236 protein-coding genes, 1 other RNA gene, 1 pseudogene and 4 riboswitches are annotated in these 209,485 nt (G+C 40.9%); of the genes and pseudogenes, 199 read left to right on the top strand and 39 right to left on the bottom strand.

Annotated features, from left to right (window positions below; translation table 11 throughout):
* Positions 1-401: 401 nt before the first annotated feature.
* Both ABEQ24_RS21450 and ABEQ24_RS21445 read left to right on the top strand, forming a co-directional pair.
* Entirely contained in the window at positions 402-1,664 is a 1,263-nt protein-coding gene (locus ABEQ24_RS21450; protein WP_430008678.1) for a DNA polymerase thumb domain-containing protein, read from the top strand.
* 17 nt (positions 1,665-1,681) lie between these two features.
* Positions 1,682-2,011 (top strand): YolD-like family protein, encoded by a 330-nt coding sequence (locus ABEQ24_RS21445; RefSeq protein ID WP_430008677.1) that lies wholly within the window; start codon positions 1,682-1,684, stop codon positions 2,009-2,011.
* Positions 2,012-2,068: 57 nt separating this feature from the next.
* On the opposite strand, the gene ABEQ24_RS21440 is transcribed toward ABEQ24_RS21445, so the two are convergent.
* Positions 2,069-2,266: a CDGSH iron-sulfur domain-containing protein gene (locus ABEQ24_RS21440; protein ID WP_430008676.1), complete on the bottom strand. Its 198-nt coding sequence runs from the start codon at positions 2,264-2,266 to the stop codon at positions 2,069-2,071.
* Between the two features lie 137 nt (positions 2,267-2,403).
* Here ABEQ24_RS21440 and ABEQ24_RS21435 point away from each other — a divergent pair, with 137 nt between their 5' ends.
* Both ABEQ24_RS21435 and ABEQ24_RS21430 read left to right on the top strand, forming a co-directional pair.
* On the top strand, positions 2,404-2,727 hold the full coding sequence (locus ABEQ24_RS21435; RefSeq protein WP_430008675.1) for an iron-sulfur cluster biosynthesis family protein: 324 nt from the start codon (positions 2,404-2,406) through the stop codon (positions 2,725-2,727).
* A gap of 13 nt (positions 2,728-2,740) precedes the next feature.
* Positions 2,741-2,983, top strand: a complete 243-nt coding sequence (locus tag ABEQ24_RS21430) for a DUF2552 family protein (protein WP_070876733.1) — start codon at positions 2,741-2,743, stop codon at positions 2,981-2,983.
* A gap of 38 nt (positions 2,984-3,021) precedes the next feature.
* Here ABEQ24_RS21430 and ABEQ24_RS21425 read toward each other — a convergent pair whose 3' ends face one another.
* Complete coding sequence (locus ABEQ24_RS21425; RefSeq protein ID WP_430008674.1) at positions 3,022-3,948, bottom strand: alpha/beta hydrolase; 927 nt, start codon at positions 3,946-3,948, stop codon at positions 3,022-3,024.
* 121 nt (positions 3,949-4,069) lie between these two features.
* A complete protein-coding gene (locus tag ABEQ24_RS21420; RefSeq protein WP_263596930.1) occupies positions 4,070-4,198 on the bottom strand; it encodes a hypothetical protein in 129 nt (42 codons plus the stop codon).
* 113 nt (positions 4,199-4,311) lie between these two features.
* Here ABEQ24_RS21420 and ABEQ24_RS21415 point away from each other — a divergent pair, with 113 nt between their 5' ends.
* A complete protein-coding gene (locus ABEQ24_RS21415; protein WP_430008673.1) occupies positions 4,312-4,605 on the top strand; it encodes a DUF5316 family protein in 294 nt (97 codons plus the stop codon).
* Between the two features lie 17 nt (positions 4,606-4,622).
* On the opposite strand, the gene ABEQ24_RS21410 is transcribed toward ABEQ24_RS21415, so the two are convergent.
* Positions 4,623-5,528, bottom strand: coding sequence for a hydroxymethylglutaryl-CoA lyase (locus tag ABEQ24_RS21410; RefSeq protein WP_430008685.1), 906 nt, complete (start codon positions 5,526-5,528; stop codon positions 4,623-4,625).
* Between the two features lie 553 nt (positions 5,529-6,081).
* Between ABEQ24_RS21410 and ABEQ24_RS21405 the strand changes: the two genes are divergently transcribed.
* The 18 genes from ABEQ24_RS21405 to ABEQ24_RS21320 all read left to right on the top strand — a co-directional run bounded on the left by ABEQ24_RS21405 (position 6,082) and on the right by ABEQ24_RS21320 (position 24,985).
* A complete protein-coding gene (locus tag ABEQ24_RS21405; RefSeq protein ID WP_430008672.1) occupies positions 6,082-7,281 on the top strand; it encodes an acetyl-CoA C-acetyltransferase in 1,200 nt (399 codons plus the stop codon).
* A gap of 5 nt (positions 7,282-7,286) precedes the next feature.
* The gene (locus ABEQ24_RS21400; protein WP_430008671.1) at positions 7,287-7,982 is read left to right on the top strand and encodes a CoA transferase subunit A; all 696 of its coding nucleotides are present in this window, start codon (positions 7,287-7,289) and stop codon (positions 7,980-7,982) included.
* Positions 7,983-7,996: 14 nt separating this feature from the next.
* The gene (locus ABEQ24_RS21395; protein WP_430008670.1) at positions 7,997-8,665 is read left to right on the top strand and encodes a CoA transferase subunit B; all 669 of its coding nucleotides are present in this window, start codon (positions 7,997-7,999) and stop codon (positions 8,663-8,665) included.
* A gap of 66 nt (positions 8,666-8,731) precedes the next feature.
* Positions 8,732-8,986, top strand: a complete 255-nt coding sequence (locus tag ABEQ24_RS21390) for a DUF3886 domain-containing protein (RefSeq protein ID WP_430008669.1) — start codon at positions 8,732-8,734, stop codon at positions 8,984-8,986.
* A 170-nt stretch (positions 8,987-9,156) separates the two neighbouring features.
* Positions 9,157-9,732 carry a LysE family translocator gene (locus tag ABEQ24_RS21385; protein ID WP_430008668.1) on the top strand — a complete coding sequence of 192 codons (576 nt, stop codon included), beginning with the start codon at positions 9,157-9,159 and terminating at the stop codon, positions 9,730-9,732.
* Between the two features lie 16 nt (positions 9,733-9,748).
* The gene (locus tag ABEQ24_RS21380; RefSeq protein WP_430008667.1) at positions 9,749-10,525 is read left to right on the top strand and encodes an AraC family ligand binding domain-containing protein; all 777 of its coding nucleotides are present in this window, start codon (positions 9,749-9,751) and stop codon (positions 10,523-10,525) included.
* Positions 10,526-10,559: 34 nt separating this feature from the next.
* Complete coding sequence (locus tag ABEQ24_RS21375) at positions 10,560-10,934, top strand: hotdog domain-containing protein (protein ID WP_430008666.1); 375 nt, start codon at positions 10,560-10,562, stop codon at positions 10,932-10,934.
* Between the two features lie 176 nt (positions 10,935-11,110).
* On the top strand, positions 11,111-11,740 hold the full coding sequence (locus ABEQ24_RS21370; protein ID WP_430008665.1) for a class I SAM-dependent methyltransferase: 630 nt from the start codon (positions 11,111-11,113) through the stop codon (positions 11,738-11,740).
* Positions 11,741-12,213: 473 nt separating this feature from the next.
* The gene (locus ABEQ24_RS21365) at positions 12,214-13,743 is read left to right on the top strand and encodes a spore germination protein (protein ID WP_430008664.1); all 1,530 of its coding nucleotides are present in this window, start codon (positions 12,214-12,216) and stop codon (positions 13,741-13,743) included.
* A 10-nt stretch (positions 13,744-13,753) separates the two neighbouring features.
* Positions 13,754-14,848, top strand: coding sequence for a GerAB/ArcD/ProY family transporter (locus tag ABEQ24_RS21360; RefSeq protein ID WP_430008663.1), 1,095 nt, complete (start codon positions 13,754-13,756; stop codon positions 14,846-14,848).
* Complete coding sequence (locus ABEQ24_RS21355; RefSeq protein WP_430008662.1) at positions 14,838-15,935, top strand: Ger(x)C family spore germination protein; 1,098 nt, start codon at positions 14,838-14,840, stop codon at positions 15,933-15,935. The genes ABEQ24_RS21360 and ABEQ24_RS21355 overlap by 11 nt, the downstream gene beginning before the upstream one ends.
* Positions 15,936-16,535: 600 nt before the next feature.
* Positions 16,536-17,522, top strand: a complete 987-nt coding sequence (locus ABEQ24_RS21350; RefSeq protein ID WP_430008661.1) for a LacI family DNA-binding transcriptional regulator — start codon at positions 16,536-16,538, stop codon at positions 17,520-17,522.
* A 116-nt stretch (positions 17,523-17,638) separates the two neighbouring features.
* Positions 17,639-18,916 (top strand): histidinol dehydrogenase, encoded by a 1,278-nt coding sequence (gene hisD / locus ABEQ24_RS21345; protein WP_430008660.1) that lies wholly within the window; start codon positions 17,639-17,641, stop codon positions 18,914-18,916.
* 26 nt (positions 18,917-18,942) lie between these two features.
* Positions 18,943-20,259 (top strand): GntP family permease, encoded by a 1,317-nt coding sequence (locus ABEQ24_RS21340; protein WP_430008659.1) that lies wholly within the window; start codon positions 18,943-18,945, stop codon positions 20,257-20,259.
* Positions 20,260-20,345: 86 nt separating this feature from the next.
* Positions 20,346-21,293: a 3-hydroxyacyl-CoA dehydrogenase family protein gene (locus ABEQ24_RS21335; RefSeq protein WP_430008658.1), complete on the top strand. Its 948-nt coding sequence runs from the start codon at positions 20,346-20,348 to the stop codon at positions 21,291-21,293.
* On the top strand, positions 21,290-22,054 hold the full coding sequence (locus tag ABEQ24_RS21330; RefSeq protein ID WP_430008657.1) for an SDR family NAD(P)-dependent oxidoreductase: 765 nt from the start codon (positions 21,290-21,292) through the stop codon (positions 22,052-22,054). Before ABEQ24_RS21335 ends, ABEQ24_RS21330 begins: the two co-directional genes overlap by 4 nt.
* A gap of 128 nt (positions 22,055-22,182) precedes the next feature.
* A complete protein-coding gene (locus ABEQ24_RS21325) occupies positions 22,183-23,571 on the top strand; it encodes a PLP-dependent aminotransferase family protein (protein ID WP_430008656.1) in 1,389 nt (462 codons plus the stop codon).
* Between the two features lie 115 nt (positions 23,572-23,686).
* On the top strand, positions 23,687-24,985 hold the full coding sequence (locus tag ABEQ24_RS21320; RefSeq protein WP_430008655.1) for an MFS transporter: 1,299 nt from the start codon (positions 23,687-23,689) through the stop codon (positions 24,983-24,985).
* A 222-nt stretch (positions 24,986-25,207) separates the two neighbouring features.
* On the opposite strand, the gene ABEQ24_RS21315 is transcribed toward ABEQ24_RS21320, so the two are convergent.
* Together ABEQ24_RS21315 and mciZ are read right to left on the bottom strand one after the other, a co-directional pair.
* On the bottom strand, positions 25,208-26,113 hold the full coding sequence (locus ABEQ24_RS21315; RefSeq protein WP_430008654.1) for an aldo/keto reductase: 906 nt from the start codon (positions 26,111-26,113) through the stop codon (positions 25,208-25,210).
* A 69-nt stretch (positions 26,114-26,182) separates the two neighbouring features.
* Positions 26,183-26,305, bottom strand: a complete 123-nt coding sequence (gene mciZ / locus ABEQ24_RS21310) for a Z-ring formation inhibitor MciZ (RefSeq protein WP_070877628.1) — start codon at positions 26,303-26,305, stop codon at positions 26,183-26,185.
* Between the two features lie 543 nt (positions 26,306-26,848).
* On the opposite strand from mciZ, the gene ABEQ24_RS21305 reads away from it, so the two are divergent.
* Positions 26,849-27,400, top strand: coding sequence for an NUDIX hydrolase (locus tag ABEQ24_RS21305; protein WP_430008653.1), 552 nt, complete (start codon positions 26,849-26,851; stop codon positions 27,398-27,400).
* Between the two features lies 1 nt (position 27,401).
* Positions 27,402-28,568, top strand: coding sequence for an endonuclease Q family protein (locus ABEQ24_RS21300; protein WP_430008652.1), 1,167 nt, complete (start codon positions 27,402-27,404; stop codon positions 28,566-28,568).
* A gap of 105 nt (positions 28,569-28,673) precedes the next feature.
* On the opposite strand, the gene ABEQ24_RS21295 is transcribed toward ABEQ24_RS21300, so the two are convergent.
* A complete protein-coding gene (locus ABEQ24_RS21295; RefSeq protein ID WP_430008651.1) occupies positions 28,674-29,237 on the bottom strand; it encodes a GNAT family N-acetyltransferase in 564 nt (187 codons plus the stop codon).
* Between the two features lie 123 nt (positions 29,238-29,360).
* Here ABEQ24_RS21295 and spoIIM point away from each other — a divergent pair, with 123 nt between their 5' ends.
* The 19 genes from spoIIM to lysA all read left to right on the top strand — a co-directional run bounded on the left by spoIIM (position 29,361) and on the right by lysA (position 45,077).
* Complete coding sequence (gene spoIIM / locus ABEQ24_RS21290; RefSeq protein ID WP_430008650.1) at positions 29,361-30,011, top strand: stage II sporulation protein M; 651 nt, start codon at positions 29,361-29,363, stop codon at positions 30,009-30,011.
* 114 nt (positions 30,012-30,125) lie between these two features.
* Positions 30,126-30,587: a Fur family transcriptional regulator gene (locus ABEQ24_RS21285; protein ID WP_070877622.1), complete on the top strand. Its 462-nt coding sequence runs from the start codon at positions 30,126-30,128 to the stop codon at positions 30,585-30,587.
* A 107-nt stretch (positions 30,588-30,694) separates the two neighbouring features.
* A complete protein-coding gene (locus ABEQ24_RS21280) occupies positions 30,695-30,919 on the top strand; it encodes a YqzK family protein (RefSeq protein ID WP_070877621.1) in 225 nt (74 codons plus the stop codon).
* Between the two features lie 6 nt (positions 30,920-30,925).
* The gene (xerD, locus tag ABEQ24_RS21275) at positions 30,926-31,819 is read left to right on the top strand and encodes a site-specific tyrosine recombinase XerD (protein WP_430008649.1); all 894 of its coding nucleotides are present in this window, start codon (positions 30,926-30,928) and stop codon (positions 31,817-31,819) included.
* A gap of 297 nt (positions 31,820-32,116) precedes the next feature.
* Entirely contained in the window at positions 32,117-33,304 is a 1,188-nt protein-coding gene (deoB, locus tag ABEQ24_RS21270) for a phosphopentomutase (RefSeq protein ID WP_430008648.1), read from the top strand.
* A 13-nt stretch (positions 33,305-33,317) separates the two neighbouring features.
* Positions 33,318-34,145, top strand: coding sequence for a purine-nucleoside phosphorylase (locus ABEQ24_RS21265; RefSeq protein ID WP_430008647.1), 828 nt, complete (start codon positions 33,318-33,320; stop codon positions 34,143-34,145).
* 17 nt (positions 34,146-34,162) lie between these two features.
* On the top strand, positions 34,163-35,467 hold the full coding sequence (locus ABEQ24_RS21260) for a pyrimidine-nucleoside phosphorylase (protein ID WP_430008646.1): 1,305 nt from the start codon (positions 34,163-34,165) through the stop codon (positions 35,465-35,467).
* A 118-nt stretch (positions 35,468-35,585) separates the two neighbouring features.
* Complete coding sequence (locus ABEQ24_RS21255; RefSeq protein WP_430008645.1) at positions 35,586-36,746, top strand: D-alanyl-D-alanine carboxypeptidase family protein; 1,161 nt, start codon at positions 35,586-35,588, stop codon at positions 36,744-36,746.
* 116 nt (positions 36,747-36,862) lie between these two features.
* Positions 36,863-37,216: an anti-sigma F factor antagonist gene (gene spoIIAA, locus ABEQ24_RS21250; protein ID WP_133310282.1), complete on the top strand. Its 354-nt coding sequence runs from the start codon at positions 36,863-36,865 to the stop codon at positions 37,214-37,216.
* On the top strand, positions 37,213-37,653 hold the full coding sequence (spoIIAB, locus tag ABEQ24_RS21245) for an anti-sigma F factor (protein WP_430008644.1): 441 nt from the start codon (positions 37,213-37,215) through the stop codon (positions 37,651-37,653). The genes spoIIAA and spoIIAB overlap by 4 nt, the downstream gene beginning before the upstream one ends.
* An 11-nt stretch (positions 37,654-37,664) precedes the next feature.
* A complete protein-coding gene (gene sigF / locus ABEQ24_RS21240) occupies positions 37,665-38,423 on the top strand; it encodes an RNA polymerase sporulation sigma factor SigF (RefSeq protein WP_070877612.1) in 759 nt (252 codons plus the stop codon).
* Positions 38,424-38,667: 244 nt separating this feature from the next.
* Positions 38,668-39,288 carry a stage V sporulation protein AA gene (locus tag ABEQ24_RS21235; protein WP_430008643.1) on the top strand — a complete coding sequence of 207 codons (621 nt, stop codon included), beginning with the start codon at positions 38,668-38,670 and terminating at the stop codon, positions 39,286-39,288.
* On the top strand, positions 39,278-39,700 hold the full coding sequence (locus ABEQ24_RS21230) for a stage V sporulation protein AB (RefSeq protein WP_430008642.1): 423 nt from the start codon (positions 39,278-39,280) through the stop codon (positions 39,698-39,700). The genes ABEQ24_RS21235 and ABEQ24_RS21230 overlap by 11 nt, the downstream gene beginning before the upstream one ends.
* Positions 39,701-39,719: 19 nt before the next feature.
* Entirely contained in the window at positions 39,720-40,175 is a 456-nt protein-coding gene (gene spoVAC / locus ABEQ24_RS21225; protein ID WP_430008641.1) for a stage V sporulation protein AC, read from the top strand.
* A gap of 18 nt (positions 40,176-40,193) precedes the next feature.
* The gene (gene spoVAD, locus ABEQ24_RS21220) at positions 40,194-41,216 is read left to right on the top strand and encodes a stage V sporulation protein AD (protein ID WP_430008640.1); all 1,023 of its coding nucleotides are present in this window, start codon (positions 40,194-40,196) and stop codon (positions 41,214-41,216) included.
* On the top strand, positions 41,216-41,566 hold the full coding sequence (spoVAE, locus tag ABEQ24_RS21215) for a stage V sporulation protein AE (RefSeq protein ID WP_430008639.1): 351 nt from the start codon (positions 41,216-41,218) through the stop codon (positions 41,564-41,566). Before spoVAD ends, spoVAE begins: the two co-directional genes overlap by 1 nt.
* Positions 41,567-41,575: 9 nt before the next feature.
* A complete protein-coding gene (locus tag ABEQ24_RS21210; protein WP_430008638.1) occupies positions 41,576-42,181 on the top strand; it encodes a stage V sporulation protein AE in 606 nt (201 codons plus the stop codon).
* Positions 42,141-43,616 (top strand): spore germination protein, encoded by a 1,476-nt coding sequence (locus ABEQ24_RS21205; RefSeq protein ID WP_430008637.1) that lies wholly within the window; start codon positions 42,141-42,143, stop codon positions 43,614-43,616. The genes ABEQ24_RS21210 and ABEQ24_RS21205 overlap by 41 nt, the downstream gene beginning before the upstream one ends.
* A 138-nt stretch (positions 43,617-43,754) precedes the next feature.
* Positions 43,755-45,077 (top strand): diaminopimelate decarboxylase, encoded by a 1,323-nt coding sequence (lysA, locus tag ABEQ24_RS21200; protein ID WP_430008636.1) that lies wholly within the window; start codon positions 43,755-43,757, stop codon positions 45,075-45,077.
* A gap of 42 nt (positions 45,078-45,119) precedes the next feature.
* On the opposite strand, the gene ABEQ24_RS21195 is transcribed toward lysA, so the two are convergent.
* Positions 45,120-46,001, bottom strand: coding sequence for a DUF1002 domain-containing protein (locus ABEQ24_RS21195; protein ID WP_430008635.1), 882 nt, complete (start codon positions 45,999-46,001; stop codon positions 45,120-45,122).
* Between the two features lie 193 nt (positions 46,002-46,194).
* On the opposite strand from ABEQ24_RS21195, the gene ABEQ24_RS21190 reads away from it, so the two are divergent.
* From ABEQ24_RS21190 to ABEQ24_RS21160, 7 genes are all read left to right on the top strand, one after another.
* The gene (locus ABEQ24_RS21190) at positions 46,195-46,629 is read left to right on the top strand and encodes a peptidylprolyl isomerase (RefSeq protein WP_430008634.1); all 435 of its coding nucleotides are present in this window, start codon (positions 46,195-46,197) and stop codon (positions 46,627-46,629) included.
* A 172-nt stretch (positions 46,630-46,801) separates the two neighbouring features.
* Positions 46,802-47,716, top strand: coding sequence for a nuclease-related domain-containing protein (locus ABEQ24_RS21185; RefSeq protein ID WP_430008633.1), 915 nt, complete (start codon positions 46,802-46,804; stop codon positions 47,714-47,716).
* Between the two features lie 386 nt (positions 47,717-48,102).
* Positions 48,103-48,248, top strand: a riboswitch (FMN riboswitch).
* A gap of 146 nt (positions 48,249-48,394) precedes the next feature.
* On the top strand, positions 48,395-49,483 hold the full coding sequence (ribD, locus tag ABEQ24_RS21180) for a bifunctional diaminohydroxyphosphoribosylaminopyrimidine deaminase/5-amino-6-(5-phosphoribosylamino)uracil reductase RibD (RefSeq protein WP_430008632.1): 1,089 nt from the start codon (positions 48,395-48,397) through the stop codon (positions 49,481-49,483).
* A 7-nt stretch (positions 49,484-49,490) separates the two neighbouring features.
* A complete protein-coding gene (ribE, locus tag ABEQ24_RS21175) occupies positions 49,491-50,135 on the top strand; it encodes a riboflavin synthase (RefSeq protein ID WP_430008631.1) in 645 nt (214 codons plus the stop codon).
* A gap of 14 nt (positions 50,136-50,149) precedes the next feature.
* Positions 50,150-51,346 carry a bifunctional 3,4-dihydroxy-2-butanone-4-phosphate synthase/GTP cyclohydrolase II gene (locus tag ABEQ24_RS21170; RefSeq protein ID WP_430008630.1) on the top strand — a complete coding sequence of 399 codons (1,197 nt, stop codon included), beginning with the start codon at positions 50,150-50,152 and terminating at the stop codon, positions 51,344-51,346.
* 15 nt (positions 51,347-51,361) lie between these two features.
* A complete protein-coding gene (ribH, locus tag ABEQ24_RS21165; protein WP_430008629.1) occupies positions 51,362-51,826 on the top strand; it encodes a 6,7-dimethyl-8-ribityllumazine synthase in 465 nt (154 codons plus the stop codon).
* Positions 51,827-52,016: 190 nt separating this feature from the next.
* A complete protein-coding gene (locus tag ABEQ24_RS21160; protein WP_430008628.1) occupies positions 52,017-52,367 on the top strand; it encodes a GNAT family N-acetyltransferase in 351 nt (116 codons plus the stop codon).
* 21 nt (positions 52,368-52,388) lie between these two features.
* Here ABEQ24_RS21160 and ABEQ24_RS21155 read toward each other — a convergent pair whose 3' ends face one another.
* Together ABEQ24_RS21155 and ABEQ24_RS21150 are read right to left on the bottom strand one after the other, a co-directional pair.
* Positions 52,389-52,913 (bottom strand): DUF309 domain-containing protein, encoded by a 525-nt coding sequence (locus ABEQ24_RS21155; protein ID WP_430008627.1) that lies wholly within the window; start codon positions 52,911-52,913, stop codon positions 52,389-52,391.
* Positions 52,914-53,094: 181 nt separating this feature from the next.
* A complete protein-coding gene (locus ABEQ24_RS21150; protein WP_070877596.1) occupies positions 53,095-53,184 on the bottom strand; it encodes a YjcZ family sporulation protein in 90 nt (29 codons plus the stop codon).
* 205 nt (positions 53,185-53,389) lie between these two features.
* On the opposite strand from ABEQ24_RS21150, the gene ABEQ24_RS21145 reads away from it, so the two are divergent.
* The 21 genes from ABEQ24_RS21145 to ABEQ24_RS21045 all read left to right on the top strand — a co-directional run bounded on the left by ABEQ24_RS21145 (position 53,390) and on the right by ABEQ24_RS21045 (position 72,718).
* Positions 53,390-54,139, top strand: coding sequence for a segregation/condensation protein A (locus tag ABEQ24_RS21145; RefSeq protein ID WP_430008626.1), 750 nt, complete (start codon positions 53,390-53,392; stop codon positions 54,137-54,139).
* A gap of 4 nt (positions 54,140-54,143) precedes the next feature.
* Positions 54,144-54,728, top strand: a complete 585-nt coding sequence (gene scpB / locus ABEQ24_RS21140) for an SMC-Scp complex subunit ScpB (protein WP_430008625.1) — start codon at positions 54,144-54,146, stop codon at positions 54,726-54,728.
* Between the two features lie 104 nt (positions 54,729-54,832).
* Complete coding sequence (locus ABEQ24_RS21135) at positions 54,833-55,243, top strand: hypothetical protein (RefSeq protein ID WP_430008624.1); 411 nt, start codon at positions 54,833-54,835, stop codon at positions 55,241-55,243.
* A 27-nt stretch (positions 55,244-55,270) separates the two neighbouring features.
* A complete protein-coding gene (locus tag ABEQ24_RS21130; RefSeq protein WP_430008623.1) occupies positions 55,271-55,759 on the top strand; it encodes a YpuI family protein in 489 nt (162 codons plus the stop codon).
* 157 nt (positions 55,760-55,916) lie between these two features.
* Complete coding sequence (locus ABEQ24_RS21125; RefSeq protein ID WP_430008622.1) at positions 55,917-57,077, top strand: serine hydrolase; 1,161 nt, start codon at positions 55,917-55,919, stop codon at positions 57,075-57,077.
* Positions 57,070-57,663: a nucleoside recognition domain-containing protein gene (locus ABEQ24_RS21120; protein ID WP_430008621.1), complete on the top strand. Its 594-nt coding sequence runs from the start codon at positions 57,070-57,072 to the stop codon at positions 57,661-57,663. The genes ABEQ24_RS21125 and ABEQ24_RS21120 overlap by 8 nt, the downstream gene beginning before the upstream one ends.
* A gap of 1 nt (position 57,664) precedes the next feature.
* Positions 57,665-58,192: a spore maturation protein gene (locus ABEQ24_RS21115; protein WP_430008620.1), complete on the top strand. Its 528-nt coding sequence runs from the start codon at positions 57,665-57,667 to the stop codon at positions 58,190-58,192.
* A gap of 306 nt (positions 58,193-58,498) precedes the next feature.
* The gene (gene rluB, locus ABEQ24_RS21110; protein ID WP_070877588.1) at positions 58,499-59,224 is read left to right on the top strand and encodes a 23S rRNA pseudouridine(2605) synthase RluB; all 726 of its coding nucleotides are present in this window, start codon (positions 58,499-58,501) and stop codon (positions 59,222-59,224) included.
* A 100-nt stretch (positions 59,225-59,324) separates the two neighbouring features.
* Entirely contained in the window at positions 59,325-59,846 is a 522-nt protein-coding gene (gene resA, locus ABEQ24_RS21105) for a thiol-disulfide oxidoreductase ResA (RefSeq protein WP_430008619.1), read from the top strand.
* 16 nt (positions 59,847-59,862) lie between these two features.
* The gene (locus ABEQ24_RS21100) at positions 59,863-61,503 is read left to right on the top strand and encodes a cytochrome c biogenesis protein ResB (protein WP_430008618.1); all 1,641 of its coding nucleotides are present in this window, start codon (positions 59,863-59,865) and stop codon (positions 61,501-61,503) included.
* Between the two features lie 25 nt (positions 61,504-61,528).
* Positions 61,529-62,704, top strand: a complete 1,176-nt coding sequence (gene ccsB / locus ABEQ24_RS21095) for a c-type cytochrome biogenesis protein CcsB (RefSeq protein ID WP_430008617.1) — start codon at positions 61,529-61,531, stop codon at positions 62,702-62,704.
* 99 nt (positions 62,705-62,803) lie between these two features.
* The gene (locus ABEQ24_RS21090; RefSeq protein ID WP_430008616.1) at positions 62,804-63,526 is read left to right on the top strand and encodes a response regulator transcription factor; all 723 of its coding nucleotides are present in this window, start codon (positions 62,804-62,806) and stop codon (positions 63,524-63,526) included.
* Complete coding sequence (locus tag ABEQ24_RS21085) at positions 63,523-65,334, top strand: ATP-binding protein (RefSeq protein ID WP_430008615.1); 1,812 nt, start codon at positions 63,523-63,525, stop codon at positions 65,332-65,334. Before ABEQ24_RS21090 ends, ABEQ24_RS21085 begins: the two co-directional genes overlap by 4 nt.
* A gap of 90 nt (positions 65,335-65,424) precedes the next feature.
* Positions 65,425-65,626, top strand: a riboswitch (cobalamin riboswitch).
* 246 nt (positions 65,627-65,872) lie between these two features.
* Positions 65,873-66,283, top strand: coding sequence for a DUF4430 domain-containing protein (locus tag ABEQ24_RS21080; RefSeq protein ID WP_430008614.1), 411 nt, complete (start codon positions 65,873-65,875; stop codon positions 66,281-66,283).
* A gap of 14 nt (positions 66,284-66,297) precedes the next feature.
* Positions 66,298-66,813 carry an ECF transporter S component gene (locus ABEQ24_RS21075; RefSeq protein ID WP_430008613.1) on the top strand — a complete coding sequence of 172 codons (516 nt, stop codon included), beginning with the start codon at positions 66,298-66,300 and terminating at the stop codon, positions 66,811-66,813.
* A gap of 71 nt (positions 66,814-66,884) precedes the next feature.
* A complete protein-coding gene (locus ABEQ24_RS21070; protein WP_430008612.1) occupies positions 66,885-67,463 on the top strand; it encodes a cob(I)yrinic acid a,c-diamide adenosyltransferase in 579 nt (192 codons plus the stop codon).
* Between the two features lie 118 nt (positions 67,464-67,581).
* Positions 67,582-68,118, top strand: coding sequence for an RNA polymerase sigma factor SigX (sigX, locus tag ABEQ24_RS21065; RefSeq protein ID WP_430008611.1), 537 nt, complete (start codon positions 67,582-67,584; stop codon positions 68,116-68,118).
* On the top strand, positions 68,115-69,263 hold the full coding sequence (locus ABEQ24_RS21060) for a GerMN domain-containing protein (protein WP_430008610.1): 1,149 nt from the start codon (positions 68,115-68,117) through the stop codon (positions 69,261-69,263). The genes sigX and ABEQ24_RS21060 overlap by 4 nt, the downstream gene beginning before the upstream one ends.
* Before the next feature lie 308 nt (positions 69,264-69,571).
* Positions 69,572-70,417 (top strand): peptidoglycan DD-metalloendopeptidase family protein, encoded by an 846-nt coding sequence (locus tag ABEQ24_RS21055; protein WP_430008609.1) that lies wholly within the window; start codon positions 69,572-69,574, stop codon positions 70,415-70,417.
* A 66-nt stretch (positions 70,418-70,483) separates the two neighbouring features.
* On the top strand, positions 70,484-71,296 hold the full coding sequence (locus tag ABEQ24_RS21050) for a histidinol-phosphatase (RefSeq protein ID WP_430008608.1): 813 nt from the start codon (positions 70,484-70,486) through the stop codon (positions 71,294-71,296).
* Positions 71,297-71,464: 168 nt separating this feature from the next.
* Positions 71,465-72,718, top strand: coding sequence for an ATP-binding protein (locus ABEQ24_RS21045; protein ID WP_430008607.1), 1,254 nt, complete (start codon positions 71,465-71,467; stop codon positions 72,716-72,718).
* A 330-nt stretch (positions 72,719-73,048) separates the two neighbouring features.
* On the opposite strand, the gene serA is transcribed toward ABEQ24_RS21045, so the two are convergent.
* Positions 73,049-74,623 (bottom strand): phosphoglycerate dehydrogenase, encoded by a 1,575-nt coding sequence (gene serA, locus ABEQ24_RS21040; protein ID WP_430008606.1) that lies wholly within the window; start codon positions 74,621-74,623, stop codon positions 73,049-73,051.
* A gap of 189 nt (positions 74,624-74,812) precedes the next feature.
* Positions 74,813-74,950: riboswitch (FMN riboswitch) on the top strand.
* 150 nt (positions 74,951-75,100) lie between these two features.
* Between serA and ABEQ24_RS21035 the strand changes: the two genes are divergently transcribed.
* Positions 75,101-75,682 (top strand): ECF transporter S component, encoded by a 582-nt coding sequence (locus tag ABEQ24_RS21035; protein ID WP_430008605.1) that lies wholly within the window; start codon positions 75,101-75,103, stop codon positions 75,680-75,682.
* Positions 75,683-75,714: 32 nt separating this feature from the next.
* Here the strand turns inward: ABEQ24_RS21035 and ABEQ24_RS21030 are convergent, their stop codons facing one another.
* On the bottom strand, positions 75,715-75,963 hold the full coding sequence (locus ABEQ24_RS21030; protein ID WP_029280187.1) for a ferredoxin: 249 nt from the start codon (positions 75,961-75,963) through the stop codon (positions 75,715-75,717).
* Between the two features lie 282 nt (positions 75,964-76,245).
* Here ABEQ24_RS21030 and ABEQ24_RS21025 point away from each other — a divergent pair, with 282 nt between their 5' ends.
* The 11 genes from ABEQ24_RS21025 to ABEQ24_RS20975 all read left to right on the top strand — a co-directional run bounded on the left by ABEQ24_RS21025 (position 76,246) and on the right by ABEQ24_RS20975 (position 86,204).
* Positions 76,246-77,295 (top strand): helix-turn-helix domain-containing protein, encoded by a 1,050-nt coding sequence (locus ABEQ24_RS21025; RefSeq protein ID WP_430008604.1) that lies wholly within the window; start codon positions 76,246-76,248, stop codon positions 77,293-77,295.
* A gap of 9 nt (positions 77,296-77,304) precedes the next feature.
* The gene (locus ABEQ24_RS21020; RefSeq protein WP_430008603.1) at positions 77,305-78,780 is read left to right on the top strand and encodes a RecQ family ATP-dependent DNA helicase; all 1,476 of its coding nucleotides are present in this window, start codon (positions 77,305-77,307) and stop codon (positions 78,778-78,780) included.
* Between the two features lie 4 nt (positions 78,781-78,784).
* Positions 78,785-79,381 (top strand): CPBP family intramembrane glutamic endopeptidase, encoded by a 597-nt coding sequence (locus tag ABEQ24_RS21015; RefSeq protein ID WP_430008602.1) that lies wholly within the window; start codon positions 78,785-78,787, stop codon positions 79,379-79,381.
* Complete coding sequence (locus ABEQ24_RS21010; protein ID WP_430008601.1) at positions 79,374-80,057, top strand: LysM peptidoglycan-binding domain-containing protein; 684 nt, start codon at positions 79,374-79,376, stop codon at positions 80,055-80,057. Before ABEQ24_RS21015 ends, ABEQ24_RS21010 begins: the two co-directional genes overlap by 8 nt.
* A 110-nt stretch (positions 80,058-80,167) precedes the next feature.
* Positions 80,168-80,626 (top strand): DUF2663 family protein, encoded by a 459-nt coding sequence (locus ABEQ24_RS21005; RefSeq protein WP_430008600.1) that lies wholly within the window; start codon positions 80,168-80,170, stop codon positions 80,624-80,626.
* 63 nt (positions 80,627-80,689) lie between these two features.
* On the top strand, positions 80,690-81,325 hold the full coding sequence (locus tag ABEQ24_RS21000; protein ID WP_430008599.1) for a CBS domain-containing protein: 636 nt from the start codon (positions 80,690-80,692) through the stop codon (positions 81,323-81,325).
* A 42-nt stretch (positions 81,326-81,367) separates the two neighbouring features.
* The gene (locus ABEQ24_RS20995) at positions 81,368-81,757 is read left to right on the top strand and encodes a hypothetical protein (protein WP_430008598.1); all 390 of its coding nucleotides are present in this window, start codon (positions 81,368-81,370) and stop codon (positions 81,755-81,757) included.
* 132 nt (positions 81,758-81,889) lie between these two features.
* Positions 81,890-82,807 carry a MerR family transcriptional regulator gene (locus tag ABEQ24_RS20990; RefSeq protein WP_430008597.1) on the top strand — a complete coding sequence of 306 codons (918 nt, stop codon included), beginning with the start codon at positions 81,890-81,892 and terminating at the stop codon, positions 82,805-82,807.
* Between the two features lie 131 nt (positions 82,808-82,938).
* Positions 82,939-83,535: a genetic competence negative regulator gene (locus tag ABEQ24_RS20985; protein ID WP_430008596.1), complete on the top strand. Its 597-nt coding sequence runs from the start codon at positions 82,939-82,941 to the stop codon at positions 83,533-83,535.
* A 322-nt stretch (positions 83,536-83,857) separates the two neighbouring features.
* On the top strand, positions 83,858-85,129 hold the full coding sequence (locus ABEQ24_RS20980; protein WP_309192777.1) for a Glu/Leu/Phe/Val family dehydrogenase: 1,272 nt from the start codon (positions 83,858-83,860) through the stop codon (positions 85,127-85,129).
* Between the two features lie 106 nt (positions 85,130-85,235).
* On the top strand, positions 85,236-86,204 hold the full coding sequence (locus ABEQ24_RS20975; RefSeq protein WP_430008595.1) for a YpdA family putative bacillithiol disulfide reductase: 969 nt from the start codon (positions 85,236-85,238) through the stop codon (positions 86,202-86,204).
* A gap of 425 nt (positions 86,205-86,629) precedes the next feature.
* On the opposite strand, the gene ABEQ24_RS20970 is transcribed toward ABEQ24_RS20975, so the two are convergent.
* The gene (locus tag ABEQ24_RS20970) at positions 86,630-87,598 is read right to left on the bottom strand and encodes an asparaginase (protein ID WP_430008594.1); all 969 of its coding nucleotides are present in this window, start codon (positions 87,596-87,598) and stop codon (positions 86,630-86,632) included.
* 119 nt (positions 87,599-87,717) lie between these two features.
* On the opposite strand from ABEQ24_RS20970, the gene prsW reads away from it, so the two are divergent.
* The 9 genes from prsW to fni all read left to right on the top strand — a co-directional run bounded on the left by prsW (position 87,718) and on the right by fni (position 95,526).
* Positions 87,718-88,371, top strand: a complete 654-nt coding sequence (prsW, locus tag ABEQ24_RS20965; RefSeq protein WP_430008593.1) for a glutamic-type intramembrane protease PrsW — start codon at positions 87,718-87,720, stop codon at positions 88,369-88,371.
* Positions 88,372-88,514: 143 nt separating this feature from the next.
* Complete coding sequence (sleB, locus tag ABEQ24_RS20960) at positions 88,515-89,450, top strand: spore cortex-lytic enzyme (RefSeq protein ID WP_430008684.1); 936 nt, start codon at positions 88,515-88,517, stop codon at positions 89,448-89,450.
* A 12-nt stretch (positions 89,451-89,462) separates the two neighbouring features.
* A complete protein-coding gene (ypeB, locus tag ABEQ24_RS20955; RefSeq protein WP_430008592.1) occupies positions 89,463-90,806 on the top strand; it encodes a germination protein YpeB in 1,344 nt (447 codons plus the stop codon).
* A gap of 119 nt (positions 90,807-90,925) precedes the next feature.
* Positions 90,926-91,582: a flagellar brake protein gene (locus ABEQ24_RS20950; RefSeq protein WP_430008591.1), complete on the top strand. Its 657-nt coding sequence runs from the start codon at positions 90,926-90,928 to the stop codon at positions 91,580-91,582.
* Between the two features lie 53 nt (positions 91,583-91,635).
* Complete coding sequence (locus tag ABEQ24_RS20945; RefSeq protein WP_070877556.1) at positions 91,636-91,830, top strand: YpfB family protein; 195 nt, start codon at positions 91,636-91,638, stop codon at positions 91,828-91,830.
* An 85-nt stretch (positions 91,831-91,915) separates the two neighbouring features.
* Entirely contained in the window at positions 91,916-92,587 is a 672-nt protein-coding gene (cmk, locus tag ABEQ24_RS20940) for a (d)CMP kinase (RefSeq protein WP_430008590.1), read from the top strand.
* Between the two features lie 5 nt (positions 92,588-92,592).
* Positions 92,593-93,177 (top strand): lysophospholipid acyltransferase family protein, encoded by a 585-nt coding sequence (locus ABEQ24_RS20935; protein WP_430008683.1) that lies wholly within the window; start codon positions 92,593-92,595, stop codon positions 93,175-93,177.
* A gap of 129 nt (positions 93,178-93,306) precedes the next feature.
* Complete coding sequence (gene rpsA / locus ABEQ24_RS20930) at positions 93,307-94,452, top strand: 30S ribosomal protein S1 (RefSeq protein ID WP_430008589.1); 1,146 nt, start codon at positions 93,307-93,309, stop codon at positions 94,450-94,452.
* Positions 94,453-94,464: 12 nt separating this feature from the next.
* A complete protein-coding gene (gene fni, locus ABEQ24_RS20925; RefSeq protein WP_430008588.1) occupies positions 94,465-95,526 on the top strand; it encodes a type 2 isopentenyl-diphosphate Delta-isomerase in 1,062 nt (353 codons plus the stop codon).
* Between the two features lie 211 nt (positions 95,527-95,737).
* Here the strand turns inward: fni and ABEQ24_RS20920 are convergent, their stop codons facing one another.
* Positions 95,738-95,869 carry a YpzI family protein gene (locus ABEQ24_RS20920; protein ID WP_070877552.1) on the bottom strand — a complete coding sequence of 44 codons (132 nt, stop codon included), beginning with the start codon at positions 95,867-95,869 and terminating at the stop codon, positions 95,738-95,740.
* A gap of 217 nt (positions 95,870-96,086) precedes the next feature.
* Between ABEQ24_RS20920 and ABEQ24_RS20915 the strand changes: the two genes are divergently transcribed.
* The 41 genes from ABEQ24_RS20915 to ypjB all read left to right on the top strand — a co-directional run bounded on the left by ABEQ24_RS20915 (position 96,087) and on the right by ypjB (position 137,286).
* Positions 96,087-96,680, top strand: coding sequence for a YphA family membrane protein (locus ABEQ24_RS20915; protein ID WP_430008587.1), 594 nt, complete (start codon positions 96,087-96,089; stop codon positions 96,678-96,680).
* 1 nt (position 96,681) lies between these two features.
* Complete coding sequence (locus ABEQ24_RS20910; protein ID WP_430008586.1) at positions 96,682-97,578, top strand: YIEGIA family protein; 897 nt, start codon at positions 96,682-96,684, stop codon at positions 97,576-97,578.
* On the top strand, positions 97,575-97,766 hold the full coding sequence (locus ABEQ24_RS20905; protein WP_070877549.1) for a capping complex subunit for YIEGIA: 192 nt from the start codon (positions 97,575-97,577) through the stop codon (positions 97,764-97,766). Before ABEQ24_RS20910 ends, ABEQ24_RS20905 begins: the two co-directional genes overlap by 4 nt.
* Positions 97,767-97,929: 163 nt before the next feature.
* Positions 97,930-99,240: a ribosome biogenesis GTPase Der gene (gene der, locus ABEQ24_RS20900; RefSeq protein ID WP_430008585.1), complete on the top strand. Its 1,311-nt coding sequence runs from the start codon at positions 97,930-97,932 to the stop codon at positions 99,238-99,240.
* Between the two features lie 15 nt (positions 99,241-99,255).
* Complete coding sequence (locus ABEQ24_RS20895; RefSeq protein ID WP_430008584.1) at positions 99,256-100,290, top strand: NAD(P)H-dependent glycerol-3-phosphate dehydrogenase; 1,035 nt, start codon at positions 99,256-99,258, stop codon at positions 100,288-100,290.
* A gap of 779 nt (positions 100,291-101,069) precedes the next feature.
* A complete protein-coding gene (locus tag ABEQ24_RS20890; RefSeq protein ID WP_070878173.1) occupies positions 101,070-101,270 on the top strand; it encodes a DUF2768 domain-containing protein in 201 nt (66 codons plus the stop codon).
* A gap of 27 nt (positions 101,271-101,297) precedes the next feature.
* Positions 101,298-102,017 (top strand): hypothetical protein, encoded by a 720-nt coding sequence (locus ABEQ24_RS20885; RefSeq protein WP_430008583.1) that lies wholly within the window; start codon positions 101,298-101,300, stop codon positions 102,015-102,017.
* 200 nt (positions 102,018-102,217) lie between these two features.
* The gene (spoIVA, locus tag ABEQ24_RS20880; protein WP_430008582.1) at positions 102,218-103,696 is read left to right on the top strand and encodes a stage IV sporulation protein A; all 1,479 of its coding nucleotides are present in this window, start codon (positions 102,218-102,220) and stop codon (positions 103,694-103,696) included.
* 525 nt (positions 103,697-104,221) lie between these two features.
* Positions 104,222-104,500, top strand: coding sequence for a non-specific DNA-binding protein Hbs (gene hbs / locus ABEQ24_RS20875; RefSeq protein WP_029280242.1), 279 nt, complete (start codon positions 104,222-104,224; stop codon positions 104,498-104,500).
* 203 nt (positions 104,501-104,703) lie between these two features.
* Positions 104,704-105,270, top strand: a complete 567-nt coding sequence (folE, locus tag ABEQ24_RS20870) for a GTP cyclohydrolase I FolE (protein ID WP_430008581.1) — start codon at positions 104,704-104,706, stop codon at positions 105,268-105,270.
* Between the two features lie 18 nt (positions 105,271-105,288).
* Positions 105,289-105,516 carry a trp RNA-binding attenuation protein MtrB gene (gene mtrB / locus ABEQ24_RS20865; RefSeq protein WP_133310347.1) on the top strand — a complete coding sequence of 76 codons (228 nt, stop codon included), beginning with the start codon at positions 105,289-105,291 and terminating at the stop codon, positions 105,514-105,516.
* Between the two features lie 116 nt (positions 105,517-105,632).
* Complete coding sequence (locus ABEQ24_RS20860; protein WP_430008682.1) at positions 105,633-106,439, top strand: heptaprenyl diphosphate synthase component 1; 807 nt, start codon at positions 105,633-105,635, stop codon at positions 106,437-106,439.
* Position 106,440: 1 nt separating this feature from the next.
* On the top strand, positions 106,441-107,136 hold the full coding sequence (locus tag ABEQ24_RS20855; RefSeq protein WP_430008580.1) for a demethylmenaquinone methyltransferase: 696 nt from the start codon (positions 106,441-106,443) through the stop codon (positions 107,134-107,136).
* Positions 107,137-107,284: 148 nt separating this feature from the next.
* Entirely contained in the window at positions 107,285-108,247 is a 963-nt protein-coding gene (gene hepT, locus ABEQ24_RS20850) for a heptaprenyl diphosphate synthase component II (protein WP_430008579.1), read from the top strand.
* A gap of 101 nt (positions 108,248-108,348) precedes the next feature.
* On the top strand, positions 108,349-108,795 hold the full coding sequence (gene ndk, locus ABEQ24_RS20845) for a nucleoside-diphosphate kinase (protein WP_430008578.1): 447 nt from the start codon (positions 108,349-108,351) through the stop codon (positions 108,793-108,795).
* Positions 108,796-108,973: 178 nt separating this feature from the next.
* Complete coding sequence (locus ABEQ24_RS20840) at positions 108,974-109,747, top strand: CheR family methyltransferase (RefSeq protein ID WP_430008577.1); 774 nt, start codon at positions 108,974-108,976, stop codon at positions 109,745-109,747.
* A 75-nt stretch (positions 109,748-109,822) separates the two neighbouring features.
* The gene (gene aroC, locus ABEQ24_RS20835; protein WP_430008576.1) at positions 109,823-110,995 is read left to right on the top strand and encodes a chorismate synthase; all 1,173 of its coding nucleotides are present in this window, start codon (positions 109,823-109,825) and stop codon (positions 110,993-110,995) included.
* On the top strand, positions 110,995-112,083 hold the full coding sequence (gene aroB, locus ABEQ24_RS20830; protein WP_430008575.1) for a 3-dehydroquinate synthase: 1,089 nt from the start codon (positions 110,995-110,997) through the stop codon (positions 112,081-112,083). The genes aroC and aroB overlap by 1 nt, the downstream gene beginning before the upstream one ends.
* The gene (aroH, locus tag ABEQ24_RS20825; protein WP_430008574.1) at positions 112,080-112,448 is read left to right on the top strand and encodes a chorismate mutase; all 369 of its coding nucleotides are present in this window, start codon (positions 112,080-112,082) and stop codon (positions 112,446-112,448) included. The genes aroB and aroH overlap by 4 nt, the downstream gene beginning before the upstream one ends.
* Before the next feature lie 368 nt (positions 112,449-112,816).
* Positions 112,817-114,361: an anthranilate synthase component I gene (gene trpE, locus ABEQ24_RS20820; protein ID WP_430008573.1), complete on the top strand. Its 1,545-nt coding sequence runs from the start codon at positions 112,817-112,819 to the stop codon at positions 114,359-114,361.
* Complete coding sequence (gene trpD / locus ABEQ24_RS20815) at positions 114,333-115,352, top strand: anthranilate phosphoribosyltransferase (protein ID WP_430008572.1); 1,020 nt, start codon at positions 114,333-114,335, stop codon at positions 115,350-115,352. Before trpE ends, trpD begins: the two co-directional genes overlap by 29 nt.
* Positions 115,342-116,103 (top strand): indole-3-glycerol phosphate synthase TrpC, encoded by a 762-nt coding sequence (gene trpC, locus ABEQ24_RS20810; protein ID WP_430008571.1) that lies wholly within the window; start codon positions 115,342-115,344, stop codon positions 116,101-116,103. The genes trpD and trpC overlap by 11 nt, the downstream gene beginning before the upstream one ends.
* Positions 116,096-116,752: a phosphoribosylanthranilate isomerase gene (locus tag ABEQ24_RS20805; RefSeq protein ID WP_430008570.1), complete on the top strand. Its 657-nt coding sequence runs from the start codon at positions 116,096-116,098 to the stop codon at positions 116,750-116,752. The genes trpC and ABEQ24_RS20805 overlap by 8 nt, the downstream gene beginning before the upstream one ends.
* Positions 116,733-117,962, top strand: a complete 1,230-nt coding sequence (trpB, locus tag ABEQ24_RS20800; RefSeq protein ID WP_430008569.1) for a tryptophan synthase subunit beta — start codon at positions 116,733-116,735, stop codon at positions 117,960-117,962. Before ABEQ24_RS20805 ends, trpB begins: the two co-directional genes overlap by 20 nt.
* The gene (gene trpA, locus ABEQ24_RS20795) at positions 117,925-118,743 is read left to right on the top strand and encodes a tryptophan synthase subunit alpha (protein ID WP_430008568.1); all 819 of its coding nucleotides are present in this window, start codon (positions 117,925-117,927) and stop codon (positions 118,741-118,743) included. Before trpB ends, trpA begins: the two co-directional genes overlap by 38 nt.
* A 54-nt stretch (positions 118,744-118,797) precedes the next feature.
* Complete coding sequence (gene hisC, locus ABEQ24_RS20790; RefSeq protein WP_430008567.1) at positions 118,798-119,880, top strand: histidinol-phosphate transaminase; 1,083 nt, start codon at positions 118,798-118,800, stop codon at positions 119,878-119,880.
* A gap of 57 nt (positions 119,881-119,937) precedes the next feature.
* On the top strand, positions 119,938-121,050 hold the full coding sequence (locus ABEQ24_RS20785; RefSeq protein ID WP_430008566.1) for a prephenate dehydrogenase: 1,113 nt from the start codon (positions 119,938-119,940) through the stop codon (positions 121,048-121,050).
* Between the two features lie 13 nt (positions 121,051-121,063).
* Positions 121,064-122,359 carry a 3-phosphoshikimate 1-carboxyvinyltransferase gene (gene aroA, locus ABEQ24_RS20780; protein ID WP_430008565.1) on the top strand — a complete coding sequence of 432 codons (1,296 nt, stop codon included), beginning with the start codon at positions 121,064-121,066 and terminating at the stop codon, positions 122,357-122,359.
* A 160-nt stretch (positions 122,360-122,519) separates the two neighbouring features.
* Positions 122,520-123,413, top strand: a complete 894-nt coding sequence (locus ABEQ24_RS20775; protein ID WP_430008564.1) for a hypothetical protein — start codon at positions 122,520-122,522, stop codon at positions 123,411-123,413.
* Entirely contained in the window at positions 123,400-124,707 is a 1,308-nt protein-coding gene (locus ABEQ24_RS20770) for a tetratricopeptide repeat protein (RefSeq protein ID WP_430008681.1), read from the top strand. The genes ABEQ24_RS20775 and ABEQ24_RS20770 overlap by 14 nt, the downstream gene beginning before the upstream one ends.
* An 81-nt stretch (positions 124,708-124,788) precedes the next feature.
* The gene (locus tag ABEQ24_RS20765; RefSeq protein WP_070878132.1) at positions 124,789-125,328 is read left to right on the top strand and encodes a ReoY family proteolytic degradation factor; all 540 of its coding nucleotides are present in this window, start codon (positions 124,789-124,791) and stop codon (positions 125,326-125,328) included.
* 204 nt (positions 125,329-125,532) lie between these two features.
* Entirely contained in the window at positions 125,533-129,225 is a 3,693-nt protein-coding gene (locus ABEQ24_RS20760) for an alpha-amylase family glycosyl hydrolase (protein WP_430008563.1), read from the top strand.
* 110 nt (positions 129,226-129,335) lie between these two features.
* Positions 129,336-130,766, top strand: coding sequence for a spore germination protein (locus ABEQ24_RS20755; RefSeq protein WP_430008562.1), 1,431 nt, complete (start codon positions 129,336-129,338; stop codon positions 130,764-130,766).
* Positions 130,767-130,781: 15 nt separating this feature from the next.
* A complete protein-coding gene (locus ABEQ24_RS20750; RefSeq protein ID WP_430008561.1) occupies positions 130,782-131,873 on the top strand; it encodes a GerAB/ArcD/ProY family transporter in 1,092 nt (363 codons plus the stop codon).
* Positions 131,870-132,982 (top strand): Ger(x)C family spore germination protein, encoded by a 1,113-nt coding sequence (locus tag ABEQ24_RS20745; protein WP_430008560.1) that lies wholly within the window; start codon positions 131,870-131,872, stop codon positions 132,980-132,982. Before ABEQ24_RS20750 ends, ABEQ24_RS20745 begins: the two co-directional genes overlap by 4 nt.
* Positions 132,983-133,082: 100 nt before the next feature.
* Positions 133,083-133,538 carry a YpiF family protein gene (locus tag ABEQ24_RS20740; protein ID WP_430008559.1) on the top strand — a complete coding sequence of 152 codons (456 nt, stop codon included), beginning with the start codon at positions 133,083-133,085 and terminating at the stop codon, positions 133,536-133,538.
* Positions 133,539-133,679: 141 nt separating this feature from the next.
* Positions 133,680-134,189: a ubiquinol-cytochrome c reductase iron-sulfur subunit gene (locus ABEQ24_RS20735; protein ID WP_430008558.1), complete on the top strand. Its 510-nt coding sequence runs from the start codon at positions 133,680-133,682 to the stop codon at positions 134,187-134,189.
* Between the two features lie 3 nt (positions 134,190-134,192).
* Positions 134,193-134,867, top strand: coding sequence for a menaquinol-cytochrome c reductase cytochrome b subunit (gene qcrB / locus ABEQ24_RS20730; protein ID WP_029280290.1), 675 nt, complete (start codon positions 134,193-134,195; stop codon positions 134,865-134,867).
* A gap of 73 nt (positions 134,868-134,940) precedes the next feature.
* Complete coding sequence (locus ABEQ24_RS20725) at positions 134,941-135,708, top strand: c-type cytochrome (protein WP_430008557.1); 768 nt, start codon at positions 134,941-134,943, stop codon at positions 135,706-135,708.
* A gap of 81 nt (positions 135,709-135,789) precedes the next feature.
* Positions 135,790-136,383, top strand: a complete 594-nt coding sequence (locus ABEQ24_RS20720) for a DUF1405 domain-containing protein (RefSeq protein WP_430008556.1) — start codon at positions 135,790-135,792, stop codon at positions 136,381-136,383.
* A gap of 93 nt (positions 136,384-136,476) precedes the next feature.
* Positions 136,477-137,286 (top strand): sporulation protein YpjB, encoded by an 810-nt coding sequence (gene ypjB, locus ABEQ24_RS20715; protein ID WP_430008555.1) that lies wholly within the window; start codon positions 136,477-136,479, stop codon positions 137,284-137,286.
* A 42-nt stretch (positions 137,287-137,328) separates the two neighbouring features.
* Here the strand turns inward: ypjB and ABEQ24_RS20710 are convergent, their stop codons facing one another.
* On the bottom strand, positions 137,329-138,201 hold the full coding sequence (locus ABEQ24_RS20710; protein WP_430008554.1) for a YitT family protein: 873 nt from the start codon (positions 138,199-138,201) through the stop codon (positions 137,329-137,331).
* Between the two features lie 151 nt (positions 138,202-138,352).
* On the opposite strand from ABEQ24_RS20710, the gene ABEQ24_RS20705 reads away from it, so the two are divergent.
* From ABEQ24_RS20705 to ABEQ24_RS20620, 18 genes are all read left to right on the top strand, one after another.
* Positions 138,353-138,682: a nucleotide pyrophosphohydrolase gene (locus ABEQ24_RS20705; RefSeq protein WP_430008553.1), complete on the top strand. Its 330-nt coding sequence runs from the start codon at positions 138,353-138,355 to the stop codon at positions 138,680-138,682.
* Between the two features lie 12 nt (positions 138,683-138,694).
* Positions 138,695-139,492, top strand: a complete 798-nt coding sequence (dapB, locus tag ABEQ24_RS20700; protein ID WP_430008552.1) for a 4-hydroxy-tetrahydrodipicolinate reductase — start codon at positions 138,695-138,697, stop codon at positions 139,490-139,492.
* A 13-nt stretch (positions 139,493-139,505) separates the two neighbouring features.
* Entirely contained in the window at positions 139,506-139,934 is a 429-nt protein-coding gene (gene mgsA / locus ABEQ24_RS20695; RefSeq protein ID WP_430008551.1) for a methylglyoxal synthase, read from the top strand.
* A complete protein-coding gene (bshB1, locus tag ABEQ24_RS20690) occupies positions 139,897-140,637 on the top strand; it encodes a bacillithiol biosynthesis deacetylase BshB1 (protein WP_430008550.1) in 741 nt (246 codons plus the stop codon). Before mgsA ends, bshB1 begins: the two co-directional genes overlap by 38 nt.
* Positions 140,634-141,779, top strand: coding sequence for an N-acetyl-alpha-D-glucosaminyl L-malate synthase BshA (bshA, locus tag ABEQ24_RS20685; protein ID WP_430008549.1), 1,146 nt, complete (start codon positions 140,634-140,636; stop codon positions 141,777-141,779). The genes bshB1 and bshA overlap by 4 nt, the downstream gene beginning before the upstream one ends.
* Complete coding sequence (locus ABEQ24_RS20680) at positions 141,772-142,971, top strand: CCA tRNA nucleotidyltransferase (RefSeq protein ID WP_430008548.1); 1,200 nt, start codon at positions 141,772-141,774, stop codon at positions 142,969-142,971. Before bshA ends, ABEQ24_RS20680 begins: the two co-directional genes overlap by 8 nt.
* Positions 142,956-143,939, top strand: a complete 984-nt coding sequence (locus tag ABEQ24_RS20675) for a biotin--[acetyl-CoA-carboxylase] ligase (RefSeq protein WP_430008547.1) — start codon at positions 142,956-142,958, stop codon at positions 143,937-143,939. The genes ABEQ24_RS20680 and ABEQ24_RS20675 overlap by 16 nt, the downstream gene beginning before the upstream one ends.
* A gap of 272 nt (positions 143,940-144,211) precedes the next feature.
* On the top strand, positions 144,212-145,051 hold the full coding sequence (gene panB / locus ABEQ24_RS20670) for a 3-methyl-2-oxobutanoate hydroxymethyltransferase (protein ID WP_430008546.1): 840 nt from the start codon (positions 144,212-144,214) through the stop codon (positions 145,049-145,051).
* Positions 145,051-145,899, top strand: coding sequence for a pantoate--beta-alanine ligase (gene panC, locus ABEQ24_RS20665; RefSeq protein ID WP_430008545.1), 849 nt, complete (start codon positions 145,051-145,053; stop codon positions 145,897-145,899). The genes panB and panC overlap by 1 nt, the downstream gene beginning before the upstream one ends.
* A 45-nt stretch (positions 145,900-145,944) precedes the next feature.
* Positions 145,945-146,328 (top strand): aspartate 1-decarboxylase, encoded by a 384-nt coding sequence (gene panD / locus ABEQ24_RS20660; RefSeq protein ID WP_430008544.1) that lies wholly within the window; start codon positions 145,945-145,947, stop codon positions 146,326-146,328.
* A 93-nt stretch (positions 146,329-146,421) separates the two neighbouring features.
* Positions 146,422-149,238, top strand: coding sequence for an ATP-dependent DNA helicase DinG (dinG, locus tag ABEQ24_RS20655; protein ID WP_430008543.1), 2,817 nt, complete (start codon positions 146,422-146,424; stop codon positions 149,236-149,238).
* A gap of 233 nt (positions 149,239-149,471) precedes the next feature.
* On the top strand, positions 149,472-149,642 hold the full coding sequence (locus tag ABEQ24_RS20650) for a YpmA family protein (RefSeq protein WP_070878095.1): 171 nt from the start codon (positions 149,472-149,474) through the stop codon (positions 149,640-149,642).
* 11 nt (positions 149,643-149,653) lie between these two features.
* On the top strand, positions 149,654-150,145 hold the full coding sequence (locus tag ABEQ24_RS20645) for a DUF5590 domain-containing protein (RefSeq protein WP_430008542.1): 492 nt from the start codon (positions 149,654-149,656) through the stop codon (positions 150,143-150,145).
* Positions 150,146-150,157: 12 nt separating this feature from the next.
* Positions 150,158-151,345: a pyridoxal phosphate-dependent aminotransferase gene (locus ABEQ24_RS20640; RefSeq protein WP_430008541.1), complete on the top strand. Its 1,188-nt coding sequence runs from the start codon at positions 150,158-150,160 to the stop codon at positions 151,343-151,345.
* A 221-nt stretch (positions 151,346-151,566) separates the two neighbouring features.
* Positions 151,567-152,859 (top strand): asparagine--tRNA ligase, encoded by a 1,293-nt coding sequence (gene asnS, locus ABEQ24_RS20635; RefSeq protein ID WP_430008540.1) that lies wholly within the window; start codon positions 151,567-151,569, stop codon positions 152,857-152,859.
* Positions 152,860-153,041: 182 nt separating this feature from the next.
* Positions 153,042-153,746, top strand: coding sequence for a DnaD domain-containing protein (locus ABEQ24_RS20630; protein ID WP_430008539.1), 705 nt, complete (start codon positions 153,042-153,044; stop codon positions 153,744-153,746).
* Between the two features lie 45 nt (positions 153,747-153,791).
* A complete protein-coding gene (gene nth / locus ABEQ24_RS20625) occupies positions 153,792-154,463 on the top strand; it encodes an endonuclease III (protein WP_430008538.1) in 672 nt (223 codons plus the stop codon).
* Positions 154,447-154,977, top strand: coding sequence for a YpoC family protein (locus tag ABEQ24_RS20620; protein WP_430008537.1), 531 nt, complete (start codon positions 154,447-154,449; stop codon positions 154,975-154,977). Before nth ends, ABEQ24_RS20620 begins: the two co-directional genes overlap by 17 nt.
* Before the next feature lie 117 nt (positions 154,978-155,094).
* Here the strand turns inward: ABEQ24_RS20620 and ABEQ24_RS20615 are convergent, their stop codons facing one another.
* Together ABEQ24_RS20615 and recU are read right to left on the bottom strand one after the other, a co-directional pair.
* Positions 155,095-157,773 (bottom strand): PBP1A family penicillin-binding protein, encoded by a 2,679-nt coding sequence (locus ABEQ24_RS20615; protein ID WP_430008536.1) that lies wholly within the window; start codon positions 157,771-157,773, stop codon positions 155,095-155,097.
* Positions 157,774-157,819: 46 nt separating this feature from the next.
* The gene (gene recU / locus ABEQ24_RS20610) at positions 157,820-158,413 is read right to left on the bottom strand and encodes a Holliday junction resolvase RecU (RefSeq protein ID WP_430008680.1); all 594 of its coding nucleotides are present in this window, start codon (positions 158,411-158,413) and stop codon (positions 157,820-157,822) included.
* A 144-nt stretch (positions 158,414-158,557) separates the two neighbouring features.
* On the opposite strand from recU, the gene ABEQ24_RS20605 reads away from it, so the two are divergent.
* On the top strand, positions 158,558-159,565 hold the full coding sequence (locus ABEQ24_RS20605; RefSeq protein WP_430008535.1) for a DUF2515 domain-containing protein: 1,008 nt from the start codon (positions 158,558-158,560) through the stop codon (positions 159,563-159,565).
* Positions 159,566-159,612: 47 nt separating this feature from the next.
* Here ABEQ24_RS20605 and ABEQ24_RS20600 read toward each other — a convergent pair whose 3' ends face one another.
* Both ABEQ24_RS20600 and sspM read right to left on the bottom strand, forming a co-directional pair.
* Positions 159,613-159,828, bottom strand: a complete 216-nt coding sequence (locus ABEQ24_RS20600; RefSeq protein WP_430008534.1) for a hypothetical protein — start codon at positions 159,826-159,828, stop codon at positions 159,613-159,615.
* A gap of 292 nt (positions 159,829-160,120) precedes the next feature.
* Positions 160,121-160,225 (bottom strand): acid-soluble spore protein SspM, encoded by a 105-nt coding sequence (gene sspM / locus ABEQ24_RS20595; RefSeq protein WP_070876319.1) that lies wholly within the window; start codon positions 160,223-160,225, stop codon positions 160,121-160,123.
* Positions 160,226-160,419: 194 nt separating this feature from the next.
* On the opposite strand from sspM, the gene ABEQ24_RS20590 reads away from it, so the two are divergent.
* Both ABEQ24_RS20590 and ABEQ24_RS20585 read left to right on the top strand, forming a co-directional pair.
* Positions 160,420-160,668, top strand: a complete 249-nt coding sequence (locus ABEQ24_RS20590) for a hypothetical protein (protein WP_430008533.1) — start codon at positions 160,420-160,422, stop codon at positions 160,666-160,668.
* Between the two features lie 66 nt (positions 160,669-160,734).
* Positions 160,735-161,103 carry a DUF1798 family protein gene (locus tag ABEQ24_RS20585; RefSeq protein WP_430008532.1) on the top strand — a complete coding sequence of 123 codons (369 nt, stop codon included), beginning with the start codon at positions 160,735-160,737 and terminating at the stop codon, positions 161,101-161,103.
* Between the two features lie 63 nt (positions 161,104-161,166).
* On the opposite strand, the gene ABEQ24_RS20580 is transcribed toward ABEQ24_RS20585, so the two are convergent.
* Entirely contained in the window at positions 161,167-161,343 is a 177-nt protein-coding gene (locus tag ABEQ24_RS20580) for a hypothetical protein (protein ID WP_430008531.1), read from the bottom strand.
* A 120-nt stretch (positions 161,344-161,463) separates the two neighbouring features.
* Positions 161,464-161,658, bottom strand: a complete 195-nt coding sequence (gene yppF / locus ABEQ24_RS20575; RefSeq protein ID WP_430008530.1) for a YppF family protein — start codon at positions 161,656-161,658, stop codon at positions 161,464-161,466.
* Between the two features lie 180 nt (positions 161,659-161,838).
* Here yppF and ABEQ24_RS20570 point away from each other — a divergent pair, with 180 nt between their 5' ends.
* Together ABEQ24_RS20570 and ABEQ24_RS20565 are read left to right on the top strand one after the other, a co-directional pair.
* Entirely contained in the window at positions 161,839-162,291 is a 453-nt protein-coding gene (locus ABEQ24_RS20570; RefSeq protein WP_430008529.1) for a YppG family protein, read from the top strand.
* 47 nt (positions 162,292-162,338) lie between these two features.
* The gene (locus tag ABEQ24_RS20565) at positions 162,339-162,638 is read left to right on the top strand and encodes a phage holin family protein (RefSeq protein ID WP_430008528.1); all 300 of its coding nucleotides are present in this window, start codon (positions 162,339-162,341) and stop codon (positions 162,636-162,638) included.
* Positions 162,639-162,661: 23 nt separating this feature from the next.
* Here ABEQ24_RS20565 and ABEQ24_RS20560 read toward each other — a convergent pair whose 3' ends face one another.
* The 4 genes from ABEQ24_RS20560 to ABEQ24_RS20545 form a co-directional block, all read right to left on the bottom strand.
* Positions 162,662-162,811, bottom strand: coding sequence for a hypothetical protein (locus ABEQ24_RS20560; RefSeq protein WP_430008527.1), 150 nt, complete (start codon positions 162,809-162,811; stop codon positions 162,662-162,664).
* A gap of 10 nt (positions 162,812-162,821) precedes the next feature.
* Complete coding sequence (locus tag ABEQ24_RS20555) at positions 162,822-163,073, bottom strand: sigma-G-dependent sporulation-specific acid-soluble spore protein CsgA (protein WP_430008526.1); 252 nt, start codon at positions 163,071-163,073, stop codon at positions 162,822-162,824.
* 2 nt (positions 163,074-163,075) lie between these two features.
* Positions 163,076-163,234 (bottom strand): hypothetical protein, encoded by a 159-nt coding sequence (locus ABEQ24_RS20550; RefSeq protein ID WP_430008525.1) that lies wholly within the window; start codon positions 163,232-163,234, stop codon positions 163,076-163,078.
* A 77-nt stretch (positions 163,235-163,311) separates the two neighbouring features.
* The gene (locus ABEQ24_RS20545; RefSeq protein ID WP_430008524.1) at positions 163,312-163,707 is read right to left on the bottom strand and encodes an Hsp20/alpha crystallin family protein; all 396 of its coding nucleotides are present in this window, start codon (positions 163,705-163,707) and stop codon (positions 163,312-163,314) included.
* Positions 163,708-163,899: 192 nt separating this feature from the next.
* Between ABEQ24_RS20545 and ABEQ24_RS20540 the strand changes: the two genes are divergently transcribed.
* The 14 genes from ABEQ24_RS20540 to ABEQ24_RS20475 all read left to right on the top strand — a co-directional run bounded on the left by ABEQ24_RS20540 (position 163,900) and on the right by ABEQ24_RS20475 (position 178,526).
* Entirely contained in the window at positions 163,900-164,400 is a 501-nt protein-coding gene (locus tag ABEQ24_RS20540; RefSeq protein ID WP_430008523.1) for a PTS sugar transporter subunit IIA, read from the top strand.
* Positions 164,401-164,601: 201 nt separating this feature from the next.
* Complete coding sequence (locus tag ABEQ24_RS20535) at positions 164,602-166,887, top strand: DEAD/DEAH box helicase (protein ID WP_430008522.1); 2,286 nt, start codon at positions 164,602-164,604, stop codon at positions 166,885-166,887.
* Entirely contained in the window at positions 166,878-168,122 is a 1,245-nt protein-coding gene (locus ABEQ24_RS20530; protein ID WP_430008521.1) for a ribonuclease H-like domain-containing protein, read from the top strand. Before ABEQ24_RS20535 ends, ABEQ24_RS20530 begins: the two co-directional genes overlap by 10 nt.
* Positions 168,123-168,466: 344 nt before the next feature.
* Positions 168,467-168,868: a spore coat protein gene (locus ABEQ24_RS20525; RefSeq protein ID WP_282958546.1), complete on the top strand. Its 402-nt coding sequence runs from the start codon at positions 168,467-168,469 to the stop codon at positions 168,866-168,868.
* Between the two features lie 68 nt (positions 168,869-168,936).
* Entirely contained in the window at positions 168,937-169,503 is a 567-nt protein-coding gene (locus ABEQ24_RS20520) for a DUF1273 domain-containing protein (protein WP_430008520.1), read from the top strand.
* A 76-nt stretch (positions 169,504-169,579) separates the two neighbouring features.
* A complete protein-coding gene (gpsB, locus tag ABEQ24_RS20515) occupies positions 169,580-169,885 on the top strand; it encodes a cell division regulator GpsB (protein WP_070876299.1) in 306 nt (101 codons plus the stop codon).
* 67 nt (positions 169,886-169,952) lie between these two features.
* An RNA gene (rnpB, locus tag ABEQ24_RS20510) (RNase P RNA component class B) lies at positions 169,953-170,346 on the top strand.
* A gap of 139 nt (positions 170,347-170,485) precedes the next feature.
* On the top strand, positions 170,486-171,637 hold the full coding sequence (locus tag ABEQ24_RS20505; RefSeq protein WP_430008519.1) for a THUMP domain-containing class I SAM-dependent RNA methyltransferase: 1,152 nt from the start codon (positions 170,486-170,488) through the stop codon (positions 171,635-171,637).
* Between the two features lie 60 nt (positions 171,638-171,697).
* The gene (locus ABEQ24_RS20500; RefSeq protein WP_430008518.1) at positions 171,698-171,889 is read left to right on the top strand and encodes a hypothetical protein; all 192 of its coding nucleotides are present in this window, start codon (positions 171,698-171,700) and stop codon (positions 171,887-171,889) included.
* A 298-nt stretch (positions 171,890-172,187) separates the two neighbouring features.
* On the top strand, positions 172,188-174,125 hold the full coding sequence (locus ABEQ24_RS20495; RefSeq protein ID WP_430008517.1) for an ATP-dependent DNA helicase: 1,938 nt from the start codon (positions 172,188-172,190) through the stop codon (positions 174,123-174,125).
* A gap of 151 nt (positions 174,126-174,276) precedes the next feature.
* Positions 174,277-175,794 (top strand): carboxypeptidase M32, encoded by a 1,518-nt coding sequence (locus ABEQ24_RS20490; RefSeq protein WP_430008516.1) that lies wholly within the window; start codon positions 174,277-174,279, stop codon positions 175,792-175,794.
* Between the two features lie 199 nt (positions 175,795-175,993).
* A riboswitch (purine riboswitch) is annotated at positions 175,994-176,095 on the top strand.
* A 119-nt stretch (positions 176,096-176,214) separates the two neighbouring features.
* Positions 176,215-176,808 carry a xanthine phosphoribosyltransferase gene (locus tag ABEQ24_RS20485; RefSeq protein ID WP_430008515.1) on the top strand — a complete coding sequence of 198 codons (594 nt, stop codon included), beginning with the start codon at positions 176,215-176,217 and terminating at the stop codon, positions 176,806-176,808.
* A complete protein-coding gene (locus ABEQ24_RS20480; protein WP_430008514.1) occupies positions 176,805-178,115 on the top strand; it encodes a nucleobase:cation symporter-2 family protein in 1,311 nt (436 codons plus the stop codon). Before ABEQ24_RS20485 ends, ABEQ24_RS20480 begins: the two co-directional genes overlap by 4 nt.
* 39 nt (positions 178,116-178,154) lie before the next feature.
* Positions 178,155-178,526: a DUF3219 family protein gene (locus ABEQ24_RS20475; RefSeq protein WP_430008513.1), complete on the top strand. Its 372-nt coding sequence runs from the start codon at positions 178,155-178,157 to the stop codon at positions 178,524-178,526.
* 36 nt (positions 178,527-178,562) lie between these two features.
* Here ABEQ24_RS20475 and ABEQ24_RS20470 read toward each other — a convergent pair whose 3' ends face one another.
* The gene (locus tag ABEQ24_RS20470; protein WP_430008512.1) at positions 178,563-179,318 is read right to left on the bottom strand and encodes a L,D-transpeptidase family protein; all 756 of its coding nucleotides are present in this window, start codon (positions 179,316-179,318) and stop codon (positions 178,563-178,565) included.
* 106 nt (positions 179,319-179,424) lie between these two features.
* Between ABEQ24_RS20470 and ABEQ24_RS20465 the strand changes: the two genes are divergently transcribed.
* The 8 genes from ABEQ24_RS20465 to ABEQ24_RS20430 all read left to right on the top strand — a co-directional run bounded on the left by ABEQ24_RS20465 (position 179,425) and on the right by ABEQ24_RS20430 (position 186,741).
* A complete protein-coding gene (locus ABEQ24_RS20465) occupies positions 179,425-180,078 on the top strand; it encodes an MtnX-like HAD-IB family phosphatase (RefSeq protein ID WP_430008511.1) in 654 nt (217 codons plus the stop codon).
* Positions 180,079-180,154: 76 nt separating this feature from the next.
* The gene (locus ABEQ24_RS20460; RefSeq protein ID WP_430008510.1) at positions 180,155-180,700 is read left to right on the top strand and encodes an N-acetyltransferase family protein; all 546 of its coding nucleotides are present in this window, start codon (positions 180,155-180,157) and stop codon (positions 180,698-180,700) included.
* Between the two features lie 276 nt (positions 180,701-180,976).
* Entirely contained in the window at positions 180,977-182,077 is a 1,101-nt protein-coding gene (locus ABEQ24_RS20455; protein ID WP_430008509.1) for a type III polyketide synthase, read from the top strand.
* A complete protein-coding gene (locus ABEQ24_RS20450; protein WP_430008679.1) occupies positions 182,077-182,634 on the top strand; it encodes an isoprenylcysteine carboxyl methyltransferase family protein in 558 nt (185 codons plus the stop codon). The genes ABEQ24_RS20455 and ABEQ24_RS20450 overlap by 1 nt, the downstream gene beginning before the upstream one ends.
* Before the next feature lie 714 nt (positions 182,635-183,348).
* A complete protein-coding gene (locus ABEQ24_RS20445) occupies positions 183,349-183,780 on the top strand; it encodes an SgcJ/EcaC family oxidoreductase (protein WP_430008508.1) in 432 nt (143 codons plus the stop codon).
* A 292-nt stretch (positions 183,781-184,072) separates the two neighbouring features.
* The gene (locus ABEQ24_RS20440) at positions 184,073-184,708 is read left to right on the top strand and encodes an FMN-dependent NADH-azoreductase (RefSeq protein ID WP_430008507.1); all 636 of its coding nucleotides are present in this window, start codon (positions 184,073-184,075) and stop codon (positions 184,706-184,708) included.
* Positions 184,709-185,194: 486 nt separating this feature from the next.
* Positions 185,195-185,821: a metal-dependent hydrolase gene (locus ABEQ24_RS20435; RefSeq protein ID WP_430008506.1), complete on the top strand. Its 627-nt coding sequence runs from the start codon at positions 185,195-185,197 to the stop codon at positions 185,819-185,821.
* Between the two features lie 101 nt (positions 185,822-185,922).
* Positions 185,923-186,741, top strand: coding sequence for a class I SAM-dependent methyltransferase (locus ABEQ24_RS20430; RefSeq protein ID WP_430008505.1), 819 nt, complete (start codon positions 185,923-185,925; stop codon positions 186,739-186,741).
* Between the two features lie 9 nt (positions 186,742-186,750).
* On the opposite strand, the gene ABEQ24_RS20425 is transcribed toward ABEQ24_RS20430, so the two are convergent.
* Positions 186,751-187,455: a CPBP family intramembrane glutamic endopeptidase gene (locus tag ABEQ24_RS20425; protein ID WP_430008504.1), complete on the bottom strand. Its 705-nt coding sequence runs from the start codon at positions 187,453-187,455 to the stop codon at positions 186,751-186,753.
* A gap of 87 nt (positions 187,456-187,542) precedes the next feature.
* Between ABEQ24_RS20425 and ABEQ24_RS20420 the strand changes: the two genes are divergently transcribed.
* The gene (locus ABEQ24_RS20420) at positions 187,543-188,286 is read left to right on the top strand and encodes a MerR family transcriptional regulator (RefSeq protein ID WP_430008503.1); all 744 of its coding nucleotides are present in this window, start codon (positions 187,543-187,545) and stop codon (positions 188,284-188,286) included.
* An 8-nt stretch (positions 188,287-188,294) separates the two neighbouring features.
* On the opposite strand, the gene ABEQ24_RS20415 is transcribed toward ABEQ24_RS20420, so the two are convergent.
* Entirely contained in the window at positions 188,295-188,687 is a 393-nt protein-coding gene (locus ABEQ24_RS20415; protein ID WP_430008502.1) for a sporulation protein, read from the bottom strand.
* Between the two features lie 177 nt (positions 188,688-188,864).
* Between ABEQ24_RS20415 and ABEQ24_RS20410 the strand changes: the two genes are divergently transcribed.
* From ABEQ24_RS20410 to ABEQ24_RS20380, 7 genes are all read left to right on the top strand, one after another.
* On the top strand, positions 188,865-192,443 hold the full coding sequence (locus tag ABEQ24_RS20410) for a dynamin family protein (protein ID WP_430008501.1): 3,579 nt from the start codon (positions 188,865-188,867) through the stop codon (positions 192,441-192,443).
* Positions 192,436-192,636, top strand: a complete 201-nt coding sequence (locus tag ABEQ24_RS20405) for a hypothetical protein (RefSeq protein ID WP_430008500.1) — start codon at positions 192,436-192,438, stop codon at positions 192,634-192,636. The genes ABEQ24_RS20410 and ABEQ24_RS20405 overlap by 8 nt, the downstream gene beginning before the upstream one ends.
* Entirely contained in the window at positions 192,620-192,895 is a 276-nt protein-coding gene (locus ABEQ24_RS20400) for a DUF2533 family protein (protein WP_430008499.1), read from the top strand. The genes ABEQ24_RS20405 and ABEQ24_RS20400 overlap by 17 nt, the downstream gene beginning before the upstream one ends.
* Positions 192,896-192,964: 69 nt before the next feature.
* Positions 192,965-193,108, top strand: a complete 144-nt coding sequence (locus ABEQ24_RS20395) for a hypothetical protein (RefSeq protein WP_165970872.1) — start codon at positions 192,965-192,967, stop codon at positions 193,106-193,108.
* Between the two features lie 120 nt (positions 193,109-193,228).
* Complete coding sequence (locus ABEQ24_RS20390; RefSeq protein ID WP_430008498.1) at positions 193,229-194,125, top strand: 5'-3' exonuclease; 897 nt, start codon at positions 193,229-193,231, stop codon at positions 194,123-194,125.
* Positions 194,126-194,191: 66 nt separating this feature from the next.
* The gene (locus tag ABEQ24_RS20385) at positions 194,192-194,854 is read left to right on the top strand and encodes an NAD(P)H-binding protein (protein WP_430008497.1); all 663 of its coding nucleotides are present in this window, start codon (positions 194,192-194,194) and stop codon (positions 194,852-194,854) included.
* Between the two features lie 73 nt (positions 194,855-194,927).
* Entirely contained in the window at positions 194,928-195,203 is a 276-nt protein-coding gene (locus ABEQ24_RS20380; protein WP_430008496.1) for a DUF6123 family protein, read from the top strand.
* Positions 195,204-195,327: 124 nt separating this feature from the next.
* Here the strand turns inward: ABEQ24_RS20380 and ABEQ24_RS20375 are convergent, their stop codons facing one another.
* From ABEQ24_RS20375 to ABEQ24_RS20365, 3 genes are read right to left on the bottom strand one after another with little or no spacing between them, the layout of a single operon-like run.
* Positions 195,328-196,230 (bottom strand): DMT family transporter, encoded by a 903-nt coding sequence (locus tag ABEQ24_RS20375; protein WP_430008495.1) that lies wholly within the window; start codon positions 196,228-196,230, stop codon positions 195,328-195,330.
* A complete protein-coding gene (locus ABEQ24_RS20370; RefSeq protein WP_430008494.1) occupies positions 196,227-196,628 on the bottom strand; it encodes a reverse transcriptase-like protein in 402 nt (133 codons plus the stop codon). Before ABEQ24_RS20370 ends, ABEQ24_RS20375 begins: the two co-directional genes overlap by 4 nt.
* Positions 196,629-196,656: 28 nt before the next feature.
* On the bottom strand, positions 196,657-197,334 hold the full coding sequence (locus tag ABEQ24_RS20365; RefSeq protein WP_430008493.1) for a queuosine precursor transporter: 678 nt from the start codon (positions 197,332-197,334) through the stop codon (positions 196,657-196,659).
* A 172-nt stretch (positions 197,335-197,506) separates the two neighbouring features.
* Between ABEQ24_RS20365 and ABEQ24_RS20360 the strand changes: the two genes are divergently transcribed.
* Positions 197,507-198,172: a reverse transcriptase-like protein gene (locus ABEQ24_RS20360; RefSeq protein WP_430008492.1), complete on the top strand. Its 666-nt coding sequence runs from the start codon at positions 197,507-197,509 to the stop codon at positions 198,170-198,172.
* A gap of 5 nt (positions 198,173-198,177) precedes the next feature.
* Positions 198,178-198,363 (top strand): zinc-finger domain-containing protein, encoded by a 186-nt coding sequence (locus ABEQ24_RS20355; RefSeq protein ID WP_375142571.1) that lies wholly within the window; start codon positions 198,178-198,180, stop codon positions 198,361-198,363.
* Positions 198,364-198,681: 318 nt separating this feature from the next.
* Here ABEQ24_RS20355 and ABEQ24_RS20350 read toward each other — a convergent pair whose 3' ends face one another.
* On the bottom strand, positions 198,682-198,948 hold the full coding sequence (locus tag ABEQ24_RS20350) for a DUF2564 family protein (protein ID WP_430008491.1): 267 nt from the start codon (positions 198,946-198,948) through the stop codon (positions 198,682-198,684).
* 209 nt (positions 198,949-199,157) lie between these two features.
* Here ABEQ24_RS20350 and ABEQ24_RS20345 point away from each other — a divergent pair, with 209 nt between their 5' ends.
* Positions 199,158-199,367, top strand: coding sequence for a hypothetical protein (locus ABEQ24_RS20345; protein ID WP_430008490.1), 210 nt, complete (start codon positions 199,158-199,160; stop codon positions 199,365-199,367).
* 55 nt (positions 199,368-199,422) lie between these two features.
* Here ABEQ24_RS20345 and cspD read toward each other — a convergent pair whose 3' ends face one another.
* Positions 199,423-199,623, bottom strand: coding sequence for a cold-shock protein CspD (gene cspD / locus ABEQ24_RS20340; protein WP_029280415.1), 201 nt, complete (start codon positions 199,621-199,623; stop codon positions 199,423-199,425).
* Between the two features lie 238 nt (positions 199,624-199,861).
* On the opposite strand from cspD, the gene ABEQ24_RS20335 reads away from it, so the two are divergent.
* The 3 genes from ABEQ24_RS20335 to ABEQ24_RS20325 all read left to right on the top strand — a co-directional run bounded on the left by ABEQ24_RS20335 (position 199,862) and on the right by ABEQ24_RS20325 (position 200,726).
* On the top strand, positions 199,862-200,113 hold the full coding sequence (locus ABEQ24_RS20335; protein ID WP_430008489.1) for a hypothetical protein: 252 nt from the start codon (positions 199,862-199,864) through the stop codon (positions 200,111-200,113).
* Positions 200,114-200,191: 78 nt separating this feature from the next.
* On the top strand, positions 200,192-200,458 hold the full coding sequence (locus ABEQ24_RS20330; RefSeq protein ID WP_430008488.1) for a phosphocarrier protein HPr: 267 nt from the start codon (positions 200,192-200,194) through the stop codon (positions 200,456-200,458).
* Between the two features lie 79 nt (positions 200,459-200,537).
* Positions 200,538-200,726, top strand: coding sequence for a hypothetical protein (locus ABEQ24_RS20325; protein ID WP_430008487.1), 189 nt, complete (start codon positions 200,538-200,540; stop codon positions 200,724-200,726).
* Between the two features lie 103 nt (positions 200,727-200,829).
* Here ABEQ24_RS20325 and ABEQ24_RS20320 read toward each other — a convergent pair whose 3' ends face one another.
* The 3 genes and pseudogenes from ABEQ24_RS20320 to ABEQ24_RS20310 all read right to left on the bottom strand — a co-directional run bounded on the left by ABEQ24_RS20320 (position 200,830) and on the right by ABEQ24_RS20310 (position 201,403).
* Positions 200,830-200,985, bottom strand: coding sequence for a hypothetical protein (locus ABEQ24_RS20320; protein ID WP_430008486.1), 156 nt, complete (start codon positions 200,983-200,985; stop codon positions 200,830-200,832).
* A 12-nt stretch (positions 200,986-200,997) separates the two neighbouring features.
* Positions 200,998-201,183, bottom strand: a pseudogene (locus tag ABEQ24_RS20315) (DUF3892 domain-containing protein); the annotation flags it as partial.
* Between the two features lie 67 nt (positions 201,184-201,250).
* Positions 201,251-201,403, bottom strand: a complete 153-nt coding sequence (locus tag ABEQ24_RS20310; protein ID WP_430008485.1) for a hypothetical protein — start codon at positions 201,401-201,403, stop codon at positions 201,251-201,253.
* Positions 201,404-201,522: 119 nt separating this feature from the next.
* Here ABEQ24_RS20310 and ABEQ24_RS20305 point away from each other — a divergent pair, with 119 nt between their 5' ends.
* From ABEQ24_RS20305 to ABEQ24_RS20295, 3 genes are all read left to right on the top strand, one after another.
* On the top strand, positions 201,523-202,221 hold the full coding sequence (locus ABEQ24_RS20305; protein ID WP_430008484.1) for a class I SAM-dependent methyltransferase: 699 nt from the start codon (positions 201,523-201,525) through the stop codon (positions 202,219-202,221).
* Entirely contained in the window at positions 202,218-202,913 is a 696-nt protein-coding gene (locus ABEQ24_RS20300) for an AIM24 family protein (RefSeq protein ID WP_430008483.1), read from the top strand. The genes ABEQ24_RS20305 and ABEQ24_RS20300 overlap by 4 nt, the downstream gene beginning before the upstream one ends.
* Before the next feature lie 90 nt (positions 202,914-203,003).
* A complete protein-coding gene (locus tag ABEQ24_RS20295) occupies positions 203,004-203,180 on the top strand; it encodes a hypothetical protein (protein ID WP_165970874.1) in 177 nt (58 codons plus the stop codon).
* Positions 203,181-203,330: 150 nt separating this feature from the next.
* On the opposite strand, the gene ABEQ24_RS20290 is transcribed toward ABEQ24_RS20295, so the two are convergent.
* The 3 genes from ABEQ24_RS20290 to metA all read right to left on the bottom strand — a co-directional run bounded on the left by ABEQ24_RS20290 (position 203,331) and on the right by metA (position 206,612).
* Positions 203,331-204,344 carry a metal-dependent hydrolase gene (locus tag ABEQ24_RS20290; protein WP_430008482.1) on the bottom strand — a complete coding sequence of 338 codons (1,014 nt, stop codon included), beginning with the start codon at positions 204,342-204,344 and terminating at the stop codon, positions 203,331-203,333.
* A gap of 53 nt (positions 204,345-204,397) precedes the next feature.
* The gene (locus ABEQ24_RS20285) at positions 204,398-205,543 is read right to left on the bottom strand and encodes a diglucosyl diacylglycerol synthase (protein ID WP_430008481.1); all 1,146 of its coding nucleotides are present in this window, start codon (positions 205,541-205,543) and stop codon (positions 204,398-204,400) included.
* Positions 205,544-205,703: 160 nt separating this feature from the next.
* Positions 205,704-206,612, bottom strand: coding sequence for a homoserine O-acetyltransferase MetA (gene metA, locus ABEQ24_RS20280; RefSeq protein ID WP_430008480.1), 909 nt, complete (start codon positions 206,610-206,612; stop codon positions 205,704-205,706).
* Between the two features lie 131 nt (positions 206,613-206,743).
* Between metA and ABEQ24_RS20275 the strand changes: the two genes are divergently transcribed.
* The 3 genes from ABEQ24_RS20275 to ABEQ24_RS20265 are packed head-to-tail and all read left to right on the top strand — an operon-like array spanning position 206,744 to position 209,417.
* Positions 206,744-208,429, top strand: coding sequence for a formate--tetrahydrofolate ligase (locus ABEQ24_RS20275; RefSeq protein WP_430008479.1), 1,686 nt, complete (start codon positions 206,744-206,746; stop codon positions 208,427-208,429).
* Positions 208,429-208,932, top strand: a complete 504-nt coding sequence (locus tag ABEQ24_RS20270; protein ID WP_430008478.1) for a hypothetical protein — start codon at positions 208,429-208,431, stop codon at positions 208,930-208,932. The genes ABEQ24_RS20275 and ABEQ24_RS20270 overlap by 1 nt, the downstream gene beginning before the upstream one ends.
* Positions 208,932-209,417, top strand: a complete 486-nt coding sequence (locus ABEQ24_RS20265; protein WP_430008477.1) for a glutathione peroxidase — start codon at positions 208,932-208,934, stop codon at positions 209,415-209,417. The genes ABEQ24_RS20270 and ABEQ24_RS20265 overlap by 1 nt, the downstream gene beginning before the upstream one ends.
* Positions 209,418-209,485 lie beyond the last annotated feature (68 nt).

The following is a 209,485-nucleotide window of genomic DNA, read 5'->3' as shown; positions in this document are numbered from 1 at the left end:
AAGCGCCTTTTCTGTCGGATCCTTATTTGTCTGTCGGGTCTGAGCAGTCGGTTCCGCATTTCGTGGTGTCCAGCTCCACCTCCTAGCCCCTCGGCCAAAACGGCTCCGTCTGTAAAGGCAAAAAGCGCCTTTTCAGCCGGATCCTTATCTGTCTGTCGGGTCTGAACAGTCGGTTCCGCTTTTCGTGGTGTCCAGCTCCATCGCCCAACTCCTCGGCCAGAACGGATCATCCAGCAAAGGCAAAAAGCGCCTTCACTGGCTGATCCTTATCTGTCTGTCGGAGCTAAACGGGCGATTCCGCATTTCATAGTAAAAACTACCATTGAAATCGAACGTATATTCGCTTACTATTAGTCATATAATAAATACGAACATATATTCTGTAATGAGGAGTAAGAACTATGATTGAGGATTACAGTCAATTTCCAAAACGAAAAATTTTGTGCATTGACATGAAAAGCTTTTATGCTAGCTGTGCAGCGGTTTTGAAAGGGCTTGATCCGCTGACATGCCATTTAGCTGTTGTCGGTGATACAGAGCGGCAGGGGAGCATAGTGCTCGCAGCATCACCTTGTCTTAAAAAGGACTTTGGCATTAAGACCGGATCTCGTTTGTTCGAAATTCCAAAAGATCCCCGCATTCACGTTGTAAATGCAAAGATGGCATCCTTTGTCCGCATTTCAACAGAGCTTACACGTCTATTCCACCGGTATGTTCCAAAGGATGCCATCCATACGTACAGCGTGGACGAGAGCTTTATTCAAGTTGATGGAGTCGAGGGGATATGGGGAGACGCCTGGACCATTGCAGCAAAAATCAGAGATGACATGGAACGCGAATTTTCTCTCCCGTGCGCGATTGGCATCGGTCCTAATATGCTGCTCTCTAAAATCTGCCTTGATCTGGAGGCGAAGAAAAAAGGGATTGCCGAATGGACGTATGCTGATGTGAAGGAAAAGCTCTGGAAGGTCGCGCCGCTCCGGGAAATGTGGGGCATAGGGGGCCAGGTGGAAAAAACACTGAACAGGATGGGAATCTTTAATGTGGGACAGCTTGCGCGTCATCCGCTTGAGGTGCTGGAGAAGAAATTCGGCATTATGGGAAATCAGCTCTATTATCATGCATGGGGTGTTGATCTGTCTGAAATTGGAGCGCCGATTCTGCAGGGGCAGATCAGCTTTGGCAAAAGCCAGATCCTCATGCGGGATTATCCCGACCCGAAAGAAGTGAAGCATGTCATCCTTGAGATGTGTGAGGAGGTCGCAAGAAGAGCACGCAGCCACCGGAAAGCGGGCAGAACGGTGAGCCTTGGCATCGGCTACAGTCACGATGAGCTTGGAGGCGGATTTCACCGCTCCCGGACGATGCGCCAGCCGACCAATATCACAATGGAACTTTACGAAACATGCATCGCATTATTTGATCAATTTTATGCAAATAAAACGGTCCGGAAAATTTCAATTGCTCTGTCCAATATTGAAGATGATGCTGAAATGCAGCTGGATTTGTTTCAGCCTAATCGTGAAAAAGAACAGATCCTCGGTTATGTGATGGACTCCATTCGGGGGAAATACGGCTCAAATGCCCTGCTGCGCGCCGTTTCCTATACAAATGCCGGCACCGCGAGGCATCGCGCCAAGCTTGTCGGCGGACACAAAGCTTAACAAAAGGAGGGATCGTCATGATTCGGGATCGGGGCAATATCAAATGGACATCCATGATGCTGCCTGAGCATGTGAAAATTTTGCGGGAGCTTGAAATGGAACAGGGATATGCAGCAAAACCTTCGGTGGATGAGCAGCAGCTTGCGCATTTCAATGAATTGATCAGTCTTGCCATGGAAGAAAACCGCGAGCTTGCTTTTACGTACTATGAAAATCACGGTTTTCATGTGCAGGAAGGGCATGTGCACTATGTAGATCCGATCCGCGGATGCATTCGGATCGTAAATGCAGAAGAAGCCCGCTTTGATTTGCCATTGAACAAAATAACAGATATTCGCGAAAAATAGACTGTCTTTTAGGACAGTCCTTTTTTCGGTTTTACAGAAAAGTTTTTTAACTCTTCACTATTCAGCGCGGACAACCGACTGAAACGTGCCCTTATGTGATCCATCACAAAACGGCATCTTCTTTGATAACCCGCAGCGGCAAAGCGAAAAGCTTTGTTTGGTTTGAAACGCATTGCCTGCTGCGTCCACTAATTCCACATCACCGGTCACACGAAGCGATCCATTATCATTCACTTTGATTTGAACTTTATTCATCTGCAATAATCCTCCTTTTTTCTATACACACAAGTATTCAAGCAGGCATTGCAGTGTGACAAAGCAAGCCCTTATGCGTATTTTGGCAACTTATGATAAAATGGCCGTATGCAAGCTGAAATGAGGAGACAGAGATGATGGAAATAAAATGGACAGATCGTGCAATCAAAAAAATTTCAGGAAACGTTCAGGATCATTCAGATAAGCACATCAAATTAAAATATGATACAGACGGCTGCGGCTGCGTTGTCAGCGGTGTTACGGCACTCTGGCTCATAGATGAAAAAGACAGTGATGATCTGGAAATTGACACAAACGCATTTCCGGTACTTGTTGAAAAATCGAAAATGGTTTTCTTGGATGAAAAAATGACCATCGATTTTAATGAAACAGCAAACACATACATGCTGACATGTCCTTCACAAATCTTGAATCCGCGCATGAGCTTAACTGTAAAGTGAGGTGGAGAAAAAGATGAAGGACCGCTTAACATCACTTAAAAATATAGCGCTCAATAAAACTTGGGTTTCCTTTTTAAACAGCAACCATCCTTATACGCTGCTTCACTGGTCCATCGGAGGAGTATACGAGGACAAGAAAGATGTCTGGCTTCTGCAGGATGAAATGACCTTTGAGGCAAAAGAGTTTGCCACAATTGACGAAGCCATCGCCTACATGGGCGAAAACATGAAAGAAATTACAGATGTTCTTGGTTAATATGAAACGAGCGGATTCAAGGAATCCGCTCGTTTTTCTTATATCTTGGCAGTGTGCCTGTGTTTCTTCAATTCTTCAAAAAATTCATCAATAATCCGCTCATATTCTTCCCGGTTTTCAGTATATGACATAGCATGTGCACCTTTTTCAGCAAAGTAAATCTTTTTGAAGCCAGGCTTTTTATCAAACAATTGCTGTGTCATCGCAGCCGGAATGTAATCATCGTCTTTGCTGTGAATAAATAAAACAGGATGCTGAATCCGGTCAATCACGGCAATTGGGGAGACATCCTGAAGCGAATAGCCGTCGCGGATTTTAAGAAAGCGTCTTGCAATCGGCATAACCAGGTAGCCCGGAAGTTTAAAATCGGATTTTAAGCGGTACAGCAGCTGCTCCTGTAAATCAGAAAAAGGGCAATCCGCAATATAATAATCAGCGCCGTCTTCAACTAGTCCTCCATAAAGCAGTGTTGTAACAGCTCCCATTGATTCTCCGTGAATGCCGAGATGCAGTTCATCGCCAACCCGGTCCTTCAGCCAGTGCACAACAGACTGCAGGTCAAATTTTTCATAATGTCCAAAGCTTGTTGTTTTGCCGCCTGATTCTCCGTGTCTGCGGTGATCATAGATCAGCACGTTCATCCCCCGGTTTAGAAAAAGCTTCATATACTTGATGGAATTATACCGGTTCATTGTGACTCCGTGGCAAATAATCACATATGAATAGGTTTTATGAGGGGCGATGAGCATGCCTTTAATGTCATAGCCGAATTGCGAAGGGATGGAAACTTCAATTTTGTTATAAGAATCATATTCCTTCTCATCGTAATGTCCATCCTTCGTTTCACGGTCGATAATTTCTTTATCCGTCTTCTTTTTCATATACATCATTTGATTGGTAAAAAAGAATCCTACGATAAATATATAGGAGAGAACAATGCCTGCTCCGATCAGCCATTTTTTCATCTGCATTCTTCCTCTCAAAGGTTCATGAAATTATTTTAGCATGAGAAAAGGGGGAGAGGAAATAAGGATTACAGCAATTTGGGCAAAAAAACAGCAAGCCGGGGGACGGCTTGCCGCATGATCACTGCTCAGAATTTTGCCGCTTTGTCGGATGTACGGCCTTTTCCATTTCTTCAAACGCCATCGTTTGCTTTACTGTATCAGCATTCGGTTTTCCTTTTTGACTTTTTGATGTTTTTTCATGAGACATGAGATATCGCTCCTTTCTATAATTCTAACGTTTGGAAAAAGAATAGAAATTATGCAAATAAGCGAAACAACCTCCTTGTCCATTACGTTTAAAGGAAAAGGAGCGTGAAAAACATGAAAGCATTGGGAACTGGAATTTTGGCTGCATGTACAGCAGGAATCATCAGCTTTGCTGCAAAGGATCTTCAATTGTTTTTCATCATGATGTCAGGAGTTGTTCTTATTTGCTTCGGGCTCTCAGGCCTGCTGACAAATGCTTTTCTCGGCGGCAGCCGCATAAGGGCTAATGTTCATTCAGAAACAAAAGAGCACAGGGAAGCGAGGACTACCTGGGCTATCCAGCTGTTTTTACTGGGATTGCCAAGCTGTGCTGCCGCCATTATTTCCGCATTCATTCTCTTTATTTAAGTTTTTTCTGCAAATTTTTAATTAACCGCCTTTTCCTGTTTATTCAGCTGATGCTGTTTGCTTTGAACCGTTCCTGCAAGGTGGGGCTCAATTACTTCAACTGCTTTTAAAAGCTGATTCAGATCAATCCCGGTCTCAATGTTCAAAGACTTCAGCATATGAAGAACATCTTCAGTCGCAGCATTTCCCGTAGCTCCTGGTGCAAACGGACAGCCTCCAAGACCGCCGGCAGAAGTATCAAACCTGTCGATTCCCGCCTGCAGAGCAGCATAAATATTCGCAAGTGCCATCCCGCGTGTATCGTGAAAATGGGCTGTCAGCAGCATGTCGGGAAACTGCGCTTTCAAACGTGAAAAAAGCTCATAAACCTCAAGAGGATTCGCCATTCCAATCGTGTCAGCCACACTTAAATCATCGACTCCGGCATCCGCAAACTGCCGGCAAATGGTAAGCACAGCATCAGGGTGAATTTTCCCTTCATACGGACAGTAGAAAGCAGTGGAAATACAGGCGCGAACAAAAAATCCTTCTTCTTTTAACTGGCGGATCAGCGGCAAAAGCTTATCCATGCTCTCTTTGGTTGTTGAATTAATATTCTTTAAGTTAAAGGATTCGCTTACACCGACGAAAAAGGCTACATCACGGCACTTTGCCTCTTTTGCCCGCATGACGCCTTTTTCATTCGGAGTCAGCACAAGATTCCGGTGTTCATCTGTGCAGTATTGAATGATCTCTAGAGCATCCTTCAATTGAGGAACCCACTTGGGAGAAACGAATGACGTCAGCTCCATTTCCTTAAAACCAGCTTTCTTTAACTCTTTGATAAACTGTATCTTAACATCAGTCGGAATTTCATTTTTTTCATTTTGAAGCCCGTCACGCGGACCAACTTCAATTAATGTCACATGTTCAGGAAGATTCAACTTGAAGCACCAGCCTTTCTGCAATGGGTGATGTGAGAATAAATGGACGGTTTCGTCTTTTTTTTTGTATTTCCAGCTCGAACGCATAACGAGCAAAGGCAAAAAGCGCCTTTTCTGTCGGATCCTTATCTGTCTGCCTGCGCTGACCGGGCGATTCCGCTTTTCGTGGTGTCTAGCTCCACCTCCTAGCTCCTCGGCCAGAACGGCTCCGCCAGTAAAGGCAAAAAGCGCCTTTTCTGTCGGATCCTTATCTGTCTGTCGGAGCTGAGCAGTCGGTTCCGCTTTTCTGTATTGTCTAGCTCCATCGCCCAGCTCCTCGGCCAGAACGGCTCCGCCAGCAAAGGCAAAAAGCGCCTTCACTGTCGGATCCTTATCTGTCTGTCGGAGCTAAACGGGCGATTCCGCTTTTCGGTGAAAGGGTTTACATATTTCTATATTAGTAGTTAACTAGGATTAGATGCAAATGATATTTGAATCTTGAAAATTTTGAAGGAATTTATCTTTATTTAGCGAAACCAATCTATGAACCAATGAAAAAGGGGATGAATGAGAAATGAGCAACAATGAAGTGGTCATCGTAAGTGCAGTCCGTACGGCTATTGGCAGTTTTGGGGGATCGCTGAAGGGTGTATCTGCTCCTGAGCTTGGAGCTATCGTCATTAAAGACGCTCTCGAAAAAGCGGGATTAAAAGGGGAACAGGTCGACGAGGTCATCATGGGAAATGTCCTGCAGGCCGGGCTTGGGCAAAATCCAGCGCGTCAGGCAGCTATTAAAGCAGGGTTGCCGGAAAATATTCCTTCTATGACAATCAATAAAGTATGCGGTTCAGGGCTGAAAACCGTTCATCTTGCTGCACAGGCTATTTTGTCCGGGGATGCTGATATTATCGTTGCCGGCGGTATGGAAAATATGAGCCAGGCACCATACATATTAAAAAATGCACGCGATGGATTCAAAATGGGCGATCAAAAGCTGATCGACACAATGGTTTCCGACGGATTAACGTGCGCTTTCAATAATTATCATATGGGTGTAACAGCTGAAAATTTATGCGATAAATATGAAATTTCAAGAGAAGAGCAGGATGAGTTTGCTGCCTGGAGCCAGAAGAAGGCAACAGACGCCATTCAGGCTGGAACGTTCAAAGATGAAATTACACCTGTTGTAATTCCTCAGCGTAAAGGAGATGCCGTCACATTTGATACAGACGAGTTTCCGCGTGCGGGTTCAACAGCTGAGAAGCTTGGCGGATTAAGGGCAGCTTTCAAAAAAGACGGATCTGTCACAGCAGGCAATGCATCCGGAATAAACGACGGTGCAGCTGCTGTAGTTGTGATGAGCCGAAAAAAAGCGGAAGAGCTTGGCATTCAGCCGCTAGTTAAAATTACCGCGAACGGCAACGCTGGCGTAGATCCGAGCATTATGGGGATTGGACCGGTTGCAGCTGTGCAAAAAGCCTTCAAGAAAAGCGGGCTTACCATGAAGGATATTGACCTTGTTGAAGCAAATGAAGCATTCGCAGCACAATCCATTGCCGTTGACCGCGAACTTCATTTTGATAAAGAAAAGCTGAACGTAAACGGCGGAGCGATTGCTCTAGGACATCCAATCGGAGCGAGCGGCACAAGAATCCTTGTTACACTCATTCACGAAATGAAGCGCAGAGATGCAAAACGCGGTTTGGCGACACTTTGCATCGGCGGAGGACAAGGCGTAGCAACAATCATTGAAAATTTATCATTCCCGGGGTGAAAATAATGAAAACGGTGCATACATCTTTTACAGAAGCAGTTAAGGACATTAAAGACGGATCAACATTAATGGTTGGCGGATTTGGCTTATGCGGAATTCCTGAGAATCTGATTCTTGCATTAGTAGAGACAGGCGTAAAGGATTTAACGATCATCTCGAACAATTGCGGAGTAGATGACTGGGGTCTTGGACTGCTACTAAAGAATAAGCAAATCAAAAAAATGATCAGCTCGTATGTTGGCGAAAATAAAGAATTTGAACGTCAAGTGCTCTCAGGGGAGATTGAAGTTGAACTCGTCCCTCAGGGAACGCTCGCTGAAAAAATCCGGGCAGGCGGTGCCGGAATTCCTGCTTTCTATACGCCTGCAGGTGTAGGAACGCCAATTGCAGAAGGCAAAGAAACGAGAAGCTTCGGCGGAAAAGAATATTTGCTTGAAGAAGCGCTTACGGCAGACTTCAGCCTTGTCCGCGCGTGGAAGGCTGATAAAATGGGCAATTTACTTTACAACAAAACGGCTCAAAACTTCAATCCGATGATCGCAGCAGCGGGAAAAGCAACCATTGCTGAAGTTGAAGAACTTGTTGAGGTGGGTGAGATTGCTCCAAGTGAGATTCACACTCCGGGTATTTATGTACAATCTATGATACTTGGTGAGCAGCAGAAGCGCATTGAACGATTAACGGTACAAAAGACAGGATGACAGGAGGCAAAGCGATGATACAGGATAAAGTAGGAGTGCGTGAAAAAATAGCAAGAAGAGCGGAACAGGAAATTGAAAACGGTTTCTATGTAAACTTGGGAATCGGCATGCCGACACTTGTTGCCAATTATATCAGCGAAAACAAACAGGTTGTCCTTCAATCGGAAAATGGACTTCTTGGAATTGGGCCTTATCCGAAAGAAGCGGATGTGGACCCTGACTTAATTAATGCGGGAAAAGAAACGGTTACGGCTATTCCGGGCTCTGCTTATTTTGACAGTGCAGAATCATTTGCCATGATCCGCGGAGGACACGTAAATGTGGCAATTCTCGGCGGCATGGAAGTATCAGAAAACGGAGATCTTGCAAACTGGATGATTCCAGGCAAGATGATTAAAGGAATGGGCGGTGCCATGGATCTAGTGCACGGCGCGCAAAGAATCATTGTCATCATGGAGCATGTGAACAAATCCGGCGAGTCAAAAATTCTCAATGCGTGCACATTGCCGCTTACGGGGAAACAGGTTGTCCACCGCATCATTACAGATCAGGCAGTCATTGATGTAACAGAGCTTGGCCTGAAGCTTGTCGAAGTCGCAAAAGGCTACACAATCGAAGATATCAAACAATCAACAGAGCCTGAGCTGATCATCGAAGACGATGTAAAGCTTGATGCTTATTAAAAGGTCAAATCGCTTTCTATAAATCCCCTTTCTTGTATATAATGAAAGGATACGGGAGTGATCATCATGGCTAAAAAACAAAAAAAACAGCAAAGACCTCAGCCTGAAAAAACAGAAGACAGACTAAACTTAAAGGACCATCTTGAGTCTGACTTGTTCCAAAAACTATCAAACATGAAAAAAGGCTTGGTGGAAGAACAGGAGCAAAAGGCAGAGCAAGAGCGTCTTCAAAAAATCAAAGAGAAAAAAGAAAAAGAAAAGAACAAAAGCTTCGAAGAGCTGCTAAATGACAGCAATATGAAGTGGTCTGATTATAAATAACAGGATGAAAAAATGCCTCCGCAGCTGCGGAGGCATTTTTTTGCCTGTCAATTCACAGATATACAGAGTTTACTTAACAGAAGGCCTTATAATTCCTGCAATAATATACTATAGGATCATTAATTTTAAGATGTATATTTGTATGAGTTCCCCTCGAAAGGAGTTTTCTCATGAATATGACAACTTTTTTAATGTACTGTTTTATTGTTACTTTTACGCCGGGACCCACAAATATCGTCATTTTATCCACAGTGCATCATACTGGAGCTAAAAAGGCGATGGAATATACTTATGGAGCAACTCTTGCTTTTGGTATATTACTTGCTATTTCTGCTATGCTGAATACGATTCTTATAGCAGTAATTCCAAAAGTTTTAATTGTTATGCAGATAATCGGAAGCATTTATATGATTTATCTCGCTTATCAAATTTACAAAATGGAACCATCAAAACCACCTGTAAACCGAACTGCTACCTTTCTATCAGGCTTCCTTATGCAGTTTTTAAATCCAAAGGTAGTTGTGTTTACAATGACGGTAATTCCCGCCTACATTTTGCCTCACTATATCGAAACGCCTGCTGTGACGATAAGTGTTATAGCTATTACTCTTATTGGATTTTCAGCATTTATTACATGGGTTCTTTTCGGTGCCATTTTCAAGGAGTTTTTACAGAAGTATTACAAAACTGTTAATATAATTATGTCATTATTTTTAGCTTATTCTGCCATAATGATCTGGCTGTAAGTGAGGGGTGAATGAGGTGGAAAGATTTATCTATAAAAAATCAGCAGGGATAACTGCATTGTCAGCTAGTATTACAGATTTCACCTATAAAAAGCATTCACATAAGGAATATGCAATAGGTGTAACACTGCGCGGCATTCAGCATTATAACTTGGATGGCAGCTTACAATTATCCTATCAAAATGGTGTCATGCTTTTTAATCCGGAACAAACACATGACGGAATGGCACATGATGAGACAGGACTTGATTATGTCATGCTGTATATTGAGCCGCACTTGCTTTTAGACGTTATTGAGAAAAAAGATTTGGTCCGATTTCCAACACCTATTGTGTATGACCATAGCCTTGAACAAAGAATATTAAATCTTTCCGCTGCAATATTAAGTGAAAAAGATGAAGCATTGTGCAGTGAATTATTTTTATCCCTCACAGATAGCCTTATTCAAACGAATCCTTCTGCTGCCTATAAGAAAGATAGCACTCTAATAAAAAAAGCAAAGGATATACTCCATGACAACTTAGAAAATGTACTTAAACTTGATGAGGTATGTAAAGAGCTAGATTTATCGAAATTCCAGCTTATCCGATTATTCAAAGCCCATGCTGGAATTTCTCCATACCAATACTTTCTTAACTGCAAGGTAGAACGTGCAAAGCAATTAATAGAATTGAATAGAGATATTTATTCAGCAGTAGCTGAATGCGGCTTTGTTGACTTAACTCATTTAAATAAACACTTTAAAAGCGTATATGGAACAACAGCATTTGAATATATTTCACATTTAAATTGAGATAAATAGATTTTTAAGTAAGGGGAGAATAAAATTGCCTTTAAAAGTTGGGGATATTATTACATTTGAACGGACTTTCACAGCAGAAGATGTTGAGTGGTTCACTAAGGTTTCAGGTGATAGAGGATCTCACCATATGACTCCTGATGAACAGGGAAGATTGGTTATACAGGGATTGCTGACTGCTACATTGCCGACAAAAATAGGAGGCGATCACAACGTACTCGCCCGAACGATGAATTTTGAGTTTTTAAGACCAGTATTTACTGGTGATACAATCATTTGTGAAGTAACAATCGAGCAATTTGAAAAACAGAATAATAGAACACATATTACTGCCTCCTTTTTATGTGAAAATCAACATGAAAAGAAAGTTCTGAGCGGGAATTTTTCAGGAGTGATAGTATGAAGCTTATAATATTTAACTATGCGTTAATCCAAGAAGGATTAGCGCTATATTTATTGAATAAATTCTAAATGAAATAGAGTCAGCAAAGGTAAAGAACTTTGGTTAAAGTAATGCAGCCTATGCTTCATATAAATACAGCAAATGATTAAAATAGAATTTGTAAAGGAGATTAAGGTATGGCAGAATTCTGGGAATCAAGTTTTAAAGAAAATCAAATGATGTGGGGATTTGAACCGTCAGACTCCGCAATCTTGATAAAGGACTTTTTTCTTGAAAAGAACGTTAAGGATATATTGATCCCTGGTATTGGATATGGAAGGAATGCCAAGATTTTTAGGGACAGCGGAATAAATGTAACAGGGATTGAGATTTCAAAAACAGCGATAGAATTTGCAAGGCAAAATGGGCTTAATAGTAGCATTTCTCATGGTTCAGTTACCGATATGCCTTTTGATAACAAACGATATGATGGGATATTTTGTTATGCCCTTATTCACTTATTGAATAACCATGAGAGAGCTAAGTTTATTAAAGATTGCTATCATCAGTTAAAGCCAGACGGATATATGATTTTTACGGCTATTTCAAAAGAAGCCCCAATGTTTGGAAAGGGCAAACAACTTGGTAAAGACTATTACGAGATAATGGACGGGGTAAAAATGTTTTTTTATGATTCTGACTCGATCAAACAAGAATTTGGGAAATATGGATTGATAGAATTCTCTGAAATTGTTGAGCCGCATAAGAATATGGAAAATAAACCTCCATTTAAATTTATAATGGTCAAATGTCAAAAAGAACGATAATTACAATTCCATAAAAAATCAAAAAGAGTGCATTGTTAATTAATAAGGTTGTGTGTATCGATAGAGATAAGATAAATTCTGACCTATCGAAAAGATTGGTTTTTTTATTTGTTAACATATATTGGCTGATTGTTCTTAGAACTCAATCAGCTTTTTTGTGCATGGACAATTCAAACTTGGCAGGGTTAGGATTCTAACATTTATTGGTATATTAGCATAGATTAAGTTCTACCGATAATACAATAATCAATCCTTTAGTCTGAAACTGAACTAAAATCAGCTTGACCGAATCCATTTCCTTGAAAAGGCTGCAATGTCCATTAAAAGAATGTAACAGTATATTCGGAGGTCAAAATAGGATCCAAGGCCTTTAATATTACTTCTATATCTATTTTGAAAAGGTGTCTAAATACATATTTGTATAATTAATGGTAAACAATAGAAATTATATTGTTAAAAAGGAAGGTACTTGAATGGGTCGCTTTCTTACAAAAGTCAAAAAGATTTGCTTACAAAAGGATACAGATACAGATTTTGTTAATCTGCATAATACGCATCATTTGTATAGTAATATACAAACTTCTAATGAAAAAACAATTACAGAAGCTACTTATGAAAAGACACTTACAGAATTAGGGGATTGTTTTGACCTTGTTCATCGTTCATTTAATCAGGATGAAATTCATATTATTTATTTAAGCTCATTAGTAGATTCCCACACATTAGAGTGGGAAATACTGTCACCTTTAAGAGAAATGTCATTCAATTATTTGGATAAATCTTTTCAACAATCACTGTTTAAACGAGAAAATACTCAAAAGGAAGTAATAAATGGAATATTAGATGGTAATGTAGCAATGTTCGCTGGGGGGAATACATATTTAATAAATGTATCAGGATTCGAGGAACGTTCCATTTCACAATCTGAAACAGAAACTGTAATAAATGGGCCTCATGATTCCTTTAATGAGGCATTAAAAACTAACGTTTCGTTGATAAGAAGAAGAGTCAGAAGTCCTCGCTTAAAAATGATTAACTTATCTGTTGGAGAAATTTCAAAAACAAAAGTTCTTTTAATCTACATTGAGGGTATTGCAAATATGGATATTGTGAATCATCTAAAAGAGAGAATTCAATTAGTTAAAGCTGATTCCATAACTGACTCCAATGTTTTAATTCAAATAATAGATGATCATCAAAATTCGCCATTCCCACAATTTTATACCACTGAAAGGCCAGATATAGCTGTGACAAAACTATATGCTGGAAAGATCATCGGACTTGTCGATGATAGTCCAACCATTTTTTGTACGCCTTCTAGTTTCTTTGATTTTTTTGAGTCAGCAGATGACTATAATCAACGTTGGATTATAGGATCATCGGTTAGAATTCTGCGATATATAGCTTTATTTATTACATTAATACTCACAGCGTTTTATGTCTCTATATCTACATACCATTACGAAATGATTCCACAATCCCTACTTCAAAGCATTATGCAGTCTAGAAGTAGAGTGCCTTTTCCGCCTATCTTTGAAGCTATATTTTTAGAAATAGTAATTGAACTGCTAAGGGAGGCGGGGGCGAGACTGCCTACCAAAATTGGTCAAACAATTGGAATTGTAGGAGGTATTGTGATTGGCCAAGCAGCTGTTGAAGCTGGAATTACAAGTAATATCTTAATAATTGTTGTAGCTGTATCGGCCATTGCTTCATTCATAGTCCCAAGTTATATTATGAGTTCATCCATTAGAATCGTTCGGTTCCTATTTATTTTAATGGCAGCGTTTTTGGGGAATATTGGGATTTTTTTTACTTTAGGAATATTAATCATCCACTTAACTGGGTTAACAAATTTATCTTCACCTTATTTTATGCCGATTTCTCCAATCTTTTTCAAAGATTGGATAGATAGTATTGTGAGAGGGCCTTTTTATAAAATAATGAAGGGGCAGCCAGCACAATCTTTGATGCAAAACGATGCTGAAAAAGAGAGGAATTAAAGGTGACAATATGAAGGAACGACTCCATCCATTTCAATTATCTATATTTATCCATATGGCTCAAAATGGTCTCGTTGTGTATAGTTTACCTCGGTTAACTGCCGAATATTTCGGAACAAATGGCTGGTTAAGCATTATTTTCATTTTCGTACTCGTAAATATTAATATTATGATGATTGCGATCATTTATAAGCTGGGTAAAGGCAGGTCAATCTTTGAAATCATTGAGGCGACGGTCCCCAAATGGGTAATGGTGCCCATCTATTTGTTTATCATCGGTGTTTGGATTGGAATGGCAAGCATGATTATGAAGTCATATATCTTTATATATAAAATGATCTTTTTTCCAGCTTTACCTGTCTCACTTTTTATCATTTTATTTTCTTTGCTTGGTTATCAATTATTAAGAGGTGGAATCTACAAGATTTCTAAAGCAATTTTTGTTTTATTCGGCTTCGTAATTCCGATGATTTTTTTGCTTTTTTATCTTATTCCAGAATTTGATTTTGCACGTTATACGACTTTCTTTTTTAAAGGAGAAACAGATTTTTCTAAAGGGGCATTTCATGTTTATACAGCCTTTTTGGGTATTGAAGTTTCCATTCTTTTTTTCCCTATGGTAGAAAAAAAATGGACTAAAGCACTTTTTATTGGAAATTTTTTCTCTATGGCAACCTGTTTGATTGTAGTCTTTATGAGCTTTGGCTTTTTTAGCTTCGATCAAATATTAAATGATCTATACCCAGTTATGACATTGTTTGAATATACAGAAGTTCAGTTCCTTTCACGAGCCGAAAATCTCTGCTTTTCCGTTTATGCATTCAAGATATTAGCGATAATTGTAATGTATTACTGGGGAGCTCAGCAAATTTTTAGTAATATAACTAAAAGTATTAAGCCTGATTTTTGGATATTCATAATACTAGCAAGTGGTTTTATCCTTGCATTGGTCCCAGAAACCTTGGTGGATGTCGAAAAGTGGTTAAAGTGGCTGAGTTATTGTGCAATTGGTATAGCATGGGCATTACCGATCTTTGTGTTATGCATCGTTTTTATTCAAAGTCTTAAAAACCCGATTAATAGGGAGACAAATAATGCAAAATAAAATTACTGTACTGATCGCAATATGTTGGTTGTTTTTAACAGGTTGTGGAGAAAGTAATATTATTGAAGATTTAGCGATTCTTGAAGCTGTTGCTTTTGATATGTCGGAAAGTAAAGAAGATCCGATAAATACAACCGTTTTTTTTCCCACTGTTACTAAAGAAGGAAAGTTTGATTCTACGACTCTAACTGCTAATGGAAAATCATCTCATGACACCTTCCTCAAACTTCAAAATTTAACAAATTTAAAGATAGTTGGAGGGCAGAGTACAATTCTCTTTGGAGAGGACCTGTCAAAAAAAGGACTTATGAATGTTGTTAAGACGTTTACAAGGGATCCAGAAGTCTCAACTCGGGTTAAATTTGCTATCGTGGAGGGAAAAGGAGAAGAACTTCTTAAAAAAAAGATACCCTCTGTTGAAGATAATGCTGAATACCTTTATACGTTCATCGATAAATTAGGCTCTCAAAATAAAGTTTTTAATACTGATAAATATCGTTTTTTAAGAGATTATTACGACGATGGTATTGATCCGGTTTTACCAGTTTTTTCATATGAAGGCGAGAACATTGAATTAAAAGGATTGGGTACTTTTAAAGGAGATCAATACGTTACACTCCTAACTTTAAGTGAAACACAGATCCTAAATTTTTTAAGCGGAGACATCAAAAATGGCGAATTAATGATAAGTATTAATGATGAAGAGTCAGGAGAAAATTGTCAAATTTTGTTAAGTAGTATCAATTCTGATAATGATAATAAAGTGAACACAAGAAATATGTCGGTCGAAGTAATTCTAGATTTAAAAGGAAGTGTCCTTGAATACACAGGTACAATGGATTTAAGTGAAGAAAAGTATCAAAGACAATTGGAAAAACAGGTTGAAGATTATTTAATAACCAATTCAAAAAAGCTGTTAATCAAATTACAAGAATATCAGACAGATCCTATTGGAATTGGAAAGTTTGTACGTAATCGTTTAACATATGAAAGATGGAACAAGATGAATTGGAATAAGACTTTCTCAAACTTGAATTTTAAAGTAAAAGTAAAAGTAGATCTGACTAATACAGGAAAATCAAAATGAATTTAGGAATGATTAAGTTGTGAAGACTTTATATTAAATTTTGATACAGGATTTCTCATTTATAGTCTGTTCTTTACTTTTTAATATTAAAGAATTGAAACATAAAAAAACAAAATCCACTATGCAATTCATTCAGGTTTGTAGTAAAAATCTGATGAGAAGATTCTCTTAATCATTTGCTGCAACATCCAAGAGAAAAAAGAGCAAATAATATCTGTATCAATTGATGATAAATGAATAAGCTCATTGGAAAGAGCTGCCGCGGCAGCTCCTTTGTTTTTTGGGTATCACAAAACGTGTGGAATAAAAGGCAGGATCTAGGCTGTTCCCTCTTGTTTATCTTTACTGCTACGCTTTATTGGAAACGTTTAACAAGCGGTTTAATCGGGTTTATTTTGTCTTCATAATTCTGCAACGACAACTATTCAAAGGCAATTCCTAGAATAGTAATAAGAGGGATTATTGAGATCTGCATTTATTTTAAAAAACATAAGAGTTAGTAATAATTTCACGATTACTATTCAAAAAACTATTTCAATGTAAAATAATTAATAGTATAGTCATAATAACTTTATTCATCGAAAAAGGTCGTGAAGATTAATGAAACAAACCGTTACAGCAAAGGATGTTGCAAAGCTCGCAGGTGTATCGCAGTCAACTGTTTCAAGGGTTTATTTTGAAGGAGCAACAGTTTCTGAAAAAACGCGCAAAAAAGTTTTGACGGCAGCTAAAGAGATCGGGTACAGACCGAACGAATTTGCCCGCAGTCTGATAACCAACCGAACGAAAATCATCGGTTTGGTCATGAAAGGCATTCAAAACCCATTTTATCCGCAAGTCTTAAAAGAATTTACAACTTCTTTTAAAAACTTGGGTTACAGTATTTTGTTTGTGTATACAAACAATGACGAGATTCAAAAAGATGATATGGAAATATTATTGAATTATAATGTCGCAGCTGTGATTATTACAGATGCAACGCTATCTTTGAAAGCGACTGAAGACTTTAAGAGATATAAAATACCGTTAGTTCTTTTTAACAGGAAAATTGACAGCAATGAATTTTATTCTGTTTGCTGCAACAACTTGGAAGCGAGCAAACGAATTGCGGAGTTTCTTATTGAAAAAGGAAGTTTAGATATGGTCTACATTTCAGGAAATAGTGATACATCAACGAGCAGGGAGAGGGAACAGGGTTTTAAGGGCATTCTCAAAAAAAATAAGATCCCGTTTGAAAAATATTCGTCAGATTATACGTATGAAGGCGGGTACAATACAGCAAAGGAAATTATTAAAATAAAGAATATCCCATCAGCGATTTTTGCTGCGAATGATATTATGGCATTGGGTGTCTTGGATGCTTTACGCGAAAGTTCGATTTCCGTTCCATCTGAAACTAAAGTGATTGGATTTGATAACATCGAAATGTCATCATGGCCTACTTATCATTTAACGACTTGGGAACAGCCAATAAATGATATGGTCAATCAGACAGTAAAATATTTGATGGCAGAAATTGAGGAATATACCGGTTTTGCAGAAAATATTGAGCTGGATGGCGGGTTAATTGAGAGAAAAACTACTTGAAAAAGGTTGACTAATTCAAATTATTAGAATATTCTTAACTAGTATTCATTTTGCATACGTATGCAATATGATTTTTAATAATTTGCATACGTATTCATTTTAAGGAGGAACTTAATATGGTTAAAGTTTTAAAAGCTGGTAAATCAAAAGAAGAAGTTAGTGCGGACGATTCTAAAGTTTCACAAATTGTAGCTGAAGCATTAAAAGATGTTGAAAAAAGAGGAGATCAAGCAGTTCGGGAATTATCTGAGAAATTTGACAAGTGGTCACCTGAGGCTTTCCGATTATCCGAAATGCAGATAAATGAAATCGTTTCCAATGTTCCTGCTGACGTCATCGAAGACATCAAGTTTGCACAAAAGAACATTCGTGAATTTGCTGAGGCGCAACTTGCATCGTTAAACAATATAGAAGTTGAAAATATTCCCGGGGTTATTTTAGGTCATAAAAATATACCGGTAAATAGTGTCGGATGCTATATTCCCGGAGGGCGTTACCCAATGGTTGCATCTGCCCACATGAGTGTATTAACGGCGAAAGTAGCAGGTGTTAAACGCGTAATTGCTTGTACGCCTCCAATTAACGGTGAAATCCCGAGTGCTACAATCGCTGCTATGCATCTGGCAGGCGCAGATGAAATTTACTTATTGGGCGGAATCCAGGCAATGGCTGCAATGGCAATCGGTACAGAAACAATTCAATCTGTTGATATGATTGTCGGACCTGGCAACGCATTTGTTGCAGAAGCGAAACGCCAGCTTTATGGACGAGTTGGGATCGATCTATTTGCGGGTCCTACTGAAACACTTGTCGTTGCCGACCACACAGCAGATGCTGAAATGGTTGCGACAGACATACTTGGACAAGGCGAGCATGGACCGACTTCGCCAGGAGCTCTAATAACAACCTCTGAGAGTCTTGCTGAAGAAACGGTAAAAGAAATTAACCGCCAGCTGCAAACGCTGCCAACTGCAGATGTAGCAAGAGTTTCATGGGAAGATTACGGTCAAATTCTATTAGTGGATTCTACCGAAGAAGCTCTGGCTGAAGCGGATCGCCTTGCGTTTGAACATGTTGAAATTTTAACGGAAGATCCAAATTATTTTCTTGAAAACATGACGAATTATGGCTGCTTGTTCTTAGGGCCTGAAACAAACGTGGCTTACGGAGACAAAGTAATTGGCACTAACCACACATTGCCGACAAAAGGGGCTGCTCGCTACACTGGAGGACTTTGGGTAGGCAAATTCATCAAAACGGTTACTTATCAAAAAGTAACTCCTGAGGCAAGCGCATATATCGGTGAATATGCTGCGCGTCTATGTCAATTGGAAAATTTTGCGGGGCACGCTGAACAAGCGCTTCTCAGGGTGAGGAGATACAGCAATAAATAATACATTGGGGTAATGGGGGATTATTGATGCTAGGTTTGATTGGATTATTTGGCGGTTTAGCCTTACTGATTTATTTGACGATGAAAGGCATGAACCTTCTTATTGCAGCACCGCTTACGGCTTTATTAGTCGGCATTCTGAATGGTTTGCCGCTTTTTCCCCAATTAGCTGAAGAAGGTGCAGCGAACTTTTTGACGAATTACATGACAGGTTTTACGGGATTCATCGCCTCTTGGTATTTAATGTTCCTGACAGGTGCCATTTTCGGTAAAGTAATGGAAGACAGCGGCGCGGCTGACAGTGTCTCGAAATGGATTGTCGGCAAAATCGGTATGAAACGTGCAGTTTTGGCTGTCGTTATCGCCTGTGCTGTTTTGACTTACGGCGGTGTGAGTTTATTCGTTGTTGCATTTTCTGTTTATCCAATGGCTCTCAGCTTGTTTAGACAAGCTGATTTACCGAGACGCTTTATCCCCGCGGCTCTCGCTTTCGGTTCGACAACATTTACAATGACATCAGCAGGTTCACCTGAAATCCAAAACTGGATTCCGATTGAGTTTTTGGGTACAACCCCATATGCTGGCAGGGAAGTGAGTATAATTGTTGCCATCTTCATGATGGTATTCGGTTACTGGTGGCTGAAAAAAATGATTAAAAAAGCAATGGCAAATGGAGAACGATTTGTAGGCAGAGAGACAGATCCTGCTGTGCAAGTGCGTACTGATTTGCCGAATCCGCTATTAAGCTTGATTCCTTTAGGCGTCGTGCTGATTATTTCATTCATCTTTCATGATTCACTTAAAACGTCAGCGTTAATCATTGCATTGAGCGGGGGAATTTTGGCAGCTTATGTGATTAACAGAAAGTATTTTCAAAACTTTGGGAAAGCCGTTGGAGAAGGGGCACTTGGCGCAGTTATTGCAATTGCCAATACTGCAGCAGTTGTAGGGTTTGGCGGAGTTGTCAAAGCGACGCCTTCTTTTGAAGCAGCAGTTGGTTTTATGACGGATATCCCTGGAAGTCCACTGATTGGCGGAGCGCTTGCGGTTGCAGTAATCGCAGGTCTCACAGGATCTTCCTCAGGAGGTCAGGCGATTGCGTTACCGCTGCTCGCTCCGCATTATTTGGACCTGGGTGTGGATCCAGAAGCATTGCACAGAACAGTAGCCATTTCTTCGGGGTCACTTGATTCATTGCCGCAAGGTGGATACGTTGTAACGACAATCCGTTCTATTGCTGGAGAAACGCATAAAGACGCTTATCCTGCGTTTGGAGCTTTGACAGTTATAGTTCCAGCAGTTGGGGTAGCTCTAGCCGTCCTTTTATTCTCAATAGGGCTATAATAAATTCATCTATACCCAGCAAACGATTTTAATAGTTTGCTGGGTATATATAGTTATACATATTCAGTTGAAAGAAGGTGTGGACGATGGAAAAGGTTTCAATAATCGGCTGCGGTACTATGGGCCATTCAATCGCATTATCCGCTGCATGGTCCGGACAAGCTGTCAAAGTTTACGGCATCAGCAAACAGGATCTTGAGAATGCTGATAAAGGAATACGAAATAAACTCAATGTCATGACCAAAAATAAGTTATTCAATGAATCAGTTGCTCAGCAAATTAGAGAACGCATCGCATTTTCCACAATATTGGAAGATGTTATTGCGGAATCAACGTTCATCATAGAAGTCATCCCTGAAGTGCTCCGAATGAAAAAAGATATGTACAAAAAAATCGAAGGCATTATCGGTAATAATGTCGTGATTGCCAGCAATACATCAGGATTTAAACCAAGTTCATTGGCAGAAGATATGGAACATCCGAACAGGTTTGTTGTTACTCATTTTTGGAATCCCGGACACTTAATTCCTTTGGTGGAAGTTGTTAAAGGAGAATATACAGATGAAGAGACCGTAAAACGGGCGATGCAGGTGCTGACGGATATGAATAAAAAACCTATTTTATTGAACAAAGAGATTCCAGGGTTTATTGGAAATCGTCTGCAATACGCATTATTCCGTGAAGCACAGTCTCTGTTGGATTCGGGTGCTGCAACTAAAGAAGACATTGATGCAGCCGTTACATACAGCATCGGTCGCCGTCTGCCTGTCACAGGTCCATTAATGACAGCTGATATGGGAGGGCTCGATGTATTTTCGGCGATTTCGAATTACTTATTTGCTGATTTGAGTTTGGACCGGCAATCTGGAAAAGTGTTATCGAAACTCGTAAATGAGAATAAATTTGGAGATAAAAATGGAGAAGGATTTTATCAATGGGAAGAATCTGTTTCAAAACAGATAAACGCGGAGCGTGAGCAAACGCTCATCCACTTTTTGAAAAACGATATGAAAAGAAACGAGGAGGATAAATGAATAGTTACTTCTCTGAACTCGAAAATAAGACTGTAGTTGTGACAGGCGGAAGTAAAGGGATCGGAAAAGACATTGCTCTGACATTTGCGAAATTAAAAGCCAATGTGGTCATTTCTGGCCGCGACAAAGAAGGATTAAATCGAACATTAGCCGATCTGCACGAATTCAATGATAAATGCATCGCTTTTGCGGGTGATTTGAGTGATGTTTCCATTGTTAAGCAGTTAGTTGAAAAAGCGGCAGGTACATTCGGAACAGTTGATGTGCTTGTTAATAATGCTGGTGTAAATATCGCTAAGAAAGCGATGGAAGTAACAGAAGAAGATTGGGACACGGTTCTCGATCTGAATTTGAAATCCGCTTTTTTCAGCAGTCAGGCAGCTGCAAAATATATGATTGCAGAAAACAGCGGCAGAATTATTAATATTTCCTCTCAAATGGCATTTGTCGGTTATTACAAACGTGCGGCTTACAGTTCCAGTAAAGGCGGCCTTGTCCAGTTGACGAAAGCACTTGCGGTAGAATGGGCTGAGCATGGGATCAATGTCAACGCGGTAGCACCAACATTCATCGAAACTGAATTTACAGCGAAGATGTTCGAAGATAAAGAATTCAAAAAAGATGTTGAAAGCCGCATCCTTTTAGAGGGCTTATCGAAACCGGAAGATATCTCAGGAGCTGTCTTATATTTGGCATCAAATCTGGCAAACTTTGTGACAGGTGAAACGATTAAAGTGGATGGCGGCTGGACAGCGATTTAACAGGGAGGGATAAACGCTTAAGATGAATTTAAGAGGAGTAGATTGACAAACGTTGCTGATAAAAAAGGAAAATATAATTGTTTTATAAACGGCAGACTCATATAATTGTGTGAAAAAGGATGCATATCATGCCAATTAATTCTTTTGATAACTATCCGATGAGCTGGAAGCCGTCGATTAATAAAACGGAAAAGCCTATCTATCAAGCACTCGCAGGGCAATTGGAACAGGATGTATTAAACGGAGTTTTATTACCTGGAACAAAACTTCCCCCACAGAGAGAGCTGGCAGATTATTTGGACCTAAGTTTAAGTACTATTTCAAAAGCTTTTAAAGTTTGTGAATTAAAGGGTTTGCTAAGTGCAACTATTGGAAGCGGCACATTTGTATCCTATGATGCTTTATCGAATGCGTATTTACTAGAAGACACAAAACCGAAGCATTTAATTGAAATGGGGGCAACACTTCCAGATAATGCTTCATATGAGCCGCTTCTGCTCCAACTTAAAAGCATGCTGCAGGAAACAGATTTTGAAAAATGGTTTGGTTACGGCCGGGCAGGCGAAAGCCTTTGGCAAAAGGATGCAGCTATAAAGCTAATCCGAAGAGGCGGGTTTGATACAACCGTTGATCACATTTTATTTGCAAATGGGGGTCAGAATGCGATTGCTGCTGCATTGGCGAGTCTTTGTAAGCCTGGTGACCGCATTGGGGTTGACCAGCATACATACCCTGGCTTAAAAACTGCTGCAGCGATGCTTAATGTGCAAATTATACCGTTAAAATCAGAGAACTATGAAATGAGTCCGGCGTCCTTTGAATATGCGTGTAAAAATGAAAATATTAAAGGGATCTACTTGATTCCGGATTACCATAATCCGACTGCTTCCTTTATGTCGGTTGAGAACCGAAAAAGGATTGCCGCAATTGCCAAAAAGTATAATCAGTTCATAATTGAAGATGGATCGTACCATCTTCTAAGCAAAAATCCGCTTCCGGCAATCGCATCATTTTCACCAGAACAGGTTATCTATATTGCGAGTTTATCTAAATCATTAGCACCGGGCTTACGTCTAGCCTATGTAGCAGTGCCCGTTCAATTCAAGGAGCCGATGTCAAAGGCGCTTTATAACTTAAATATAACAGTCTCACCATTATTAGCAGAACTTACAGCTCGTACAATTGTATCGAACCAATTTGAAGTCTTGATTGAAGGGCATCGGGAACAAACCATACGCAGAAACCGCATCGTGAATCGATATTTTGCTGACTATACGTGTTTAGGTGTTGAAACAGGCATCTTTCGCTGGCTGTTATTGCCAGGAAGGATTTCAGGTGCTGAATTTGAAGCGTTAGCTGCCGGGCAGGGAGTACAAGTGTATGCGGCTGAACGTTTTGTCGTTGGAAATAGTTGTCCAGAAAGGGCCGTAAGGGTTTCTGTATGTGCCCCAAAAACAAGTGAAGAACTTGAACAAGGTTTGATTATCCTTAAACGTTTATTAAACGATCTTACCTAATATTGTTTGCCATACAATTAATAGATTGTTTGGCTTTTTTTGTGCGTGTTATGATGAATTAAATCCAGCTTGCATTTTTAAAAAATAATAATAGGATTCTAGAAAGGCAGGGCAGATGATGCTGCAGAAAGAAAGTGTAAAAGCGTTAGACGTCCAAACAGCTTCATTGCAAAGCTGCATTCATTCTTTAGAAAAACAGCAATCGTTATACAAGCGAACATTATTCGTTGTCAGTATTTCACAAATCTTTGGAGGTGCAGGATTAGCAGCAGGAGTTACTGTAGGGGCACTCCTTGCACAGCAAATGCTCGGTACTGATGCATTTGCTGGACTTCCTTCCGCGTTACTGACTTTAGGGTCAGCTGGAGCAGCTTTATTTGTCGGGAGACTTTCTCAAGCGTTTGGACGCCGGACAGGTCTGACAGCGGGTTTTATGATTGGCGGGCTTGGAGCAATAGGGGTCTTAATTGCAGCAATCACAAATAGTATATTCCTTTTATTTACTTCTCTGCTTATTTATGGTGCAGGATCAGCAACAAATTTACAGGCTCGTTATGCAGGTACGGATTTGGCAAATCGTAAACAGCGGGCGACTGCTATTAGTCTGACAATGGTTTTTACAACATTTGGTGCAGTTGCAGGTCCGAATTTAGTCAATATAATGGGCAATTTCGCGGTTTCTATTAATGTTCCATCTCTTGCTGGACCTTTTATTTTAGCAGCAGCTGCCTATATCCTGGCAGGTGTTGTCCTTTTCATCATGCTTCGTCCAGATCCATTAATTATAGCAAGAGCAATAGAAGCGACCAACCAAGAACATAGTGATAAAGGACATTTGGCAGCAACTGAAAATACAGAAAACAAAAGAGGCATAATTGTTGGTGCAACGATCATGGTGCTGACTCAAATTGTCATGGTAGCGATTATGACCATGACACCTGTTCATATGATGCATCATGGACATAGCTTGGGTGCAGTAGGTCTTGTTATTGGGTTTCATATAGGTGCCATGTATCTCCCTTCACTGGTTACAGGTGTCCTTGTTGATAAGCTTGGGCGTACTGCGATGGCTATTGCTTCTGGAGCGACGCTGCTTCTGGCAGGTTTACTTTCTGCATTCGCCCCAGGAGATTCTATGGTTCTTCTAGTTGTTGCTCTTTCTTTACTTGGATTAGGATGGAACTTTGGTTTGATAAGCGGGACTGCACTGATTGTTGATTCAACGAAAACTTCCACAAGAGCTAAGACTCAAGGTACAGTGGATGTTTTGATTGCGTTGTCAGGGGCTGCTGGCGGAGCGATGTCCGGAATGATTGTGGCAGGTTCAAGTTATCTGACATTATCATTTATTGGAGGGATTTTATCTTTATTGCTCATTCCAGTGGTGATATGGTCTCGTGGAAGTGAAAAATAAATCAGATTGTATTACGAAGAAGTATTTACTGGAAAATATTGACGGAATGGATAGTTACAAGCAAAAAAGGAACTCCTTAAAAATCTGGGGTTCCTTTTTATATATACGCACTTGAAATGTAATAGAATTAGCAGTATAAATTAACGCAAACAGCTGAATGGCAGATGCTTGCTGAATCTTATGCTGATTCATAAGCTGTATATCAATAGTTCTACCTATCCTTTAAGACCGATGCTGCTCATATTTATCAAATTTCGTAAGTGCCTGAAGCGCTATATATTCCTCTCCAGATAGAGGACGGGCATTAGCAGCACGGCAATTAGCCTGGACTTGTTCGATTTTGCTTGCTCCAGGAATAATAGCCCCGACAGCAGCCTGCTTCAGGCAGTATTGAACGGCTGTTTCTGTCATTGATAGATCAGTTTCTGCTTCGATGGACGGAAGCAGCTGATGCAATTCATCGAAGCTATAGGATAAATAGCCTTTCTCAGAGAGCTTGGACTCCCAATTGTCTGTTAGAAGGCCCTTTGCCATAGGACCTCTTCCAATCACGCTGACATTATGATCCTTAAGAAGAGAAAACCATTCCTCAGGACGTCTGTCGAGCAGACTGTATTGCATCATAACGGAGACGATCGATGATTTTTCCAAGTACTGCTTAATGACATTTGGACGAATCGAAGAGATTCCGTAATAGCGGATGACGCCTTCTTTTTTCAGGTCTTCAAACGCTTCAATCGTTTCGTCAATGTTATCTTCCATTGTGCCGCCATGCAGCTGATACAAATCGATGTAATCTGTCTTTAATCGTTTAAGGCTGTGTTTCACCGCTTCTTTTATATAGGCTTTAGATGGATCCCATGTCCAGCCGTCTTTGCTCTCGTTCCAGCGGTTTCCGGCCTTTGTTGCAAGAATAATATCTTTTCTGCGTTTTTTTAAGGCAGCTCCTGCAAACTCTTCATTTAAACCGAAATCATACAAATCCGCCGTATCAAAATAATTGATTCCTTCATATAGAGCTGCATCAATAATGGATTCAGCCTGTTCTTTATCTCTTCCAAGTGACATGCAGCCAAGTCCTAATTCACTGACCATTAAATCTGATGTGCCCAATTGTCTTTTTTTCATCATATCACTCCTGCCTATATGTCTTGCTTAGACATTAGTACATGAGAGATGAAAATGCAATTGTGACGCTTACTTATCTTTTGTCCACTGTTCAACCGTTTCATATTTCCGGCTGTATTCCTTCAGTTTTTCCCGGACTTCCCAAGCCTTGCCGACCAGCACGACGCCTTTGTCAAGAAGGTAGATCTTCATATGCGCTCGCCTCGTTTCATTGGTTAATTGGTGAGGAAGTGTTAAGTTGTTTCGCGCCAAACTTGTTTTTATCAATTCAAAGCTTAAAAAGTGGTGTCATTTTCCATAGTGTTGCCATTTTTTATGATTCAAAGCTTAAAAAGTGGCGTCATTCTTCATAGTGCTGTCACTTTTAATGGTTCAAAGCGTAAAAAATGCCGTCATTCCATAGTGAAGCTGAATCCGTTCTGCCCGAGTCTAAACAGTCGCTTCCGCTTTTCGTGGTGTCTAGCTCCACCTCCTAGCCCCTCGGCCAAAACGGCTCCGTCTGTAAAGGCAAAAAGCGCATTTTCAGCCTAATCCTTATTTGAACAGTCGGTTCCGCTTTTCGTATTGTCCAGCTCCATCGCCCAGCTCTTCGGCCAGAACAGATTCGTCAGTAAAGGCAAAAAGCGCCTTCACTGCCGAATCCTTATCTGTCTGTCAGAGCTAAACGGGCGCTTCCGCTTTTCTATGATAAAATGTATGTGAAAAGCAGAATTTGTAGAACGCGGAGGTATGAGCATGAATCATTTAAAAGAAACAACAAAATCATCTGAAAAATTATTTTCCGGGCGCATTATTGATTTGTACTTAGAAGAAGTAGAGCTTCCGAATGGAAAAACAAGTACAAGAGAAATTATTAAGCACCCGGGTGCGGTCGCTGTTATCGCGATAACTAAAGAGAACAAAATTGTCATGGTTCAGCAATACCGGAAAGCAATGGAGCGTGTCCTCGTTGAGATCCCTGCCGGCAAGCTCGAAAAAGGGGAACTTCCTGAGGTCACGGCTAAACGGGAATTAGAAGAAGAAACAGGGTATACAGCGGATTCTCTGCAGCACTTAATCTCGTTTTATACGTCACCGGGGTTTGCGGATGAACTTGTGCATTTATATTTTACGGAAGAATTGCAGATTTTAACCGAAAAGGCAGAGCTTGATGAAGATGAATTTGTGGATGTTCTGGAAGTGACACTAGAGGAAGCGCAGCAAATGATTGATAATCAGCGGATTTTTGATGCAAAAACAGCATACGCCGTTCAGTATTTGCAGCTGAAACTGGCTCTTCAAAAATAAGATGGAAACGTATTTTGCAGATTTACATATTCATATCGGACGGACACGATCAGGCAAACCTGTTAAGATTACTGCTTCAAATAAGCTTACGCTTGAAAATATTTTAATTGAAGCAAGCGAGCATAAAGGAATGGATATCATCGGAATTATTGACTGCCACGTACCTGAGATTTTGGATATGCTTGAACAGGGTGTGGATGAAGGGCTTTGGACAGAGCATGCTGATGGCGGGATTCAATTCAAACAGACCACGATGATTCTCGGCACTGAAATTGAAGTGTATGATTCTGCATGCAAAGGTCCATTGCATGTGCTTGTTTATATGCGTGATATTCAGCAGATGAAGCATTTCTCTGATTGGCTGTCGCTGAGGGTGAAAAACCGGACATCAAGTACGCAAAGAATGTATGAAGATGGACGAGTTCTTCAGGAAAAAGTATACGACCTTTGCGGCTTATTTATTCCGGCTCATATTTTCACGCCTCATAAAAGTCTGTACGGAAGCGGGGTATCTTCTTCCATTAAAGAAGTGCTGAACCCTGACTTGATTGATGCGGTTGAACTTGGCTTAAGCTCTGACACTGAAATGGCCTCAGAGCTGTCTGAGCTGAATCCATATCCTTTTCTGACAAACTCTGACGCACACTCTCTTGCAAAGATTGGAAGGGAGTATCAGAACCTTCAGCTGGAAGAACCATCCTTCGAAGAACTGAAAAAAGCTCTAAAAGGAATAGGAAACAGGGGGATTCTTTCCAATCATGGCTTAAATCCGCTTTTAGGAAAATATTATGGCACAACCTGCGGGAAATGCGGCACACAAAAAGAGTCAGTGGACACTGTTTGTCAAAGCTGCGGAAGCAAAAGATCGACTAAAGGGGTCAGCACCCGTTTGAAAGAGCTCTCAGACTCCAATGCCGAGAAACCGCACCGGCCGCCATATATCCATCAAGTGCCTTTGCAGTTTATCCCTGGAATCGGTCCAAAAACGCTTGGGAAATTGAAAACGGCGTTTGGAACTGAGATGGTCATTTTAAATGAAATCTCAAGAAAGGATCTTTTAATGGTCCTGCCGGCCAAAACAGCAGATTATATCATCGCAGCGAGGGAGGGGAAGCTTAGTACTGTTCCTGGCGGTGGAGGAGTGTACGGGAAAATCTCTCCTGAATAATGAAGGCACTTTAGTGTAAAGTGCCTTCAGAAAATTTAAGGTTGAAAGGTATTAACAAGCTTTTCTTCTATCGAATTTCAGCAAAGCTGTTTACCTTATAAGAAATTAAAAAATCTTCGAGAACACACACGTATCGCGCAATGACCTGCCGTCTGCGGAAACATCATCCTGTCTGAGGACTCCTTCTAAAATAAATCCTAATTTCTCAGGTATGCGGCGGCTTTTTTTATTCTCAGGATCACATCTGATTTCCACCCGTTTAGCTCCGAACTCTTCTGCTGCAAACATCGTCAAAGCTTCAACAGCTTCAAGCATATAGCCTTTTCCGCCATACTTCGTTCTGATCCAGTATCCAATCTCCACCTTGGGAACCTCCCAGTCTATTCGGTGAAAGCCCGTGCTTCCGATAAAGTGACCTTGCTCACGGTCAAATATAAGAAGCCTCAGATCCTCTCGCAAGATGAACTTCGCACACGCCTGTCTAATATTTGCTTCCGTTTCTTCGAGTAAAGGAGGTTTTTGAGCAAAAGGCATCCACGGTTTAAGCTCATTCAAAGATTCATGGACGGCGGCATTGACTTCTTTTCCATCGCCCGGACGCGGAGCCCGGATAGAGAGTCTTGCAGTAGTAATTTCAGCCGGAAAATCAAGTAATAATGGATTTTTCATAGCAAAACCGCCTTTCTGATTTTTTAGTATTATATTATACTTGGAAAAAAATGCAATGATAGAATGGCATAGTTTCTTCCTTTTTTCATACAATCTAGTAAGAGAACACTAGGAGGAAGGTATATGCGCAAACATCCATTAAAAGCAATGATTATTCAGCATATAAAAGAACGCTCATCGCTTTATCTATTTGTATTTGTCTTGTTTTTGATGGGGGTCATTTTCGGTGCAGTCATTGTCAACAGCATGAATTTTACTCAAAAAGAAGATTTGTATTTTTATTTAAGCCGGTTTTTCGGACAAGTATCTGAAGGGAAAGTGGCAAGCTCGGTCGAAATGCTGCAGCAGAGTTTCTTTCATAACCTGAAATATCTTGGTCTGATGTGGGTGCTTGGCATCTCAATTATCGGTTTGCCGGTCATTCTGATTATGTTATTCTTAAAAGGAATGGTCGTTGGCTTTACGGTGGGCTTTTTAGTGAATCAAATGGGATGGCAAGGCTTTATGCTTTCATTTGTATCGGTTTTGCCTCAGAATATAGTCTTAATACCGGCATTTATTATCATGGGGACAGTTGCTATCTCTTTCTCATTGAAAATTGTTAAGCAGCTGCTGATGAAGAAATCAAATTTAACAGAATCACCTTTCGCTCTTTTCACGAAATACGCGGCCATTTTTATGTTTATTTCAGCGCTGACGGTGATTGCCTCAACTCTTGAAGCATATGCGTCGCCGATCCTGATGAAGAATGTGATTGAACTTGTTTCTAAATAGAATGATTTTTACTTAATAATCATTTCATTTATCAGATTGTAATTATTTTAGTTGGACACATCCCTTTCTTTTGATATAATGAATGAGGAACGTGGCGAGGGAGGAATGTGTGTTATGGAAAGCAGAATTGAGCGTATTAAGAAGCAGTTGCATTCATCCAGCTACAAGCTGACTCCTCAGCGCGAAGCTACCGTAAGGGTTTTGCTTGAACGCGAAGAAGATCACTTGAGTGCTGAAGATGTTTACCTCCTCGTTAAGGAAAAGGCGCCAGAGATTGGTTTAGCAACTGTTTATCGAACGCTGGAACTACTTACAGAACTTAAAATTGTCGATAAAATAAATTTTGGAGATGGCGTATCACGCTATGATTTAAGAAAAGAAGGCGCAGCACACTTTCATCATCATCTTGTGTGCATCGAATGCGGTTCAGTCGCTGAAATTGAAGATGACCTCTTAGAAGATGTTGAACAGATTGTCGAACGCGACTTCAATTTTAAAATTAAAGATCATCGTCTGACGTTTCATGGCATATGCTATCGCTGTCAGGAAAAAAAAGAGAAAGAAGATGAACAATAAACCTTTCCGGTTAAACAGGAGAGGTTTTTTTGTGTTTTCAAGTATAAAGTTTGTCCTTTTTGGCATATGTTTTAAGATGAAACACCGGCCAAAGGAGGACTGCCGCTATGAGAGCAGCGAGAACACTATTTGATATGATTAAAGTATTTATCCTGTTTACTGGATTTACGATTCTTTTCTATTATGCTATCATTTGGATTAACTTAGAGTATGAAGAAATCCACCGATATGACCAGCCTGAGGGTGCAGCCCTGAAAGTCACGAAAATGGTGGCGGACGAAGAAGAGCACTGGCTGAATCGTCTGTTTTTCTTCTATTTAAACGGGGAGTAGAGGAGATTGAAAGATCAAATTCAGGATTTCATGCATTACCTGGTTGTGGAGAGAGGGCTTTCCCATAACACAATCATTTCGTATGAACGCGATTTAAAGAGCTATCATCAATTTCTTACTGCACAGGAGAAGCTTGCTTCATTTCAGGATGTCTCTCGATTATCCATCATTCATTTTTTAAAATCATTAAAGGAAGCGGGAAAATCAAGCAAGACAATTGCTCGACATACCGCATCCATCCGCAGCTTTCATCAATTTCTTCTAAGAGAAAAAGCAGTCGATCATGATCCGACTGTACATATCGAATCTCCTCAAGTTGAACGGACACTGCCTAAAGTACTTTCTCTTACAGAAGTTGAAAAACTGCTGGAAACTCCTAAATTGATATCGCCATTCGGCTACAGGGATAAAGCGATGCTTGAGCTTCTCTATGCAACAGGTATCCGGGTAAGTGAAATGATCAATCTGGATTTGAGCGATGTTCATCTGACAATGGGATTTATCCGCTGCTTCGGGAAGGGAAACAAAGAGCGCATCGTACCAATAGGCAGAACAGCATCAGAAGCGCTTGAATCCTATGTCGAACTGGGCAGACCGAAATTAGCTTCAAAGAAAATTCCAACGGAAGCCTTGTTTTTAAATCATCATGGAAACCGCATGACCAGACAGGGGTATTGGAAGAATCTTAAAAAAATTGCTTTGGAGGCAGGCATCAGCAAAGAGCTGACCCCTCATACGCTGCGGCATTCTTTTGCAACCCATCTGCTTGAAAATGGCGCAGACTTAAGGGCTGTTCAGGAAATGCTCGGCCATGCCGATATTTCTACAACACAAATCTATACTCATGTTTCAAAAACTAGATTAAAAGATGTATATAAACAATACCATCCGAGAGCCTGAAGTCATTTGCAGCACGTGCGATGGCTTTTTTTGTTCTGTTTGCAGGGAATATCTGCTGAGAAACAAATAAGAAACAAATAAGAAACATTTATCCTTCCGGATGTCTTCATGTTTTAAAAAACGTGTAAAAGGAAAACAGAACTATAGAAGAATATCAACATATCTATTGTCAGAAGACATGAAAACGGTTTATACTTTAGATGTCAGACTTCTGACCAATAAAAGCAGCTAATCATTCCTGAACAATTGGGAATGTTATACAAAGAGTGATCTCTGAACGATTAAAGGAGGATTTACATGTCTGATTATACATATAAAAGAATATTTCTGATTGTCATGGATTCAGTGGGAATCGGAGAAGCGCCTGATGCAGCTGATTTTGGCGACACTGGCTCACACACTCTCGGACATATTGCCGAACATATGAACGGCCTGCAAATGCCGCACATGGCAAAGCTTGGATTGAGTAATATCGAAGAAATCCAGGGCATACCGGTTCAGGAAAAACCTCAAGCTTTCTATACGAAAATGAAGGAAGCATCTAACGGCAAAGATACGATGACAGGCCACTGGGAAATCATGGGACTTCATATTGAAACACCATTTAAAGTATTCCCTGATGGATTCCCTGATGAATTGATCGGGGCTCTTGAAGAAAAAACAGGCCGGAAAATCATCGGCAACAAACCTGCTTCAGGAACTGAAATCTTAGATGAACTTGGCGAAGAACACATGAAAACAGGAGCTCTGATTGTTTATACGTCTGCAGATTCCGTCTTGCAAATTGCCGCTCATGAAGACATTGTTCCAATTGAAGAGCAGCTGAAAATCTGTGAAATGGCCCGCGAAATGACACTTGATGAAAAGTATATGGTAGGCCGCGTGATTGCTCGTCCGTTTGTAGGCAATCCGGGGAACTTCCAAAGAACGCCTAACCGTCATGATTATGCCTTGAAGCCGTTTGAGAGAACGGTCATGAATGAGCTGAAGGACGGAGGTCTCGATGTCATTGCAATCGGTAAAATCTCTGATATTTATGATGGAGAAGGAATTACGGATGCGCTTCGCACGAAATCAAATATGGATGGCATGGACAAGATTGCTGAAACAGCTGACCGCGATTTCACGGGTCTTAGTTTTGTCAATCTTGTAGACTTCGACGCACTGTTCGGACACAGACGTGATCCTGAAGGCTATGGTCTGGCACTTCAAGAGTATGATGCGCGTCTGCCTGAACTGCTCTCTAAATTAACTGAAGATGATCTGTTAATTATTACAGCTGACCACGGCAATGATCCGGTTCATCACGGGACAGACCACACGCGTGAATACGTCCCGCTGCTCGCTTACAGCCCAAGATTCATTAGCGGTTCTGCGCTTCCGGTCCGTGATACGTTTGCAGATATTGGAGCTACGATTGCTGACAACTTTAAAGTGAGCATGCCAAAACACGGAAAAAGTTTCTTAATGGAATTAAAGAAATAAGGGGGAGCGGTAAATGAATATTCAGGAAATCAAACAATCTGCACAATATATGAAAGAAACAGTAAAAGATCTGCCTGAGATTGGGCTGATTTTAGGATCTGGCCTTGGAGTACTTGCTGATGAGATCGAAAATGCGGTGAAAATTCCATATGAGGAAATCCCGAATTTCCCGGTTTCAACTGTGGAAGGCCACGCAGGACAGCTTGTGTTCGGCACATTAAAAGGAGCTAACGTTGTTGCCATGCAGGGACGTTTCCATTTTTACGAAGGGTACGACATGAAAAAAGTGACGTTCCCTGTGCGTGTGCTGAAGGAAATGGGTGTAAAAACGATCATTGTTACAAATGCTGCCGGCGGAGTAAATGAGTCGTTTGAACCTGGTGATTTAATGATTATTTCAGATCATATTAATAATATGGGGACCAGCCCATTAATCGGACCTAATGATTCTGATTTAGGCGTCCGTTTCCCTGATATGTCTCAGGCATACAGCAGAGAGCTCAGAGCGCTTGCTAAAAATGCGGCTTCCGGGCTTGGCATCAAAGTTCAAGAAGGTGTCTATGTAGGAAACACAGGGCCTGCCTATGAAACGCCTGCAGAGGTGCGTCTTGCACGGGTGCTTGGAGGAGATGCTGTCGGCATGTCCACAGTTCCTGAAGTAATCGTAGCCAATCATGCAGGGATGAAAGTGCTTGGGATTTCATGCATCTCAAATATGGCAGCAGGTATTTTAGATCAGCCATTATCACATGATGAAGTCATGGAAACAACTGAAAAAGTAAAAGCTAATTTCTTGAATCTAGTGAAGAAAATCGTTTCAGATATACACGAATTAAACTGACAAAGGGTGGATAAATAATGAGAATCGTTGACTTAATTGAAAAAAAACGTGACGGCAAGGAACTCACGAAAGAAGAAATCAGCTTTATCATCAAAGGCTATACAAATGGGGATATTCCGGATTATCAAATGAGTGCTTTAACAATGGCCATTTATTTTAAAGGAATGACAAAGGAAGAGCGCGCTCAATTGACGATGGAGATGGTTCATTCCGGCGATACGATTGATCTGAGCAAAATCGAAGGCATTAAAGTTGATAAGCACAGCACAGGCGGCGTAGGCGATACAACGACTCTTGTGCTTGGACCTCTTGTTGCTGCAGTCGGGGTTCCGGTTGCTAAGATGTCTGGACGCGGTCTTGGCCATACTGGAGGCACGATCGATAAGCTTGAAGCTGTACCTGGCTTCCACGTTGAAATCGAAAACGATGAATTTATCAAATTGGTCAATCAGAATAAAATTGCTGTCATTGGCCAAAGCGGAAACCTGACTCCAGCGGATAAAAAGCTTTACGCTTTGCGTGATGTAACAGCTACAGTTGACAGCATTCCATTGATTGCAAGCTCAATTATGAGCAAAAAAATCGCTGCAGGTGCAGATGCGATCGTTCTTGATGTGAAAACAGGAGCCGGCGCATTTATGAAAGATCTTGATGATGCTAGAGAGCTTGCTCAAGCAATGGTTGAAATCGGAAATGCGGTAGGCCGCAAAACAATGGCTGTTATTTCTGACATGAGCCAGCCGCTTGGTTATGCAATCGGGAACGCATTAGAAATTAAAGAAGCGATTGATACATTAAAAGGCGAAGGACCTGAGGATCTTCATGAGCTTTGCTTAACGCTTGGAAGCTACATGGTATTCTTGGCTGAAAAAGCCTCTTCACTTGATGAAGCAAGAGCAATGCTTGAAGAAGTCATCCAAAATGGAAAAGCGCTCGAAACACTGAAAATTTTCTTGGAAGCTCAAGGCGGAGACGGTTCAGTTGTTGATGATCCAAGCAAAATGCCTCAGGCAAGCTACAAAATAGAACTTGAAGCAAAAGAAGACGGCTCTGTTTCTGAGATTGTTGCAGATTCTGTTGGAGTTGCAGCAATGTGGCTTGGTGCAGGACGAGCAACAAAAGAATCAGAAATTGATCTTGCTGTAGGCCTGATGCTGAATAAAAAAATCGGGGATGCTGTTAAAAAAGGAGATTCACTTGTAACGATTTACAGCAATCAGCAAGATGTAGAACAAGTGAAAGCGAAGCTGTATGAAAGCATTAAAGTGACAGCTGACTCAGTAAAAGCGCCGCCGCTTGTTCACGATACAATTAAAGAGTAATTTACACATAAAAGCCGGGAGAAAATCCCGGCTTTTTGTATGCAATTTTTTCTCGTCCTCAAGTATATTTTTTCTTCAATTGGAAAAAATGGGGTGTATAAGAATGGAGGGTTTGGAGATGAAACGTCTACTATCTACCGTAGCGATTAGCACCATGATATTAACCATTGCATCACCGGCATTTGCAAAAGAAGGTTCAGTACAGCTTGCAGATCAGGCGAAATCAGCTGTTCTGATTGAACGTGACACCGGAAACATTCTATATGATAAAAACAGTGATGAAAAGCTTCCTCCAGCAAGTATGACGAAAATTATGACGATGCTGCTGATTATGGAAGAGATTGATAAAGGCCAGCTCAAAATGGATGAAAAAGTCCGTACGAGTGAACATGCTGCCTCTATGGGGGGTTCTCAAATATTCCTTGAGCCGGGAGAAGAAATGACCGTTCATGAAATGCTGAAAGGGATTGCGATTGCCTCAGGAAATGATGCATCAGTAGCCATGGCAGAGAGAATTGCAGGGTCTGAAGATGCATTTGTTGAAAAAATGAACAATCGGGCAAAAGAACTTGGGCTGAAGAACACATCCTTTCAAAACCCGACAGGTCTTCCTGAAAAAGATCATTACAGTACAGCACATGATATGGCCGTCATGGCAAAAGAGCTATTAAAATTTGATGGGATTACAAAATACACAGGTCAATATGAAGATTATTTGCGTCAGGATACAGACAAAAAATTCTGGCTGGTCAATACAAACCGCCTTGTGAAATTTTATAAAGGCGTGGATGGTGTAAAAACAGGATTTACGAATGAAGCAAAATATTGCTTAACAGCTACAGCCAAAAAAGGAAATATGCGTGTCATTGCTGTCATCATGGGTGCACCGACACCAAAAGACCGCAATGCGCAGGTGACAAAAATGCTTGATTACGCATTCAGCCAATATGAAACACATCCATTATTTAAACGCAATGAAGTGGTGGCAAATATGAAAATCAGCAAAGGAAACAGCAAAAAACTCAACCTTGTTACATCTGAGCCGATTTCTGTTTTGACGAAAAAAGGCGGAAGTGTCAAAGATGTTACTCAGGAAGTTGTCATGAAACAGAATTTAAAGGCACCTCTGAAAAAAGGGGATGAACTTGGAAAACTGATTCTGAAAAAAGACAATAAAGTTGTGGTGGAAAGTCCGCTTGTTGCTGAGGGGGACATTGAGCAGGCCGGCTGGTGGACACTCTTTAAACGAGTTCTTGGAGACTTCTCGAAATCAGGCTGACCGCATGAAGAAGCCTAGCTGATGTTGGCGAATCTACACTAGTTTTGTCATAGGGCAGGAAAAGCACATCAAAACCTCGAAACAGACATTATCCAGAAATTGAAGGAGGAGTATGGATGAGTCTAGCAGTAGAGCTTGATGTAAAGCAATCTGTCCTGTGCATTCGTCTGATCGGAGAATTGGATCATCATACGGCGGAGGAATTGCGGCAGAAAGTGACAGAAATACTTGCATCAGAAGACATTCAGCATATCGTTCTGAACTTGGAGCAATTGTCTTTTATGGACAGCTCCGGTTTAGGCGTAATTCTTGGAAGATATAAGCAAGTGAAGCAATTTGGCGGAGAAATGGTCGTTTGTGCAATTTCTCCTTCAGTGAAAAGATTGTTTGATATGTCAGGACTCTTTAAGATCATTCGTCTTGAACCATCGGAGGAAAAAGCGCTGATGACATTGGGGGTGGCCTCATGAAAAATGAAATGAACCTTCAATTTTCAGCGCTCAGCCAGAATGAATCCTTTGCCCGTGTGACGGTAGCAGCATTTATTGCTCAGCTTGATCCTACGCTTGATGAGTTAACTGAAATCAAGACAGTTGTCTCTGAAGCGGTGACAAATGCCATTATTCATGGCTATGATAATGATCCAAGCGGAATTGTTTACATCTCAGTAACACTTGAAGACAGTGTTGTCAGGCTGTCAATCAGAGATGAAGGCACGGGAATACCAGATGTAGAAGAAGCAAGGCAGCCGCTTTATACAACAAAGCCTGAACTTGAACGATCAGGTATGGGTTTTACAATTATGGAGAATTTCATGGATGAAGTGCAGATTGAATCATCAAAATCACGGGGTACAGCAGTAAAGCTTACAAAACACTTATCGAAAAGCAAAGCTTTAGTAAATTAAGGAGACTTGCTATGGATGTGGAGGTCAAGAACGATATCTCAAAAACACAGTTAAAGGACCATGAAGTGAAAGAGTTGATTAAGCGCAGCCAGCAGGGCGATCAAACAGCCAGAGATACCATTGTTGAGAAAAACATGCGTCTAGTGTGGTCTGTTGTTCAGAGGTTTTTAAATCGGGGCTATGAAGCGGATGACCTGTTTCAAATTGGCTGCATCGGCCTTTTGAAATCGGTTGATAAGTTTGATTTATCCTACGATGTAAAATTCTCAACCTATGCTGTACCGATGATTATTGGTGAAATTCAGCGCTTTATCAGAGATGACGGCACAGTAAAAGTGAGCCGTTCCCTGAAAGAATTAGGCAATAAAATCAGAAGGGCCAAAGATGATTTATCCAAATCATTGGGCAAGGTGCCGACTGTTTCTGAAATTGCAGCCTACCTTGAAATCACATCCGAAGAAGTCGTTCTTGCACAAGAAGCGGTACGCGCACCTTCCTCCATCCATGAAACCGTTTATGAAAATGACGGTGACCCAATCACACTCCTTGATCAAATCGCTGATTCAGGAGAGACGAAATGGTTTGATAAAATTGTCCTTAAAGATGCAATCAAAGAACTTGATGAACGTGAAAAGCTGATTGTTTATTTAAGGTATTACAAAGACCAGACACAATCAGAAGTTGCTGAGAGACTGGGCATATCACAAGTTCAAGTTTCGAGACTCGAGAAGAAAATTCTTCAGCAGATGAAAGACCGAATGGATCAATAATATGGAAAAGGCATGTCCGAAATGGATGTGTCTTTTTTGTTTTTAGAAAATAAATGCAGTATAAGCGGGCATACTTTTTTTAAGCATTGAATTCATGAAGCAGTCCGGCGAGTAAGAAGCCTTTTCCGAGAATCACTGCACCAACGAACCCTTTGGTAATTAATGGACCACCCGCAATCTGCATGATATAAATTCTTCCAATGCATACTACAGATACAATCCTATTTTCAGGAAGTGAAATGTGATGGAAAAAACGGTGTACATCAGACTGCGTCATCGCGTACAAGTCCATCCGGACGATTGTATAACCGTCTCTAAGATTGCTCAGATAGTTGCCGGAGAGCAGCTTCGCGGCATGATTGGAGAACTTGAGGTCCACAAAGTACAGCCCAGCGACAAAAACATTGTTGTGATTGATGTCATGCGCGTGCTGTCTGAAGTACATAAAACAGATCCTGATATAGATGTTCAGGCAGTTGGACCGGCACAGACGATTGTTGAAATTGTCTATCAAAAGAAGACGTATTCTCCTGTTTTATTCGCGCTCGTCTGGCTGCTGCTATTTGTGGGTGCAGCTCTCGCGATTATGAATTTTCACGAAGATGTCAGCATGCAGCTTGTGCATAAGCGTCTTTATACCATTATCACAGGTGAGACATCAGAACATCCTCTTCTCCTGCAGGTTCCATATTCAATTGGCCTCGGATTAGGGATGATTCTTTTCTTCAATCACCTTTTCAAGAAAAGAATTAATGAAGAGCCAAGTCCTCTTGAGGTAGAAATGTTCAACTATCAGCTTGATATGGATATGTACGTATCTATGAAAGAAAATAAAGAGAGCATGAAGAAAATTGATGACAATTAATATTCTGTTCACCATTTTCATCGGACTCTCGGGAGGTCTTGCAGTCGGCTCTGGCTTTGTAGCCTTTTTAACTGTGCTCGGCATCATACCGAGGTTAACGCAGCTGACAAAAACAGTTGATCTGATTCAAGCTTATGAATGGGCCATCGTAGCCGGTGCCATTACTGGGGGCTGGTTAAGTCTCAGAGACTCCAAGCTATATTTATCAGAGTATTTTCTGGTGCCGATTGGATTAATTAATGGAATTTTTATCGGAATGCTTGCAGCCGCGCTGACAGAAGTTTTAAATGTCTTTCCAATTATGGCTAAGCGGATTGGAATTGCTGATAAAATCGTGATTCTTTTGATGGCCATCGTTTTTGGCAAAGTAGCAGGCTCACTGTTTCACTGGCTTTATTTTGTTGACCAATAAGACATGAGAGGAGAAAGAAATGAGTACCTCAAAATTGAAAGACGATTATAAAAACAACATAAAAACCTATCAGCCTAAACCGCCTTATCTTTTGAACTGCATAAAGGCTTTCGTTGTTGGAGGCCTGATTTGCACCTTAGGGCAGGCTATCCAGAATATGTATATGACCTTTTTTGATTTTACTGAAAAAACAGCGGGGAACCCGACTGTAGCCACTTTAATTCTCATTTCAGCACTGCTGACTGGCTTTGGTATTTATGACCGCATCGGACAGTTTGCCGGTGCGGGGTCAGCTGTTCCTGTTACTGGATTTGCAAACTCCATGACAAGTGCGGCACTTGAGCACCGCAGTGAGGGATTAGTTCTCGGTGTGGCTACGAACATGTTTAAACTGGCAGGCTCAGTTATTGTTTTTGGGGTTGTTGCTGCGTACGTTGTTGGAATTATCCGGTATCTATATGGTTTGGCATTTTAACGAGGAGGTGTCTTTGCAATGAGGTTGACTGGAAAGCAGACATGGCAATTTGAGAATCAGATTTACGTGCAGGCTAGCGGTACTGCTGTCGGTCCGAAAGAAGCTGATGGGCCATTTGGGAAATTATATGACAAAACGTATGATAATCTTCACTGTGATCAGGATAATTGGGAGCTTGCGGAAAGGCGTTTAATGGAAGATGCGATTGAACATGCGTTGAAAAAAGGAAATTATACGAAAGAGGACATCGACTTTTTCCTTGCTGGAGATCTATTAAACCAAAACGTGACGGCAAATTATACAGCCAGACAAAATAAGATTCCTTTTCTATGTATGTTCGGTGCCTGTTCAACATCAATGGAAACGCTTGCTGTAAGCTCAGCGCTTGTAGACGGGGGATTTGCAAATCGCGTAATGGCAGCTACGAGCAGCCATAATGCAACAGCTGAAAGACAATTTCGTTATCCAACAGAATATGGCGGGCAAAAACCGGATACGGCACAATCCACCATTTCAGGCTCAGGGGCTGTCATCGTAAGCCGTGATCCGAGTGACATTATGATTACTTCGGCAACGATAGGAAGAGTGGCAGATCTTGGGATTACAGACCCATTTGATATGGGGTCCGCGATGGCGCCCGCAGCTGCCGATACGATCGCACAGCATTTTAAAGATTTGAACACGAAGCCTGAAGATTACGATTTGATTGTGACAGGAGATTTGGCATCTGTCGGAAGCCCGATTCTAAAGGACCTGCTGAAAGAAGAGGGCTACGACGTGTATGCAAATCATAATGACTGCGGATTGATGATTTACCGCCCTGATCAAAATGTTTTTGCAGGCGGAAGCGGATGCGGGTGTTCTGCAGTTGTCACTTACAGCCACATTTTTAATGAACTGAAAAGCGGAAACCTTAATCGTGTGATGGTTGTTGCAACAGGTGCACTGCTTAGTCCGACAATGATTCAGCAAAAAGAGTCGATACCGACTATAGCTCATGGCGTAGTGTTTGAACGTGTGAACAGGGGTGTGATCGGATAATGGAATACTTAATAGCTTTTGTAGTAGGGGGAGCAATATGCGTCATCGGCCAGCTGCTCCTAGACGTGGCAAAATTGACACCGGCTCATGTCATGAGTTCGTTTGTTGTAGCTGGTGCCATTCTTGACGGCTTTGGGATCTATGATAATTTTATTAAATTTGCCGGGGCAGGGGCAACTGTTCCCATTACAAGCTTCGGACATTCTTTGCTTCATGGTGCAATGCATCAGGCAGATGAACACGGCATTATTGGAATCGGAATCGGAATTTTTGAATTGACATCAGCGGGGATTTCTTCAGCAATTGTCTTTGCATTTTTTGTAGCAATTATTTTCAAGCCGAAAGGATAAGATCATCCAATGACAGAAACGAGAAGGGTCATATTAGTAACAGACGGGGATGTTTATGCAGCTAAAACCATTGCGTATGCTGCAAAGCAGATCGGCGGGCGGTGCATCTCTCAGTCAAAAGGCAATCCAACTTTTTTAACGGGGCCTGAGATTGTGAAGTTAATTTTGAAAACCCCTTACGACCCTGTTTTTGTCATGTTTGATGATTGCGGTTTATTAGAAGAGGGACCAGGTGAAAGAGCCATGCAGTACGTGGCGGAACATCCGCAGGTTGATGTGCTTGGTGTAATCGCAGTTGCAGCAAAAACGCACGGATCAGAGTGGACGAATATTGACGTTTCCATTGACCGTGACGGACTTGTCTCTGAGTACGGAGTGGATAAGAGCGGCATCCGTGAATTTGAAGTGGGAAAAATGACTGGAGATACGGTGTATTGCCTTGACAAACTGGATGTACCGATCATTGTCGGGATTGGGGACATCGGTAAAATGGCCCGTAAAGACAGTTTAGATCATGGGTCACCGATAACTATGAAGGCGGTAGAACTGATTCTTGAAAGGAGCGGCATGGCAGATGAGCGAAAACGTGAAACAAAAGACATCAATCTCTCCTAAGCTCGTTGTAAATGAGAATTATTTTAAAAATCATGTAGGGTTAAATCAGAGTTTTGACTTAGGTGTCCGAAAAATTACTGTAATGGGCATTGGCGTGAATTTATATTATGTCAATGGACTTTGCGATACCTCCTACATCATTCAGCTTTTAAAAGAAATAATTGAAATAAATGATTATGAACACGAGAAGATGAAAGTAAACGAAATCGTAGAAAACCGCTTAGTGAATCAGCAGGTTCAAAGGATCAAAACGATCGATGAAGCGGTTGATCAAGTACTCTCAGGCCTTGTTGTCTTTATGATTGAAGGGTGCGATTACGGGCTGGTTGTCGATGTAAGGAGCTATCCCGGCAGAAATCCTGAGGAACCGGATACTGAAAAAGTCGTAAGGGGATCAAGAGACGGATTTGTAGAGAATATCATTGTGAATACAGCGCTTATCCGAAGAAGAATCAGGGATGAACGCTTAAGGTATTCGATGATGAAGGTCGGTGAGCGTTCTAAAACGGATATCTGTCTTTGTTACATAGAAGATGTCGCTGACCCAAATTTGATAGAAGTAGTTAAAAAAGAACTTGAAACAATTAAAATTGATGGTCTGACTATGGCTGATAAAACGGTCGAAGAATTTTTGGTCAAGCAGGGGTATAATCCTTTTCCGCTTGTCAGATATACTGAGCGGGCGGATGTAGCAGCCAATCATTTATTAGAAGGCCATGTATTAATTATTGTGGATACATCGCCAAGTGTGATTATTACCCCGACAACCTTTTTCCATCATGTGCAGCATGCAGAAGAGTACCGCCAGGCGCCTGCTGTCGGAACGTTTTTAAGGTGGGTTCGCTTCCTTGGGATTATCGGTTCAATCCTAATCGTTCCTTTGTGGTTTATGTATGTGCTTCAGCCTTCTTTATTGCCGGAGAACATTGCCTATATCGGGCCTAATGAGCAAAAGAATATACCGATTGTCGTGCAAATATTCATGGCGGATCTGGGGATCGAATTTTTAAGGATGGCAGCCATCCATACACCAACCGCTCTTTCTGTTGCAATGGGATTAATTGCAGCGGCATTGATCGGACAAATTGCAATTGATGTGGGACTTTTTGTACCGGAAGTCATTTTATATGTGGCCATTGCTGCCATCGGCACGTTTGCCACCCCAAGCTATGAGCTCAGCATCGCCAATAAAATGATGCGGCTTGTCCTGCTGCTGTCAGTTGCTTTATTCAAGGCAGAAGGACTGGTCATTGGCGCAACCGCCATCTTTTTATTCCTGACGCACATCCGCTCTCTGAATACGCCATACCTATGGCCGTTCCTTCCATTTAATCCGAAGGCGTTCTGGCAGATTCTTATCCGCACATCTGTGCCTGGAGCGAAAATCAGGCCTAGTATTGTTCATCCCCAAAATGTGAGAAAACAGCCTCGCTGAGATTGAAAGTACATGGCTTTTGTGATATTGTAAGTTTAATTTACCTGAAGGAAACGAATAAAAGGACAGTTGTTAAAGCCACGTGTCAGCGACTGTCTTTTTGTCCTTTTTACCCGAGATGAAAGAGGGAATGTTAAATTGTTCTTACATGGAAGCAGTAAAGTTAACGAGCAGAATCATCTTGAAATCGGCGGAGTCGATGCGGCCGGACTGGCAGCGAAATATGGAACACCCTTGTACATCTATGATGTTGCGCTTATTCGCGACCGTGCGAGAAGCTTTAAAAATGCATTTGAAAAGCTTGGAGTAAAAGCGCAGGTCGCCTATGCAAGCAAAGCCTTTTCATCCGTTGCGATGTTTCAGCTGGTTGAAGAAGAGGGATTATCACTGGATGTTGTTTCAGGGGGAGAGCTTTATACGGCTGTTACAGCGGGATTCCCGGCTGATAGAATCCACTTTCATGGAAATAATAAAAGTAAAGAAGAATTAAAAATGGCGATCAAGCTGAAAATAGGCTGTATCGTTGTTGATAATTTTCACGAAATAGAGCTTCTGAAAGAACTTGCTGCACAAGAAAAGACAGTTGTGCCGATTCTGCTCAGGGTTACTCCTGGAGTAGAAGCGCATACGCATGACTATATAACTACTGGTCAAGAAGATTCTAAATTTGGGTTTGATCTGCAAAATGGTCAAGTAGAACGTGCGATGGAAACTGTACTTTCTTCATCTGCCTTCAATATGCTCGGGTACCATTGCCACATTGGATCACAAATCTTTGATGCAACCGGTTTCGTTCTTGCGGCAGAAAAAATCTTCACCAAAGTCAGCTTTTGGAGAGATACCTTCAGCTATGAACCTAAAGTAGTGAACTTGGGCGGCGGGTTTGGCATCCGCTATACAGATGAGGATGAACCGCTTCCGGCTACTTATTATGTTGAAAAAATCGTTGAAAGCATAAAAGGTCTTGTGGCTGAAAGCGGCATTGCGATGCCGGAAATCTGGATTGAACCGGGCCGTTCACTTGTTGGCGATGCCGGAACAACCATCTATTCCATCGGGTCTGAAAAAGAAGTGCCGAATATCCGCAAGTATGTATCAGTTGACGGCGGAATGAGCGATAACATTCGCCCTGCCCTCTATCAGGCAAAATATGAAGCGGCGCTTGCAAACCGCATGAATGATAAAAATGATGAGTCTGTTTCAATCGCAGGAAAATGCTGCGAAAGCGGAGATATGCTGATTTGGGATCTGCCTCTTCCAAAAGCAAACCCCGACGATCTGCTGGCAGTATTCTGTACTGGAGCATACGGATACTCCATGGCGAACAATTATAACCGCATTCCGCGTCCGCCGGTTGTTTTTGCTGAAAACGGGGATGAACAGCTTGTGATAAAAAGAGAAACATATCAGGATTTAGTTGCGCTTGATCTCCCATTAAAATCAAAAGTGACGCAAAGGTAAGATAAAAAAAAGACGAGCCCGCGGGCTCGTCTTTTTTACGGGTTATGCATTATCTTTATTGCTGAAAATAGAGATGATCGCATTCCACAGGGCAATGAAAAACTCCTTCAGCTGGTCAAGGAAGTTTTGTCCTTCCTCTGAATCTATAAAATTAGAAATCTTATCTTTTGCTTTATCAAGCTGCTGTCCGACTTGATCCCAGTCAACGTTGACTTCTTTCATTTTGTTAAACAATTCAACAAGACTGTTAATTTCTTCTTCTGACAGAGTGATGCCAAGGTCGCTTGCCGCTTTTTCAATTAATTCGCGGAATTCCGCATCTGTTTTTGGCACGCCATTACTTGCGATATCTTCTTTGATTTTCGCCATAAGCGCACTCGCATTTTCTTCGCCGACTTTATCTCCAAGCTCTGCTGTTTTGACAAGCTCTTCATTTGCCACCTGCTTAACTTCTTCTGGAATGGCTTCATCAGAAGTAACTTCGTATGCTTTTAATAATCCGGTCAGTGCCGCTGTTCCCGAAACTTCAAAAGGAGCCGTAACCTGAATCGTAGCATCCTTCACACCAGCTGTCATCAGGGCATTCAAGTACATTTCGTCTGTTACCCAATTAATATTTTTTGTATCTACTTCAAGACCTGACCCGCTTTTTTCGATTGTAATGGCTGATGATGAAATCGCCTTTGTTCCAATCTGGGCTTTAGGAATGTAGTTTCCTAAATATTTATGTTCCTCTTCATTCGTCACTTCAATAACCTGTGAATTGTCATCAGCGCCCATCTCGCTAAGCATAGACTGCTTCTGTTCTTCTGTTAAGTTCTTTCCGAGTGTGATAATTTTATCACCGGCAGCTGCATCTGCAAGCCCGATTGTCGGGAAAGCAAATAATGCAAATGCCATAATCGAAACCAATATCTTTTTCAAAAAAAGACCTCCTTAGTTCATGACAGCAACCTTCATTATAGTATTTTTTCCTGATTGGCGACAGAGTTTTTTGGCTGTTGCCTCTTCTTGGTGCGGCGGCAGACGATCTCCTTGGCTTTCTTGAACGTATTATAGTAGAATAAATAACGTTCAGTCTATTAGACGAAAAAAAGAAGCAGGAGGTTTCATACATATGAAAAAAGGTCAAATTACAATGGAAAATGGCGATCAATTAGTGATCGAATTTTATCCTGAGGCAGCGCCAAAAACAGTTGAAAACTTTGAGAAGCTTGCAAACGAAGGCTTCTACAACGGAGTAAACTTCCACCGTGTTATTCCGGGCTTTGTTGCACAAGGCGGAGATCCGACGGGAACAGGCGCTGGCGGCCCTGGCTACTCTATTAAATGTGAAACAGCAGGAAACCCTCACAAGCACGTAGCAGGAGCATTATCAATGGCTCATGCAGGAAAAGACACAGGCGGCAGCCAGTTCTTCATCGTTCACGAGCCGCAGCCTCATTTAAATGGCGTTCACACTGTTTTCGGCCAAGTGGTTGAAGGCCTGGACAACATTTATAAAATCAAGCAAGGCGATGTTATGAAAGAAGTTAAAGTCTGGGAAGAATAAGAATGGTTTAAAGCTGTCCTTTGCGGGGCGGCTTTTTTATATGCATTATTATGGCAGTTTCCTTCAGTACCATTAGCGGAGCCTGCGCTTTTTTATTCGCGGAAAATTCGGTTTTTAGGATTTGATGGAATTTACTTCTTGTTATACGCTGAAAAAAAGGAGGTAATAACAAGTGAAAGATCTTTGCGAGTTAAAAGAGCTGCTGATGTACCGGAGGCTGAATAGCCGAATGGATTTGAATGCAATAGAAACAAGCCATTATCTTAACCTTGAAAAAGGATTTGAAGGAGAAAAGCAGTTTGAGACCTGGCTCAAGCAAAACCGGGGAAACGGAATCATCCTGAGTGATCTGCTCCTGCAGACAAACCTCACAACTTACCAGATCGATTCCTTGTACCTTACGCCTCAAAAACTTTACTTATTTGAAGTGAAGAACTTTGAAGGCGACTATCACCTGGATCAGGAAAAGTGGCTCACTTCAGTAAAAAAAGAAGTCAAAAATCCCTTGCTGCAGCTGAAGAGAAACGATACGCTTTTTAGAATCTTGCTGCAGGAACACCTTTTCCAGTTTCCAGTGGAAGCCATCCTGGTTTTTATCAATCCTGGGTTTCACCTCTATCAAGCATCGTCCTCACACCCTATCATTTTTCATTCTCAATTGAACAGATTTGCAAAAACATTAAAAAAGAATAATGAAGGTACCATGAAAGGAATTCACTCGAAGCTTGCGGAGAAGCTTTTGGCACTTCACCTGGAGAAATCTCCTTTTGAGCGCCTGCCGGAGTATGAGTATGATTTAGTCGGGAAGGGGGTTGTTTACAGGTCTTGTCATTCTCGTTATTCCTCTTTAAAGCGGTCATATTTTACATGTGACAAATGTCAACTGAGAGAAGCGTATTTACCCGCCGTCCTCCGCAACATTGAAGAATTCAGATTGTTGTTTCCAGATAGAAAGATGACAACCGACCAAATTCATGATTGGTGTGAAATAATCCAATCTAAAAAGACAATACGTAAAATTCTGAATGAACATTATGATAGGGTTGGATACGGTAAATTCTCGCATTATGTATCTAAACAGGTGTGAGTAAAGATAATTGGAATTAAAAATCAAAATGTACCCCTATAAAAGAGAGGGCTAGGGATACAGGGTACCAAGAAGCAAAAATGCATCCCTATAAATGGGGGGACAAGGAATAGAGGGTACCAAAAAGCAAAAATGCATCCCTATAAAAGGGAAGGCCAGGGATATAGGCTGCCAAGAAGCGAAAATGCATCCCTATAAATGGGGGGGACAAGGAATAGAGGGTACCAAAAGCAAAAATGCATCCTCTCTAAAATCAGCTGCTATCCAAAATGAAATAATAAAATGGTCATTCCCGCCAATCTCCCATCACATAACGTAGAGATTAAATCATTGCATTCTTTCAGATATCCCGATAAGATAGGATAAAGGAAAATTTAATATTCATTGAATTCCTTCGGGGCAGGGTGAAATTCCCAACCGGCGGTGATAAAGCAAAAGCTTTTAAGTCCGTGACCCGGCTGCATTTATTGCGGACGGTGGATCTAGTGAAAATCTGGAGCCGACAGTACAGTCTGGATGGGAGAAGGAACACAATGTGAACGCGCGGGTATTATTTTTCTGAAAAAACAGATGAATAGTACTCTTGTTTGGCATGCATATGTGACTGAAATCCCTTACAAAGCCCCAGGTAGTTATTACCTTGGGCTTTTTTATTTTTATTCTAAGGGGGACAGTGCATTGAATGATCAGGATTATATGAAAGTGGCCCTTCAGCTCGCAGAACAAGGTTCCGGACAGACAAGTCCTAACCCTCTCGTTGGAGCTGTTGTAGTGAAAAATGGACAGATCATCGGAATGGGCGCCCATTTAAAAGCAGGCGAACCTCATGCTGAAGTTCATGCTCTAAGAATGGCAGGCTCACAAGCTGAGGACTCAACCGTCTATGTGACGCTTGAGCCTTGCAGTCATCACGGGAAAACACCTCCGTGTGCTGACCTGCTCATTTCTTCAAAGGTGAAAAGAGTGGTTGTTGCAGCGGAAGACCCGAATCCGCTAGTAGCAGGAAGAGGAATAAAGAAGCTTCAAGAGGCTGGAATTGAAGTGATTTCAGGCGTGTTAAATAACGAAGCAGAAGAGCTGAATAACGTTTTTTTCCATTACATTCAAACGAAACGTCCTTTTGTCACATTAAAATGGGCAGGCAGCCTTGATGGAAAAACGGCTACTGTCACAGGTGAAAGCAAGTGGATTACAGGTGACTCCGCAAGGAAAGATGTTCATAAATACCGGGAATTTCACGATGCGATTTTAGCTGGAGTGGAAACGGTGTTAAAAGATGATCCATCCCTGACTTGCCGGCTTGAAAACACGAAAAAGCAGCCAGTCAGAATTGTTTTGGATACGCACCTTAGAACTCCTGAAACCGCTGCTTTGGTCAACGATGGCCTTTCACCTGTATGGATTATTACCGGCAGTGAAGTTGCTTCTGAGAGAATAGAGTCTTTTCAAAAGAAAAACGCAGTTATCATCCAAATGAATACTCCGGCTATTGAGATTGAAAGTCTTCTTCACCTGCTGGGAGAAAGAAACATCACATCCCTCTTCGTAGAGGGCGGCGCCTCCATTCATGGCAGTTTTATAGAAAGCGGGCTCTTCAATCAAGTGGTGAGTTATACTGCCCCGATGCTCATCGGCGGAAAAGAGGCCCCTCCTGCAGTAGCCGGTGCAGGCTTCAGCCGTATAAATGAGGCGATTCGACTAAGAATAAAAGAAACTGAGGTACTCGGAGATGATCTTAAACTAGTCTGTGTAAAAAAAGAGGGGTGAAAAGGAAATGTTTACAGGAATCATTGAGGAAATAGGGACAATCGAGAGAATGCAGGGAACAGAGAGTGCGATTGAAATGACCATCCAAGCAGAGAAAATTTTAGATGATGTGAACCTCGGAGACAGTATTTCCGTTAATGGCGTTTGTTTAACAGTAACAGCCTACACTTCTGGATCGTTTACAGTGGATGTGATGCCCGAAACGGTCAAAGCAACTTCCTTGAATTCGCTCAAGACTGGTTCATCCGTCAATCTGGAGCGGGCGATGTCCGCGAAAGGACGATTCGGAGGCCACTTTGTAACAGGGCATGTGGACGGCACCGGAATCATCATCCGCAAAAAGCCTTCAGCCAATGCGGTCTACTATGAGATCAAGGTGAGTAAAGAAATAACGTCATCATTAGTCATGAAAGGTTCGATAGCCATTGACGGCATCAGCCTGACTATATTTGGTTTAGAGGATGAAAAAGTTACGGTATCAATTATTCCCCACACATTGTCTGAAACCGTTCTAGGCGGCAAAAAGGCAGGGGATACCGTAAATGTTGAATGCGATATGCTCGGAAAATATGTCAAAAAGTTTGTGATGCAGTCAGATTCAAAATCTTCGTCTTTAACACCGGACTTTCTAAAAGAAAATGGTTTTTATTAGAATGGGGGATCATCATGGCATTTCATACCATTAAAGAAGCGTTAGACGATTTGAAACTTGGTAAAACAGTCATCGTAGTAGATGATGAAGACCGCGAAAACGAAGGAGATTTTATTTCGCTTGCTGAGTATGCAACGCCTGAAGTTATTAACTTCATGATTAAACATGGCAGAGGGCTTGTTTGTGTGCCTCTCACAGAGGAATATGCTGAAAAGTTTAATTTTCATCCTATGGTAAATGACAATACAGATCCGCATGGCACAGCCTTTACGATCAGTATTGATTACAAAACAACCAAAACGGGAATCAGTGCATCAGAACGCTCAGAAACCATTAAAGCTATATTAAAAGAAGATGCAGAGCCGCTTGATTTTAAAAGACCCGGCCATATTTTCCCTCTCATTGCAAAAGAGGGCGGAGTTTTAAGAAGAGCAGGACATACAGAGGCAGCGGTTGATCTGGCTAAACTCTGCGGAGTGAGCCCGGTCGGCGTAATTTGTGAAATTATTAAAGAAGACGGCGAAATGGCACGGGTTCCTGATTTAATTGAAATTGCCAGAGAGCTTGATTTGAAAATGATTACTATCAAGGACCTAATTCATTACCGCAATATGTCAGATGCTCTCGTGAAAAGAGAAGCGGATATAAAACTCCCGACTGAATTCGGCATGTTCAGGGCAGTCGGATATTCAAATATCCTCGACGGAAAAGAACATATTGCCCTTGTTAAGGGGGAGATTTCAGAAGATAAGCCGACTCTTGTCCGTGTTCACTCTGAATGTCTGACTGGAGATGTATTTGGGTCGAACCGGTGCGACTGCGGTCCGCAGCTGCATGCAGCGCTTGCTCAAATCGAGGAAGCCGGCAGCGGCATCCTCTTGTATATGAGACAGGAAGGCAGGGGCATCGGCCTGCTGAATAAAATGAAGGCTTATGCACTGCAGGAAGAAGGGTACGATACAGTAGAAGCCAATCACAAGCTTGGATTTGCTGATGATTTAAGAGAATATGGGATCGGGGCTCAAATCTTAAGAGATCTTGGCGTTTCAAAAATGAAGCTGCTGACAAACAATCCCAGAAAAATAGCCGGACTTGAAGGGTATGGCCTCGCAGTAGTTGACCGCGTGCCTATTCAAATGCCATCTAAGAAAGAAAATGAAGGCTACATGAAAACAAAGCATAGTAAACTTGGACACTTATTAAACTTATAATCGGAGGAACTATACATGAAAACATATGAAGGAAACTTAGTCGGATCAGGATTGAAAGTAGCGATTATCGTAGGAAGATTCAATGAGTTTATTACAAGCAAGCTATTAAGCGGAGCAGTGGATGCTTTAAAACGCCACGGAGTTGAAGATGAAAATGTAGAGCTTGCATGGGTGCCTGGAGCATTTGAACTTCCGCTCGTTGCGAAAAAAATGGCTTCTTCAAACAAATATGATGCCGTTATTACTTTAGGAACAGTCATAAGAGGTTCTACAACTCACTATGACTATGTCTGCAATGAAGCAGCTAAGGGAGTTTCCCAAGCTTCAATGTCAACAGGGGTACCGGTAATCTTCGGTGTCCTGACAACCGAATCGATCGAACAGGCAATAGAAAGAGCGGGAACAAAAGCTGGGAATAAAGGCTATGAAGCAGCGGTTTCAGCTATTGAAATGGCAAATTTAATGCGTACAATTGATTAATTTTTGGCAAAAGTGTTTAAAATGCGCGGAAAACTGTTTATAATGTTCTGAGGAGTGATTCTTCTTGAATCGAGATCAAAAAGATAAAGGAAGAAATCAAGAAAGAATTTTATTTTACATCATGATAGGCGCAAGTTTATTGTTTTTGCTTTCTCTAATCGGAAGGTTATTTCGTTAATGAGGGGTTCATATGTTAATTCGCTATAAGAAAAGCTTTGAAAAAATTGCAATGGGTCTTCTGTCTTTTATGCCAAATGAAAAAGATTTAAAACATTTGCAGCAGACGATGAAACAATATGAAGCAGATGAGAAATGGCAGCTGTTTCTTTGGAAAGATGAAGATATCATTGGAACAATCGGAGTAGTGTTTCAGGATGATGATCACGTGAAGATTCAGCATGTAAGTGTGAACCCTTCGCATCGCCATCAGGGAATCGGCAAGAAAATGGTGACGGCATTAAAAGAACAGTACAAGACAAAAACAGTTATCCCGGACGAACATACAAAAGCATTTTTTGAGAAATGCACAGATTGCGATTAAAAAACAGATGAAGCATATGCTTCATCTGTTTTTTTTCTGATTGCGGATCAGGCTGCTTTTCCTTTCCGCAATCACATCGCTCCTGTCCCGCATCGTATGCTTATGAATCAGGAATCGATCGGAGAGGTCACTAGGATTCCCCCACTGAAGCTGATGCTTTTTGCAATAATCGATGCATGTTTGAAGAAGATCGCTGTCTTCAATCGGCAGATTCACACTTTCATATGGACGTTTGTTTTCGATGTCTTTGCTTTTTTTTCTTAAAAGTTCCGCCGTTTTTTCAGGATTTAAACCAAGGGAGAGGATAGCATCTTTTTCCTGCTCCAATATGGCAAGGGCATTGGATATCATTCGGTGAGCGCCCTTCCAGTTGCATCTTCTGTGATGATACAGGCCGACCGCAATTTGGATCAGACCGACCCAGTATATCTTTCTTTGCCCGGGAGAATCCTCTTTCCAATATTCCTCAAGCACTTCATGGCATTCGAAGTAATCGCGGTCTCCGTGAAAATGAACAAGGTACTGTACATATGATTTCGGATACAAACCATCACCCCATAATCTATGTTTATGTATTGATTAGTGTAGCATAAACTCTAAGAGTTGCCTTTAATGAAACACAAAAAGTGCTCACTTTAGAGCACTTTAGGGGTAAATCTGAATCATTGTCCAGGTGCTGCAGTACGAATCCGCTTTGCATGCGCTGGCCAAAGCACTGCCGCTTTTCTTAATACAACCAAGCAGCTCCAACAATAATCAGTAAAATAAACAACACAACGATTAATGCAAAGCCTGAACCGTACCCTTTATCTCCCATTTTCTTGTTCCTCCTTAAGTATCTTGCATTTACATAGGTATCTTATGTGGGTGGTCCTGTGTTTGTTTGGGCGATTAACACAAATTTCTGGACTTTTTTTGAACCTGAGGACTCCTCTTCTGTGAAAATAAGTGTTGTTGATTGGAAGCAGAATGTTCTATACTATAGGGTAGCCGACATGAATGGTACAGAATGAAGTGGTGGGATGAAGTTGCAGTACAAAGTGAAAATTGACGCATTTGAAGGGCCGCTCGATCTTCTATTGCATTTAATCAATACGCTCGAGATTGATATATACGATATACCCGTAGCTGAAATTACAGAGCAGTATATGCTTTATATACATACGATGAAAGAACTGGAGCTTGATGTAGCTTCAGAATATTTAGTGATGGCGGCAACTCTGCTTTCCATCAAAAGCGGAATGCTCCTTCCAAAGCATGAGGAAGAGCTGGTGGAGGATGAATTTGGGTTTGAACCTGAGGAAGATCCGCGGGACGAACTGATGAGAAGACTGATTGAATACAGAAAGTACAAAGAGGCTGCAGTTGATCTGAGACATTTGGAAGAAGAACGATCTCAAGTTTATACCAAACCCCCGAGTGATTTAAGTGAGTTTGCGGGTGAGCCTGTATTTGATAAAGAATCTATGAATGTATCAATCTACGATATGCTCGGTGCCTTCCAGAAGATGATGCGAAGAAAGAAGCTTCAGAAACCATTGCAGACAAGAGTTGCACGCCAGGAAATACCGATCGAAAAGAGAATGGATGAAATCCTTATGGAGTTGAAGCAAAATCCAAGACGGCGAAAATTCACTGAGCTTTTTCCGTCCGATCAAAAGGATCACCTGGTTGTCACATTTCTTGCCATCTTAGAATTGATGAAAAAAAACACCATCATGATTGAACAAGAAGAAAATTTTTCTGATATTTATATTCTGGGGAGGTCTTAAAACCTTGGAAAAATGGAAATCCATCATTGAAGCTCTTCTATTTGCTGCAGGGGATGAAGGGCTGTCAATGAAACAGCTGGCGTCCGTTCTTGAAACAAAAGAGGAAACGATATCTGAAGTCGTACTGGAACTTCAGAATGATTACAAGAAAAAACAGCGCGGCATCGAATTGATTGAAGTGGCCGGAGTCTTTCAATTAACGACGAAAAAAAAGCATGCTGCCTTTTTGAAAAAATTGGTTGAAACACCTAATCACACCGCGTTATCTCAGGCAGCTCTTGAAATTCTGGCGATTGTCGCTTACCGTCAGCCTATAACAAGAACTGAAATTGAAGATATCCGCGGCGTGAAATCAGAGCGTCCGCTGCAGACTCTGACTTCTAAAGTGCTTGTGAAAGAAGTGGGACGGGCTGAAGGAACAGGAAGAGCTATTTTATACGGCACGACGAAAGAATTCCTTGAATACTTCGGATTAAAAACGATAAAAGAACTTCCGCCGCTTCCTGAAAAAGATGATGATGACTCCTTTAACGAAGAAGCGGATCTCTTTTTTGAAAACTTTAATCAAACTTTTGAAGAAATCAAATAATTTACACAATTGCTTTATGACCTATGATAAAATAGAGGAGAACGGAACAAAGGAATATCTTTGTTCCTTTTTTTGAATGAAAAACGCATAGGGGTGCAAATCAGGTGATTATAAAAAATGGCAGAGGGTATGAATTAGTAAAAGAGATGCCGAATACATCCGAAGATTTTTTTAACCGCTCTGAAATCACAATTGTGTCAAAGAAGATGGAGAAAACGTTTTATGTTTTGTATGTGAGGTATTTCGAAGACAAATTCAGAGAACAAAATCCTTTTCTATTTGAAGGGTCAGACCTGAGCATTAAAGACATAATGGCACTGATATGCATCATTCAAAACGAAGCGCTTTTAGAGCGCAAAAGACTCTACCTGAACACAGAAGAAGAATTTCTCATGTATCTTCAGGGAATTGATCTTCGTGCAGCTATTGAGTTGATTCCGGAAATAAACCGAAATCAGTCAATGAAATGGTCAGATGCAGTTCAAAAGCTAAAAACACCCATACATAAAAAATAGCTTTAGAAATTGAAAGGATGTGTTTGAATGGGGAATATGATCGTAAAAGCACAAACAGAACAAGTTGAAGTATTTTTAGGCAGCGTCGTAAAAGAACTGAATACGTTTTTAAATCATGCAACGATTTCATCATTTTTGAATGAAACAGCAGGGGATGAAGCGTATTATGAGGATCTTTTCCGTAATTTAAGAAGACTTTCTGTTTATTGCGAAGAGGGACTTGAAGCATGCCACATTGTTCTTCAAAATGAACCTTTCAGGAAGCCGGCAGCTGAAAAAGCTCTTTATAAAATTTATCATCAGTGCATTGAAGAATTTTACAATCCGAAAAATGATGTCTGGTATGAAGACAGCAGATCAGCTTATACCGGCAAAAATGCCATCAAATACCGCCACCCGGCTCCAGATTCACTCAAGGTCATGATTGCCTCTCTAGAAAGCGGTTTTCAGGAAATCCGCGAGGAACTTGAGTACTATGAAACAGATTATCGTACGAAAATGATCCAGTCTAAATAATTAAAAATGGCAGCTGTTCTGTTCCTTGCAGAGCGGCTGTTTTTTTTGTCTTTCTGCTGATCCATCCCTGTTTCCCCTACCGGTTTTCAAATTTAGCGTTCATAACCTTTGTCCATCCGCATAAACTTGTACAAAACAATAAAAGGACGTGGGTGTTATGCGGCAATGGAAACAGATAGCAGCGATCGTACTCATCTTCTTCTTGCTGATTGCTGGCCTGCCTCGCCATTCTTCTGCTGAAATGGGCGTAAGTGCAAGAAGTGCGATATTAATTGAACAGGAATCCGGCAGAGTCCTGTTTGAGAAAGACGCCCATGCAAAAAGAAGAATTGCCAGCATAACAAAGATTATGACAGCGATTCTTGCAATTGAATCCGGAAAAATGGACGAGAAGGCAACGGTAAGCAACCGTGCGATACATACCGAGGGTTCCGCTGTTTATTTGCAAGAAGGAGAGAAAATTAAGCTTGAAGATCTGGTATATGGACTAATGCTCCGTTCAGGGAATGATGCTGCTGTTGCCATTGCTGAACATGTGGGAGGCAGTGTTGAAGGATTTGTCCATTTAATGAACCAAAAAGCTGCTGAAATCGGCATGATGAATACGGAGTTTGCCAATCCGCACGGTTTGGATGATCACGAAAATCACTATTCGTCAGCCTTTGACATGGCAATCCTGACGAGGTATGCAATGGAAAATCAAATGTATCAAAAAATTTCCGGGACAAAGGTTCATCGTGCACCAAATCCAAATGAACAATGGGACCGTGTATGGAGAAATAAGAATAAGCTGCTGACCAGTTTATATGAGTACAGCACCGGAGGGAAAACAGGCTATACAAAAAGAGCAAAACGCACACTCGTTTCCACAGCTCAAAAAGAAGGAATGAATCTCGTCGCCGTGACGATTGATGCGTCAGATGATTGGAATGATCATATTGAAATGTTTAACATGGCGTTCAGCAAGTATGATTTATTTAAAATTAAAGAATCAGGTACGTTAAAAAAGATAGATATTAAAGATAAAATCTATAAAAATAAGCTTTTTATTAAAAGAGATGTGTATTATCCATTAACAGAAGACGAAGAAGACGATCTTAGAATTGATGTCTCCATACTGAAACCGGAAAAAAGCTGGAAAGACCCGGAGGATGTTCCGAACGTTGTCGGGAAAATGACGATTATTGTTGAAGATGAAAGAGTGGATGAAGTGCCCATTTATTATGATAATGGTTTGACAAATAAACCAAACGCCTCGCTGTGGGAGAAATTCCGCAAGCTGTTTTTCATTAGGGCAGGCTTGAGCAATCATGATTAATATCATTTGGGTTGGACTGACTGTGATCGGAATCGTCTTTGCCATGATCAATGGAACGATGGAACAAGTGAACGCTGCTGTTTTCAAAGGGGCAAAAGATGCTGTAACGATCAGCATCGGCCTGATCAGTGTCCTTGTATTCTGGCTCGGGCTGATGAAGGTTGCTGAAAAGGCAGGTTTGCTTGAAAAGCTTGGGCAGCTCTTTAAGCCGTTCGTAAAAAGACTTTTCCCGGAAATTCCTGCAGATCATCCGGCAATGGGCTACATTTTGTCAAACATGATTGCAAATCTTTTCGGACTGGGAAATGCGGCAACTCCGCTTGGCATTAAAGCAATGGAACAGATGAAAAAATTAAATGGAGACAAACCTGCGGCGAGCAGGTCCATGATTACTTTTCTTGCGGTAAACACATCAAGCATCACCTTAATTCCAACGACCGTTATTGCTGTCAGGATGACATACGGTTCGAAGTCTCCAACCGATATTGTCGGCCCTACTTTGCTTGCGACGATTATTTCAGCAATTGGCGCCATTTTGATAGACCGCTATTACTACCATAGAAGAATGAGAAGGGAGAAAAAATAGGATGGCCATGATCAGTTTAATCTCTTTATGGATGATCCCGCTGATCATCGGGTTCATTCTATTATATGGGACATTCAAAAAAGTGCCTACGTACGAAACGTTTGTTGAGGGAGGAAAAGAAGGAATTGATATTGCATTTTCAATTATTCCTTATTTAGTAGGCATGCTGGTTGCGATTACGATTTTCAGAGCTTCAGGGGCTCTTGAATTTTTTGTGGGGATGATGAAACCTGCTCTCGATGCCATAGGTGTTCCAAGCGAGATTGTTCCCCTCGCATTTATCAGGCCTATTTCAGGAACAGCAGCACTTGGTATGACTACAGATTTAATAGCAGCTTACGGGCCTGATTCGTTTATTGGGAGACTTGCGGCCGTCATGCAGGGAAGCACAGATACAACCTTGTATATTCTGACGGTCTATTTCGGGGCTGTAGGAGTTAAAAAAATGGGTGATGCGCTTAAAGTCGGTCTGCTTGCTGACCTTATGGGGATTATTGCTTCAATCCTCATAGTTATGATGCTATTTTAATTTCGCTGTTTTTACATTGAACAGCAGTACTTGAATAAAAGTTCATCCGCGGATGTCCGCTGCACTCCACTTAAGGCATATAACCAATTTTTTTGAAAGCAGCAAACTATAAGAAAAGAGCAATTAATTTAGATGACGGGACTCGAGGACGGGCGGGAGTCCTCTTTTTTGCGTGACAAAATATTTTCATCTCATTGTGGATGATTTTGTGAGATAATAGGATTTCATGCGTTTTTTAAAGGGTTCATTACATGAGAACTTGTATAAAAAAATGATAAGAAGTAAGATGTTAACGAGGTGAAAGAAATGGAACGTTTACAAAAAGTGATAGCTCATGCAGGTCTTGCATCAAGAAGGAAAGCAGAGGAGCTTATATTAGAAGGAAAGGTAACTGTCAACGGGAAAGTCGTAAGGGAGCTTGGTGTTAAAGTTTCCGGAAATGACCGTGTTGAAGTTGCAGGAGTTCCTGTTGAAAAAGAAGAGCCAGTTTATTTTATCCTTTACAAACCGCGCGGTGTAATATCTTCTGCCATTGATGATAAAGGAAGAAAAACAGTTACAGACTTTTTTCCGCAGATAAAAGAACGCATTTATCCGGTCGGACGGCTTGATTACGATACTTCCGGCATCTTAATCATGACAAACGACGGTGATTTTGCCAATCTTCTCATGCATCCAAGCAATCAGGTTGAGAAAACATATGTAGCCAAAGTGAAAGGTATACCGCTTCGTGAAAAGCTGAAGTCGTTAGAAAAGGGCATTATGCTTGAAGACGGGAAAACAGCTCCTGCCAAAGTGAAGTTTGTGTCTCTCGACAAAAAGAAGGAAACAAGCATTATTGAACTGACGATACATGAAGGCAGAAACCGTCAAGTACGCCGCATGTTCGAGGCGATTGGACATCCTGTTCTGAAACTAAAGCGCGAAACATATGCTTTCCTGGATTTAAAAGGGCTTAAAACAGGCGATGCGCGTGAATTATCTCCGCATGAAGTCAAACAGCTCAGATCACTTGCCAAGTTTGGAAAGTAAGCCCTTTAATTTTCACATAAACTTCAAATTATCAAGAAAATGTTTGAAATAAACAGTGATATAATGAGTTGAAATGTATGAGGATATGGGAGAGTTTTTTATGAAAAAAAGACGGTTGCTCATGAGAACGATCATTCTTTCAGTGCTGGTTGCTGCACTTGGATATACGTTATACACAAATTTTTTCTCTAGCAAGGAAAAAGTGAAAGTTGGAAGCGATGCCCCTGATTTTGTTTTAACAGACATTAACGGGGACAAGCATCAGCTTTCAGATTATAAGGGGAAGGGCGTTTTCCTGAACTTTTGGGGAACATGGTGCGAACCGTGCAAACGCGAAATGCCCTACATGCAAAATCAATATGATTATTATAAAGAACAGGGTGTAGAGGTGCTTGCCGTCAACATCGCTGAGTCAAAGATTGCCGTACAGAATTTTACGGATACATATGATTTATCGTTTCCTGTCGTCCTCGATAAGGACCGGCAAGTGTTAGAAGCATACGGTGTTGTCCCTCTTCCGACTACATTTCTGATAGATAAAGATGGAAAAGTAGCAGAAATAATCACGGGCCAGATGAACGAACGGATGATCAGGGATTATATGGAATCAATCAAGCCGTAAACGGGGAGTTTTCATCATGAATGAAGTGAAATGCATGTGCGGTCACAATAATCCGCACGGAACGATTCTTTGTGAATCCTGCGGACGACCTGTCGGGGAGCCGTACAGCAATAATCAGGCTGCTCCTGATCAGCTGCTGGATATGAAATATGACGGGAGTGCAAGGCGCTCACAGACATACAAGAAAACGCCAATCGATAAGATCTGGAACTTTTTCTCTTCTGTAAAGGTCGGGATATGGATTATTGTCTTGATTTTAATTGCTTCTGCAATTGGGACGATTCTCCCGCAGGTCATGTACATTCCGCCGAATGTAACGCCTGAACAGTTTTACCGCGATGAGTACGGTGTAATTGGTCAGCTCTATTACCAAATGGGGTTTCATGAACTATTCAGTTCGTGGTGGTACATGGTATTAATTGGAGCGCTGGCTGCTTCATTGGTTATTGCAAGCTTAGACCGGTTTGTTCCGCTTTACAGGGCCCTGAAAAAACAAGGTGTCACGAGGCATGAAAGCTTTATGCGAAGACAGCGGTTATTCAGCGAAACAGCTTCTGTAAATAATGCAGAAGAACAGCTTGAAGCCATGAATGACAAATTAAAGAGAAAACGCTATCATGTCCGGGAGGAAAACGGCAATCTCCTTGCTGAGAAAAATCGTTTTTCAAGATGGGGACCATATGTCAATCATATCGGTTTGATCATCTTTTTGTTTGGAGCGATGCTCAGATTTGTTCCTGGCATGTATGTGGATGATGTCATTTGGATCCGCGAAGGGGAAACGAATGTCATTCCCGGCACAGAAGGGAAATATTTTCTGAAAAGCGACAAGTTTGTAATGGAAACATACAAAAAAGACAGTGAAGATGAAGTCTTCGAGGATGCGATTACTAGAGTAGGGGACGGAAGCGTAGCTAAGAATTATCAGACGAACGTCACTTTGTATGAAAGACAGGGCGAAGCAGTTCTTGGAGAAGAGCCTGAGCTTAAAAAGATTAAAGATGAGCAAATCAAAGTGAATCAGCCGCTTAAGCATGATTCATACGCTTTGTATCAAGTTGATTTTAAATTAAATGAATTGAACAAAATGACATTTAGTTTAGTAGACAAAGAGACCGAAGAAAACTTTGGGCAGCTGACAATCGACTTGCTTGATCCTCAAAAAGAATTTGATCTGGGCAATGGCTATAAAGTAGAAGTGGCAAGCTATCTTCCTGATTTTTATTTTAACAGCGAGGGAGAACCTGCTACAAAAACGAGAATACCGGATAATCCCGCTTTTGTATTTAAAATGATGTCTCCTGATAAACCTGAAGGCGAAACAAGCTTTGTAGCCATTCAGCAGACAATTGAACCAAACGAAGACAATCAGCTGAAAATGAAGTTTGAAGGCGTTGATACAAAGAATCTCTCAGCTCTTACTGTGCGCAAAGACAATACTCTTTGGTTTCTTGGACTTGGCGGAGCGATTTTCATGATCGGTGTCACCCAGGGCATGTATTGGAATCATCGCCGCATCTGGATCAGACGAAGCGGAGATGGGATTCTTCTTGCAGCGCATACAAATAAGAACTGGTACGGAATTAAAAATGAGATTGATACGGTGCTTGAGGGCACGCAAATTGAAAAGCTGAAGGATCAGTCAGACGAGAAATAAGACAGATCATAGAGGAGGAAAAGGTGTGGCGGCTCTAAGCAGTAATTTGCTATTTGCAGCATTCATTTTATATCTGGCTGCGACATTTCTTTTTGGCGGAGCCATCCGTGATAAGAGAAAAGAATACAAAAAGCCGAGCAAATGGGCGTCTGCGGGTATTGCGATTACAATTCTTGCTTTTGCAGCACAAGCTGGCTATTTCATTACGAGATGGATCGCATCCGGTCATGCACCGGTAAGCAATCTGTTTGAATTTACAACATTCTTTGGCATGATGCTGGTACTTGCATTTATAGTACTCTACTTTATTTATAAAGTGTCTATTTTAGGACTTTTCACTCTGCCGGTTGCCTTGCTGCTTATCGCTTATGCAAGCATGTTTCCGTCAGACATCTCACCGCTTATTCCTGCGCTTCAAAGCAGCTGGCTTCACATTCATGTGACAACAGCCGCTCTGGGACAGGCAATTCTTGCCATCAGCTTTATAGCAGGTGTCATTTATTTGATCCGGACAGTGGATCAGTCGAAAAATTCCAAGAAAACATTCTGGCTTGAAGTGGTTATGTATACACTTGTAGCAACGATAGCATTCATTGCCATTACAAGCACGTTCAGAATGATGGATTATGAAGCCATATATAAATGGACAGATAAAAATGATCAGAATGCTGAAATGATCTATAATCTGCCTGCTCTTATTGGGCCGCATAAAGGCGAGCTTCTGACAGAAGGGAAGATGGAAGCTTTAATTGAAGTTCCCGCACTTATTTCTGCCAGAAAGCTGAATACCGTCATCTGGTCTATTGCTGCCGGCTTATTACTATACGGAGCGATCCGATTAATTCTTAGAAAGCGTATTTCAGCTTTTCTTCAGCCTCTCACAAAAAATGTGAATCTTGACTTGGTAGATGAAATCGGATATCGCTCAGTGACAATCGGGTTTCCGGTCTTCACACTGGGAGCGCTCATTTTTGCAATGATCTGGGCACAAATTGCCTGGACACGCTTTTGGGGCTGGGACCCAAAAGAAGTATGGGCATTAATTACATGGCTCTTCTATGCAGCCTACCTGCATTTGCGCCTGTCAAAAGGATGGCAGGGAGAAAAGTCAGCATGGCTTGCTGTTATTGGGTTTGCCATCATCATGTTTAACTTGATTTTCGTCAATTTGGTCATCGCCGGCCTGCATTCTTACGCATAGTCAGAACTTGCTTTACTTGCTGAAGAGCCTTCACTCATATAAAGTGAAGGTTTTTTGGTAAGATAATGCTATAGGAGTTTTTTAAGGAGGAGAAGCAAAATGGATAACAACATGAACTATAAAATTCTGGTCGTAGATGATGAAGACAGAATCAGAAGACTTTTGAAGATGTACTTAGAAAGAGAAAACTATCAAATTGAAGAGGCTGACAACGGAAGTGATGCTCTTGAAATGGCTCTTTCTGCAGAATACGACTTAATCCTGCTTGACTTAATGATGCCGGGACTTGATGGGATTGAAGTGTGCAGACAGCTGCGCCTGAAAAAAGCGACTCCGATCATTATGCTTACTGCAAAAGGGGAAGAAGTGAACAGAGTACAGGGATTTGAAGTTGGAACAGACGACTACATCGTCAAGCCTTTCAGTCCGAGAGAAGTTGTTTTAAGAGTTAAAGCTCTGTTGAGACGCTCATCGACAACATCATTCCTGAAAACAGAAACAAAAGCCAAGAATGTGATAGTCTTCCCGCATCTTTCCATCGATCACGATGCACACCGTGTACTTGCAGACGGCAAAGAGGTCAGTTTAACGCCAAAAGAATATGAGCTGCTCTATTTTCTCGCAAAAACGCCTGATAAAGTTTACGACCGCGAGAAATTGTTAAAAGAAGTATGGCAATACGAGTTCTTTGGGGATCTGAGAACGGTTGATACTCATGTCAAACGGCTGAGAGAAAAACTCAGCAAGGTTTCACCTGATGCAGCTACCATGATTGTCACGGTATGGGGAGTTGGATACAAATTTGAGGTAGGCAGTGAATGATGTTTTGGAAAAGCGTAGTCGGTAAACTTTGGTTTACCATTTTATTGCTCGTTTCATTTGTTTTATTAATTCTGACTGTGCTTCTTCTCGAATTCATTGAAAATTATCATGTCGATGAGGCCGAACGGGAGCTTACACAATTGGCCAATAAAATCTCGGTTATTCTTGAAAATCATGAAGATCAGGAACTCGCGCGTTCCATTTCATGGGAACTGGCTGATGAACTTACGAGCATCATCATTGTTGAAGATCAGGATAAATACTGGTTTTCGCCGAAGAAATTCGAGAGCACACCCGTTTTTGACATGCAGGATATTCGGAAAGACCCCGAGCTTTCAAAAGTCTTTACAGATCAAAAAAATGTCAGCAAGCTCACGGAACTCTCCAAAGAACAGCAAATCAGTTCTGACAACAAGGATGAAGTGCTGCTTGTTGGCGTGCCGTATGAACTGAAAAATGGGGAAAACGAAAACGGGGCAGTGTTTATGTCGCAGTCACTGCTTGCTGTTCACGAAACAACAAAGCATACAACAAAATATATTCTGCTTGCTGCAGGTATTGCAATTGTATTGACGACGATATTCGCATTCTTTTTATCAACTAGAATTACCTATCCGCTCAGAAGAATGAGAGAAGCAACGCAAGAGCTTACACGCGGAAAGTTCGATACGAAGGTGCCGATTTTAAGTCACGATGAAATTGGCGAGCTTGCCATCGCGTTTAATCAGATGGGCAGGCAGCTGAAATTCAACATTAATGCACTGAACCAGGAAAAAGAACATTTAACAAGCATATTAAGCAGTATGGCAGACGGTGTCATCACGCTAAATATTGATGGGACGATACTGGTGACGAATCCTCCTGCTGAACGTTTTCTTCAGTCATGGTATTATGAACAAAAAATGCAAATTAATGCTGGGGAGGAAATCCCTCCAGAAGCAAAAGAATTATTTCAAAGGGTCGTTCATACAGAGAGAGAACATATTGTAGAAGTCAATCTGCAGGGCAGGAGCTGGGTGATGGTCATGAGCCCGCTATATAACCAGTCTTATGTGCGGGGAGCGGTGGCTGTTCTGAGGGATATGACTGAAGAAAGAAGACTCGATAAGCTCCGAAAAGATTTTATTGCCAATGTCAGTCATGAACTGAGAACTCCGATTGCCATGCTGCAGGGATACAGTGAAGCGATAGTCGATGACATTGCAAGCTCTGAGGAAGAGAAAAAAGAGATTGCTCAGGTCATTTATGATGAATCACTGCGCATGGGAAGACTTGTTAACGATTTGCTTGATCTTGCCAGAATGGAAGCAGGGCACATCACTCTTAATTTGGAGCGAATCTTCATTCATGATTTTATTGAGAAAATCAGCCGGAAATTCCAGGGACTTGCAAGAGACAAAAAAATTACGTTAACCTCCTCTTTTTCAATAGATGATCCTGAATTTGTCCTTGATCCGGATAAGATTGAACAGGTTTTGACGAACCTTGTTGATAATGCGATCAGGCATACCCTTGAAGGGGGATCTGTTGAGATTCATGTTCAAACCGTTGCAGGCGGCATGAAAATTGATGTGAAAGATACAGGAACGGGAATTGTAGAAGAGGATCTGCCTTTTGTCTTTGAACGTTTTTATAAAGCGGATAAGGCAAGAACGAGAGGACGTTCCGGCACTGGGCTTGGCCTTGCGATTGCAAAAAACATCGTAGATGCCCATGCAGGCACAATCAATGTTCACAGCAAGGTCAATGAAGGGACGGCGTTCACCTTCTATTTGCCTCGAAAAAACGATGTTTCTGATAGAACATGACGAAAATTCTTGTTTCATAAGAAACACCGAATGAAATTTCTGTTGAAGACCACAGTCGTTTTATGTAAAATAAGACTGAATTTATAAAATCATATACGTTGAAATATAGGTGCTTTACGCTTAATAGGGAATCAGGTGAAATGCCTGAACTGTCCCCGCAACTGTAATTGCCGACGAAACTTTGGCTAAACCACTGTATAATCAGATGGCTGTATTGCTGTTTATTATATGGGAAGGTTCAAGTGGAGGATGACGCAAGAGTCAGTAGACCTGCCTATATCTCTTACATTGTTTGTATACTCCGGGGGCCAGAGCATAGAAACGGCAGGATTTATGGTTCTTTGCATACAATCTGATTTTATTTATGCCGTTTTAAAGCCCGTCTGAGGAGATGGGCTTTTTCTTATGTCCCTTGATATTAATATCAAAGTTAACAGCCCTGAGACCTCCGTGTCCTGGCATATCAGGGCGTATCTCCATTCCTTAAGTGCTTCATGATCCACTAAATAGATCCATACAGACGAAGGAGAGATTATGTATGAAAAAATTAATAAGTTTACTGTCCGTTTTCCTTTTAGCGCTTCTTGCAGCTTGCGGAAATACGGCTGAGGAACCGAAGGAAGAAGCTCCAAAATCAGAACAGGCTGCTGATGAAGCAGAAGAGATGAAAGCTGCTGTTACACTTACTAAAAATGAAATGGCGGAGAAAGTCGATTCTAAAGAAGTGGCTTTTGAAGAAGGCCAGACACTGATGGATGCAATGAAAGCGAATTTTGAAGTGAAAGAAGCAGGCGGATTTATCAGCGGTATTGATGGAATCATGGCAAGCGAAGCGGATAAAACTTACTGGCATTTAATTGTTAATGGAGAAGACGCAATGACGGGAGCTAATGAAATCGAGCTGAAAGATGGAGATAAAGTTGAGTTCGATTTAAGAAAATATGAGTAATCCGAGAGATCGCTATGACAACTAGAAGAATCAGTCTGCTGTCACTGCTGATCGCATTATCAGTTGTTGGAAGAATGGCTTTTCAATTTGTGCCGAACATTCAGCCGATGACTGCCATTATTCTCATCACTTCTATATTAATCGGCCCTGTAAATGGCATGATTGTAGCCGTTTTAGGATGCTTCCTGAGCAATTTGCTGCTCGGGATGGGGACGTGGACAATCTGGCAAATGCTCGCATGGGGCATTCTTGCCTTGTTAACAGGAATTTTAGGCAAACATGTAAAATCAAATCGTCTGATCATCTTTACGCCCATTTCTGTATTAGCAGGATACGTATTCGGATTTGTTGTTTCCCTGAATATGTTTGTCTTGACTGACCATGGATTCGCCTATTACCTTGCCGGGCTGCCTTTTGATACCGCACATGCAATCGGAAACGGCATATTCTTTCTTTTGCTTTATCCTGTCATGAGAAAAACGTTTGAGTATTACTTGAATAAGAAGGATTATGGCGTAACAATGCAATAAGAAAGATGGTAAAATAAAAGAGCGATTCGTTTCGCTCTTTTTACTTTAAACCCTAAAGGAGCTGCTGAAAAATGAATTTATATACAAGAACAGGCGACAAAGGGAAAACCAGTATTATTGGCGGCCGTGTCGATAAAGATGATTTAAGAGTAGAAGCATACGGCACGATTGATGAAGTCAATTCATTTGTCGGTCTTGCCATGCCGTTTCTTCATGAAGATAAACTGACAGATCTGTATCATGAATTTGAAAAAATTCAGCATGAGCTCTTTGACTGCGGAAGTGATCTTGCGGTCATACATGGCAAACAAAAGCACCCGTACAAAACAACAGCTGAGATGATTGCATTCTTAGAAGAAAGAATCGATCAGTATTCTGCTGAAGCTCCTCCTCTTCAGCGCTTTATTCTTCCAGGGGGCACACAGGCGGCATCAGCCATACATATTGCAAGAACTGTAGCAAGAAGAGCTGAACGCTGCATTGTTTCCCTGCAGAAGCAAACAGAGATCAATGAGCATGTATTAAAATATATGAATAGATTGTCAGATTACTTTTTTGCTGCAGCAAGAGTCGCAAATGCAAGACTCGGCTCTAAAGATGTGGAATACGAAAGAAGCGCAATCGTATTTACAAAGCCGAAACAGTCATAAAATAGTTGGAAATGGAGGAAGGGAGCACCTTCCTTTTTATTTTGATCAGATATATAGTGAGTAATATGTAACTTTTTATAGAAGAAAATCGACTAATGGTGTGATCGGGGGTTCATTCATGGAAGAGGCCTTTCAGAGGATCTATGAAAAGTATCATGGAGATATTTTTCAATTCTTATTTTATATGGTGAAAAATCGTGAGCAGGCTGAAGACCTCGTTCAGGAAGTATATATACGCATATTAAAATCCTATGACAGCTTCGAAGGAAGAAGCAGTGAAAAAACGTGGATTTTTTCGATAGCCAGGCATGTGGCCATCGACTTTTTCAGAAAGCAAAAAACCTTGAAGCAAAGAATTCTGGAAACATTTGATTGGGACCGGCAGCAAATACAGGATGTGCAGCCAATGCCTGAGGAAATTGCCGCTCAAAATGAAGAATTGCAGGGGATTTACCGTTCACTGGGCAGCTGCACAGTTGATCAGCGCTCTGTCATCATTCTGCGTTATTTGCAAGGGCTGTCCATTGCAGAAACCGCTGCTGCACTTGGTTTTACTGAGAGTAAAGTGAAAACCACCCAGCACAGGGCTTTAAAAGCATTGAAAAAGCATTTGGATGACCATAATGTGAGGGAGGAGGGGATTTTAAAAGGATGAACAAATCAAATTGGAATGAAGATCAAATTGCCGAAGCCTTAAGAAAGCTGCCGGCGATTGAAGATAAACGGACTTCTGCTGAAATTTATGCCCGGCTGCCGAAAAAAGAATATAAACACAGGAAGCCTTGGGTAACACCTGCTTTCGCGAGTATTGCCGCCCTTTTTATTCTATTATTAATATCGCCTTTTTTCATGAATCAATTGGGCATAAATCAAAGCAGCAGCAAATCAGAATCAAGCATGGATAAAGCAAGTTCAGACCAGGTACAGCCATTCTCAGAGAATGCTGAATCAAAAAAAGAGGCGGAACTGACAGCCGGTTCTGACAAAAGCACATTTGTTGCCCGTTCTGAAGACGGCTATTCCATTGTCACAGCTGCTTATCCGGATAAGCAGGTGCAAAATATGATCCCTCTCAGCTTTCAAATGGAGAAAAGTGAAGATTATCTGGCCATGTTTCAGTCGGTTCTTTCAGATTTTGATCCATCACCGGCAGGGCTAAGTCCTTCTTCTTTATCAGGATTGAAGCTTACTTATGCAGAAGGGATTCCATCTAAGCTATTAATAGAAGTAAACGATAGTCCTTTCGCTGAATCCTCATCAGAAACGGACAATAAACTTTTCACAGAAGGCATTGAAGAGTCCTTCCGCTGGCAGGGCATCAAAGAGGCAGAGTACTTTAAAAACAGTGAGAAGGGAATTGAATTAGGTGCATATGGTTTCCAGGAAGGCATGAAACTTGGCACTCTTAAAAGAAAAGCGTATTTCCTTTACCAGGAGAGCATTGAAGCGCCAAAACTTCTCGCCCCATCCCTGCTCCCATTTGAAAAACTTTCTGAGGCATTGTCCGCAATGAAGGGAAATGGAACACTCGGCCTTAAACCTGTCATTGAACAAACAGTTGACATCAAAGACATTGAAGAAACAAATAAAGATGTGACCATAGAATTTTCGTCTGAATCAACGATTGATGATAATGAAACAGATACTTTAATGCTTGAAGCCATCTTAATGACGGCTAAAGAGTTTGGATATGAAAGTGTAAAGTTCGAAGGATTGAATGTAGACAGAGTCGGAGAAATGGATTTGACAGAGGCAGTGCCTGTGCCTTTTTCACCAAATCCTGTCGATTTAAACGAATAGAGGAGAATTTTGACCGCTGCAGGAGTGATTGCTGCGGTTTTTTTTGTTAGGAAATAAAGAATTATATTGCCTTCCGCTGCAATCCACTGAAGTTTTTAACTTATAGTCTAAACCAGCTTAAAGAGCCTTTCGCAGATAAAAAAATGCGAACTAAAAGAACCCTGCATTGCCTGCGAAAATAAAGGGATGTACAGGAATGGCCGGCTTAAACCATGCGATCCCCTCTAAATCTTTATGTATGAATTGGAAATCACTGCATAATACTAGTATTGGTCAATTTTTGACAAACAAGAGCCTAGGGGGAAGTTATGTTAGATTTGTTAAGAAGATTATCAATCGCATTAATAGTCGGTGTATGCATTGTCCTTTTATTCGTAAGCGGCACGCAGGCAAAGGCTGAAGAATTAAATTGGTCCAGCCCCTTAAAGGGGACAATTACTGATACGTTTGGAACAAGAGGCGGAAAACATAAAGGGATTGATATCGCAGCTCCTGATGGAACCGTTATTCAATCTGTGCAAGAAGGTATTGTGACGAAATCTTATTATTCCGATACATATGGACATGTGGTATTTATTCAGCACCCGGAAGGCTATGAAACGGTCTATGCTCATTTAAGCAAAAGGTCAGTTCCAGAAGGTTCCAAAGTGAAGAAAGGACATGAAATAGGCGTTATTGGAAATACAGGCGCATCAAGAGGAACACATCTTCATTTTGAGATACATAAAGGAAAGTGGAGCTTCGATAAGAAAAATGCCGTTAATCCATTTCTGATGGTGGCTGCAAGCAAAATTGAAACCGTGCCGGTCCTCACGATGCCTGCAGCGGCTGCTGTGCAAAATCCAGCTTCTATTACTGTGAAAAAAGGGGACACGCTGTGGGGGCTCGGAAAGACATACGGTCTTACCGTTGAAGCCATAAAAGAGCTGAACGGACTGTCGTCAAACACTTTGGCAATCGGCCAAAAGTTAATTGTTAATGAAAAGCCGGATATTAAAACGTATACGGTGAAAAAGGGAGATACGCTATTCTCTATTGCAGATGAGTTTCAAGTTACTGTTCTTCAGCTGAAAAAAGAAAATCGTTTAAAAACGGAAGCGATTTTCCCCTATCAGAATTTGAAAATCTCTAATCTTTCCAGTTCTTCAGAATAAACAGAAAATGCATTGTCACACTGCCCAAAAAAAGTTATAATGGACAAAACTTACGGGGGGCAGACGATGCGGACAGACTATCACAATCATTTAGAACGAGGCAGCCTGACACTTGATTATTTGAAGCAATTCACAGATGAGGCTGCAAAAAAAGGCATTCAGCACTTTGGAATCTCAGAGCATGCCTATCACTTCTATCAGACAAAAGATATACTGAGCAATCCGTGGGTAGAAGAAAGACGATACTATGATATGAAAGACTATGTTGCACTTTTTAAAGAGGCATGGAATCAAGGAATTGATGTGAAAATGTCTATCGAAATGGATTATACACCAGGGAAGCATGCTGAAATGAAAACCTTCATTGATACATATGATTTTGATTATGTGATCGGTTCCATCCACTGGGTTGATGACTTTGGCATTGATTTAAAAGAGTTTCTTCACGAATGGGACAGGCGCGATGTAAATGAAGTGTATGAAAAATATTTCGATCAGGTTGTAACACTTGCTCAGTCAAATTTATTTGATATAGTAGGACACCTAGATTTAGTGAAGATTTTTAAGTATGTGCCAAGTGATGAAGAATTTTTGCTGAAGCAGTATGATAGAGCGACAGATGCCCTTGCCGCATCGAAAACCTGTGTTGAGATCAGCACGGCCGGCTTAAGAAAGCCTGTAGGTCAGCTGTATCCGGATGAAAGACTTCTATCTCTTTGTTTTCAGAAAAACATACCGATTGTCCTCTCTTCTGATGCACATGTACCTGGTGACGTTGGGGCGGACTATGATCAGGCGATCGCCCTTGCAAAAAAAGTCGGTTATTCTTCATTGATGACGTTCCAAAAAGGAGAGCGAAAAGAAGTGCCTCTTAAATAGTTGTATTATTAAATGTCATTCTATATAGAGTGGCATTTTTTTATGGAAAGAGTTCAGTTTCTGCAGGTTCTCATTTTATGAATATGAAAAAATTCAGACGTCTCCTATCTATTTAGATGCTAATAGTAGTAAAATGAAAGTCTACACATCATTTAGCGGGAGAATTACATGTCAAAAAAGAAAAAAGTTCTTTATATATATTTTTTTATCAGTTTAATCTGGATTTTTGGAACAGACCATTTAATTGGGCTTTTAGACTACGATATTTATACGTTTATTCTTATTTCAAAATTTAAAGCCATTGTTTTTATCATCGCCACAAGCATCTTCATCTACTACTTAATAAATGAAAATGAACAGTTTAAGGAGCTGGAGCGGGAGAAAGAAAAGCTTTTGTCCCTGATTAATTCCATGGTGGATTTTGTGAACTTTAAAGATGGACAGGGCAAATGGATTGAAGTCAATTCGTTTGGTCTGAATCTATTTCAGCTGCAGGGTGTTGAATATAAAGGGAAAAGTGACAGGGAGCTTGCTGAATACACGGATTTCTATAAAGAGGCACTTATATTCTGCGAAAAATCTGATGAAATCACATGGCAGGGAGGCACTGTGAGCCGCTGTGAAGAGATTATTCCACTGCCTGATGGAAGCTTCAAAACGTTTGATACGATTAAAGTTCCTCTATTTAACGAGGATGGCTCAAGAAAGGCCCTGGTTGTAATCGGGCGGGATATTACGCAAATGAAAGAAGCGGAGGACCGTCTGCAAAAGGCGGAAAAATTAAGTGTTGTGGGAGGGCTTGCAGCAAGTGTTGCCCATGAAATTAGAAATCCCCTGACCTCTCTAAAAGGCTTTGTTCAGCTGATGAATAAAAACGACAGTGTGAACAAAATGTATTACGAAATTATGGAAAGCGAGCTGGACCGGATTAATGAGATTGTCGGCGAACTCCTTGTTCTGGCCAAACCGCAGAATATTCATTTTAAAAATACAAATCTGAACCAGCTTCTGTGCAACGTGATATCACTGTTGGAATCACAGGCTAATATGTATGGCGTTGATATTAAATTTGAGCATGCTGTTGGTATGCCTGATATTGATTGTGAGCCTAATCAGCTTAAACAGGTCTTTATTAATGTCATAAAAAATTCAATTGAAGCCGGATCTAAAACGATTGAAATAATAGTGAGCCACACCGGAAAACAGGCCATCGTCAAGATAGCTGACGATGGTGAAGGAATGGAAGAAGAGAGACTTAAAAGGCTTGGCGAACCTTTTTACTCCGTAAAAGAAAAAGGTACAGGACTCGGCCTCACTGTAAGCTACAGAATTATTGAATCTCATAATGGAAAGATATCTTTCAGCAGCAAAGTTGGCGAAGGGACTGCCGTTGAGATTGAAATTCCGATCAAAAGAGCATAAAAAACAGAGAGCAGGGAGCCTGTTCTCTGTTTTTTTTTATCGTTTTTAATTTATTGTGTTACACACGCAAGACAGCCGGTTCAGCATTTCATGGTGTCTAGCTCCATCGCCCAACTCCTCGGCCAGAACGGATCCGCCCATAAAGGCAAAAAGCGTTCACGGGCGGATCCTTATCTGTCTGCCTGCGCTAAGCAGTCGGTTCAGCATTTCATGGTGTCCAGCTCCATCGCCCAACTCCTCGGCCAGAACGGCACATCCAGCAAAGGCAAAAAGCGCCTTTACTGGATGTGCCTTTTCTGTCTGTCGGAGCTATTCGGGCGATTACGCATTTCAGAGTTCAATAGCTCTAATAGACACGATATCATCAATTTCAGATAGGGTTGTCAGCAGGGCATCGTCCAGGGAACGGTCGAATGAGAGCATCATGATGGCTTCTCCTCCGGCATTTTTACGGCCTACTTGCATGGTTGCAATGTTTACTTCATGATCACCTAATATCCGGCCTACGCGTCCAATGACCCCCGGTTTATCTGTATGCTGGATATAAATGAGATGTCCTGATGGATAAAAGTCAATATTGAAAGAATTAATGCCTACAATTCGTTCACCATAGTGAGGGATGTGCGTGCCTTTTATTTCAAACGTTGTTTGGTCACCATGGATGGTTACTGTGATGCAATTTTCATATCCAGACTCATTTGAAGTGATCTTTTCGCTGAAGCTGATTCCGCGTTCTTTTGCAATCATGCCTGCGTTTACTTCATTTACATTAGAAGCAACACGGGGTGTTAAGAATCCTGCAATCAAGCTTTTTGTAATAAAGGAGGTTTCAAGCTCAGCTACTGATCCTTCATATTTTATGGAAATGTCGTGCACTGGCTCCTTCATGCACTGAGATACGACATTTCCCATTTTCTTGGCAAGCTTGTAAAACGGCTGAATTTTTTCAAATATTTCTTTAGTTAATGTCGGCAGGTTAACAGATGTCGTGACCATTTTTCCGTCCAGAAAGTTCAGAACATCCTGTGCGACCTGGGCTGCAACGTTTAATTGTGCTTCCTTCGTAGAAGCGCCTAAATGCGGTGTTGCAATCACATTGTCATAGCGCAAAAGCGGATGATCAACTGGAGGTTCTGTTTCAAATACATCAAGCGCAACTCCAGCAATGTGCCCGTTTTCCAAGAAAGGAATAAGCGCTTCTTCATCGATAATTCCGCCTCGTGCACAGTTGAGCAAATAAACGCCTTTTTTAGTCTTGGGCAAGGATTTTGCTCCAATAAGTCCTCTTGTTTCTTTTGTTAGAGGGGTATGTACAGTAATGATATCTGCCTGCTCTAAAAGTTCATCAAGACTCGCGCTTTTTACTGATATCTTTGCAGCGCGGTCACGGGTCAAAAATGGATCGAAAACAAGCACATTTACTCCAAAAGCCTGCGCGCGTTTTGCAATTTCTGTTCCGATTCTGCCGAGTCCGACAATGCCCAATGTTTTGCCGTAAAGCTCAGTGCCGACAAAGGCAGTCCGGTTCCATTCATTAGATTTCACGGATACATTTGCCTGCGGAATATGGCGGAGCAGGGATGTCATCATCGCAAAAGTATGCTCAGCTGTAGAAATTGTATTTCCATCGGGTGCGTTAATAACGACTACACCATGTTTAGTTGCAGCATCAAGATCAATGTTATCGATTCCAACACCGGCTCTTGCGATTATTTTTAGCGACGGCATTTTAGCGATTAATTCCTCCGTGACTTTAGTGGCACTTCTGACAAGCAAAGCGTGAAATGTATGAAGCTCATCTGCTGCCTCTGACGCTTTTTTCTGAACAACATCTGCATGTTCTGCTCCAAGCAAAGGCAAAAGGCCGTCTGCACTCATTGAATCTGATACAAGTATTCGATACATGATTATCCCCCTAAGCGCTACTATTAAATATCAGATAATTTATCATATTAAGATTATTATGTCAATAACAGTAAAGCGTTAAAAGGCTAAAGACTTTAATTGGAAAAAGAATGCTGTTTCGATTTTAAGCATTTATATTCACAAAATGAAAAGGATGCAGTATACTTATCTCGAAAACAAAATAATATGATCTATCTTCGGGGCAGGGTGCAATTCCCGACCGGCGGTAATGAAACAAATGTTTCTAGCCCGCGAGCCGTTTGCAGTTTGGCAGGATCTGGTGTGATTCCAGAGCCGACAGTATAGTCTGGATGGGAGAAGATGGAGGTTCTGGCGTTTAAAATGCAAATTTTAATCGTTTATTTAACCTTGCCTGATTTCTCCCTTTGTGTACGTTGCACAAAGGGTTTTATTTTGCTTGGATAAACAGGACGTTTCCTTTCTTTCCGGATGGATCGAAAAAGGAGAGAGAGAAAGATGCAGCACAGTAAGGTGAAAAAGCAAGTGTCAATCGCAATGCTTGCAAGTGTAGGGTTTGTATTAATGATTTTTAATTTTCCGATTGGTTTTTCAAGTTTTTTAGAACTTGATTTCGGAGATGTTCCGGCCATTATCGCCGCTATTCTGTTTGGTCCTGGAGCCGGTATAATGGTTGAAGCAATCAAAAACATTCTTCATTACATTATTATGGGGAATGCAACAGGTGTTCCTGTCGGCCAGCTTGCCAATTTTACTGCAGGTGTCTTATATATTCTGCCTGCTTCCTATATGTACCGTAAAATGAATTCAATGAGAGGCCTTGCAATAGGACTTTCAATCGGCACAGTCGTGATGGCTTTAGTCATGAGTGTCTTAAACTACTACTTGTTCATACCGGCATACACATGGTTCCTTAATGCTCCGGCTATGGCAGCGCCGGAATTGCGCGCACTTATCGCAGCGGGAATTCTGCCGTTTAACTTAATTAAAGGAATTGTCATGGGATTTGTGTTTATGGCAATCTTTGCGAAGCTTAAAACATGGGTTCATGCACAAACTGACTATAAACGTGCTGCATAAAAAAATCCTCTGCATTTGCAGAGGATTTTTTTCTATTCAAATTTTAAAGCGTCGCCGTCAAATGACTCGTCGGCAATTTTAATGGAATCAGTCGGACAGCCTTCATATGCGTCCATCATGTCTTCCTCTAAGATTTCAGGTACTTCGACAATTCCCTGGTTATCATCAAGGGTTACGAATGCAATACCCTCATCATCATAATCATAAATGTCTGGTGCAGCTGCTCCACATGCACCGCAAGCAATGCAAGTATCTTTGTCAACGATTGTATACTTTGCCATAAAAAAAACCTCCTCTGAAATGGTCACACTCTATGATATGGTACATTCATTCATTTGTCAGTGAAAAACTGAAAAATCAGGTGCGTACCTCTTTATATTTATACATTGTAAATCTGTTTTCGAAACTTTTCAATAGGAAAGTACAATGAGAATGCTTATCATACAAGGCTTTCTAGTAATTAAGATACCCTTTACAGGCAACTTTAAACGCCAATTTTCAGCGAGAATCTGTTACAATAGAAGCAAGAATCGAAACGTGTCAAAAAGTGTAAGGTGATGTGGATGACTCAAAATTATTTGGATATTGTCTATTTAGATTGTCTTAAGAAATTCGGCGGGGAACGTTCTTCATCAGCCGTTTTTCATTTATTAAAAGGAAAAAAATCCTCACAGACGATTCAGGACAGCAAGCTTTTTCACCTTTCAAATTTATTCGGCATGTATCCGGTTTTAAAGCGGAAAGAGTATGAAGCAGCTGTGCAAAATCTAATTGATACTGGATACATAATTTATTCGGAAAATGATGCTCTTATTTTATCAAAAAAAGCTGAAACTCTTCTTGAAACAGTAAAGAAAAATAAGCCAATTCCTAAATGTTTGAATGGATCCATCTTTTCATCAAGCGGGTTTCTTTTCTGGAAGAGACTGATGCTGATGACTCAAGTTCTTTCTCATTCAAAAGCAGGCAGCACAAAATACTTGCCTGTAACGAAAGATGAAAAAGTGCAGCGGTGGGTAAAGCATTTTTTAAAAAGGTCACCCCTAAATAGAATGGAGCTGTCTGATGCTCTCTATCAGGAAATGTTCAGTCATCTTCAGCGGTTTTCAGACCGGGAGGCAGCGATTTGGGTCTATCAATTGACATCTAATCAGCGCATTGGCCTGACATATGAACAGCTTGGCGAAAAATTTAATGAAGATGCAGAGTACATTAAATTGCTGTTTTGGAACGTTATACACAATGTCATAGAAGAATGCAGCTTGAAAAAACATCAATATCCGCTTTTGAACTCAGTGATAGAAGACCTTTCAAAAGTTCACCCTCTTACCGAATCCACTTCAAAAACGCTGCAGCTGATCCAATTGGGAAAATCAATAGAAGAAATTGCAAGAATCAGGCATTTAAAATTAAGCACGATTGAAGATCATGTTGTTGAGATTGCATTGAATGACACTGCTTTTGATTTTTCCATGTTTTTAGCGGATGATGGACTTCAGGTTATTGCTATGAAGATTGAGGAATTAAACACGCATCAGCTGAGAATTGTAAAAGAAGCGCTGAATGACCGTTATTCATATTTTCAGATCAGACTCGCTTTTACACGTCTTTAGGAGGAAGTCATGAACGTTAAAGAAGCATTAAAGCGCCATTTCGGACATGATTCCTTTCGAACTGGCCAGGAGAACATCATAACGGATATTATAGACGGCCATGATGCAATCGCCCTTCTTCCTACAGGAGGAGGGAAATCGCTTTGCTATCAGCTGCCTGCTTACATTCTGGATGGGACAGTGTTAATCGTTTCACCGCTCCTTTCATTAATGGAAGATCAGATTCAGCAAATTCGCCTCAGGGGAGAGAAGAGGGTTATTGGCTTAAATGGCGCTCTCCCTTATATGGAAAGGCAAAGAGCATTAAGCAAACTGAATCAATATAAATATATCTTTGCATCACCGGAAATTCTGCAGTTTGAAGCAGTTGCTTCTGCACTTCGGGAGATAAAACTCTCATTATTTGTAGTTGATGAAGCTCACTGTATTTCTCAGTGGGGTCATGATTTCAGGCCTGACTATTCAAAGCTTGGCGAATTAAGAGAGAAACTTGGCGGTGCACCCTGCATGGCACTGACTGCAACTGCTACACCAGAGGTACTGACGGATATTGAAAAATCTTTGCACATGACGAACGTAAAAAGGCATATACAATCAGTTAACCGCAGCAATATTGCCATAAAAATTGAGGAATGCCATTCACTTGAAGATAAAATGAAAAGAGTATCTGAACTAGTAAAAACCCTGAAAGGGCCTGGAATTATTTATTGCTCAAGCAGAAAATGGACGGAAAACCTTGCGCAATTCCTGAAAATGGAGGGCATTCACGAGTCTGCCTGTTATCATGCCGGGATGGAGCAAGAGCAGAGGACACTGATTCAGCAGCAGTTTATATATGATCAATTAGATGTAGTCTGCTGCACAAATGCATTTGGTATGGGTGTTAATAAAGGAAATGTCAGATATGTCATCCATTTCCATTTCCCCTCTCAAATCGAATCCTACGTTCAGGAAATAGGCAGAGCGGGAAGAGATGGACAGCCAAGTGCGGCAATAGCTCTTATTGGAAGCGGAGATATCGAAATTCCCTTAACCCTGCTGGAATCTGAGTTTTCAACATTTGAACAGCTCCATCAGACCATTTATCAAATCTCTGCAGGCGGAGATGCTGAAGAATCATTTGAAATGGCTGGTGTAAAAGAAGTACAGGGAAGGTTTATTCTTCATCATTTAGAAAAGCTCCCATATGCCCTATCCGGAAATGAAAAGCAGGTGATTCAATTCATTTGGGGGAAAATTGAAGAAAGACGTTCTTTCAAAAAAAGAAAATTAGACGCAGTTATGAAATGGCTTATGTCAAAAGAATGCAGGCGGCAGGGAATACTCAGTTATTTTGAAGAAAATATTATCCATTCACAGGAGAATTGCTGTGACAGGTGCGGACTTGATCTTTTACTTTATGAAGAAAAGAAAGTGAAGCATGCACATCTTCATCTTCTTGAATGGAAGGCAGAATTAAAGGCTGTTTTTGGCCAGAACGAGTGATGAAATGGTTAAGCGTCAAAATGAACTTGTCAAAAGAATGACAGACGGACAGCTGCTCCAGCAGCTTTATTATACTCAAATTTTACTACTTACAATTTCCGTCTTTTTAAGTATGATGTTATTTAACAGATTGTCTGATTTTAAGGAAATATGGAGGCCTGAACTGGCAGAAATCTTGCTTTTTGGGGGAGTGACTGCTGTTATTGTGCTGATTTTCGATTGGATCATCATGCACACTATGCCAAAAGAATGGTATGATGATGGCGGCATTAACGAAAAAATGTTCAGATACCGTTCCTTGCCGCATATTTTTTTTCTTTGTCTGTTAATTTCCTTTACAGAAGAACTTTTATTCCGCGGTGTGATTCAAACTCATTTTGGCATTTGGACGGCAAGCTTCATCTTTGCAGTCCTGCATTTTCGTTATTTAACAAAAGGTCTGCTGTTTATAATGGTGATGCTGATCAGTTTGCTGCTCGGGTTTGTGTATGATTGGACAGGAAATTTATTCGTCACAGTCTTTGCACATTTCTTAATCGATTTGGTGTTTGCCATTCAAATTCGTTTGCAGTACATTAACGGAGGTGAAAAATATGAGTAAAAATGAAGAAGCAGCTGCGTCACGCGCTTCAAGGAAAAATAAGATAGATGAATACAAATCAAGAACAGGCAGCTATCCATCCAGAAGTGAACTTCATAAAAAGAAAGACAAAAAGAAATCAAAGTATAAATATCCCGCTATAAGCATACTGGCCTTATTCTTTTTTCTGCTTCCCGTAGCGTTTTACTACATTATTTCATATTTCGATGACCGCAGTAAAACTGTCAATGGAGAAAATATTTCCGACTATGAAGATGTTTTAATAAAATATGGTGATGAAGAGGAAGAAGAAGAAGAACAGTCTTCTGATGAACAGTCCTTAGAAGATGCCGAAACAAAATCACAAGAAGCTGATCAAACGTCTGTAAGCTCAGCAGAAACAGCTGTCAAAACAGAGGCAGCACCTAAGAAAACTTCAGCAGAGCCTGAATCTGAAAATACACAGCCAGAACCAGAACGTAAACCGGAACCAGAACCGGAACCAGAACCAGAGCCAGAACCAAAAGAAGAGTACAAAGTAATCGAACACACAGTGGGTCCTGAAGAAAATCTGTTCAGAATCTCCGTAAAATATTACAGTGACCGTTCAGGCGAGGCTTTAATAAAGCAATGGAACAAAATGAGCGGAGACGGTGTGTATGAAGGCCAAGTGCTTAAAATACCGATTAAACAGTAAACGCATGAATACAGCATGCGTTTTTTTCATGGCTCCTTTTCATATCAAGATGGACAACATCATATAATCTGGTTATAAGAATTGAACCTTTCCCGGGAGATGTGATGTGTGTGGAAAAGCAAATTCAGCAGCTTAGTGAGTCTACCGACTTGGCGACTAAACAAATGCTTCAGAGTGTACTGAATAAAAAACGAAAATATGAGCGGTATAAAAAGAACTGTTTTAGATGTCAGATGTTTACTCTGACAGGCGGGATGTCCTTTTTTCTTTACTTTTATCAATTCATTGTTGTTCCTAACGGAAGTGATATTGGCTACATGCTTGGTGAATTAGTCGGAAGCGTCTTTCACTTTTTCATCATATTAACCATAGGGGCAGGGTATGCAACATCCCATTATTATAAGAAAAAAGAAGAAAAGTACGAAAAGGAATATCATGGCTTAAGAACAGAAATTATCCGGAAAAGCTCTGAATTATGGCCGCAGCCCTACCACTGGAAAAAAAGAGGCGAGGTTTATGACATGATGAAAAAGGATTTTGATATTAATCTGTATTTTGAAAGTAAATAAAAGGAATAGAGGGATTTAGCAAATAACAGCGAATGTATGCTAAAACGTTAATGGGGTGATGCGATGTTTGTGAAAAGTACGATGATTCCTAAAGCAAGAACAATTCATGCCGCAGCGGAGGATACACTGTATACGGTGCTTGAAAAGCTGGAAAAATACAAAATAGATGGAATTCCGGTATTGGACGGAAAAGCATACATAGGGATGATTACCCGATATCACCTATATGAGCATTTTTTTGAATCCAATGTGCAAAAAGACGATTTCTTAAAAAATATGAAAGCGGACGAAATTGCCGTCAATGGGGATGTGTACCTTGAAGGTGATGAGATTTTTGAAAAAACACTGCTGCGGTTAAAGGACTTTCCGCTGATTGCCGTAGTCGGAGAAGAAAAAGAATATTTGGGTATTGTGACCAGGTATGATGTTCTTGAACAATTTCAAAGCGCATTCGGTATGAACAAAAAAGGAGTCAGAATTGCATTTACCTCAGTTGAAACAGAGGGCAGGATCGCAAGGCTGACAGAGCTTGCAAGGCAGTTTCATGAAGATATCATTTCCCTTGTAACATTTGATGAAACCGAAAGCATGGTCAGAAGAATGGTCATGAAAATTGAAAAAAAGGACAATATCAGCCGGTTTATTGAAAGAATAGAAAAGTCTGGATTCAGAGTCCTCGATATCCACGAAGATGAATAAACCTCCTTTCCCTACATATAAAAGTGTAGGGGAGGGATTTTTTTGTTAAAACATGCCGCGTTTTTGATCATCGGGTACGCATCTGCCTATTTAGCATGTATTTGGATACCCGTACAGCATCCGTTTCTGCTGTCTGAATTTATCATGATGCTGGTTTTAAACCCTGCAAGATCCTTTTTTTCAATGATGTTATTTACAATCGGATTTATTCTCCACGCATCGCTTATTAAAACTGCCTTAAGACTAACGTATAAAATCGCAAGAAACGAAGGCGATGTGCTTGAGACGATTATTAGTTATTGTGTTTTTATTAATTTTTATATATTATTTCAAATAGGATTTTGGCAAACTTTAGTATTAGCAGCTTTTACGATTTTATATGGGCTGGCAACGGCAAATCATCAATATTTCTCGCCTAAACAAGCTCATTAAGATTTTAGTCTGCACATCTAATGAAAAATGTGCAGCAATCACAGGATTATTCATTTGTTATACAAAGTTTACACAGGCTGTTCAATCCTATATAATTTTAGTACAGTGATTTTTGTTAATGGAGGATTAGATATGTCTGGTCAAGAAGGCAAATACAACATTAAGGCAGTTTCCAAAATGCTTGGAATCCAACCAGGGACATTAAGAGCTTGGGAAAGACGCTATAATATGATTGCACCGGTTCGAAATGATTCAGGGCATCGTTTATATACAGAAGAACATATAAAAATTTTAAAGTGGCTGATCACGAAAGTAAATAAAGGCTTTACCATCAGCCAGGCAGTTAATTTGCTTGAAAACAGCGGCCTTTCCTCAGAAGAGTCGCTTGCTGTGTCAGCAAGCGATACACCTGACCGTGCGCTGGATTTAACAGAAGAGCTGCTTGCTGCTTTGCTTTCATTTGATGAAAATCAGGCGCATGAACTATTAAATAAGGCTTTTAGTCTTTACTCAATTGACAAAGTCCTTATCGACATATTAGGAACTCTTATCGTGAAAATTGGAGACTTGTGGGAAAATGGGAAAATTACTTCTGCACATGAGCATTTTGCCACGTCGTTTCTCCGGTCGAGAATTGGGATCATCCTTCATACCCTGCCTGTGAATGGACTGCTTCCGAAAGTAGTTTCCGTTTGCGGGCCAGGAGAGTGGCATGAACTGGGACTTCTGATCTTTACTCTTTATTTAAGAAGAAAAGGGTTTGAAGTCATTTATCTTGGGACGAGCATCGCTGATGGGGATATCGATATTGTCCTTGAAGAAGTAAATCCGAGGTTTTTATTCTACTCATGCACTCTGCAGGAAAACGTTGCTAAAACGGTTGAGTCAATTGAAGATCTTTCAAAGAAATACGACAGCTTGATCATAGGACTTGGAGGCAGCGCGTTTAATAAAGTCAAAAGTGAGCAATTCAAAAACTATGAATCATTTTTCGTCGGGGATACGAAAAACCAGTGGGACAAATGGCTCAAAGAACGCCTTTCTGTGTAACTTGTCACCCCGAATTTTTTTTCTTGTCTTTATGGAATAAGAGAGTGTAAACTTGTTAAAAATCAACGAACCATCCCATCTGTATTTCATATGATAAGGAAAAGGGCGTTCTGACGGCAGGAGGGTAAGGGATGCGGCTAGAGCGATTGAACTATAACAAGATAAAAATCTTCTTAACAATAGACGATCTAATGGACAGAGGACTTACAAAGGAAGACTTATGGAAAGATTCATTGAAAGTGCATCAGCTTTTCAGAGAAATGATGGATGAAGCAAGTGAAGAGCTCGGTTTTGAACCAAGCGGGCCAATTGAAGTTGAAGTATACTCTCTTCAAGCTCAGGGTATGGTCATCATCGTGACCAAAAACCATGAGGAAGAGGAGACTGATGAAGATTACGCAGATGATTACATTGAGATGCAAGTAAAGCTCGATCAAAGCTATGATATTATTTTTGAATTCAATGAGTTTGAAGACATTATACAGCTGTCAAATGCACTCTTCTCGCAAGGAATAAAAGAAGGGGCCGTATACTCCCATCAGAACAGATATTACTTCATGATAGATGAGCATCAGCCGATCGAAGTGGATTCCTTAGTTTCAATCATTGCAGAATACGGTAATCCATCCATGATCTCGATTCATTATCTCCATGAATACGGAAAATGCTTAATGGCAGATGATGCAATTGAAAAACTGCATCACTACTATTGGAGTAAAAAGACTTAACTACTAATGCCTGCAGACTACTGCAGGTTTTTGTTGTTGGATGCAGCTATTTTGTTAGTTGAAACTGTTCTGAAACGCGGTCAGGTGAAGAAGTGTAAATCCTCAAACAGTTATAAATCTTCACTATTTTCAAACTTCAATCCAAAAAAATCAACCAATTTTATCCATTATCACCACATCGTTGAAATCGCTTACAAAAATGAGTTTGTTTTTGGTTTATTTCTGCTTTTTCTACTTTGCAGAAAACATCTGAAGGTGTATACTATGTCATGAAAGGTGGACATTTCCACACAATTGAAAAGACAGTAGGAGGTTTACTCGAATGGTAGCCGAAAAAAGCACCGATCATAAACGAGAAAAGCATGATGTGTTGAAATCAACACAAACGGTGATACATAAAGCCCTAGAGAAACTAGGATACCCTGAAGAAGTTTATGAATTATTAAAAGAACCGCTGAGAATGATGACGGTAAAAATACCTGTAAGAATGGACGATGGTTCAGTCAAGATTTTTACTGGCTACCGCGCCCAGCATAATGATGCAGTAGGACCGACTAAGGGCGGAATCCGGTTCCATCCGGGTGTAACCGAAACTGAAGTTAAAGCGCTGTCAATATGGATGAGTTTAAAGTGCGGAATCGTTGATTTGCCATACGGCGGAGGAAAAGGCGGTATTGTCTGTGATCCGCGTGATATGTCATTCCGTGAATTAGAGCGCCTGAGCCGCGGATACGTAAGAGCGATCAGCCAGATTGTCGGACCGACAAAAGATATTCCTGCCCCGGATGTTTTCACCAATTCACAAATTATGGCGTGGATGATGGATGAGTACAGCAGAATCGATGAATTTAATTCACCTGGATTCATTACAGGAAAGCCTTTAGTGCTTGGAGGTTCACATGGCCGTGAATCAGCGACTGCGAAGGGCGTTACGATTTGTATATATGAAGCTGCAAAGAAAAAAGGAATTGAGCTTAAGGGCGCCCGTGTAGTTGTACAGGGATTTGGAAATGCTGGAAGCTACTTAGCGAAGTTCATGCATGACGCAGGTGCGAAAATTATTGGGATCTCAGATGCTTATGGAGGTCTGCATGACCCGGAAGGTCTTGATATCGACTACTTGCTTGACCGCCGCGACAGCTTCGGAACAGTAACAAAGCTGTTCAATGATACCATTTCAAATAAGGAACTGCTTGAGCTTGATTGTGATATTTTAGTGCCGGCTGCGATTGAAAATCAAATCACAGAAGAGAATGCACACTTAATCCGCGCAAGCATTGTGGTAGAGGCTGCAAATGGCCCGACAACGCTTGAAGCAACACAAATCCTCACTGACCGCGGCATCCTGCTTGTGCCGGATGTATTGGCAAGTGCAGGAGGCGTTACCGTTTCTTACTTTGAATGGGTTCAAAACAACCAAGGCTATTACTGGTCAGAAGAAGAAGTTGATGAAAAACTTGAAAAAGTGATGGTTAAATCCTTTAACAATATTTATGAAGCAGCACAAACACGACGTGTAGATATGAGGCTCGCCGCATACATGGTCGGGGTCCGCAAAATGGCAGAAGCATCCCGCTTCAGAGGCTGGATCTAAAATCAAATATTTGCATGAATTCAAAAAATCTCCTATCATTACTGATAGGAGATTTTTATTATTTAGACAAACAGGACGATTTTAGTTTTATTCAGGAGTGAACGCTTTGAAAACGGAACAGGTCATTATTATCGGCGGCGGTCCTTGCGGATTAGCTGCAGGCATAGCATTAAAAGAGAAAGGGATTAACCCTCTTATTATAGAAAAAGGAAACATCGTAAATTCTATATATAACTACCCCACTCATCAGACGTTTTTCAGTTCAAGTGAAAAACTTGAAATTGGCGAAATTCCTTTCATAACAGAAAACAGGAAACCATTCCGGATCCAGGCGCTCGCTTATTACAGAGAAGTGGTAAAGAGGACTAGCCTAAGAATCAATGCTTTTGAAAAAGTAACGGAAGTTTTGAGAGAAGGAACAGGATTTATTGTCAAAACGTCTAAAGCGGACTACCGCTCTGACTTTATCGTGGCAGCAACCGGCTATTACGATCATCCAAACTTTATGAACATTGAAGGGGAAGATCTTCCAAAAGTGTTCCACTATTTTAAAGAAGGTCATCCGTATTTCGATAAAGATGTAGTTGTGGTCGGAGGGAAAAATTCAAGTGTGGACGCAGCGCTTGAACTTGTTCATGCCGGTGCGCGTGTTACGGTTATTTACAGGGGAGGAACCTATTCCCCAAGTGTAAAACCATGGATCCTGCCTGAATTTGAAGCACTTGTCAGAAACGGAACAATTAAAATGGAATTCAACTCGATTTTAAAGAGCATAAAAGATGACGCTGTCACGTATGTAGTGGACTGCAAAGAAGAAAAAACAATAAAAAATGATTTTGTATTTGCTATGACAGGATATCATCCGGACCAATCATTTCTCACTAAAATGGGTGTGGCAATTGACGAGGCGTCAGGGAGACCTGCTTTTACCGAAGAAACAATGGAAACAAACGCAGAAGGAATTTACATTGCGGGAGTCATTGCAGCGGGAAACAATGCCAATGAGATTTTTATTGAAAATGGCCGCTTTCATGGCGGATTATTGGCCAGTCATATTGCAGAGAAAATGAAATGAAGAAAAAGGGGTTTTTCGTTAAGTCCCAAAAAAATAAAGCAGGCGGGAAAAAGATTGGTTTTTCTGCCTGCTTTTTGTATGAAAATAATTAGTGGCATCAGTCAAAGTAGTGTTACCACTTTTAACGTTTTAAAGTACAATAAGTGGCGTCATTAGCCTTAATGCTGCCACTATTAACGGTTCAAAGCATGAAAAGTGGCGTCAATTCGACACAGTGCAATAACTTTAATGTCAAAAGCATAAAAGCGTCATTTCAAATAGTACTACCACTTTCCCAAAAAAAGAGGCTGCCCATAAAACATTCTGGACAGCTCCTTTTTTGATGAACAATGAACAATCTGCCTGGATTATATCTGCAAAAAGCGCCTTTTCTGCCGAATCCTTATCTGTCTGTCGGAGCTGCCCAAGGCGGTTCCGCTTTTCTATTAATAAGAAAAGATTTCCTGCAGTTCTTCTGCATTCTGTGTGGTTTCAAGGGCGATCATGAGTTTTAGTCTTGCTTTTTGGCCATTTAGTCCGTTGCTGAAGATAATGCCTGCGTCTTTAAGTGTTTTCCCCCCGCCTTCATAGGCATAGACGTCCTGCACGATGCCGTTGAAGCATCTGGATACGATGACGATTTTTACGCCTGCGCTCATTAATCTTTTTAAGGAAGTCATCATTTTTGGCGGCAGATTGCCTTGTCCCAGCGCTTCTATAACCAATCCGTCTAGTTTTAATTGTTCTATGGCTGTCAAAATTGTTTCATCCATGCCAGCATATGCTTTTAAAAGCAGGACTTGCTTTGTTAAAGAGGCAACAGCAAGTTTCGTTCGATTGACTGGTTTATGATGAAAGGCAACACCTCTTTTATTGACGATGCCAATCGGGCCGTATTGAGGACTTTGAAAGGTCGCGACATTGCTTGTGTGTGTTTTCGTTGCATTTTTTGCCGAATGGACCTCATCGTTCATGACAACAAGTACACCCATTTCTGCTGCTTCTTTGCTTGCTGCAACTTGAATGGATGATACTAGATTGTATAATCCGTCTGAACCGAGCTCATTGCTTGACCTCATGGCGCCAGTAATGACAACGGGTAAGCTGACATTCAAAGTCAAGTCCAGAAAATACGCTGTTTCCTCAAGAGTGTCAGTACCGTGAGTAATAACAATGCCATCAATTTTATCCTTCTTGCATGCCTTTTCAATCGTTTCTTTTAATTGGAGCATTTCGTCTGGGGTGATATGAGGCGAAGGCAGGTAAAATAATTCCTTTGCCGTAATCACAAGATCATTGAATTTAAGTAAGTTGTGAAGCAGCGGGTTTGATTCTCCCTGCTTGACTTCCCCTGTTGTTTCATCTTCACTCATTGAGATTGTACCGCCTGTGTGAATGACCAATATATGTTTCATAAGCTCCTCCGAATGTTTGAAATCTTTTTCCATGTTTGATCTGATTCATTCATTTTCAATTCTACGATAACATGATACCATTAATAAATAGAAGATTTTAGAAGAAAGAAGGCCTGTGGATGATTGCCATTATATCTGCCGGCATAGCCCCTGGTTTAGCCATTTTAAGCTATTTTTATTTAAAAGACCAGTATGATTCAGAACCATTCTACATGGTTTTCAGATCATTTGTTTTTGGGGCATTGCTCGTTTTTCCAATCATGTTTATTCAATATGTTCTTGAAGCAGAAAAAGTGTTTGACTCTGGGTTGATGCTTGCATTTGTATCAAGCGGGCTTCTCGAAGAATTTTTTAAATGGTTTATCTTAATAGTAACTATTTATCCGCACGTTCATTTTGATGAGCATTATGACGGGATTGTATACGGTGCTGCCTCTTCTCTTGGATTTGCCACCCTGGAAAATATTTTGTACTTAATCGGAAATGGACTGGAGTTCGCAATTGGCAGGGCGCTATTGCCGGTGTCTAGTCATGCGCTGTTCGGGGTCATAATGGGGTATTATCTCGGGAAAGGAAAGTTTTCCCTTATTTCTGAAAAAAAGAAATGGATTTTGCTGTCTTTGATGCTTCCTGTTCTGCTGCACGGATTATATGATTACATATTGGTCGCACATGAACTTTGGCCGTTTTACATGGTCCCATTTATGTTTTTCTTATGGTGGTTCGCTCTGCACAAAGCTAAAAAAGCAAGAATGATCAAACAGCCTGTATAAGCAAAAAGCAATCCTTTTAAAGGGTTGCTTATTTTTTTATGGACAGAAGGCTGTATAAAATGCCATTTACTACAAAAAATACGTTGTAAGGAAACTATTAATCATGAGGAGGCAGCAGCATGCAGAAAAATCGTTTCATTTGGATGACGGCAGGTGCAGTAATTATTGCTCTCTTTTTCCAAATGACTAGTTTAAATCAAAATGAAGCCCATGCGTTTTCAAATCAAGTGATTCAAAAAGGCGCTGTTGGCGATGATGTTGTGGAACTGCAGGCAAGATTGCAGTACAACGGATATTATAACGGTTCGATCGATGGAGTATATGGATGGAGCACTTATTGGGCGGTACGCAACTTTCAATATGAATTTGGATTAAAGGAAATAGATGGACTTGTTGGAGAGGCAACAAAACAAAAACTAGCACAGACTACAAAATATTATCGGGATTTTGTCCATAAACAGCTTAACACGGGCAAAGATTTTACACATTACGGAGGCGTTCCGCTCAGCAGACAGAGCTCGCCTTCAAAAGCGTATAAAGCTAAATTAAAAGCAGCCCACGGTAAAAAAGGAGCAGGCAAGGCTCCTTCAGGACAGGCAAAACAGACACAGCCGAAGCAGCAGGCAGAGCCAAAGCAGCAAGCAGAGCCAAAACAGCAGGCGCAGCCTAAAGCAAAATCTCAGCCCAAAGCAAAAACAACCGCTGTAAATATGCCGGAGGGTTTTTCGCAAAATGATATTCAGCTTATGGCAAATGCGGTATACGGCGAAGCGCGGGGAGAGCCGTATATCGGTCAGGTTGCAGTTGCCGCTGTCATTTTAAACCGGGTGGACAGCGCAACATTCCCGAATACAGTATCAGGTGTTATTTTCGAGCCAAGAGCCTTTACGGCTGTAGCAGATGGGCAAATTTGGCTGACACCGAATGAAACGGCTAAAAAAGCAGTGATGGATGCAATAAATGGCTGGGATCCAACAGAGAATGCAACTTATTATTTTAATCCCAATACCGCAACAAGCGGCTGGATTTGGGGAAGACCTCAAATTAAACAGATTGGGAAACACATATTCTGCAATTAAGAGGTGAATGAAATGATCAGAGGAATATTGATTGCGATTCTGACAATTGGAGTCGTTGGAACGGCTTATTGGGGCTACAAAGAGCATCAAGAAAAAAATGCAGTGCTGATTCATGCTGAAAACAACTATCAGCGCGCATTCCATGATTTGACCTATCAGGTTGATCAGCTGCATGATAAAATCGGTGCCACTCTTGCGATGAATTCTAAAAAATCACTGTCGCCGGGACTTGTTGAAGTGTGGAGGATTACCTCACAAGCTCATTCAGATGTGGGACAGCTGCCGCTGACACTGCTCCCTTTCAACAAAACAGAAGAGTTTTTAGCAGCAATATCTGATTTCAGCTACCGTACAGCTGTACGGGACCTTGATAAAGAACCATTATCAGACCAGGAATATGCCACGCTAAAGCAGCTATATACAAAATCAGAGGATATTCAAAAAGAACTGCGCAATGTCCAGCATTTGGTTATCGAAAACAATCTCAGATGGATGGATGTTGAACTTGCTCTGGCTGCTGGCGATGAGAAAGATGATAACACCATTATTAATGGATTTAAAACAGTTGAGAAAAATGTCAATGCCTATTCAGAAACAGATTTTGATCCTTCGATGACATCTGTAAAAAAAGAGGAAGAAGGTTTTGACCATTTAAAAGGCAGCGTCATTACAGAAAAAGAAGTTCCGAAGATTGTAGAAAAATTTGTTCCTGGTTCAACAGGCAATATGAAAGTAACGCCAAATGGGAAAGGCTCACCGCTTGAATTTTACAGTGTTTCTGTCAATGATCCAAAAAAGAAATCCGAAATCTATCTCGATATTACAAAAAAAGGCGGCTATCCGATTTGGCTGCTTCAGAACAGAGAAGTAAAAGACCCTAAAATCAGCTTAAATGATGCCTCAAATAATGCGGCGAAATTTTTAAAAGATCAGGGGTTTGAGGATTTGATTTTATATGAAAGTGCTCAATTTGAAAACATAGGCATTTTCTCCTTTGTGTCCATCTATAAAAATGTAAGGCTATATCCGGATGCAATCAGAATGAAAGTGGCTCTTGATGATGGAAAAGTAATAGGCTTTTCCGCAAGAGACTATCTTGCATCACATCGTAAACGTGATATTCCTCAGGCCGAAATCAGTCCGGAAGAAGCAAGAAGTTTTGTGAATCCTAATCTGATGATTCAGGAAGACAGACTCGCTATCATTACAAATGAACTGGGTGAAGAAGTTCTTACTTATGAGTTTTTAGGAACAATGGAAAATGATACTTACAGAATCTTCGTAAATGCCAATGACGGTTCGGAAGAAAAAGTTGAAAAACTGGATAACTCTGAGCCGATCTATCAGGAAATATAGAAAGACGAAATAACAAAAAGATCCTATATAATAAAAGGAAAAGGTGAAATAGACTTTTCCTTTTTTTTATTCCATGATTTAATAATAAGAGTAGAGTGAAATAGAGAGTATGTGATCATGTGCTGAAAATTGGGGATCGTTTAATTTTTGAAATAGAAGATGATAAGTCTGTAAAATTAAAATGCAGAGTAGTCGATCTAAAGGATCAGGTATTATATACCGATTATCCAGTGAATGAAGAGACAGGAAAACCATCTTTTTTGCTGAATGGAACACATTTATCTGCCACCTTCGTTGGAAATGATCAAAACCCATATTATTTTAATACAGAAGTCCTGGGCAGATTTAAAGATAATATACCGATGCTCGCCTTTAAGTTGCCTGCAGCGCATGAATTGACTAAAATTCAAAGAAGAGAGTACGTGAGGATTGAGACAGCAATTGATGTTGCCCTTCATTCAGTAAATGGCATGTTTGAGCCGTTTGTGACGACAACAATTGATATAAGTGCAGGGGGTGCTGCAGTCAGCCTGCCATCTCCTGTCACTGTCAATCAAAATGAAGAGGTGTATGCATGGCTCGCTTTGCCTTTTCAAAAAGGAACAACTGAATATGCAAAAATCAAAGCAAAAATGATAAGAATCATAAAAAGCGGAAAGAAAGACATGGCCACGCTTCAATTTCTTGACTTATCAGAACAAGACCGCAAGAAATTGCTGCAATTTTGTTTTGACCAGCAGCTGCTTATGAAGAAAAAGGGAGTTTCAGCCGAATAAGAAAATTCCAATTGCATCATACTAGTTATAAAAAAGTGGAGATGGATACAAGTATGATGCGGTTTGAACGAATAGTGATCAAGATTGTGATCATTCAATTGATTCTTTTATTTTGTGCACAGGCTGCGCTGACGAATGCAAATCTTCAGCCCCACATCTCGCGTGTGGTACAATATGAAGGTGTAAACAAGCTGACAATCAGTGAATGGCTTGAAACCTTTAAACAATCAACTATGCAGGATAAATAGACCTGCATTGTTTTTATTTCTTATAATAAAAAGGACAGCATGAAGATTCCTGAATACGTATCTAGGAAACTATCAAGGAGGAACTATGGAACGAAATATATCAATTGCAATTGATGGACCTGCAGCAGCAGGCAAAAGCACAGTTGCAAAAATTTTAGCAGAAGACTATTCATATGTTTATATCGACACGGGTGCCATGTACAGAGCCATTACTTATAAAGCGATTCAGCAGAATGCGGATTTAGAAAATGAAGAAATCCTGAAAGAGATTCTGTCTGATACAAAAATAGACCTAGTTCCAAGTGAAAAAGGGCAGCTTGTTTATGTAAATGGGGAAAATGTCACAGAAGTGATCCGCACCCATGAAGTCACAAATTCTGTTTCTATAGCGGCGAAACATGCTTCTGTCAGAGAAGAAATGGTCAAAAGACAAAAAGAAATGGCAAGAGGCGGCAGAGTGGTTATGGACGGAAGAGATATCGGCACCCATGTTCTGCCGGATGCTGAGGTGAAGATCTTTTTGAGAGCATCTGTGCTTGAACGTGCCAAAAGACGTCATGACGAAAATCTTTCAAAAGGATTTGAATCCGATTTAGAACAGCTGAAGCTTGACATTGCAAGAAGGGACAAACTTGATTCTGAGCGGATCATTGCTCCTCTTAAAAAAGCAGATGATGCTGTTGAAATTGATACTACGTCACTGTCAATTTCCGGTGTTGTGGAAGAAATCAAAAAAATTGTCAAAGAGAGGCTTTGATGAAAATGAACTTTTATCAATTTGCCAAAGGTGTTGTAGCTTCAGTGTTCTTTCCTCTTTACCGGATCGAAGTAAAAGGGAAAGAACATTTTCCTAAAGATGGAGCTGTTCTGTTGTGTTCGAATCATATTGATAATTTAGATCCTCCTACAGTCGGGATATCAGCTCCAAGACAAGTGCATTTTATGGCGAAAGAAGAATTGTTTCGAGTCCCTGTATTAGGGGGTATAGTCAGAAAAGTTGGGTCTTTCCCTGTTAAAAGGGGCATGAGTGACCGGGAGGCTTTAAGAAATGGGTTAAATGTGCTGAAAGAAGGCGGCGTTTTGGGATTATTCCCTGAAGGCACAAGAAGCAAAGACGGGAAGCTTGGCAAAGGGCTTGCGGGAGCGGGTTTTTTCGCCCTCAGATCTAATGCTTTAGTCGTTCCCTGCGCGGTTATCGGCACGTATAAGCCTTTTCGGAAAGTAAAAGTTTTCTTCGGCGAGCCTATCAATCTGGACCCTTTAAGAGAAAGAAAAGCTACTGCTGAAGAAGCAACTGAGCTGATTATGTCGAAAATTGCAGAACTTCTCGAAAAACATCGCTCTTAAGAGTCTTACTACTTGACAAAATGTAACATTTATTAGAAGTTAGTAAAAAGAGTATTTTCACTTTATTCTAAAAAGTGATTTCATACATATCCAACTAAGTCGTAGGTTGTGACCAAGGAGGTAATTGGAATGGTTGAAGACATGAATGATGTAGAAGTAAAAACACCAGAAGTTGGTGACATTCTAAAAGGGATCGTTACCAAAGTTGAAGACAAACAGGTCATTGTTGAAATTGATAACGTGAAACATACCGGTATTATTCCTATCAGTGAATTATCCAGTCTCCACGTTGAAAAAGCTTCTGATGTTGTAAGTGAAAATGAAGAATTGCAGCTAAAAGTGACAAAAGTCGAGGATGAAGCATTAATCCTTTCTAAACGAGCAATTGACGCAGATCTTGCCTGGGATCAGCTGCAGGCTAAATTCGAATCAAAAGAAGTATTTGAAGCAGAAGTCAAGGATGTAGTAAAGGGCGGCCTCGTAGTTGACCTTGGAGTAAGAGGATTCATTCCTGCATCATTAGTGGAATCTCACTTTGTTGAAGATTTTTCTGACTATAAAGGAAAAACACTGTCCCTTATGGTTGTAGAGATTGACCGTGAGAAGAACCGTGTAATTTTATCTCATCGTGCCGTAGTCGAGAAAGAACATGGCGAAAAGAAACAGCAGAGATTAGATATGATTAAAGCAGGCGAAGTGCTTGAAGGAACGGTTCAGAGACTGACTGATTTCGGGGCATTTGTCGATATCGGCGGCATTGACGGGCTTGTTCACATTTCACAGCTGTCGCATAACCATGTTGACAAACCGTCTGAAGTAGTAGAAGAAGGACAAAAAGTACAGGTGAAGGTCCTTTCGATTGATCGTGATAATGAAAGAATCTCATTATCTATAAAAGAAACCCTTCCTGGACCATGGGAGAACATTGCAGGTAAAGTAAAAGCTGGCGATGTCGTGGACGGCACAGTGAAACGATTGGTTTCTTTCGGTGCATTCGTAGAAATTCTTCCCGGGGTAGAAGGTCTTGTTCATATTTCTCAAATCTCGAATAAGCATATTGGCACACCGCATGAAGTGCTTTCAGAGAATGAAGAAGTTAAAGTGAAGATACTAGACGTTAATGAAAACGAACAGCGCATTTCCCTGAGCATTCGTGAATTAGAAGGCCCATCTAAAGCTGATGAAGAGGATTACCGCAATTATCAGGCTAAAGAAGAGTCTTCAGGTTTTCAACTAGGCGAAATGATTGGCGATCAATTAAATAAATTGAAATAAACGGTGATAAATGTGAGCAGAGCTAAGCGCAAGATCGACCATATACATCATGCTTTAAAAACAGGGCAGCTAAGAGAAAATGGATTTGATGATGTCATGTTTCTGCATCAGAGCTTGCCTGATACGGCTGTTCATCACATTGATCTGCACACTGAAATTGGCGAACTTGTTCTAAGTTCGCCAATTTTCATCAATGCAATGACAGGCGGAGGCGGCTTAGAAACAGTCAAAATTAATGAAGCATTATCCGCAGCAGCAGCTGAGTGCGGAATTCCGCTTGCTGTCGGCTCCCAAATGTCTGCTATTCGAGATGCTTCAGAAAGACCTTCCTATGAAGTGGTGCGAAAGGTTAATCAAAAAGGACTGATTTTTGCAAACCTTGGAAGTGAAGCAACGCCTGATCAGGCAAAAACGGCTATTGATATGATAGAAGCAAATGCTATTCAAATTCATTTGAATGTTGTTCAGGAATTGGTTATGCCGGAGGGCGACAGAGATTTCAGCGGTGCTTTAACAAGAATTTCTGCGATAGCAAATGCAGCAGAGGTTCCGGTTATTGTGAAAGAAGTTGGATTCGGCATTAACCGTGAAGCGGCCGAACAACTGAGAAATGCAGGCGTGGCAGCCATCGATGTCGGTGGATTTGGCGGAACGAACTTTGCAAAAATTGAAAACGAAAGAAGAAACAGACTGTTAGCTTATTTCAATGATTGGGGAATTCCAACAGCCGTTTCAATAGCAGAGTTAAGTTCATCAGTTAAAGACATCTCTATCATAGGGTCTGGAGGCATTCAAAACGCGATGGATATAGCTAAAGCAATTTCTCTCGGCGCATCAGGCGCAGGAATGGCCGGTTTCTTTTTGAAAATTTTGATGGAAGACGGCTATGATTCACTTGTTTCTGAAATTAAAAGCGTTCAGGAAGATTTAAGAATGATTATGACAGCCGTTGGAGCAGAAAGCATCCAACAGCTTCAGCAGGCACCCGTCATTTTATCCGGTATGACACATCATATTTTAACGGAACGAACCATTGACACAAAAGTGTTCAGCAATCGAATTATCGCAAAATAAAAATCCGCATCCTGTTACAGGGTGCGGATTTTGTTTTGGAGAAAGGGACTGTACAATAAGTCCCAAAATAATGCAGGCAGGAAAGACAATGTTATTTCCTGTCTCCCCGCGGAAAGGAACGAGCAAGATTTTTCATCAAAAACAACAAATGATGAGAAGACACACTTTCTGGACAGCCACTGTTTGCTGTGGGTGAAGAAACCCTGACTGCCTATTTATTTCGGGCTCTTGATTCCTCTGGGCTTTCTAAAGAAGTGGCTCCTTTATAATGCAGCGATTGATCTCGGTCAGATTCGACCCGTTTACTTGCTTTCAGCTTTTTTTCTTGACGGTCACGTCCCATTTCATATCCCTCCTTTTATTCCTTAGTATGACTCAAGCATCCGTTACACATGAATTCCATTTTATGAGGCCGCGATCCGCTGCAGCTCCAACTCCAATGTTTCCTTCAAGAAAGCTCAATTGATCCAGCATTCAATACATAAACAGCAATTTTCACCCGAGATGTGGATTAAATTTCAAAAAATCCTCCCATAATAGGAACAATAGGAGTGAGGATCGTGGACAATGTCTTTTACTATTGGATTTTGTGGGGAGCTTGGATTGTTGCAGCTTTTTTTCTTCAAAAATCTATCAGGCGAACATGGATATCAGTGATAATTTTAGCATTCATAGCGTGCGGGGAACTATTTGTTGAGGTGTCTTCCTTTTCAATTAGAGTTTCCTTTATTATGGCACTTTGTGCTGGTTATTATTTGGCCGCAGGAAGCATGCGGAAAGTTTATCACTTTTTTTCAGTAATGACGTTAACCAGTGCATATGCAGGCATTCATTTATTTGAAATCTTTGACCCTGTATGGTTTATAGTCGACCGCTTTTTTGTCATTATTGGGGTTATCAGTATATTAGCTCTTTATCTTGGGGAAAGTATGCGCGAGCGGTTAGGGCTGCTGATTCTTTCGATGAGTCAGGGAGAATTATTGTTTTGGGTCATCCTTGGAAAATTTCATGAAGGCTTAACAATTGGAACTTCTGATTATTTAAATATGGCTGCAATAGGCTTTTTTATCTTATGCACATGGACTTACTTAGAACAAGTGACGGCATCAATAAATCAGCAGGTTCAAAAATCAGCAAGGGGGAAGCAGGCATAAAATGAATGAATATACTCTTCCGATATTATTCGGTGTTGCTTTTGGTGTGGCTTCAAGACTATATATGCTGCGCACAGATTACAGACAGTACCCAACGTACTTGCATGGGAAAATCATTCATGTTGCACTGGGCTTTATTGCCGCAGGGCTTGGAACGATTGCCATACCCGCTATTATGGAGGAAGAATTTACTGCCATTACTTTTCTGACACTTGCTGCATCACAATTCAGAGAAGTGAGAAATATGGAAAGGAATACTTTAACGGAGCTTGACCGATATGAGCTTGTTTCAAGGGGGAGCACGTATATTGAGGGAATTGCCGTTGCTTTTGAAAGCAGAAATTATCTGGTCATTTTCACGTCTTTAGTGACGACGTTAGTTTATTTGGTTGTAAACGTATGGGCAGCCGCGGCTGCAGGAGTCATTTGTCTGCTTGTATCAAAAAAATTAATGGCAGGAAGTAAATTGAAGGATATCGTACATATTGAATATAAAGAACCTCATTTTGAAGGTGCAGGATTATATATAGATAATATATATATCATGAACATAGGGATACCTGACAAACAGAAAGCTGTATTAAAATATGGCATGGGCTTTATTTTGACTCCTAAAAATTATAATGCAAGAACGACAATTGCCAATTTAGGACAAAGACAGGCGATCCTGCACGATGTTTCAACCGCGCTTGGAGTCCACCGGGATTCAGGTGAACCATCCTTAGTGCCGCTTGCAAAACGTGATTTGGATGACGGGAGAGTAGGAGTATTCGTCCTTCCTCAAGGAGGAGACAAAGAGCTTGCCAAAACTGTAATTGGGGAAGTTCCGACACTTGAAAATGCAATAAGAATGCCAAGTGAGTCCAAAGCGAATAATGAAGGCGGGTCTAAACATTGAGTACATCACTTGAAAAATATATTCTGGCAGCGGTAACGACAAGCCCTGAAAAAGTAACAGGAGGTACAGCTGTTTTTGTAGTCAAAACAAAAGAGGAAATGGATTTTTACGCAAAGAATCTAGAGGCCATTTTAGATGGAATCGCACACGGTATCGGCGAAGATCTGTACATTATTGTAAAGCATTGAGTTGTACAACATGCCAAACTCTGCTAATATATAAAAGTTAAGCCCTTCCCGAAAATAGAGAAGGGTTTCTTTCATGAAAAGGGAAAGCTTATAATGTAAGATATGAACTTATATGTTGCCCGCATTAAAATACATAAACTGCAAGCTGAAAGGAAAGATTGCTATGGCTAAACCGGTAATTGCTATCGTCGGCCGCCCGAATGTAGGGAAATCGACGATATTTAATCGAATCGTTGGCGAGCGTGTTTCAATCGTCGAAGATATTCCAGGAGTAACAAGAGACAGAATATACAGTTCTGGTGAATGGCTGAACTACCAATTTAATTTAATTGATACAGGCGGAATTGATATTGGCGATGAGCCGTTCTTGGCGCAGATTCGCCAGCAGGCTGAAATTGCGATTGATGAAGCGGATGTTATTATTTTTCTGACAAACGGACGCGAAGGTGTGACTGCTGCTGATGAAGAAGTGGCAAAGATTCTCTACCGCAGCAAAAAGCCTGTTGTGCTTGCTGTAAACAAAGTTGATAATCCAGAAATGAGAGCAAGCATTTATGATTTCTATGCGCTTGGATTTGGAGAGCCTTTCCCGATTTCCGGTTCTCATGGACTGGGGCTTGGAGATTTGCTTGATGCAGTAGCTGATCATTTTAAAAATATCGTAACTGAAGAGTATGATGAAGAAACAATCAAATTCAGTTTAATCGGCCGTCCAAACGTTGGGAAATCTTCCCTTGTAAATGCTCTTCTTGGAGAAGACCGGGTCATCGTCAGCAACATCGCAGGCACTACAAGAGATGCGGTTGATACGAGCTACCGATACGAAGGCCAGGATTTCGTTATTATTGATACCGCCGGCATGAGGAAAAAAGGAAAGGTATACGAGTCTACTGAAAAATACAGTGTACTCCGCGCCTTAAAAGCCATTGACCGTTCAGATGTTGTGCTCGTTGTCATTGATGGGGAAGAAGGCATTATTGAGCAGGATAAAAAAATTGCAGGCTACGCTCATGAAGCTGGACGTGCAGTCGTGATAGTCGTCAATAAATGGGATGCAGTTGATAAAGATGAAAAAACAATGAAAGATTTTGAAACAAACATCAGAGAGCATTTCTTGTTCCTGGATTACGCTCCAATCGTTTTCTTGTCGGCAAAAACGACCCGCCGTATCCATACACTGCTGCCAAAGATCATTCTGGCCAGCGAAAATCACTCTCTGCGTGTTGAGACAAGCGTCCTGAATGATGTCATAATGGATGCTGTAGCGATGAATCCTACGCCTACTGATAAAGGAAAGAGATTGAAAATTTATTATGCTACACAGGTTGCAGTGAAGCCGCCGGCATTTGCTATTTTCGTAAACGAACCAGAATTAATGCATTTTTCATATGAGCGATTCCTGCAAAACAGAATTCGGGATGCATTTGGTTTCGAAGGCACACCAATTAAAATTTTCGCACGAGCAAGAAAATAATAGGGGTGAATAGGGATGGAACGAATTGCCGTTCTTGGTGCAGGCAGCTGGGGGACAGCGCTTAGTATTGTACTTGCAGATAATCAACATGAAGTTAGACTTTGGGGGCATCGCAAAGAGCTCATTCAGCAAATAAATGAAACCAACCGGAATCACAAGTATTTGCCTGATGTTGAGCTCTCAGATTCCATTAAAGGCTATACAGATTTAGCAGAAGCTCTGAATTCAGTGAATATCGCGGTTTTGGCTGTTCCGACAAAAGCAATAAGGGAAGTTCTGCAGGACGTAATACAAGTAATTGACCATAAGTTAACCATTGTGCATGTCAGTAAAGGAATTGAGCCTGATTCCCTTCTGCGCATTTCTGAAATCATTAAAGAAGAAGTGCCTGATGACCTTCTTCAGGATGTAGTGGTTCTATCAGGTCCAAGTCATGCTGAAGAAGTAAGCTTAAGACAGCCGACAACAGTAACATCTTCTTCCGATAACCTAGAAGCAGCAGAGCATATTCAGGATTTGTTTATGAATCAGCATTTCAGAGTGTATACAAACCCTGATGTCATCGGAGTTGAAATTGGCGGAGCTCTGAAGAATATTATTGCACTTGCGGCAGGAATCACAGACGGTCTTGGATATGGAGATAATGCCAAAGCTGCTCTTATTACGAGAGGACTTGCTGAAATAGCGCGTCTTGGCAGTATAATGGGCGGAAATCCATTAACGTTTTCAGGACTAACAGGTATTGGAGACTTAATTGTTACATGTACAAGTGTACACTCGAGAAACTGGCGGGCCGGCAATTTGCTTGGCAAAGGCCAAAAGCTTGAGGATGTGCTCGAAAACATGGGAATGGTAGTAGAAGGCGTCAGAACAACAAAAGCAGCCTATCAGCTTGCCAAAAAATATGAAGTGAAAATGCCGATTACAGAAGCCCTGTATGATGTATTATTTAACGATAAAGAAGTAAAAGATGCCGTTGATTCGCTGATGGCCAGAGTGAAAACACATGAGATGGAAGATCTTGTGAATATTAGTGAAAATCGCAGCTGAATCAAGTGGCATAAGGGGCGGAACGTGCATAGTATAGCTTGAGTTTGTGAAAGAATAACAATCTTACTCATGAAACGGACCACTAGGTGCAAATGCGTAAATCCCACTATAGCATTGAATCACATACTTACGTTTCCTCTCTGCTTATAAAAAATGGGTTGTATAATCCATGAAAATAGGCATTAGAGGATGCAAATGCTCAGAAATTCGCATAAAATGCATCGTAGTAAATTATGAGTTGCTCTAATCAATGGGATCCGATTAGTCTGTAGCAAAAAAATGGCTGAAGTAAAGCTGCCCCCTCTTTACTTCGGTTTTTTTTGTCATATAATAGGACAAGTCTTTCAGTTTTGCTGAAAGTGCGGGATACTCAGGTGCAATTCATCTATTCATACATAATTTCCTCAGCTTAAATGGCTGGATTTCAGTTTATAAAAAGTGGAAATGGGATAGAGGGAGATTTCATATTTATCATGAATGGGCTAAACAGGCGGTTTCGCTTTTCGTTATTGTCCAGCTCCACCGCCTAACTCCTCGGTCAGAACAGATTCCCCGAAAAAGTCAAAACCGGACTTTTCTGGTGAATCCTTATCTGTCATGCCTGAGCTAAACGGGCGATTCCGCTTTTCGTGGTGTCCAGCTCCTCGGCCAGAACGGCTCCGTCTGTAAAGGCAAAAAGCGCCTTTTCAGCCGGATCCTTATCTGTCTGTCGGAGCTAAACAGGCGATTCCGCTTTTCGTGTGATATAATATTTTCGGATAATAAGGGGAGGTAAGGGAATGAGTCCAGCGTTGATGAAGATGTGGATTGCTCTCGCTTCAATGGGGTTTATGTTTGTTGCGATTATATCAATCTATTTCAGCAGATTTAAAATGAAAGGGTTTTTAAAAATCGCTTTTGCGGCAATTGCCTATTTTTTTATGATTCTTGCAGGATTATTAATCTTTTTCGTTGTGTTCAGCGGACCTGTAAATGAATAATGGACTACACTATAAAGGAAGATTTTCATGAAAAAGCTTGCTTCACTAGTACCTGTTTTTTTTATCATGACACTGCTTTCAGGCTGCTTGTATCCTGATCAGGAGCTGAGCCAGAATCAGGTTCCGTATGAAGATCAGATAGCAGGGGTGCAAAATACTGTTGACCGGTTTAAAGAAGATTCAGGTGGTCTGATCCCGATTAAAACGAGAGATATGGAAACGCCGATCTATCAGAAATACCCGGTTGATTTTGCCCAGCTAGTGCCGAAATACATGGCTGAACCCCCTGGGACATCCTATGAAAGCGGCGGAGTTTACTTGTATGTTCTTGTTGATGTTGAAAAAAATCCGACTGTCAAACTGATTGACCTCAGAATCTCAGAGGAAATCCGTGATTTGAAAACGAGATTAAATGTGTATAAAGCATCCAACGGCTATCCGCCTTATAAAGATGTTATAGCTGAAAATGTGTTTACTTTGGACTATAAGAAGCTCGGCTATGAGGAAGCTCCTCATGCTGTAAGCCCTTATTCAGGAGAAATACTTCCTTTTGTGATCGATAATACGGGGGAAGTATATGTTGATTACCGCATTGATTTGAATAAAGTATTGAGTGAAAAGAATCATAAAGCGGCAGCCGGTGAAGATATTAGAGATCTATTGGCCGCTGACTCTCCGTTTGTTCCGGCCTTTTCCTTGCCGTATACCGTAAATGAAAAAAATGAACCTGTCTTTTTAGATAAATAAGTCATGAACCCTTCTTAAGAGAAATAAACTCTGAAAGAAGGGTTTTTCATTTTTTAACATCATATAAGAAAAATGAAATGAAAAAAATTTCAGATCACTGTCATAAATAAATAGGACAACGTCATAAATATATAGTGTCCTAAAACACGAAGAAGCAGACGGTCAATAACCCAAGAAGCCTATGATCGGGAGGGGATCACTTGGAAAAGGTAGATATTTTTAAGGATATCGCAGAGCGCACTGGCGGCGATATCTATCTCGGAGTAGTGGGAGCAGTAAGAACAGGCAAATCTACTTTTATCAAAAAGTTCATGGAGCAAGTCGTGCTTCCGAATATTGATAATGAAGCAGATAAGGCACGGGCGCAGGATGAACTGCCGCAAAGTGCTGCTGGAAAAACCATCATGACGACAGAGCCTAAATTTGTCCCAAATCAAGCGGTATCAATTCATGTTGAAGAGGGACTTGAGGTCAATATTAGATTGGTAGATTGCGTTGGCTATACAGTACCAGGGGCAAAAGGGTATGAAGATGAAAATGGGCCTAGAATGATTAATACTCCGTGGTATGAGGAGCCGATTCCTTTCCATGAAGCAGCAGAAATCGGCACACGCAAAGTGATTCAGGAGCATTCAACAATCGGTGTCGTCATAACAACAGACGGCTCAATTGGGGAAATTCCAAGAAGAGATTACATTGAAGCGGAAGAGCGTGTCATTGAGGAATTAAAGGAAGTCGGAAAACCTTTTATCATGATTATTAATACGGTTCAGCCTTATCATCCTGAAACTGAAACACTCAGAAGACAGCTCAGTGAAAAATATGACATTCCGGTTCTTGCAATGAGTGTTGAGAGCATTCGCGAAACAGATGTTATGAACGTTCTCCGCGAAGCGCTGTATGAGTTCCCTGTACTTGAGGTAAATGTGAATCTGCCAAGCTGGGTTATGGTACTGCGTGATAATCACTGGCTGCGCGAAAGCTATCAGGAAGCAGTTAAGGACACAGTTCAGGATATTAAGCGTCTAAGAGATGTCGACCGGGTAGTCGGATATTTCAGTGAATATGATTTTATTGACCGCGCAAGCCTTGCAGGCATTGAAATGGGGCAGGGTATCGCAGAAATCGACCTTTACGCGCCGGATGATTTATATGATCAGATATTAAAAGAAGTCGTTGGTGTGGAAATCCGCGGAAAAGATCACCTGCTGCAGCTTATGCAGGACTTTGCATATGCAAAAGCAGAATATGATCAAGTATCCGATGCGCTTAGAATGGTTAAACAAACAGGGTACGGCATTGCAGCGCCAGCTCTCAGCGACATGAGCCTTGATGAGCCGGAAATTATCAGGCAGGGTGCAAGATTCGGTGTCCGGCTGAAAGCTGTGGCTCCATCGATTCATATGATTAAAGTGGATGTGGAGTCAGAATTTGCGCCGATTATCGGAACAGAAAAACAAAGTGAAGAGCTGGTTCGATACTTAATGCAGGATTTTGAAGATAATCCCCTGTCCATCTGGAATTCAGATATTTTCGGACGCAGCCTGAGTTCAATTGTAAGGGAAGGCATTCAGGCGAAACTCTCGTTAATGCCTGAAAATGCCAGATATAAGCTAAAAGAAACACTCGAACGGATTATTAATGAAGGATCTGGCGGTTTAATCGCGATTATTCTATAGAATAGGGAAGAGAACAGATGACCACAAAAAGTGGTCATCTTTTTGTCTTTAAAAATAGTTTTCAATCTGATGACAAACTGCTTACAAAATTTTATTTTAGTAAAATTAATCTTTACTTCTTTCTCAATGTGTATTAGTGTCTTTAATAAGTTTTACATATTTCAAAATAACATTTGCATGAGCGGTTATTTTTTTGTAAAATAAGTTCTTTATAGGAATGCACGTTCGCTGAAAGCAGCTCCGCATATTGATTTATCTAGGTTTTATAAAGGTTTCTCCTTGCTTAGCGAAAAAGGATGTGTTAATCTACTATCAGAAATTATTTTCTGCATTGGTCGATTCTTCCTTGAAACCCAATATTCATGCGGAAAATCATTGAATTATAGCCGTTAATCGTATAAGATTAGCGTGTTAACAGTAAAATGCATATCTATCATGTATAGATTCTGCATAATCTGTGAAGAAATGAAAATAACAGAATGCTTTTATTGCTTAACAAACAATCTTTGGGAGGAGGTGAAAGGCATGAATAAAACAGAACTTATCAACGCGGTAGCAGAAGCTAGCGAATTGTCTAAAAAAGATGCAACCAAAGCGGTTGATGCTGTTTTCGATACACTTTTAGATGCACTTAAAAACGGTGATAAAGTACAATTGATCGGTTTTGGCAACTTCGAAGTACGTGAGCGTGCGGCTCGTAAAGGACGCAACCCACAAACTGGCGAAGAAATCGAAATCGCAGCAAGCAAAGTGCCTGCGTTCAAACCAGGTAAAGCTCTTAAAGACGCTGTTGCTGGAAAATAATGTGCTCTTACCCGTGTATGATGCATAAAATACATACACAAAAATGCCATGGATAGCCCCTTTTAAAGGGGCTTTTCCTTTGTTCTGGAAAAAAGAGAAGAGATGCCTGCCGCATGAACTTCACAAGATACATCATTTTTTGCTTTTAATCTCTTATCTATGCTAGAATCTGTATCAAATATATTGTTTTTAGGAGGATATGTATGGGGCAAATCAATACTCAGCAGATCGAAGAGGCGGTAAGGCTCATCCTTGAGGCGATAGGGGAAGATCCAAATCGCGAAGGACTGCTTGATACACCCAAGCGTGTTGCTAAAATGTATGCCGAAGTATTCTCTGGACTTAATGAAGACCCAAAAGAGCATTTTAAAACCATATTCGGCGAAGACCATGAAGAACTTGTGCTTGTAAAGGATATTCCATTTCATTCGATGTGTGAGCATCACCTTGTTCCGTTTTTTGGAAAGGCTCACATTGCATACATACCAAAAGGCGGAAAAGTAACGGGGCTGAGCAAGCTTGCAAGAGCTGTTGAAGCTGTTTGCAGAAGACCCCAGCTTCAAGAAAGAATTACCTCGACGATTGCGGACAGCATTGTTGATTCATTAGAACCGCATGGTGTCATGGTGGTTGTAGAAGCAGAACACATGTGCATGACAATGCGGGGAGTCAAAAAGCCAGGAAGCAAAACAGTGACATCAGCTGTCAGAGGTGTTTTTGTGAAGGATCCTGCAGCCAGAGCTGAAGTATTATCATTTATTAAAGAATAAAGATTCGGGGGTGTACATATGAAAGACAACACAAATGATTTTTTAGTGATAAAAGCGGTGGAAGATGGAGTGAATGTCATCGGTCTTACCCGCGGATCAGATACTAGATTTCATCATTCAGAGAAACTGGATAAAGGCGAGGTCATGATTGCACAGTTTACAGAGCATACATCTGCCATCAAGATAAGAGGCAAAGCGATTATTCAGACCAGCTACGGAGAAATAGAAAGCGACTCCAGAAGATAATTTTCTGACTGCTGCAATTATGGTATAATATTTAGTATTCAGAGCTGTGACTGTTTGTTGCTGTTGCTGATTTTTTCGAAAAAATTTCTATTTACATGGGGACAAGGGTGATTCATTTGCAAGACATCTATGTACAAATGGCTAAGATTAAAGACGCGCTGCACGTAAAGCTCACTCATCCATTTTTAGCAAAATATATACCTTCTCCTGTGATTGATGAAGATAAACTGCTCCTCTTCTATGCTTTGTTCGATCAGATTGATCTTCCCGATGAAAAAAAAGAGAATTACATAATTACAGCGATGCTTGTGCAAATTGCCCTTGATACTCATGATGAAGTATCCACTTCCGTTCATTTAAAGCAGGAAGAGTTCATGCAAAGACAGCTTATTGTTCTTGCAGGAGACTACTTCAGCGGACTGTATTACGCGTTATTATCAGAAATGCAGGATATTGGAATGATTCGAACGTTAGCAACGGCAATAAAAGAGATAAATGAACATAAAATTCGCCTGTACGAAGAGACTGTCAGTGATTTTGATTCATTCGTTGCAAGTATCATAAAAGTAGAAACGGCTCTATTTCAGCATGTTTCTGATTATTTTCAGGCAGGCTTATTCTCTAAGCTATCGACAAAATTTTTATCATACAAGCGCTTAATGCTCGAGAAAAACAGATACAACGCAGAATCTTTATCGATCATGAGGAATTTGGAGAACAAGAAGAAAAATATCGGCACAATCGAATTTACCGGAGTATATCTGAAAGAGTTTTGCAACCGTTATTTCGAAGAAACATCCGAACTTTTAGAAAGTTGTTTTCAGCAGCCCTCCTCTCTGCAGAAAGTCCTGTTAGCAAGATTGCAGTCATTCAAGTATAATCAGGATATAAGATACACTACGCTTGCGGAAGAAGGTTTATGAAATGCAGCAATCCAAAGAAGAAAGAGTCCATTCTGTATTTGAAAAAATATATAAAAACTACGATAAAATGAATTCAGTCATCAGTTTTCAGCGCCATATTGCCTGGCGCCGCGAAACAATGAAACGAATGAATGTCAAGCAAGGATCGATTGCCCTGGATGTTTGCTGCGGCACGGCTGACTGGACGATTGCAATGGCTGATGCGGTAGGCGGGAGAGGCCGTGCGGTTGGTCTTGATTTCAGCAGCAATATGCTGAAAATTGGCAGAGAGAAAATAAAAAATTACTCCAATATCGAATTAATTCACGGCAATGCCATGGAACTTCCTTTTGAAGACAACACCTTTGATTATGTAACGATTGGTTTTGGTCTTCGGAATGTTCCAGACTATATGACCGTGCTTAAAGAAATGCACCGCGTTGTAAAGCCAGGCGGGAAAGTGGTCTGCCTCGAAACCTCCCAGCCGACAATGATCGGATTTAAGCAGCTTTATTACGGTTATTTCCGATTTGTGATGCCTGTTTTCGGAAAACTGTTTGCTAAGAGCTACAAAGAATATTCATGGCTGCAGGAATCAGCCAGAGATTTCCCGGGAATGCGTGAACTTGCACAGATGTTCAGAGATGCCGGCTTTAAAGAAGTAGAAGTGAAGCCTTTTACAGGCGGCGTTGCGGCTATGCATCTAGGGTGCAAGTGATTCTGTCAATTGCAGCTTTTTTGTTTTTAATTCTGTCCAATTCTTTCTTTGAGAATAAAAGGCGCAGGAATCAGATGCGGACATATTTACTGCAATTGATCAAATAGACCAGCCATGTTTTAAAAATGCGAGTATTTAGGTGAATTGAATGAAATTTAAAATGGCGTATTCGTTCTTAAATGCAGATCTTGATCTGATTGAACAGGAACTTGAAAAAACGGTAAGCTCAACAGAACCTCTGTTAAGCGAGGCAGGGCTTCATCTTCTTCAGGCAGGGGGAAAGCGTATCCGCCCTGTTTTTGTATTGCTTTCTGCTATGTTTGGCGAATATGATATCGATAGAGTTAAAAAAGTGGCCATCGCTCTTGAAATTATTCATATGGCATCATTAGTACATGATGATGTGATTGATGATGCTGAGCTCAGACGGGGGAAACCGACTATTAAAGCAAAGTGGGACAACCGCATTGCCATGTATACAGGGGATTATTTATTTGCGAGATCACTTGAGGTTATGACATCTTTAGAAAATATTGCCGCACATCAAATCCTTTCAAAAACAATTGTGGAAGTATCTCTTGGTGAAATTGAACAAATAAAAGACAAATATGATTTTGACCAGAATCTGCGTGTTTATTTAAAGCGCATAAAAAGGAAAACAGCTTTATTAATCGCTGCCAGCTGCCAGCTTGGAGCGATTGCAGGCGGTGTTCCGGAATCCATACATAAAAAATTATTCCTGTTCGGCTATTACGTGGGGATGTCTTTTCAAATTACAGATGATATTCTCGATTTTACCTCTACTGAAGAAGAGCTTGGAAAGCCTGTTGGAGGAGATCTGCTGCAGGGCAATATTACCCTTCCAGTGCTGTATGCAATGGAAAATCCCGGGCTGAAAAACAAAATCAGCAAGGTTGCAAGTGATACAGACGAAAAGGAAATGGCTGAGATTATTGAGGCCATCTTATCTACGAATGCAATAGAGCGGTCTATACAAGTCAGTGACATGTATCTTCAAAAAGGTTTCAGCATTTTAAACCAATTGCCGAAAAATCGGGCAAGATCTGCTTTATCCAATATTGCAAAATATATTGGAAAAAGAAAATTTTAAATTCCTCCGCCCCATACGATTGCGAAAACAGTGAAAAAATGGTACGATTTGCGTGGGGCATGAAAGCCCATACATAACAATCGCGGGGTGGAGAAATTACGATGGAAAAAACATTTATGATGGTCAAACCTGATGGCGTTCAGCGTCAGCTTATCGGGAAAATTATTTCTAGATTTGAAAGTAAGGGCTTACATTTAGTTGGGGCTAAATTAATGCAAATTCCGGTTTCACTTGCTGAACAGCACTACGGGGAACACAACGGGAAGCCATTCTTCGGAGAATTAGTTGAATTCATCACATCCGGACCAGTTTTCGCTATGGTTTGGGAAGGGGAAAATGTGATTGAAATCTCCCGCACGATGATGGGGAAAACAAAACCAGCCGAAGCATTGCCTGGTACAATAAGAGGCGACTATGGTTTATTCGTAGGAAAAAACATCATCCACGGATCTGATTCACCGGAAAGTGCAGAGCGCGAAATCAACCTATTCTTCAAACAAGAAGAATTAGTAGAATACGACAAAGATATCCATAATTGGATTTACTGATCCGCTTAAAAAGCCAGCAGAGATGCTGGCTTTTCTCCTGTTTAAATATCCCTTCCCATTAAACCTTTCCATATATATATTTAAGAGTTTTCAGATTTTTTTATTAAGGGGTCACAAGAGACTGACACTTTCCGATATACTATACATAGAGGGAAATACTGCAGGAGAGTTGAGCCAGATGGAATATATGCAATTTCAAAATGAGTTAAAAAAGCTGACGGGTATAGATCTTAGTCTTTATAAAGAGGCACAGATGAAAAGAAGAATTACCTCTCTTTATTTAAAAAGAGGGTTTAACGGTTTTAAGGAGTATGGATCAGCACTTCAAAAAGATAAGGAGCTGCTCTATGAACTTCTGGACAGAATAACGATCAATGTAACAGAGTTTTATAGGAATAAGAAGCGCTGGGATCTATTGGAGTCTGAATTGCTGCCTGCTATGCTGAGCGGGTCCCGGCCGCTGAGAATATGGAGCGCAGCCTGTTCAACTGGTGAAGAGCCTTATACAATCGCAATGATTCTGTCAAAATATATGCCATTGCGCTCGATAAAGATCCTGGCAACAGATTTAGACGAAAATGTCATAGCCAGAGCAAAGCTCGGGATGTATCCGGAAAGAAGTCTTGCCGAGCTGCCGGGTGAGATGAAGATCAAATATTTTGTTCAGGATGGGGCAGGCTATCAAATTAGCAAAGATATCATAGAGACTGTACAATTTAAAAAACACAATCTGCTCTCAGACCCTTTTGAAAGCGGATTTGATTTGATCATTTGCCGAAATGTGCTGATTTATTTTACGGAAGATGCTAAGAATATGCTTTATCATAAGTTTTCAAAGGCTTTGAAAAACGAAGGTATCTTCTTTATAGGCAGTACGGAACAGATTTTTTACAGTCAGCAATATAACCTTGAATCAGCTGGCACCTTTTTTTACAGAAAAATACAGATATAAACTTTCTATTCAATTTTTCATACATATGGTATAGTGTTACTTAAAAGCGTTAGTGCGCTGAAGGGAGAGCTTTAGATGAGATACTTAACAGCAGGAGAATCACATGGACCGCAGTTAACCGCTATTGTTGAAGGAGTGCCGGCGGGGCTGACAATTACTGCAGAGGATATTAACCTCGATCTATCGCGCAGACAAAAGGGACATGGCAGAGGAAGAAGAATGCAGATTGAGAAGGACGAGGTTCAGATTACAAGCGGAATCCGTCATGGAAAAGCACTTGGCTCTCCAATCGCACTTGTAGTTGAGAATAATGATTGGAAACATTGGACGAATATTATGGGAATCGAGCCTTTAGAAGAAGGCGAAGAAAAAGATATTAAGCGCCAGATCAGCCGTCCGCGGCCTGGACATGCTGATTTAAACGGAGCGATTAAATATGGGCACAGAGATATCCGCAACGTGCTTGAACGTTCTTCTGCCCGTGAAACAACAGTCAGAGTTGCGGTTGGTGCAGTAGCTAAGAAGCTATTGTCAGAGCTTGGCATTAAAGTTGCAGGCCATGTAGTTGAAATCGGTTCAATCAAAGCTGAAAAAACAGATTATGCGTCTATTGAAGAATTACAGAGGGTCACAGAGGAGTCGCCTGTCCGCTGTCTGGATGAGAATGCTGGATTGAAAATGATGAAGGCAATTGATGATGCTAAGAGCAATGGCGATTCCATCGGCGGTGTCGTGGAAGTGATTGTAGAAGGTATGCCTGCCGGAGTAGGAAGCTACGTTCATTACGACCGCAAACTTGATTCGAAAATTGCAGCAGCAATCGTCAGCATCAATGCTTTTAAAGGTGTTGAATTTGGCATCGGTTTTGAAGCTGCCCGAAGATTTGGCAGTGAAGTACATGACGAAATTATTTGGAGCGAAGAGAGCGGCTACTCACGCAAAACGAATCGCTTAGGCGGTTTAGAAGGCGGAATGTCAACGGGCATGCCAATTGTAGTCAGAGGTGTCATGAAGCCAATTCCAACCCTTTATAAGCCTCTTCAAAGTGTTGATATTGAAACGAAAGAACCTTTTTCAGCCAGCATCGAACGTTCTGACAGCTGTGCTGTGCCTGCAGCAAGTGTAGTTGCGGAAGCAGTTGTGGCATGGGAAATTGCGAATGCAATCCTTGAACAATTCGGTTCAGACCGAATGGATGCAATCCGTGAGCACGTTCAGGAAATGCGCGAGTATGCGAGGAAGTTCTAATGATGAATTTGCTTATTGAAACTGCTTCCGGATCATATCCCGTTTCAGTAGGAAGAAATATCATTGAAACTGAACTGACTGAGCAAGTAAATGCAGTAAAGCCTTCAAGTATATTGATTATTGCTGATGCAGCTGTTCAAAGCCTTTACGGTGAGCGGCTGCTGAATGCATTGAATCATTCTTATAAGACGGAAGTCTACGTTGTACCGAGCGGGGAAGAGTATAAATCTTTCCAATCTTTTTATGATATTCAGACACTCGCCCTTAAACTTGGACTTGACCGGAAATCTCTCATTCTTGCGTTCGGCGGAGGAGTCATTGGCGACTTGGCTGGTTTTGCTGCCGCCACATATATGAGAGGCATCCCGTTCATACAGCTTCCGACTACTTTGCTTGCGCATGATAGTGCGGTTGGAGGGAAAGTCGCGATTAACCACCCGGAAGGAAAGAATATGATCGGTGCGTTTCATCAGCCGCGGGCAGTCATTTATGATCTGGCTTTTCTTTCGACATTGCCTGTTCATGAGCTCCGTTCTGGATTTGCAGAAGTGATAAAACACGGTCTGATTGGAAATGCAGATTTCTATCATTGGCTGACGTCTGAAATATCTGTACTCGATGATCTGGATGATGAAAAACTTCAGCATATGATTCTTGAAGGGATTCGAGTAAAAGCGGCAGTAGTAAAAGAAGATGAAAAAGAAACCGGAGTCAGAGCCCACCTTAACTTTGGCCATACCCTTGGACATGCGATTGAAGCTGCCGAAGGATATGGAAAGATCAGCCACGGTGATGGTGTTGCCATTGGCATGCTTTTTGCAATCTGGCTCAGCGGGAAGATTCACAGCTCCAGTTTTCCTTATGAAAAAATGAAACATTGGTTTGATAAATTAGGATTTCCGGTTGAAGTGCCTGAAGGCTTATCAACGGATGATTTAATCAGCAGAATGCAAAAAGATAAAAAGTCGCATTCCGGGACGATTACAATGATTCTGTTAAAAACAATCGGAACACCGGAAATTTCATCTTTCGAAAGAGATCAATTAAGATCCTTGCTAGATACATGGAGACAGGAGGGGTCAGTTTGATTCGTGCAATTAGGGGAGCTGCTACAGTTGACCGCAATGATGAAAATCAAATCATCAAGGCAACTGAAGCTCTTTTTTTAGAAATGATTGATAAAAATAATGTAAAGCCTGAAGATGTCGCATCTGTTCTGCTCTCAATGACAGCAGATTTAGATGCGGTGTTTCCTGCGAAAGCTCTGCGAAACTTTGACGGGTGGGAATATGTTCCTGTCATGTGCATGCAGGAAATCCCTGTAGCAGGAAGTCTTGAAAAGTGCATCAGGGTCATGATGACAGTGGAGACTGTCCTAAATCAAAAAGAAGTAAAGCATGTCTATCAGGGGAAAGCGATTGTGCTAAGACCCGATTTAACAGGAAAAGAATAAACTCAATTTCTAGATTAGTGTCTGATGTTCCTCCATTTGCCGGGTGCATCATTCGTTGACAGAAAACAGCATGTATATTAAGATAGACCCCAAGAATAGAAATTAGAAGAGAGCTTCTAATATGTTCCAGTGCGTTAGATGAGTATAGTGAGCAAGTCAGAGCAGTACAGTGAAAAATCAATTAGTTTAGCATAGTTTAGGGTAGCCGAGAATGAGTGAGTTTAGCTGAGGTCTTTTATATTTTCCGTTACGGTTAAGACTACCCAAAAACAGAGATTCTTTGTTTTTGGGTTTTTTCGTTTTACCGCAGCGTCCGCTTAAAACCTCCTAAATACTTATTCTCCACAATGCTGGAGGAGTGAGTACTTATGTTTCATACCGATTTTGCCTCATTTAAACATGATAGCATGAGCTATCAAACCATACCTGTTATTAAATCTTTTCAAGTAGATACGTTCACCCCTATTCAGCTTTTTAAAGTGTTTGAAGATGAAGCGGTGTATTTACTGGAAAGCAAAGACGAAGAATCGTCATGGTCACGTTATTCATTTATTGGATTAAATCCTTTTTTGTTCATTGAAGAAGAAAATGACCGCTACTGCGTGAGGTCTAAACAAAGAAAAACCATCTATGAATCTTCATCTCTTAAAGAAATCTTTCAATGGATGGACGGCTATTTAAAAGTAAAGCTGCCAGATCTTGATATTCCGTTTGCAGGGGGTGCTGTAGGCTATTTAGGATATGATTCTGTCACAATGTTTGAACGCGTTCCAAAGCACACCAATCAAGATTTGAATTTTAAAAAGTGCCTATTATTCGTTTGCCATACGATGATCGCATTCGACCATATTGATAGAACCCTCTCGTTTATCCATTACGAACGCCTCTCCGGAAAAGAGTCAGATGGAGGCAAGCGGGCAGTTTATGAAATTGCTGAAGCTAAGATCAATCAGCTTATCTCAAAGCTAACCGAAAAAAGAGATTTCAATGATTTGATGCTCTCTCCGACGGATCAGGCATCTGTTTCGTTTGAAGGAGTAACCTCTAATTTTGAAAAAGCTGATTTTCTGGAGTCAGTTGAAAAAATAAAAGAATACATCAGGGCAGGGGATATATTTCAGGGTGTTCTTTCTCAAAGATTCGAACTGCCAATAACAGCTAAAGGCTTTGACTTATATCGAATGCTGAGGGTTGTGAATCCTTCGCCTTACATGTTTTACATCAAATTTGATGAGACTGAGCTGATCGGCAGTTCTCCTGAGAGGCTGATTTACGTGCAGGACGGCTATCTCGAAATACATCCGATTGCAGGAACCAGAAAACGCGGTAAGACGGAAGAAGAGGACCTTAGGATGGAAGAAGATCTCAGAAGCGATGAAAAGGAAAAAGCAGAGCATTATATGCTTGTTGACCTGGCAAGAAATGATATTGGCAGAGTAGCTGATTACGGGTCAGTCAAGACTCCGGTGCTAATGGAACTCGGACGGTTTTCACACGTGATGCATTTGATTTCAAAAGTGACCGGCCAATTAAAAACCGGAACACATCCCATTGATGCTCTCCTTTCCTCATTCCCTGCCGGAACGGTATCAGGCGCCCCTAAAGTGCGGGCCATGCAGATTCTGCAGGAGCTTGAACCGACAGCGAGAAACGCTTACGCAGGGTGCATCGCTTATATTGGATTTGACGGCAATATTGATTCATGCATTACAATCAGGACCATTTCTTTGCAGGGCGGAAAAGCTTATGTTCAGGCAGGAGCCGGAATTGTAGCAGATTCAAAGCCGGAACTTGAATGGAAAGAAACGAGAAATAAAGCAAGCGCCTTAATAAAAACCATTGAACTTGCAGAAAAAGTGTTTGGCAAAAAGGAGGAGGCAGAAAATGAAAACATTACTCAGCAAATGCATTGAAGGACACACGCTGACAGAAGAAGAGGCAAGGGCTGCCATGAATCAGGTAATGGAGGGAAAAGCCACTTCCAGCCAAATCGCAAGTTTCATTTCCATTTTAAGGTTCCGCGGTGAAACGGTTGACGAGCTAGTCGGTTTTGCAAAAGCAATGAAACAGCATATGACCCGCATTGATTATGCAGAGGAACTGATTGATACATGCGGAACAGGCGGAGACGGGACATCGACATTTAATATTTCGACTGCATCAGCCATTCTTGCCTCTGCGCTCGGAGTAAAAGTAGCAAAGCACGGCAATCGGGCAATCTCATCTAAAAGCGGCAGTGCAGATGTGCTTGAACAGCTTGGGATCTCCATTCAAACTACACCTGATGAAGCGAAGCACGCTCTGCAGGCTTATGATATGAGTTTTCTGTTCGCGCCAATCTACCATTCTTCCATGAAGCATGCTGTAAGCCCGAGACAGGAAATCGGCTTCAGAACGGTTTTTAACCTTCTTGGCCCATTGGCAAACCCTGCTGATGCCAAGCGCCAGGTTATGGGAGTGTTTTCTACAGAGTATGCAGAAAAAATAGCCTTTGCCCTGCGCGAGCTTGGCTCAGAACATGTTCTCCTTGTTACAGGGAGAGATGGCCTCGACGAATGCAGTATTACAGGTGTAACAGATATTGTTGAACTGAAAAACGGCAAGATTGACCGTTATGAAATAACCCCGGAAGAGATGGGACTGCAGCGCGGTGAATTAAAAGACATCCAGGTCGAGAGCCCGGCTGAAAGTGCAAAATTGATTCTGGATGTGTTCGAGGGGAAGCGCAGCGGTGCTGCTGCGGACATTGTTGCACTGAATGCCGGTGCTGCTTTATATGTATCAGGCAAAACGGATTCACTGGCTGATGGAGTAAGAAAAGCCGCAGACGCGATCATAAATGGCACAGCCTATCGTCAGCTAGCCCGTCTCCAAAGAAAGAAGGAGGAGCAGTATGCTTACTAAAATTCTTGAAAAAAAACGGGAAGAAATGCTTTCTCTGACTATTCCCGAAAGAACGAACGTATCTGAACGGTCATTTTACAGCGCCTTGAAGCTTTCAAACCGGAAACCGGCTTTAATCGCGGAAGTGAAAAAGGCTTCTCCTTCTAAAGGCGTCATTAAAGAGAATTTTCATCCTGTGGAAATTGCAAAGGCTTATGAAGCAGGAAAAGCGGATTGCCTCTCTGTTTTAACAGATGAAAGCTTTTTTCAGGGCCATCGTGATTTTATAGCGGAAATTAAGAAAGATGTCAGTCTCCCGGTTTTAAGAAAAGATTTCATTATTGATCACAAACAAGTTGAGGAATCAAGAAATATAGGGGCAGATGCCATTCTTTTAATAGGAGAGGCGCTTGATGCTAAAGAGCTGCACGAACTGTATGTGCATGCTTATGAGCTCAGAATGGATGTTTTGGTGGAAGTGCATTCTCTCGCAGTCCTGGAAAATGTTCTGTCTGAGTTCACCCCTAAAATACTTGGTGTGAATAATAGAGATCTTTCAACCTTTAAGACAGATATCCATCAAATAAAGACAATAAGCACTTCCGTTCCAAAAGATACACTGCTTGTGAGTGAAAGCGGAATTTATACATTTGAAGATGTAAAAACGGTTCAGCAAGAAGGCGCTCATGCCATTTTAGTCGGAGAATCACTCATGCGAAGCGAGAATCAAACAGCTGCGATCAAAGCTCTTTACGGAGAAGAAAATGAGTAAACCTTTGATCAAATTATGCGGAAATCGCTCTTTGGAGGATTTGAAACTGACAAGCAAGTCCAATGCAGATTATCTCGGACTTATTTTTGCAGAAAGTAAGCGAAAAGTAGAAGCTCTGGATGTAAAAGAGTGGTTAAAAGAAGTGGATATGGAAGATAAACAAATAGCGGCAATATTTGTAAATGCCCGAATTGATGAAATAGAACAGGCCATAAATGATCTTCCAATCGCTGTCATTCAATGCCACGGCTCAGAGACAGTCAAAGAAATAGCTGAAATCAAGCATCATTTTAAGAGGGATGTATGGAAGGCATTGCCCCATTATGAGGGAACACTGTCTGATATGAAATTATATGCAGAAGCAGCGGACGGCTTTGTGATTGATTCTAAAGTCAAAGATGCTTTCGGAGGAACAGGCCAGACATTTGATTGGTCAAAAGTGCCGTGTTATATACAGACCGCTGATGAGTTGAACAAAACGCTCTTCATTGCAGGAGGCATTACTCCTGACAATATTGAACAGCTGCTCGGGCTTCATCCGCCGGGACTTGATATTTCAAGCGGGATTGAACAAAACGGAAAAAAAGATGAGGCAAAATTGACAAGGCTAGAAGAAAGGGTGAATGATTATGTATCAGTTTCCAGATGAATTTGGCAGATTCGGAGATTTTGGAGGGAAATATGTACCTGAAACGTTAATGCAGCCGCTTGAAGAATTGCAGGAGGCATTTGCAGAAGCTGCAGCAGATCCTGCATTTATGAACGAATACCACCGTCTTCTCATTGAATATTCCGGAAGGCCGACAACATTGACCTATGCAGAAAACATAACGAAAAAACTTGGGGGAGCAAAGATTTTCCTGAAACGGGAGGATCTTAACCATACAGGCGCACACAAAATCAATAATGCAATTGGCCAGGCCCTTTTGGCACAGAAAATGGGGAAAACAAAAATTATTGCAGAGACAGGTGCAGGACAGCACGGTGTCGCGGCAGCAACGGTTGCTGCAAAATTTGGCCTTGAATGCAAAGTCTTTATGGGGGAAGAAGATGTGATCCGGCAGCAGCTTAACGTCTTTCGGATGAAACTGCTCGGGGCAGAAGTTATCCCTGTTCACAGCGGAAATAAAACGCTGAAGGACGCTACGAACGAAGCGATCAGATACTGGGTTCAGCATTGTGAGGATCATTTTTATATGATCGGTTCAGTAGTAGGCCCTCATCCATACCCGCAAATGGTCAGAGAGTTTCAACGAGTCATAGGAGATGAGGCAAAACAGCAGCTGGCAGAACGAATGGATTGTCTTCCTGATAAAGTAGTAGCATGCGTCGGCGGAGGAAGCAATGCAATTGGCATGTTTGCAGCCTTTATTGAGGAAGATGTGGAGCTTGTCGGCGTTGAAGCGGCAGGCAAAGGTGTTGATACACCTCTCCATGCTGCTACAATCACCAAAGGCACAAAAGGAGTTATTCATGGTTCACTCACTTACCTGATTCAGGATGAGTACGGGCAAATTATTGAACCATACTCCATTTCAGCCGGGCTTGACTACCCTGGTATTGGACCAGAGCATGCACACCTTGCAGACACAGGCCGGGTGAAATATGAGAGCGTAACAGATGACGAGGCATTAGAAGCGTTAACTGTCTTAGCAAAGGAAGAAGGAATTCTTCCTGCTATTGAATCCGCTCATGCTCTGGCAAAGGCTTTCCATCTTGCTGAGAAAATGGATCCAGATGAAACGCTGCTCATCTGTTTATCAGGACGCGGAGACAAAGATGTCCATACACTCATGGAATCACTTGAAGGGAGCGATAAGAATGCAGGAATACTTGCAGAAGCAGCTAGCGCAAAATAAGAAATTATTTATCCCGTTTATAACAGCAGGCGATCCAAGTGGAGAAGCCACAATCGGACTCGCCCTTACTCTCCAGAAGGCTGGAGCTTCAGCTATTGAGCTTGGCATCCCGTATTCAGATCCCCTTGCGGACGGTCCGGTCATCCAAAGGGCTTCGCAAAGATCCCTGTCGGCCGGTATGAATATTGTAAAAGCCATGGAACTCGTTCCTTCAATGCGAGAAAGGGGTCTAACTATTCCAATAATTCTTTTTACGTATTATAATCCTGTGTTACAATTAGGAAAAGAATCCTTCTTTGCTTTAGCGGAAAAAAACACGATAAACGGACTGCTGATTCCGGATCTTCCCTTTGAAGAGAGCGGAGATTTGAGAGATTCATGCAAGCAGCACGGCGTCACGTTTATTTCAATGGTAGCCCCTACATCTGTTTCTCGGCTAAAGAAAATTGTGTCAAATGCAGAAGGCTTTCTGTACTGTGTTTCATCGTTAGGTGTAACAGGTTCGCGAAAGACGTTCGATCAGCGCATTTTCGATTTTCTGAATGAGGTAAAAAGAGAAGCATCTGTTCCTGTCGTTGTCGGTTTCGGTGTCTCTTCAAAGGAACACGTAGAAGAACTGTCAAAAGTATGTGACGGAGTTGTTGTAGGCAGTGCACTAATTGAAGAAGTCGAGAGGTTATCTTCAAAACTGAAAGAGGCTGATTCATTGGGTGCTGCCCTCCTTGAGTTTGAAGAAAAAGCTTCCTCCTTTGTTTTAGATGCTAAAGTAAGCACAGGATGAAACGCGCAGCAAGCGAAGAAATCTTCGCTTTTATTACAGAAGAGGTGTCCATTCATGCAAATTAAAGATCAGCTTACGAACTTAAAACCGTATCAGCCGGGTAAACCAATTGAAGAAGTTAAAAAAGAATATAACTTAACTCACATTGTGAAGCTCGCTTCCAACGAAAATCCGTATGGCAGCTCAGAACGGGCTAAAAAAGCCATTCAGGATGAATTGAATCAGCTTGCGATGTATCCAGACGGCTACAGCGCTCTGCTTCGTGAAACGCTGGCACGTTTTTTAAACGTAGAAGAAAATGAAATTATTTTTGGAAATGGATCTGATGAGATTGTTCAGATCATTTGCCGCGCGTTTTTGAAAAAAGGGACGAACACCGTAATGGCAACACCGACATTTCCGCAATACCGTCACAATGCCATCATTGAAGGCGCAGATATAAAGGAAATTCCGCTGATTGATGGAGAGCATGATCTGAACTCCATGCTTGCAGCAATCGACGAACAAACAAAGGTTATTTGGCTATGTTCGCCCAACAATCCAACAGGTACTTATATAAACGAGCAGTCTTTGCATGCTTTTATGAAAAAGGTGCCGGATCATGTGCTTGTTATCCTGGATGAGGCCTACTATGAATATGTAACAGCCTCTGATTTTCCTGAAACACTGCCATTAATCAAAGAAAATAAAAACGTCATGATTCTCCGCACTTTCTCAAAAGCATACGGCCTTGCAGCCCTCCGCGTCGGTTACGGAATTGCGAACAGGGAGTTAATCAAAAGCATCGAACCTGCAAGGGAGCCCTTTAATACGAACCGTTTAGGACAGACAGCCGCACTGCATGCTTTAGGAGATCAGGATTTCATTAAACAATGTGCAGAAAAAAACAAACAGGGTCTTGAACAGTTTTATCAATTCAGTAAAGAACACGGTCTATCTTACTATCCTTCAGAAGGTAACTTTATTCTGATCGATTTTAACCGCGATGCTGATGAAGTATTTCAGGCTCTCCTGGAAAAAGGCTATATTGTCCGATCAGGCACTGCACTCGGATTTCCAACGTCTATCCGCATCACAATCGGAACGAAAGAACAAAACGAAGAGATTCTGCAGATTCTGACAGAATTGATTTCATAAAAGAAGAGGTGATCTTAATCACCTCTTTCTTCATACATATTGCGCAGGTGATAAAGAATGGAACAGCAAATCGAAAAAATTCATCTCATCGGACTCGGGTTAATCGGCGGTTCGATCGCCCTTGCGGTTAAGCAGGAATTTCCTGCTGTAAAGATTGTCGGGTATGATATTAATCAAAGTCAGGCAGAAATCGCCAAGACGCTGACCGTGATCGATGAAATAGCTCCAAAGCAATTTGACGGAATAGAAACAGCCGACTTAATTATTCTTGCTACTCCGGTAGAACAGACTTTGTACATAATCGACTCATTAAGTTCACTTCCTTTAAAAGAAAGCGTCATTATTACTGATGTAGGCAGCACTAAACAAAAAATCAGCAAATACGCTGATTCTGTTTTCGGGGACGGGGTACATTTTATCGGCGGACATCCAATGGCCGGTTCGCATAAATCAGGGGTGATCGCAGCAAAAGCCCACCTATTTGAAAATGCCTTTTATATCCTGACGCCGACGGACCATACTTCTCATGCTTCGCTTCGTATCCTTCAGAATATTTTAAAAGGAACGAAAGCTCATTTTGTTGAAATGACACCAGCTGAACATGACGAGGTTACAGGTGTAATCAGTCATTTTCCGCATATCGTTGCAGCGAGCCTTGTTCATCAGGCTGGCCGTTTTGAAGACGGTCATCCTGTGATAAAGCGTCTCGCAGCAGGAGGGTTCCGCGATATCACGAGGATCGCCTCAAGCAGCCCTGCGATGTGGAGAGATATTCTCCTTCATAATAAAGACAAGCTGCTGGCATTATTTGATGACTGGCAATACGAAATGAACCGGGTCAGAGAGCTTGTTGATGATCTTAACGGAGATGCTCTCTTTACATATTTTCAGGAGGCAAAGGATTTTAGAGATGGCCTGCCTGAAAGAGAAAAAGGAGCTATTCCTTCTTTTTACGATTTATATGTGGATGTACCGGATTATCCAGGGGTCATTTCTGAAATTACAGGTTATCTTGCGATGGAGGAAATCAGCATCACAAACATCCGGATTATCGAAACGCGCGAAGAGATTTATGGTGTGCTGAGATTAAGCTTCCAGACGGATGTCGACCGTGAACGTGCACAAAAATGCATCGAGAAATATACAGACTATAAAACATTTTTCAGTTAATGAGGTGAGGACCATGTCAAATGAAAAGAAATTGCGGAAAGCAAAAACTTTAAGCGGTCAAATTGCCATTCCAGGTGATAAATCCATTTCACATAGAGCGGTTATGTTCGGAGCACTTGCAAACGGTGAGACTGTCATTGAAAATTTCCTTGCTGGAGCAGATTGTTTATCGACGATTGCCTGCTTCAGACAAATGGGCGTTGAAATCGATCAGGAAGGAACAAAGGTGAAAGTGTCCGGCAAAGGTATTGATGCACTCAGGGAACCTGATGGAATCCTTGATGTCGGCAATTCGGGAACAACTACCCGTCTAATGCTTGGCATTTTAGCAGGCCGTCCTTTTCATGCCTGCATCGTTGGCGACGAATCGATCGCTAAAAGGCCGATGACACGCGTCACTGATCCGCTGAGAGAAATGGGAGCAGCTATTGATGGCAGACAAAACGGCAATTACACGCCTATTTCTATTCGCGGCGGCAAGCTTAAGGGATTGGACTATGTATCACCTGTAGCAAGCGCTCAAGTTAAGTCAGCGATTCTGCTTGCAGGGCTTCAGGCAAAAAATGAAAAGACGAAAGTAACAGAACCGCATAAATCAAGGGATCATACAGAAAGAATGCTTCGGGCATTTGGTATAGAAGTGAAGGAAGAAGGAATGTCTGCAGAATTGATCGGAGGTCAGTCTTTAACGGCTGCATCTATTGTAGTTCCAGGAGATATTTCTTCTGCTGCCTTCTTTTTAGTAGCAGGTGCAATTGTTCCATCAAGCACCATTACGCTGCAAAATGTAGGAATTAATCCGACCAGAATCGGAATCATTGAGGTTCTCCGTAAAATGGGGGCGGATTTAACAATTGAAGAAAAGGGATCACACGCTCATGAGCCAGTTGCGGATTTAACAATTTCAACATCGGAATTAAAAGGTGCAGTCATTTCAGGCGAACTGATTCCGCGATTGATTGACGAAATTCCTGTTATAGCCCTCCTTGCCACTCAAGCTGAAGGGGAAACAATCATTAAAGATGCAAGTGAACTGAAGGTAAAAGAAACAAACCGCATTGATACTGTTGTTCAGGAACTGAAAAAACTAGGAGCAGAGATTGAGCCGACAGATGACGGCATGATAATCCGCGGTAAACAGAAATTAAGAAACGCAGCTTCCGTATCAAGCCACGGTGATCATCGTATTGGCATGATGCTTGCAGTTGCAGCCCTTATAACGGAGGGAGACGTTTCATTGTCAGATCATGAAGCAATCAATGTTTCCTATCCACAATTTTTCGATCACTTAAATCAGCTGGCTGATTAATGCCCGTTATGACCGATGAATCTTGCAATGAAGCCAAATAACAAAAGAAAAAACACTTGCAGAATAAAATTTTCTGCAGGTGTTTTCATTAACAGTCATATCTCGCTCCTTCTCTTCATAGCTTGTCTTAAGAAGGTTTAAGAGGGAGGGATAAAAGGCGTTGTCCTATCTTATCGAAGATGCAAATGTTTTAAAAAACGGCGAAATTGTCAAAGCCTCGATTCTGATCCGAAACAACAAAATTGATTATATGAGTCCTTCGCTGCAGAGGATGACGTGCATGAAAATGAATGCTGCGGACTATCTGTTAACGCCTGGACACGTGATGCTTGATTTTTCTATTGGAGGTTCTTTTGCCGAAATAAAACGAATCTTTACGGAAAAGCTGATTTTAAAGGGCTGTACAACTGTTATAGCCATTGCTCAGGCAGAATATGAACGGGATCTCCCAGAAGCGATTCGCAAAAAGAAACAAATGATGATAAATTCTCCTATCGATTACTGCATCGGTGTGAAAGTTCCGCTGAAAAGATTGACCCCATCCTTGCTCATTAGCTGCAAAAAAAATAAAATTCCACTGCTTATTTTAGAGATTCATCCTGAAGATAAAATCACTGATTTTCCGTGGGAATGGATTCGCGGATGCTTATACGGATTCCCAATGACATTCCTGCCACAATGGACAGGATCACCGTCAGATAAAAGAAGAAAACAGTTTACATCATTGATGGAAAGACACCGGATGTCAGCAGAACCGGAATGTCCTCCTGAACATGAAATTCTTGAAAAATCACTTTTAATGAAAATAGGGATCTACCCTGAAAAAGGAGAAATCAGGATCGGCGGCGAAGTTGATTATAACCTCTATATGCATAATGAATTCAATTCAGTTGAAGAAATGTCCGCTAGCGGGTATCATAATCATATTCCTGCATTTACGATTCATAAGGGACAGCTGATCAAAGCTGCTGAAAAAATCTGTATAAAGCCAGGGTTTGGAGAGTTATGTGCCATATCCATGTCAGGCAGGTTTGCTGCAAATGCAGTCCCATAAGGAGTTTCCTTGGAAAGGGCGTTACAAGTTGAAAAATTCACTAATTGAAGCAATTGATTTAGTAGAGTCAGGACAAGCTGAAGAGGGTTTAAAAAAACTTTCAGGACTTGAGAAGAATCTGCATGATGAAGAAAAGTTTCTGCTTGCAGAAAAATACTATCAATGGGGCAACACTGAGCAGGCTCTGAATATAATGGAAGACATGCATCTGTTATATCCGGATGAAGCTGAGGTTACGGTATTTCTAGCAGAAGTCTATATAGATATGGACGAAGAAGAAAAGGCAATTGAACTATTAAGTACAATTCCCGAGACAGACCCTGCGTATGTACAGGCATTGATCCTTTCAGCTGATTTGTATCAAATGCAGGGATTAAACGAAGTCAGCGAACAAAAGCTGCTGTCTGCCAAAAAAATCGTCCCGGATGAACCCGTCATTGACTTTGCTTTAGGCGAGCTTTATTTTCATCAAGGACATTATCATAAAGCAATCCCTTATTTTAAGGATGTTTTAAAGGAACACACAGTGTTAACCGGAGTTAATGTGTATCAGAGGCTTGCTGAATCCATCAGCGCCTCAGGCGAATTTGAAGAAGCGCTTCCGTATTATGAGAAAGCGGTCGATGAACAAGTAGATCTGCACACATTGTTCGGCTATGGGTTCACAGCTCTGCAGGCGAATTATCCCAAAACAGCCATTGATCAGTTTTTAAAATTAAAAGAGCTCGATCATGAATATACATCGCTTTATTTATATTTAGCTAAAGCATATGAAGAAGAAGGCATGCTTTCAGAAAGCCTCGAAACAGTAAAAGATGGCCTGAAGGCAGATGAGTATAATAAAGAGCTTTACGTTTACGGCGGAAAGATCGCTTTAAAAAACAATGAGCCAAACCAAGCTGCCGCCTTGCTCCAGCAAGCAATTGCCATTGATCCAGGGCATGTCGAAGCAACAATTACACTGACAAACATTTATATGCAGGAACAAAAATATGAAGAAGTCATTGACTGTTTGAAAGAAGTAATGAGGTACGGCGAGGAAGATCCTGAATATGACCGTAAATTAGCACGAGCTTATCATCAAACAGAGCAATATTCGGATGCATTAAACCATTACCAGCGAGCATATAATTTCTTCAAGGAAGAACCAGATTTTCTTACAGAGTACGGTTATTACTTGTTAGAGGACGGAAATCGCGCCGCCGCCAGGGAAATGTTCCGTCAGGCAATAAAGCATGATCCGGCGAATGTCGAAATCGAAGAGATTTTGATACAATTAGAAGATGATTTTTAACGTCCAATCGGAAGGATTTCACCTAGGATCTGTTGAACTTTAAGAATAAGAATCTACAGTTAGCAGAGGAGGGAAATGCATATGATGGCCCCTGTATCTGTCATTGAGAAGAAAGATTTTATCAGGTGGTTTTTAAATCATTATCAGTTGAAAAGACGGGAATGTGTTTGGATTTTGAATTACTTAATGAGTCACGACACGCTGATGGAAAAAGTGCATTTCGTTGAGCAGGCTCAGTATTGTCCGCGGGGGATTATCATGTCGACCCACTGTGTAGAGGAAGTGCCGTTTCGTTTTTACAAAGAAAATGTCATGACAACAGATGCAGAAAAATCTTTCCATGACATTCGGTTAAATAAAGACGAGGATCTGTATATTCAGCTCAACTTCCGCTCGGCTTATCAATCGCCGAATTATGCAGCAGTGCTTGAAGCGAATCCATTTGTGCCGAAACATCTCAACATTAATGAAAAAGACCGTGTAGTAGCTGAACGCATTTTAGAGCAGTCGATTCAAACGTTCCAAAAAGAAAAATTGCTTCAAATGATTGATGACGCACTTGACCGCCAGGATAAAGCGGCATTTGAAAGCTTAACTGAAAAACTGAAATGCTTAAAATAAGAAAGAACCTCTACTAGAAAGAGGTTCTTTTTTTGATTATAAAAAGAGCATGCTGCACGGTGTTTTTTCAGAATTTTCAATTGATTTTTCGGTCGAAACGTGACAAAATATGATTGGGCTGTAATCGCTTTCATGTGTGAAATCTTTTTTTGTAGAATTAAAATTGTGCAAACGATTTCGCTTTGAGCTAAAGGGGGAAATGGGATGAGGAGAAAGAAAAGCAAGTGGATATCCATTTTGCTGATAGTTTTGCTTCTGGCAAGCGGGGTCATGAGTACATGGCAGGTATTTGCTGCTGAACAGAATGTGATAACTGTTGATGGAAACGGTCTGGATTGGGCAGGAACCGACCCTTTGGCAACATCTGAAAATCCCGGATATGAAGGGTTTCATCTCGGAGATCTACATCTGAGGAATGACAGTCAGTTCCTCTATTATTGGATTGAAGCTGAAAATGTCCCGAATTGGGGCGATAACGGCATGTATCTGAATCTTGCATTAAATGTGAATAACAAAGATTCAAAAGTGGAAGGAAATCCATGGGGTGCACCGTTTCATTTTGGCGGCACGGATGCAAAACCCCAGTTTCACCTTGTTTCCAGAATAAAGAGTGATCACGAAATAGCAGGTGCTGCATTGTACAGTGCAGATGACTTTATTCATCCACTCCTCTCAACATGGGAAAATATAAAAGGTGCTCAGTTTGCAGCTGACCGCACTAAAGGATTTGAAGGAAGAATCCCATTAAGTGAACTGGGTCTTAAAAATGATGACCGATTAAAAGCAATTGCCGTATTAAGCGGAAATACCCCTTCTGAACATGGCGCATTTGATGTGAGTCCTGAAGCTGAAGGAAACAATACGGCGGTATCCTGGAATGAAAAAGATCAGCCAAATGAGCAATCTGTTTATAGCAAAGAGTATACACTTAATGGAATCAGCGGATCAGAACAGCTTGAACTTGTTTCATCAGCCCCTGCTGATGGAGATGCAGATGTTAAAACAACTTCTCCAATTATCCTGACGTTCAATGAGACGATTAAACTTGAACAGTCAGACGGCATTTTCTTGAAAGAAAATGGCGGACAGGCTGTTGCACCGGCGATAACGGCGGATGCAAATCAGCTGGAAATCGTACCTGAGACTATGCAAAAAGCTCAAAACTATACACTGACTGTTCCAAAAGAAGCCATTACTGGAGAAAAATCAGGAACAGGATTAAAACAGGATCTCTCCCTTTCTTTTAAAACAAGTGAAATGAAAAACCCGGTCAAAAGACATGTTCAGTTTACCTATTCCAGAGAAGATGCTGATTATGACGGATGGAATATATGGACATGGCAGACGGGACTAGAAGATGGCGAAAAAAGGTTTACGGAAGAGACTGATAAAGGGGCCGTATCTATCTTCGAAATTGGAGCAGAGGCATCAAACATTGGGTTTGTCATTAGAAAAGGTGAGGACTGGGCTGTAAAAGATCCGTATGATCAAGACAGATATATAGAAACAGACCCGGATCAGCCGCTGACAAAAGTGTTTGTTGAAAGCGGTAAGGCTGATTTTCACACAGTTCCAGCGATAAAAGGTCCTGTCATAACGGATGGGAAAGCAACATTTTTCTACCGTGATCAGGAACTCTTCGAAAACAATGCGATGTCAGATATTGAGCATGTGAAAATAAAAATTGACGGCAAGCAATTTGATATGAAATATGATGAGAAAAATGAATATTTCACCTATACATTCGATATCCCTGAAGAGGGCAAATATGAATACACTTATCTTGTCACAAAGGACGGCACCACAAATGAAATATCAGATCCATATTATGAGCAGTCTTTTATAGACTACGTAATTCCAAAAGTAAAGATGAAGGCATCTGTATTTCCAAAAGAAGTCACATCTAATCAGAATGCCGTCTTAAGTTTAGAGATAAAATCTGACCTGGAAACCCTTCAGTTTTCAGATATGTATGCAGATGCATCGTCTCTTGGAGGGCCGGAAGCGTTGCAAATCGATCCTGCACTGAAAGAGGTGAGTTTGTCAGTTAAGGATTCAGTGCCGGCCGGTGATAAAGAAATTCCTGTTACAGCTGTTGATGAATTTGGAAATAAACATACTGCAAAAGCAGCAGTTTCAGTGAAGCCGCGAGTTTCCGGAGGAGATTTTGACTGGGATGAGGCACGAATTTACTTTATGCTGACTGACCGCTTTTATGACGGAGACAAAGGGAATAATGACCCGAATCATGAAGGATATGACGTAAATCATCCTGAAACGTATCACGGCGGTGATTTTAAAGGGATAACAGAAAAGCTTGACTATCTTGATGATCTAGGGATCAATACGATCTGGATTACGCCGATTGTCGATAATATCGATTGGGATCTGCGTCATAATAAAAGCGGCAATCAATACGGATATCACGGATATTGGGCAAAGGATTTTTCAAAGCTTGATGAACATCTTGGGGAGATGGACGATTTAAATGAGCTGCTTGATAAAGCACATGAAAGAAATATGAAAGTCATGGTCGATGTGGTTCTGAATCATACCGGCTATGGATTGAAAGAAACAGATATAAATGAACAAAACATTCCCAATTTCCCAGGGGATGAAGATCGGGAACGCTTTAAAGGGATGCTCCGCAGCGGAGGCACGGATGTTATAAAAGGGGAACTTGCAGGATTGCCGGACCTGATTACTGAAGATCCGGCTGTAAGAAAGCAAATCATTGACTGGCAGACAGCGTGGGCATCACACAAAACAACTAAAGGAAATGCAATTGACTACTTTAGGGTAGACACTGTGAAACATGTGGAAGATACAACGTGGAAAGCATTTAAGAATGAGCTGACCAAAGTGAATCCTGATTTTAAAATGATTGGTGAATATTATGGCGGTGGAACCGATAATACAGGCGGTTACTTAAACAGCGGACAGATGGATTCTCTGCTTGATTTCAATTTTAAATACGACGCAAGAGATTTTATTAACGGAGAGATTGATGCTGTTGAAGCAAGACTTGAAGAGCGCAACGGCAAGCTTTCGAACACAGCCGCAATGGGACAGTTTCTGAGCAGCCATGACGAAGACGGTTTCTTATTGGCGCATGCAGGCGGAGATAAAAGCAAGCAGAAAATTGCTGCTGCTCTGCAAATAACAGCAAAAGGTCAGCCGGTTCTTTATTACGGAGAAGAGCTTGGTCAAACTGGAAAGCACGCAGGAGACATGGATAAAGGCGAGTTTAATGAAAATAGGTACAATCTCGACTGGGAAAATACGAAAAATAATGATCTCCTTACACATTATCAGAAGCTGTTGAACATCCGCAAAGACTATTCAAGCGTTTTTTCTAAAGGAGAACGGACTAAAACAGCAGGCAGCAATGAAGAGGGGTACCTTGTTTTTAATAGAAACTACAAGGAGCAGTCTCTTGTTATCGGAATTAACACGACAGAAGATGAACAGCAGATTACAATTGATGTGCCATTTGAAAAGTCTGAGAAGATGATCGATTTGTACAGCGGTAAAAAATACAAGGTGTCCAGTAAAAAGCAAGTAACAGTTGACTTAGTGGGACGGGACCTTGGAGGCACATTCATTTTGGCACTTGAAGAGGACATGACTAAGCCACCGTCAGACGGTGAAAACCCTTCTGGCCCAAGTGACGCTGACGAAGAAATACATGATACAGACGGAACAGTTCCGGGTTCAAATGAAACAAAAAAGAAAGATCATTCAAAAAGACAGTCGACAGGTGAAACAGATTCTAAGAATGATAACAGCAGCAAACTTCCAGCGACTGCGACAAATACCTTTACTTATTTGGTGATTGGAGCTTTCTTGCTCATAATTGGAACCATATTATTTCGGAAAAAACACCAGAAAACTTGAAAATGGAGCCCCTTCTAATAAATGAAGGGGCTTTTTGCTGTAAGTTTCATTCGTATAAGAATAGAAGAAGGAGAAATAATAAGAAAACGATAAAGCCTGAGGAGAACATGATGAGTAATAATACCCTGCTCAGAAGTCAATTAACAGAGAATATGGAAAATATATTTTCTATCATTACAGAGAGTGCAGATTTAGAGAAAAAAGAAATTTATATTCAAGAGCATCAAAAAATGTGTGTCATGCTCTATCTGTCCGGAATGACAGACAGCAATAAACAATATGAAATGATCAATTCCTTTTCATCGATTGATTTTATGACAGATTTTCATCACTCTTTTTCAAAGATTTTCTTTTCAAAAGTAAATCCTTTAAAAAAGCAGGAAATCCACACAATTGAAGATGTCCTGAAACATATTTTTTCCGGGCAGACCGTTCTTTTAGTTGATGGAATTGCCACTGCTTTTGTCATTGATACGGAAAAGGAGAAGATGAGAAGCTTTACAGAACCCACGACGGAACGGATCGTAAGGGGACCGAAGCTTGGTTTCATAGAAAGTCTGGATGAAAATATTGGACTTATCCGTCAGCTTGCAAATGATCAGTCTATCATTGCAAAAGAAATCGAGATCGTGGAAGGAAGCAGTATTAAACGGATTGTTTATCTGTTTAACAAAGAAAAAGCCAATGAAGAGCTGATAAATGAAGTGAAAAAACGGCTAGAGAAGGTGCAAACAACAAATTTGGAGGATTCTGGAATACTTGAAGAGCTGATTGAGGATTCACCTTATTCGCCATTTCCTCAGATTCAGAATACAGAACGTCCAGACAGAGTTGTTGCTGCCTTGAAACAGGGAAGGGCGGTGATATTTTCGGATGGTTCGCCTTTTGCTTTAATAGCGCCAACGACAATCGATATGCTTTTTCAATCACCTGATGATTATTATGAAAGATGGGCTGCAGGATCTTTTCTGAGGCTGCTCAGATATATTTCAGTGGCTATTACTTTGTTTCTTTCTTCTATTTACATATCCCTTGTTTCATTTAATCCTGGACTGCTTCCTACTGAGCTTGCTATCACAATCGCCGGAACACGGGAAAATGTCCCGTTTCCTCCATTTGTTGAAGCAATGATTATGGAGATTACAATTGAATTGCTGCGCGAAGCAGGAATTCGTCTTCCGTCTCCTATCGGACAGACCATTGGCCTTGTCGGCGGGGTTATCATTGGACAGGCTGCAGTCGAAGCCAACATAGTAAGCTCGCTGATGGTTATCATTGTTTCAATTACAACGATCACATCTTTTACTGTACCTCAATATGGTTTTGGATTAGCTTTTAGATTATTGCGCTTTGGAGCAATGACAGCTGCTGCAGTGCTTGGGATTTATGGAACGACTTTGTTTTTTATTTTAATATTTATTCATCTATCCAGACTTTCAAGCTTTAACACTCCATATTTCACGCCGGAAACGATTTTTAACCCAAGAATGGCAAGGGATATCTTGCTCAGGCTGCCATTCAGGCGAAAGAAGGTTAATTAGCAGGAGGCCCCGAAAATGAAGCAAATGGATAATCTCTCGGTCTTTCAAATAGCGATGCTTGTAAGCAACGCCATGCTTGGAGTCGGACTGCTCACTTTGCCAAGAACGATTACAGCAGAAATTGATTCGCCTGATGGCTGGATCGTGTTAATAATAGACGGAATCATAGCAATCTTGTTTGCGTTACTCCTCCTTTATTTCTTTAAAATACATCAGGTGAAAGATATTTTTCAATATACAAGAGAAGGATTTGGAAAATGGATTTCAAAAGCTATTCAGTTATTTATCATTCTTTACTTTATGGGAGTAGCAAGCTTTGAAGCTGTTGCAATGAGTGAAATGGTCCGTTTTTTCCTGCTGTCGACAACTCCGGTGCAGGTTGTGATACTGTCTTTGATCTGTTTGAGTGCGTATTTGGTTTTAGGCATGATGCAGAGTATAACGAAGGTATTCAGTGTGTTTCTTCCTCTGGCAATTGTTGAACTATTTCTGATCTATTTTTTCAGTATTAAAAGTATTGATATTGAAAATATTAAGCCGATATTGGGAAATGGAGTCACTCCCATATTCAAAGGGATACACTCAGTCATTCTTTCCTTTATCGGAGTGGAAATTTTTCTTGTCATTTCGGCTTTTTCAAAAAACAGAAAAAACTTGAAAAAGGGTTTGATGATCGGTTTTGCCATTCCTTTAATGTTATATATTATCACGTATGTTCTAGTTGTTTCAGGTTTATCTGTACAAGAAGTGAAAGCTGTGACATGGCCGACGATTTCATTTGTACAGTCCTTTGAAGTAAGGGGCATTTTTATTGAGAGATTCGAATCGTTTCTGCTGACAACCTGGATTCTGCAGTTTTTCACTACTACTTCCATGTATTATTATTTAGCTGCGTACGGAATGACTCACGTGTTTAAAACAACTTTTAAAACGAACGTGCTTATCCTGCTTCCGCTCCTGTTTTTTATAGCCTGCGTACCCAATAATACGCTCGAAATAATTCAAATGAGCACTATAGTCGGAAAAATGTTTCAAGTAGTCTTTTTTGTCATTCCAATCGCAACGTTTTTAACAGTTGCTTTGAAAAGGAAGCTAATAAAACTATGAAAAAAATTCTCCTTATTTTTATTACACTGATGCTCTCAGGATGCTGGGACAGCCAAAATATTGAAGATCTCTCGCTTGTCGTAGGTACAGGTGTTGATAAGATTGATCCTGTTGAAGGAGTGCAATTAGTGCATCAGATTATTATGCCTAAAGGCGGATCGGCTGGGCAGGGTCAGGGAGCCGGCTATAAAAATATTACAACAGGAGGAGGGACTGTGCATGAAGCCATTCGAAATGTCTCATTAGAAACGAAGCCAATATCAAGCGAACATCAGCGGATATTTTTAATAAATGAAGAAGTGATTAAAGAAACGCCCTTGGATACAGTCATTAATCAATTTATTAGAGATGATAAAACAAGAAGAAGCTTATACATATTTCTTACGGAAGAACCTGCATCAGAGCTTTTATCAGTTAAAACAGATAAAGAAATTCCATCTAATATTATCTATGAACTCACAGAAAATCGAAAAAAAACAAATAAAATTTTACCTCCGCTCAAGCTTGGTGAAGCATCTGCCCGCCTGCAGTCTGAAGGAAGCTTTGCCATTCAGATTGCAGGTTTAGAAAAGGGCAATATAAAATTAAAGGGTGCAGGGGTAATCAACAATGGAAAACTGGTAGGTGAAAACTTAACAGAAGAAGAAGTATCCGCCCTCTCCTGGCTTAATGGGTCAGTAGAAGGAGGTACAGTTGAAGCAATTCATCATGATCAGCCATTCGGCTTTGAAGTGATTAAATTAAGAAGTAAAAAGATAAAGACGAAGATTAAGAATGGACGACTATTCATCGATATTTTTATGAGAGTAGAGGGCAGATTAGCGGAGGATTGGTATGGAAAAGAGAATTCTTTCGATAAAGGGTATCAAAAAGGAATTGAAGAAATCGTGGGAAAGACAATTGAAAAGGAGGTGAATGACTTAATTTATAAACTGCAGCACGACTATAAGACAGGCGTAGCCGGGTTATATCAATATGTTAAAAATCAGCATCCTGCCTACTGGAGAAAGTATGGAAAACAGTGGGATGAAAAATTCAGCGAATCAGAAATCACATATAATGTAAGAATTGATAAAATGGATTTTGGAACAAAAGGTTCTTCGCAATGAGGCTGAAAAGCCAATATCTCCCTCATTTTCAAAAGCTTATTAACAAACACATATAATACCTTTATAATTATTACATAATAAGCAGAGGGAGCTGTAAGACATGAAATGGACATCAGAAGACACAGACATGTTTCTTCAATCAAAAGAATATGTAGATACTGCCATTATCCCGCTTGTGCAAATCGGATTTGGTGATAATCTGAAATCTTTGGCGGCAGAGGGAGAATATACTTCGCTGATTACAGAAGATCTGGAACGCCAGCTAAAGGGAAGAATCTTTATGCTTCCAGCCTGCACTTACATATCCGGACAAATGCATGACAGAGAAAAAACAATTTTACAATGGTACCATGAATTAAAGGACAATTTCAAACACATTTTTTTCGTGACGAGTGATGAATCATGGAGAAATGAAGGCGGAACGCTTAAGGACAGCGTAATCTATCTTCCTCCAATTCCTATGGAACATATGGACGAGTCCCTGAAAAGGAAGATGATTGAGGATCAAGTAAGTCAAATTTTGAACATTTTCTTACAATCCTGGAGGGTTTCATAAAAACCCTTACATTTTTAAAGTTCCAAAAAAGGATAATATTGACCTTACTGGAAGATTGATATATCATGAGATTGTCCTAGTTTTATATGGTTTTATCGTATGTCCTGACGGACTTCAGCTTAAGATAGAGGGGGGAAAATGATGAGCGAGAAAAAACATCGGGTTTCAAGACGGCAATTTCTCAACTATACACTGACTGGTGTAGGCGGTTTCATGGCTGCGGGTATGCTTATGCCAATGGTTCGCTTTGCGCTCGACCCTGTACTTGGAAAGGTCGAAGAACAAGACCTTGTACAAGTAGTGAGTGTTGATGAAATTACGAACGAACCAACGCGTTTTAACTTTAAAATCAAACAAGTTGATGCTTGGCACAAGTCCGAAGAACCTAGATCGGCTTGGGTATTTAAAACGGAAAAAGGGGATATTGTTGCACTTTCTCCTGTCTGTAAGCATTTAGGATGTACAGTTAACTGGAATAGTGATCCATCTAATCCAAACAAATTTTTCTGTCCATGCCATTATGGCTTATATGACAAAGACGGCACAAATGTTCCTGGAACACCGCCGCTTGCTCCGCTTGATGTATTCAAGAGTGAAGTGAAAGATGGATTTTTGTATCTTGGTTCGGCTAAACCGCGAAAGGAGGCGTAATCAGTGTTAAACAAGATTTATGACTGGGTTGATGAACGTTTGGATATTACGCCGATGTGGCGGGATATAGCTGACCATGAAGTGCCAGAGCACGTAAATCCTGCGCACCATTTTTCAGCATTCGTATACTGCTTTGGCGGTCTGACGTTCTTTGTAACCGTTATTCAAGTTTTATCAGGCATGTTTTTGACGATGTACTATGTTCCCGATATTAAAAATGCATGGGAATCTGTTTATTATCTGCAAAATGAAGTCGCTTTCGGACAAATTGTCCGCGGCATGCATCACTGGGGAGCGAGTCTCGTTATCGTTATGATGTTCCTACATACACTGCGGGTATTTTTCCAGGGTGCCTACAAAAAACCTCGTGAACTTAACTGGGTAGTTGGCGTTTTAATTTTCTTCGTTATGTTAGGGTTGGGCTTCACAGGTTATTTATTGCCTTGGGATATGAAAGCGCTATTTGCCACAAAAGTTGGTCTTCAAATCGCTGAAGCAACACCGCTTATCGGCACTCAAGTAAAAACATTGCTTGCAGGCCATCCGGAGATCGTCGGTGCACAGACATTGACGCGTTTCTTTGCCATCCATGTGTTCTTCCTGCCGGCAGCTTTATTTGGATTAATGGGAGCTCACTTCATCATGATCCGCAAGCAGGGTATATCTGGACCTCTATAAAATAATCGATGAGATAATAACCGCAAGTGCATTCTAGTTCATTTGCGTAACTGCCAAAGAAGGAGGGGAAATCATGCATCGCGGAAAAGGGATGAAATTTGTTGGAGATTCACGTGTTCCAGCTGAAAGAAAACCGAATATTCCAAAAGATTATTCAGAATTCCCAGGTAAAACAGAAGCATTCTGGCCAAACTTTTTATTAAAAGAATGGCTTGTTGGCGCCGTTTTCCTGATCGGGTATTTATGTTTGACTGTGGCGCATCCATCGCCGCTTGAACGTGTTGCAGATCCTACTGACACTGGATATATTCCATTGCCGGACTGGTATTTCTTATTCTTATATCAATTGCTGAAATACACATATGCCGCAGGTCCTTATACTGTAATCGGGGCATTTATTATGCCGGGACTTGCATTCGGAGCATTGCTTCTGGCACCGTTTATTGACCGCGGACCTGAACGCAAGCCTTCGAAGCGTCCTGTAGCTGTGGGTATGATGCTGCTTGCTGTTGCAGCAACTATTTTCTTAACTTGGGAATCTGTTGCCTCCCATGATTGGGAAGCAGCTGCAGAGCAAGGAAAAATTAAAGCTGAAGCTGAAATTGATAAAGAATCAGAAGGCTACAAAATTTTCACTGAACAAACGTGTGTTTCCTGTCATGGCGATAACTTAGCAGGAGGAGCTGCCGGTCCATCTTTAGTGGATACAGGGTTAAGTCCTGAAGAAGTTGCAAAAATCGCAAAAGAAGGACAGGGCGGAATGCCGGCTGGCATCTTTAAAGGCACGGATGAAGAATTGAAAGTGCTTTCTGAATTTGTTTCAAGTGTAACAGCAAAATAAGTGAAAAGCTGACCAAAAAGTCAGCTTTTTTTCTACGTTTAAGGATAGACCATATTTGAGAATGAAAGTAGTTGAACAAAGATGAAGTGGTTTCAATACCTTCTTGTTAAACGGCCTTTTTTGTTTATGATGTTCACCGTTAACTTGTTTGGAACAATCTATGGGTATTACTGGTACCGGTACCAGCTGTACGAGACACCGGCTATTTTTTTGCCGTTTGTTCCTGACAGTCCAACAGCTAGCCTGTTTTTCACTATCGTCATGCTTGGTTTTTTATTTAAGAAAAATCTCCCCCTTATTGAAGCACTTGCCATCATTACCCTCTTTAAATACGGGATATGGGCTGTTGTGATGAACCTGCTGGTGCTTAATGAGACAGGTGTTCTCGATCCGGTCGGCTATATGCTCATTCTTTCTCATCTTGGGATGGCTGTACAGGGTCTTCTGTATGCGCCTTTCTACAGATTCAAGGCGTGGCATTTAGCTGCTGCTGCTGTATGGACTCTGCATAATGAGATTATAGACTATGTATTTGGCATGATGCCTAAATACAGTGTTCTGATGAATTATTTGCCAGAAATCGGATATTTCACATTTTGGCTGAGCCTTTTCTCCATTTATCTCGCATACTATTTTGTCGTCAGAAAGAATTCACTGAAACTAAATCTACTGTAACTGCAGACCGCCTTTTGATGTTTGTTTAAAAAGGTGGTCTAACCTTGTCCACTTTTTCATACTTTTTTAGTAGAAGCTGTAGGAGGGACAAGGATGAAAAAAAGAATGATCGTGATGGCAGTTTTCGTTGTTCTGATAGTCGCACTGCCGTATTGGGTTTTAGCAGACCATCATGCTGAACACACGGATAAATGGGACGATTTAAATAAACTCACCGATACAGCTCTTCAGCTGTCAAAGCAAAATCGTTTTGAAGAATCACATCAGCTTATTGATTATTTTCAAAGAGAGTTTGAGAAGGCTGTTAAAGGTGACGGCGGAATTTCAGCGAGAGATATTCGAACGATATCAGCATCACAGCTGACAGCAGCGAAAATGCTGGAGGAGAATGGCATCACTCCTGATGAGAAGGTAAGAGCGCTTATTCAGCTTAGACTGGTGGTTGATGCGGCAGCATCGGAACATCAGCCTCTATGGAGCTCAATGGAAGTGCCTGTCATGTCTGCTTTTTCTCTGGTGAAAGCGGATGTTGAAAGCGGGGATCATCAGTCTTTTCAGCAGAACTGGGCTGAATTCGTCTCGCTTTATGAAACCGTTTATCCAAGCATGATGATGGATCTCGACTCAGATCAGCTTAAAAGAATGGAAGCACATAAATCCGTAGTAGAAGATGCTATTTTCACTCAAATACCGGTAGATTCTCAAGTGAATCAGCTTTCACTGATGGAGGAGGAATTGCAGAATTTGTTTAATCGCGTAAAAGAAGATGAAGCTGATCCTTCATTATGGTGGGTCATGATATCAACCGGCAGCATCATCTTTATGTCACTTACTTATACGGGATGGAGAAAGTACAAAGGCGAAAAAGAGAAAATGAATCGTGAACGTGATATGAACAAATAAAAAGCCTCCGGAAGAGAGGCTTTTTTGGTTTATTCTTATAAGCTACCTGTGAATGGGATTCTTATCCGCATCTAATGTAAATCCTTCACCAAGCACATCATGCACATCGCTGACAGCGACAAATGCATGAGGGTCAACTGAGTTTATGACCATTTTAAGCCGGACAATTTCGTTTTTGCCGACTACACAATACAACACGTTGCGGTCCATCTTAGTGAAAGATCCCTGCCCTTTTAATATGGTTACACCGCGGTCCATCTCAACCATGATTCTGTCAGCTATTTCCCCGTTGTGTTCTGATATAATGGTCGCTCCTTTGGCGGCATAGGCACCTTCCTGCATAAAGTCAATGACTTTCGCTGCAATAAATACCGCAACTAATGTATACATCGCTTCTTTATAGGATAAATAAGTGACAAGAGAGAGGGCAATGACGACAAAATCGAACATGAACATCGTTTTGCCCATGCTGACGCCTTTATATTTATGTACAAGCCTGGCGATGATGTCTACTCCTCCGGTTGTACCTCCGTATCTGAAGATGATTCCGAGTCCGACACCGATAAATACCCCTGCAAATAAAGCTGCAAGAGTCAGATCGTCTTTTAGCGGCATATAAATCTGGAAACGCTGAAACACCCAGAGAAAAACCGATAATGCGACAGTACCGATAATGGTATAGAGGAAGGTTGTCCTGCCAAGCAGCCTCCAGCCGATGAAAAAGATCGGAATGTTCAGCACGAGATTTGAAATGGATGGATCAATATCGAAAATAAAATATAAAAGCAGGGTAATTCCGGTAAAACCGCCTTCAGCCAAATTGTTCTGCATGTTAAAATGAACTAAACCAAATGCAAATATAGCTGAACCAAGTAATATAAAGAAAATATTTCGTATTTTCAGTTGATTGAACATGCTGTACATCATCCTCTGCTCTAAGTCTTAGCGATAATATTATAGATGATGGAAACAAAAGGTGCAATCTGAGCCTGTGTGACGACCTAAAAATTTGTCAAAAAGGCGCTGACCCGCTAACATGGAAAGGAATAAAGGTGAGGTGAGGATCATGGACAATAAAACGATGAAAGAGCTCCAAAAAGAAGTTGACGACTATATTGGGCAATTTAAAGAAGGCTACTTCAGTCCGCTTGCCATGATGGCGAGGCTAACAGAAGAAATGGGCGAACTCGCCCGTGAGATAAATCATACATACGGTGAAAAACCAAAAAAGCAGACAGAACAGGAAAAAAAGATCGAGGAAGAAGCGGGCGATATTTTATTTGTGTTAATATGCCTTGCCAATTCTTTAAATATTGATCTTGAAGAAGCACATAACCTTGTAATGAAAAAATTTAATACAAGAGACAAAGACCGCTGGACCAAAATTGATTCTTAAGGAGAAACAGATATGGAGACAATCAAAATTGTTATTGCAGGACCTAGGGGAAGAATGGGAAGAGAAGCTGTTAAACTTGTGGAAGAGACGGAACACTTCTCACTTGTGGGTGTCATTGATCATAAATTTGAAGGACAAAAGCTCAGTGGATTAGATGATTTTAAAAGCAATGCCATGATCTACACGGATATTGAGAAATGCTTTTCTGAAACGAATCCGGACGTTTTAATTGATCTGACAACACCTGAAATCGGGAAAATACATACGAAGAAAGCGCTTGAATATGGAGTAAGGCCTGTTGTTGGGACGACTGGATTTTCCGATGCCGATTTAAAGGAACTTGAAGAGCTGACAGAAGACAGAGGAATTGGTGCCATTATCGCGCCGAACTTTGCCATTGGAGCAATATTAATGATGAAATTTTCACAAATGGCTGCAAAATACTTCAGTGATGTAGAAATCCTTGAAATGCATCACGATCAAAAGCTTGATGCACCTTCTGGCACAGGACTGAAAACAGCCGAAATGATTTCCGCTGTGAGAGAGGCAAAAGAACAGGGCCATCCAGACGAAAAAGAAACATTAGCGGGAGCACGGGGAGCAAATTATCAGGGAATTCATGTCCACAGCATCCGCCTGCCAGGGCTTGTCGCTCATCAGGAAGTCTTGTTTGGAGGGGACGGGCAGACATTATCCATCCGTCATGATTCTTTTAACCGGGCATCCTTCATGTCAGGGGTAAAATTATGCGTGGAGCAAATTATGAAACTGGATGTATTGGTTTACGGGCTTGAAAATTTAATCGACTAAAGGGGAATGTCTGATGAATATTGCACTCATAGCTCACGATAAGAAGAAAAATGATTTAATTCAATTTACGATTGCATATAAAGGGATTCTTGAGAAGCACAAGCTGTATGCAACAGGAACGACCGGTTTTAAAGTTTCTGAAGCAACAGGACTTAGTATTCACCGTTTTCAATCAGGTCCTCTTGGCGGCGATCAGGAAATTGGAGCGTGCATTGCCAACAATGCCATGGATATGGTCATCTTTTTCAGGGATCCGCTTACTGCTCAGCCGCATGAGCCTGATGTTACAGCCCTTATTCGTTTATGTGATGTATATGCCGTTCCGCTTGCGACAAACATGGGAACTGCTGAAATCCTAATCCGCGGACTTGAACGCGGTGATTTGAAATGGAGATCAATTGTAAATGACAAAGAAATCGAAGACGACTATGGAAAAGAGTAAGCTTGATATCCTTGCCTTTGGAGCTCATCCTGATGATGCTGAAATCGGAATGGGAGGAACTCTTGCAAAATACGCGGAGCAGGGCTTCAAAATTGGCATTTGCGATTTAACAGAAGCAGAGCTGTCATCCAATGGTACTGTAGAACTAAGGCAGGAAGAAGCAGAACGTGCATCGAGTATACTAGGCATACATAAACGTATTTTTCTGAATCTGCCAGACAGGGGACTTTACTTAAAAGAACAATATATCGAAAAGATTGTATCAGTCATCCGGGAATATAAGCCGCAGCTTGTGTTTGTACCCTGGTATGAAGACCGTCATCCCGATCACGGAAATTGCGCGAAATTGGTGGAAGAAGCAAGCTTTTCAGCAGGTGTAAAAAAAGTAAGCGAACCTAAAGGCTTTCCCCCTCATCGGGTAAACCGGCTATATTATTACATGATCAATGGATACCATAAGCCGGACTTTGTTGTCGATATAACAGATACAATGGACAAAAAGCTCTCTAGTTTAAGAGCGTATGAAAGTCAGTTTATTAAAAGTGATGCTTCTCTAATCACGCCATTAATTAATGGATACATAGAAAGTGTAGAGAGCAGGGAGCGCTTATTCGGCAAAGAGGCAGGCGTTAAATACGCGGAGGGATTTTTAACAAAATCCCCGATTCTGCTCAACAAAGATTTATTAGGGGACAGATTATGAAAAAATTAAAAATAGGCATAACCTGCTACCCGACAGTCGGCGGTTCAGGTGTGGTTGCGACGGAGCTTGGGAAAAAGCTTGCTGAAAAAGGACATGAGATTCATTTTGTCACAACAAGCAGGCCTTTCCGATTAAACAAAATGTATCACAATATTTTTTTCCATGAAGTAGAGGTCAATCAGTATTCTGTCTTTAAACATCCGCCGTATGATCTTGCCCTTGCAAGTAAAATGGCAGAGGTCGCAAAACGGGAAGAACTTGATTTGTTTCATGTTCACTACGCTGTGCCTCACGCGATTTGCGCGCACTTGGCCAAACAAATGACAGGTGATCACCTGAAGATTGTCACCACTCTGCACGGAACCGATATAACGGTTTTGGGACATGATTTATCCCTTTCGAATATGATCAAGTTTGGTATAGAAGCTTCTGATTCTGTTACAGCTGTTTCAAAAGCCCTTGCTGATCAAACCTATGACCTGCTGAACCCTGATAAAGAAATTCAGACGGTCTATAATTTTATTGATGAACGCATTTATCAAAAACAGGATGCTGCCCATTTGAAAAGCGAATATGGAATTTCAGAAGACGAAAAGGTCATCATTCATGTTTCAAATTTCCGGCAAGTGAAGCGTGTTCAGGATGTTGTCCGTGTTTTTGCGCGTGTTTTAGACAAAGTTAAATCAAAGCTTCTGCTTGTAGGCGATGGTCCTGAAATGACATCTATATGTAAATTGGTCAAAGAACTTGGAATCAAAGAAAACGTCCTCTTTCTTGGGAAACAAAATCACTTGGAAGAGTTATATTCAATCAGTGATTTGAAACTGCTATTATCTGAGAAGGAAAGCTTTGGGCTGGTTCTGCTAGAGGCAATGGCTTGCGGAGTGCCATGTGTGGCTACAAACATCGGCGGCATTCCTGAAGTCATAAAAGAGGGTATTTCAGGATTCTTATGTGATGTAGGGAATATTAAAGAAATTGCCGAAAAAGCAAGCTCCATATTGATGGATAAGCAGCTTTTTGAGCGAATGTCATCAGAGTCCGTGAAAATTGCACGGGAAGAATTTCATTCAAGCCTCATCGTGAAGCAGTACGAGGACCTTTACTACGGATTGCTGGATTCAGGTGAGCATGATGCATGAAGAATTCAAAGAGGCGCTTCCGGTGATCCGAAGGTTAAAAGAACATGGTTTTGAAGCCTATTTTGTAGGCGGTTCTGTCAGGGATCAGCTTCTTAAAAAGGAAATTAAAGATGTAGATATCGCATCTTCTGCAGCGCCGGAACAAGTGAAGGCTCTTTTTGAAAAAACCATTGATATTGGATCTCTTCACGGCACAATGATTGTGATTGTTAATGGCATCCACTATGAAATTACGACCTTCAGAACGGAGTCTGCATATGAAGACAACCGCAGACCAAGCGGTGTCAAATATGTTTCTTCCCTAAAAGAAGATTTGAAAAGACGGGATTTTACTGTAAATGCAATGGCTATGGATGAGGAAGGAAGAATTATTGATTATTTTCAAGGTAAAGAACATGCCGAAGCTAAGCTGATTACAACTGTCGGCAGTCCGCATGAGCGCTTTTCGGAAGATGCCCTGAGAATGATGAGAGCGGTGCGATTTGTAAGCCAGCTTGGATTCTCTTTAAGCAGAGATACGTATGAGGCAATCTGTAATAAAACGCATCTCCTTGAAAAAATTTCTGTCGAGCGAAAAACGGCTGAATTTGAAAAAATCATGGCTGGAGACGGAAGCGGGCAAGCTTTGAAGCTCGTTGCAGATACAGGCATCATTGATTACCTTCCTGGTCTAGAAGGGAAAAAACAGCAGCTGCTGAAAGCTTGTGCCCTCCCAATCAGCCGTTTGTCTTCAAATGAAGAACGATGGACAGCCATGCTTGATGTTTTGGAAATAAGCAGCATTGAAGCGTTTTTAAAAAGCTGGAAGCTTTCCAACCGTCAAATTGAGATGATTGCGAAAAATAGTTTTTATTTGCAAAAAAGGAAGAAAAGGGAATGGACAAGGCTGTCCGTTTATGAGGCAGGCTTGCATTGCACCCTTGAAGCAGAAGCTGTTTATTGTCTATTAATAGGGAAATCACTTACCTGCGGGAGAGAGGCAGAGCTAAAAGCACTTTACGGGAGTCTGCCGATTCACTCTAAAAATGAACTCGCGATCGGCGGAGCTGACCTGATGAAGATCAGCAGCCAAAAGCCAGGCCCTTGGATGGGCGAATTACTTAAAAAGATTGAGCTCGCCGTTGTGAACGATGAAGTCGAAAACAGCAAGGAAGCTATTAAGGAGATGTTAGCATCGTGCAATCTGATTTAAGAACACGATTGTTGCAGGCTTTTTCAGAAGCTGAAGGGGAATTTTTATCCGGCCAAAAACTAAGTGAAACTCTTGGCTGCTCAAGAACAGCAGTCTGGAAGCATATAGAAGATTTAAGAAGCGAAGGGTATGAACTTGAAGCTGTAAGGAAGCGCGGCTACAGAATCACTCAAAAACCTGATAAAATCAGCGGCAATGAAATTCAGCTTGGACTGAAGACAGAATTTATGGGCCGTCATATTCATTTTGAAGAGGTTGTTTCATCCACACAAAAAATTGCCCACTCATTAGCAGGGGATGGAGCAGAGGAAGGAACAATTGTCGTCGCGGATCAGCAGACAGGCGGAAGAGGCAGACTTGCCCGGGCGTGGTACTCTCCAAAGCAGACAGGCATTTGGATGAGCATGATCCTCAGACCGAAAATTCCGATTAACAAAACACCGCAGCTAACCCTGCTAACGGCTGTCGCCCTTATCCAGGCGATTGAAGAAGTAACAGGACTCACACCAGAAATCAAGTGGCCAAATGATATTATGATAAACGGCAAAAAGATTGTCGGCATTTTGACGGAACTCCAGGCAGAAGCAGACAGAGTCCATTCTGTCATCATCGGAGTAGGCATGAATGTCAATCACACGCTAGATCAGTTCCCGGAGGAACTGCAGGCAATTGCTACCTCCATTGCGGAAGAAACAGGAGAACCTGCTGACAGAGCTCAAGTCATTCAGGCCATCATGAAAAACTTCGAAAAGCTCTATACCAGCTATTTGATTCATGGGTTTAAACCTGTAAAGCTGCTGTGGGAAAGCTATGCCATCAGCCTGAATAAAGCTCTTATTGCAAGAACCCTCCATGGCACCATTCGCGGCCGTGCCATCGGAATCGATGATGAAGGTGTGCTCCTTCTTGAAACAGCCGAAGGCAAAATTGAAAAAATTTATTCTGCAGATATCGAAATACAGTCTTAAACATTTACTATTACGTTAAACAATAAAATGGTATCCCCTTTTATTTTCTGTTATAATTCTAGTCGGGTAGTATCCTTTATTGGAACTGCACCTGCACTTAGTTTTATCACATATTTTAATAAAAGTTCTGCCTTGATCCGGAATGCGGACTGGGACAGAGGGATGAAAAACCGGCTGGATACGATTTAGTATAATCCTTCTTCCTATTTGAAGAAGGTTTTTTCATGTCTTTTCGGTTATTAATTCCTCTGCAATTAATGGGAGGGAAAAAGATGAAAACAAGATTGGATTTTATGAAAATGAAGCAGCAGCATGAACCGATTGTGATGCTTACCGCATACGATTATCCTTCAGCTAAGCTTGCAGAAGAGTCTTTAGTGGATATGATTTTAGTCGGTGATTCCCTTGGCATGGTTGTACTCGGCTATGATTCTACTGTGCCGGTTACAGTCAGTGATATGATTCATCACACGAAAGCTGTTAAAAGAGGTGCACCTTCCACTTTCATTGTGACAGACATGCCGTTTATGTCCTATCACTTTTCAAAAGAACAAGCTCTAAAAAATGCAGCTGAAATTATGCAGCAAAGCGGGGCACATGCTGTAAAGGTTGAGGGCGCTGATGATGTGCTTCCAATTATTGAAGCGCTTACAGCGGCAGGAGTACCGGTTGTTGCCCATTTAGGCCTGACACCGCAGTCAGTCGGTGTGCTTGGAGGATATAAAGTACAGGCAAAAGATGCTGAAAGTGCAAAAAAATTAATGCATGACGCAAAACAGTGCGAAGATGCGGGTGCAATCGCTTTAGTGCTTGAATGTGTGCCTAGACAGCTCGCTTCAGAAATTTCAAATAAATTGACCATTCCTGTCATTGGAATCGGTGCAGGATCCGAAACAGATGGACAAGTGCTTGTTTATCATGATGTTCTCGGATACGGTGTTAATCGTGTGCCTAAATTCGTAAAACAGTACGCAAACATCGGCGGACAAATTACAACTTCTTTGAATGAATACGTTCAAGAGGTGAAAAGCAGACAATTTCCTGAACAAAAACATACCTTTACGATGAAAGATGAGGAACTTCAATCTCTTTATGGAGGAACACAAGCCTAATGAATATCATTACATCCATAAGAGAACTGCAGCAGACTATGAAAGAGCATAAAAACTCACAGCAGACAATTGGCTTTGTTCCGACAATGGGGTTTCTTCATGAAGGACATCTGAAATTAATGGATGAGGCAAGAAGCCAGAATGATATCCTGATTATCAGTATTTTCGTCAATCCTCTGCAATTTGGTGAGAATGAAGATTTTGATTCTTATCCAAGAAACATGGAGAGGGACACTCGTCTTGCCAAAGAGGCGGGTGCAGATTATATCTTTGCTCCATCTGTAAATGAAATGTACAAAGATGAGCCTTCCGTTACCGTCAGAGTGGAGAAGCGGACAGACGTATTATGCGGAAAATCAAGAGCAGGCCACTTTGATGGTGTAGCAACAGTGTTAACTAAGCTTTTTAATCTTATCGGACCAGACCGAGCGTATTTCGGGATGAAGGATGCTCAGCAGGTGGCGGTTGTCAGCGGGCTTATTTCAGACTTTCATTTCCCTGTTAAGCTTGTTCCCGTTCAGACTGTAAGGGAAAGAGACGGACTTGCTAAAAGCTCCCGCAACGTTTATTTATCAGAAGAAGAAAGGGAGCAGGCCCCGCATCTTTATAAAGCCCTGCAGGCAGGAAAAGATAGGATAATGAAAGGGGAGAGATCCCCGGCAGCTGTTGCTGAATCAGTATCATCCTATCTGTCGGATCATACTGATGGGGTAATTGACTATGTTGAAATCTATTCCTATCCTGAACTTGAGAACTTGGCGGAATTAAAAGGCAGCGTGATTCTCGCCGTTGCTGTCAAGTTTACAAAAGCAAGGCTGATTGATAATATAACAATCGAATTAAATTAAAGTGCAAAAAATTTTATATAGAGAAAAGCAGCGGAGGAGATCATAATGTATCGTACAATGATGAAGGGGAAAATTCACCGGGCAAGAGTTACAGAAGCAAACTTGAATTATGTAGGCAGCATCACTATTGATGAAGATATTCTGGATGCAGTTGATATGCTGCCTAATGAAAAAGTGCAAATCGTCAACAACAACAATGGTGCCCGGTTTGAAACATACATCATTCCTGGTCCTCGCGGGTCTGGCGTGGTGTGCCTGAACGGCGCAGCAGCAAGACTTGTACAGGAAGATGACGTTGTGATTATCATTTCATACGCATTAGTAGCGGAAGAGAAGGTCCTGAATCATGAACCTAAAGTGGCCATCATGAATGAAAAAAATCAGATTGTCGAACTTCTCGGCCAGGAACCTGCGGCAACCATCCTATAAATTTTTAAAAAATCCCCCGATTCTTTGGGGGATTTTGCTTTATAAGTGGTAAAATAACGTTATTGGTTTTTCGATTAATTGAGGTGTATCAAAATGAAACAAAGATTTGTGGTAATAGATGTTGAAACAACTGGAAATTCTCCAAAAAAAGGGGATAGGATTATTCAGCTTGCAGCCGTGGTGATTGAAAACGGCAAGGTGGCAGAGCGTTTTTCAAGTTTTGTCAATCCGCTTAAGCCAATACCGCTTTTTATTGAGCAATTAACCGGTATTTCAAACGAGATGGTAAAGGATGCAGCCCCATTTGAAGTTATTGCTGAAAAGGTTTCGTCTCTTTTAAGTGATGCTTATTTCGTGGCGCACAACGTTCATTTTGATCTTTCCTTTATACAAGAAGAACTCGAACGGAGCGGAATGCAGAGATTTACCGGTCCTGTACTTGATACAGTAGAGCTCTCAAGAATTGTTTTCCCTGGAGCTGACAGCTATAAATTATCTGAGCTGTGCGAAGAGCTGAACATCAAGCATGACAATCCCCATCGTGCTGACAGCGATGCTGAAGTGACAGGGGAACTGTTTATACATATTTTTAAAAAAGCAGCATGTCTGCCACCGGCCACCCTTCAAGCTCTGAAGCGTTTATCACGCTCTTTTATAAGTGATATTGAAGATGTTTTAGAGGATATCATTTCTGAGAGACAGCTTGATCTTAAAGAACCTGAACACATTGAGGTCTTTCGTTCAATTGCAATAAGAAAACAATCCAAAGACGTTCATGATGATAAGTTCAGCGGGATTAATGAAAATTTTAAGACCTTTTCAAGTCGGCTTATGAGCTGCGATGGACCAATTGCGGGGCAATTTGAGCAATATGAAATGCGGACAGAACAAGTGAAAATGATGAATGATATACATGAATCCTTTGTGTCGCATCAGCATGCTTTGATAGAAGCCGGTACAGGAACAGGCAAAACACTTGCTTATTTAATTCCTGCCATATTCCATGCAATGTTTGAGAAGAAACGTGTATTAGTCAGTACATATACAACCGCTCTGCAGCAGCAGGTCATGGCAAAGGAATTTCCGATACTTAAAAAAGCTGTCGATCAGCGGTTTCATATGGCGGTTCTTAAAGGGAAATCTCATTATTTATGTTTGCGGAAATTTGAAAAATATTTGAATGAAGATGATTATAATTACGATAATATATTAACGAAAGCACAGCTCTTAATATGGCTGACCGAAACAGAGACCGGGGATTTTGATGAACTTAATTTGCCGTCTGGGGGCAAATTGCTCTGGCAAAGACTTCATTATGATGAAAAATCATCAAATTCTGCTAAAAATCCATGGCTGTCGCGCTGCTTTTATAAAAGAGCATATGAAAAAGCCAAAAAAGCGGATGTTGTCATAACAAATCATTCCCTTTTGCTTTCAAGTATTTCGTCCTCAAGTGATTTTCTTGATGATATAGATGAAGTAATTATTGATGAAGCACATCATTTTGAGCGAATCGCATGCGAGCATTTAGGCACAAGGATGCACTATTTAACCTTGCAGGCTTTAACCAATCAGCTTGGAAACCTTTATACAGACGGTTTGCTCAGAAGAACACAGCATCTCTTTTCGAAAAATGGATTAAATGATGCCTTCATTGAAATGGATGTCATTATCAAACAGCTTGTTGAAGATAATGGAGTGCTGTTCAGCACCCTGCACAGCTATGTCCTTCAAAATGAAAAAGATGTGCAAACAAACAGAATCACTCACCGTTTTAAGCACAATCAAAAACAGACCAGAAAATGGCTGGCTATTTTAGAGGTTGCAGCCAGAGTGAAATTTCAGCTTCACGATTTGATGACAATCATGAATAAACAAAAAGAAGATTTTCACAAGATAAAAAATGAAGAAGAATCCTTTATTTTATATGAATATTTTGCCATTCTGAATAAATTTGCCGCTGCATACCAGGATTTGGACACACTTTTTTTCAAGGGAAAGAAAGAAGCTGTCAAATGGATTGAAATTGAGTCCCGCGGAGCAAAAAACGCTGTCAGTGTCTATTCACAGCCCGTTTCTGTATCAGAGCAATTAGCAGATGGGTTTTTCGCTGAAATGAAAAGCGTGATCCTTACATCAGCTACTTTGACTGTCGATCATTCTTTCGATTATATGATCAGAGAACTTGGTCTTACTGACTATTATCCAAAAACGCTGATGATTCAATCGCCATTTGTCTATAAAGAACAGGCGAAGTTGATGATTCCTTCAGATTTTCCATCCGTGCAGCATGTGACGCTTGATGAATATACGTCAGCTATAGCAAAAAATGTTTCAGCGATTGCCAAAGCTACAAAAGGCAAGCTGCTCGTATTGTTTACTGCCTACGATATGCTGAAAAAAACGCAGCAGCTGTTAAAGGCTGATTCTGAACTGGAAGATTTTATGATTATGGGTCAGGGAGGCGGCAGCATTTCAAAGCTGACGAAAAACTTCAGGCAGTTTGACCAGGCTATTCTTCTCGGAACGAGCACGTTTTGGGAAGGCATGGATTTTCCAGGTGATGAATTGACAACTCTGATCATCGTGAGACTTCCGTTTTCACCTCCTGATGATCCAGTAGTTGCAGCAAAATGCGAACAGATCACAAAGCAGGGGAAGAATGCTTTTTATCAGTATTCATTGCCTGAAGCGATCCTTAAGTTCAAACAGGGCTTCGGCAGACTTGTCAGAACAGAAAGGGATAAAGGACTGCTCTTTGTGTTTGATAAACGGATTATAGAAGCAAAGTACGGCAGGCACTTTATTGCATCTCTTCCGCCGATTGACGTCCATGTGGAGCCGATGGAGAAGCTTCATGATGAAATTCTCCGCTGGAATCATAAGGAAACCGGCACAGATGCGAACTAGCTTTATCAGCCCGGAAAATTGTATATTCTGCAATCATGAATCAAATGAAAAAAAGCCTGTGTGAGCAGCACAGGCAATGGTGTGGGTAGGAGAAAATTTATTTTCACTAATTGATAATGATACTGTTATAATGGGTACATAAAACAACAACTTGTTGTCTGTATTTGTTAGTGTTGCCCTTTGCGGCGGACATATAAGTTACAATTTTTGTTTTTGCATAGGAGGAATAGGCCGTGGAAAGTAAAATCGAGATTTTATCAACCGTAACAGTAGAACATTCAGATGACCTCTATAAAATAGTCGATGGCTTAAATCGGACATTGAAAAGAGAAAATCTGATGTTTGGGCTTGCGCTAGATCAGGATGATAAAAATAAAGCCGTATTTACGATTTACAGAACGTAGGGATTTAAATCATGGGAAAAAAAATAATCATTACAGCAAGTGCTGCCGCCGTTTTTCTGCTTGTATCACTCGGAGTTTTCTTAAACGTATATCATTCTGCGATGGCTCAAAAAAACGATGGCCATGAAGAAGCGATTGACAGGGCATTGAAAGAAACAGACCTGAAAAATGCCGAAAGTGTTGAAACGTTTAACGGTCTTAAACAGTTTTACGTGATAACAGGCTTGAATAAGTCCGACAAAGCTGTTTACGTATGGGTTCCTGAGAACAGGAAGGAAAAGCCCGTGCTGAAACTTGCCGCAGATGGCATAACTGAAAAAAAGGCACTGGAAATTGTAAAAGCAGAACAAAATCCTGTAAAAGTGATAAGCGTCAAGCTTGGAATGGAAAAGAATGTTCCGCTTTGGGAAGTAAAATATATTGACGATCAAAATCGTTATACATATGATTTAATCAATTTCAGCAATGGTGAACTTAGAAAGCATATCGCCATTAAAAAATAGGGGGACACATCCATGAAATTAGCCGATAGAGTATCTGCATTAACACCTTCATCCACTTTAGCGATCACGGCAAAAGCAAAAGAGCTGAAAGCCGCAGGACATGATGTAATTGGACTTGGAGCAGGAGAACCTGATTTTAATACACCACAGCATATCATTGATGCTGCTGTTCATTCAATGAATGCTGGACAGACAAAATACACGCCTGCAGGCGGACTTGCAGAGCTGAAAAAAGAAATCATCGGCAAGTTTCAAAAAGACCAGCACCTTTCGTACAAACCGGGTGAAATTATCGTCTGCACAGGTGCAAAGCATGCACTATATACACTTTTTCAAGTTCTTCTCAATAAAGGAGACGAAGTGATCATTCCTTCTCCATATTGGGTAAGCTATCCTGAACAAGTAAAGCTTGCTGACGGAGTGCCTGTATATGTGAATGCGCTTGAAGAAAATCAGTTTAAAATGACGCCTGACCAGCTAAAAGCAGCGATCACTGACAAAACGAAGGCCGTCATCATCAATTCTCCAAGCAATCCAACCGGGATGCTTTACTCAAAAGAAGAGCTTGAAGAACTTGGAAACATCTGTATCGAGCATAATGTGCTGATTGTTTCAGATGAAATTTATGAAAAATTGATTTACGGCGAGCATTCTCATGTATCTATTGCTGAGATTTCTGAGAAATTCAAGCAGCAAACAATCATCATAAACGGTGTCTCAAAATCCCATTCCATGACGGGATGGAGAATTGGATATGCTGCCGGAAATGAGCAAATCATTAAAGCAATGACAAATCTTGCAAGCCACAGCACATCTAATCCGACATCCATTGCCCAATATGCATCAATCGCAGCATATGCGGGATCACAGGAACCGGTTAAAGAGATGAGAATAGCATTTGAAGAACGGCTGAACATTATTTATGACAAGCTAGTTTCAATTCCTGGAATTACTTGCTTAAAGCCTCAGGGAGCTTTTTATCTTTTCCCTAATGCAAAACAGGCGGCAGAAAATACAGGGTTTGCAAGTGTAGATGACTTTGTAGAAGCATTGCTTGAAAAAGAAAAAGTGGCGATTGTCCCGGGTTCTGGCTTTGGGGCTCCTGACAACGTAAGACTTTCCTATGCAACTTCTCTTGATACACTTGAAGAAGCTTTGGTCAGAATTGACCGATTTGTAAAAGAAAACAGTGTTCACTAATAAAGGCTCGATCCGTATACTTTCTCGCTTTAAGATTAAGTGTTTAAAACCTAAAGCGGTACGGATTGGAACGAGCAATATTTAGCATCAAAACAAGAAATCAGCTTTAATTTGAGCCGTCATTTGACGGCTCACATTTATGTTTGAATGAAGCATGCAACAAATGTATAATAGCAATTACGTACATATAAAATGATCCGGTTTTTGGAGGGAACAATTACGTGAAAACAACCATTAAAGAAGTAAGCAAATTTGTAGATAAAGAAGTAACAATCGGCGCTTGGATCGCAAATAAACGTTCCAGCGGCAAAATTGCCTTTTTGCAATTGCGGGACGGCACTGGCTTCATCCAGGGCGTAGTCGTAAAAGCGGAAGTAGCTGAAGAAGTATTCCAAACTGCAAAATCAATCACCCAGGAATCTTCCATCTATGTAACAGGTATAGTCAGAGTGGACGAGCGTTCTCCGTTTGGATATGAGCTTGGGGTGACAGGAATTGAAGTTATTCATGAATCTGTAAACTATCCAATTACGCCAAAAGAACACGGCACAGAATTTTTAATGGATCACCGTCATTTATGGCTGCGTTCGAAGCGTCAGCATGCCGTGATGAAAATCAGAAATGAAATCATCCGTGCAACATATGAGTTCTTCAACAAAGAAGGTTTCTCAAAAGTTGATCCGCCAATCTTAACAGGCAGCGCTCCTGAAGGGACTTCAGAGCTTTTTGCTACGAAATATTTCGATGAAGATGCTTATCTTTCTCAAAGCGGTCAGCTTTATATGGAAGCTGCAGCAATGGCACTTGGAAAGGTTTTCTCATTCGGACCGACGTTCCGTGCTGAAAAATCAAAAACAAGACGCCACTTGATTGAATTTTGGATGATCGAGCCTGAGATGGCTTTTTATGAATTCGAAGACAACCTGGTTGTACAGGAGAATTATGTTTCTTATATCGTCCAAAGCGTTCTTGAAAACTGCAAGCTTGAACTGACAACACTTGGACGTGATACAGCGAAACTTGAACAAATCAAGGCGCCTTTCCCAAGAATCTCCTATGACGACGCCATTAAATTCTTGAATGAAAAAGGATTTGATGACATTAAATGGGGCGATGATTTTGGTGCTCCGCATGAAACAGCTATCGCAGAAAGCTTTGATAAACCGGTATTCATTACGCATTACCCGACAGGCATTAAGCCTTTCTACATGCAGCCAGCTCCTGACCGTGATGACGTCGTCCTCTGTGCAGACTTAATCGCACCAGAAGGCTACGGGGAAATTATCGGCGGATCACAGCGCATTCACGATCACGAACTTCTTAAGCAGCGCATTGAAGAGCACGATCTATCTCCGGAAGCATACCAGTGGTACCTGCAGCTCCGTGAATTCGGTTCTGTTCCGCATTCAGGATTCGGCCTTGGCCTTGAGCGCACAGTTGCCTGGATCAGCGGCGTAGAACACGTACGCGAATCCATTCCGTTCCCGCGTTTGCTTAACAGATTATATCCATAATAATAAATGTGAGTCTCCTTGATAGGAGGCTCACATTTTGTTTTCATGCTCGCAGCAGCAGGTTTAAATTTCCTAGTTTTTATAAATAAGGGAGCCGGACAGGCGGTTCCGCTTTTCCATGAAAGTCCATCACCGTTTTTCTGCTTAGACATGTTATACTATTTTAGGTGAGGTGACTCGTTATGAATAAAGAGCAATTTGTTAACATGCAAGAGCAGGGTACGCTGTCTGTGCCTGCAGCATTAATTATGCATTATCATCAAATCGGAGTAAAAGAAGAGGAGCTTGTTTTGCTTCTTCAAGTCAATCTCCATCTTCAAAACGGAAATCAGTTTCCAACTCCCAGTGAATTATCAAGCCATATGTCCGTTTCTGTATCTTCATGTACATCCCTTCTCAGAAGCTTGCTGCAAAGAGGATTTATAGACATTGAGGAATATGAGCAAGCTTCCATCAAATACGAACGGTACTCTCTGAAACCTCTTTGGAGCAAAATATATGATTTTATGCTGATGAAAGATGACAAAAAAGCAGAAGAAAAACAGCAGCAGGAAAACGTGAATTTATACCCGGTATTTGAAAGTGAATTCGGAAGGCCTCTTTCACCGTTTGAAGTTGAAACACTTTCTATTTGGATGGATCAGGATTATCATGATCCAATGATCATAAAAGCAGCTTTGAAAGAAGCCGTCATATCAGGTAAACTAAACTTCAGATATATTGACAGAATCTTATTTGAGTGGAAGAAAAATGGAATCCGGACAATCGATCAGGCGCACAATTACGGCAAGCGATTCCGGCAGCAGCAATCAGAGCCCCAAAAGCAAAATCAATCAGATGAAGAATATAAACGAAAAGTGCCGTTTTATAATTGGCTGGAAAGTTAAACTTATAAAAAGATGTTTACAAACAATAATTAAACAGGTGATCGCATGCTGAATATGAAACAAATCAGAGAAGTACTTGATACAATCGGTGAGCTGTTTCCTGATGCACATTGTGAGCTGAATCACAGCAACCCTTTTGAACTTGTCATCGCAGTTGCCCTGTCTGCACAGTGTACAGATGTCCTGGTCAATAAAGTGACGAAACAGCTTTTTGAAAAATATAAAACGCCTGAGGATTATCTGGCTGTGCCGATTGAAGAACTGCAAAATGACATCAGATCGATTGGCTTATATCGCAATAAGGCGAAAAACATTCAAAAACTGTGCGTCCTTCTTATAGAAGAATATGGGGGAGTTGTGCCAAAGGACAGAGACGAACTGACAAAGCTTCCTGGTGTTGGCCGCAAAACAGCCAATGTCGTGGTGTCTGTTGCTTTTGGCGTTCCTGCTATTGCAGTTGATACACACGTTGAGAGAGTCAGCAAGAGACTTGCTATATGTAAATGGAAAGACTCCGTAATGGAAGTGGAAAAAACACTTATGCGGAAAGTGCCGGCTGAAGAATGGTCGCTTACTCACCACCGCCTCATCTTTTTTGGAAGATACCACTGTAAAGCGCAGGCACCTAAATGCACGGAATGCCCGCTCCTTCACATGTGCCGTGAAGGACAAAAAAGAATGAAAAAAGGAACGGTGCGAAATGCAGCGATTGATTAATCTGCCAGATGCCTTTAAGGCTGAGCCGTTTTTTAGCAAGGATGACTTAACAATCCTGCTGAATTCTGCGGGAACAGCGGAAGAAATAATCAAAGCAAATCCCCTATATTTTGATATTTTCTATAAGGCGAATATGCCTATTGATTTTTATCCTTGGAAAAATCCAGAATTAAGCATCCGAATCCTGGAAGATGAATGGCTGTCAATAAAAGAGACAATCAAAAGCGGGATCTCATCGAATAGAAGGAAAGCTGATAAAGGACAAATGATTAAAGGAATCTCCATTTTGATCTGTATGATTCATTGGAGCAATGATATTCCAGTCCATCATCTTCATATAGAGGGTTATGATTTAACATCGTTTGCTGCAAAACCGGTCAATTTGTCTGAAAGACTGATGTATGTGCTTTTAAAACCGGAACAATTCCATTCTTTTATTCAGCTCGATCAGCTTATTGAAGAAACAGCTAAACAATATCATAAAAAAAGGGCTATGAGCATCCGAACTAAATAAAACGCAAGGGTCCATTTTGGGTCCTTGCGTTTTTATATGAATGAAATGATGACATTCTCATTTTTCAGAATCATAAAAAACCCCTCTGCCGAAGCAGAGGGGTTTCTATCGTTAATCTCAATCACCTTCACCATTGTCATTTCCGCCATTTCCGTTTCCATTCCCATTATTTCCATTCCCGTTGCCAGAAGGATTTGTTGGAGGAACTGGAACAATCGGGGTGCTTGGTTCTTCAGGGGTTTCACCTTCACCAGGCTCCCCTTCGCCGCCTTCGTCTCCCTCATCATCACCATCGCCAGGTTCTTCTTCACCAGGAGGCTGTTCACCTTCACCAGGAAGTCCTTCACCAGGAAGCTCCTCGAGAGGAGGCAATTCACCTTCACCTGGTTCTTCAGCAGGCGGTTCTTCTGGTTCAACAGGCTCTTCAATAACGGCTTCGGGAACTTTTAAAACCGCTGCTGCAGAATCACTGCGGTTTGAGCCGTCATCGTCGCTTACTGCGGTTACGTAGAATTTATACGTCGAACCGGCAGCGGCATTTGGAATCACCATACTTGTATCTTTAGTAGTATTGATCACTTGTGCTGGACCTTCATCGACAGATTGGCTGATCTCAAAGGATACAGCGTCTTTTAAGTCATCTTTATAGTCCCAGCTGAGTGTAATCTGATTGCTTGCTTGATCATAATCCACTTTAAAACCGGATGGCTTCGCAAGACGTTTGTATTGCTCAGAAACTTTAGTAGGCTCTGTTCCTTTTACAAAATACTCGCTGATTTTTTTGCTGTCAGGAGTAAATTTGCTTGCAAGCTTCGGAGGATTTGAACCATTTTCAACCGTTACACTTATAACGGAATTCGGTTTTTTAAAGTCTTTGCCATCACCGCTTGAAACTTCTGAAATTACTTCTTTAAAGATTTTTTTTGCAAGCTGCTGATCTGTTTTTGTTAAGTGCATTTTTTCATCGTTTTTCATATATCCAGTCCATACAGCTGCTGAGTATTCAGGTGTGTAGCCTACAAACCAGCTGTCTTTGGCACCGCCGGCAGGAACGTTGTATCTTGCTTTGTCTTCTTCAGAGAAGTTCGTTGTTCCAGTTTTTCCTGCTACTGTAACACCAGGGACCCGGGCAGCTGTACCTGTGCCTTCTTCAACAACTGAGATCATCATATCAGTTGTCATGTAAGCTGTATAATCACTCATGGCAGCTTCAGGCTCAGGAGATAGGTCGATTTCTGTGCCATCGCTCAGAACCACTTTCGTTACAGCGTGAGGCTCTGTATAGATCCCGTTATTTCCGAATGCAGCAAATGCTCCTGCCATATGAAGAGGGGAGACGCCGGTATCAAAACCGCCAATAGAATAGGCTTCCGGTATTTCTTCTTCGAGCGGAATGCCAAGACCTGCTGCAAAGTCCCGTGCTTTATCAACACCGACCTCCTGCATAGCTTTTAGTGCAGGAATATTGCGTGATTGTGCGAGAGCATCACGAATAGACATTTGTCCTTTATATCCTCTGTCAAAGTTATTGATTTTGACGCCATTTGAGTAAGTATAAGGTTCGTCTTTAATTTGTTCATACGTTGACCATTTTAAGTATTCGATTGCCGGACCATAATCCAGAACCGGCTTAATCGTTGAACCTGGCTGTCTTCTCGTATCAATTGCATAGTTGAAGTCCCCGACATTCTGATTGCGGCCTCCGCCGATTGCACGGATTTCGCCTGTTTCTGTATCAATAAGGGTTAGCCCGGCCTGGAAGTTGTCATCAGGATAGCCGATCTCACTTCCATTCAGTAATTCTTCAACATAATTTTGGGCATCTGTATCTATTGTTGTATATATTTTTGCGCCTGCTGAACTTGCATCAATGTCTGTTTTATCTTTTACTTCTTCAATAACTTGCTCTATATATGCACTGTAAGGATTCGATTTTTCTCTTTCTGGGACGACCGTTGACTGTACAGGCACTTTCTTAGCTTCTTCTGCTTCTTGTTCAGTAATGAAACCTTGTTTGACCATTAAGTTAAGAACGATATTTCTTCTTTTTTCAGCTGACTCCGGATTTTTTCTCGGATCAAAATTTGTAGGGCTCTGCGGAATCCCAGCGAGCATTGCAGCTTCATGCAGTTCAAGGTCCTTTAGCTCTTTTCCGTAAAATCCTTCTGCCGCTTTCCCGACACCATAGTATTGAGGATGGTAATAGATTTTGTTTAAGTACATTTCCAGGATTTCATGCTTTGAATATTTCTGCTCTAATTGAAAAGCGAGCCAAAGTTCCTGTATTTTTCTAGTGATTGTTTTTTCATGTGTGAAAAAGGAATTTTTAATTACCTGCTGTGTGATCGTACTGCCGCCCTGTGAGCCGAAACCCTGTGTGAAGTTCGCTATTACAGCTCCGCCGAGACGGATGACATCTACGCCGCTGTGCTCGTAAAAACGGGCATCCTCAGTTGCAAGGACGGCTTCTTCTAATCTTTTGGGAATATCATTATAAGATATATAGGTTCGTTTTTGGGCTCCAACTTCCGATATTTCATTGCCTTCTTTGTCATAGATAGTAGAAGAGTAGGAATCCTTTAATTTTTTCTCATCAAGCTTCGGGGCGCCTGCAGCAATTACTGCAAAAGTAACTCCGCCTGCAATCAGGCCAATCAGACCGACGGAAACTAAGATGAACAGGATGCGCTTAAAAAGAGAGCCTCGCTCTGGTTTATTTGGTTTTTTGTTTTTGCTTTTACTTGTTTGCGCTAACGCTTTTCTGCGTTCTTCACGGCTTTTATATTGATCTGACATTGCTTTTTCCAACCTTTCATTTTACAAAATCCGCTTCACTTAAGGATTATAGAAAATAGAGTTTTTCCAATACCTTAATATAATCAATTCTGGGCTGATAGCCAAGCGGAATGGGGTGGGATGTTACTTCTATTTCTTTTTTTGTGATCGACTTTCTTCCGCCGTTTTCTTTTCTCTCCCAAAATTCAAGAAGAATGGCCGCTTCCATTAGGTAAAATGTTTGGAAGGCAGAAAGAATGACGAAAGAGATTCCGCCCTGGTCAAGAACCATTTTCATATGCCTCACTTGATGTTCATGGAAGTTTTGAAGCGGGAAGGATGTTGTGCTTTGCGTTTCTTTTGCTTCAAAGTCAATATACTTACCTTTATAAACACCATTATAGTCTGTTGTAGATGACTGTTTGAAATAAGCTTCCCGGATAACGGCAGCACTCCGTTTAGGGTAATCCACATTTACAATTTGAACAGGGGTCGGTTTTTTATGAATGACAGCGATGCATCTGTCTAAATAATACTGATTCGTTTCGTTCAAATCTTCCTCAAGCGTCATCCCTCTGTTGCTGTAAGTTTCTTTCGGCTCCCGCTGTTTAGGGGGAGATGTACTCGGGTTATACGTTTTTCCGTTAGGATAACGAAAAATCATTTCTTCCCTCCTCAGGTAAAACTATTACTTATCATATCAAAAAAAATGAAAAAGACATGGTGAAAAAGTTTCGATTTTGTTAACGCTGGTAATGTGTACTTCGGCTTCAATCAGGAGAGTCTATAAGAAGTGAGGTGAACTATGCACATCAATCAAGATTTCCAGCCGAATCAAAGAACAGTGGAAGAAAATAATATTATAGCACTTATAAAGAATACGACATTAAAAAAAAATTACGACAACATATCGAGAACTGAAAGCTACAATCTATATTTTAAAAGAAATCCCGAAATAAGATGGGCATTTCTTGCCGGCATGGTATCTCGGAATGCCGGTTACTGTATGACGGATTTGAAGGGCACTTGGTTTCAAAAAATGATAAATAATAAAATGATAAAGGCATTGTTTCTGACTTATGAAGATGCAAACTGGCTCATTTTCTCCGATGCGTTTCCACAGCTCATGCTGTATGAGATCTCAAAAAAGACAGGCCGGCCTCTTTTTCACTTGCTGGATGAATTCCATGTTTCGCCTTTTATGAAAAAAGTATGGCATGATTTTTGGGAAGAAAAAAACATTGAACATTTAATGACGTCGCTGATTATTAACGAACAGCATTTAATTCAGAAACCGATTATCGAAAAGGCTGTTTTTAAGAGAAAGGTTTTTCATACACCGATGTTTTTCTTTCAGGACCTCTTTCATTTTAGCACAGTCGTTTTCCCTACTATAGAAGGCAGATTATTCGGTTTTTCCGTTCACGATTTTAAAAAGCTGAAAAGCCGCATCAAGCTTGGAAGGTCTTTAGCCTGGCTGCTTTTTCATCCCGATTTTTTTCCTTATTTTATGGACTTTTCAGAACGGACAACCCATACAGGGTCAAGATTTGATTATGAAAAGTATTTGAGCGGCGGAAGAAAAAGAGACACACCTTACTTAAGAACATCCTATCCGGTGATCTCCCACCAATTAGACGTAAAAGAAAGAAATTGGTTTCACGGCCAGCCGATGAAAAAATGGTACAGCCCGCTGCCAAGACCAAAAGAACTCGAAATGACAGAGTGGCTTATAAATAAGCAAAATCAGATGCATGCATTTTCTTTGCTGAATGAATACGTAATCAATAAAGGGAAAAGAAGCAAGGACTAATTGATCCTTGCCTTCTTTTTTGAAGCAAGTGGTCCCAGCTCCGCCTCCTAGCCCTCGGCCAGAACAAAATTATCCAATTTATCTGGAACCCCTCCAATTAATATGGAAACCCCATGAATTAATTGCAGAACCCCTCCAATTAATTTGGAAACCCCATGAATTAATTGCAGAACTCCTCCAATTAATTTGGAAACCCCATGAATTCCGACGCCCAGCTCCTCGGCCAGAACGGCTCCGCCAGTAAAGGCAAAAAGCGCCTTCACTGTCGGATCCTTATCTGTCTGTCGGAGCTAAACGAAATTTCGTAATACACAGTGTCCAGCTCCGCCTCCTAGTCCCTCGGCCAGAACAAATTCCCCTAAAAAGGCGGGACCCGGACTTTTCAGGTGAATTCTTATCTGTCTGTCGGGCCTGACCAGTCGGCTCCGCATTTCTCATTGTCCAGCTCCATCGCCCAGCTCCTCGGCCAGAACGGCTCCGCCAGTAAAGGCAAAAAGCGCCTTTTCTGTCGGATCCTTATCTGTCTGTCGGAGCTAAACGGCCGATTCCGCATTTCTATGTCGATGGGCGGTTCGGCCCGCCGAGCTTTTTATCGAGGTCGTTTTTTGATGGTGCCTGAGATTGTTGTTTTTGCTGTTTCTTTTTCGTTTCTTTTGCCATGTTGCCACCTCCTAACAGTATTGTTTGCCAGCAGATTGATTTCATGCAGAATGTCGCATAAGCGAATGTCGAAAATTAAGCTTTATCCAATATTTTCTTCTTTCTTTGGCGAATGGAAACTAGTTTTGTCACCCTTGAAGGGAGGAGGGAAAAGCTTCTCGAATAGTACCTGTAGATTGAAAGGAGGAGTCAGCGTGGAGCACCTCATACCTAAGATGGTTGTAGAAAAATTATTGATGGAATTAGATGAAGAGATGACGAAATTAGAACTTGCCATACAAAAGAGAGTAACGGAAACAATCTGCCAAAGTGAAGAAGAACTGTATAAGAACATGGAAGGCGCTGCTCAGCATGCAATGGAAGCCAGCAGATTTTTTAACGAAGAAGGGATCAGGGAGGACACGAACTCCAGAGTTCAGCCGAGGTACCGATTAAGTTACTAGAAATCAGATGATGATGGAATTTTAGGTTCATGTTTGGTAAGATACCCCAGAGAGGTGATGCGGAACATGAATACAAAAATTCTGAATAACTCAAATAAACTCCTTCATATAACTGGCGAATGTGTCTGCCGCTTTGAAAATGACGCAAAGAAAAAAGACGAAGTCGATTTTTTTAATGAAGTAAAGCCAGCATTTGAAGAGGCGATGGCGATCATGAATGACTGGAAAGAAGATGTCTTGACATGGAGAATTACGGCAAGACCAAAATACTTATTTCCGGCACAAATCGACTCTACCGTTGAAAATTTCGAACAGCTTGTGCTGCAGTCTTTTTATAAGGAATCAAAACCAATACGATTTAAAAACATGAAACAGTCCATTGACTATGTGATTGAACAAGTCATTGCACATATTCAGACGGAAAGCTCCTTATAGAAGAGGGGCTTTTTTTCGTTATAAACGAAAGGAAACCGGCAAATTTGAACCGGTTTCCATCTTTTATTCATCAATCTCGCGGGCATTTTGAAAGGTCACAGCACGGTCTCCCTCACTTGCCACAGGCTCAATTGCATATTCGACATCTTTAGAATGTTTCGCAGCGGCAGGCTGTCCTTTTTTTGAAATCGTTAAATCCTGCCCTTTTTTCTGGTGATTGAAATCTTTGCCTCTTCCCATATAAAAACCTCCATGTTTTTGATAGTAGAGTCCTTCATAATATGGTTCCATTCAGCAGGATTATGTATATAAAAAGAAAAAACAGAGAAGGGATTCCTTCTCTGTCTAAGAAAATATTGGCTATGCGTTTACTTTCTGTCCGGGATTAGATGTGTCAGACGTTTCAAGCAGCATGACAGCAGTTCTGTATTCGCTGATGGATAATTCACCTTTGATGTACATGGTTTTAATGAAATTCAGGAGCTCGCCCATGCTATTCGGTTCATATTGCTTCGCTTCAAAAAATGCAGTTTTTATGCTTTGAACATTCATCATAAATCTCCTCCCATTCCCCTTGCTAATATCGTATCATGTCATTTTTTTTTCTTAATTTTTTGTAAAATTTAAACTTCCGACAATAGTTGACATATTTTTTCACTTTGGAGGATAAGCACGGCAGCCCTTTTTTCAGCATACCTATGAAATAGCCTAATGTATGTGAAAGGGGTATGAATCATGTATTCAGCCGGAGAAAATTCATTTAAAAACCGCAGAAGAAAAAAAGAAGAAAGAATTAGCTATTACTATCCATATGAAGGGTATCCTCCATATGAAAACCCGACATATTTACCTCAGGTTCAACATAATTATCAACAAATGCAGCAAAATCCAGCTTACTATCAGCAGGGACAAATACCGCCTTATATGAATGGCTATCAAGCACAAGGGTTTCCGCTTCAGCAGCAGCAGTCTATGATACAGCAGGCTATGTATGCAAATCCTTATCCAAAGCCTGTGCCAAATGCTAAAAATCAGGCTGGAGGAATCTCAACTGTCATGTCTCAATTTAAAAAGCCGGACGGACAAATGGATTTTAATAAAGTAATGGACACGGCAGGGCAGATGATGGGGGCAGTGAACCAGATGAGTTCGCTTGTTAAAGGTGTGACATCCATGTTTAAAGTGTAAATTGGGCTTCCTGCATTAAAAGATAATATAAAGAGGTGTTCTAGTTGGTGACAGGCGCAATATCAAGCGTGTTCGATCAAATCAGCGTTCATCCTCAGCTGGTTATAGTTGTGCCAGCCTTGATGATTTTGGGTTATGCCTTAAAAAGAACTCCAAAAGTTCAGGATTGGATGATTGTCTGGATTCTGCTTGGAGCGGGTATAATTGCAAGTATTTTTACATTGGGTTTTTCTGTAAGCAGCGTTGCAAATGGATTCATAGCTGCAGGTGCTGCGATTACAACTCATCAGGCATATAAACAGTCAGTAGTCGAAAGAGAAAATGATGATCAAAACAAAAACGCGTGAAAGGCAGCACGCGTTTTTGTTTGTTAAGATTCTTTGTTTTCAGATGCGAATTGACGGGCCAGAGCCTGCTTAACCTCTTGATAAGACAAGCCTGACTGTGCATTAAGCTGTTTTACTTTGTCAATATCCGTATTACTGTATTTTCTTGTATTTATAAATTCATTCGTTTTCATTCAAACACCTCTAAAGCAGTTCCTCATAAACTTCATTCAGCTGCTCAACACGCACATAATCCTGTTCACCCATGGCGTGCTTGATTTCATGAGGAAGCATTTTATTTAAAAATGACAGTTCTTTTTCAGATAAATCTCTCACAAAATGTTTTTCGTCATCAAAGGATTGCTGAGACAGCTTTTGGTATAAGTGCCTGCTGACTTCATGATCCTCCAGATAATTGGACAGGACTTCCCGCAAATAGCTCAGTGATTTATCCATTTTCAGCGGTCCTCAAAATATTTATTGGCTTTTTCCTTATCGCTGCCGGAATAATAAGGGTTCTCTTCTGCAGGGGTGGAAGAGTCAAGATTTGTCTTAATCACAAGTCTTGGTGAATCTGAAGGTTCTGCGATTATATGTTTCGAATGCTGATTTTGCATGTCATGCACCTCCTGATTATAGTTTCTTATAGAAGGGACTATATTATAGTGTTAATTTTTGGAGGTGAAAATGACACTCAAACAGGAAATGAAATCATCAAACAGCTGTTTTTATAAGTTGTCTTTAATTGATTTTTATCTGGAGCAATAGGCAATAATACTGTTTTAGAGAGATGACCGCATGTATGGGAAACGCTTGTGCCTTCTGTATGCCGGATGTTGACTTCTTCCTGATGGGTAATCGTGATGGTTAAATAACATTCATGCAGTTCAAAGCGGACTTGATCGTTTTTAATTCCGGGAAGCTCCGCTTTAACATAATAATAGCCATTCTCTTCGAACTGGGAAATTGTCAGACAGGTTGCACTGCCTTTTAACTGAAACCTTTTTTCAAATTCATTTAATTCCTTTTTAAATAAGCTTTCCCCAAAAAATTGTTCAGCGATCTCATGAAGATGTTTTTTTTCACTCATTTTATCCTCGCTCCGTTCTTTTAGGCTAAAATATGCATCAAACCGGGAATTGGTTGCTCGAATGAAGCTTTTTGTGATTAAATAATGATAATAAATAAGGGGACGGGCTTTTTCGCTCTTAGGTAAACGTTTAAATTCAGGGGTACAGGGTATTTTTAATAGTAGAAACGAATGCAGAAAAGGAGAATGAATATGCTTAAAAAATTATTTGGCAAAAAAACTGAAAAGCAAACAGAAGAAACGGTTTACGCACCTCTTACAGGAAGATTGCTAAACCTTGAAGATGTTCCGGATCCGGTTTTTTCTCAAAAAATGATGGGTGACGGAATGGCGGTTGAACCATCTGAAGGTACACTTGTATCTCCAGTTGAAGGAGAAATCATTCAGCTTTTCCACACGAAGCATGCGATTGGAATTAAAAGCTTAACAGGCATGGAAATTCTCCTTCATATCGGACTTGAAACAGTTGCGATGAACGGGGAAGGTTTTGAAGCATTTGTAAAAGAAGGCGATAAAGTAAAGCCCGGTGACAAATTAATTACATTTGATCTGAATTTAATTAAAGAAAAAGCAGCGAGCACGATTACACCGATCATCATCACAAATGGCGATATCATCGAGAACGTGCAAAAATCTCCATTAGGCGAGGTTAAAGGCGGCTCTGATAAAGTATTTGAAATTAAAGTGAAATAATAAAACCAATGAAGCGGGCTGCGGCCTGCTTTTTTCATGCAGAAATAATGCTCCGGGTCATAAATGAGGAGACGATTTCTAAGCTATATTTCCCAGCAGGCTGTATTGAAGAACTCATTAGATTTTCCAATAATTAAATATGAACGGTTCTGCTTAAAAACGAACATTTATTCTGTTAAAATAAAGAAAGAGGTGAAGCGCATGAGAAAAAAGCAGTCACTGGCAGAAATCATTGAATTTCTTAAAAAGGATGAGCAGTTCAAACATCAGGTCGTACATGCTCATACTATTCAGCCAAAAGAAGCGAAAACGGCGGAAATGCCTGCTTCAGTAGACCCGAAATTAAAATCAGCTCTTGCAGCAAGAGGCATACATAATTTATATACACATCAGGCTACGGCCTATGAGCTTGCCCATATGAAAAAAAGCTTTGTAGCAGTGACACCGACCGCTTCTGGAAAAACACTGTGCTACAACTTGCCGGTCCTGCAGCAAATACTAAATGATGAGACGAGCAGAGCTCTCTATTTATTTCCGACGAAAGCACTTGCGCAGGATCAGAAAAGTGAATTGAACGAACTAATTACAGAGCTTGGAGTGGATATTAATTCTTATACGTATGACGGCGACACAGCCCCCAACGTCCGAAATGTCATTCGCAAAGCGGGGCATATAGTCATGACAAATCCGGATATGCTTCACTCTGCGATTTTGCCGCACCATACGAAATGGGTTTCTCTTTTTGAGAACTTAAAATATATCATCATAGATGAGCTTCATATTTACAGGGGGATTTTCGGCAGCCACGTTGCCAATGTGATAAGAAGATTGAAACGCATCTGCCATTTTTATGGAAGTGACCCGGTGTTTATTTGCACATCAGCCACGATTGCAAATCCGCAGGAGCTCGCAGAAAATCTGCTGGAGGAGAAGATGGCTCTTGTTGATGACAACGGGGCACCTTCCGGTAAGAAGCATTTTTTATTTTACAACCCTCCTATTGTGAATAAGCCTCTGAATATTCGAAAAAGCGCTACGCTTGAGGTCAGAAAAATTGCAAGCGAACTATTAAAAAACAAAATTCAGACGATCGTTTTTGCAAGAAGCAGGGTGCGTGTTGAAATCATCTTAACGTATTTGCAGGAGCTGATTAAAGGTGAGCTTGGCAAACAGACGATAAGGGGATACCGCGGAGGCTATTTGCCAAAGCAGAGGCGGGAGATTGAAAAAGGGCTCAGAAATGGCGAAATCCTTGGTGTGGTCAGTACAAATGCTCTTGAACTGGGAGTGGATATCGGTCAGCTTCAAGTGTGCATCATGACTGGATATCCGGGAACCATTGCAAGTGCATGGCAGCAGGCGGGAAGAGCCGGGAGAAGAAGCGGGGAGGCGCTGATTGTCATGGTCGCTGGATCCACGCCGATTGACCAGTATATCATTCAGAACCCAGATTATTTTTTCAAGCAAAATCCCGAAACAGCTATTATTAACCCCGATAATCTGATTGTTTTAGTAGACCATGTAAAATGTGCGGCGTTTGAACTGCCTTTTAAAAAAGGCGAGAATTTTGGCAATGTTGAGCTTGAGGATATCCTTGAGTTTTTGACAGAAGAAAAGGTGCTTTATTACAATCGGGACCGTTATCACTGGATGAATGATTCCTTTCCGGCCCATAATATCAGTCTGAGATCCGCTTCTCAGGAAAACGTCATTATCGTTGATCAGTCTAACATCGCTCACGTTAAAGTGATTGGGGAAATGGACAGATTCAGTGCAATGACTTTACTTCATGATGAAGCCATTTACCTGCATCAGGGGATTCAATATCAGGTTGAAAAGCTTGATTGGGAAGAGAAAAAAGCGTTTGTAAGAGAAGTGGATGTTGATTATTTTACAGACGCAAATCTTGCCGTTCAGCTGAAAGTGCTGGAGGAAGATAAATCAAAAAGCATTGAAACTTATCAGCTTGGTTTTGGGGATGTAACCGTACAGGCGATGGCTACGATTTTTAAAAAAATAAAATTTGATACACATGAAAATATCGGTTCAGGTCCCATTCATTTGCCTGAAGAAGAACTGCATACGAATGCTGCCTGGATCAGTTTATCAGATGAACTGGCTAATTCGCTGAAAAAAGACAGGCTCGAGGAAGCGCTGCTTGGAATTGCACATGCACTTAGACATATTGTCCCATTAAGTGTCATGTGTGACCCATCTGATATCAGTGTCATTCCGCAAATGAAAGCAACTCATAATGATCAGCCGACCGTATTTCTGTATGACCGCTATCCAGGCGGGGTGGGGCTTGCAAATAAAGTATTTGAAACAATGGAGATCGTCCTGCAGGAAGCGATGGCGATGATTGCCGGCTGTCCATGTGAATCCGGATGCCCGTCATGCACAGGACTTGAAGGATCTGCTCATCAAAAAGCCGATACCCTTCAATTATTACTCCAGTTAAAAGGAGCAGATAATCCTTGTCATTAAAAGGAAAGTTAAATCGATTAAAAACACATATGTCGCTTGAAGGCAGTATGGATACTGCCCAGACGCCACATTTAGAGGACGTTCCTTACCTTGAAAAGTGGGCATCACTGGATGCATTGCCTTTTTGGTTTGATGGAGAGTATTGCTTGGTCAGAGAACGCACTTATCCTCTGGACTATAAACACGGTCTCTATCAGATGGGTGAATTCCATAGAGCCGTTGCTCTTTGGAATGAAAGAAACAGCCCGCATCCATTATCATCTAAAGACCATGATTCCCATGAATTATTTTTCTTTGATACAGAAACAACGGGACTTGGCGGCGGAGCAGGCAATACAATCTTCTTGCTTGGGCACGCACAGGTTTTCCATGACAAAGTAATAGTTAAGCAGCACTTTCTCCCTAAACCGGGAAATGAAGTCGCTCTTTATCAAAGCTTCTTAAGCGATGTGAATACGAAAACTCTCGTAACCTATAATGGGAAAGCCTTTGATTGGCCACAGGTGAAAACACGGCATACTCTAGTGCGCGAACAAGTGCCAAAACTGCCGGCATTCGGTCATTTTGATTTGTTTCATGCAGCGAGAAGATTATGGAAAACAAGCTTGGAATCCGTAAAACTCAGCATTGTAGAGAAAGAAATACTGGGCATTATCCGTGAGCATGATGTACCTGGATACCTTGCTCCTATGCTGTATTTCAGCTTTGTTCAATCACAGGATCCCGATCATATTGAGGGGGTTCTGATCCATAATGAGATTGATATTCTTTCTTTGATTACTTTGTATACTCATCTTTCTTACCGAATCTTGTTCCCGGGTGTCGAAGCGACGGATACAGAACAATATGAAGTGGCAAGGTGGCTGCTTTCTGCCGGAGATGGGGAAACAGCTTTCGACACATTCAAATCTGTAGCTGACCGCAGTGAGGCGAAAGAATTTGAGGCGAAATTCGAAATGGCCATGCATTTAAAAAAGAAGAAAAACTTGCTGGAAGCACTGCCGTTATTTCAGTCCGTTGCTGATGGATCAAGCATGAAACAGAAGGTGAAAGCTGCTGTAGAGCTTGCAAAGTATTATGAACATAAAGAAAAGGATTATGAAAAAGCACTGTCTTATGCGACTTCTGCTTACTTGACGATCAAGGCAAAAGATCTAGCATTAAAAACGAACTCGGAAAAAGAGAAGCTTGAGATCTTAAAAAGAATGAAACGATTAGGAAATAAAAACAGGTGATTATTCCCCGGGGAAGCGCAAAATCAGCGGTTTTTCGCGAAGAATTTGTCGATATTGTGAAATTTTGCAAAGATGAAAATAGGTAATTGTAGAATCGTGTAGATGTGTGTAAAATTAAGGACTGTAAACACTATCTGCATGGGGTGAACGGAATATGTACAAAGGGATTTTCTACTTGTTTTTCATCGTTTTATTTGCAACTGTTTTTATCTTTTCAAACTTCAAAGACACTTTCTACGCTTTCTTGTAAAAAATAGGTTAATGCATCAGTACATGTACACACTTTTCTTCATAGACTATCACTGTAAGACAGATAAGAAATGAAGGAAAGGAGTCAAACAAATATGATGCCTAATAACAATATGCCTAATATGGTTTCTCCGATGGGACCGAATATGCCAAACATGGTGTCGCCGATGGGACCGAATATGCCTGCTGTAGGCGGAGCTCAAATGGGACCGAATATGCCTGCACCGAATATGGTTGGCGGAGCTCAAATGGGACCAATGGGACCAACTAAAATGTGTCCGCCGATTGTCCATCCGACAAAATGCTGTGTACAGCACACATTTTCTACAACAGTCGTTCCGCACATTCATCCAACCCATACAACTGTAGTTAACCATCAAATGGTCCAGCATAAACATTTTTTCCCTCAAACACAATCTATGGCAAATCAGGTTTCAAACCAACAATTTAACTGCGGCGGCGGTCCAAGACCACCATTTAGTCCTTACGGCCGTTAACCTCAGATAGTAGGAGCTGATGCTAGCGTGTCAGCTCCTATCTTCTTTTGAAGGGAGACGATACATAGATGAAAGTAGTAACAGTGTCCGGATATAAGCCTTTTGAACTTGGCATTTTTAAAAAAGATGATCCAGCCATCGGATATATTAAAAAAGCAATAGAAAAGTCATTGCGCCAGCTGATTGATGACGGCTTAGAATGGGTATTGATAAGCGGACAGCTTGGCGTTGAGCTATGGGCTGCAGAGGTTGTCTTTGATTTGCAGTTGGAGTATGATGAATTAAAGCTTGGTGTGCTTACACCTTTTTTAGATCAAGAAGAGAAGTGGAATGACGACAATAAAGAATACTATGAATTCATTCTGTCTCAAGCTGATTTTGTTGATAGTATCACAAAACGAAAATACGAAAATCCGAATCAGTTTCGCTTAAAAAATGAGTTTTTTGTTTCGAAAAGCCAAGGTTTGCTGCTTGTTTATGATGAAGAAAATCAAGGATCTCCAAAATTTTTGCTGGATACGGCCAGAAAAAAGGCGGAAGTAAACGAATATTCATTAATGATGATTTCTTTTTCAGACCTGCAAATGATTGTAGAAGAAGAACAGAGTAAATCGGATGGATTTTGGTCAAGTTAGCGAAGAGAAATTGACAATTGCAATCAAGATGTGAAAAAATATGTAAAGATGATTTCAGTGTGACGAGGTGAAAGAGATGCTTTCTGATAAAATTAAATTAACGGCTAAAGAGATCTTGGAAAAAGAATTTAAACAGGGTATGCGCGGCTACAAACAGGAAGACGTTGATAAATTTTTAGACTTGGTGATTAAGGATTATGAAACGTTTCATCAGGAAATTGAAGAGCTGCAGCAGGAAAATCTTCGCTTAACTAAGCAGCTTGAAGATTCTTTTAATCGCAAACAAGCGCAGCCGGTTCAGACAAATACAACGAACTTTGATATTCTTAAACGATTATCAAATTTAGAAAAACACGTTTTCGGCAGCAAGCTGTATGATTGATTCCATTTATTTACACTTGCATTAATCTATTAAATTCACTATACTAATATTTGCTGTTAAAATAATAACGTTCAGGTAATCGCTGCAGTCTTTAGGACTGTAGAGGAAAGTCCATGCTCGCACGGTGCTGAGATGCCCGTAGTGTTCGTGCCTAGCGAAGTCATAAGCTAGGGCAGCCAAAGATTTGGCTGACGGCAGGGAACTAGCCTAAGTCCCATCAGGGATATGGCTTTACTACCTTGAAAGTGCCACAGTGACGTAGTCTTTCGGGAAACCGAAAGAGTGGAACGCGGTAAACCCCTCGAGCGAGAAACCCAAATATAGGTAGGGGCACCTTCTCTTAGGAACTGAACAAGGAGAAGGCCGGAAGCGATTCGCTTCTGTAGATAGATGATTACCACCGGAGTACGAGGTGATACCGGCCGTTTGCAGTACAAAGGGACAAAACATGGCTTACAGAACGTTATTACAGGTTACTATAAATGCGAAACAGGCTCTCTTCACTTAGATGAGAGCTTTTCATTTACATAAAAATTCAGTTAAACAAACTTTCAAAACGTTGATTTTACTATACGATCTTATAGAAAAGAAGGTGATTTCATGGAAAAAGTCACATTAATTGCTACTGCAGCTATGGGCCTTGAAGCTCTGGTTGCAAAAGAAGTGCGTGATCTTGGCTATGAATGCACGACAGAAAACGGCAAGGTTACATTCGAGGCAGAAGCAAAAGACATTCCGCGGGTGAATTTGTGGCTCCGCACAGCAGACCGGGTTAAATTAAAAGTAGGTGAATTCAAAGCCTATTCCTTTGATGAACTTTTTGAAAAAACAAAAGCACTGAACTGGGGAGAGATTATTCCTGCCCAGGCAGAATTCCCGGTAACAGGAAAATCAGTAAAATCAAAGCTGTTCAGTGTCTCTGACTGTCAGCGCATTGTAAAAAAGGCAATTGTTGAAAAACTGAAAAGCCACCATAAAATTGCTTCTGATTGGTACGAAGAATCCGGACCGCTTTATAAAGTGGAAATTGCTCTTTTAAAAGATGTTGCCACGCTGACGATTGACACAAGCGGGGCAGGTCTCCATAAAAGAGGCTTCAGGCTTGATCAGGGCGGTGCTCCATTAAAAGAAACATTGGCAGCAGCTCTTGTCATGCTGACTAACTGGACACCGGATCGCCCATTTGCGGATTTATTTTGCGGTTCAGGGACGATTCCTATTGAAGCAGCTTTAATTGGACAGAACATTGCTCCCGGTTTTAACCGTGAATTTGTATCTGAACAATGGAACTGGATTGATAAGAAGCACTGGAACAATGCAAGAGTGGAAGCTGAGGACCTGGCCAATTATGATATCCCGCTTGACATTGCAGGACATGATATCGATCACCGCATGATCCGCATAGCTGAAGAAAACGCGGATGAAGCCGGCCTTGGAGGCATCATTCAGTTTAAACAGATGCAGGTAAGCGACTTTACGACGAGAAAAGAGTACGGTGTAATCGTCGGAAATCCTCCGTACGGGGAACGTCTCGGTGAAAAAGAAGAAGTAGAGCAGATGTATAAGGAATTAGGACGGGCACTTGCTCCTCATGATACATGGTCTGTATATATGCTGACTTCCCATAAAGGATTTGAGCAATATTACGGCAGACAGGCTACAAAAAAACGCAAACTCTTTAATGGATTTATCGAAACAGATTATTATCAGTTCTGGGGAAAACGCCCTCCCCGTGAAAAGAAACAGGTATAGATTCATCCTCCCTTGAATACACTAGAATCAGTATTGATAAAATTCAGGGGAGTGGTCTTTTTGCACGTAAACGAAGACTTTAACTTAATATCGAAGGCGCTGTCGTCTTCCTATCTATCGCTCATAGAAGATGGCCAGGATGCAGCAGCTCATGCATCGCTCAGCAATGCCCGCGCTGATTTTCTAAAAGCTGTTGCCCACGCCTCTGCTATTGATCAGAAAGTGATGATCAATACACTTTATGACCGTTAAGAGATAGGCTTTCTCATGATGAAAGCCTATCTTTTTTAGTGTATATCAGTAAATTATAAATATATAGATTGTGGATATCGCAATAATGATATCTACGTCCAGCTCCGGCGCCTAACTCCTCGGTCAGAACGGAGCTGACCAAGGCGCCTGCGCTTTTGTTCTTGGGAAAAGGCAGCATCAGCTATATAAAAACCAATCTTTATTCTTGCGTTCATTCATAGTCATGAAATCTTGACTATAAGTGCGTTAAGTGAAATAATGACCTTTTGAGTATAAAAGAATGTGGGGGATCTGATACATGCCGACGTCACGTCTGCCTTTTGCCGTATCAAAGAATGAAACCTTCTATGAAGGGTTAAATAACTGGATCGGCGATGTTTTTTATGATATTTTGCCTGATAAAGGCTTTGAACTTAGAGATGAACAAATATTTATGGCATTTCAGCTTGAACGTGCGTTTCGTGAAAAAAATGTCATGTTTGCTGAAGCGGGAGTAGGAACGGGTAAAACGCTTGTTTATTTGCTTTATGCAATAAGCTATGCAAGATATACAGGAAAACCAGCCATTATTGCCTGTGCTGATGAAACCCTCATCGAACAGCTTGTTAAAAATGAGGGCGATATTGCCAAGCTCCGCAAGCATTTGGATTTAAATATAGATGTGCGCCTTGGGAAATCACAGGATCAGTATTTATGTCTTAAAAAACTGGATCATACGATACAGCGTACAGGTGATGATCTTTATCTTGATCTGTTTGAATCATTGCCGTCCTTTGTGCATGAAAAAGCAGGCATGCAATCATTCAGCCATTACGGCGACAGAAAAGAATATCCTCATTTATCTGATGAAGAGTGGAAAACTGTCAATTATGACTCGTTTCAGGATTGTCTGTCATGCGATCAAAGGCATCGCTGCGGCTTAACTCTTTCACGAGATCATTACAGAAAAGCAGCAGATTTGATTGTCTGCTCACATGATTTCTACATGGAACATATATGGACGTTTGATTCAAGAAAACGAGAAGGGCAGCTGCCGCTTCTTCCGGATCACAGCTCTGTCGTTTTTGACGAAGGCCATCTGCTGGAATATGCGGCGCAAAAAGCCTTAACATACAGAGTGAAAAGCAGCACACTTGCCATTCTGCTTGAAAGACTGCTCCAAAATGACATCCGTGAGGAATTCGCTCACTTAGTAGAAGATACTCTTGTAGTCAATGAGGAGTTTTTCGACAGTCTGCTTGATGCATCTGAAGAAGTTCCCGGGTCGCACCGTTCTAAAATTATCATGAATGATACATTAAAGAAGCAGGGCATTCAGCTGCACAGGCTTCTTGCCGAAATCGGGGAAGCGCTCGTTTTTGAAAGCGAAATGTATACCATTGATTCTTATGAACTTAAAATTGTCGAAGAGTATTTGGATTCAATGGAATTCTCGATTTCTCTCTTTAATAAGCAAAGCGGAGCCATTCACTGGATTGAAAGCGGCGAGCAGGACTTTTCGCTGATTATTATGCCGCGGACTGTTGAAGAAGTGCTGAGTGAAAAAGTATTTTCACAGAAAAAACCGTATATTTTCTCTTCTGCCACGCTTTCTGATAATAAATCATTTGATTTCATTGCCGGAAGTCTAGGCATTAAAGATTACTTATTTCTTACAGTGGAGTCGCCGTTTGATTATGAAGAAAATATGAAAATAAAACTTCACGATCTATCAGCAGCACTTGATCTAAATAAGTTGAAGTGTGTTCAGACTCTTGAAAAAGTTAAAAAGACCGGCGGCCGTGCACTCATCCTGTTCAGTGCCATGAACGAACTTGAAGTCTTTAAACAATTTATAAATGAACAGAACACTGAATACTCGTTCCTTTTTGAAGGAGATCAGGAAATCAGCCAGCTTGTATCTGAATTCCAAAATGACGAAACCTCTATTTTATGTGCCGTGCATTTATGGGAAGGACTCGATATTCCTGGTGCATCACTGTCAAATGTGATCATTTGGTCATTGCCGTTTCCTCCAACAGATCCTGTTTTTGAATCAAAACGGGGCAGCTCAGCGAATCCATTTGCTGAGGTAGACATGCCTTACATGATATTAAGACTGAAACAGGGTGTCGGGCGCCTGATCAGAACAAGCACCGATCAGGGAGAAATCTCGATTTACCTCTCAAATGAACGTGATAGAAAAGTAGTAGAACAGGTGAAGGCCGTATTGCCGGTTGAACCTGAAATGCTGTAAAAGCGAAGGGATTCCTTCGCTTTTTTATTTTTGCTTAAAACAGACTGTTCAGTCGATAAAAAGATTGACAAAAGCCTTTCCCATCATTTAATCTGGAAATGTTAGAAAATTATTACTATTTATTTACATAAAAAATCAAGGGGTGAGCAGATTGTCCATTCAATCCGTTGAAAAAGAATTTTTAGAGTATCTTCAAAAGATGAAAAGCTATAATGAAGCGATTTCTCTCATGTTCTGGGACCTTAGAACCGGAGCTCCAAAGAAAGCGGTTGAGCAGCGTTCACAGGCAATTGGTGTCCTTTCGACAGAGGTATTTCAAATGGCAACGTCCGATCAAATGAGAGCATATATTGATCAAGTTTTGCAGGCGAAAGAAGAAGTTTCAGAAATCGCCAATAAAGCAGCACTGGAGTGCGAGAAAGAATACAAGCTCAGCAAAGTGATTCCTCAGGACGAATACAAAGAATACGTCATTCTTAAATCAAAAGCAGAATCGGTATGGGAGGAAGCAAAAGATCAATCTGATTTCAGCTTATTTGCTCCATACTTAAAAAAGCTTGTTGAAACGAACAAAAAGTTCCTGGAATACTGGGGATATAAAGAGAACAAATATGATACTTTCCTCGATCAATATGAGCCAGGTGTAACGGTAGACGTGCTTGACCGTGTATTTGGAGAGCTAAGAGAACGGATTGTTCCGCTGGTAAAGAGGATTACAGAGTCTCCCAATCAGCCAGAAACCGGCTTTTTGTATGAGCCGATCTCAAAAGAAAAGCAGCGTCAAATCTCTGAATTTTTCTTAAAAGAGCTTGGCTATGACTTTGAAGCCGGCCGGTTGGATGAAACGGTTCACCCATTTGCCATCAGTTTAAACCGCGGGGACGTGAGGGTTACAACGAAATATGCGGAGAAGGATTTCCGCACAGCTTTATTCGGCACCATTCATGAGTGCGGGCACGCCTTATATGAACAGAATATTTCTGAAGATCTTGAAGGCACACTGCTGTGTGATGGAACTTCAATGGGAATTCATGAATCACAATCCCTTTTCTATGAAAAATTCATAGGGAAAAATCCAGGTTTCTGGAATCGCTACTATGATTCTTTGAAAAAGCATGCAGAAGGTCAATTTGATGATGTCTCTTTAGAGGATTTTTATAGAGGCGTAAACGAATCTAAGCCTTCCCTTATTCGCATAGAAGCAGACGAACTGACATATCCGCTTCATATCATGATCCGCTATGAAATTGAAAAAGGTTTATTTAATGATGAAATTGAAGTGGAGGATCTTCCGCGTATATGGAATGAGAAATACGAGGAATACTTAGGGGTAACTCCTTCAAATGACGGAGAAGGTGTTCTTCAGGATGTGCACTGGTCTGGCGGAATGTTCGGCTATTTCCCTTCATATGCATTGGGGTATATGTACGCAGCACAATTTAAAAATGCGATGCAAAAGGACCTTCCAAATTTTGATGAGCTTGTTGAAAATGGAGAATTCGGCACGATTAAAAACTGGCTGACTGAAAACATCCACCAATATGGAAAAATGAAACAGCCGCTTGAAATTCTTCATGATGTAACAGGAGAAGGCCTGAACGCCAGCTATTTAATCGAACATCTTGAAACGAAGTATGAGAAGCTTTACCAGCTGGAAGCTGCGAAATAAAATAAACCAGACCGCACATCAATCGTTGTGCGGTCATTTTTTCAAGAAGAAAAAGCCAAATAATTCCCCAAAAGGTGCAGCCGCATATATTTATTGATTTGTGAGAAAAAACGAATAATTAAAAACTATTTCAGCTCTATTATTCGTTTTTTCTCTGTAAAAACACTTCCCATTCACTAAAATCCTTGTTATAATGCAACTAATCAAATAAACGAGCACTCATATAATCGCAGGAATAGGGCCTGCAAGTTTCTACCGGATGACCGTAAATCATCTGACTATGAGTGAGCAGTGTTGTTTTTATTCGAAAAAAGTTCCTTATATGCATGGGGAGTTTCTTTTCATTTTTTCCGGATACAGCGGCATTGTCTCACTCTATGTGAGGCAATGCCGTTTTTTGCATATTTGGAGGGATATAATATGAAGCAATTACAGGAAAAAATTAAAAATGAGGGAAAAGTTCTTTCAAATCAAGTATTAAAAGTCGATTCCTTCTTAAATCATCAGATTGATGCATTCTTGATGAAAGAAGTCGGGAAAGAATTTGCAGAACGATTTAAAAACGATGGCATTACAAAAATCGTGACACTTGAATCATCTGGCATTGCACCATCTGTTATGACTGCACTTGAACTTAACGTTCCTGTAATTTTTGCACGCAAAAGAAAGTCACTGACACTTACAGATCAGCTTTTAACGGCGTCTGTTTACTCTTTTACTAAACAAGAAGAAAATACGATTGCTGTATCGGGTGAGCATCTGAGTTCTGAAGACCGTGTTTTAGTCATAGATGATTTCCTTGCAAATGGACAAGCTGCACTTGGTCTTGCTGAAATAGTCGGGCAAGCGGGAGCCTCGCTTGCAGGCATCGGAATCGTAATTGAAAAGTCCTTTCAAGAAGGCGGCAAAATTCTCCGCGAGAAAGGGTTCCGCGTAGAATCGCTTGCAAGAATAAAATCACTTGAAAATCATGAAGTTCAATTCCTGGAAGAAACGGAGGAGGCAGCGGTATGAAAAACAGTTCGTTCAAGGTTTTTTCATTAGGGATACAGCATGTTCTTGCGATGTATGCAGGTGCAATCATCGTGCCGCTTATCGTTGGAGGAGCACTGGGACTAAATGCAGAACAGCTTACCTATCTCGTTTCGATTGATATTTTCATGTGCGGACTGGCGACTCTTCTCCAAGTATGGAAGAATAAATTTTTTGGCATCGGTTTGCCGGTCGTTTTGGGATGTACATTTACAGCGGTAGGACCAATGATTGCGATTGGAACAGAGTACGGTATTTCTTCTATTTATGGAGCGATTCTTGCATCCGGGCTTTTTGTCATTTTAATTTCAACTGTTTTTGGCAAGCTTGCGAAATTTTTTCCGCCTGTCGTAACGGGTTCAGTAGTAACAATTATTGGAATCACTCTTATTCCTGTTGCAATGAATAATATGGCAGGAGGACAGGGGTCTCCTGATTTTGGTTCTATTTCAAATGTAGGACTTGCATTTGGTGTATTGCTTTTCATCATTCTTCTTTATCGCTTTTTCACAGGGTTTATCCGCTCCATTTCTATTTTGATCGGTCTGCTTGCAGGAACAGCAGCTGCTGCACTTATGGGAAAAGTTGATATTCAGCCTGTATATGACGCAAGCTGGTTTCAAATTGGAAAACCTTTTTATTTCGGAACACCGACGTTTGAAATTGCCCCGATATTAACGATGACTTTAGTGGCCATTGTCAGCATGGTTGAATCAACAGGTGTATATTATGCTTTAGGAGATCTTACAAAGCAGAAAATAACGAAAGATGATCTTGCGAAAGGATATCGTGCAGAGGGTGTGGCATACTTATTGGGAGCGATTTTCAATGCTTTTCCATACACAGCTTACTCACAAAACGTCGGATTAATTTCCCTTTCAGGCGTTAAATCAAAAAATGTGATTTACACAGCAGCCGGTATGTTAATGGTGCTTGGTCTTGTTCCGAAAATCGCGGCATTTACGACAATCATTCCGGAAGCCGTGCTTGGCGGGGCAATGGTGGCTATGTTTGGAATGGTCATCGCCTACGGAATTAAGATGCTCAGTCAAGTTGAATTTGCTTCACAGGAAAATCTGCTGATTATTGCTTGTTCCGTAGGAATGGGTCTTGGTGTGACAGCTGTGCCTGATATGTTTGCAAATCTTCCTGAATCCGTTAAAATTCTGACGAATAATGGGATTGTCGCAGGAAGTTTAACCGCCATATTCTTAAATATTCTTTTTAATGTCGTGAAAAATGAAAAGAAGAACGGGATCGTTTCATTAGAAGGAAAACAGGCTTCTTAATACACAGGGACCTCACTGAATCTGGTGAGGTCCTTTTCCATGCTTGAAACAGAGCTTCCATTCTTGTCATTTTTATTGCTCTCATGTTACTATTCGACTATCTACTTTATAGGAGATGCAGAGGAAATGACGGTAACGGTTCTATTAAACCAAACAGAAATAAATCCATACTCCTTCAAAAAGGAAACTGCTCATAACGGTGCTATAAAAATAACAATGGTCTTTAACGTTCATTCAAGCGACTATCATAAGATCACAACGCTTCTATATAAGCAAACCTTTGCAGTGAACGTTCCGGGTGAAAATCTCTCATTTAAAGGAACCATCATCAATTATGCGACATCGTTTACAAATTTATATGAAGAAGGTGCTGCAGGCGATTTTCATCTGGAGCTGCTGGAGATACAATAAAAAAACCCTAAACTCATTTTAGGGCTTTCTTTTTAATCAATACATACTCAGTGCTTTTCTTGTATTAGGACCGACGATTCCATCTGCCGTTAATTTCTTGCTTTTTTGGAACGACTTCACTGCTTTATCTGTATTATTTCCAAAGATGCCATCAATGCCCTTAGTGCTGAAGCCTTTTGATGTTAACAGCTGCTGAAGCTGCTTCACTTCGTTTCCCTTGCTTCCTTTTTTTAGATTTTGCCCGGAGGCAGCAGGTTTAGACAGGACTGCTTTGCTTCCGCTGACTTTGTAGCCATTTGAAAGTGCAATTGAATCAAAGGTTTTACCTGATGCGGTAATGATTACAGCTGTGTTCATTTTTACCTGGCCGTAGAGCCATTCGATTTCATTGTCATACATGCGGATGCAGCCGTCACTGATGTATTGGCCAATTGAGTTTGGGTTATTATTGCCGTGAATGGCATATGTAGTTCCCCAAGTGCCTCGGGCATTAATGCCAAGCCAGCGATTGCCAAGCGGATTGCGGGGATCGCCGCCTGGTATCCCTTTCTTGTAATAAGGTCTGTTGACGATTTTGCTTACGATTTCAAACTTTCCTTCAGGCGTGTAAGAAGGCTGTCTGCCTGTAGCTACTCTGAATACACTTTTTAATTTGCTGTTTTGATAGTAGGCCAGCTGATTTTTAGATTTGTTGATGATGATAAAGTCACTTCCTGCTGCGAAGCTTTTGCTGATTCCGGCGCCAAAAAAAATGATCAGCGCCAAGGTGAACATAACTAGTATTTTTTTCATGTGCATCCCCTTTGACGTAAGAATAATAGGCATTTACTATCATCATATGAGTGCACATTCTAAATATTTCCAAGCAGTGAAAATTAATCTACGGGAGGTCAATTCAATGAAAAAGTGGGCTTTTGTATCAGATTTTGACGGAACAATCTCAAAGACAGATTTTTATCATCATGTCATTGAAAAATACTTTCCTGAGGGAGAAGAGCTTTATAAAAAATGGAAGAGCGGACAAATGCTCGACATTGATTTTTTAGGCCGTATTTTCACCTCAATCCATGAAGAAGAAGAGAGTCTTATAAAATCAATTCTGTCGCTGCCGATGGATGAGTATATTGGACAATTTATCAAGCTTGTTCAAAAAAATGGGGGAGATTTTTTCATTTTAAGTGCTGGTACAGATTATTATATCCGGCATATTCTGGATGATCTTGGGGCTGAAAATGTAGAAATTTTTTCGAATGAAGGCTATTATCACAAGATGAACATTCATTTAAAAATTGACCAAGAAGACTGGAAATACTCAGAGAGATATGGCATAGATAAATCAAAAGTGATTTTAAAACTGAAGGAACAATACGAAACTGTCTATTTCTTTGGAGACAGTGAACCTGACTCTCATCCAGCTGTATATGCGGATCTGACCTTTGCAAAGGATGCGCTGTGCGGACTGCTGGAAGAGAAAGGAATTAAGTATGTTGGCGTAAACAGCTTTAAAGAAGTTGAAGCCTATCTGCGTGATTCGGGCAGACTTATGCTTTGAAAAAATAAGAGGCAGGCTGTATAATGTGTTACTTCTTGGGTCCCTGAGATATACTAAACCGAAGGAGTTGAACATCATGATTACTCAAGAAATGAAAACAGAATTTACAGCAAAGAACGGTGAACAGGTCACATTGCGGCAGGTAAGAGCTGAGGATGCGAAGGACATTATACAGGCTGTAAAAAGCATTATTGATTCTGGAACGTACATACAAAAAGAACGGGCGCGGTCTATTCAGGAAGAAGCAGACTTTATTTCCGATATGAAAGAAAAAAACAACCTGTATTTAGGGGTTGAATGCAAAGGCAAAATTGTCGGTATTGCAAGAGTCATCCGCGGGGAACTTGAGATGAAAAAGCATACAGGCCTGTTCAGGACGTGGCTTTCAGATTCTGCCCAAGGACTTGGCATCGGCAAGGAGCTGATGAACGCTACGCTTGAGTGGTGCAGAACGAACAATCTTCATAAACTCTGCTTAACCGTATTTGCTTCAAACGAAATTGCACTGAAGCTGTATCAAAGGTATGGATTTGTTATTGAGGGAACACAGCGTGATCAGGCGATTCTAAACGGAAAGTTCGATGATGAAATCCATATGGCCTACTTTTTTGAATCTAAGTGACAAATAGGTGCGGGAGAAACGCCTGATTCAGGAGACTTTCACTCGCTGTACATAAGCTGTATGGTTCTGCTCTTTCTTACATGAATTCCCATTTAATCTTTGCTGTTCAAACAGGATTTTAAGGTTATAATAAAAGAGCACAACAACAACTCCTTTAAAACGTTGCTTTTCCCATTTATCGGGAAGAGCTTTTTTTTGTTCACCTGATGGATGACTACATAAAGTGCCTCCCTATTGGAAAAAGTAACCTTATCAGGTGGAAAATGAGGTGTAGTTATGGCGTATATTTTGTCTGTTGGTAAAAGCATTCCGCCGAATCAAATGCCGCAGGACACCGCGGTTGAATTCGCAAAAGAACTATTTTCAGGCTCCTTTAAAGATATTAATAGACTGCTTCCGGCATTTAAAAACGGAGACATTGAAAACAGGCAGTTTGTAAAAGATATGAGCTGGTATACTTCAGATCATTCATTCGAAGACAAAAATAATACATATATTGAAGCCGCAGTAGAACTTGGAACAAGTGCAATCATCAACTGTTTAACTGCAAATCGCTTTTTAAGGAGAGACATTGCCTGTGAAGAGATTGATGCGCTTTTCTTTATTTCAAGTACGGGCATTTCAACGCCAAGCATTGACGCGAAAATCATGAATCGACTGCCTTTTAAGGATTCAACAAAAAGAGTGCCGATCTGGGGCCTAGGCTGCGCAGGGGGAGCATCCGGCTTATCAAGAGCACATGACTACTGCAAAGCCTATCCTAAGGCTAAAGTGATTGTCGTTTGCGTGGAACTGTGCAGTCTGACTTTTCAGCATGATGATTTATCAAAAAGCAATTTTATTGGCACATCATTGTTTGCAGACGGTGTAGCATGTACGCTGCTTGCAGGAGAAGACGTCCAGCTTAAGGAACTTTCTGCGCTTAAAACACTTCCTAAAACGGTCTCAACACGGTCAACTTTCATGAAGGACTCTGAAGATGTGATGGGATGGGAGATCAAAAATAACGGATTTTATGTCGTCTTCTCAAGAGATATACCAAGCATTATTAAAAACTGGCTCAGACAGACGGTTGAAGATTACCTTCAAGAAGAAAACATTCTGCTTCACCAAGTAAAGCATTTCCTTGCACATCCAGGGGGGAAGAAAGTTCTTCAAGCTTATCAAGCAAGCCTTGGATTTGAAGAGGAACAGCTTCAGGTTTCTAAAAACGTACTTAAAAACCATGGAAATATGTCATCTGCTACAGTTATGTATGTAATTGAAGAATATTTAAGCAGCGGCATGGGTGAGAAATCAGATTTAGGCATCATTGCAGCCCTCGGCCCAGGTTTTTGTTCAGAGCTGTTACTTGTAGAATGGGAGAAGGCTGGATGATCTTTTATCTTTTTCTCTTCATTATCATTTTTCAAAGAGTTTCTGAATTATTGATTGCCGGGAGAAACGAAGCCCGCTTAAAAAAAATGGGGGGAGAAGAGCATGGCAGCAGCCATTATCCGCTGATTGTATCCGTTCACCTGCTTTTTCTGCTGTCATTCACGCTGGAGGTCATTCTCTTTAATAAACAAATTTCACCTCTGTGGATGATCATCCTCCCAATTATTTTTATGGCACAAATCATCAGATATTGGGCAGTTTTCAGCTTAGGCCCGTTTTGGAATACAAAAATCATCATCGTCCCGGATCTTGAAGTCGTCGCAAAAGGTCCGTACCGTTTTATGAGGCATCCAAATTATTTAGTTGTGGCGGCTGAAATTCTTTTTCTGCCGATTTTATTTCAAGCCTATTTTACCGCGATTCTATTTACGATTCTAAATGCAGTGATTTTGTCCATCAGGATACCGGCAGAAGAAAAAGCGCTGATGGAGCATACAGATTATAAGAAGGCATTTCTTGCTAAAAAAAGGTTTGTACCCGGGAAGGAGGAATCATAAGGATTGACTCTTTAGGGTGAGGGAAGTGCGGGAATGTTCAGCGTCTAATATATGAAGCAGAGTAATAGCCTGGTAAATGAGATTTTCAGCTAATTTCCTAGTCTGACCAGTCGGTTCCGCTTTTCTTGGTGTCCAGCTCCACCTCCTAGCTCCTCGGCCAGAACAAATTCCCCCAAAAAGTCAAACCCGGACTTTTCGGGTGAATTCTTATCTGTCTGTCGGGTCTGACCAGTCGGATCCGCTTTTCTTATTGAAAATGATTTTCATTCGTGCTACACTGATTTTAAGAATCATTCTCAGCGAAAAGGTTGTGTGAGACAATGACAATGTTATTATTATTAGGAACGGTCTTAGGCTACAGCTCGTTAATTGGTTACGTACTTAAAAAAGTAAATACGGCTTCTTAAATACATGTGCTGCCTTTTTGGCAGTTTTTTTTGTGGAATGTGATTAAAATAGATCCCCATTCCGGGCACCCTTGCAAGAATGGGTATAAATGTTCCGGGAATAAGGAAAGAGCGCTTAAGATGAGAGATTATTAATATTGCAGGTACAGCTATTGCTCCATCCCGGACAAATGTATGAATGGCAGGAAATTCAGTCATTTTTCTCATTCTTGTTTTTCATTTTTTATAATATACAACTTTGGTTGTTTTCTTTGAATAATAATTTCATGTAAACTCAATATATAAACATTCTAAAGGAGGAAATGAAATGGATTCTATGCAGAATCTTTATCATCAGCTGATTGAAGCTTGGAATAGCCGCAATGCAGAAGATATGGCCAAACTTTTTGCAGAAGATGGAGAAATGATCGGGTATGACGGCAGCCTGGCAAGTGGGCGAAGTGAAATTTACGAGCATCTCAGCCCTATTTTTGAAAATCACCCTACGGCTCCCTTTATCATTAAAGTGAAAAATGTGCAGCTTCTTAGTTCCGAAACAGCTTTATTGCGCGCCATTGCTGGAATGATTCCGCCCGGAAAGTCAGAACTAAATCCGGATGTGAACACTCACCATACGCTGGTCGCTGTAAAAAGAGACAATAAATGGCTCATTCAGCTTTTTCAGAATACACCTGCCAAGTTTCACGGCAGACCTGAGCTGATTGAGCAGATGACGAATGAGTTAAGTCTGTTAAGATAAGATTAGGCTCTTTTTGTATAGTTTGTTGCTTCCAGGGGTGAATGTAAAACCAAAAACAAAACTCGATGCGAAAAGAGCAAAAAAATTAAACCGAACTTTTCACGATTGCTGCTTTTAAGCAGTCTTTTTTTTAGTGCAATCAAATCGATTGACAAAAAATAAAATATTCGATATCATTATCTCGAATTGAAGATATTCAATTTAAAGATTCATAATTTATTGTTTTAATTTTATGATTTAAAACAATAATAAAATGTTTCTAATTTTAAACAAGGAAAGGTGAACTGACAAAATGGCAAAAGTTTTATACATCACTGCACACCCGCACGATGATACTGCATCATTCAGTATGGCAGCAGGAAAAGCATTCTTGGATACTTATAAGGAAGTAAATTCAAATGACGAGGTCGTTCATATCGATCTTTATAAAGAGAATATCCCTCATATCGATGCAGACGTATTCAGCGGCTGGGGAAAACTTCAGACTGGCAAAGGTTTTGAAGAGCTGTCTGCAGAAGAAAAAGCTAAGGTAGGACGTCTATCTGAACTTAGCGAACAATTTGTTTCAGCTGACAAATATGTTTTTGTAACACCTCTTTGGAATTTCTCATTCCCTCCAGTTATGAAAGCATATCTTGACTCTGTAGCTGTAGCAGGCAAAACGTTTAAATACACAGAGCAAGGACCTGTCGGCTTATTAACAGATAAAAAAGCTCTTCACATTCAGGCACGCGGCGGCATCTATTCTACTGGCCCGGCAGCTGAAATGGAAATGGGACACCGTTACCTTGGTGTAATGATGAACTTCTTCGGCGTTCCATCATTCGATGGTTTATTCATTGAAGGTCATGCGGCAATGCCCGACAAAGCTCAGGAAATCAAAGAAGATGGAATTTCCCGCGCTAAAGATTTGGCTCATACGTTTTAATGGATTAAGATCTCCTGATTAAGGGGATCTTTTTTTATTTTAGGCTGTTTTTGCATGATTGTTGTTTTTGATCATCCTCTATATATTTGGTTATTGTGCAGAAAAGTAGAATCAAATGCAGCTATGATTCCACAATTTTGTTTTTTTTGCAATGAAATATGGAATCAACCGAATGCTATGATTCCACCAGTTAGGTTTTTGCAACGGAGAGAGGAATCAACCGAATGCTATGATTCCACCATTTTGGTTTCTGCACTGAAAAGTGGAATCAACCGCACGCTATGTGAACAAAATTCCAGAATGGCAGCTGTAAAATGGAATCAACCAATTCCCTCTAATCTTCATAAAAAGTCTAGATCCTTCCGCTGCAGTACTTATGTTTATAATCCCCTATCAGAAAGTTTTTCCATCAAAATCATCCCAGGTGGACTTTTTTATATTAGAATAAAGTACTAGTATAAACAAAAAAGGAGACAGGTATCATCTATGAACGGAACATCACACATGGCAATAGGAGCCGGAACAGGATTTATTATCGCCAATATAGCAGGAGCCGACTTTCAGACAACGTTGCTGTTATCAGGTCTTGGCGGTTTGACGGCGTTAATGCCTGATTTTGATATTGACGGTAAATTGAGCAATAAAATTACGTTTTCTCATCAATTTTTCCGCACGGTTGCACAGATTGCCGGTATTTTGATGATCATGTACAGCTTTTTTCAAGGAAGAGGCAATGAAATTTGGATAGGCATGGGGACTGGAACGGGAATGATTGTCCTCTCAGCTTTTATCAGGCAAAGGCATATGCTGACGATGACTGGCATCGGTGTTGCAGCAGGAGGATTTTCCCTTCAGGAAATCTGGATCATTCTTCTTGGATCATTCATTGTTGTTGCATCTTTCGTTCCTCATCGAAGCTACACTCACTCACTTGCGGGGCTCGCTTTTTTCGCCGTGATCGCATTTCAATTTGAACAGGCAACCGGAGTCAATCACTCATTTATTGTCAGTACAGCGGGATACGCAAGCCATTTGATAGCTGATATGAAAATTCTCCCGTTTAACAGGAGGGGGGTTAAATACTTCCTGCCTATTTCTTCAAAAGAATTTTAAGAGCAAGATTTTTACGAAACGTTTCTCCAAATGAGGACGTTTTTTATTTTAATAAATGGTATAATTCAGAATATTGTAATGATTTACAAGGAGGAGAAATCATGGATTCCGTCATCGATTATTATACAGGTTTTGCTGAAAGAGAATGGAGCCGTCTGGACCGTGAACCGCTTGAATTCATAATCAATTACCATTACATAAAACAGTCCCTTCCTGAAAAAGCACACATTCTGGATAATGGTGCTGGCCCTGGTAAATATTCAATGGCGCTTGCTGCAGAAGGATACGAAATTACGCTGTCTGATCTGACTCCAAAGCTTGTTTCCCTCGCAGAAAAGAAAGCTAGGGAGCTTGGTTTAACAGATCAGTTTCATGGTTTTCACAATCTGGATGCAGGGGATCTTTCCCACTTTCAAGATGAAATGTTTGACGCTGCGCTGATGATGGGACCGCTTTATCATTTGCAGAAAGATGATGATCGGATAAAGGCAGTTCAGGAATTATACAGAGTGACAAAGAAAGGCGGCATCGTATTTGCTGCTTTCAGGTCACGGGTCCATCATATGTATGCATCCTTACAGTCCCCAGATCATTGGAAGCCGAATGATTCGATTGATTCAATCAAGTCTTTTTTAGTAAATGGGACGTTTGATCACCAGGAAAAAGGGCGTTTTACAGGCGCTTATTTTTATCGTGTGGAGGAAATTTCTCCATTCATGGAGGCTAACGGATTTCAAACGGATGCATTAATTGGATCAACTGCTATTGGTGCAGCCCTGAACGTGGACTCCTGGAACTTGTGGAAGGGAAAAGGGGACCAGGAGTTCGAAAAGCTTATTGAGCTATTAATTGAAACAGCAAAAGACCCGTCCTTACTTGGTATTTCTTCGCATTTGCTTTATATAGGAAAAAAAGAATAAGTCAAACTGCTAGGAAGCAAAAGCAGTCAGTAAGACCGCAATTCCGTTAAATAGTCCATGTATAATCATTGCGGGTATCACAGAATTTGTTTTTTCATAGGTACATGCAAAGATCACTCCTGATAAAAAATTGACCGGCAGCGTGTTGTAGGTTGGAATATGCGCCAGGGTGAAAAGAAAGCTGCTGATCATAATGCCTTGGAAAATACCCAATCTGTTTCTCAGAAAGCGATACATAAATCCCCGGTAAAAAAGTTCTTCATAGATGGGAGAGACCACACTTGCCGACAGCAGGCCAATCAGCAATGTGAGTGGAGAAATGCTTTGCTTGATACTTTCAGTTTTTGCATTTTCATAGGTGCCTCCTATTAATGACATGAAAACCATTATGAGAGTGCTTGAAAGAATCAGTGCTAATGTCCACAGAAGAATTTGTTTCCAGTATCCTCTTTCAAAAGGTACAAGGCCAATCTCTTTAAAAGAGAGAGCATGAGGCTTTAAGGAAATATAATACAGACTTAAGATAAATAAAATAGACATAAAAAATCCAATTAACGTACCAGAATAGAAAGTGTCCTTAAAAAATACTTCAAATAGATTGTAGAGATGTGTTTCAATGAGCAAAGGAACAGCAGCGAAAGCAATGAACAGTAAAATGAAGAAATCTTTCATTTCCCAAGAATCCTTCTGTTTGATAAAAGAAATATTTTGCATGTAAATCCCCCATTTCTGATGATAACTTGATCATAAAAGATGACGCTGCGTCACCTGCAAGAACTTTTTTAAATAGGAGGCATGAAAGTGGAATCCTTTACAACCGGTCAGCTTTCCAAGATGCTGAATATTAGTGTCCGCACCCTGAGGTATTACGATCAAATCGGCTTGATCGAGCCGAGTATGAGGGACCATAGCGGAAGGAGGCTGTATACGGAAGCAGATTTATTGCTTCTTGAAAAAGCAGTCCTTTTGAAATCCATAGCGCTGCCGCTGGATCAAATCAAAATCTTGCTGACAGAACTGAATACAGCAGAAATTGTTTTAAAGCATAAACATCACTTAGAAGCACAGCTTGAAGAACTATCAGATCAGCTTAAAAAAACAACTGGATTGCTTACAATCAGTGAGGTGGAAGACGGTTTAAGCTGGGAGCGTGTTCTGCCGCTTGCCAGGAGTGCACATGAACAGACTTGTCATTGGAAAGACTCTTTTAATGATGAGCAAATAGAAGCGATGTCTTTCCTGCCTAAAGCTGAGCAGGAGGATGACATAACGAAACAATGGATTTCCATACTGAAGAGGACACGGCTTCTTCTGCATAAAGAAATCAGCCCTGATTCTGAAGAAGGACATCTGCTGGCACAAGATATCACTAGGCTGTCAGATTTAACGTTTCGCGGAGACGCCGAACTGATGGAGAAATTTTGGGATGTACGAAAGCAAGATCCTGATGGGAAGACCGGTTTGTATCCAGTCGAAGAAGAAGTCCTCCATTATATAGATATACTTTTAGAAAAAAATAAAAAAGGTGACATGAGTCACCTTTAATTTTTGATTTAGTCAGGCTGAATAATAATTTCATCATGATCGACACTGCTGATGCCGTCTGTAAAAATGAGCCGTGTAATGAATTTGTAGGATACGCCGTGTTCAGATGGCTGAAGGGAGGATGGAAGCTTAAAAGAAAAGCCCATCACTTTCTTTTCCTGTGCCGTAATCACAGCTGATGAATAAATGGTGTTCGTATGAATCACTTTTTCCCGGTCATCATTTGAAGTAGTCAGCACCAGATCTGATTCCACACGCTTTAATCGCTGTTCGGCTACTCCGCCGTTAATGATGTATTCACCTTTGATCATGTCGCCGCTGCAGTATGTATCACCCTTTAAAACAAGATCAATTTTTGCCGAACCGACTCCAAATTTGCATAAAACCTTACCAAACAACAAGAAAATGCCCACCTTTCAGCTAGTGAAAAAACCATTTATTATTAATTATTATACGAGTTGTGCAATCAAAAAGTTTCAGGAATCAGAAGAACCATTCATACATTCTATAATATGATGGGAAAAAGGCAAAAAATCAAGTAAAATAGCAATATACGCTAGGGTAAAGGGGTTTAGGCAATGAGCACGAAAACGTTAAAACATCACCTGCTGCCGCGTTCTGCTGCTGTATTCGAACGGATGAAAGAGGATAAAGCCGCTGCAGATAAGGTAAAAGAGCTGATATATAAAGTTCAAAAAGAGACGAAGCACATTGCATTTACCGGTCATTTTTCTGCCGGAAAATCAACAATGATTAATACGATCCTTGAAGAATCCATTCTGCCTACAAGTCCAATCCCGACCAGTGCTAACGTGGTGCTGCTCCAAAAAGGGGACAAGTCAGTCATTTTGCATGACAGCAGCGGGAATTTGCTGAAACTGAACGGAGAATATTCCATTCAGCAAGTAAAAGACTACTGCAAGCAGGGCGAAGAAATTTTGAAAGTGGAGATCAGCGATTTGTATCAGGCTCTTCCTGAAAACGTGGTGATTATGGATACACCCGGGATTGATTCAACAGATGCCGCTCATCGTATGGCAACAGAATCAACGCTGCACCTTGCAGATCTGATCTTTTATGTGACAGATTATAATCACGTGCAATCTGAAGAGAATGTTGCATTTATAAGCGAAATGATACATAAAGGCAAAAATGTCTGCTTGATTGTGAATCAAATCGATAAACACAGGGAAGATGAAGTTCCATTTACATATTTCAAATCACAAATTGAAATGACATTCGGGGGAGCAGGGCTTTCTAAGAACCAAATTTTCTATACATCATTAGTGGACATTGAAAACACTCATAATCAGCTTCAGACAGTAAAAAAGCTTATTCGGGATACAATCGCCGAAAATCACCTTGTTATCCAGAATGCCCAGTTCACTTTGAAATCATTAGTGGAAGAATTTTTGAAGTGGAAAGAGGATGATCTTGAGATTAAAGACATCCGGGCAGATGATTTAATTGTGCAGTTAGAATCGGTTCAAGTAAATAAAGAGGCATCAGCTTCAGCGCTGCAAAGCCTCCTTGATACAGTAAACAGCGCTGTTTTTGAAATGAAGGAGCAGCTTCAGTATATTCTTAAAAATGCGAATCTGATTCCATTTGAGACAAGATCAATGGCGGAGCGGTTTATTGAAGCTTCACAGCCCGGATTTAAGGTGGGGCTTCTCTTTTCTAAAGCTAAAACGCTAGAAGAGAAGCGAAAGCGTGAATCTGAGCTCTTTGAAGAAATAACAGAGCGCTTGCAGTCCCAAATTACGTGGCATTTATCTGAGCTTCTAAAGAAAAAAAGTGCTGAATATGAGATCCATGATCCCGTTATCTTAAATAATATTCAATCATTCGATGTGAACATTCAGCCGGAGCTGCTGCAGGAATCTATCCATAAAGGTGCAACAGTCAATTCTCAATATACGCTGACCTTCTCGAACGATTTAAGCGAGGCTGTCAAGAAAGAGTGCAAACAGCAGGTTCTGCCGCTAATTGAAGAAATTGAGCGCCATCTGAAAAATCAAAGTGCAGATCAAATTAAAATGCTTGAAACACAGGTTGACGAAGCGAAAAAACAGCTTGAAGAATTGAATGAAACGTATCACAGCCTGATTTCATTTGAACAAGTGAAAAATGATTTAATGGAACTTACCTTTCAGCAAAGTTTTCCAGACATCAATTTTGCAGAGTGGATGCAACAGCACCCTGAAAAAGAACCAGCAGAGGGGATGATTGAGGTCCGCCATCCTGCGTCAGCCGTGAGCGATGAAGTCACAAATGATGAAAAGCATGAATATAAATTGCAGCCAGATCAAGATTTCTTTTCACATCAGATTGCGCGTGCTTCAGAAGCCATGCGGGATATTCCCGGCTTTCAAATGCTGTCGTCATCTCTTTTAGAAAAGGCTAATTCGCTTCAAAACAAATCATTTACGGTTGCTTTATTTGGGGCATTCAGTGCAGGCAAGTCTTCGTTTGCCAATGCACTTCTCGGGGAAAAGCTTTTGCCTTCGTCCCCAACGCCCACTACAGCTACAATCAACAAAATTGTACCAGTAACAGCTGAAAAGCCGCACGGTTATATTGAAGTGAAATTTAAATCAGAAGATGCATTTTTAAAGGAAATCGCCGATTTATTTTCGATTGAAGCAGAATCGCTTAAATCAGCTCTTTCTATACTCGAAAAGCTGGAAGGAGGGAATGAGAGACTGAAATCCCTTCTTCCGCTTTACACTCATGCTCTTAAAAACTTCGCATCAATCAGCGGAACGGTAAGAGGAGTTGACAGAGAGGAATACAAAGAGTTTGTTGCCAATGAAGAAAAAGCATGTATGGTTGAAGAGGTCATCATCTATTTTGACAGCCCGCTTAGCCGAAATGGGATTACGATTGTTGATACACCAGGGGCGGACTCGTTTAACTCGCGTCATACAGAAGTAGCCTTTGATTATATTAAAAATGCAGATGCGATTTTGTTTGTCACTTATTATAATCATCCTTTTTCAAAAGGCGACCGTGAATTTCTGAAGCAGCTTGGACGCGTGAAAGATACATTTGCGATGGATAAGATGTTCTTTGTCATCAATGCCATTGATCTTGCCGAAAACAGGGAAGAAATTGAGATGGTAAAAGAGTATATAACAGGGCAGCTGCTGACACATGAGATTCGCCGTCCGCGTCTTTACGGCATTTCAAGTCTGATGGAGCTTGAGCATGCAGCAGATCCTGCACTTTCTGAATTCGCAGAGTTCCAAGATGATTTTATGCACTTTATCAACAACGATTTATCCGCTTCGATGATCATGTCTGCAAGGATAGAATTGTCTATTGCACAGCAGCAGCTGCAGTCGATTATAGAAGCTGCAAATGACGATCAGGAAAAGAAGAAGAAAGAACTTGAAAGACTTTCATCTGAACGTGCTGAGATTGGATCTATGCTCCGCGCAGATGAACACGAGCTTGAGCAAAAACAGGTTCTTCAGGAAATAAAAGAACAGCTTTTTTATGTGAAACAGCGAACGATGCTGAGATTTCCTGACTTATTTAAAGAAGCTTTTCATCCAGGCGCTTTTGCAGGGACATCAAAGCAGACAAAAGAAATCCTTGAAAACTGCCTGCAGGATCTGCTGGTTTCTCTGCAATTTCATGTCCTGCAAGAGCTGCAGGCAACAACCCTCAGGCTTGAAAAATACAGCCGCAGCCTGCTTGCGGATGTGTTTAAGCGCCATTCCAAGGAGATGGCACTGATTAATAACCAGCTTCGGACATCGCTGCCGGAAATCACTAAGTTCCAAACGCCGAAGCTGCACGCCGGGTTAAAAGACATACTTAATGGTGATATTCGCCAGCCGCTGAAGAGATTTAAAAATACTAAATCTTTTTTTGAAAAAAATGAGAAAAAATGGATGAGTGACGAGCTGCAAAGGAAACTTGATCAGCCGGTCTCAGATATACTCGAAGCTCATGAACATCAATTCGGAGATTATTACCGCGAGCAGTTCATATACGAATGCAGAATGCTGACTGATAACCTGGCCAAGCAGGCAGAGAATTATTATGAAGCGCTGCTGTCTGCTTACACAAATGAGGATTTGACCCTTCATCAATTTGGTAATCAAACTCTGAAGCAAATTATGATGGAGCTTGACAGCAATGAATAGCAAAAAATATCAGGTTTGTGCAGCTTGCACTCATTTTCAAAGCTTCCGCAGCGAAGGGAAAATGAGTTACCGCTGCAAAAGGCTTGGCTTTGAAACAAAACCGGATTATTCTTTTAACTGCTGGACACCGGCTGAAGCCGTTTTGAACCTGATGAAAAAAAGAGGAGACTTGCCCAATGACAAACGTACATGAAGAAATTTCAGCTCACAGTAAAAAACAGCACGCGATTGTTTCCAAATTCTTATCGTTAGAAGAAAGAAGAGAAGCGTTGATTGAGCAGGCCGTACAGCAATGCAGATCATCACAGTCCTTCTCTGTTACTGGCATTAATGCAGTTACAGCTGAAATCAATGAGCTTGCTAAACAGGGGATTATCCCGACTAGAAAACCTGTCACAGAAGGTATGGTTCAAGAGTACGTTCAGCGAAAATATGCTGGCAATAACCAATAACTTCTGCGAGTAATCATACCCGCTTAACGGAAATCCTAAGAGCAGCACAACTGAAAAGAGGTGTTACAAATGGGCAGAACGAAAAGCGGAAATGCAAATGCACAGCGCAACAACAATGAAAAAAAGAAAAATGGCTTTAATGAAGAATTCGCTTCTTATGCAGAAACAGAAGTGAAAAAAATGAACAGCAAAAAGAAAAAGGATTCAAATTAGATAGACTAGAGGCCTTCACAAATGTGGAGGTCTTTTTCATGTTTTTCCCTTTCAGCCTGCAGACCTTATTATGGTATGATAGAAGTACTTGATTTTTTTAGATAGGAGACAAGATAATAGATGAATAATAAACAGCATTTATTAATAGTAGATGGCATGGCGCTTCTTTTTAGAGCCTTTTATGCAACATCTGTATACGGCAATTTTATGATTAACAGCAAAGGAGTTCCAACAAATGCAGTGAACGGCTTTTTAAAGCATTTACTTGCATCGGTTAAACATTTTAACCCGAGCCATGTGATTTGCTGCTGGGATATGGGAAGCAAAACGTACCGTTCAGAATTGTTTGATCACTATAAAGCAAACCGTCCGGAAGCACCGGTTGAAATGCTTCCGCAATTTGACTTAGCCAAAGAAGTAGTTGAAGCTTTAAACATCCCGAATATTGGACTTGCAGGCTATGAGGCAGATGATTGCATCGGTACTCTTGCGAAACTGTACGGAGGTGAGATGAATGTCTCCATCCTGACAGGTGACCGTGATCTGCTGCAGTTATTAACGGAGGATGTTCAGGTTGTTCTTATGCAAAAGGGAATTGGCCAGTATAAAGTCTATACACACGATTTTTTCACTGAAGAAACAGGTATTCTTCCTGCACATTTAATCGATGTTAAAGGATTGATGGGAGACAGCAGCGATAATTATCCTGGCGTAAAGGGCATTGGTGAAAAAACCGCCTATAAATTGATTGCGAAATACAAGTCCATTGAAGGCCTGCTCAGCTGCCTGGAAGAGCTGACTAAAGCGCAGCGCTCTAAGATTGAACAAGATCTTGAAATGCTTCATTTGTCACGAAAACTTGCTGAAATTACGTGCGATGTGCCAGTTGAGTGTCCGCTTGATAAAGCTATTTTAAATGTTGAACATCACCGGGCTGTTCAGATGATTGAAGAACTGGAACTCAGGGGACTGCACACATTTTTATCAGATGCCCTGGCAGTAAGAGAGGCAATGTGACCTCTCTTTTTTGATTAATTGCTCTAATTCCTTTATGATTCTAATTATAAGATTGGAGTGGCGGTCATGAAGAACGCATTGATTATCGGAGCAACTGGCTTGATCGGGACAGAATTGCTCAGCCTCCTGCTTGCATCTAAGCAGTACACAGAAGTGAAGACGATTACAAGAAAACCTTTAATACATGAAAATCCCAAACAAAAAAATACCGTAATTTCCGATTTTGATCATTTAGCTGATTACGGCAGTGAATTTGCCGCAGATGAATTATTTATCTGTTTAGGCACCACGATGAAGCAGGCGAAATCAAAGGAAGCATTTTATAAAGTCGATTTTGAATATGCAGTGGAAGCTGCCCGGCTGGCAAAACAGCATGGGGTAAAAAAGGTCCTTGCTGTATCAGCCATCGGAGCAGATTGCGATTCAATGTTTTACTATAATCGTGTAAAAGGACAAATGGAGGATGCTTTAAGGAATTTGGGGCTTCCCTCGGTTATATTGTTCAGGCCGTCTCTATTGCTCGGTGACAGAGAAGACTTGCGTTATGGTGAGAAGATGGGTGAATGGCTGGCTAAATGGTTTGGATTCGTTTTTATCGGAAAATTAAAAATAATGAAGCCGATTCATGCAAAAACAGTGGCTAAAGCGATGGTAAAAGAAGCTCAAAATAAAGATCCGCTCGTTATCACGTTTCAATCAGATGAAATTCAAGAAATTGGCTATTACTGATCAGTATAGAAATTTTTTTAGCCATCAGCTAAAATTAGGATGGATGAAACTTTACACCTAAGGCGGGGTCTGCTTGCTACATACGAAACAGTCGGTTACAGATTATTTGCTGCATTTAAAAGAAAAAGGATTTCAGCTGAAGGAAGATGCTCTTGGCTTTATCGAGTTCGGCAAACATTATACAGGTGCTGAAGATGAGCTTGTCATTGCTGCTATAGAGCTGACATTAAAAGCACAGAAGGAATTTGACGGCTCCTTTTTTGTCTCTCTTTTAGAAAGACTGACAAAAGAAAAGGCAAAAAACCGCAGACAGGCCATTCTTGTGGCGCAGAAATTGAATTTGATTTGATTTGGAGGAAGCGCCTTGGTCTCTCCAATTGAAAGATTTCCGGAGCCGTTCTGAGGGCGCCTCTGCTTTCAATTTTCGCACTGCCTTTTAGAATAAGAAAAAATCTCGGGGCTCCCGAGATTTTTTATGTGGAAAGAGATTCTTTTGTTTTATCATGATTCCATTCCGCTGTAAGCATGGCTGCCAGAATAAGCAGACATCCGGTCATTCCATACACGGTCAGCCGCTCACCTATAAAAAGAAAAGCGGTTAAAGCAGCGAATACAGGCTCTGACGAATAGATGATTGCAACCCTTGAGGCTGTTGTGTATTGCTGAAGCTTTGTTTGGACGAAAAAAGCGAAAGCAGTTGCAAATAGTGCAGTAATAATAAGCGCAAACAGAACTTCAAATGTAAACATGCTGCTGAAATTCTTTTTTACGTTTGAAGCCTCAAATATTCCTGATGATAAAAAACTCAAGAAAGAGACCGTCACAAGCTGAGCAATTGTCAGCATCCAGGCATCATGACTGCCTGAAAACTTTCCTGTAAAGATAATATGAAAGGCGAACGCGCCAGCACAGAAGAAAACAAGCAAATCCCCAATATTAAAAGAGGAAAAATCACTCAGGGTTAAAAGATATAAACCCGCAGTTCCAAGTGCTGCTGCAAAATAAACTGTTTTTCTAGCCCGTTCCCTAAGCAGAAAGCTTGACAAAAGAGGAACGATCATCACACTTAAACCGGTAATAAATCCGGCTTTTGAAGAAGTTGTATATAATAGCCCAACAGTCTGAAAGGCATATCCTAAAAATAAAAAGATGCCAAGCGATATTCCCGCAAACAATGTTTCTTTTGAAAGACGAAAGCGGGTCATTCTTAAACTTATCATTGTGAGAATACCTGCAGCCGCCAAAAAACGGACGCCATTAAAAAAATGCGGAGGCATAAATTGAATGGCTTTTTGAACAATAACAAAGGTAGAACCCCATATAAGAGCCACCAGCAAGAGACTTAGATCAGCAGCGGAAGATTTTTTCAGCTTCATCTATCATTTCCCTCGTTCATCCGGATGGCGGATCTTGATAACTGGTCCGCTACGCTGTTTTGTTTACTAGGAATCCATTTTATAAAAAATAGCTCAAATTGATTGATTAAGCTTAAAACTTTCTCAAGAAGCGGGACATACGCTGGATTTTTCACATATTCTTTTTCAACTGCCCGTTCTACAAGCTGAGAATCCGTTCTGACTGAAATACTTGTAAAACCTTTCTCCAGACAAATTTCCAGACTTTTTATTAATGCATGGTATTCCGCTTCATGATTCGTCATGATGCCAAGAGGAACGGAATACTGTTCGCCTTTGCCGTGGCCTTTAATGAAAATACCGGCTCCTGAAGGCCCAGGATCACCGGCACTGGCACCGTCTATATATACTTCGATCATCCAGTCTTCAACTCCTTACTCTATACTCTTACTCATGGGGCTTCATTTTTTTAGCTAAATAGGCGAAAGGGGTATCAATAATCGCCACTGCAAACTTAATCAAATAGGTCGTAATAAAAATTTGGATCCAGACTGAAAATGGATAGACGAAAAGAAACGCGATAGAAGTAAAAATAAGTGTGTCAATCAATTGACTGATCATCGTGCTGCCATTATTCCGAACCCAAAGCAATCGGTCAGACGGAAATTTCTTTCTGATATAAGAATAAATCGCTACATCTGCATATTGACTGATGATAAATGCAGCAAGACTTCCTAGCGCGATCCGGGGAATAAGGCCGAAAATCGTTTGTAGTGCACCTTGTGCAAAATCAGTTTCGTCAGGCTTGAACAAAAGAACACCCTGCATGATGACAGTTAATGAGATTAACGTTGCAAATCCGAGCCATACTGCTTTTTTGGCTTCTTTCTCTCCATATTTTTCATTTAATATGTCGGTTACTAAGAAAGCTGTCCCATACATGATATTCCCCATCGTTGCGGTCAAACCGAAGATTTCTATGGTTTTGACAACCTGCAGATTGGCAACAACCGTTGAAAAGCCGATCCAGACAAACAAACCGCTTTTTCCGAACAGTTTATAAAATAAAAGAACAATGATAAAATTGATTAATGCAAAACCAAGCCACATCATTTCATTTGGCATACAATCTGTCTCCTTGCTTATATGTTTAGTAAGGCTGCTTTAGTATAGGCTGCTTTAGTGTCAGCAAGCGGCCGGGCTAATTATCGAATATGATTATAGCACAGTGAATACATTTGATGGTATGAGCAAAACTACTGCATATAGAGCTCAACCGATTTAGGGAGTGGAACAGGTGAAATATCTAATTAAATGGATGTACAGCAGCCCGAAAAAAAAGAACATGCCATTCACATCTGAAGATGAAACAGATCTTGACTCAGCCATTTCGATTGGTGAGGATCTCGAGAAAACAGGCAGGGTGAAATCATTGGAATTCTTTGATTCACGCGGGACACCATGGTCGCTTAAAGAATTAAAGAAATTAAAATTGGAAGTCGTGCATGAGCCTTCAGATGTTGAAGCTTATTTTGACGGCAACTACAACAAACAAACGAGAGAAGCAGGTCTCGGCGCTGTCATCTACTACACACTGAATGAGAAACGGACAAGAATGAGGTTCAGTGCAAAAGCAGAAGAGGCATCATCAAACAATGAAGCAGAATACATGGCTGTCTACTTTCTGGTGCAAAAGCTTGAAGAGCTCGGTGTGCGTTATCAGGATGTAACATTTAAAGGAGATTCGCAAGTTGTGCTCAAGCAGCTTTCAGGCGAGTGGCCCGTTTATGAAGAGTCGTACACCGGCTGGCTTGATAGAATTGAAGCAGCTCTGAAAAAAATGAAAGTGCGCCCAATCTGCATGCCAATAGCACGAAAAGAGAATGAAGAAGCTGATAAGCTTGCAGGTCAAGGGTTAAAAGGAATAACTATTGCGAGTGAATGGAAGCTTGACAGTGATTGATGGAGATGAATGAATTGGAGAAAAAACAAGTTGTTTGTGAGATTGATCAGCTCCTGGACACTTATTGCACAGATTGTTTGCTGAAAAAACATTTTCGCAAGGAATATGGGAAAAAGTATGCACATTCTTTCTGTATTGAAGAATGTACAGTCGGTCAAAAAATTAAAGAATACGGCAAGAAGTTAATATGAAAATCCGCTGACTATTTGATTCAGCGGATTTTTTAATAGATAAAAAAGGATAAGATTTTGCGCTAGGCTCCTCAGCCAGAACAAAATCCCCCAAAAAGGCGGAAACCGGACTTTTTGGGGGATTTCTTATCTGTCATGCCTGCGCTAAACGGGCGCTTCCGCTTTTTAAAATTTCAGTAATTATATGTTTTGTGCTTCGATGTCTAGCTCCACCGCCCAACTCCTCGGCCAGAACGGCTCCGCCAGTAAAGGCAAAAAGCGCCTTTACTGGCGGAGCCTTATCTGTCTGTCGGAGCTAAACGGGCGCTTCCGCTTTTCTTATTGCTTAGCCTCGTTCAGCTGGTGTTCACATTGCAGCAGAAGTTCATTCTGATTGCTGAGAAAGGTTTGATCGACTCCAGTATCTCCAGCATTCTGATAAATTGCTTTTGCATCCCGCAGTGCGTTTTCCGCGTTTTGAATAGCCTCAGGATCCATGCTCATCGTTGCAGATCCAGTCATTTTTTGTGCTGCTTCTACAGCCATTTCCAATTGTTTAAGATTATTAAAGCCGCTGATAAGGCCAGTATGATTTATCTGATCCATGTTCGTCACCTCCACTTACTTATCGTTCGACATCTTTCTTAAAATATACATCGAAAAAATGAGTCTAAAGAAACAAAATGAATTTTCAGAATAAATAAACATTCGTTAAAAAGAAGGGTTTTTGTTCCTTATAACAGAAATATGCAGAATAGGATTTAAAATTGAATCTTTTAGACTAGTCGGATGGAGCAGAAGGGAGGAATGAGTATTTGATGAGAACCAAGGTAAGTATTAATGAAGATGTCAAAAATGCATTTCATGAAATATATGGAGATTTAGATATGCTGCTGTTTATGGCGAAGAATGGCAATGTTTTTAATCAATTTGAAGTAAACAGAATCGAAAAAAAACTGAAACAGAATATTAAGGCAGTGGAATACTTAATGATCAGCCAGGATTTCACGAAAGAAAGAGGCTGAGATAGCTCAGCCTCTTTCTTGCATCGTATATGATCAAAATAATGTACGTTTGTAATTATAATTTCACAACGTTAGCTGCTTGTGGTCCACGGTTGCCTTCAACGATTTCAAAAGAAACTTCCTGGCCTTCTTCTAAAGACTTGTAGCCGTCTCCTTCGATAGCTGAGAAATGTACAAATACATCGTCTCCGCCTTCAACTTCGATAAAACCGAAACCTTTTTCGTTGTTGAACCATTTTACTTTACCGTTTTGCATAGTACTTTATCCTCCTAATACTGTAGCACAAGGTGTTGCTACCTGGAAATATTTATCATGGAGCAAATATGTATGCGCAAACATTGTTTGATACAACAATATCTCACTAACTATTAGCTAAATGATGATTTTAATATACACTATTGAAAAATTGTCGTCAAGTTACCTATAGCTTTTTATTGAAATTTCAGATATTTTAAATATAGGGTGGAATAACTTGTAAAGGGATGTGGAAAATGTGTATAAAACAAGCATTGGAGATAAGCAGGTTATTTTTAAAAAAGACCGTAAAATGAGTGATGAGCATTTTCTGCTTGCTTGTCAAAGACTTGAGGCACTCGAGTCTTTGCTCGATATCGAGCGTGAACGGCTCATACTGATAAAAGACCCGCTCCAGAATACCATTATCATTGAAAAAAAGAGCACAGAAACTTGTACAATTTATCTTCACAGCTACATTATGCAAGAAGAAATTATCAAACTTGCATAACTTCCAAAAAAACAGTTTTCTTTTAAACGAAAACGATTATAATATTGTTTGTTAACAATTTGAGAGGGGAAGCAAACAATGGTACAAAAATCATTTGAAATTACAAGTGAATCTGGAATCCACGCACGTCCGGCGACGTCATTAGTCAATGCAGTCAATTCATTCACAGCTGATGTAAACTTAGAAGCAAACGGCCGGAAAGTAAACTTGAAATCAATCATGGGCGTCATGTCTCTTGGCATTTCCAAAGGAACAACAATCGTCGTTTCAGCAGAAGGCAGCGATGCGAAAGATGCGATTGAAGCTGTAGAACGTGTTATCCTGGCAGAACAACTAGGCGCATAAGACTTGCAGAAAATCTCCTTAATAAGGGAGATTTTTTTTATTGTCTGAGGGAATGATAAAACCGAATGGAGGCGGTAAAATGACACGGAAAAACGATAAAACCTCATATCTCGGCAGTGAAGAAACTTCGAGGGCGAACGAGAAAATCAATGAAGCCTTTTATGATAACGGCGACAAGATGCAAGTACCTCTTTATATGAATAATGAAACAGCTGCCATTACGATTGACAGAGGCAGAAATGAAAAAGAATTTGATAGAGAAGATTAAAAATTGCAGGCGCTGTCTGCAGTTTTTTCTTTCGGAGAAAGCAAAAATAGTATCTGTCTCTCTCTAAAAGAAAAAACCAGCTGCTATAAGCAGCCGGCTGCATTTACTTTTCCGAAGTTTTTGATTTTTGATCTTTGTTCCGTTTATTTCCTTTGCTGTTATCTCCAGAAATGATTTCCTGGCCGAATTCTTCCTGAAAATGTCCTTTTCTGGGGGAATTGCCGTTTTCGCTGCCGCCTTTGTTAACTTTCTTTGTCATGTTGATTTCCTCCTAAAATGGTGGTAATGAATCAAGATTGTTTGCTTTATTGTGATCCGGGTTGCTCCGAATATACATCTCTCCGTCATTACCTTTAAAGGTATTTACACCTTCTATAGCGCCTTTGTCGATTTCCATCAGTGCTTCAGGGTAGGAGAGGGTTCTTCCTGCTGATGTTTTAAATGAGACGAGATCTCCGTCTCCGTTTTTTTGTCATATAGGAAATTATAAAAGGAAATAGGGTGTGGATAATGAAATAAGGTTATCACCGTCCAGCTCCAGCGCCTAGATCCTCGGTCAGAACGAATCCGCCAAAAAAGTCAAACCCGGACTTTTCTGTCGGATTCTTATCTGCCTGTCGGATCTGACCAAGGCGCTTGCGCTTTTGTTCTGCTGCCACAAAAGATTCTTTTTCCATCGTCAGCACCCCTTTCTTTTTTAGTGTTCATTCTTGCCGCTCAATTATTCCTCAGAAAAGGATTTTCGCCGCTTTTTCTAGAAATAGTAGACGATGAATAAAGATGGAGCTGATTGGAATTGAAGAATACATTTAATTGGGAAAAGGAAGCTGAAAAGAAGTGGGATGAGCGTGCCGCGTTTTGGAATAAAGGGAGCAAGGAGATGTGGGATTCAGGAAGCAGGAGCTCTATTGTTCCTTTTTTTGCGAAATATGTAAAACCAACAGCAGAAGTAATTGACATTGGCTGCGGAGACGGATACGGTTCTTTCCTTTTGATGAAAGAGGGCTTGAAGGTGACGGGAGTAGACCTGTCACCTGAGATGATTAAGCTCGCAAAAAAGCATGAAGAAGAAGGGAAGCTTTCATTTATTCAGGCGAATATGATGGAGCTCCCATTTAAGGATGAAACAGCGGATGCGCTGCTTACGATCAATTGCATAGAGTGGACAGAGAATCCATTAGCGGCATTAATCGAATTAAAGCGCGTTGTCAAAAAGAATGGCTTCTTATGCATTGCGATTTTAGGCCCAACTGCGCACCCGCGGACGAACAGCTATGACAGACTTTACGGAAAACCTGTCATTTGCAATACAATGATGCCCTGGGAATTTGAAAAACTGGCGCTTGAAAACGGGTGGGAACTGGCAGGAAGTCAAGGCGTTTACAAACGGGGCGTGACAAAAGAAATGATTGAAGTACTGTCACCGGAATTAAAACAGTCCCTTTCATTTCTATGGCTGTTCATGCTTAAAAAGAAAGAAGGAGAGATCAAATGAACCGATATTCCATTGAAGAGTTTGTTGAAAAGACTGAGCAGCAGGATAAAGGGCAAGGCTTATTTGAACTTGAGACAGAGAGGCTGCTTGAGATCAATCTGAATGGGCAGATTTGGGCGAAGTCAGGGGCGATGGTATCTTACAGGGGACAAATTAAATATGAAAGGGAAGGCATCCTTGAACATGGAATCGGCAAGCTGTTCAAAAAAGCATTTACAGGGGAAGGCACGTCACTAATGAAGGCAACCGGCAATGGAAAGCTGTATTTAGCCGATCAAGGGAAAAAGATTTCGATTTTGAACCTGAATGGTGATGAATTATATGTAAATGGAAATGATTTGCTGGCATTTGAACCGTCTATTTCGTGGGATATTAAAATGATGAGAAAAATTGCAGGTATGCTCTCAGGCGGATTATTTAATGTCAAGCTTCAAGGAAGAGGGCTTATTGCCATAACTTCTCATTACGAGCCATTAACTCTGATTGTAAAACCGGGTGATCCAGTATTTACAGATCCGAATGCAACGGTTGCATGGTCCGGCAGTTTAACTCCGGAATTTGTAACAGATATTTCTTTGAAAACGATACTTGGGCGCGGAAGCGGAGAGTCTATTCAAATGAAATTTGCAGGAGAGGGCTTTGTTGTCGTCCAGCCGTTTGAAGAAGTGTATTTCAGAGACACGACAAGCTGACGGGAGAAATGCTTTGTTCATTCTTTTCTCCTGTCCTAAAAAATCATGGAAGCTATGGTATAATAGGGATATGATGAAAGGAAGTGCCGAATGAAGAGCAATGCCAGCAAGTTTCAAAACGGTGAATCTGTCCAAATTGTGAAAACAGGGGAAAGCGTCACTATCATGCAGTCAAAATATATAAAAAATATGCACCGTTACTCTTACATTCTAAAGGAATACCCATCAACCTTTTATTTCGAAGAAGAATTAAACAAGGATCAATAAAAAAAGGATGACTATTAACGCAATCTGCGTTCATTAGGTCATCCTTTGTTTTTTATATCTTTAATAATGGTATCAAAAATACTCTATTAATAAACGGGTGATAATTGCTTTGCAGCCTATACCTGTTTTTATTTGTATAGAACCTAATACTTATGCTTCCAATTGGTTCTTACTGGCGTTCTCATGAGATATCAGCTTGCTTTGCAATTGATTTGCCTGATGGAACCACCCCGTACATGATCCAAGAATCAGCCCGTTTTTAGTCATTTGACAGACTGCCATATAAGGATAATGGTTTTTCGCGCGAAATCTCACATCAAAAAATCGAATTTCATATCCAGAAGGGATTGGAAGAACAACAGAATGAACATGCTTGGAATTCTTTAAAAAGTGGCCAACATTTACATCCTTTTTTGCTTTATCTATGACATAGGCATCCTGATCTGACTTATCGAAAGTATGAATCCATTTAAGATCTTTATTGCGCAGTTCTCCTACATCAAAAGATGAGTCTGTTTCTGAAACGATATGCCAGACAGACCAGCGGATAGTCGGAATGATTGTGACTGGGTTATTTTCGCCTAATTCCTTTTTAACCATGGACAATACTCTTCTGGAACTGAAAAATCGCTCTAAAAGATAGAGTGCAATTAATATATAAACCAAAAGGAAAATCAGTCCCGGATCACCTGTCAATCCCCACAAAGCAAATCCTAACAGATGTAAAAAGACGATCAGCGGGTCAAACAGCGGAATGAAATTCAATGAAAGCCATTTTTTCGTAAAGGGTCTCGCTGCCTGAGTGCCGTATGCGTTAAAAATATCAAACGTTACATGCAGCATTACAGCTAAAAAGATCCAGCCTGATAAATGAATCATTTCCAGGGCTGTGAGATTAATATAAATAAGAGAGATAATAGCAGTTAACAATCCCGTCCACACAAACCATGCAGGGATAGAATGCGACAGTCCGCGGTGATGCTCTGTATACATGCCATTTCCTTTAATCAGCCTGATTCCGTAATCAAAATCAGGTGCATTCGATCCAAGTACAGTTCCGATTAAAACGGCTGAAGCAAGCTCAGGCTGAGCAGCGACTGCAGGGTCTATAAAAGCAAGACCGGCAAGGCCAAAACCCATCGTAATATGTGTGCTTGTATCCATTCAGTCGACCTCCAGGAATCTATTCCCCTTCATCCTGAAAGCCTCAAGCTCATTTACTGAGCTTTTATATATTTTTTCTCTTTAAAGACTGCTGCCTCTTTTACGATATCTTCCATAATCGCAAGAGAAGAATGAGGATGGTGCAGCCGTTTTATATTCCGCTTCATTCTGCGCAGCTTTTTGTCATCTTGAAGCAGAGCACTGACAGCATCGTATACTTCTTCAGATCGGTTTACGACAAGTGCCGCTTCATTTTCCTGAAAGAAAAGCGCATTTTCTTTTTCCTGCCCAGGGACAGGTTTATAAAGAATGACGGGCACACCGACTGCCGCTGCTTCGCTCAGGGTGATTCCTCCTGGTTTTGTCACCATGCAGGATGCGATCCTGAACAATTCATCAACTCGTTCGACATATCCCAGAAGTTTTAAGTTCTCCTTGTTCTTACCGGTTATGCTCTCAAGACTTTCTTTTAATGCAGTGTTGTTTCCGCAGACAACAACGGTCTGCAGGTTATTATCTGCTATAAACGATTCGCACAGCTCTTTGACGTTTTTCAATACACCGTGCGCACCGGCCATGACCAGCAGTGTTTTTTTGGCTGGATCTAAATTGTATTTTCTATAAATGGCATCTTCATTTAAATTCTCTTCAAACTGAGAGCGGATTGGAATGCCTGTTACCTTAACAGCTGCAGGATGAATGCCAAGGCTCATGACTTTTTCTTTTACCCGTTTGCTCGCGACATAATATTTGTCTATGTTTTTATGTACCCATATTTTATGAAGGCAGAAATCTGTTAGAACATTGAAGGTCGGGATGATATTTCCCGTGCGCCTGCGGTATTCAGGCACGACAATGATCGGAAACGTGTTAATGATGATGTCAGGCTGCTCTTTTTCGATCAGCTCGTGCAGTCTTTTGTTGCCAAGCTTAAAATAAAGAGTAAGCAGCTTCTTGTTGTAAATTTTATCTACACCGTAGTAAAACATGCGGTAAAATTGCTTTCCGATTGTAAAGCTTTTTAAGTAGAGGTACTGAGTGATCTCAGTAAATACAGGATTGGATTCTGCATATAGATCCGACACCACCACTTCCTCTATTCCCAAATCCCTGCATTGCTTTACAAGTGTTTTTGAGACTTGAACATGTCCATTCCCGTACTTTGCAGTTAAGATCAGCACTTTTGGTTTTTTTAACAACGCATTCACCTCAAATATAATCTGAAAAACAATAAACATGATTAACTACGTTCAGCGTATCATATGAATATTTAAGAAATATAAAGATTACATAAAATTTAAATTAAATTCTGCTTAATTTTAACAAAATAATCCAATTGATGTAACCTTTATTTCATGTTCATTCCCATTCGTAAGGTGTTTCCTGGTAGACACAATAATTCAGCCAGTTGGCAAATAGGAGGTGGGCATGGGATTTCCATTTCTGTACAGGCTTTCCCGCCGGATCATTTTCAGGAAAATAAGAAAGCGGGACGGCTGTATTCATCCCTTTAGCCAGGTCGCGTTCATATTCTTCTTTAAGCGTCAGCAAATCGTATTCGGGATGGCCAGTAAGAAAAACTTGCTTCGCGTCTTTTGAAGAGACTAAACAAACGCCGGCTTCAGCAGATTCACTGATAATCTCAAGTGCTTCCACCGCTTCAATATCTTGTCTCTTTATATCCGTATGCCGGGAATGCGGCACATAGTATTGATCATCAAAGCCTCTGACAATTTTTACAGAACTATTACAAATATCATGCTTGAAAACACCGAAGCATTTTTCATTCAGACTATATTTATTTACGCCGTAATGATAATAAAGTCCTGCTTGAGCACCCCAGCAAATATGCAGAGTGGAAGTGACATTCTGGTTTGTCCATTCAAAAATCTCTTTAAGTTCTTCCCAATAGGACACTTCTTCAAATGCCAGATGCTCAATCGGTGCACCTGTGATAATCATTCCGTCAAATTTTTTATGGCGGATTTTATTAAACGTCGTGTAAAACTGCTGAAGATGCTGCTGCTTTTCCGTTTTTGAAACGTGCGTTTCCGGTCGCAAAAAGGTAATGTTCAGCTGCAGCGGCGAGTTTCCGAGAAGGCGCAATAATTGCACCTCTGTTTTTTGTTTTTCGGGCATAATATTTAAAATCACGATATTTAAAGGCCTGATGTCCTGCTGATAGGCTCTGGCATCATCCATGATAAAGATATTTTCTTTTTCAAGAATTTCTTTTGCGGGAAGGTCAGCTGGAATATTAATAGGCATGAAAGAACCTCAACTTTCTTTATCATTCTGAGTTTTCTCTATTATAGAAAGTTTAGAATAATAATTCAATTTGCTTTTGTGTTACAATTGTGCGAGAAATCTATATATAAATGCAGAAAGTAGGGCGCTGTGTGTTAAAAATAAAACATAAATCAGACATCGAAATCGCTCAAGAAGCACCAATCAAGCCGATCCGGGAGATTATTGGCGGTCTTGATATTTTAGAAGATGAAATTGAATATTACGGAAAATACAAAGCTAAAATCTCTTTAGAATTTTTAAATCGGGTGAAAACAAAACCTGAGGGAAAAGTCATTTTAGTGACAGCAATTAATCCCACTCCTGCAGGAGAAGGGAAATCAACTGTAACGGTTGGACTTGGCCAGGCACTTAATCTGCTGAAGAAAAAAGCTGTCATAGCGATGAGAGAACCGTCACTCGGTCCAACAATGGGCATTAAAGGCGGTGCTGCCGGGGGAGGGTACTCGCAAGTCATTCCTATGGAAGAGATCAACCTGCATTTTACAGGTGACATACATGCAATCACGACAGCTAATAACGCACTTGCAGCACTGATTGACAATCATATTCATCAGGGGAACGAATGCCAGATTGACCCTCGGAGAATCACCTGGAAAAGGGTCCTGGATTTAAATGACCGTGCCCTTAGAAATGTGGTCATTGGCCTTGGCGGACCGGCTAATGGAACACCGAGGGAAGATCATTTCGACATAACCGTAGCCTCAGAAATTATGGCCATCCTTTGTCTTGCTTCTGACCTTGATGATTTAAATAAAAGGCTTTCTAAGATCGTTGTTGGCTTTTCATATGCGCGAGAACCAGTAACAGTCGGTGATTTAGGGTACGAAGGAGCTTTGACTCTCTTATTGAAAGACGCCCTGAAACCTAATCTAGTTCAAACGCTTGAGCACGCGCCTGCGATTATTCATGGCGGGCCATTTGCAAACATTGCCCATGGGTGCAATAGCCTTCTGGGCACAAAAATGGCTGCAAAGCTCGGTGACTATGTTGTGACGGAAGCGGGATTCGGAGCAGATCTTGGTGCCGAGAAATTTCTGCATATTAAAACACGTGCTGGAGATTTTTCACCTGCGGCGGTCGTCATAGTCGCAACCGTAAGAGCACTGAAAATGCATGGAGGAGTACCGAAAGACAAGCTTGGCATCTCAAATAAAGATGCAATGCTCGCAGGTGCTGAAAATCTTGCGAAGCATATAGAATCGATTGAATGCTTTGGACTTCCTTATGTTGTAGCGGTAAATCGTTTTGTGACAGATTCACAGGAAGAAACGGATGCTCTTATGAATTGGTGCAGGGAGCATTCTCATCCTGCAGCTCTGACAGAGGTGTGGGAAAAAGGCGGGGCAGGCGGAATAGAGCTAGCAGAAAAAGTACTTGAAACAATCGAAAAGACAGAAAACCGCTTTGATTACTTGTATGATTTAAAAGACAGCATAAAGGATAAAATTGAAAAAGTTGCCAAATTTGTTTATGGAGCTAATGGCGTTGATTTTTCTTCAAAAGCACTGAAGCAAGTAACAGAATTTGAACAGTATGGATGGTCAAATTTGCCGATCTGCATGGCAAAAACACAATACTCTCTTTCAGATCAGCCTGAACTTCTTGGACGGCCGAAGGATTTTACGCTGACAATCAGGGAACTGAAGCCATCAATTGGCGCGGGATTCCTTGTTTGTTTAACAGGCGATATTATGACAATGCCCGGTCTGCCGAAAAAACCGGCTGCGCAATCGATGAGTGTAGATGAGAACGGCAAGGCAAGAGGACTGTTTTGATGTTTGATCCGACTGCATTTGATAACTTAAAGGTCGTCCTTGAAGGGGCGATTTACGATGCTGATCTTGGCGGCGCCATTAACGTGATAGACCGGAAAGATTTAGTGGACCTTGCAGCCATGTCAAGATGCTATCAAAATACGTTTCAATTAAAAGAAGGAAAAAAAGCGGCTTCTGCTGAATTTCATCTAATGATGAGTGTATCGCAATTATCAGGAGAACTCTTAAAGACCGCTGTGGTTCCCGGGTGTGAAGTGAAGGTAATCTTCCATGCCTGTACACCTGAAAATGAGACGTATATTCAATCAATCATTGAAGAAGTCTGGGGCGTTCACCAATCTGTCATTCACAGAATTTCATACGGCGACCCGTTTGAGGTCTATCATCATACTTTTGAAGTGGTATTCAACCGGCTTATCGGGGAAGAACAGATTGATGACTTAATCGCTATGGCTGATCATGCCATCGATACTCTTGAAAATATAGATAAAGGAGCAAAGTGATGAGTATTTATGACATAAAAGTGAAAAACATTAACGGCGAGGAACAATCTATGAGTTCCTATAAGGGAAAGGTTCTTGTAATTGTCAACACAGCAAGCAAATGCGGCTTCACTCCGCAATATAAAGGACTGCAGGAACTTTATGAACGCTATCAATCTGATGGTCTTGAAATTTTGGGCTTTCCGTGCAATCAGTTTATGAGCCAGGAGCCTGGTGCCGAAGAAGAAATCAAAAGCTTCTGTGAAATAAATTACGGAGTTACATTTCCGATGTTTGCAAAGGTTGATGTGAATGGCTCTGAGGCCCATCCGCTTTTTACACAATTAACAAGTGAGGCGCCTGGTTTATTAGGTTCAAAAGCTGTGAAGTGGAATTTCACGAAATTCCTAGTAGATCGAAACGGCAGAGCAGTTGAAAGGTTCTCGCCAAATACAGACCCTAAAGAATTGGAAGAGAGCATTCAGAAGCTTTTAAAAGAAGCTTAAGTCTGTATTCGCTCATTTCCCATCACTTAAAAGAAGAAGCCTGAGATATGAAGTGACCCCAAAAAGTT

The organism is Metabacillus idriensis, from assembly GCF_050483325.1.
GTDB classification, from domain to species: domain Bacteria; phylum Bacillota; class Bacilli; order Bacillales; family Bacillaceae; genus Bacillus_P; species Bacillus_P idriensis_A.
The sequence above is the reverse complement of the archived record's forward strand: the minus strand, read 5'-3'. Positions and strand labels throughout refer to the sequence as shown.

What these genes read in the sequence shown, in the direction of transcription:
- nth (WP_430008538.1), top strand. Translation starts at nt 153,792, where the DNA reads ATGCTGAATATGAAACAAATCAGAGAAGTACTTGATACAATCGGTGAG.
- ABEQ24_RS20525 (WP_282958546.1), top strand. Translation starts at nt 168,467, where the DNA reads ATGATGCCTAATAACAATATGCCTAATATGGTTTCTCCGATGGGACCG.
- ABEQ24_RS20550 (WP_430008525.1), bottom strand. Translation starts at nt 163,234, where the DNA reads ATGCAAAATCAGCATTCGAAACATATAATCGCAGAACCTTCAGATTCA.
- yppF (WP_430008530.1), bottom strand. Translation starts at nt 161,658, where the DNA reads ATGATGAATGTTCAAAGCATAAAAACTGCATTTTTTGAAGCGAAGCAA.
- ABEQ24_RS20505 (WP_430008519.1), top strand. Translation starts at nt 170,486, where the DNA reads ATGGAAAAAGTCACATTAATTGCTACTGCAGCTATGGGCCTTGAAGCT.
- ABEQ24_RS20290 (WP_430008482.1), bottom strand. Translation starts at nt 204,344, where the DNA reads ATGGATACAAGCACACATATTACGATGGGTTTTGGCCTTGCCGGTCTT.
- sigF (WP_070877612.1), top strand. Translation starts at nt 37,665, where the DNA reads ATGGATGTGGAGGTCAAGAACGATATCTCAAAAACACAGTTAAAGGAC.
- ABEQ24_RS20585 (WP_430008532.1), top strand. Translation starts at nt 160,735, where the DNA reads ATGAATACAAAAATTCTGAATAACTCAAATAAACTCCTTCATATAACT.
- ABEQ24_RS21285 (WP_070877622.1), top strand. Translation starts at nt 30,126, where the DNA reads ATGGAAAGCAGAATTGAGCGTATTAAGAAGCAGTTGCATTCATCCAGC.
- ABEQ24_RS20480 (WP_430008514.1), top strand. Translation starts at nt 176,805, where the DNA reads ATGAAAAACAGTTCGTTCAAGGTTTTTTCATTAGGGATACAGCATGTT.
- ABEQ24_RS21145 (WP_430008626.1), top strand. Translation starts at nt 53,390, where the DNA reads ATGAAGTTGCAGTACAAAGTGAAAATTGACGCATTTGAAGGGCCGCTC.
- ABEQ24_RS20560 (WP_430008527.1), bottom strand. Translation starts at nt 162,811, where the DNA reads ATGAAAACGAATGAATTTATAAATACAAGAAAATACAGTAATACGGAT.
- ABEQ24_RS20465 (WP_430008511.1), top strand. Translation starts at nt 179,425, where the DNA reads ATGAAAAAGTGGGCTTTTGTATCAGATTTTGACGGAACAATCTCAAAG.
- ABEQ24_RS20355 (WP_375142571.1), top strand. Translation starts at nt 198,178, where the DNA reads ATGAATGAATTGGAGAAAAAACAAGTTGTTTGTGAGATTGATCAGCTC.
- ABEQ24_RS20970 (WP_430008594.1), bottom strand. Translation starts at nt 87,598, where the DNA reads ATGAAACATATATTGGTCATTCACACAGGCGGTACAATCTCAATGAGT.
- ABEQ24_RS20745 (WP_430008560.1), top strand. Translation starts at nt 131,870, where the DNA reads ATGAAAAAAATTCTCCTTATTTTTATTACACTGATGCTCTCAGGATGC.
- ABEQ24_RS21130 (WP_430008623.1), top strand. Translation starts at nt 55,271, where the DNA reads ATGGGGAATATGATCGTAAAAGCACAAACAGAACAAGTTGAAGTATTT.
- ABEQ24_RS20890 (WP_070878173.1), top strand. Translation starts at nt 101,070, where the DNA reads ATGAGTCCAGCGTTGATGAAGATGTGGATTGCTCTCGCTTCAATGGGG.
- dinG (WP_430008543.1), top strand. Translation starts at nt 146,422, where the DNA reads ATGAAACAAAGATTTGTGGTAATAGATGTTGAAACAACTGGAAATTCT.
- ABEQ24_RS21335 (WP_430008658.1), top strand. Translation starts at nt 20,346, where the DNA reads ATGGAAAAGGTTTCAATAATCGGCTGCGGTACTATGGGCCATTCAATC.
- ABEQ24_RS20270 (WP_430008478.1), top strand. Translation starts at nt 208,429, where the DNA reads ATGTTTGATCCGACTGCATTTGATAACTTAAAGGTCGTCCTTGAAGGG.
- ABEQ24_RS21325 (WP_430008656.1), top strand. Translation starts at nt 22,183, where the DNA reads ATGCCAATTAATTCTTTTGATAACTATCCGATGAGCTGGAAGCCGTCG.
- mtrB (WP_133310347.1), top strand. Translation starts at nt 105,289, where the DNA reads ATGAAAGACAACACAAATGATTTTTTAGTGATAAAAGCGGTGGAAGAT.
- ABEQ24_RS21190 (WP_430008634.1), top strand. Translation starts at nt 46,195, where the DNA reads ATGAAAAAAGGTCAAATTACAATGGAAAATGGCGATCAATTAGTGATC.
- cmk (WP_430008590.1), top strand. Translation starts at nt 91,916, where the DNA reads ATGGAACGAAATATATCAATTGCAATTGATGGACCTGCAGCAGCAGGC.
- ABEQ24_RS21060 (WP_430008610.1), top strand. Translation starts at nt 68,115, where the DNA reads ATGAACAAATCAAATTGGAATGAAGATCAAATTGCCGAAGCCTTAAGA.
- ABEQ24_RS20265 (WP_430008477.1), top strand. Translation starts at nt 208,932, where the DNA reads ATGAGTATTTATGACATAAAAGTGAAAAACATTAACGGCGAGGAACAA.
- cspD (WP_029280415.1), bottom strand. Translation starts at nt 199,623, where the DNA reads ATGCAAAACGGTAAAGTAAAATGGTTCAACAACGAAAAAGGTTTCGGT.
- ABEQ24_RS20735 (WP_430008558.1), top strand. Translation starts at nt 133,680, where the DNA reads ATGAGCGAGAAAAAACATCGGGTTTCAAGACGGCAATTTCTCAACTAT.
- panC (WP_430008545.1), top strand. Translation starts at nt 145,051, where the DNA reads ATGAATATCATTACATCCATAAGAGAACTGCAGCAGACTATGAAAGAG.
- ndk (WP_430008578.1), top strand. Translation starts at nt 108,349, where the DNA reads ATGGAAAAAACATTTATGATGGTCAAACCTGATGGCGTTCAGCGTCAG.
- ABEQ24_RS21350 (WP_430008661.1), top strand. Translation starts at nt 16,536, where the DNA reads ATGAAACAAACCGTTACAGCAAAGGATGTTGCAAAGCTCGCAGGTGTA.
- ABEQ24_RS21385 (WP_430008668.1), top strand. Translation starts at nt 9,157, where the DNA reads ATGAATATGACAACTTTTTTAATGTACTGTTTTATTGTTACTTTTACG.
- ABEQ24_RS20720 (WP_430008556.1), top strand. Translation starts at nt 135,790, where the DNA reads ATGAAGTGGTTTCAATACCTTCTTGTTAAACGGCCTTTTTTGTTTATG.
- ABEQ24_RS20325 (WP_430008487.1), top strand. Translation starts at nt 200,538, where the DNA reads ATGACACGGAAAAACGATAAAACCTCATATCTCGGCAGTGAAGAAACT.
- ABEQ24_RS21020 (WP_430008603.1), top strand. Translation starts at nt 77,305, where the DNA reads ATGAACGTTAAAGAAGCATTAAAGCGCCATTTCGGACATGATTCCTTT.
- panB (WP_430008546.1), top strand. Translation starts at nt 144,212, where the DNA reads ATGAAAACAAGATTGGATTTTATGAAAATGAAGCAGCAGCATGAACCG.
- ABEQ24_RS20570 (WP_430008529.1), top strand. Translation starts at nt 161,839, where the DNA reads ATGTATTCAGCCGGAGAAAATTCATTTAAAAACCGCAGAAGAAAAAAA.
- aroA (WP_430008565.1), top strand. Translation starts at nt 121,064, where the DNA reads ATGTCAAATGAAAAGAAATTGCGGAAAGCAAAAACTTTAAGCGGTCAA.
- ABEQ24_RS21045 (WP_430008607.1), top strand. Translation starts at nt 71,465, where the DNA reads ATGTCAAAAAAGAAAAAAGTTCTTTATATATATTTTTTTATCAGTTTA.
- sleB (WP_430008684.1), top strand. Translation starts at nt 88,515, where the DNA reads ATGACGGCAGGTGCAGTAATTATTGCTCTCTTTTTCCAAATGACTAGT.
- ABEQ24_RS21395 (WP_430008670.1), top strand. Translation starts at nt 7,997, where the DNA reads ATGATACAGGATAAAGTAGGAGTGCGTGAAAAAATAGCAAGAAGAGCG.
- mgsA (WP_430008551.1), top strand. Translation starts at nt 139,506, where the DNA reads ATGAATATTGCACTCATAGCTCACGATAAGAAGAAAAATGATTTAATT.
- spoVAC (WP_430008641.1), top strand. Translation starts at nt 39,720, where the DNA reads ATGAGTACCTCAAAATTGAAAGACGATTATAAAAACAACATAAAAACC.
- hisC (WP_430008567.1), top strand. Translation starts at nt 118,798, where the DNA reads ATGCAAATTAAAGATCAGCTTACGAACTTAAAACCGTATCAGCCGGGT.
- ABEQ24_RS20755 (WP_430008562.1), top strand. Translation starts at nt 129,336, where the DNA reads ATGAGTAATAATACCCTGCTCAGAAGTCAATTAACAGAGAATATGGAA.
- ABEQ24_RS21390 (WP_430008669.1), top strand. Translation starts at nt 8,732, where the DNA reads ATGGCTAAAAAACAAAAAAAACAGCAAAGACCTCAGCCTGAAAAAACA.
- gpsB (WP_070876299.1), top strand. Translation starts at nt 169,580, where the DNA reads ATGCTTTCTGATAAAATTAAATTAACGGCTAAAGAGATCTTGGAAAAA.
- ABEQ24_RS20990 (WP_430008597.1), top strand. Translation starts at nt 81,890, where the DNA reads ATGTCTGGTCAAGAAGGCAAATACAACATTAAGGCAGTTTCCAAAATG.
- ABEQ24_RS21015 (WP_430008602.1), top strand. Translation starts at nt 78,785, where the DNA reads ATGGTTAAGCGTCAAAATGAACTTGTCAAAAGAATGACAGACGGACAG.
- ABEQ24_RS20375 (WP_430008495.1), bottom strand. Translation starts at nt 196,230, where the DNA reads ATGAAGCTGAAAAAATCTTCCGCTGCTGATCTAAGTCTCTTGCTGGTG.
- ABEQ24_RS21320 (WP_430008655.1), top strand. Translation starts at nt 23,687, where the DNA reads ATGATGCTGCAGAAAGAAAGTGTAAAAGCGTTAGACGTCCAAACAGCT.
- ABEQ24_RS21370 (WP_430008665.1), top strand. Translation starts at nt 11,111, where the DNA reads ATGGCAGAATTCTGGGAATCAAGTTTTAAAGAAAATCAAATGATGTGG.
- ABEQ24_RS20945 (WP_070877556.1), top strand. Translation starts at nt 91,636, where the DNA reads ATGATGCGGTTTGAACGAATAGTGATCAAGATTGTGATCATTCAATTG.
- rluB (WP_070877588.1), top strand. Translation starts at nt 58,499, where the DNA reads ATGGAACGTTTACAAAAAGTGATAGCTCATGCAGGTCTTGCATCAAGA.
- ABEQ24_RS20615 (WP_430008536.1), bottom strand. Translation starts at nt 157,773, where the DNA reads ATGTCAGATCAATATAAAAGCCGTGAAGAACGCAGAAAAGCGTTAGCG.
- ABEQ24_RS20785 (WP_430008566.1), top strand. Translation starts at nt 119,938, where the DNA reads ATGGAACAGCAAATCGAAAAAATTCATCTCATCGGACTCGGGTTAATC.
- ABEQ24_RS21205 (WP_430008637.1), top strand. Translation starts at nt 42,141, where the DNA reads ATGAGCGAAAACGTGAAACAAAAGACATCAATCTCTCCTAAGCTCGTT.
- ABEQ24_RS20765 (WP_070878132.1), top strand. Translation starts at nt 124,789, where the DNA reads ATGATGGCCCCTGTATCTGTCATTGAGAAGAAAGATTTTATCAGGTGG.
- ABEQ24_RS20520 (WP_430008520.1), top strand. Translation starts at nt 168,937, where the DNA reads ATGAAAGTAGTAACAGTGTCCGGATATAAGCCTTTTGAACTTGGCATT.
- ABEQ24_RS21360 (WP_430008663.1), top strand. Translation starts at nt 13,754, where the DNA reads ATGAAGGAACGACTCCATCCATTTCAATTATCTATATTTATCCATATG.
- ABEQ24_RS20630 (WP_430008539.1), top strand. Translation starts at nt 153,042, where the DNA reads ATGAATAAAGAGCAATTTGTTAACATGCAAGAGCAGGGTACGCTGTCT.
- ABEQ24_RS21355 (WP_430008662.1), top strand. Translation starts at nt 14,838, where the DNA reads ATGCAAAATAAAATTACTGTACTGATCGCAATATGTTGGTTGTTTTTA.
- ribH (WP_430008629.1), top strand. Translation starts at nt 51,362, where the DNA reads ATGAAAACATATGAAGGAAACTTAGTCGGATCAGGATTGAAAGTAGCG.
- folE (WP_430008581.1), top strand. Translation starts at nt 104,704, where the DNA reads ATGGGGCAAATCAATACTCAGCAGATCGAAGAGGCGGTAAGGCTCATC.
- ABEQ24_RS20605 (WP_430008535.1), top strand. Translation starts at nt 158,558, where the DNA reads ATGCACATCAATCAAGATTTCCAGCCGAATCAAAGAACAGTGGAAGAA.
- ABEQ24_RS20385 (WP_430008497.1), top strand. Translation starts at nt 194,192, where the DNA reads ATGAAGAACGCATTGATTATCGGAGCAACTGGCTTGATCGGGACAGAA.
- ABEQ24_RS20330 (WP_430008488.1), top strand. Translation starts at nt 200,192, where the DNA reads ATGGTACAAAAATCATTTGAAATTACAAGTGAATCTGGAATCCACGCA.
- sspM (WP_070876319.1), bottom strand. Translation starts at nt 160,225, where the DNA reads ATGGCAAAAGAAACGAAAAAGAAACAGCAAAAACAACAATCTCAGGCA.
- ABEQ24_RS20430 (WP_430008505.1), top strand. Translation starts at nt 185,923, where the DNA reads ATGGATTCCGTCATCGATTATTATACAGGTTTTGCTGAAAGAGAATGG.
- ABEQ24_RS20445 (WP_430008508.1), top strand. Translation starts at nt 183,349, where the DNA reads ATGGATTCTATGCAGAATCTTTATCATCAGCTGATTGAAGCTTGGAAT.
- ABEQ24_RS21115 (WP_430008620.1), top strand. Translation starts at nt 57,665, where the DNA reads ATGGCCATGATCAGTTTAATCTCTTTATGGATGATCCCGCTGATCATC.
- hbs (WP_029280242.1), top strand. Translation starts at nt 104,222, where the DNA reads ATGAATAAAACAGAACTTATCAACGCGGTAGCAGAAGCTAGCGAATTG.
- sigX (WP_430008611.1), top strand. Translation starts at nt 67,582, where the DNA reads ATGGAAGAGGCCTTTCAGAGGATCTATGAAAAGTATCATGGAGATATT.
- ABEQ24_RS20555 (WP_430008526.1), bottom strand. Translation starts at nt 163,073, where the DNA reads ATGGATAAATCACTGAGCTATTTGCGGGAAGTCCTGTCCAATTATCTG.
- rpsA (WP_430008589.1), top strand. Translation starts at nt 93,307, where the DNA reads ATGGTTGAAGACATGAATGATGTAGAAGTAAAAACACCAGAAGTTGGT.
- spoVAE (WP_430008639.1), top strand. Translation starts at nt 41,216, where the DNA reads ATGGAATACTTAATAGCTTTTGTAGTAGGGGGAGCAATATGCGTCATC.
- ABEQ24_RS20885 (WP_430008583.1), top strand. Translation starts at nt 101,298, where the DNA reads ATGAAAAAGCTTGCTTCACTAGTACCTGTTTTTTTTATCATGACACTG.
- panD (WP_430008544.1), top strand. Translation starts at nt 145,945, where the DNA reads ATGTATCGTACAATGATGAAGGGGAAAATTCACCGGGCAAGAGTTACA.
- ABEQ24_RS21010 (WP_430008601.1), top strand. Translation starts at nt 79,374, where the DNA reads ATGAGTAAAAATGAAGAAGCAGCTGCGTCACGCGCTTCAAGGAAAAAT.
- ribE (WP_430008631.1), top strand. Translation starts at nt 49,491, where the DNA reads ATGTTTACAGGAATCATTGAGGAAATAGGGACAATCGAGAGAATGCAG.
- prsW (WP_430008593.1), top strand. Translation starts at nt 87,718, where the DNA reads ATGATTGCCATTATATCTGCCGGCATAGCCCCTGGTTTAGCCATTTTA.
- bshA (WP_430008549.1), top strand. Translation starts at nt 140,634, where the DNA reads ATGAAAAAATTAAAAATAGGCATAACCTGCTACCCGACAGTCGGCGGT.
- ABEQ24_RS21100 (WP_430008618.1), top strand. Translation starts at nt 59,863, where the DNA reads ATGAATGAAGTGAAATGCATGTGCGGTCACAATAATCCGCACGGAACG.
- trpC (WP_430008571.1), top strand. Translation starts at nt 115,342, where the DNA reads ATGCTTACTAAAATTCTTGAAAAAAAACGGGAAGAAATGCTTTCTCTG.
- ABEQ24_RS21340 (WP_430008659.1), top strand. Translation starts at nt 18,943, where the DNA reads ATGCTAGGTTTGATTGGATTATTTGGCGGTTTAGCCTTACTGATTTAT.
- ABEQ24_RS21265 (WP_430008647.1), top strand. Translation starts at nt 33,318, where the DNA reads ATGAATATTCAGGAAATCAAACAATCTGCACAATATATGAAAGAAACA.
- ABEQ24_RS21055 (WP_430008609.1), top strand. Translation starts at nt 69,572, where the DNA reads ATGTTAGATTTGTTAAGAAGATTATCAATCGCATTAATAGTCGGTGTA.
- ABEQ24_RS21260 (WP_430008646.1), top strand. Translation starts at nt 34,163, where the DNA reads ATGAGAATCGTTGACTTAATTGAAAAAAAACGTGACGGCAAGGAACTC.
- ABEQ24_RS20840 (WP_430008577.1), top strand. Translation starts at nt 108,974, where the DNA reads ATGGAATATATGCAATTTCAAAATGAGTTAAAAAAGCTGACGGGTATA.
- ABEQ24_RS20545 (WP_430008524.1), bottom strand. Translation starts at nt 163,707, where the DNA reads ATGAGTGAAAAAAAACATCTTCATGAGATCGCTGAACAATTTTTTGGG.
- ABEQ24_RS21280 (WP_070877621.1), top strand. Translation starts at nt 30,695, where the DNA reads ATGAGAGCAGCGAGAACACTATTTGATATGATTAAAGTATTTATCCTG.
- ABEQ24_RS20395 (WP_165970872.1), top strand. Translation starts at nt 192,965, where the DNA reads ATGGGCAGAACGAAAAGCGGAAATGCAAATGCACAGCGCAACAACAAT.
- dapB (WP_430008552.1), top strand. Translation starts at nt 138,695, where the DNA reads ATGGAGACAATCAAAATTGTTATTGCAGGACCTAGGGGAAGAATGGGA.
- ABEQ24_RS20320 (WP_430008486.1), bottom strand. Translation starts at nt 200,985, where the DNA reads ATGACAAAGAAAGTTAACAAAGGCGGCAGCGAAAACGGCAATTCCCCC.
- ABEQ24_RS20405 (WP_430008500.1), top strand. Translation starts at nt 192,436, where the DNA reads ATGAATAGCAAAAAATATCAGGTTTGTGCAGCTTGCACTCATTTTCAA.
- trpB (WP_430008569.1), top strand. Translation starts at nt 116,733, where the DNA reads ATGTATCAGTTTCCAGATGAATTTGGCAGATTCGGAGATTTTGGAGGG.
- deoB (WP_430008648.1), top strand. Translation starts at nt 32,117, where the DNA reads ATGTCTGATTATACATATAAAAGAATATTTCTGATTGTCATGGATTCA.
- metA (WP_430008480.1), bottom strand. Translation starts at nt 206,612, where the DNA reads ATGCCTATTAATATTCCAGCTGACCTTCCCGCAAAAGAAATTCTTGAA.
- ABEQ24_RS20920 (WP_070877552.1), bottom strand. Translation starts at nt 95,869, where the DNA reads ATGGGACGTGACCGTCAAGAAAAAAAGCTGAAAGCAAGTAAACGGGTC.
- ABEQ24_RS21365 (WP_430008664.1), top strand. Translation starts at nt 12,214, where the DNA reads ATGGGTCGCTTTCTTACAAAAGTCAAAAAGATTTGCTTACAAAAGGAT.
- ABEQ24_RS20460 (WP_430008510.1), top strand. Translation starts at nt 180,155, where the DNA reads ATGATTACTCAAGAAATGAAAACAGAATTTACAGCAAAGAACGGTGAA.
- ABEQ24_RS21230 (WP_430008642.1), top strand. Translation starts at nt 39,278, where the DNA reads ATGACAATTAATATTCTGTTCACCATTTTCATCGGACTCTCGGGAGGT.
- ABEQ24_RS20935 (WP_430008683.1), top strand. Translation starts at nt 92,593, where the DNA reads ATGAACTTTTATCAATTTGCCAAAGGTGTTGTAGCTTCAGTGTTCTTT.
- ABEQ24_RS20310 (WP_430008485.1), bottom strand. Translation starts at nt 201,403, where the DNA reads ATGGAAAAAGAATCTTTTGTGGCAGCAGAACAAAAGCGCAAGCGCCTT.
- ABEQ24_RS20300 (WP_430008483.1), top strand. Translation starts at nt 202,218, where the DNA reads ATGAACCGATATTCCATTGAAGAGTTTGTTGAAAAGACTGAGCAGCAG.
- ABEQ24_RS21445 (WP_430008677.1), top strand. Translation starts at nt 1,682, where the DNA reads ATGATTCGGGATCGGGGCAATATCAAATGGACATCCATGATGCTGCCT.
- ABEQ24_RS21080 (WP_430008614.1), top strand. Translation starts at nt 65,873, where the DNA reads ATGAAAAAATTAATAAGTTTACTGTCCGTTTTCCTTTTAGCGCTTCTT.
- ABEQ24_RS21085 (WP_430008615.1), top strand. Translation starts at nt 63,523, where the DNA reads ATGATGTTTTGGAAAAGCGTAGTCGGTAAACTTTGGTTTACCATTTTA.
- ABEQ24_RS20580 (WP_430008531.1), bottom strand. Translation starts at nt 161,343, where the DNA reads ATGGGAAGAGGCAAAGATTTCAATCACCAGAAAAAAGGGCAGGATTTA.
- ABEQ24_RS20485 (WP_430008515.1), top strand. Translation starts at nt 176,215, where the DNA reads ATGAAGCAATTACAGGAAAAAATTAAAAATGAGGGAAAAGTTCTTTCA.
- ABEQ24_RS21075 (WP_430008613.1), top strand. Translation starts at nt 66,298, where the DNA reads ATGACAACTAGAAGAATCAGTCTGCTGTCACTGCTGATCGCATTATCA.
- ABEQ24_RS21160 (WP_430008628.1), top strand. Translation starts at nt 52,017, where the DNA reads ATGTTAATTCGCTATAAGAAAAGCTTTGAAAAAATTGCAATGGGTCTT.
- ABEQ24_RS21255 (WP_430008645.1), top strand. Translation starts at nt 35,586, where the DNA reads ATGAAACGTCTACTATCTACCGTAGCGATTAGCACCATGATATTAACC.
- ABEQ24_RS20705 (WP_430008553.1), top strand. Translation starts at nt 138,353, where the DNA reads ATGGACAATAAAACGATGAAAGAGCTCCAAAAAGAAGTTGACGACTAT.
- ABEQ24_RS20985 (WP_430008596.1), top strand. Translation starts at nt 82,939, where the DNA reads ATGCGGCTAGAGCGATTGAACTATAACAAGATAAAAATCTTCTTAACA.
- trpD (WP_430008572.1), top strand. Translation starts at nt 114,333, where the DNA reads ATGAAAACATTACTCAGCAAATGCATTGAAGGACACACGCTGACAGAA.
- ABEQ24_RS21050 (WP_430008608.1), top strand. Translation starts at nt 70,484, where the DNA reads ATGCGGACAGACTATCACAATCATTTAGAACGAGGCAGCCTGACACTT.
- ABEQ24_RS21435 (WP_430008675.1), top strand. Translation starts at nt 2,404, where the DNA reads ATGGAAATAAAATGGACAGATCGTGCAATCAAAAAAATTTCAGGAAAC.
- ABEQ24_RS21430 (WP_070876733.1), top strand. Translation starts at nt 2,741, where the DNA reads ATGAAGGACCGCTTAACATCACTTAAAAATATAGCGCTCAATAAAACT.
- ABEQ24_RS20455 (WP_430008509.1), top strand. Translation starts at nt 180,977, where the DNA reads ATGGCGTATATTTTGTCTGTTGGTAAAAGCATTCCGCCGAATCAAATG.
- ABEQ24_RS20410 (WP_430008501.1), top strand. Translation starts at nt 188,865, where the DNA reads ATGAGCACGAAAACGTTAAAACATCACCTGCTGCCGCGTTCTGCTGCT.
- aroB (WP_430008575.1), top strand. Translation starts at nt 110,995, where the DNA reads ATGATGAATTTGCTTATTGAAACTGCTTCCGGATCATATCCCGTTTCA.
- ABEQ24_RS20620 (WP_430008537.1), top strand. Translation starts at nt 154,447, where the DNA reads ATGCAGCGATTGATTAATCTGCCAGATGCCTTTAAGGCTGAGCCGTTT.
- ABEQ24_RS21315 (WP_430008654.1), bottom strand. Translation starts at nt 26,113, where the DNA reads ATGAAAAAAAGACAATTGGGCACATCAGATTTAATGGTCAGTGAATTA.
- trpE (WP_430008573.1), top strand. Translation starts at nt 112,817, where the DNA reads ATGTTTCATACCGATTTTGCCTCATTTAAACATGATAGCATGAGCTAT.
- ABEQ24_RS20470 (WP_430008512.1), bottom strand. Translation starts at nt 179,318, where the DNA reads ATGAAAAAAATACTAGTTATGTTCACCTTGGCGCTGATCATTTTTTTT.
- ABEQ24_RS20365 (WP_430008493.1), bottom strand. Translation starts at nt 197,334, where the DNA reads ATGCCAAATGAAATGATGTGGCTTGGTTTTGCATTAATCAATTTTATC.
- ypjB (WP_430008555.1), top strand. Translation starts at nt 136,477, where the DNA reads ATGAAAAAAAGAATGATCGTGATGGCAGTTTTCGTTGTTCTGATAGTC.
- ABEQ24_RS21210 (WP_430008638.1), top strand. Translation starts at nt 41,576, where the DNA reads ATGACAGAAACGAGAAGGGTCATATTAGTAACAGACGGGGATGTTTAT.
- ABEQ24_RS20760 (WP_430008563.1), top strand. Translation starts at nt 125,533, where the DNA reads ATGAGGAGAAAGAAAAGCAAGTGGATATCCATTTTGCTGATAGTTTTG.
- spoVAD (WP_430008640.1), top strand. Translation starts at nt 40,194, where the DNA reads ATGAGGTTGACTGGAAAGCAGACATGGCAATTTGAGAATCAGATTTAC.
- ABEQ24_RS21300 (WP_430008652.1), top strand. Translation starts at nt 27,402, where the DNA reads ATGGAAACGTATTTTGCAGATTTACATATTCATATCGGACGGACACGA.
- aroC (WP_430008576.1), top strand. Translation starts at nt 109,823, where the DNA reads ATGAGATACTTAACAGCAGGAGAATCACATGGACCGCAGTTAACCGCT.
- ABEQ24_RS20350 (WP_430008491.1), bottom strand. Translation starts at nt 198,948, where the DNA reads ATGGATCAGATAAATCATACTGGCCTTATCAGCGGCTTTAATAATCTT.
- hepT (WP_430008579.1), top strand. Translation starts at nt 107,285, where the DNA reads ATGAAATTTAAAATGGCGTATTCGTTCTTAAATGCAGATCTTGATCTG.
- ABEQ24_RS20475 (WP_430008513.1), top strand. Translation starts at nt 178,155, where the DNA reads ATGCTTGAAACAGAGCTTCCATTCTTGTCATTTTTATTGCTCTCATGT.
- ABEQ24_RS21120 (WP_430008621.1), top strand. Translation starts at nt 57,070, where the DNA reads ATGATTAATATCATTTGGGTTGGACTGACTGTGATCGGAATCGTCTTT.
- ABEQ24_RS20725 (WP_430008557.1), top strand. Translation starts at nt 134,941, where the DNA reads ATGCATCGCGGAAAAGGGATGAAATTTGTTGGAGATTCACGTGTTCCA.
- ABEQ24_RS21070 (WP_430008612.1), top strand. Translation starts at nt 66,885, where the DNA reads ATGAATTTATATACAAGAACAGGCGACAAAGGGAAAACCAGTATTATT.
- ABEQ24_RS20910 (WP_430008586.1), top strand. Translation starts at nt 96,682, where the DNA reads ATGAATGAATATACTCTTCCGATATTATTCGGTGTTGCTTTTGGTGTG.
- ABEQ24_RS20400 (WP_430008499.1), top strand. Translation starts at nt 192,620, where the DNA reads ATGACAAACGTACATGAAGAAATTTCAGCTCACAGTAAAAAACAGCAC.
- ABEQ24_RS21170 (WP_430008630.1), top strand. Translation starts at nt 50,150, where the DNA reads ATGGCATTTCATACCATTAAAGAAGCGTTAGACGATTTGAAACTTGGT.
- ABEQ24_RS20895 (WP_430008584.1), top strand. Translation starts at nt 99,256, where the DNA reads ATGGAACGAATTGCCGTTCTTGGTGCAGGCAGCTGGGGGACAGCGCTT.
- spoIIAB (WP_430008644.1), top strand. Translation starts at nt 37,213, where the DNA reads ATGAAAAATGAAATGAACCTTCAATTTTCAGCGCTCAGCCAGAATGAA.
- ABEQ24_RS20535 (WP_430008522.1), top strand. Translation starts at nt 164,602, where the DNA reads ATGAGAAAAAAGCAGTCACTGGCAGAAATCATTGAATTTCTTAAAAAG.
- ABEQ24_RS20435 (WP_430008506.1), top strand. Translation starts at nt 185,195, where the DNA reads ATGAACGGAACATCACACATGGCAATAGGAGCCGGAACAGGATTTATT.
- ABEQ24_RS21295 (WP_430008651.1), bottom strand. Translation starts at nt 29,237, where the DNA reads ATGAAAAATCCATTATTACTTGATTTTCCGGCTGAAATTACTACTGCA.
- ABEQ24_RS20495 (WP_430008517.1), top strand. Translation starts at nt 172,188, where the DNA reads ATGCCGACGTCACGTCTGCCTTTTGCCGTATCAAAGAATGAAACCTTC.
- ABEQ24_RS20710 (WP_430008554.1), bottom strand. Translation starts at nt 138,201, where the DNA reads ATGTTCAATCAACTGAAAATACGAAATATTTTCTTTATATTACTTGGT.
- ABEQ24_RS21400 (WP_430008671.1), top strand. Translation starts at nt 7,287, where the DNA reads ATGAAAACGGTGCATACATCTTTTACAGAAGCAGTTAAGGACATTAAA.
- ABEQ24_RS20750 (WP_430008561.1), top strand. Translation starts at nt 130,782, where the DNA reads ATGAAGCAAATGGATAATCTCTCGGTCTTTCAAATAGCGATGCTTGTA.
- ABEQ24_RS20440 (WP_430008507.1), top strand. Translation starts at nt 184,073, where the DNA reads ATGGCAAAAGTTTTATACATCACTGCACACCCGCACGATGATACTGCA.
- ABEQ24_RS20390 (WP_430008498.1), top strand. Translation starts at nt 193,229, where the DNA reads ATGAATAATAAACAGCATTTATTAATAGTAGATGGCATGGCGCTTCTT.
- ABEQ24_RS21150 (WP_070877596.1), bottom strand. Translation starts at nt 53,184, where the DNA reads ATGGGAGATAAAGGGTACGGTTCAGGCTTTGCATTAATCGTTGTGTTG.
- hisD (WP_430008660.1), top strand. Translation starts at nt 17,639, where the DNA reads ATGGTTAAAGTTTTAAAAGCTGGTAAATCAAAAGAAGAAGTTAGTGCG.
- ABEQ24_RS21090 (WP_430008616.1), top strand. Translation starts at nt 62,804, where the DNA reads ATGGATAACAACATGAACTATAAAATTCTGGTCGTAGATGATGAAGAC.
- spoIIAA (WP_133310282.1), top strand. Translation starts at nt 36,863, where the DNA reads ATGAGTCTAGCAGTAGAGCTTGATGTAAAGCAATCTGTCCTGTGCATT.
- serA (WP_430008606.1), bottom strand. Translation starts at nt 74,623, where the DNA reads ATGTATCGAATACTTGTATCAGATTCAATGAGTGCAGACGGCCTTTTG.
- ypeB (WP_430008592.1), top strand. Translation starts at nt 89,463, where the DNA reads ATGATCAGAGGAATATTGATTGCGATTCTGACAATTGGAGTCGTTGGA.
- ABEQ24_RS20425 (WP_430008504.1), bottom strand. Translation starts at nt 187,455, where the DNA reads ATGCAAAATATTTCTTTTATCAAACAGAAGGATTCTTGGGAAATGAAA.
- ABEQ24_RS21235 (WP_430008643.1), top strand. Translation starts at nt 38,668, where the DNA reads ATGGAAAAAACGGTGTACATCAGACTGCGTCATCGCGTACAAGTCCAT.
- bshB1 (WP_430008550.1), top strand. Translation starts at nt 139,897, where the DNA reads ATGACAAAGAAATCGAAGACGACTATGGAAAAGAGTAAGCTTGATATC.
- ABEQ24_RS21035 (WP_430008605.1), top strand. Translation starts at nt 75,101, where the DNA reads ATGCAGCACAGTAAGGTGAAAAAGCAAGTGTCAATCGCAATGCTTGCA.
- ABEQ24_RS21330 (WP_430008657.1), top strand. Translation starts at nt 21,290, where the DNA reads ATGAATAGTTACTTCTCTGAACTCGAAAATAAGACTGTAGTTGTGACA.
- ABEQ24_RS20540 (WP_430008523.1), top strand. Translation starts at nt 163,900, where the DNA reads ATGCTTAAAAAATTATTTGGCAAAAAAACTGAAAAGCAAACAGAAGAA.
- ABEQ24_RS21305 (WP_430008653.1), top strand. Translation starts at nt 26,849, where the DNA reads ATGAATCATTTAAAAGAAACAACAAAATCATCTGAAAAATTATTTTCC.
- ABEQ24_RS21415 (WP_430008673.1), top strand. Translation starts at nt 4,312, where the DNA reads ATGAAAGCATTGGGAACTGGAATTTTGGCTGCATGTACAGCAGGAATC.
- ABEQ24_RS20640 (WP_430008541.1), top strand. Translation starts at nt 150,158, where the DNA reads ATGAAATTAGCCGATAGAGTATCTGCATTAACACCTTCATCCACTTTA.
- der (WP_430008585.1), top strand. Translation starts at nt 97,930, where the DNA reads ATGGCTAAACCGGTAATTGCTATCGTCGGCCGCCCGAATGTAGGGAAA.
- ABEQ24_RS21000 (WP_430008599.1), top strand. Translation starts at nt 80,690, where the DNA reads ATGTTTGTGAAAAGTACGATGATTCCTAAAGCAAGAACAATTCATGCC.
- ABEQ24_RS20645 (WP_430008542.1), top strand. Translation starts at nt 149,654, where the DNA reads ATGGGAAAAAAAATAATCATTACAGCAAGTGCTGCCGCCGTTTTTCTG.
- ABEQ24_RS20680 (WP_430008548.1), top strand. Translation starts at nt 141,772, where the DNA reads ATGCATGAAGAATTCAAAGAGGCGCTTCCGGTGATCCGAAGGTTAAAA.
- ABEQ24_RS21450 (WP_430008678.1), top strand. Translation starts at nt 402, where the DNA reads ATGATTGAGGATTACAGTCAATTTCCAAAACGAAAAATTTTGTGCATT.
- mciZ (WP_070877628.1), bottom strand. Translation starts at nt 26,305, where the DNA reads ATGAAGATCTACCTTCTTGACAAAGGCGTCGTGCTGGTCGGCAAGGCT.
- ABEQ24_RS21030 (WP_029280187.1), bottom strand. Translation starts at nt 75,963, where the DNA reads ATGGCAAAGTATACAATCGTTGACAAAGATACTTGCATTGCTTGCGGT.
- ABEQ24_RS21125 (WP_430008622.1), top strand. Translation starts at nt 55,917, where the DNA reads ATGCGGCAATGGAAACAGATAGCAGCGATCGTACTCATCTTCTTCTTG.
- ABEQ24_RS20980 (WP_309192777.1), top strand. Translation starts at nt 83,858, where the DNA reads ATGGTAGCCGAAAAAAGCACCGATCATAAACGAGAAAAGCATGATGTG.
- ABEQ24_RS20370 (WP_430008494.1), bottom strand. Translation starts at nt 196,628, where the DNA reads ATGATCGAAGTATATATAGACGGTGCCAGTGCCGGTGATCCTGGGCCT.
- ABEQ24_RS20740 (WP_430008559.1), top strand. Translation starts at nt 133,083, where the DNA reads ATGAAATGGACATCAGAAGACACAGACATGTTTCTTCAATCAAAAGAA.
- ABEQ24_RS20295 (WP_165970874.1), top strand. Translation starts at nt 203,004, where the DNA reads ATGAAGAGCAATGCCAGCAAGTTTCAAAACGGTGAATCTGTCCAAATT.
- ABEQ24_RS20805 (WP_430008570.1), top strand. Translation starts at nt 116,096, where the DNA reads ATGAGTAAACCTTTGATCAAATTATGCGGAAATCGCTCTTTGGAGGAT.
- ABEQ24_RS20770 (WP_430008681.1), top strand. Translation starts at nt 123,400, where the DNA reads ATGCAGTCCCATAAGGAGTTTCCTTGGAAAGGGCGTTACAAGTTGAAA.
- resA (WP_430008619.1), top strand. Translation starts at nt 59,325, where the DNA reads ATGAAAAAAAGACGGTTGCTCATGAGAACGATCATTCTTTCAGTGCTG.
- spoIIM (WP_430008650.1), top strand. Translation starts at nt 29,361, where the DNA reads ATGCGCAAACATCCATTAAAAGCAATGATTATTCAGCATATAAAAGAA.
- ABEQ24_RS20855 (WP_430008580.1), top strand. Translation starts at nt 106,441, where the DNA reads ATGCAGCAATCCAAAGAAGAAAGAGTCCATTCTGTATTTGAAAAAATA.
- ABEQ24_RS21405 (WP_430008672.1), top strand. Translation starts at nt 6,082, where the DNA reads ATGAGCAACAATGAAGTGGTCATCGTAAGTGCAGTCCGTACGGCTATT.
- ABEQ24_RS21420 (WP_263596930.1), bottom strand. Translation starts at nt 4,198, where the DNA reads ATGTCTCATGAAAAAACATCAAAAAGTCAAAAAGGAAAACCGAATGCT.
- ABEQ24_RS21025 (WP_430008604.1), top strand. Translation starts at nt 76,246, where the DNA reads ATGACTCAAAATTATTTGGATATTGTCTATTTAGATTGTCTTAAGAAA.
- ABEQ24_RS21425 (WP_430008674.1), bottom strand. Translation starts at nt 3,948, where the DNA reads ATGAAAAAATGGCTGATCGGAGCAGGCATTGTTCTCTCCTATATATTT.
- trpA (WP_430008568.1), top strand. Translation starts at nt 117,925, where the DNA reads ATGCAGGAATACTTGCAGAAGCAGCTAGCGCAAAATAAGAAATTATTT.
- ABEQ24_RS21440 (WP_430008676.1), bottom strand. Translation starts at nt 2,266, where the DNA reads ATGAATAAAGTTCAAATCAAAGTGAATGATAATGGATCGCTTCGTGTG.